The following is a 230686-nucleotide window of genomic DNA, read 5'->3' on the forward strand; positions in this document are numbered from 1 at the left end:
CTTCGCCAACTCTATTATACCTACTTCCGGAATATTGATGGCTATGCTAGGGATAGCAGGCATTCCTTACAAAGATTGGCTGAAGTTCATTCTTCCCTTATTTGGTTGGCTAATGGCTATTTCCGCTGTCTTTTTGGCTATAGCCGTGCTTATTGAGTATTAATCAGTAGCCGTTTCCATTTCTATCTCAATTCCTCCAGTAAAAGAGGCAATCAGATTGTAAACCACACATCCAATAGCGGTAAAGATAAAACCAATGATACCGTACATTATCGGAATCATGAGCAAAGCGGCTGCACCCATGTCTACAAACTCTGGAAAAAATTCTTCGCTAAGCATAGAACCAATCAAGGCAAAGGGCATCACTATAACAAAAGACACAATGACATAAATGATAGCTACTACCTTAGCAGTCTGTATCACCCCAAATTTCTTAACTCTTATCATTTTATAATATTTGATTATTAAATTATTATAGGCCAAGTTATAAACATGCCCAAGCATAAGCCCGTAAGTCTTAGAAAAAATTACGGTTTACTCATTTTCATATCAGAGAATACCCTTTGGCAATTATATTTGTGAATTATTAAGAATCTATTCAGTATGAGGCTCGGAACTTTAGCAAGAAAAATAAGTATAACCCCATCCAAGCTGACTGCCTTTTTGGAGTCACAAAGCATTGACCTGTCCAGTGGTACCAACACCAAACTCACCGAAGAAGAAATTGAACTAGTACTTGCCCATTATGAGACGAGTTTAGAAGAAGAGAAACCTGAGCAGGAAGAACAACCAATCGCTGAAGTAGTAGAGGAAAGTCCTGCTACTGAAGAAGAGCAAACGGAAGAGGTGAATTCAAAAGTTGAAGAAACCGAAGCTGAGGTTACGAAAACTGAAAAGGAAACTGAGGAAGAAGAATCAGAACCTACCGTTTCAGAATCATTTGCGGAGATTGCTTTACCCCATGAATTAGAAGAAGCCCCAACCGATACTGAAGCTCCAGAGACAGTCGAAGTTGATGAGGAAATAAACCAAGAAACCCAAGCTGAAGAAACACCAAACGAAGTCGAAGATTATGCTCCTCAGGTACCTGAAGATTTGGATCCTGAGATTGAATCTTATGTGGAGCGACTCGCTTACGACGAAAATGTAGAGGTTATCAAACCAGCCAAGGTTAAACTTCAGGGGCTGACTGTGAAAGGAAAAATAGACCTACCAGAACCCAAAGTAGAAACTGAAAAAACCGAAGAGCCTAAAAAAGAAGAAAAGAAAACATTCGACCCGGATGAGATTATCACCACCACTGGACCAAGAAGAGACAGAAAGAGAAAGCCAAAAAACTATAAGGGTAAAAAGTTCAACAAGGATTACAACCCACTAGAAGCCGCCCGGAAGAAAAAAGAGTGGGAAGAGAAAAAGCGTAAGGAACAAGAAGAACGCCGGAAGAAAAAAGCAAAAGCCCAACACTATAAAAAAACAGTCAAACCAACGCCTACAGCTCCCGTAGCTAAAAAGAAACCCAAGAAGGTCACGGCCAAGAAAAAACAATTACAGGAACAGCAAGCAGGTAATATGCTTCAGCGCTTCTGGCGGTGGATGAACACCTAATCCGAGGTGCTGCCAGATACTAATAAGCCTCAGTGATGGTGATACTACGTAAGCCCAACTTATCAGACTTAGTACTGTTAGTGATTACCGTAGCCGCATAGCGCAGTCCTTCTATATCGAACTTAAATAAAACACCTTCCTCCTCCTTGGCATTGGTAGAAATAGAGGTGTTAATATACTTAGCGCCATTGGCTTTGATAATGTTCCTAAAATCAATCTCCAAAGTACCAGAGCTATTTTGCCCACCAAATCCCAAGCCTAACTCTTGCCATTTTCTAGGCAGCTGATTGCCAGCGGCCGCATCGAAATAAACTTTGTTTACCACTTCATTTTGGCTGGATAGTACAGAAAAATTTCCTGCTATGTTGTATTGCTCACATCTCTCCTTTCCGTCGCTTTCTTTCACTTGGTTTACGCAAGTTCCTCGGTCTTCAATCTCTTCATTAGTGGTTTGCCCTATCACAATCCCAAAAGGGAGTTGAGTCAAACTTGATTGAGCCGAAATTGTGCACACTGACGACACACTGATCAGTACACAAACACAAATTTTGTAGATCTTATTCATATATCTAATTTATCAAATTATCCGTCCTTAATCAAGTGAGAAGAATATCGAGTTCGCCCAAAGCGAGCTATTCAGTGAATTATGGTGGATTGTCCCATCAATTGACCATAAAATTTCGTAACTTTTAGTAACATCAAATGCTTCAAACAACATGAAGGCAACATCCCCAAACGAAGCAGTTATCTTTTTTGCCGGAGATTCCGGTGATGGCATTCAACTTACTGGAGGTCAATTTTCCGAAACCGTTGAGATTTTTGGTAATGACATTAGCACATTCCCCAACTTTCCCGCAGAGATCCGAGCACCAAAAGGAACACTCTTCGGTGTTTCAGGATTTCAATTAAAACTAGGAAGTATAAAGGTCTTTACCCCAGGCGATCAATACGACGTACTGGTAGCCATGAATGCTGCTGCACTAAAAACCAATCTTCATCAACTCAAAAAAGGTGGCGTGATCATAGCCAACACCTCAGGTTTTGATAAAAAGAACCTAACGCTTGCCAAATATGAAAATGGAGTCAGCCCATTAGAAGATCATTCTCTTGACAACTACGACGTGCATGATTTTGATGTCACAAAAATGACCCAAGATTCACTGGCAGAAACTGGTATGGATCGAAAGGAAATCGAGCGATGTAAAAACATGTTTGTGCTGGGCTTTGTTTATTGGATGTTTAATCAAGACCTAAAATATACCATCAACTTTCTAACTGATAAATTCAAATCAAAACCAGCACTTGCCGAAGCCAATATAAAAGTGCTTAAAGCTGGATTCAACTTTGCAGATACCAGCGAAACCTTTACCTCAAGGTTTAGTATTAAGCCAGCCAAACTTCCAAAAGGACATTACCGAAATGTAAATGGCAACCAAGCTGTGGCCCTTGCCCTTGTCGCAGCCTCCAAAAAGTCTGGATTAGGCCTATTTTATGGCAGCTACCCGATCACGCCTGCTTCCAACATTCTACATCAACTTTCCAGATATAAAAACTACGGTGTCAAAACCTATCAAGCCGAAGACGAAATCGCCGCGGTTTGCTCGGCGATAGGAGCTTCGTTTGCCGGCAACCTGGGAGCCACGGCCTCCTCCGGACCAGGCATTGCCCTCAAAGGTGAGGCCATTGGCTTGACAATGATATTAGAGCTACCGCTGGTTATCATCAATGTTCAGCGCGGTGGACCATCTACAGGGCTTCCAACCAAAACCGAACAGGCCGACCTCCTACAAGCGCTCTATGGCAGAAATGGAGAAGCGCCGTTACCAATATTCGCGCCGGCCACACCTAAGGATTGTTTTGATATGACTTTCATGGCTTGTAAAACAGCGCTAGAGCATATGACTCCCGTCATGCTACTCACAGACGGGTACATCGCCAACGGCTCTGAGCCCTGGCAATACCCTGAAAGCAAAGATTTGACCGATATTAAGCCTCCATTAATCAAAAAAAGACAAAAAGATGACCATTTTCTTCCCTATCAGCGGGACGAAAACTTGGTTAGGAAATGGGCCATACCTGGCATAGCCGGATTGGAACATCGAATCGGTGGACTGGAAAAAGAAATAGATACGGGCAACGTCAGTTACGATCCAGACAATCATGAGCAGATGATAAAGATCAGAGCAGAGAAGGTTGAAAAAGTAGCTGAAGTCTTTCCAAAACAATCCTATGCTCAAGGCAATGAAAAGTCAAAACTACTAGTCGTCGGTTGGGGGTCGACTTATGGCGCGATAGAATCAGCCATTATTTCGTTAAGAGAAGAAGGCTACGACATCGCTCACATCCACTTGAGAATGATTCACCCGCTCCCTTCCAATCTGGGAGAAATTCTACGACATTTTGAGCACATCATAGTACCTGAAATGAACAATGGTCAACTCGTAATGGTATTGAGAAACAAATTCTTATTGCCCATCAAAAGTGTCACAAAAATTAAGGGGGTACCATTTACTGTTCAAGAAATAAAAGAAGCCATCTTAAATCAATTGAGTCATGGATAAAATAGCAGAACCTAAAAACTACACCGCTAAAGACTTTGCCTCAGATCAGGAAGTCAGATGGTGCCCAGGCTGCGGAGATTATAGCATTCTCAATCAAGTCAAGAAGATCTTGCCTGAAATTGGCGTAGCTCGAGAGAACATTGTTTTCATCTCAGGGATTGGCTGCTCCTCGCGCTTCCCCTACTACACCGAGACCTATGGCATGCATAGCATCCACGGGAGAGCCACCGCCATTGCCAGTGGACTGAAAGCAGCAAATCCGAAACTAGATGTATGGATCATAACAGGAGACGGCGATGCATTGTCTATAGGTGGCAACCATTTAATCCACCTATTAAGAAGAAATTTCAACGTCAACATTCTCCTGTTCAACAATGAGATTTATGGACTGACCAAGGGTCAATATTCACCTACCTCCCCTATTGGTAAGGTCTCTGCTTCTACTCCTCAAGGGTCACTGGATTACCCATTCAACCCGTTGATGTTGGCTTTAGGAGCGGAGGGGACTTTCGTTGCTCGGTCTATCGACACAAACCCAACTCACTTGCGTGAAACTTTGCTTCAAGCCCACAATCACCACGGAGCCAGCTTTGTTGAGATTTATCAAAATTGTAATGTCTTCAATGATGGTTGTTTTGCTCCTTTTTCTGATAAAGAAGTAAAAGATGACCATGTTGTAATGCTGGAAGAAGGCAAACCTTTGATCTTTGGGACTGATGCAAACAAGGGTGTTACTCTGGATGGGTTTAAACCCAAAATCATAGAGTTATCTAATGGTCATACACCAGAAGAGTGCTGGATACACGATCCTTCAGATCGAATAAAGGCGACCATACTCACGCAATTTTTTGAATATAGTGCTGAACCAGGTGTGCTACCCCGACCATTCGGGTTGTTCTATAAAGAAGAAAGGTACAGTTACGAGGATCATATGGAAGACCAGCTCAAGCAAGAAAATGATAAAAATGGTGTTGGTGATTTGGACGAATTACTTTCAGGACCTAATCCCTGGCAAGTAGCCTAGAGCATCTTCGCATTAATCTTTTTTCGGTCTTATATTTGTAGTCAGCCCAAGAGTACAAGTTAATTACTGTTTCAATCGCCAGGAAAGAATGACCAAAAAGTTAGTACTTCTCAACCTATTCCTATTCTTATTTCAAGCACTCTCAGCACAAGATGACCCTTCTTTGTCTATTAGTGAGAAATTTGTCGAAGCCAAAGTAGGAGACGAAGTTAGCGTGCAAGTACGGAAAACTGGTTCTGGAAGCATTATAATGAAAAATGCACCAGAAAGCGCCACTCTTTCTTCGGATGGCGTTTTCTCTTGGGTAATCCCTGAAAGTTCGGAGGATTCAAAAATCACCGTAGAGTTCTTTTTGATAGATAGTGCTAGACTCATAGACATTGAGTCTATCTTTATCAAGGTTTTGGCGGACTACGATCCTCCCAAGTTTTTTATTCATTCAAACCATGAATTGACCAACGGGTTTTACCAATTGCACCCAGGCCAAACTATTGAACTTTCAGTTTTGGGGTACGCTTCGCAGGATTCTTCCAAAGTTAGACTGGATCACTTCTTCAATGACAATAGTGGAGAATATCATATTGGTAATGGCAAGGTAGAAATCATTCATAATCAACTTACCTTCCAATGGACACCTTTGGAAATTCACTTAGAACAAAAGTATTTCAGTTTGACTGTCAATGCGCATGATACGCAGGGACAAAATTCTCAGCACGTTTTTTTGTTTATCATCAATAGAAAAAACGAATCACCATACTTCAAATTTCCGGTGCTTGATGAATACCTCCTACATGCTAATGAAGCATTGGAAGTAGATCTTTCCGTGGTGGACCCGGACCAGGATTCCTTGGTATACAAAATGGATATTCCTACCTCAATTGGCAATCCGAAATTAACCAATGGCAAATTTTATTGGAAGCTCAACCCCTATCAGATTGAGCAGCTCAAGAAGTTATTTCCTATTGAGGTCTACGTAGAGGTGAGCGAACAAGGCAATGAAAACCCTATTTCCATCAATAAGACATTCCTCATCAAACGGAGTGTCATGAACCAGCCTCCAAAAATCCTGAACCTACAAAACGAAGCGGTGTATGAAGGCCTTCCTTTCCATAGAACCATCTTTATTCAAGATGCCAACGATGACTTTGCTGATTTAAAGTTTGACATTATTGGAGCTCCGGAAGGAATGACCTGGGTAGCAAAAAACAACGCCGTAGAATTAGACTGGACGCCTGGCTATGACATTATTGGCATCGAGCTGAAACCAAAAAAGTTTGACATGCTCATGGTGGCAGAGGACCCTGATGGTTCTATCGACCAACGAGCTTTTACCCTCACTGTTCATCACCGCGAAAACACAGAAATTACTTACCAGAGCTACCTAAACTATAGAGATGAGGCCGTTTTTTTAATTGACCATTTGAATGAAATGCATACCGATCTTGAACAGAGGGAAGGAAGTGTGAAAAATTTAAAAAGAGGTTTATCAGTCATGACGATGCTTTTTGCCACCTACACCGCAGCTGGAAATGTATTCACAGAAGGTACAACGGCACACAAGGCGGTACCATATATTGGTATCATGGCAGCCATCGCCGGTGGTGTCAATGCCTTTGGTTTTAATGATCTGAACAGATACGGATCATTGAGAAGCCAGACCTTTCTACTACAGCAAAAATTAATCTATGTACTCGCCATACTTCGGGATTATCACATCGATGGTCTAAATAGCCCTAATCTTGAAAACGCAGAATTTAGGGATCAACTAGCCAATTATGAGCAGTGGATGGTTCAAGATAAACTCAACTTCAAAAGCTACTACAATACCTATATGAGTTTGAACTACATACAGAAGCGCACAAAAAAACAAGTACGCAAGGCCAGAGCTATAGGCAGAGAACCGGAAGGTTTACTATTTATTGATTTGACCGAGATTTAAGACGTGTTCTAATTGGCTACTAGGCATTTTCAAGTACTGGTTTAGACTCAATACACTTATAGTTGACAACACTCCAATTAGATTCGATCTGTCTTTGAGGACTTACTTTGCATACAAAAAAGTGTCTCTTCAAATGGTAATCACTTTCGGGGTCATAAAATATCTGGTTCATCTTTTTTAGCTCTTCATCTCGATAACTATCAAGCGATTTTTTCGTCTCGTGCTTTAACCTCGCTAGCCGCTTGTCGGCAATGATTTTATCATACGCTGCATGCTCAGCTAATTTACGTACCTTCTCCTTGACCATAGATTTGAAGTCTTCGAGTGTCTCCCCAAAGCAATCATCCACAAATCCTAATTTCTTGGCTTGACTAGCTACCAACACGCTACAGTCCTCCGTCAGTTGGGTGGCATTCTTTTGCCCTACCCTTTTAGGCAATAAATAAGTCCAATATTCAGAACCAAACAACCCCATGTTTTTGTAATGAGGGTTTAAAACAATCCCATCTCTGGCAAAGACAAAATCTGCAGCAAGTGCCATAATTGCTCCACCTGCACCAGCATTTCCTGTTATGGACGACACCACAATTTTAGACTCACAGTTTATAATTTCTCTGATCAAGTCATCAATGGCAACGATATTTTTCCACGATTCATCTGCTGGGTTATCCGCACATTCTATAGCGTTCAAATCTATTCCGTTGGACCAAATATCTCCCCCACTTTGGAGTACTATCATTTTGTGATTTAACTGACAGGCCTGCATAAATACCTTTCTCAAACTATTGCATTGATCAGTAGACATAGCACCATTGTAAAAATCAAAATGGATATAAAGAATATCACCAGCTTCTTCGACCCAAATTTCTCGGAAAGTATCCTGATCATTATAAGAATCAAAAGGATCCAATGGAGCTTCTGGAATTCCAATAAGTATTTCACCAAGCACATCAGTTGATTTTCTCTTTACCCCTCCGCCTTTCTTCTTAAGGTGAGTCACCCAAAGGCTACCATCTCCGGTACCCACACAAATTGCTCCATTTCTTTTGGCAATTATTTCCCCCGGTTGTCCCTTAAGTATAGACTCTGGGTGAGCCCCATACATAAAAAAAGGCTCCTCAAAAATCTTTGTCTCTAACAAACCTGGTGTGCTGTCTGCTGCCTTAATCTTTCGAACAATTGAGTTTGTGGTGTCCGACCACTCAAAAGCTCGATCACTTCTTTTGATTGGATTATTCCAACAGCCCTTTACATTTGAATTCTTATAGTCCAACACCTCTGGTCTAAACGCCTCATCTTGAAAGTTGGCTATTGCCTTCTTTATTGCTCTTGATGCAGCCTGAGTTACTTCATGCCGATAGAGATTGCTTTTGGTCACATTTCTCATTTCAAACTCGTCTGAGGCCCAAACATCTCCAGCATCCATATCCTGAGCTGCTTGCAACACAGTAACTCCCCAAATAGATTCCGCCTTCATGATTGCCCAATCCAAGGCAGAAGGCCCCCTATCACCAACTATACCAGGATGAACAATAAGACAAACATACTTTTTCCAAACAGAATCTGGTATGGCTGTTTTTAGGAAGGGAGCGATGATAAGATCCGGATTATAGTCATCTACGACTTTAATTGTTTCGACGTCATCATGAAGAACATAAACTTGCACTTTGTGAGCATCAGACACCAGTTCACAAAACAAACGTTGACTCAATCCATTATGGCTTGTCACCAAAAATAATATTCGCATGGTTAGGTAGGTTAGGTAAAACAGTACTCTCAGAGCTGCTTTTAGCTAAGCTAATAGTTATGAACGAGAATTAAAATAGATATATAATAAAATAAATAATTTAGTTATTAAGATGCATTATGCATTAACTCTGGTAATTGGTTTAGGACAAGCATCTGGCTCATCATAAGTGATTACGAAAACACAAGCACTCAAAAACTGTTGAACCTCTAATTTTAGAGAAAGTTACTTTACTTACTAAATAGCTCATTAAAGGCCATATAAATACATTACACATTTTAAAACACACAAAAACTAAGTCTTTCCATTAGATAGACAATAGGTAATTCAGCCTATAAACACCTAGGAGAAATACCCAAATTTTAGTTCACACCAAAAATATATCTTCGTTTTATTTTATTTTATTTAACAATCAATAACTTTAATATACCAGCTATATATTCCAGTCAGCATACGATTAAAATTATTTTAAGATTTACGGAAGAATCCAAGGGTGTTCTCTCCGTGCTATTTGGATTTTTGTATTAAACCTACCTAACCATGAAAACTGCTTTGAAATATGCAGGCATTGCCTTATTTCTCGTAGCTACCTTCGCTACGATCGGCTATTTATTTTGGAAGCAAGAGGTGCAATACACACTCCCTACCCCAATTCCCAAGGATTATTCATTGGTTTATGTCAACCAAGAAGTGCACTTGAACAATTATTACAATCAAACCGTGGCCATCCCTACACTGTACCACTTTTTCAACCCAGAATGTCCATGTTCAAGATTCAACCTAAAGCATTACAACTCATTAAAGAGAAAGTACAGCGACTCAATTCGCTTTATCGTTGTCATTCCTGAATTTGCTGACATTGATCTGGTAAAAGATTATTTCGACGGTGATACCAACGTAATCCGTGATTTGAATCGAGCATTGGCAAATGAGTTGGGCGTTTACTCCACGCCTCAGGCAGCCATTATCAATAGAGAAAGTAAACTGTATTATCGTGGAAATTACAACAAGGCCAGATATTGCACTGATCCCGGTAGCAATTTCACTCAAATGGCCATTGATTCCCTGCTTGCAGGAGCCTCACCGCCTGCTTTCGGTCTTCTTTCCACAGTTTCTTATGGCTGTGGTCTTGAGGATAAATCAGAAAATTTATTTAGTATGTTTTAAACTACCAATAAGATGACTAGTAACCTAACAAAACAAGAACTTGCGATTTCGTTCAAAGAAATCAATCAGAAGTCTGACACCTTTATCGTTAGATTTCTATATGCACACGTGGCCTTCTCTCTCTTCTTAGCCACATTCTACGACACCTGGCTCTTAGCCATTTCTGTAGGATCACTTTCTCTTGTATCCTGGTATCTGATTAAGCTAACACTCCCTAATGATCAGCTGCATCGATATGTATCAAGTATGTTCTTTGGAGTCTATGTTGGACTATTCATTTATCAGATGCATGGGCTGTTTGAAATGCACTTTTTTGCTTTTATCGCATCTGCCATTTTGATTACCTACCAGAACTGGAAGCTGCAAGTTCCACTCATTTTGTTTGTTGGACTGCATCATGGGGCTTTTGCGTATGCACAGTTCATTGGTACGCAAGAAGTTTACTTTACACAATTGGAGTACATGGATTTGCAGACCTTTATCTTCCATATCAGTTTGGCAGTCACGGTAGTTACTATCTGTGGATTTTGGGCACATAACCTCAGAAAGGCAACCATTCAAAATGCTATAAAATCCAAAGAATTAGAAAGTTCCAATTCTAAGTTAGAAAGCTCCTTGAGTGAAATACAGGTTGCAAATAGTGAACTGGACAAAGAACGTAAGGAAGTAAAATATCTATACAATCAATCAGAAGCTGTATTCGACAATGTGGATGAAGGAATATTCCTGCTCAATAAAGATTTTACTATTAGTGATGTGTACTCGAAACAGATGGAGCAAATTTTTGAACAGAAGGAAATTGCCAATCAGGAGTTTATCAATTTTATGCGCCCACGCTTGGTGACTAGAGATTTAGACGCCCTTCAGATGTATATCAAACACCTATTTGACAAAAACATTGAGACTGACGTTTTATCCCAGTTAAACCCTGTGGAGCATATTGAAATTTTCCATTATGATGAACAAGGAATTGCCCACTCAAAACACATCAAAATTGTTTTCTCTAGAGTATTCGAAGGGGAAGATATCAGAAACATTCTGGTCACTGTAATTGACGAAACAGAGACCGTACAACTCGAAATGAAAGTCAAAGAAGCAGAACTCAAAAACAAACAAGAAACCGAGCAGATGCTAAGTATTCTTAGAATCGAGCCTGACCTTCTCATGGACTTTTTAGTTACCGCAGAAGAAACTCTAGAAAGCATTTCTCTTCGATACGAAATGGACTCTAAACGTGATTTTAACGAATTGATCAACTTCACTTTCAATACAGTTCACAATCTAAAGGGCAACGCCTCCTTGATTGACCTGCAATTGATTACTGAAAAATTTCACGACTTGGAAAACTCGCTGAGCAAACTGAAAACAAAGAATGTAGTTGGTAATGACTTTTTAAATATCCTCTACGAGATCAGTGAAATCTCAATTCTACTTTCTAACATCAAGGCACTCCTCAATCGTGTCATTAATATTTCCACACAGTTTTCTCAAAAACAAATGGACACTGATGATAGGCTTGCTGAGGCACTCGAGAGAGGCGCAAAGAGAATTAGCGCTGATGTAGGAAAAAAAGTGAGGTTCGAGTTCACCAACAAGAAACACATACAGATTCCTGAGAAATTCAAATTGGATATCAAAGACATTAGCATCCAACTCATTCGTAATTCAATCATCCATGGCATAGAAACACCAGAGATGCGGATTGCCAACAGCAAACCTGAAGAAGCGCTGATCCAGCTATCACTTAATCAGTCAGAAAAAGGTGGCAACCTTCATTTCAAGTATAAGGATGACGGCCAAGGTCTTGACCTCAAGAAAATCCTACATCAAGCGGTTGAAAAAGGAATCGTTGACAAAGAATCTGTAAAAGGATTTGAAGCAAAGGATATTCTAAAGCTACTTTTCAAGGATGGTTTCTCAACCTCTGAAAGTGTAACAGAGCATTCGGGAAGAGGTCATGGATTGAGCTTAGTCAATTCCCTTACCAAAAAACATAATGGAAAATTGAATATCTCTTTCAAAAAAGGAAAGTCCTTTGAACTGGATTTCATTTTCCCAGTAAATTCTCCAGAATTAGCCATCGTAGCCTAAAATCTATTATATGAAACTATTGATCGTAGACGATTCATCTGTGATGCGTCGCACCATTGAAAAACACTTAACTAATTATAACCTTGAAATCGTGGGCATGGCCAAAAACGGCAAGGATGCTCTAAATCAGTTCGAAATGAAAAGGCCTGATGTCGTCACCCTCGATATCACCATGCCTGAGATGGATGGACTGACTTGTCTGGACAAGATGATGTCCATCAACCCCGAAGCCAAGGTAATGATCATCACTGCGCTATCTGATAAATACACTGGACTTTTAGCTCTTGACAAAGGAGCCAGAGGTTTTTTATATAAACCTGTAAACCAAACAGACCTAGTTAGTGCATTTGACAAATTATTAAAAAGAAACTAGCCAACTATGTATAAGGAAAAAGAAAAAGTCGAATTTGAAGAAACCTGTCAGCTATTTATCAACTCGGTGAACAACTACTTTGGCCACCTCACAGGTGAAGTCTCGCAAACAAGCGTGCCTTACTTAAAAACTGTGGACAACGTCATGCTAAAAGATTATACCGGCATGATTGGAATATCTGGAGACCGCAAAGGTTTTGTATACATTTCAGGAGACACAAACCTTTACAAAGAATTGGTTCAGTTGTTTTTAGATATTGAAGAACCCGAGTCAACCGATCTATTAGACATGGCTGGAGAGTTGTCCAACGTAGTCTCTGGTAACGTACGAGAAACTTATGGTAAAAATTTTATGATCTCAGTACCCATTGTATTCAAAGGAGCACCTGAAAAATTAAGATTTCCTAAGGGCGTTCCGATTTATGTCATTCCTATTAAATGGAAAGCACATGAAGCATTTATTGTGATTGGCCTTGACTGACCCTACTTATTGGTTTTAGTATAAAAAGCAGACCTCGCTGGTGAAACGGGGTCTGCAATTTTTATTTTTTGCTATTATACATGTAAATCACTTCCCCTTTGTGGTTTACAAATTGAATGAGCAACTCCTCTTTGGTTGCTCACACGGCTGTGAATTCATATTGAGACTCAGTCGACTCAGTCAACCACGAATACTCTAAAACTCACTTCTGAACCAGCTCCAGAGAAGATCCATTGAATTTATTTGTAAGTACACTACCTCACCCAAATTGAGCAAATGCTAAAAAATGTTAAATGAAGAATTTCATCTTTCGGCCTAGACATGAGATCACTATATTTGTTTGATTTGAAAATACTCGTTTATGGTTTGGAGCGGTGAGATCGGCAGCTTAGAATTATTCTTCATTATTTTATTTGGCTTTTTTTATGTGCTCTACATATTTAGAACAGTGCGAGCCGCCAAAGCCTTGGGCACTACGTACAGAAGAGTGTTCTATAAAATCGCTTTGCGAGTGACGTATTTTACATTGTTCATTCTGGCTCTTTTAGGCCCATCATTTGGAGAATCCAGCAAAGAAATCAAATCGATAGGCAAGGATATTTTTGTAGCTATAGATCTATCCGAGTCCATGAATGCCTTCGATATTCAACCCACACGTCTGGAAAAGATAAAATTTGAGCTCAAAGAAATAGTCGATGCTTTTTCATCTGATAGAATAGGACTCATCATGTTTTCTAATGAAGCCTATGTGCAGTGTCCATTGACTTATGATAAAAGTGCATTGAATCTTTTCATTGAAACATTAAATACTAATTTGGTTCCAAACACAGGAACCGACTTCGGCCCACCACTCAAAATGGCACTCGACAAGATTTCGGACGACAAAGAAACCGTAACTCGACAAAAATCTAAAATAATTATTCTGATTAGTGATGGGGAAGACTTTGGAGAAAATACTGCCAGCATTGCCAAAACAATAGAAGAAGAAGGAATCAAATTATTCACGTTGGGGATTGGCACTGCCCAAGGGAGTAAAATCATGACGCAACGTGGGTTCAAAAAAGATAACAATGGCCAGGAGGTAATCAGTAAGCTCAATCCAGTTTCCCTAAAGAAAATCGCCTCGGCCACCAGTGGTAAATATTTTGAAATCAATGCCACTCAAAACGATGTAGAAAAACTCATCAATACTATTGGAGATATAGAAGGCGAATTGCGTGATAGCAAAACCATGGACGTCTCTGCCAACAAATACTACTATTTCTTGGCACTTGCCTTGCTATTGATTTGTATTGATGCGGCATTAAAAGTAAGGACGGTTAACATATGAAGTTATTTAGCACAATATTGATTCTTGCAGTATGTTTAAAAGCTTCTGCCAACGACATCTCGAAGATTAATGAGCTGAAAAAAAATGCTGAAATCGCATTTAAACATCAGCAATTTGATGTGGCCGTATCTAACTACTCCTACCTTATCGATACGCTACAAATCTACGACGAGGAGTCTATCATGAATCTTGGCCATGCGTATTATCAGCTCAATCAAAAGAATTTAGCACAATCCCAATACCAAAAACTGGTATTGTCTGATAATGAGCAACTAAAATCCGTAGCCTATCAGCAACTCGGTGCCCTGTCGAACGACCCCAAAACACTGGAAAAGGCCATGTCTTATTTCAAAGAGTCTATCAAGTCAGACCCCAGCAATAAGGACGCCAGATACAACTATGAATTGGTGAAAAAGAAGCTGAAAGACCAACAGGAACAGAATCAAAACCAAGAGAATCAAGATCAAAATAACGAAAACCAGGAAAACCAAGACGAAGAGAAAAAAGATCAAGACCAGAAACAAAACCAAGAGCAACAAGAAGGGGATCAAAACCAGGATCAGGAAAACCAAAACCCTGAAGACCAACAGCAGCAAGATCAAGAGAATCAGGAACAACAGAACCAAGAACAAGAAGATCAACAGTCTCAGGATGGCAAGGAGAACGAAAAGGAAGGAGATCAACAAGAGCAGCAACAGCCTCAGGAAGGTGAAGACAATGAAAATAAAGACCAAAAGGATCAACAGCAAGCTCCAAGCCCATCGGATAAAATGCAGGAGATGAATATCTCAGAAGAAAAGGCCAAGATGATCCTCGAGGCCCTTAAGAACAGCGAGATTCAGTACATCCAGCAAAACCGAAGAAAACCAACTAAACGCAAAGAAAGCGACAAGCCGGATTGGTAAGCGTACATCCAGATATTCTTAAGGCCTCATTGCAAAATACAGCGGATCCCACCAATCAGGGGGATAGGGGGTAACCTGATCATCATCATAAGTCCACTCCCTACAGTCGAAACAGTAAGCTGCCCATCGCGGGCCAAATTCACACAGGTCATCTACCCAACCTCCATAGTTATCAATCTCATTTTTGTCAAAATACCACCTTTCAAAATCTTCATTAACCACTCCAAAGTATCCGTACACTCCAGAATCATCCGAAGAAAGATTTGACTTGATATTGTACGGCGGAGAAGCGAACAATTCGCTTTGATCCAATTGTTTCTGGACTTCATTATAAAAAGTGTAATACTCGTGAGACATTGTCATTTGCCTTATAAGAACTGAAAAACCATGATTCAATCTTGAATTTCTAGTTTTCAGAAAAAATAATTCATTTTGAATATTACCATTATGATCCTCCAACAGTTGAAATTCTTGATAATAGTTTTGTGAAGTGGCCCAGCAAAATTTCAACGGATGGTTATCCTCTATTAGATCTGCGCTAAATATCCAAGTGATTGAAAGATCCCACTTATAATAGATTGGGTCTTCAGAATCATTCGACAAAGTGGTAACATTAAAGCCAATACCTTCCTGTTCAGCAATGCTTACTTCTCCTAGAACATTCTCATAGTCAAGCTTTGTTTGCTCAACAACAGAAAACGAACCGATATCCATAGTATCTGGCAAGGCCTGAATTTCAGATGTGATTCTACTTCCATCATTTAAAGTTATTTCCAAATGATAGTTTCGCCCTTGCTCTGCCTTGAAATCTTCATAAAACAAACCGTACTCACCATTTCCGATTTCAGCATAGTCGTATACCACTCCATTGTCCTGATGAAGTTCTACTTTAGCTCCTAACACCGGCTCATTGCGAGTGTTTTCGACCTCACCAACACTTGATAATTTAAGCGTAAAATACCTCGCGGAAAGTGGAAGGGCCAGCAAATCGTTGTAGGACTGATTTGAAATAAAACCTTCCACAACAATTCCTTCTCCTTTGGAGATCCCTTCGAATTCAAAATCTTCAATACATGCATACAGCGTAGTTGCAATGATTGAGAGAAAAGTCAGTCGGACTACAATTTTCATATTGACAGTTTCTTACATTTATTGGACAACCAATAAAGACTGATCCTGAATCACTGTACCGTTTTTCATATAAGCTGTAACCAGAATTTGATAAGTGGTGCTCAAATCAGAGGTTTTCAAATCAACCCAGAAAGAACCTTTATTCTTATCTACCTTTGCATTCCAAAACAATTGATGCCTGAAATCAGGCGCGTACTCACTATTTACGCTCTTTTTATTCAAATTTTGACAACGCTGAAGCACAGGCAAGTCCTTGTATGCTTCCTTTAGTGGGTTTTCAACACCATCCTTTAGGTAAAAAGAAACTGAACCATTCAAACTGAAATTCCCTAAATGTCCGTTGGCTGCATATGAATTTCTTACTTCAACTCTGGCAATATCTTTAGGGTTGAGGTTCAATATTGTTCGCTTATCATAAACAGGGAGATCGTTTAAAAAAATTAAGGGTGAACCACGGTATTTATAAGTACTCATGTAGCGATACATGGATAACTCAGGCTCGTCTCCTTTGCTCTTTACCACTGTGACATATTTCACCACATAATTAATCATATCAACCATGGTGTTTGGCACATCATAGTCCTCCAGATTGTAGGTAAAATCCGGAGCAGGTAAAGAGGCACTCTGTTTTTCATTATTTTTAAATGATAGAGCGATATTTCGTTGTGTGTCGTACTCCTTCACGTAGGCAATATCTCCATCACTCAAACTAGGAGAGCTCCTAAGAGCTGGGTAACTATACGCTACGGTTTCTTTGAAATTTGCTCGTTTAATAGGTTGCAAGTAGGTGGTAAAATGATAAGGGAATATTTGCGTATTTTCGCCTGCCACACGTTCAAAATCATGAATACCGGTGATGCTTTCACATCGAATATCCAGAGCCTTCATGGTTGCTAAGTTCAAAACTGAAAGTTCATCAAACGGAAACTCCTCCCTGTAATTCAATACACCATGATATTGTTTAGCATTTAACCTATCCGTATTTTCACTTTTCTTAAGGTTCGCTCCAAAGAATATTAAATAAGAGTCAAAATCACGATCGTCCAGCTGTTGTAAATCAAGCCCTACCTGATCAAAATAGAACTCTTCATAAAAATCTTTAGTTCGAACGTAGTTCTTATCAATGACAGAAACATCCAAGTAATCAATTTGGTCCGCGTTATCGTCTATCACATATTCAACCTCCTCGTTGTTCGAAGCTACTATGGTATTGAGGTAGAGCTTACTTTCAATTGAAGGTCGATGAAAGTAGATGTAGTCGTTGCTTGGTTCGTTCTGATAATTAAACCCTATTTGGTGTACGCCATAGCTCAGCTTTCTAGCAGGAAGCATGATGTCCAAAGTATCTGCATTCTCAAGAAATACAGATCGCATCATTGACTCCCCATTCAATAGGACCTCAATAGATTCCGTTCCTTTACTTTGTCGTTTCAATTTGATAAGAACGGACTCATTTAGGCTTAAAAAATCTACAGCCAATGATGATTTTTGCGGTATCAGATCAATCGATTTTTTTCCAAAACGAACTTTATACAAACTATCACTTGGATTTAGATCGAAGCCAGCTATTCCATTCGCATCGGTATCTAGGTATTGCACCAAGGAATCCAAACTATTCACAAGCGTACCTTTAGATTGGATTCCAGTTCCTGATGAATCAACCAATCGAACAACCACTTTATTGCTCTGTCCTTGTCTAAACACCCCTCCTCTATACTTTATTTGTATATCACTGACTTCTCGACTAGGAATCTCTCCTAATTCAAGTGTGTAGACATGAATATTCTTAACCGCTTGAGTAGCCCCCATGCTGTTACAAATAATTCTGTATATGCCTGTTTCGAGACTATCGGATAAGGTGAAAAAATGTTTAGCTTCCGGGTTTCTCAGTGCGCTTTTGGTTTGAATAATTTCTCCATTCGGAGCTACAAGATCTGCAAATAGCGGAACCTCCTCTTCGTCCAAGTTCTCTTCACCAAACCTATTCACCTCATACATTACCTGTTCACCTACAACGAACCTGTCTTTGTTTGTACTGATATACAATCCGTCTTGAGCGACTGTATCTGACAACGAAACATAAAACGTTAATAATATTACAAATAGCTTATTCATTAGTGATTAAGGGTTTTTTCTAAAGTAAATAGGATCCCACCAGTCTGGCATAGTTGACGATACTGGACTGTCCTCATATGCCAATGTTGTACAATCAAAACACCAAGGAGGATAAGGGGGACCAAATGCACATCGTTCATCATTTACCCATCCTCCATAATTACTGATTTCTTTTTCATCAAAATACCATCTGCCAAATTCCTCGTTAACCACTCCAAAAAATCCAAATACGTCAATTTCATCGGAGGATAAATTTGATTCTATATTATAGGGCGGCGTTGCAAATAATTCGCTTTGATTGAGTTGCTTTTCTACTTCTTTCCAAAAGGTATAATAGCCGGAGTTCATGACAGTCTGACGAATCAGCACTGAATAGCCATGATTAAATCTTGAACCTTGCGTCTCTAGAAAAAAGAGTTCCTTAGCTATACCTCCATCACGATCCTCAAGCAACTGATATTCTTTAAAAAAATATCTTGAAGAAGCCCAGCAATATTTGAGAGGGTTATTGTCTTCAGCCAGTGCGGCGTTATAGACCCAGGTAATCACCATATCCCATTTATAGTAGACTGGTTCTGTCAATTCATTATCGAGTGTGGTAACATAAAAATCAATACCTTCCTGCTCTACAATACTGACCTCACCACGAATATTTTCATAATTCAGTTTTGTACCCTCTACAAGTGAGAATGCCCCCATCTCCATTTCTTTTTCCAAGGTTTCAATCTCTGAAATTACCTTTTTTCCATCAGGCAGAGTGATTTCAAGATGATAACCCCGACCTATATCTGCTTTGAAATCTTCATAAAACAAACCATACTCACCATCTCCCATTTCGGCATAGTCGTACACAACGCCATCATCTTGATGAAGTTCAATTTTCGCCCCCAATACAGGTCTGTTCCTAACATTTTCTAAATCCCCAACATTTGACAACTTGAGTGTGAAATATCGGGTGGGCACAGATAGTGCCAGTAAATCATTGTAAGACTGGTTGGTGATATAGCCTTCAACAACCACGCCCTCTCTTACTGAGATTCCTTCGAATTCAAAATCTTCAATACAAGCACCTAAAACTAGGATCATTAAGAAAGGTATGGTCAGCCAAAATCTATTCATCATTTACAAATCATCTTGGCAAGTAGCGCTCATCCCACCAGCTAGGAGCTTGATTGGACACCGGACCATCATAGGAGTACTGTAAACAATTAAAACATGAAGCCGGATATGGTGGAGGTACATCATCAAAAACACACCCTTCCTTATAACCTCCATAATTTGAAACTTCATCTTTATCAAAATACCATCTCTTATAGTCCTCACTCACCACTCCAAAATACCCATAAACATTTATTTCATCTGAGTGCAGGTTTGAGACTAGATTAAACGGCGGCTTTGCAAACAATTCACTTTGCTCCCCTTGAATTTGCAAGTCATTCATAAACTGATAATACCCCTTAGCCATTTTCATTTGTCTAATCATCACTGAAAAACCTTCGTTAAGGTGAGAATTATCTGTTTCTAAAAATAAAAGGCTACTAGGGGCATTTCCTTTAATATCTTCCAACAACTTATACTCTTTATAATAATAAATTGAACTCGTCCAGCAATATCTAAATGGACTGTTTTCTGCCGCCAAATAGGCTGTTTTGATAAATGTGGTATAGAAATCCCATTTGTAGTAATAGGGGCTTCCAGAATTATTTGGAGCGGTTCTGATTTTAAGATTTATTCCATCCTTCTCTGAAATGATCAACTCCTCTCTTCTGTATTCATAGACAGACTTCTTCGTTTCTTCTACATACAACTCACCAACTGGAGAGTTTTCAGGCAAACCTGTCATTTCAGATTGAATAATCGTACCATCAGCTAGCGTTATAACAATTTGATACTCCAGTCCAGGTATTGCCTTTACATCCCCATAAAATAACCCATATTTTCCTTCCCCAATCTCAGCATAGTCATATACTTCTCCAGATGACCCATGTAGTTCTATTTGAGCTCCTAGCACAGGTTCATCCCTCATATTAGTAACATCAGATATGTATCCAAGCCTTAATTCAAAAATTTCTGGATCTTTTGGATATGCCAACTGATCTTCATAAGACAAGTTAGAAATATACCCTTCTACAACAATTCCTCTCGCGTCAGAGGGCACGTCAAACTTAAAGTCTTCCACACAGGATATGCTTCCCAATAAAACGACTAAGCTCAATTTTTTGATAATGTCTTTCATGTTTTTAAAGATCCTACCTTGGAATTTAATGATCACTTAGATAGTTTAAAATTGTAAGTAACAGATGGGAAAATTGAGCCCATAATGGACAATTTCTTAGCAAAACCTGATTTGGTAAAGTAGATCGAATAGGCATTTTTTCGAGCATAAACGTTAAAAATGGAAAACACCCACTCGCCGTTAATTAGCTTATCTCTTCTTAAGCTAGGCTTAATCGTTAACGACAAATCCAGTCGATGATAGTCAGGGATACGGTACTCGTTTCTGTCTGAATAATTCAACACTGCAAGTTGTCTGTCAAAAGAAAATTTTGAAACTGGTACAGTAATCGGGCGTCCCGTGCTATAGCTAAAATTGGCTGACAGAATTACTCTTCCTCCAAGTTTGTAATTCATAACCATGGAGAGGTCGTGCGGCTTATCGTTGTTCGCACTATAGAATTCACCATTGTTGATTGTTTGATACTCGTATTGTCCATTAAATCGTTTCAAACTTCTTGAATAGGTATAAGAAATCCACCCATTAAGTCTACCTGTGTTTTTCTTCAGTTGTAGCTCCAATCCATAGGTTCTTCCTACCCCTTGCACAATACTTCCTTCCAATTGCTTATTACCAATAATTTCCGCGCCTTCTAAAAAATCAAGTGAATTTTTTATATCCTTATAATACCCTTCTGCAGATATTTGATAAGCGTTATTCTGAAGGTTTCTGAAATATCCTACGGACCACTGATCAGCATATTGAGGATCCAGATTGTTTCCGCTCGCCAAGTAATAATCTTGTGGAGTGGCTGATACTGTATTTGAAATCAAGTGTAAATACTGAAAAGAACGATAGTAGCTGAACTTAAGTGATGAGTTCGTTGTCAACAGATATCTCAAGGAAAGTCTCGGCTCCAATCCATAAAAGCTTTTAATTACTTCTCCGCTGCCATAACTAACCGAGTCCAAAACCTGAGGTTCACGAACCACATTTACTCCTTCATCGAATATATATTCTGTATCTGGACCTGTTCTGATGAAACTTGAGAAACGTAGCCCGGCTGACAACGCCAATCTCGCACCAAGGTCCCAATCATCTTGAGCAAAAATCGCAATTTCGTGAGCATGTTGATCACTCATTTCTACATATTCGGTATTTGAATTTTCTCCAAAAGGAGACAACTCACCTGGTCGAATGTGTGATTATTGTATTCCGCTCCCAGGGTCAAGGAGTTTTTAGGATGCATCTTATACAAGAATTCATATTTAGCTGAAAAATTCTGAATTCCGTTTTCAAATTCAAAAGCCTCTACTTCTTCTTCTAAATTTTTTGAATTCACACTATAGTTGCTCGTAGTTAGCCAAAGTGTGGAAAGAGTCTTATTTCCAAATACATGATTCCACTCTAAACTAAAATTCTTGGTTCCCCAATCATACTGCGCCTCTCCGGCAAAATTGAAATCATCGTGACTCAGGTAAAATGAGCCCGTGATATAATCCTTGTCGCTTACTCGATAAAGCAACTTTGCATTTAAATCATAAAAAGCGGCCTCACTACTTTGAAGCTCAATGTTCTTAATTCGATGAAGTAGCCAATTGGTATACGAAGTACGGCCACCAATCAGAAACGAAGCCTTGTTCTTCAAAATTGGTCCCTCTGCGGTTAGTCTACTTGACACTAACCCTACTCCTCCATTCACTTCATATTTTTCATCATTTCCATGCCTCAATTTAATATCTAGTACTGACGATATACGACCACCAAAATTGGCTGGCCCGCCCCCTTTGTAGAGGTTTACCTCATTGACCATATCTGAGTTGAAGGCACTATAAAAACCGAATAAGTGAGTTGGGTTATAAATGACCGCTCCATCCTGTACTATTAAATTCTGACCTGTCTCACCACCTCTAACATTGAACCCAGAGGACAACTCACCAGTTGTAGAAATACCAGGCATGGTAGTCAAACTCTTCACCGGATCAACTTCGCCCATAAAGGTGGGTAGCTGCTTGATCGTTTCAATGTTCATGTTTTCCAGACCGGAAACTCTTTGTTGGACATTAGCATCCTGTCCATCAGCAGTAATCACCAATTCATCCAGCTGTAGAGACCCTGAAAACAGGTTTACATCCAGTCGTCCTGCAGACTTTATAATGACCTCCATAGGCTTACTCTCATAACTAATGGAACTATAATCAATCGTATATTTTCCCACAGGAACTCTTAAACTGTAATTGCCATTGAAGTCTGTAACGGTACCAATATTTAAAGAGCTAATGTACACCCTAGCTCCAATTAGGGGCTCATCGTTGGCTCCATCTGTCATTTGACCGGATACGGTTACCACTTCATTCAATTTGGAGTTTTTATCTCCTATTACAATCAAATCTTCATCTGCCGCAGATTCAATCTGATAGAGCTCAGGATTATTTGCAACAAAAACGACAACACCATGGTATAACACAGCTTTCAACCCACTCTCTTCTAAGTTTTTATTTATAAATTCTGGAATAGTAAGTCCTTGCCCTGACACAGATACTTTTCGATCTTTTATCCACTCTGGGTTATAGAAAACTTTAGTCTTAGTTTCAGCTTTTATCGAATCTAAAGCGCCAGACATGCTCATTCCTTGATAGGATTTTTGCAAACGGAGGTCATCCTGTGCTGAAGCAAAAAAAGGAGCACAACAGGCAATGAAAAAAAATAGAAATTTGGTGATGCTCATTGAAGTGATGAAAGGTTGAATGATTGTTTATAAACGTCGCAAGAATAGTGAGATTGGATGTAACCATCCCGACATATATTGTTATTTTTTCTACGGAATTATTAATGGTATCATAATTTGATAATCGGCAGTATTTTCTGTTAGTTGGGACTCAAAACTGTCTTCCATTCAGAACTTTATTCTATGAATACAGAGGGAATGTTATGATTTATTCTAAAGCCTTCCATCACAAATCTATATCCACGACAAATAGAAGCTGATAAATGAAATAGTTTTCAACTAAAATGTCGCATTTGGACATTTCATTAAGAAGCACCCGCCAAAATTCTCCAACAAGCCTCTGAATAATATGACACCGATTATTTGGCAATTGGTTGATTCGTTTTTTACTTTACAGTAGACTTTAAATAGGCATGTTCAAAAAATCTCTGCATCTCACGAAAAACTTCTACTTCCTTTCAGGGCTTGCCTTTATTGTGTGGATGCTATTCTTTGACACCAACGATTTTTATTCACAATACCAGCTTGGCCAAAAAGTGGAGGAGTTGGAAAATCAGGAAAAATACTACCTACAAAAAATCGAAGAGGTAAATGCAGATAGAGAAGCCCTCATAAACGACATGGAACTTTTGGAGCGGTTCGCTCGTGAAAAGTATTACATGAAAAAAGATGGGGAAGATTTATTCGTAGTTGTTGAAGACTAAAATTCCTTTGTACTTTTTATTAAATCCTAGACGAATGACAAAAAGATTAATTCTACTTGCACTCTTTGGTATCCTTTATATTTCTGAAAGTTCAGCTCAGGAAAATTATGGAAATGCACTTGGAAACGATAGGCCGGCTTGGATAGACAAAATCTATGTTGGTGGTGGACTAGGCGGTTTCGGCATTAGCAGTGATCGAGTTTGGGTAAATCTAAGTGGACAGGTTGGTTACCGCATTACTGATAAGTGGAATGCTGGTGTCGGCCTTACTTATCAATATTTTAAGTGGAAAGAGCCTATTAACCAGTCTTTTAACGATTATGGTTTAAACTTCTATACACAGTACGTAATCTATAAGCCATTTTTTGCCATGGCTCAATATGAAATATTGTTCCTTGATACTTTTGAAGGTAGAATCACAGAAGACAGAATGCTGATCGGAGGTGGTATTTCACAACCTATGGGCGGAAAAGGATTTGTCAACCTCTACGCCCTGTACAATGTACTCTACAAGGAAGGTGAAGATTTACGTTACGATAGCCCTTGGGTTATCGGGATGAATTTCGGTATAGGATTCTAAAATTTAAGCTTAAACTTATCGGCCAGCTCATTGAGGTCCTGTATGACAGGGTCTAATACAGGAATACCATCCTTGCTTCTCGAAGCCTCCATGTTTCTTTCGTAGTCACCAGGGATTTGAACGGGATTAGCCTCATCAATAGGAGTCGACGATCTGAATCTTTCTATCCAGGTGTCCATATGATCTTTAAATTCGTCCGCTTTCCGGAAAGCATCTATTCTCATAGCACCAAAGAAGTGCCCAAGCCCTTCGCCTACCGGATCAGCAACAGGATCGATAAAACTCACAAATGGTGGTACCCAAGGCCCATAATTGGCACCAGACAGTACTGCAGAAAATATATCTACAATAGAGCCAAGTATGTACCCTTTGTGAGACGCGTGTTCTCTATCTCCACCAAGTGGCAATAAGGCACCACCCTCCTTCACTCCATTGGCATTGGTAGTTGGGTTTCCTTCTTTGTCTTGTACCCAGCCCAAAGGGGCATCTTCATTTTTACGTTGCAAAATTTCAAGCTTACCATTGGCCGCTGTTGTTGTCGCCATATCCGCTACAAATGGTGGTTGCTTTCCTGCTGGAATAGCCACAGATATGGGATTGGTACCTAGGAGTCTTTCTTTTGAAAAAGTTGGAGCAACTAATGGACTTGCATTAGTCATGGAAATACCAATCATATCCTGATCCAAGGCCATCATGGCATGATAGCCTGCAATACCATAATGGTTAGAATTTTTCACAGACACCCATCCAGTACCTACGCTCTTGGCTTTAATCATGGCTATTTTCATGGCCTCAGGGCCTGAAATCAAACCCAAGGATTCATCAGCATTTAGTACAGCAGTAGATGGTGTTTCATGTTCTATCTGAAAGATAGGCTTCGAGTTGATACGTTTGGCCTCCCACAACCTGACATACCCTTTGAGTCGGGCAATTCCATGAGAGTCTACACCACGCATATCGGCACTTACCAATACAGTTGCTGCCGTATCGGCCATTTTTTCTGTATGCCCCATGGACACGAAGACCTGCTTGGCAAAGTCGAATAATCTCTGATAGCTGTACATATGGCGAATTTATTTTCTTTTTGGCAAACCGTGATACAAGAGCCCTTCTTTTAGCGCAAAAGGGGAAACTTTTATTTGATCAAAATGGCAGTGATCCATCACGACCTTTATAGCCACCGACGCCGAAACGATCATATCCACTCGCATCGGAATCATACCTGGAATAGCCAAACGTTCTTCCCTATTTAGCGCCATCAGTTCCTCATGAATTTCTTCAAAATAATCTTTGTATAAAATCGGTTGTTGCATCGGTAGCGCTCCAGGAATTCTCGCGTGAATATCCCACAACGTATCGAACGAACCCGAAGAACCGATCAAATAGGCCGCCTGATGTTCTTTACATTGATCGATAACCTCTTTTAGATTTTCAACAAGAAACGATTCTAGTTTCTCTTTTTCTTCTGCAGAAATTGGATCAGTATGATGAAATTGATCAATCAATCGCTGCCCTCCTAGCTCATAACTTTTTAGCCATTTGACTTCTTCACTATTGGCTAAAATGAATTCAATACTTCCTCCTCCAATGTCCATGATCAAGCCGGTCTCCTCACCAAAATCGATGTACTCACTTACACCCTTGTGAATCAAAGCGGCCTCTTCTTCGCCAGATAAAACACAAATCTCCAACCCTACTTTGTCCTTAATAATATCAACAAATTTCTGTTGATTATCTGCATTCCGCACGGCGCTCGTGGCTGAAACAATGATTTCATCCACAACTTCGTTTTCCATCTTCTGTGCAAAATCAGTAAGCGTAGCTACTGCTCTTTCCATGGCATCTGGTTGGATAACATTGTTGCTTATCCCTCCCTTTCCCAAGCGAACCGCAACTTTTTCTTTATGAAGGATCTTCATGTTTCGAGCACGATCTGCGATCAGCAAGTGAAATGTATTCGTCCCAATGTCAATTATTCCTACTCTCATACTGATTTTTAAAATTCCGCTAATTTATGAATAAAAATGAGAACCCAATTGGGACAAAAAACCTACCGTCATATTTACGCAAGTGCCTATATTTGAGCCGAACTAATAACCCATGTCAAAATGAATTTCAAATCTTCAGAAGAAAAAATCCAATACCTAGAAAAACTCAATCAAGAAGCACTCCTTGGCGGCGGTGAAAAAAGAATTGAGTCGCAGCACAAAAAAGGAAAACTAACCGCCCGTGAGCGTATAGAACTCCTAATAGATGAGGGCACTTTTGAAGAAATTGGAAAATTCGTCACACACCGAGCCACAGATTTTGGTTTGGACAAGCAAAAAATATTAGGTGATGGAGTTGTTACTGGTTATGGGCAAGTCAATGGTCGTTTGACCTATGTATTTAGCCAAGACTTTACGGTATTTGGTGGTTCTTTATCCGAGACCTATGCTGAAAAAATCGTAAAAATCATGGATCTCGCCATGCAAAATGGTGCGCCTGTTATTGGGTTGAATGATTCTGGTGGAGCCAGGATTCAAGAGGGCGTGGTCTCGTTGGGTGGCTATGCCGATATTTTTTACAGAAATACATTGGCCTCTGGAGTGGTACCTCAGATTTCTGCTATCATGGGGCCATGCGCGGGAGGTGCAGTATACTCTCCTGCCATCACTGACTTTATCATGATGGTAGAGAATACTTCCTACATGTTTGTAACAGGACCTAACGTAGTGAAGACCGTTACCCAAGAAGATGTAACCGCTGAAGAGCTCGGTGGTGCCAGTACCCACAGCACTAAGAGTGGTGTAACGCACTTCTCCTGCGCTAATGAAGTGGAGTGTATCAAAAACATCAAAAGACTTTTGAGCTTTATCCCCCAGAACTGTGAGGAAACTCCGGATATGCTTCCTTACGAAGCTGGAGATGAAGTTAGAAAGCAGTTAGACGAAATTGTACCTACGAATCCCAATCAACCTTATGATATCAAAGAGGTGATAGAAGGCATAGTAGATGGAGGTGATTTCTTCGAAGTGCATAAAAACTATGCGGAGAATATTGTAGTCGGATTTGCTCGACTCGGCGGCAGAAGCATCGGTATTGTAGCCAATCAACCAGCAAGCTTGGCTGGTGTACTTGACAATGATGCCAGTGTAAAGGGCGCCAGGTTCGTCAGATTCTGCGATTGCTTCAATATCCCTCTTTTGGTATTGGAAGATGTACCAGGTTTCTTGCCAGGAACCGATCAAGAATGGAATGCCATCATCATGAACGGAGCCAAGCTGCTTTATGCTTTCAGCGAAGCTACCGTACCTAGAATTACTGTAATTACGAGAAAGGCTTATGGTGGTGCGTATGACGTGATGAACTCTAAGCATATCGGTGCCGACATGAACTATGCCTGGCCAACAGCCGAAATCGCCGTAATGGGAGCTAAAGGTGCTGCTGAAATTATCTTTAAAAATGAGATCAAAGCGGCGAAAGATCCTGAGGCTAAATTGGAGGAAAAAGTAGACGAGTACACTGAGAAGTTTGCCAACCCTTACATCGCAGCAGCTCGGGGCTATGTCGATGAAGTGATCCTACCACATAATACAAGAAAGAAATTGATCTCAGCATTCAATATGCTGGAAAACAAAGTAGGCAACATGCCTCGAAAGAAACACGGAAATATTCCATTGTAACACATGAATAAAAAAAGCGAAAAGTTTTTATACGAATACCTGAATAACGCCTCTCCTACTGGATTTGAATCTTCAGGACAAAAGATTTGGTTGGATTATGTGAAGCCCTATACGGATGACTATATCACGGATACTTACGGATCTGTAGCGGCCGTTATCAATCCCAAGGCGGAGTATAAAGTAGTAATCGAAGCCCATGCCGATGAAATTTCCTGGTTTGTCAATTACATCGACGACAATGGCTATATCTACGTGATTAGAAATGGCGGTTCGGATCATCAGATCGCGCCTTCTAAGCGTGTGAATATTTTCACAGAAAAAGGTATCGTAAAAGGCATCTTCGGCTGGCCAGCCATTCATGTAAGAAAGTCTGAAAAAGAAAAGTCTCCGACCATGGAAAACATCTTTATAGATGTGGGATGTGAATCTAAGAAGGAAGTAGAAGAATTGGGCGTCAAAGTCGGCTGTGTGATCACCTTCGATGATGAACTGATGGACTTGAATAAGAAGTTTGTCTGTGGACGTGCGCTCGACAACCGAATAGGTGGATTCATGATTGCCGAAGTAGCCAGAAAGCTCAAAGAGAACAAGGTAGATCTACCCTTTGGTTTATACATAGTGAATGCTGTTCAGGAAGAAATCGGATTGCGTGGTGCTGAAATGATGGCAGCCAGAATCAAGCCTGATGTGGCTGTGATCACCGATGTGTGTCACGACACCCACTCCCCCATGTACGACAAAAAAACTAGTGGAGACCAAAAAGCCGGCAAAGGGCCGGTACTCACCTTCGGGCCAGCCGTACAAAACAACTTGCTTTCCAACATTATCAGTACCGCAGAGAAAAACGACATCCCTTATCAGCGCGCCGCCACTTCTCGTGCTACGGGTACAGATACGGATGCTTTTGCATACTCCAATGAGGGCGTAGCCTCAGCTCTGATCTCCTTGCCACTTAAGTATATGCACACCACAGTAGAAACTGCACACTACGATGATATCAACAACGTCATTGAGCTGATCTATCAATACTTGGTGCAATTGAAGGATGGGGAGGATTATCGGTATATTAAATAATATATAGTGTGGATATAGTGCATATGCACTATATCTGGATGTTAGCTACAATGCCCGAATAAGTATGAAATATCTACTCTTCTCTTTTTTTGCTTTCAGTTATAGCACTTCAGCAATTGGGCAAGTGGATTTTTCTGAAAAAACGGAATTTGCTTTTAGTGGAGTGGAACCATTTTGGAAGGCTGAATTTCAAAATGGTAAAATAATTGTGAGTAACGGAGGAATGATCGAAAATCTTAAGTTCGACATAAATGAACCAAAGCCATTCGTAGGTCGTGACATATCGCTTGGAAGAACCTATGTTTCCACTAGTGGTGAACACGAGCTTATATTAATTTTTAATATGAACAAGGAATGCTCCTGTAGCTTAGATATGGCACAGGACAAGGAATTTGCATTTTATTCGACAATGATTCTTGACGGTCAAACTTATACTGGTTGCGGCGATATAAGAAAAAAGTAGCTCACAAGATGCGATCTCTCATATCCATAGCTTCTTGACCGAAACCTCAGAAGAACCACCTTCGCCAATCCGCAATAATCGGTGATAGTTTGGGTTGAATCTTACAGTTCCGGATGAGTCTAGACTAACAGGATCTCAAGAAAAATAACTTTTGCAGTTGTGGGCGACTCGGCTATCTTGGCGGTTTAAACAAGCTCCATGGATACGGGCAATGCATGGACGTTAAAAACTTAAAGTAATCTTCAATCTCTCCAATTCATGAAATCCACTCCTCTCCTAAAAATCACCTATGCTCAAATGAGCACCGAAGAACGTGAAAAGCTTGAGATGAAGTTCAAATTTCTTACACCTATGGGGCTTTTCATATTGGCCATACTTGCTCTGGTCAATTATGGCATGGGGATCGATTTTTTCACGATTCTGATTGATGTATTGTTTGTCATCGCCTTTATCACCATCTACCGGGCTTTTAAACTCGATCTAAAAGAAAACGAAAAGAAGATCTGGCAAGGCCTGATCACCAACAAGCACTACACCGTCCAGTCTAGTAAGAATAGCAAAAGCACCTACACCTACTACTTTTACTTTGGCGATCAGAAAAGATCCATCAGTGAAGAGATTTACAATCAATTCAATGAAGGGGATATGATCGAAATCCATTTGGCCAAACGGGTATGGGGTGTTTACTTCGACACCAAGTTGCTAAAGGAAAATGCGATACCCGAAAAAATGGCTGAATATCAGGATCAGGTAATTAGTAAGAAAAAGAAGTCCAGCAAAGTGGGTTGCGTCGTATTCCTAATCTTTGGTGCGATCATGATGCTCGGGTTTCTTATGGCCGCAGACATCATACAACTTCCAATTATTGAAGGCTTACTCAAGGATTTTTTTGAGGACTTGGAATAATCCGGATTACTCCTTTTTTAGCGTCTGAACATCTTCAATCAAACGTTTCATCTCGAGCGGCAATGTGCCATTGTACACGCCACGGATACGTCTTTTGGTATCTATCAAGATAATATTTTCGGTATGGAGAAAATCCTCTTCAGTGGTTACCGTCTTGCCAAAACCTTCGTCGGCGAAATAAGCTTCGCGTGCCATACTATACAAATCGGCTTTGTCTCCTGTGACTAGGTGCCATTGATCGGCGTTGATATCGTTGAGCTGTGCATATTCGGCTAAGCGACCAACCGAATCCACCCAGGGCATAACCGTATGAGATAAAATTTTTACCGATTCATCATCAGCAAAAGCCGTTTGAACTTTCTTTAGATTTTTAGTCATCCGAGGGCATACATTCGGGCAAATGGTAAAGAAAAAATTGGTTATGTAAATTTTATCATCAAACGTGGCGTTGGTTACTGTGTCTCCTTTTTGATTTACAAATTGAAAACCCCTGATCGTATGAATCAAATCATATTCAGCATTTTCTTCTTCTATCCATTCTGGAGTGAAATTGTAATCGCTGTAATACGGCAATTCAATTTCAGGGTTCATTCTCTTCTCTGATGAAGAATTGCATCCCCACATCATTACTAGCGACAAACTAATTATAAAGACATCTCTCATTTGATATTTCCTTTGTAGGGATCCACATCCCCTGTTTCGCTGTCTATTTTAGCACAGCGCTTCAATCCTAGCTTCCCGTATTTACGGCCATTTTCCCTCACCACGTAATTAGATCTCATCTTACCATCAGGTCGCCAAACTCGTTGCAGTCCACGTTCCTTGCCATCGGTATAGTTCATTTCGCTTTTTAAATCTCCATTCGGAAACCATACCCGGTGTGTACCTTGACTAAAACCATCCACAAAGTAATATTGGAATTGAAGTTGGCCATTTTTGTGATACCCTAGATGCTCGCCATGCTTCTCGCCTTTATGATAAGGCCTTTTACTGAAGACTTGACCATTGCGATAGTAGGATACAAAGTCTCCTTCCAATCTACCTTGGTAGAAACCTTTTTTTGATTTGAGAGAACTGTCCGGATAATAAGTAAGGAGATAGCCTGAGTAACTGGTCGTGTCCAAATACATAACACCGTTGTCGGCTCGAGATAATCGCAGATCACTTTCCAATATTTCAATATTGGGAATTAACTCTTGCAAATAAGTGGCTTGTGATTCGTCAGATGTAGAATCACAAGCTACCATACTCATTGCCGCAAAAAACAATAAGCAGTATTTCATTCTAGTTGGTTACCGTACCAGCAGTTCCATAGTACCCATCACCATTGATCCATGGCAAATCATCTGTAATATGATAGTGATAAATACCCTCAGGAAACTCATCGGTAACCCCAAAATGTCCATGGTAATCATCCAAGTCATTATTGGTCATCTGAACTCCATCTTCGTGTGTACCATATACCGGAAAACCATCAAGTAGTAGCCCGACCAAAGCTTCATTGTCCGCATTGTCCCTAAACTTTGTCAACCAAACCGGTTCGTTATGATAATGATACTGAGTTCCTGCAGGGTGCCCTTCATATTGATCGAATGTTTTCAATTCATCCAAAATATCATCACCCGGAGCAGCTTCCTGATTGAAAAATGAAACACTATTAATAGTCACACCTATAGCTCCTCCTGAAGTACTTTCTTTTACTGAAGCCTCCGATGGGTAACGTGGTATCTTGAAAACATTATTCTGCTCACCAATCGTATTTGGATTTTTGATGAAATCTGAGTCATCCTCCTTTGTATAATCCTCATACAGTGGATCTGACTCATCATAATACACACTCACATGATCAGGTAGATCTTTGGATGTAATGGTGACCCATTCATCATCAAATGTGAATGTTACTGCGTCAGTGTGGTAAAAAAGGTCCTTTAACACACTAATATCTGCTTGATACTCAGTTTCGTCATCGCCCGCATTTTCCATGTCATCATTCATGTTATCAAGATCAGAATCCTCATCTGAATCACATCTTACAAAGATCACGGTAGCTACCATCAATAGTAGCATCATTAGTAAACTATTCTTTCCTCTCATCTTAAACTTTTTAATTAAAAAAATGTTAATAAACCCTTCAAGCGAAAGCAAAGATAGCTCATTTACTTGGCTCAATGCATTCAGGTACGCTATTCGTACTAAACAATTAGGTTTCATCTATTAAAAGAGGATACATGCATTTACCCTACTGAAATATTTAACCTACTGATTTGAAATAATTAGCAGGGTGCAAACCTCCTCTATATAACCACCTTTGAACTATGATAATTGTAATGGGGGTTTCGGGAACTGGAAAAACTACGGTTGGCCAACTATTGGCCATTGCCTTGGCTATTCCTTTTTATGACGCCGATGATTTTCATCCAGAAAGCAATATCAAGAAGCTCTCCGGAGGAGAGCCATTGACGGATCAGGATCGCCAACCCTGGTTAGAAACCTTAGGTGAAAAAATAAAAATCTGGGAAGCCAAAGGAGGAGCTGTGCTGGCCTGTTCTGCTTTGAAAGAAAAATATCGTAGTACATTATCTACCATACCTCACGAAAAACTTACTATTATTCATTTATCAGGAAGTTTTGATTTGATCAGCAGCCGTCTTGCATTGCGAAGGGATCATTTTTTAGATCCGTCTATCCTAAAGAGCCAATTTAATGATTTGGAAAGGCCGAATAACGCTATTGAGGTAAGCATAGATCAAACACCAGAAAACATATTACAAGAAATACTAATTAAAATGAGCAGTAAAACCGAATTTGGAATCATAGGCATGGGTGTGATGGGTCAAAACCTAGCTATCAACATGGCTAATAACAAGGTCAAATTGTCCGTATTCAACAGACATGTAGCAGACAAGGAAGAAGGCGTGGCCAAGGACTTTGTGGCCAAACATCCCGCTTTAAACATACAGGGTTTTGATGACCTACCGGAATTCGTTGACTCCATGGCACCACCCAGAAATATCCTATTGATGGTACAAGCAGGAGCTGCAGTAGACGCTATCATAGCGGAGCTTACCCCTCTTTTAGGGCCAGATGACCTAATCATCGATGGCGGTAATTCTAATTACCTGGATACAAACCGCAGAGATCAAGCCTTGGCTATGCACGACATCAATTTTATCGGAACTGGGATCTCGGGTGGTGAAGAAGGTGCTAGAAAAGGTCCTTCCATCATGCCAGGAGGCAGTAAAACTGCCTATAACAGAATTGCACCCTTTCTCGAAAATATTGCAGCCAAAGACGCCAATGGCAAGGCTTGCTGTACTTATGTAGGACCAGAAGGATCTGGTCATTTTATAAAAATGGTACACAATGGCATCGAATATGCTGAAATGCAATTATTGGCTGAAGTATATGAATTGATGCGTAATGGCTTGGGTATGCAACCAGAAGAAATTGCCAAAACCTTAGAACACTGGAAAACAAAGGGACTGGATAGCTACTTATTAGAAATCACTATCAACATTCTTCGTAAGGAAGAAAACGGAGAACTTCTGTTGGATAAAATACTAGACGTGGCCTCACAAAAAGGTACGGGAGGATGGTCTACCGAAGCTGCGATACGACTTGGCTCGCCACTCAATACCATTGCTGATGCAGTTATGGCTCGAAACATCTCAGCACAAAAAGAAACACGAATAGCTGCCAACGGGCTCTATGGTCAGATCAAACAACCCATAGCTCAAGATCGAGAGAGTTTTATTTCTGCTTTGATGGAAGGTTACTCTGCCGCTCGAATCGTGAATCATGCGGTTGGGTTTGATATGATGAAAGAAGCTTCAAACCAATACAACTGGGATTTAGACTTTAGTGAAATTTCCAGAATATGGACCAATGGTTGCATCATTCGATCAGAATTGATGAGCGCTATGGTAAACTTTTTTAAAGACACAGATCAGTTGCTTTTCCACCCTGCGGTGGTAAAGTCACTAAGCGAGCAACAAGCAAATTTGGCCCAAATCGTGGGACGGGCAGTAACCAGCGGATACCCTGTTCCGGTATTCTCTTCAGCTATGAATTTCTTCCTAGGATATGTAAATGGTCAATCATCAGCGAATATGTTGCAGGCACAAAGAGACTACTTCGGCGCTCATACCTACAAACGTGTCGATAAGCCTTTGACTGAATCCTTTCATACGGAGTGGGTATGATAGATATTCAACTCATATTGGCTGTAGTGGCGGGTATTGGCATTCTGCTCTTTCTTATCCTATACTTTAAGATTCAAGCATTTTTAGCACTACTTATTGCAAGTATAGCGGTTGGACTTTTCGCTGGCATGGAACCCACTGCAATCATGAACTCCATGAAAACCGGCATGGGCAACACATTGGGCTTTGTAGCCACAGTAGTAGGGTTAGGTGCTATATTCGGCGCCATCCTCGAGCAATCCGGAGCAGCCAATGCGCTAGCCAATTTCTTTCTGGAGAAAATGGGAGAAGAAAAGGCTCCATGGGCTATGACCATTACAGGATTCGTGGTAGCTATTCCGGTTTTCTTCGATGTAGCATTTATCATACTCGTACCGCTCATTTACTCACTTCAGCGGAGATCAGGAAAGTCGCTGTACCTATTTGCCATTCCACTCTTGGCAGGTTTGGCGGCCACCCATAGTTTTATTCCGCCCACACCCGGTCCGGTAGCTGTTGCTGACATATTGGGTGCTGACCTGGGGTTGGTTATGATATTTGGTTTTATTATTGGAATCCCTTCAGTTATTATAAGTGGTCCACTGCTTGCGAAACGGCTGGCTACACAAACCTTCATCGCTGCACCACCAATAGAAAGTACCGATGACAGCAACTCGCAGAATCCCAAGTTAGCTCCGGTATTAATCATTATTGCGGTGCCCATTCTGCTGATTGTATTGAACACCATTTCTAAAACCTGGATTGATGCAGGCATAATCAAAGTTTGGTTGGAATTTTTTGGTCATCCTTTTTCTGCCTTGATCATTGCCAATTTGTTGGCTTGGTATTTTATAGGGATAAAAAATGGCTTCTCTAAAGAGGCCCTATCAGAAATGAGTACAAAATCATTGGCTCCAGCTGGGATTATCATTCTTCTGACAGGTGCTGGTGGTGTATTCAAGCAAATACTCATGGATACTGGCACCGGACAGATGTTGGCTAATGCCTTTGCAGACAACTTATCTTCACCCTTTATTTTCGCCTTCGTCATGGCAGCTTTAATGCGTGTTATACAGGGATCAGCCACGGTTGCTATGATTACTTCTGCAGGCATGACTGCTGCGCTGATCACATCAGCAAGTTTGTCTTCTGCTCAACTTGCTCTCATGGTGATAGCTATTGCCTCTGGAGCCACCGTTCTTTCACATGTGAATGACAGCGGATTCTGGTTAATCAACCGTTATTTAGGATTATCTGTAAAACAGACCTTTAGATCATGGACGATAATGACAACTTTGTTAGGAGTTTCCAGCTTTATTTTCACCCTTATACTGGCTTATTTCGTATAAAATTGAAAATTAGGTAATTCTCCTACAGTAGAAAAGTACAACTATTTATTGCTATTTTACTATATTTGATATTCATAAAATCAGCAGCTATGAAAGACATATCAACAAAAGACATGGTCTATATGGCCATGATCGCGCTTATTTCTCTATTTTATTATTTTCAAGGATCAGTTAGTCTTGACCTTCTTAAATAGAAACTAGCGCTTCTTCTTTTTCTTCTTAGGCTTGTGGGGATTGGCTTCAGCTTCTTTGAGTAATTGCTTCCAATTGTCGGTGGTATCCGCAGTGAGGTCGATGGTATCCTGATAAGTATTCCATTCAATATCCATTACCTGAATGGCCGTGTGGGTATATTTCTCTACTTCCACCAACAGCGGTTTTTCTTCAGGGCTACAAAAGCTTACTGCCTGCCCCTTTTGTTTACCTCTACCGGTTCTCCCTACACGGTGCACGTAATTTTCAGGTTCATCCGGCATATCGTAATTCACCACAAAATCCACATTGGGTATATCAATTCCTCTGGCACTGACGTCCGTAGCAATCAAAATTTTGTTCCTACCGGCTCTAAACGCACTCATCACACGATTACGCTCATCTTGATCTTTGTCTCCATGGATGGTTTGACCCGAAATATCAACTCTTGCCATTGCCGCCAGCACGCGCTCGGCCCTTACTTTGGTTCTTACAAATACCAATATTTTCTTATCGGGGTTCTCTCCAATCAACCTTTCCAGGAAGAATCTCTTATCATCCATCTTGATGAAAGCCACGGCGTGCTCCACATTTTTTGAGACCGGGTCTTTTGGAGAAATTTGAATTCTTATTGGCTTATGGACCAAAGAATAAGCCACTTTTTTGATCTTTTCGTCAATGGTAGCTGAGAAAAAAAGTGTTTGCCTTCGCTTGGGCAAAAATTTAACCAAGTCTTGAATATCCTTAATAAAGCCCAAGTTGAGCATATGATCGGCTTCATCCAATACTACCGTTTCTACCTGATCAAGTTTGATAAATCCTTGACTTACCAAGTCAAACATCCTGCCAGGGGTCGTTACAATAATGTCTACACCTTTAGCCAATTTAGCAATTTGCGGATCTTGCTCCACCCCTCCAAAGATACTTATGGCGCGGACTTTTGTACCTTTTGACAGCTCATCAAATGCTCTGGTAATCTGAATGGCCAACTCTCTGGTAGGCACCATCACCACACACCGGATATCATCTCCGCTTCTGTGTTTTTTTGAACGTTGCAATCGATCAATAATAGGAATGGCAAAAGCCGCTGTCTTTCCTGTCCCTGTTTGGGCTATTGCCAACACATCTTCCCCTTTCAATATTGCCGGTATTGATTTAAACTGAATATCCGTAGGTCGTTTGAATCCCTGAGTATCAAGGTTTCTCTTCAGCTCTGGGCTAATATTGTAGGCTTCGTATTTCATTGGCAACAAAGGTAGTCCAAGAATCATCAACATTCTTTAAGACAGACAGTTCGCTCAATTTAAATTTCTAATATTGTGCTAAACAACTTGCATATGGATTCAAAAATTGAGCTAGATCGTATAGTAAAAGAGTTCTTCGACCTTTTCACTACAAAGAATAATAGTAAACCCAAATTGGATTACATTTATGAATTATGTATTCCTCAAACAACAATCATCAAGAATGTTAATGGATTAACAGAGATTTATGACTTGGAAAGCTTCATTATTCCAAGAAAAAAACTACTTAGCGATGGTACACTGATCGATTTTTCCGAATGCGAAACTCAAGAAAGAACGGACATATTTGGTCATATAGCCCAACGATTCTCCATGTATGAAAAAACAGGAACTCTCAATGGTAAAACCTTCAGCGCTCAAGGCTTAAAAACATTCCAGTTTATTAAAATGAAAGGAGAATGGAAAATTAGCTCCATGGCATGGGATGATGAAAATGAAAACCAAAAAATAGACATGGTGCTTTCCAAAGAAAAATCCCAACCACTAAAGTAAGCAATCGGGATTCAAGTATTTCTTAGTTAAAAAAGGGTTACACCTTGTATACCCAACCATGGGCATCTTCAATTTCACCTAATTTAATTTTATCCAACGTGTCAAACAATTTGTCTGCCAGTGGTTTTTCTTCGGGCAGCACATAGTCCGTACCGTTATATCCAATTTTATGAATTTTGGCAATAGTCGCAGCCGTACCTGCACCGAATGCCTCTTTAACTTCTCCAGCCTTCAAAGCAGCTTCAAGTTCCTTGACACTCAATCTTTTTTCTTCCACCTTCATGCCCCAGTCTCTGGCCAAAGTCAAGACACTGTCTCTAGTAATTCCATTAAGGATAGAATCACCTGTAGGTGCGGTTACCAAAGTATCATTGATCAAAAACAGCAAGTTCATAGTTCCAGCTTCTTCTACAAACTCATGTGTCTGTCCATCAGTCCAAATCAATTGATGGTATCCTTCTTTCTGCGCTTGCAAGGCTGGGTACAACGAAGCGGCATAGTTGCCTGCTGTCTTTGCATATCCAACACCACCTGCTACTGCTCTAGTGTATTTCGTTTCTATTTTTACATTTACTGGCTCAGAATAATATGCGCCTACTGGTGCCGTAAATATCAAAAATTTGTACGTCTCTGATGGTCTAATCCCTACATAAGGATCGTCGGCAAAAACTACTGGTCTAATGTACAAAGAGGTGTTTTCTTGTCCTGGTACCCAAGCGCTATCAACCTTAAGCAAAGCACTCAATGCAGACATAAAAAACTCCTCCGAAATTGGAGGAATACACATACGCTCTGCGCTGACGATCATTCTTTTTGCATTTGCTTCAGGCCTAAAAATCAAGATTTCGCCTTCTTTATTTTTATATGCTTTTAAGCCTTCAAATACTGACTGACCATAGTGTAATGTAGCATTGGCCGGACTTATGGCTAAGTCACCATAAGGCTCAATTCTCATGTTTTTCCACTCACCATCTTCGAAGTCTGCTACGAACATATGATCCGCATAAACTTTACCAAATGGAATGTTATTGAAGTCAACCTCACTAATTCTAGATCTTTCGATTTTCTTGATTTCAAATTCTGCCGTCTCAGTCATTTGTTAAGCTTTTTTTGTTTTGGGTAATGAAACGCAAATTTAGTTAAAATAGTCATGGAAAGCACCTCTCGTTGGCAATTTGAAAAGACAATCCGGCTAAATTATTTAAGGTTTCCAGGGCACCTCAGTAGCCTTTAATTCTTTTGTCATCCATCTACAAAGAACAAAAAGATAATCTGATAGACGATTCAGGTATTTTGTAATGTTTTCATGTACCTCGTCTGTTTGGGAAAGTGCAATGGCTAACCGCTCAGCTCTCCGGCAAACACATCTTGCGATATGTCCAGCAGATACCGACACATGTCCCCCAGGTAATACAAAGTTTCTCATTTCTGGCAACTCTGCATCCATTCTATCGATAGCCCCTTCAAGCATTTCAATAGAATCATTTGTGATATCTGGTATCACCACTTTTGATTTTTTAGGATCAGAAGCAAGATGAGAACCAATAACGAATAGGGTATTCTGAATTTGAACCAACTCATCGGCAATAGACTTGTTGACTTTCTGATCACGGACCATACCCATGTGACTGTTTAATTCATCAACTGTCCCGTAAGACTCTATTCTCAAGTCTGATTTTGAAACTCTTGTACCACCAAGTAGTCCTGTTGTCCCTTTATCACCTGTTTTTGTATATACCTTCATAAACGAGTATTACCGTTGCCAAATATTTTTTTGATTATTAGCTACAAAAATGGTAAACTTAATGTTCTAACCAGTTTGATTAATTCAATTTTTAAGCAGCACAATGCGCTCTACATATTATCTCCTGGCCCTTGTGGCTATCTGTCTGCAGATTTCCTGTGCAGACAAGCACCCAAAAGCTGACTTGGTCCTCTTTAATGCAAACATTTATACACTGAATGAAACAGAGCCTAAAGCCGAAGCTCTAGCTGTAACCGATGGTAAGATTGTATATGTAGGCAACAACGTAAATGCCAATCAGTGGGTAGCAGACACAACTCAAATTATAGACTTGGAAGGAAAAACGCTAACCCCTGGTTTTATTGAAGGTCATGGACATCTGATGGGTATTGGCGAAAACCTTGTCAACTTGAATTTATTGAATACCAAAAGCTATGACGAAATCATAGAAATGGTGAAAAACAAAGTAGAAGAAGTCGAAGATGGTGAATGGATTTTAGGCCGAGGCTGGCATCAGGATAAATGGTTTGTACTACCTGAAAACATGATCGATGGCTTCCCATCTCATAACAAGCTATCCGAGATCTCTCCCAATAACCCTGTAGTGCTATCACATGCTAGTGGACACATGATATTGGCGAACGCCAAAGCCATGGAATTGGCTAACGTGGATAAGGATACACCAGATCCCGAAGGTGGAACCATTTTTAAGAATTTGGGTGGTAACCCAACAGGTATTTTTAATGAAACTGCTGAAAACATCATTGATGACATTATCCCAGAAGATTCTGATGAAAGAAAAATACAGATCCTGAATATGGCTATCGAGGAGTGTTTAAAAAATGGCATTACGAGTTTTCATGATGCTGGTACCAAACAAAAGACGATAGACCTATATGAATCTTTCCTTAATAATGGCTTACTAAAAATAAGACTATATGTTATGCTAGATGGTCTCGATGAAGAATTACTGAGCAATTGGTATACATCAGGTCCACGTATTGGTTTGGGTAATGATTTTTTAACCATCCGAGCTATCAAACTATATGCAGATGGTGCATTGGGTTCTCGAGGAGCGTTGTTGCTTGAGGACTATGAAGATGCTCCTGGAGTGCAAGGACTAAGGCTGACTCCAGCCGATTACATCATGAGGGTAACCGAGCAAGGCACAAAAAACGGATTTCAAATATGCACACATTGCATCGGTGATAGAGCAAATAGAGAAGTACTAGATATGTACGAAATAGTATTAAAATCAGACACAACCCGAGAAAATCCACGGTTCAGGATTGAACATGCCCAACATATAGCTGGTGATGACATTCCAAGATTTGGTCAGCTAGGCGTAATTCCTTCTATGCAAGCCATACATATGAGCTCGGACAGACCTTGGGCCATTGATCGTCTAGGAGAAAAGAGAATAGTCGAAAGCGCCTATATGTGGCAAGAGCTCATCTCTACAGGAGCCAACGTCATGAATGGTACTGATGCTCCTGTGGAACCGGTCAATCCATTGGCAAGTTTCTACGCCTCTATTACCCGACAAACCCTAAAGGGGAAACCAGACAATGGATATGAACCAGACCAACGAATGAATAGAAAACAAGCGCTTCAGGCGTATACCATAAACAACGCTTATGGTGCCTTTGAAGAAGATATTAAGGGTACTATTGAGATTGGGAAAGTGGCAGACTTCACTGTGCTATCAAAAGATATCATGAAAATTGAGGCCAAGGAAATTCTCAGTACAGAAGTTGAGTACACCATAGTTAACGGCGAAGTACTCTATCAAAAGTAAAAAAGAGGCCGAAGCCTCTTTTATGAATACTCGCTTAATATTCCCTAAAATCTATCAACCAAAAATCAAAGGGCTCTTAATAATGATCAATTCTCAACTCTCATGCTAAGCAGCATTCGATTACATAACATTTCACAATTTTTCAGCCCTTAATTTTTTTTATTAAATGTTTTCCATAGCGCAAATAAGTTCCATTGCGTAATGGTGAAACTATTTCAGAACAAAAGTTGTTCTGGGTTCATGAAAGTGCTACTGACAATATTAATCGTATCTACTATCGTGTTTTCTTGTCAGGAAGATCCGATTAGAAGGGGGACAGGTGCCAACGACCCATCCAATAAAATCAAAGCATTCTTGTCTAATGATAATGACGACACCTACGTGGTCGTAAGTAAAAAAGCCGATGATCAAGTATTCAGTGAAGGTGTAGTAATATCAGCTGGTCACACGGATGAAATTGAACTTTCATCGTGTTGCTCTCATGTGATTCGGGCCTACATCAAAACTGATTTAGTTAATCACAAATACGAATGGTATATCAACTTAAGAGATGAAGATATTCACATCAACTTTTAAACCCTTTTCAGTTCTAAAATAGTAATTTCTGGAAGTATACCTACCCTACCAGGGTAACCTAAAAAGCCAAATCCTCTGTTGACATAAAGGTGTTGATTTCCTTCAGTGTATAAATCCGCCCATTGTTTATACAAGTATTGAGAGGGACTCCAACGGAAGTTTCCTATTTCTACTCCAAACTGAAAGCCATGAGTGTGGCCAGATAAAGTGAGATCAATATCACTGTGATTAGGACGAATCTGAGCGTCCCAATGACTTGGGTCATGAGAAAGTAAAACTTTAGTGTCCGCTTCTACATTTTTTGCGGTCTCATCCAGGTTACCATATTTAGCAAAACCTCTCGCTCCCCAATTCTCCACACCCATAATAGCCAGCCGCTCTCCGTCTACCTCCACATATCTGTGTTCGTTGAGCAAAATATCCCAGCCCATATCTTTATGGGATTGCACCAACTGTTCAAGATTTTTTTTCTTGGCTTGCTGAGAGCCCCAGGCTTTGTAATCGCCATAATCATGATTTCCTAAAATGGAAAATTTCCCAGCACTAGCTTCAACCTTTGAGAATATGCTGAGGTAATCCTTTACCTCTTTGGACTCATTGTTTACCAAATCACCAGTAAACAAAAAGAGATCGGGCTTCTCTGCATTAAGCAGGTCAATTCCACCTTTTACTGCCGTTTTATTATAAAAGCTCCCGCTATGGATATCAGAAAGTTGAGCTATTCTTATTCCATCAAATGCCTTAGGTAGATTTTGAAGTGTAATTGTTCTACGCCTCACTCTGTAATCGTATGCACCTGATAAAATTCCATAGCTCATAGCAGCTATAGGAATAGCACCTGCTATAAGTGCAGACTTAGATAGAAATTCAGATCGAGATATTCCATTGTCCGTAGTTGGATTTGATACACCATTTTGAAATAGCCCTTGGTAGGCGTATTTCCCTAAACGTACAATATCATCAGCAAATACGAATAATCCTGCAGTGAGCTTACCAAGGATATTCATAAAAACCGCTGTGGCGAGGAAAGTGCGCAGGTTGTGATATTTGGTAGGGTCCACGCTACCGAAAACCACTAAAGCCAAAAATGAAAATACAGTTAATGACCAGTAGACAATCGAAACAACTATCTTTCCTGTATTAGAGAAATTACTAACCACTACTTTGACCGCTTGAAAGACGTAGTAGTCGAGTAACGAATAGATGATCAGGAAGACAATAAAAAAACTCAATCTTTGCATAAGAGACCTCATACGCAGATTGAGCTTTTGAGTTATTTTTTATTATCGGAATCTGATATCGCCGTAGCTGGTATCAATACTAACATGACCACCTTTCCCACTACCCATTTTGCCTTTGTAGCGTGAACTGAAATCTTCCTTGACTTTGTAATCGAAGTCTAACGGCAGACCCGAATAACTAAAATCACTAAAGCTCAACTCTGTATCAAATGTAAAATTGACACCCTCCTCAAAGGAGATTCTATAATCACCAAACTTGCCATCTATAGTGATTTTGGTGAAATCTTTAGCGACTTCACCAATGGTGAATCCGCCACTGTATTGAGCCTCCATATCTAGTTCCACTTCCAGTCGATCAATCGAAAACTCAGAATAGCCAACATATCCTTTGATACCTTGAACCGTCCCGATCTCCACATCGCCATATTTACTACTCAGATCAATCGTTCCTATTTTTTCAATTTCAACGTCCGAAAAGCCTTGCTCCATTTTCACTAAACCCAGCTCATCAATTTTGACATCGGAATACTTAATATCAATCTCTCCTTCCTTCACTAATTGAACATCACCATCACTAAAAGAAATTCTCAAATCCGCTAATCCAAAAAGTTTCTCAATTCTAAAATCTCCATACGAGATATTTATCTCGCTTTCTCCAGATAAGTCTCCGATGTAATTCCCTCCAAAGCTGTTCTTTAGTCTTAACGGGTTTTGCTTAGGCATATTTATTTTATAGTTGATCTCAAATTCTTCTCTATCTCTATTCTTTAGGTTACCCAACCTAGTTTCAAATGAGATCTCTGAATTACTCTCTTCTATTTCAACTTTGATTCTATCTAATAGATCCTGGGCTCGGCTTTCATTGTTCATCCTCGCAATGATTTCGATATCCACCGTCATCTTGTTTTGATCCCAAGTATTGATATGGACACGACCAAAACTATTTTCAATCGATAGCCTTACATTCGAATTCACATCATAGCTCTTTGATATTTTTCGACTTTTCTCATAGTCAAATCCTTTATCCTTACCTAAGAGTGCACCTGTCTGTAGACCAATCAGGGTCAGCAATACTAACAGGCTATACGCTAATTTTTTCATCTTGCTCTTGTTTACTTATCCGTTCTAAAATTCTCAATTGTTTGTTTAGAATTTCGACTCTCAATTGTAGATTTTGAATCATGGCATTGATCAGCCTTTCATCGTTTTGATTTCTTTTCAAATCTTTTTTTAGCTTAGCATACATGCTATCTAGTTGCTCCATGTCTTTCAGCAACTCCACATCTGTCAAACCTTTTTTATCAATTACACTTTTAATTTCTGATCGCTTTTGAGAAATCAACTGAGTATAGTAACCCTCCACTTCTCTCAATTCAGCTGATCGACTTTTCTGTGACTGATTCACTTCCGCTACTGCTTCAAAATCTGTACTCATCGTTCGCTCTACCGCCAAGCCAACTGAAATACATAAGAATACTACAGCGGCTGCTTTCCATAGCCAGGTGTAGTCTTTCTTTTGGTCATTGGACTGTAGCTCGTTTTGAATCTTAGCCCAAGTGTGTTCTCTCGGCTCTAAATCATCAAAATCTGCACGGTGCGATTTGATAAAATCTTCTAATCTATCTTTCATATTGATACCTTTCTTTTAGAATTTCCCTCAATTTCTTCTTAGCTCTGTTGAACTGAGATTTCGAGGTCGATTCCGTAATACCCAATACTGTTCCTATTTCCTTGTGATCATAGCCTTCCAACAAATAGAGGGTCAATACCGCTCTAAAACCTTCTGGCAATTGCATGATAGCTGATTTAATGGCTGGCAAACTCAACGATTCCTCATCTTCTTCAAACGTCTCATCGATCTCTCCTCCAGCTTGATCCATTTCTACCAAATCCAACTTTCTCTTCTTGAGTACATTGATAGAGGCATTTACCACGATCCTCTTTACCCAAGCACCAAAAGTAGATTCTCCTCGATATTTGTTTATGTTCTTAAACACATTCACAAATGCCTCCTGAATCACATCTTCAGCTTCGTCGCGATCATTCACTATACGAAAACTCACGTTCAACATGGCCTTTACATACAAGTTGTAAAGCTCAAATTGAGCCGTCTGATCGTTGCGTTTCGCCGCATCGACCAAATGATAATGAATGTCCTTATTTCCTATTTCCAACGATTATCGAAATTCTGTACAAAAGACCAAAGAAAACCAAGAGGGTTGCATCATTATTGAAATTAGTCCGAATATTTATAATTTCAATGCTTTATGTGCAAGAGAGGTATAAAATGAGTAATTTGACACTAATCATTAATAACCTTTACTTATGAGAAATCAATTTATTGGACTCTCCATTATCACCTCCGTTACTCTTATTGTTCTTTCCTTCTATTGGCCCTGGGTCTGGTGGAGTTTTGTGATCGTTGGCCCTGTCATATTTCTTGGTGTACTGGATGTATTTGATAAAAAACATACGCTCCGAAGAAATTTTCCTCTGCTAGGTGCTTTCCGATATATTATGGAAGACTTGCGGCCGAAGATCTACCAGTATTTCATTGAATCAGAAACAGATGGTGCTCCTATCAATCGAATGTTTCGATCCATCGTTTACCAACGCGCGAAAGGAGCACTTTCGACCAACCCATTTGGAACCAAACTCGATGTCTATGTAGATGGTTATGAATGGGCGAATCATTCCATTCATCCCATCAATCATCATGACCTTGACGATCATCCCAGGGTATTGATAGGTGGACCAGACTGCAAAAAACCTTATAGTTCCAGTATTTTTAATGTATCTGCTATGAGCTATGGAGCACTAAGTGATCGAGCTATAGAGTCATTAAATGGTGGTGCTAAGCTGGGCAATTTTGCTCACAATACGGGTGAAGGAAGTATTAGTCAGTATCATTTGAAGCATGGTGGTGATTTAATCTGGCAAATTGGTACAGGATATTTTGGATGCAGAAATAAAGATGGCACCTTCAACGACGAGATGTTTAAGGAGAAAGCCACTCAGGATCAAGTAAAAATGATTGAGATAAAAATGTCACAGGGAGCCAAACCTGGTCATGGCGGCATACTTCCTGCGATCAAAAATACTGAAGAGATTGCGACCATTCGAGCAGTAGAGCCGCACACAAGAGTAGATTCTCCACCTGCACACAGCGCATTTCGCAACCCTGAAGAATTGATCCATTTCATCAAGAAGTTAAGGGACTTATCCGGAGGCAAGCCGGTCGGTTTTAAGTTATGTGTGGGCAATAAAATTGAATTTACCGATTTATGTATTGCCATGCAGAACACTGGAGTTACTCCGGATTTCATCACTGTAGATGGTGGCGAAGGGGGAACCGGTGCCGCTCCACTTGAATTTTCCAACAACATTGGGATGCCTTTGAGAGATGGACTAGCCTTTGTTTGTGATTCCCTGAGGGGTTATGGATTTAAGAAAGATGTAAGAGTAATTGCTTCAGGCAAGATTCTTACTGGATTTCACATCTTCAGAGCATTTGCCTTAGGTGCAGATGCCTGTTACAGCGCACGAGGCATGATGCTGGCCTTAGGCTGTATTCAGGCCTTAGAATGCCATAGCAACAATTGCCCTACTGGTGTAGCCACTCAGCAGCAACACCTAGTCAAAGGCTTAAATGTAGAAGACAAAATCAAAAGAGTCGCAAAATTTCATAACGAAACAGTCATGAGCTTTGTCGAATTTATGGGAGCTACCGGAGTAGATTCTATTTCTAAAATCAAAAGACATCATGTCTATAGACGTCTAGATCAAGAGCACATAAAAACCTACGCAGAAATTTATCCAAATATAAAAGTTGGTGAATATACATAGACCCATTACATTTGTAGGGTATTGATATTTTCAATTGTTCAATTAATTGAATATCAATGCTGTAACAGCATTTCAGAGAAGTATATCTTAAAGAGTTAATTATTTTACTTTAAACCTTTTAGAATCTCAGGATTCTAAGTGAGAAAAAGGTGGTTAAGAATAATTATTGAAAAATGAAGCAAGTAATAAGATATAAGCGATTCTTTTTTAGTCTTTCTTTCTACTTATTCTTCCTAAGTCTCTTAGGGTGTAAAGAAGAACTCGTGTCCCTCAACCCGTTTAAAGCAGCGGATCAAATCTATGCCAAGCTAGATATGTCAAACGAATAGTACTCGTACGAATTCCCTGATTTGTATAGTTGTTCTCCAGGTGGCAAGTAAAGAAAAGCATCACTTTTAGCCAGGTTAGCCAAATCTCCTGAGCCATTTCCAGTCTCAGGGTATACCTCAATCAAATCATTGTTACCGATCTCGCTTCTTACTTGAAGAAAATAGCCTAGGTCTGGTTTAAATATCACATCTTCCTTTAATACAGCGGTTCTTACTTCTACCTGTCTTCCAAGGTTATGCTCCAACCAGGGGATAAAATAGATTCTAAAGCACATATAGGTAGAAATGGGATTGCCCGGAAAGGCAAAAACTTGTTTCCCTGATTTATCGGCACCAAACCAAAATGGTTTACCTGGCCTTTGCGCTACTTTATGAAACAACTTCTCAACTCCTAGTTCCTCCAAGATTTCCGGCAAATAATCTGCCTTGCCTTTAGAAACACCTCCACTCAAAAGAACAACATCAAAATCATTCAATATGGCGTTTATTTTATTTCTGAGCTCTTCTTTATCATCTAATAGATGAAAGCACTTGTTAGGAACTTTCAACTGATTCAGAGAGGATTGAATGGCCACCGAGTTTGACTTTCTGATTTGATGAGCTAAAGGCTCTTTTTCTACATCTACAAGTTCATCTCCAGTAGACACAATAGCCACATTAGGCTTTTTATTGACACATACTTCGTGGTGACCAACTGTGGCTATGATAGCGACTTCAGCCGCGGTAACGACCACTCCTTTGGCGATTAGCAATTCTCCTTTTTCCTGATCGCTACCTTGTCTGTGAACGTTTTTCCATCTGTCAGCTTCATCTAAATTTATTTTCACCCATTTCTCACTACCTTTCTCATAAAACTCCAGGTCCTCATAGCGAATGATCAAATCACACCCTACACTCAAAATTGCCCCGGTCATAATTTCTATGGCAAACTCCCTGCCTTTCAAATTTGTGGCAGGGACACCCGCTAACTGCACTTCTTGAATTTTGAATTCTCTTTCACCAGCATTAAAAGCATCAAAACTTAATGCAATGCCATCCATGGTCACCCGATCAAAAGGTGGGAAATCACGATCTGCTTTGATGTCCTCAGCCAAAACCTCCCCCATACTTTTCTCCAATGGAATACTCGCTGTCCCCCAATTGACTTGCTGTGACTGAACAATATTTTTAGCTTCTGCGACTGATATCATACTAGATTCTCTAATTTTATCCTCTGATTGTAAAGTAAAAACAACTCTCTTCCTATCACACACATAAATATGAAAAACGACAATTTTTCTCATATAGATTCTGACAACAATCCTGCGATGGTGAACGTATCTGACAAACAAGTAACCGTTCGAAAGGCTACGGCAAGAAGCACGGTTCAATTGACAGAAGAAATCATGTCCGGGTTGGAACAAGGAGAGATTCAATCTAAAAAGGGGCCAGTTTTTCAAACGGCAATTATAGCTGGCACAATGGCGGCTAAAAAAACAGGGGAGCTGATCCCACTTTGCCATCCGATTGGTTTAGATGGATGTGATTTCTCTATAGAAGTAAAGGGATTGGAAGTTATGATTGAGTGCACAGCCACTATTGCAGCTAAGACCGGGGTAGAAATGGAGGCATTGACAGGAGCATCTTTGGCTGCTCTAACTATTTATGATATGTGCAAGGCCTTGTCTCACCATATTGTGATCAAGGAAACCAGATTGATAGCAAAGACGGGAGGAAAAAAAGACTTTAAATACAATGGCTAAGAAACACCAAAAACACGCAAAATTAACCAGGCCGGAATTAGGCCATTTTGGACGAAACGAATTGGCTATTTTGGGGACTCCCTGTGGTGAAATCAAAAAATTGGCTCGAACAATCAGCGAGCAGCTTTCTTCCCTGTATAAAATTGCGTATGTCGACGCCGATCATAAAAGTGCAGACGACGAATCAAATCTTGAAGGCAGTTCACTATCCTATGGAAATCAGTTAGAGTATGTAGACAAAATAGACTTCCATCGATTTGATCAAATGGGTGAATTGAATACGTTTGATTATAAAAAGAAATTTATTGACCAAGACCTGGTGCTAGTCAATGGCAATCATTTTGAAGGCAATCGTCAAATACTGGTCATAGATTCCAGAAAGTCACTTGAGAAGAAATTACATAAACTCAACGAAGTCGTCATCATCCTATATCAAGAGGAAGAAATGGAAATTCCTGAGTATTTAAAGACCCATATTCAAAACTGGGAAAAAATACCCCAGTTTCAGGTAAGCGATACTCCCTCCATTTCTTCTTGGATACAAAAAACGCTGGAGGATAGAGAACCATCCATAAATGGCTTGGTACTGGCTGGCGGCAAGAGTACGCGCATGAATCGCGACAAAAGTGAAATCCAATACTTTGGCAAAAGCCAAAAAGACTTCATGTTCGACCTGCTGGCAAGTACGTCTGATCGAGCCTTTTATTCTGTAAGAGAAGACCAGACTACACCGGATGTAACCAATGAAATCGTGGATACTTTTACCGGACTTGGACCTTATGGAGCTATTTTGTCTGCATTCAGATCCAATCCTAACACAGCATGGTTGGTGACTGCCTGCGACCAACCTTTTATAACCAAAGAGACTTTGGAATTATTGATTTCTAAAAGAAATCCATCTAAAGTGGCTACTGCTTTCTATAATCCAGAGACAGAGTTTCCTGAGCCGCTTATCACTCTTTGGGAACCTAGAGCTTATTCACATCTATTGCATTTTCTAAGTTTGGGATACTCCTGTCCTAGAAAGGTATTGATTAATACAGATATCGAAGTGGTACATCTGGATGACCCCACGGTACTAAAAAATGTAAACACACCAGAAGAGTACGAAGAGGCTATAAAAATATTAGGATAGACACGAGCTATGGGTGAGCAGCCACCCAGACATCTCCATCTTCAAAAATTTCCTTTTTCCAGATAGGAACTGTTTTCTTTAGTTCGTCAATGATAAACTTGCAGGACTCAAACGCCGCTTGTCGGTGCGGAGTAGAAACTGCTATGACAACTGCCTCTTCACCAATTTCCACTACTCCCACTCTGTGAGCAATCGCATATTTCAGAATAGGCCATTGAGTTTTGGCTCGATCTACAATCTTTTGGAGTTCTTTTATGGCCATAGGCTTATAAGCCTCGAAGTCCAGTTTCACTACCGCTTTATCAGAAGTTTTGTTCCTTGTCGTTCCGATAAATACATCAGTAGCCCCAGCGCCATCATGCGAAACTGCAGCAATCAGGGCTGTAACATCAATTTTTTGTTCCGTGATCTCTATCATAATATCATCCTCCACTTACTGGGGGAATGAGCACCAGCTCATCTCCCGCTTTTATGGTATGATCGTCATCCACATATTCTTCATTAATAGCCAAATTGAGCGAAGTCAATTGCTCGAAAGCAGGATATCGAGATTTCAAGAGATTCATGGCCTCGTGTGCCTTCATGCCTTGTTCCAATTTCAAATCCAGTGCTCTCCCTCCTATGATATCTCTAGCAATTCCGAATGCCACTACCTTTATTTGAATTTCACTCATAGGTCTCAAAGTTATCCAAACGTCGCAATTCTGATTTGATCAGTCTAATAAATATTCTAATTCCTTTGTCGATTTAGACGGTTCAAACTCAATCACTTCATATTCAGCCAACTGATTTATATAAAATGGATCCTTTGAAATCATTTCCTTTACTTCCTCTTTATCCTTGGCTTTCGCCAAAATAATTCCTCCAACCCTAGGAATTTTCTTTCCAGACATCAAGAAATGTCCTAGTTCATATTGCTCATTCAAGTAAGTCACATGGTCTGCAAGGTACTGATCTATATTTTCTAGGGGAACTTTGTAAGTCAGGGATATGATATACATTTATAACAGGATTTAATTTCTTCATAGACATACGAGAATGAGCACGGTTGGTATAGCAACATCAAAGATTTTAAAAATAAAAAACGGGGGCAATGAACCGACCAATGATCTATTAGTCAAAGAAGAACCATTAGAAATCATAATTGGTCATGGACCGGAGACCAAAAGAAAGGAATTTTCGCTAGCCGTAACCATGCGAACACCTGGAGCGGATGAAGAACTAGCCAGAGGCTTTTTACTATCAGAAGGAATCATAAAATTTCCGGCTGATATTCTGTCGGCCAAATATTGTATGCAGGCTAAGCAGCCAGAGAATACATTAAAAGTAGAATTAAGAAACGACTTGGCCTTTGATGCTGAAAAGTTCAAGAGGAACTTTTACATCAATTCAAGTTGTGGCGTTTGCGGTAAAGCTGCCATTGAAGCGTTGGAAGGAGAATTATCTAATAAGGAATACCCTACCCCTAAGATTACCAGTAAAACAATTCTTTCTCTTACAGATCAGCTCACTCCTCATCAAAACACCTTTAAATATACTGGAGGTCTTCATGCAGCTGCGTTGTTCGACTCGGAAGGGAAATTGCTTGTTATTCGAGAAGATATAGGCAGACACAATGCGCTTGACAAACTAGTTGGTGTAAGTGGGCTAAAACAGATTGATCTCTTTGACAAAATACTTTGGCTCAGTGGTAGACTGGGGTTTGAAATGATTCAGAAGTCGGCTATGGTTGGCATCAGAACAATTGCAGCTCTTGGTGCTCCCTCAAGTCTTGCTGTAGAATTGTCACAAAAACAGGGCATTACCCTTATTGGCTTTTTAAAAAAGGAGGCTTTCAATATCTACTCAGGAAAAGAAAATGTAATTTTGAATTCATAATAAACAAGCAATGAAAATCAGAATCAACGGAAATTTTGTACGACTCAGATTGAGTCAAAGTGAGGTAGATCAATTTGCATCTAAAGGTCAGGTTGGGGACGTCATACAATTCGGAGATCGATCACTGACTTACCAACTGGTGGGATCACGGCAAGAGGAAGTTTCTGTAGATTTTGATGGTGCTAATATTTCTGTACAGGTTCCAGATAAATTGGGTTCACAATGGATCGAAACCGATTTGGTCGGATTTGAAAATGCCGACCAAACCCATGTCAGAATATTAGTAGAAAAAGATTTTCAATGTTTGCACAAAAGGCCTGGGGAAGACGAATCTGACAACTTCCCCAACCCCGCAGCTGATTAGGCACAAGAAACAGTTACACTATGGGTATGCCCGTTGCCCGAGGTAGAATCAATGTTCACACTACTATTGTCCTTGAGTGAGGCAAAATTTGAGCTCGTCACCGTCACGCTATGTGAATGACCGCTAGATCCTGTAATATCATAGGTCTTCGCTGTTCCCGCATCTACATCTGCTTTTGATACCGTCAAGGAGTGTCCATGATTACTTCCTATCGATATGGAGGTTCCATTGTCCACACAACTTTTGGAGGAGTCTCCATCCATATCCATGTCCATTTCATCTTCTGAGTTATCAGAACAATTCCACAAAGACAATAAAGGGATACCGGCTAAAACTGCTGCACTTACTTTAGTTAAGAATACTTTTCTATTCATGGTTATTTTTGGTTTTAATGTATATACATACAATTTAACGAAAAGCTCAGGGATTATTATTTACTCCAATGTAAAATGTCATATAGCAGACAAATAAAAAAGGCTGAACCAATGTCCAGCCTTTATCTAATTACTTAAATCCTTTCTTTTCCAGAAGGGGATCAATCTCGGGCGTCTTGCCTCTAAACTCAATGTAAAGATCCATACCTGGCTCCGACCCTCCTTTGCTCAACATTGTTCTGTATTTCTGAGCAGTCTCTTGATCAAAAAGATCACCAGTTTCCTTGAAGGCCTGAAAACAATCTGCATCAAGCAGCTCTGACCACAGATAACTGTAGTATCCAGCAGAGTATCCACCTGCAAAAATGTGATTGAAATAGCCACTTCTATATCTAGGGATGATCTGATCAATGAGTCCAATTTTATCCATCGCCTCTTTTTCAAAAGCTCTGGCTTCGATACCCTCTGCGCTGGTAAGTGTGTGCCACGACATATCTAAATAGGCTGCGGCCATATATTCCACAGATCTAAACCCTTCATTGAAAGCATTGGCATCATTCATTTTTTTAACCAACTCGTCTGGTATCACTTCGCCTGTCTGGTAATGCTTCGCATAAAGCTTAAGCACTTCTGGCTCACTCATCCAGTTTTCCATCACCTGTGAAGGAAACTCTACAAAGTCTCTTGGCACACTTGTTCCCGATTGGGAAGGATAAGTCACATCAGACAGCAAACCGTGCAAGGCATGTCCAAATTCGTGAAACATCGTTTCCGATTCTGAAAAAGAAAGTAAAGAAGGTCCATTTTCCGTAGGGGCTGGGAAGTTAAAATTGTTGGTCACAATTGGGGTTACATCGCCGTCCATCTTCGACTGAGATCTCAACGAGTTCATCCATGCTCCTCCTCTTTTACTATCTCTAGCAAAGAAATCCATATACAGGATACCAATATGAGTGCCATCAGCCTCCAGTACTTCAAAGACCTGTTGGTCTTTGTGCCACTTGGGCATATCTTTCAATTCGTTGATCTGGATTCCAAAAAGTTCAGTTGCCAAAGCAAAAGCACCATCTCTTACAGCATTTACTTCAAAGTAAGGACGCATGAGATCTTCATCGAAATTATACTTGGCTTTTCTAACCTTCTCCACATAATATCTCCAATCCGAACCTCTCAGTTCTCCTTCAACTCCGTCTTTTTTCATTTCAGCCGCCAAAGCCTCTCTTTCAGATTTAGCCATATTTAAAGCAGCAGGCCAAACCTTGTCCATAAAATCCATGACTGCTTTGGGAGTCTGAGCTACACTGGATGACAGTTGTACGTCGGCATGTGTTTCATAACCTAAAAGATTAGCTCTTTCTATTCTCAAGGCTACAATTTCTTCAATGATCTTCTTATTGTCATTTTCATTGTCGTTGTCAGCACGCATCGCGTAACCTTGAAATAGTTGTTCTCTCATTTCTCGATTTGGAGAGTACTGCAAGAAGGGATTGATACTTGGTCTTTGTAAAGTAAATGACCATCCTTCCTCGTGGCCTCTTTTCTTAGCCTCCTCTGCAGCAAGAGAAACCAAACTACTGGTCAATGTTCCATAATCCTCAGGATTGGTAGTATGTACTTCGAAATTATTGGTCTCAGCCAGTACATTTTGTCCAAATTTGGTGGTCAACTCAGACAATCTGCTGTTGATTTCCTGCAGTCGATCTTTTTGTTGACCTTCCAACCCAACACCTGACCTTATAAAGCCTTTGTACGACTCACTTACCAATCTTTTTTGCTGTGCATTTAGATCACTACTTTCTAGTGAATTATAAATAGCCTCTACTCTTTCGAACAAACCCTTATTCAAACTGATATAGTCATAATGCTTAGAAAGCATAGGTGAAACCACCGTTCTAACAGAATCCAGCACATCATTAGTATGCGCCCCAGCTACTGCATAAAACACTCTGGTGGCATTGTCCAATGTAGCTCCAGACCTTTCTAGTGCTTCCATGGTATTGGCAAATGTAGGAGCCTCCGTATTGTTTACGATTGCATCAATTTCAGCCTTATGTTCACTCATTCCCTGCTCGAAAGCTGGCAAATAGTGCTCATTTTTTATTTGATCAAATGGGGGAACTCCAAATGGCGTATTCCATTCCGATAACAATGGGTTTTCTTCGTTCATCGTCGTCTTTGTTTCGGGAGTCTGGCAGCTTGCTAAAGCCATCACACCTACCGTCAGCATCGTTATTGATTTTCTCATAGGGTTAACTGTTTGTGGTATTCGTGAAAATTAGAAAAGCGATGTGTCATCGCTTTTCTAAAGGATTTCAATTTAATAGGATTATTTTCTTCTTGCACATTAATTCCATTAATGGCATCATAGGACTATTATTGGCCTTCTCTAATGGCTTTAAACTCTGACCCCTCTTTCCATTTTGGAAAAGTGGGCTCATTAGCCAAAGTATATCCAATGTCAAACATTACTTGCATATCGAGCTTCACGCCCTCGGCATTGAAATCTTCCGAGTACTCATCAGAAGGCTTGTGATAGTTTTCGCTGGTATACTTCTTGTACTGCTCTTCTCCCCATTCTTTTCCATTAGCATCACTATCTGTAGCTCCTTTGCCATAAAGGGCTGGGATACCAATACTGGCAAAATTGAAATGATCTGACCGGAAAAATCCACCAGATTCTGGATGCGGATCTGGGGTGATATATCGACCTTGCTTCTCCACAGCTCTTTGGGCATAGTCATCCAACTCCGACTGACCATACCCTACAATTGAGAAATCATTGACTCTTCCAATAGGACGTATAGCATCCACATTCAAATTGGCTACCGTTTTGGCTGGATTATAAATTGGATTGACCGAATAGTGCGCAGAACCTAGCAGTCCTTGTTCTTCAGCTGTCACAGCCATAAACACTACAGATCTCTTAGTTGGAATATTCAATTTCGTAAAGGCCTCCGCCACTTGTACGATACCAGCTACACCAGTACCATTATCCACAGCACCATTGTAAATAGAATCACCATCCACCGGCTTACCGATACCAAAGTGATCCCAGTGCGCACTATAGATGATGGTTTCATCTGGTCTTTCTGACCCTTCATATCTGGCAATCACATTATTGGATTTTGATCTTTTAATACTATTTATCAGTCCAACTGACAATTGCTGATTCATAGGAAATGGCTTGAACTCTCGCTTGCGCGCTTCTTCATAAAAATCATACCCTTCCATGCCCATATTGGTAAACATCTGATTGGCACTTTCTTCTGATATCCAGCCTTCAATCACGCATCTCGACATGTTGTTATCAGGGTTTTCAAGATACAGATTGGCTCCAGACCATCCGCCTTGCACCACTTCAAATGGATAGCTAGCATGTGCAGTTTCATGCACAATGATGATTCCTGCGGCCCCTTGTCTGGCTGCTTCTTCATACTTGTAAGTCCACCTACCGTAGTATGTCATTTCGTTCCCTTTGAAGAAGGACTTGTCCTCAGTACCAAACCCTGGGTCGTTGATCAAAACCAAAACAGTTTTTCCTTTGACATCCAGTCCCTCATAGTCGTTCCAATCATACTCGGGAGCGATCGTACCGTATCCTGCAAATATGATCTCCGAATTTTCTATTCGTACAGAATCAGTTACTCTTCGAGTCAATGCCACAAAATCATCCCAATAGTCGAGGCTGATTTCACCTTCTCCTCCAGTGATCTTCATCTGAGGATCAACTGCTGCAGTCAACTCTACCAGAGGCACTTCTTGAAAATAACTATCTCCATTGCCTGGCTTCAAGCCTAATTTTTGGAATTCATCTTTGAGATAATTGATTGTTTTGGTTTCTCCTTCCGTGAAGGGCATTCTACCTAAAAACTCATCAGACGACAAAGCCTTGATTCGAGCTTTCAAATCCTCCTCATTGATACTTTCATAAGCTTCCTGAAAATTTTCCTTTGGCCCACAGGCAAAGGCTATCAAAGTGATTACAAGCGCGTTTATAACTTTTTTCATTGGATTAATTAGATTAATAAATCACCAATTTAATTAATCCTAATGAAGCAAAAAGCGGTTAACTCAATTTAATAATGCAGTTGTAGAAAAGAGAACGTCTATATCAATTTTCGCCCGAACCTTTCAAATGCTGCTCGATCCAGCGCTTCGCGATGATCTGGATGGGCAATATCAATCAGTAACTTCGCACGTTCTTGAAGGCCTTTTCCGTACAAATCAGCTATCCCATATTCAGTGGCTATATAATGTACATTGGCACGGGTAGACACTACTCCAGCGCCCTCCTTTAACGTTGGTACAATCTTGGACAAGCCCTTACTAGTAGCTGATGACAATGCTATAATGGGCTTTCCGCCTTCAGAATAAGAGGCTCCTCTAATAAAATCGATCTGGCCACCGACACCTGAATATTGCTTGGTACCAATGGAGTCTGCACAAACCTGGCCAGTCAGATCAATTTCGATCGCACTGTTGATCGAGGTCACTTTGTCATTTTTTCTAATAATGGCTACATCATTCGTAAAAGCTACATCCATCATCATCACTCCCGGGTTGTCATTCACAAAGTTGTAGAGCTTTTCAGTCCCCATGATGAAGGCAGAAACAATTCTTCCAGGGTACAGTTTTTTCGTTTCGCCGGTAATAATTCCTTTTTCGACTAAAGGAATCACACCGTCTGAAAACATTTCGGTATGAATGCCCAATTTTTTGTGGTTGGTCAAACTAGACAAAACTGCATTTGGAATAGCTCCAATCCCCATTTGAAGTGTAGCCCCGTCTTCTACTAAGCCAGCTACATAGTTTCCAATTCTTTTTTCTATATCTGTTGGCTCAGGCACATCGACGGTATATATAGGACAGTTGTGCTCGACCAGAATATCAAAATTACTAATGTGCATCATACCATCGCCATACGTTCGGGGCATGTTCTCATTCACTTGAGCTATGACTAGTTTGGCACAATCCACGGCCGTGTGAGAAGCATCTACGGAGACACCCAAAGAGCAAAAACCATGTTTATCTGGTGGTGAGACTTGTACCAAAGCCACATCCAATGGCAACGTCTCCCTGATCATTTTGGGAATTTCACTAAGAAAAACTGGAATATAGTCTGCAATTCCCTGTTGCGTGGCTTTACGGACGTTCGCTCCCACGAAAAAGGACTTCACCCTAAAACTTCCCTGGTATTCTTCCCTTAGATATTTGGCTTCACACTCCGTATGAAGATGCACAATTTCTACATTCTCCAAATCTGACGCACGATCTGTAAGAGCATCTATTAAAACTTGAGGGGCCGCAGCCACACTGTGAATGAAAATTCTATCGTTAGATTTTACATATTCAAGGGCCTCTTTGGCAGGCAAATATTTACTCATGGTGTCTTTTTTTGTTGTAAAAGTAGAAGGGCGAAAATTCCTAATTCATGACCTAAATCATCTTTTGCTGTAGTTGTTATCATAGGCTGATCTACTCTGATGACATCAACTTTTTTGATTGATAAAAGATTATTTAATTCTTAAATCATCATAAAAATTTAATTTAGACAACTCTTTCCCTCAGCGGGAGTATATCGCACTGAATTCATTGAAGAACCCAAATATATGCTGGACAAAAAATCCTTTAGAAAAGAAGCACACAAACTGGTAGACTGGATGGCTGATTTTTATGAAAACATAGAAAACCTCCCTGTCAAATCGCTCTCCAAACCAGGCGAAGTCATAGGTCAATTGCCCAAAAACCCTCCAAGTCAAGGTGAACCATTTGATCAAGTATTTAGAGATTTTGAGTCCATCATACTTCCTGGAATGACCCAATGGCAAAGCCCAAAATTTCACGCTTACTTTCCCGCCAATTCGAGTTACCCATCTGTACTTGGCGAAATGCTTACCGCTACACTAGGAGCCCAATGCATGATCTGGGAGACTTCCCCAGCTGCAGCGGAATTAGAAGAGCTCATGATCAACTGGCTAAAGCCACTAATGAATATCCCTGAGGATTGGACAGGCTGTATTCAAGATACTGCGTCCACTGCGACCTTGGCCGCTATGATTTCGGCCAGAGAGAAAAAAACCAATTGGACCATCAATCAAAATGGATTTGACAATCAGAAATTAAGATTCTACTGTTCTTCAGAGACCCATTCCTCTATAGATAAAGCTGTTAAAGTACTTGGTGCCGGTGTCGAAAATTTGGTAAAAGTAGAAGTCGATGAAAACCTGGCTATCATTCCTTCAGCCCTAGAAACAGCGATTAAAAGTGATATCGAAAATGGATTTATTCCATGTGCTGTAGTTGCTGCAGTAGGCACCACAGGAACACTCGCCATTGATCCCGTGGATACTATTGGAGACCTCTGCAAGAAATATGATGTCTGGCTTCATATCGATGCAGCTTATGCAGGCACGGCACTTATGCTTCCGGAATATCATTCAATGACTGCAGGAATTGAAAAAGCAGACAGTTTTGTATTCAATCCACACAAATGGATGTTTACTAATTTCGACTGCACGGTATACTTCATCAAAGACGAAGAGGCACTGATTAAAACCTTCGAAATTTTACCCGAATACCTCAAAACAAGCACTCGTGGACAAGTCAAAGATTACAGAGACTGGGGCGTACCGCTGGGCAGAAGGTTCCGAGCGCTCAAGCTTTGGTTTGTCATTCGCGATTTTGGCATAGAAGGTATTCAAACAAGACTTCGAGAGCACATGAGCTATGCGCAGTGGTTTGCCGACCAGGTAAATGAAAATGAGCATTTTGAACTTGTCATTGAGCCTAAGCTGAATGTAGTTTGCTTTAGAGGGATCGCTTCAGAAAAAAATGAAGAACAACTGGATAAACTAAATGCGAATCTGGTGGCGGCAATCAACAGTTCTGGTGAAGCTTATTTGACACACACGAAAGTAAAAGGCAAGTATGCACTTCGCATGGTCATCGGCCAGACCTATGTTCAACAAAATCATGTCGAAGAGTCCTGGCAATTGATACAGGATAAAGCCAATGAGTTGCTTTAGTTATCTTTAAATTAAAAAAATTGAAAAAGATAGTTGTACTCACAGGTGCTGGAATTAGTGCGGAATCCGGCATCAGAACCTTTCGCGATGCTGATGGCCTATGGGAAGGTCATGACGTAATGAAAGTCGCCTCACCTCAAGGATGGGCGGCCAATCGTGACTTGGTACTGGACTTTTACAACCAAAGAAGAAAGCAAGCCTTAACAGCCGAACCGAACAAAGGGCACCTAGCTCTTGCAGATTTAGAAAAAGATTTTGAAGTGATGATAGTCACTCAAAACGTTGACGACCTGCACGAAAAGGCTGGGTCTTCGCAGGTTGTACATTTACATGGAGAATTATTCAAATCCAGAAGTACTGTAGATGAATCACTAGTCTACGATATGGAGGGATGGGAACTAAACCCGGGCGATAAATGTGAAAAGGGTTCGCAGCTCCGTCCACACATTGTTTGGTTTGGCGAAATGGTTCCTATGATGGACGTAGCTATCAAGGAAGCAAGAGAAGCTGATATTTTCTTGATTGTAGGTACTTCGCTAGCAGTATATCCTGCTGCTGGACTGATGCACCATACGCGACCCAACATACCCAAATATATCATCGACCCTAACATGCCCGAAGTAGCTCCAGAACCAAACCTCTTTTTGTTTGAAGAAAAAGGTGGTACTGGGGTGCAAAAAGTAGCCAACATTCTCAGAGAGCAATACCTATGAGTCAAAAAAAGATTATCAGTGCTGAGATTGCCCATAAAACTACTGCTTCTGTCATTAGTACTAATTCTGATACTCGATTGGATGAGGCACTGTGGGCTATTAATTGGTTTGACCTAAAAAGAGGTTGGCTCTACGGATTATATAATCGTCTCGCTTATCAACATGTGAAGGCTGTTGGAGCCTATCCCATTTTCAAAGGTCAGTTGGAAAAGGTATTGGTAAGTAATGACAGGTTGCAACGAGATATGCTACTTGTGGTGAGATATCCAAAGGCACAAAGCCTACTGAACATGCTCTCCGTAAAGCTATTTCAAGTCAAAAGTCTGCTAAGAACTGCAGCCGTCAAACACTTTCAATTTGGTTTTATGAAGCAGCAAAATCAAACAGAAGAAAATCCTCCTGCCTTGAAATACGACGGCAAGTTAAAATTCTTGGTTCATATGAATGAAGAGGGAAATGCTCAACATATTGAACAGTTAATAGCTTATGCTACTTCTCAGGAAGTCTTTCCATATTTTATCGGAAGCAAATCGGCTATCGTGGGATTGCAAAAAGGAAAGGAGAGGATGAAAACCATCAACTTTTTACTCAGTCATGTTTTGATCTTCAGTGCCTTTGATAATGAGACGTTAGAAGCTTTTGTAAACTCTGACCCATACCAAAAACTGATTCAAAAGAATGGATCGAATTTTTCAGGATTATACCATAGAAAAATATGACTCCGGAGCAACGCCCCGAAGCCATCACTTTGGGTTATGCTAAATCTAATTCTAGTGTCAGTGCCTGTTTCAAATCCCAAATTAAATCTTCTGGGTTTTCTACTCCTACTGACAAACGTATTAAGTTCTCTTTGATCCCAATTCTCAACTTCTCCTCGGGATCTACTCCAGCATGAGTCATCGTACCTGGATGCTGTATGAGGGACTCTGTACTTCCCAAACTGACCGCGAGCTTGATCAATTTTAATTTATTTATAAACTGAAACGCTTCCTCTTCGCCTCCTTCTATTTCAAATGAAATCATTGCCCCTGCAGCGTTGCATTGCCTTTCATAAATTTCGTATTGTGCGGGATCATCTTCTTTTAGAAATCCCATGTAATACACTTTATTAATCAAGCTATGGTCTCTAAGGAAAGCTGCCACTTTTGACGCGTTAACTGCCTGCAGTTCCATTCTGGCTTTCAGGGTCTCTAGACTTCTCATCAACAGCCAACCTGTCCATGGACCTGCCATGTTGCCAAGGAAGGTCCTTAGCCCTTTAATGCGTACCATGTTCTCTTTTGAACCCAAGCATGCACCCGCTATTACATCACTATGCCCTCCTATATACTTAGTGGCTGAATAAAGCACAAAGTCGGCCCCATGCTTCAATGGGTGCTGCCATAGAGGCCCCATGTAAGTATTGTCCACTGCGAGATACACTGGTTGATCTTCTTTGGAAAATTGATCGGCAAGTTGTCGACACATTTGCATGTCAATCAAACTATTGGTAGGATTGGCAGGGGTTTCAATATAAATCATAGCCAATCGATCCGCGTGACCAGAGTTCACTATTATAGCTTCAATTTCTTCCTTAGTGCTGTCAGGATAAAATCCAACTACATGAATACCAAATTTGGTCAATATCTGGTTGATGAAATGGTCCGTACCACCATAGACTGGTGAGCTATAAAGCAAAAGATCACCAGGCTTTAAAAATTCCATGAGGCAAGTCGAAATGGCTGACATACCACTCTCAAAAACTGCGCAGTCTTCAGCTCCATCCCATAGGCACAATCTGTTCTCTAATATTTCAAGGTCAGGATTATTTAGCCTGCTATAGATCAACCCTAACTCTTCTCCCTTTTCTTGCTCTCTCAAGCCATAGGCCACCTCAAAGAAGGCCTTGCCCTCTTCCGCTGAGTTGAACACAAAGGTTGAAGTTTGAAAAATTGGACACTTGATGGCTCCTTCGGATAATTTGGGATCATACCCGTGTGACATCATCAAACTTTCGGGGCTAAACTGCTGTTTCATTATTGCTCTTTATAACAATAATGAATAATAAATCTATAATATTTGTATATCATAGATTTACATTCCAAATATTAATCAATTAGTAGTAAAAAAATCTAAAAACACTCTAATTTTTACCCAGAGACAGAAAAAATGATAATAGACAACACAGACCTTCAAATATTAGAAATACTTCAAAAGGACTCTAAAACCAAAATGAAGGATATAGCCGACGCCGTGGGGATGACCATTACGCCTGTTTACGAAAGAATAAAGAAAATGGAGAGAAATGGAATTATTGAAAATTATACGATCTCTGTTAATCCCAAAAACTTAGGGTTTCAGTTAGTGGCCTATTGTAGTGTAACCTTGAAGGAGCACTCAAAGGAAAATCTTCGAAAATTTGAAGAAGGAGTTCAGGACTTGTATCATGTTCTAGAATGCAATCACCTATCCGGTAATTTTGATTACCTCCTCAAAGTAGTAGTAAGAAATATGGAGGATTACCAACTATTCATTTCTAATCAATTGGCTGCGCTTGACAACATCGGTCAGGTACAAAGTTACTTCGTGATGAAGGCGATAAAGGAGAGTACTTTTTCCTGCAAGAATGCCATCTCAACTCATAAGTAAATTACCTATACATTGAAGGTTTTACCTAAAATTCGTTCAGCAATACACTTAATCTCATCTCTACTTTTCATAACACGCTGATATTAAGGTGTTTCAACTTGCATATTTAAATTAATTTTTACAACTTACTAGTGCTATTGAGAAAAGTTAAAACCTGATTGCTCTCAGCAATTATCAACCAGAATCCACTATGTCACGAAATTTAGAATTACGTAGCACTTTCCAATTTTCCGGAGAAGGGCTAGGTACACTAGCCCAACCACAGGAAAGCCGCTTGAACTCCAAATCACAGGCTTCAGAATCAACAGAACTTATCAACAAGAATAATTATGGCGTTGCTACTTTAATGAGCAAAGCCATTTTTTCTTCATTAGGCCCGGAGATGCAAGAAATGACTGAGTCTTATTGTTCCAAGCGATTGGCCTCAGTAATCAACAAGGGGTTTGATTCAACATCAAATCTTCTATCTGTCAGGAATGCTAAACAATCTCTTGAAGATTTTGAATTCAACACAGAGAATGCCTTTACTGCTGGAGTAACTTCTAAATTCTATTTACGAGAGGGCGCCCATAAAGGCCATGTGATCTTGCATGTTCCTGCTTTCATTCCGGAGCAAGAACTTAACATTCCTAAGGAGGCTACCAACTTTAAAATTTGTGCACGTCTGATATCGGTGTCTGACTTTGAAAGAAATGGAGAACAAGTAGCTATTTGCAACAAAGTACAACATGCCAAGGTGGGAATATACGAAACCACTATGCTACCTGTACTTAGAATTCCTACGCAGCCTCTGACAGCTCCTTTGACTATACCTACCGGGACTGCTATTCAAAATGATGTTTCTGCTGTATTAGTACTTGGCATTAAGTTCTACGCATACGAAAATTCGAAATTCAGTTTCAAATCTGAACATGGTATGATGAAGATCATGACCGTGCATTGATCAACCGCCAATAGAAGACATAGATTCAGAAATATTCTTGTCTACCTTTCGGTTGCGTTCAGCAGCAAATCCATCCTTTTCTCTTTTTTGAACTGTTTCCATCAACATTTCTCGTAGCTGGTCATCAGTAGCATTGCTTCTCATGAGTGCTTTGATATCTAAAACACCCTCATCATAAAGACAGTTTTTAATTGTTCCGGTAGCGGTAAGTCGAATCCGGTTGCACGCACCACAAAACGTCCTGGAATAGGCCGGTATAATACCCAAATTTCCAACATGCCCTTCCACCTGATACAAAGATGCTGGATTGCTAGGGTCAGAATTCAACTTTTTCAGTGAAGGAAAGGCTCCTTTAAGTTCTTCCAGAATACGCATATGACTCCAGTTTTTTTGAGACGTAGACATATTAGAACCATTGAATGGCATTTCTTCAATAAACCGAACACTTATCTCACGGTCGCTGGCAAGTTGAGCCATACCAATCACCTCATGAGTGTTTTTACCGTGCATCACCACCATATTGATTTTAGTGTTAAATCCATGATGTGTCAACCCATCCAGTGTTTCCATTACGGTGTCGAATTCATTCCTTCGAGTAATCTTGTGAAAGTTTTCTCTATTTAAACTATCCAAACTCAGGTTAACGCCATCCACTCCAATATCCTTCATTTGATTTAGATAAGGTGCCGTAAGTACCCCGTTGGTAGTAATATGTACAGCTTCTATTCCTGAAATTCTCTTTAGATTTCTCAATAAGGATATAAAATCCTTTCTTAAAAATGGTTCTCCACCCGTAAGTCTGATTTTCTTAACACCCAGGGAAGCAAATACCGTAGCTAAACGGATAATTTCTTCATAACTAAGAAGCTCTTTTTTAGGCAGGTAGTCAATACCTTCCGCTGGCATGCAATAAAAACATCTCAAATTACATCGATCAGTCACTGCTATTCGGAGATAATCAATCTCTCGATTCCATGAGTCTACGAGTTTAGTATTCGAAGAATTTGTCATTTATTAATATTTGATTGGAGTCAGCGATGTTGGACTCAAAGATAAGACGGATTATCTATGAAATAGGTTGAATAGCTAATCTTCAATACTTATTTTTAAGGATGCGCCAAATCCTTTCCTTGTTTATAATTGGTATCCTTGCCCATGAGCTCTCTGCTCAGCAGCAAAAAATAGACAGCTTAGAGAAGGCCGCCACCTCCCATCCCTTTCAAGACTCCGTAAAGGTCGATTTATACAACCTTATTGCTTACGAGGTGATAAATACCAACCCCGACAAAGGCAGAAAATATGCTACAATGGGATATGAATTGGCTAAACAAATTGACTATCAGAATGGCTATGCACGTGGTTTGAATTTGGTAGGCAGCTCCCTACTTACTATAGGTGAATATGATACTGCTCTTGAATTTTATCTGGCCTCGCTAAAGATCTACGAAGAAACCCAGTATCAAATGGGCATTTTCATTACCTATAATAATATTGGAGAACTGTATGAAAAGAAATTTCAATATCATGAGGCACTTCAATACCACAAAAAATCCTTAGCGCTAAAAAACAAATACCTAAGAGGCAGAAAGCCAATTATGTCCTATGTTAATCTGGGACAGATCTACTATAGACTAAACTATCTGGATTCGGCCATCAATCATTTTCAAATTGCAGAACAAATGGCCAAAGAAGAAAATCGGCCTCGAACCATTGCCTATGCAAAAACCGGCATCGGAAAAGTTTTAGCTCAACAAAAAAATTACATTTCAGCACTTAAATACCTCAATCAGGCTAATCAGATTTATCAGCAACGGGAAGACTATTTGGGCATGTCTGGCATTGCTTTGGAAAAGGCAAAAATATCTGTAGCTAACAGCCAATTTGATCAATCAAAATTATGGGTGAATGAAACCATCAAATATGCTGAAAAAGTAAATGCCAAGGAACTCAAACTACAGGCACTAGCCTTGCAATACAAAACAGACTCCACACAAAACAATTTTGAGGCTGCATTCATCTCAATGAGGAAGCTGCATAAATTGTCTAGTGAAGTTTTTGATATCGCCAAAGAAAAACAACTACAAACTATTCAGGCCAAGTTCGAGTTTGAAGAAAGTCAGCGTCTACAAGCTGAGTTACTAAAAGAAAAGGAAACCAGTCAAAAGATAGTTAGATATCAAAGGACCATCATTGCCGGGATAGCCGTTATCTTGCTTCTAATTAGCATCATCGCCATATTGTTTTATTATCAGGTGAAAAAGCAGGCTCGTCTCAATCGACTACTCAAAGACAAAAACAGAGAAATAAAAGAAAAGGCACTAGAGCTAGAAATCCTCAACAATAATCTTGAGCAGATTGTGGAAGAACGAACCAGTGTGATTCAAAAGAAAGATGTAAAACTCAAGGAGTATTCCTTCTTGAACGCCCACATTGTAAGGGGCCCTTTAGCCAACATCCTTGGCCTCACTAAACTCCTCAAGGGAGAAATTGAGGAAAATGAAAAAAGAGAAATGATTGATCACCTCTACTATTCCGCAGATAAGCTAGACGACGTACTCACCGATATCAAAAAGAAGCTTGAAAAAGGAGAAATGATCAATTGATCAGTCAACTCTGATTGGAATCAGCTCGTCGAAGAAAATATCATCATTTGGTACGTCAAAGGTCATCCTTTCAATCTTGAGATTGTTATCCATATTGAACTGCACAGTTCCAAAGCTAAACCAAGCATGCTCTATATCCCAATCGATTTCCCATACGTCATAATGCCAATGCTTGAGTGTCGCTGAAAGTGCTTTGGCATTTGGAAAGTCTAAACGCAACTCCCCTTTCTCGAGGGTTACTTTGATATCACCATAAATATCCGCCTTGTAAGTTCCTACATACTTATTCAAATCAAGCGAAGGTTTGGTTCCTTTCACCCGTTTAGTTTTGCGTTCTGTGATTCTAGAATCTTCTTCAGTTGCTCCCATTCTGCTTAGGTATCGCTCTGACCAATCCGGCCCATCTACTCCCAAAAACTGATCCAGAGCATAGTAAGTTGCTGCCATCATTGGGCTTTTCATTCCATTGGTCAATACAATTACACCTAGTTTTTGGTTAGGCAACATAGTGAAAGCAGTAAGCATACCATCGTAACCTCCAGTATGTCCAATTCTCAGATTATTGTGGTAATCGCTGATTCCCCAGCCTAAACCATATCCACTAAAATGACGACCAAAATCATTAGACTTGGTATGATCCACCACAAAATTGTTGTGTGGAGTCCACATTAGGTTTCTAGAGCTCGCGCTAAAAAGTGTATCGGACCCACTCACACCATGGTTCATATTGGCTATCATCCATTTGGAGAGATCCTCCACACTTGAGATCAACCCTCCTAAAGCACCAATTTCTTCCCAATCCTCCCAAACAATGGGGATGTTTTTCTCGTTATTTCGGGCATGTGGCGTGGCGTAGTTTCCTACAGATTCTAACGCGCTTGGACCGGTGATGGTTCGACTCATCCCTAACGGCATTAATATTCTTTCTTTCACATTCTGAGACCAGCTTTTGCCTGTGACCTTGCGAATCACTTCGCCCGCGGTAATGTACATGAGGTTGGAATATCCATACCCTGCTCTAAAATCAAAGGCCGGAGGTATATTCTTGATTCTCGCAAGAATTTCCTCATTAGTAAAGTCGCTCTTGTACCATATGATATCCCCACTAAATGTCCCCAGACCTACGCGGTGGCTCAAAATATCTCTCATCGTAGTATGGGCAGTCACCCAAGGATCATACAGTTCAAATTCGGGATAGTAATCCTTCACTTTTCCATTCCAGTCTAACTTTCCTTCTTCTACCAGCTGAGCAATGATAGCGGCAGTGAAGGCTTTTGAATTAGAGGCAATAGCATATAAAGTATTTTTATCAGGTGCACCCTTCTTACCTACTTCCTTCACGCCATATCCTTTCGCAAAAACCAATTCACCATCTTTCACTATGCCTATACTCATACTGGGCACATCCCAATCTTTTGTCATTTTTTCAAAATAGGTATCCAGCGCCTTCAGATCAACATCCTGAGACTGAGCAAAAGATTGTATGCAAAAGAAAAGTGCAAGGGTCAATGAGAGAAAGGGCTTTTTCATGTGTTTGATTTTAGTTTAACACCAAATTATCAACAACTCAAATCAAAACCCAAAAGCTCTATGTATTATGGCAGCCTGGCATGATAAACGGTCGGCTTTTTGAGTTGAAAGCAAAAAGTCTAAATCACTCCGCTATCTCCACGGAATAAACCATCGGTAAGTCTGAGGAAAGTTGCTTCCAATTTTCTCCAAGATCATTCGAGTAGTAAACATTACCAGTAGTGGTACCAAAAACCAAACTATCCCCAGATATATCCAGACAGTGCCGGTATACGATATCGAAACAATTTTCTTGAGGTAAACCCGTTCTTTGCTCCTTCCAGGTTTGACCACCGTCATCCGTTCTGCAAACCACCAAGGCCTGATCCACAGCCACACGAATCTCATCGCTGATACCAGGTACCACCCAAGCCTGATTAGAGTTATCATGCTTGATGGCTACCGCAAAGCCAAAATTAGCCGGCCCTTCTTTTTCACTTACCTCTTTCCAGTTTTTTGCGCCATCAATGGTTACAAATATGCCGCAGTGATTCTGCTGCCACAGCACATCTGGATTAGTCGGGCAAGCTTTGAGTATGTGAGGATCCTGCCCAATTTCAGAATTCGGGTCTGGAAGAAAATCAGCTTTCAATCCCTTGTTGGCAGACTGCCAGGTCTCACCTGCGTCAAAAGTTTCGAACACCCCAGCACAGCTTACGGCCACATAAATATGATTAGAGTCTCGAGGGTCAACTACGATTGAGTGGATACCCGGATTGTCACGACCTCCACCAAACCACTTCTCTCTGGATGGATGGTTCCATAGAGATTCCACGAGCTGCCAGGTGTCACCGTTATCCGTAGACTTGAATAAAGCGCCTGGATCGGTACCGATATACAAAACCTCTGACTTATCCTTACCGCCATGAGACATAGCCCAGAGGTACTTCACCGCTGCTGGCACGCCTTCCTTTACTTCCATGCCTTCGGCAAACTTAGGTGCTTCTATTTCCTCCCAGTTCTTTCCCTGGTTCGTACTTCGATGCAACTTGCATCCCCAGTGTCCGTGATCCAAACAGGCCCACCAAGTATCAGTACGCTCATCTACTAAAGTCAGTGAAACGGGTATACCCAAGAAATGGGTAGACTGATGCGTCCAATCTGCTCCAGACTGTTGATAAATGATCAATCCTTTTCTTGTTCCGAGTAGTAAGTTAGTTTTTGACATGAGTTTAAGTTTTTGGTTTAGCCGCCTGATAAGGCTTGCATGATATAGATTTCGTCTGTTGGTTTTACCGCATCGCTGAGTTTGATTCGATCTTGAATCAATTCGTCTCCAATAAAAATATTGACGTGCTTACGGAGTTGTCCTTGCTCGTCTACCACATAGTCCTTGACACCTTTGAATTTACTTTCCAGCTGATCAAGGATTTCATTCAAATCCAAAGATTCCAGTTCTATCTCCTTAAGCTCAGGATAAAATCGTTTGAGATTCGCAGTGAATTTTATGGTAGGCATAGTGCATTTATCTTGCTTATTGTCTGCTTCGAGTACCTCAGCATGACAATACAATTTAATAAAAGACGAATGAAAGGTGAAATTTGGGATATTATAGGCGAAAAAATACCCTCATGACATGGTTTTCCTTACAGTATCTAAGCCTAGTTAAGATACTTTCATTTTTTGGCTTGTTCCAAAAAACGAAACAAAAAAGAACAAGGCGATGAATAAATTTCTGAAATTCAGGCTGTTCTATATATTGAAATCCAAACTCTCCCGATTTGCATCGGGATCAAACAATGGATTTCATCACAATCTTCAATGCCTGAATTTCTTAACAAAACTAATTCAAGGCCAGAGTTAGATACTACCGTAAACTTAAATGTAGAATGGGATACGGTTCTCCCTGGCCATCAAGGGGTGAGCGGCCGGCGATTTGGAATCCCATGTATAAGTAGAAATCTACGGCCTGCTGGTTTTGCTCATTCACATCTACTTTGGTGCAATTCAAGTTTTCAACTGCATGGAGTAGTAAGGTCTTGCCTACTCCTTTCCCCCTAGCCTCCGGATGAATAAAGAGCATTTCTATATCAGTCTCATGTATACCCAGAAAACCCAATAATTGTCCCTCTTCTTTCACGCCACACAACTGTACGGCATCAAAGTATTGATCGAGTATCAGGGGTTTCAACTCTAATATTCTCGACTCAGGCAAGAAATCATGGGTAGCTCGTACGGAGGCTTCCCATAGGGTTATCATTTCCTGATAATCAGCTTTGTCTAAAGGGCTAATGGTATACATGCGGCAATATTAAAAAGATTATTTTTTTGTAAGTATGATTATAACATGGGATATAGTTTTACTCAGGTGTTGCAGCCAACGACATGTCATTATTCAAGGTTTTATGAACATTAAAAATCGGTTAGATTTGTGATGCATAGCACATTATGTTACATATAACTACATTAGCCATCACAGATGCCAGTCGAAGAAACAGAAAAAGTAAGAATTGAAATTTCGATCAATGGCCCACTCATTATGCACCCTGAGAATGGTGAACCCTATAAGGTAAATCCTAACACTTTATTAGTATTTATTGATGAAACTGGTGAGGAGAGTTTCAATGATACTAATATGCCATTCTTTGGATTTGGAGGCTTAATTGTTCCATGCATTGACTATTATGATCTTGTTGAATATCCATGGCACAACCTCAAGAGAGAATTTTTTGGAGAAGTTGAACACACTCTACATGCAGCTGATTTACCTCAACCTACACCTAAAAATCTGATTGACTCATTCAATAAATTCTTTACAGAGTATTCTTTTGGAAGATTTGCAATAACATGCACAGATCAAACAATTAATAAAATCAATGAAAGAATCGAGAACGTAATTGCAGCCTGTATTTGGAATCGAATTAAAGAGGTTTCAAACAAAATGAAATGGTTTGATATACTCATTCTTATTGAAGAGAACAAAAGGTTAATCCCAGCAATCAAGCAAGAATTTATGGCCAAAACACCTCAAAACAACCAAAAACAAAAGATACCTGTCAATTACAATACAATATTGAAAGATTCCTTCTTTGCAGGACTAGAGGTTGCCGATTTCATAGCTCATACAGCTGGGAGACAAGCACGAATAATGAGAAATCAGCTTTTTGATGAAACTGTCGAAAATAAACAACCAGATTTTGAGCAAATATTCAACGACAAACTCCATCCAACATCCTACTTTAACATTTCAAGAATTAGCTACAAAAACGAAGACGTTGGCTAACAAACGATATAGCACATGCCTCTAAGTTTTCTTAGACTGTTAATCCGATAACTTAGGAGAAACAAATAAAACCCAGAGGCACGTGCTTATCTGGGACGTTATCATTTAGAAAAACCTAAACCCCAGCCGCCGCCTTCCTCACCCCCTCTTCTGCAAATTGGGTAATCAGATCCGTAGATAATTCATCTGTCAGGTCACGGGCGTAATGTACCACTCTGATTACTCCTTCTTCATCAATTAGGAATTCTGCAGGTATAGTATTGATGGATTCGTTGTCAGCCATCCAGTGCACCGGCAGGCTTTTCAGCTTGGCTTTGATGGCGGTTTGGATCAAGGACATAAAATGGCTCTTGGCTGATTTGAGTGGTGAATTTTCTACTCCATAAAGATTATAAGTTTCTTTCTCTGGGTCAGCAATCATAGGAATGGTGTGGATGTCGGTATGATACTTACTAGCCAGCAGCCTCATTTTAGTTGACTCAAAGAAGAAGATCATTTCCATATTCTTTTCTTTGAGCTGAGCTTGAGCAGACTCCAGCTTGTTTACTCTCAGATTACAAAAAGGACAGCCCGCATGCCTGAAGAAACCTACGAATACTCGCTTGCCACGATAATTGCGAAGATTGATCTTGTTTCCAAATATATCCTCCAGATCAAAATTCGGAGCTTTTATATTTCCTCTGAGTGTTATACTTCTAGCCATCTGTCCATTAATTTTTGTACTATTCTCAATATACTGCTTATCTCCCAAACGCCTGTTGTTCGACAAGTTCGGGATATGTACGAGGCTAACCCTCAGTATGGATTTATAGAAAGAGAAAAACCTAGACTTCGAGACTAAGATTAACTAGAAAGCATATCGTGCGCTCAAAATACCATTGATACCCGGTGCACTAATACCCGAGGAATAAGGACGATAGTGTTTGTCCAGAATATTCTCTAAAGCAGCAGTGGCACTCAGTCGCTCACTGATCTGATAGGAAGATCGAATATTCAAAGTATACCACGCCAGGGAACCTTCAGCTGTATAGAGATGGGTTTTGGCTTGTTCGCTTGGCGCTAAATCTTCCCAGGTTCTTTTGCCCTGAAAGTTGGTATAACCTTCCAACGTCATTTTTTTTGTTCGATAGCTCAAAGACACATTCCCAAATAGTGGATTGGTATGTCGCAACGGTATGTGCTCCACTTCGTCTTCTCCGTCGTTGTTATTGACACGCGCTTTGAGTACCACACGATCTGAGAGCTTGGCAGATAGCCCTATAGAATACCCCCATAGATAAGCCTCTCCCACATTGACCAAAGCTTCAACATCGCTTTGCACTCCGTCGTAAATCACAGTCGGTTGTCCATTGAATGTAAAAGGTCTCCTGACCATCGCATCTCTCAGCTGAGTGTAGTACAAACTACCTTCTATTGTGATTCTATCTGCAATTTTCCAGTTTATTCCGGTTTCATAGTTGAGTGTGTACTCCGGTGACAGGTCTTCATTAGGCACCACTACACTGCCTGGTTCTGAATCAAATACCTTCGCTACATCATCCACGTTGGGTGATCTAAATCCAGTTGAAAGGATCAAATTCCATCTCAAGTTATTGATTGGGCTGACCACCAACCCGAGCGAACCACTCAAAGCGTCATTTTTCAATTCAATCTCATCGTATGGGAAATTGAAGAACGTTTTATCCTCAAACTTAGCATCCAGGTGTACATAAGTATATCGAAGCCCGCCGGTAAAAACTACTGCGTCGCTCAATCGAGACTTAAAGTTCCCGTATACGGCAGCTGATGAGTACTTACTACCCCCATCTGGATAGCGTGTAGAGGTGGGGGATATTGCCTCAGTATCTACGTCTTTTAGATAAGCAGAGGAACTCACATCATTATACAAAAGTTCAAGCCCATAGTATAATTCACTTCTGACGGATATTTTTTTATCTAGGTCAATATTCAAGGCGTACACATTCACTTCTTCCGTCCTGGATCGAAAGCTGCTGGATTGATACTTTCGGTCGTTCCTACTTTCCTCTACTCTTTGGTTGGAAAGAATGACTTTCACACCATCGTATAAGAAATTGGAGCTGTAGTTAGAAAAGGTGATAGCATTGAGTAAAAATTTTTGCGGTCCATAATACCATTCGGCATTCTTAAGCACATCATTCTCGTCCCGCTCAATGAGTCTATCATAGCGTGGAATATCAGAAGAAGTGGTATAATACAACGTATACATCAATTCGGATTCTTTAGATATCCTGTAGCTCAGTTTATTCATGATGTTGTACTGATGATAACCAGAGAATCGCTGCTTATTTACTTCATCCTTCTGAATGATTACATCTTGTCCTCCCATTTGCTCTATATACTCGAGCCTTTTTCCGAAATCCGGATAGTCAGCAGGACGATTACCTCCAGCTCTTAAATCTTCATAATCACCATAGATTAAACCTAAAGTGTTACTCCATTTGTTGTTTTGTACATTCACATGAAAATGACTGGTTTTTTCAAGATTAGCTGTAGAAAATCGCATCATTCCTGCGCCATGCGACTGCAAGCTCTTACTATCAGTGTAGGCAGGTCTTATCGTATGAAAATCCATCACGCCTCCCAAAGCGTCGCTACCATAAACCGAAGAACTCGGCCCAAAAATCACCTCTGATCCGGACAACAAATTGGGATCGAGCATAATAACGTTTTGAAGGTTACCTCCGCGGTAAATGGCATTGTTGATCCGAATACCATCTAACACGATCAAGACCGCATTCGCTGAAAAACCTCTAATCATGGGGCTTCCTCCGCCCATCTGACTTTTCTGAACAAATACTTGCCCGGACTGCGCCAACATGTCTGCTGACGTTTGTGGGTTGTTTCTTTCGATTTGTTTGGCGGAAATAATCAGAATCTCGTTAGGAACTTCTTCTCTGTCCTGCTCCCATTTATTGGCTGAGATTACTACTTCATCTATTTCTATTATTTGTTCAGTGAGATAGACCGTGGTATCTGTGGTCATACCCGCTATCAGCACGGGTTTGTAAGAGGGATGATCAATGATTAGCCTCTCATTCGCCACGCTTGGCTCCAACGTCACCTGCCCTTGCGCATTGGTAACAAATGTGCTTTTCGAATTTTGAGATAAAATACTGGCTTTATCAATCCCCATTTGGCTCACTTCATCACGAACGGTGAGCTGCTGTGCATGGACCAAAAAAGAGCAAAGAAAAAGTAAAATCAGCAGGGGTAATCTTGCCATCATAATTCATTGTAATTCCAGCCCGCTAAAAGCAAAAATTACGCCAAGCTTGTATCCTTATTTTTTACCGAATTCTTCCCAACCCAAAGCTCCCGCGCCAAGAACCGCAGCGTTCCTATCCATGAGAGAAGAAGGAAGTAGTTTCACTGTTTTTTTGAAGGGCTTAAACATGAACTTTTCCATATAATATGTCGCTGGATCAAGCAGATAATCTCCTGCATTCACTAATCCCCCAAAAAGGAAAATAGCCTCCGGGCTCGTATGTACCACGGTGTCTGCTAGTTTTTGGCCAAATATTTGACCGGTATATTCGAAAGCCTTAATCGCGATATAGTCATGGTCTCTGGCAGCATTCGTTATCATTTCAGCCGTCATATCATTATAACTAACATCGCGCAATACACTAGGGCGAGTATAGTCAGCCATCATTTTGAAAACGGTCTTTTTGATACCCGTGGCAGATACGTAAGTTTCGAGACAACCTCTCCGCCCACATCCACAGTAACGGCCGTCTGGATTTACACTAACGTGGCCAATTTCTCCTGCAAACCCACTATGACCATAAACGATCTCACCGTTTACAACAAATCCACTACCCAAGCCTGTGCCCAAGGTGAAAACCACAAAGTCCTTCATGCCTTTAGCTCCACCGAATTTTATTTCACCAATAGCGGCTGCACTGGCATCGTTGGTCACAATCGTTGGCAGATCAAATAGTTCCCCGATCAACTTGCGTAAAGGCACATCATCACCCCATGCAATATTGGCGGCCTGTTTGATTGTTCCATCAAAGTGATTGGCATTGGGTGCTCCTACTCCAATTCCTACAACGGATTTTCCTTCTAAAACTGGCAATACTTGTTTCTTCAGTTCACCAAGAAAAATTTCAACCTTCTCATGTGCATGAGTAGTGAAAGATCCTTCGCTACTGACTTTTCCTTTTTTATCTACAAGGCCAAATTTGGTATATGTACCTCCAATGTCTATGCCTAGAATATAATCCGCCATTTTTTTTCCTTTAAGCTCTCAAAAATAGAGTATGATCAGATGACTAGAGTCAATAAAATATACTTTTTTAACCCAAAACCAGAAGATATCCAAAAGATCAAATAGCCAAACCGTTAATCCTCTTTCAATTTATTTGATATAGCTAACCAACTTTGTATAAATTGTATTGAGAATTATGTCAATCTTCGGTTACTCTTCATACAACTCCCCCAGGGACTTCTATAAAAATGGCTACCTACAGACCATTATCCCTAGTCTATTCAGAAAAATAAAAGGAGTCAATTATGCCCGAGAACGGATCGACACCCCAGACGGGGACTTCCTAGACTTAGACTGGATTCGTTCGGGACACGAAAGGTTGGTAATCATATCTCACGGCCTGGAAGGAAATTCTCATCGGCACTATGTAAAAAGTTGTGCGAGACACTTCAATCAAAATGAATACGATGTACTGGCCTGGAACTATAGATCCTGTAGCGGTGAGATCAACAGAAATCTACGGCTTTATCATCACGGTGACACCGAAGATCTAGAACAAGTAATCACTCATGCCATAGACACTCGGAGGTATAAAAAAATCGTGCTTGTTGGTTTTTCTATGGGAGGCAGTACTACACTGAAATATCTGGGTGAATACGGGCCAGGTGTTCCCAAACATATTGTGGCTGCGGCTACCTTCTCGGTACCTTGCAACCTTTGGGATAGTGCTCACCAACTTACCTTTAGGGAAAACTGGTTTTTTAAGCAGCGATTTCTCAAAAAAATGATCAGAAAGGTCAAACAAAAACATAAACAATATCCTAAAGAGGTGAACATTGATGGAATCGATGACATAGTTTCTTTCGGGCAGTTTGATGAACGTTATACGGCGCCACTACACGGATTTAAAAATAGCAGGCACTTTTATAGAACAGCTACTTCAGATCTCAATTACCCAGGCATTCGATTACCTGCGCTGATTGTCAACGCCAAAAATGACCCCTTACTTGGTGAAAAATGTTACCCATATAAGGCCTGTAAGTATCACGAGTTCCTGCACTTGGAAACTCCAAGAAAAGGTGGACATGTGGGCTTCTTTAAGCTGGGGTCAAAAGCTTCCTGGATGGACGAACGCGCTCTGGAGTTTGTTAAAGAATACGCCAGACTATAGTGTTACCTTTCTTACTTTGATAACTGCGCAATCTGCTTGTGCATGACCATGAACCACAACGGGGGCACCATAGACAAAAGCATCATTCCCGGATACCCCGTAGGCATTTGCGGACTAGCTTCATGATGTCTCAGAATTTGATACTTTCTACTGGCCAGGTAATGATGATCAGAATGTCTGGACAGCTCAAAAAGAAACAATCTGCCTAGTGTATGATTAGAATTCCAAGAATGCCAGGGCTGTACTCTTTCGTATTGACCAGACTCCTTTTGTGTGCGGCTCAGGCCATAGTGCTCAATGTAATTGACTGTCTCTAACTGGATGATTCCGATGAATGCCGCGGCCAAAAAACACAGCATAGGTAGCCAACCAAAAAACCAATAGATCAATCCCAAGAATGCCAATTGAATCACTTGGAAACGTAGCATTTCATTTTGAAAGCTTATTGGCCCTAGTCCCTTCTTTCTCAATTGACCCGCCTCAATCTCCCAAGCTGAGATATATCCCATGATCATGGAGCGAAACCAAAAGAAGAAGACCCACTCCCCTCGTCTGGCCGAAGAGGGGTCCTCATGAGTAGATACATTCTTGTGATGCCCTCTATTGTGTTCGATATTAAAATGCATATATAATGAAGTCAAAAGCAAGGCCTTGGCCAAGAACTGTTCGAACTTGCTTTTTCTGTGACCCAGCTCATGAGCTACATTAATTCCCAATGCGCCGCATGTGATGCCCATAGACAATATCCTTCCGGTCAACTCCAGGCTAGTGCTTTCTATTACTCCAATAACGGAAACGAAATAGCACAAGAGACCAAATTGGACAGGAACAACCAAATAAAGTAAGTAGTCATAAACTCGATCCTTAGCAACCATTTCCTCTTCTGCCTTCTCCAAATTTTCTCTGTTCGAAGAAAAGAAAAACTCGAACAACGGCAACAAAAAATAAACCAGCATCGCCGTACCAAAAGTCCACCAACCAGAAGCGTTGATAGAGAAATAGGCCACAGCAGGGATAATAAAAACAATGGTATATTTAAGAAATCGGATATTCATAGCGTGAGTTGTAGTATGTATCACCTATAAATATAAGGCGGCGGATTGAAGAATCCTATAGTTCCCCGAAGGAGAACATATAAGCCACTGAAAAACCAATCACAATATTTTTTGAAGTGTTCGGGATACCTGTATTCAATGATTCAAATTCGAGGATATCGCTCAAACTGTAAGAAACACTGCTTTCCAGAAGCAAAGTACCAAAATCAAAATCATAAAATGCACCTAGCCCACCTCTAAATCCATAACCCAATTTATGATCTCTGGACTCATCAAAAGCGTATTTATTCGCTTGGTAGTCTGGAGTTTCACTTTGGGAGGAACCCACTAAATATTCAAAGAAGCAACCACCGTTGGCAAAGAAGTGAAGCTTTTCTTTTCCTGTATGAATGTTTACTAATAAAGGCAATTCGATATAGTTCAAATCCGTAACCAGATTGGGTGATCCATCATCAAATTCCTGAATCCAACCTTTCTGCGAATAATTGAGCTCAGCCTGCAGGCCGATATGGTTTCGAATGTAATTCATGGCAATGATTCCGCCCTGAAATCCACCATTCATTTTTGTGTTGATGTCAGAACCAAAAAAAGAATGAAAGAAATAAGCCGTAGACAAATTATACCCTCCTTTCAACCCAACATAGGTTTTTCGTTGTGCATTAGCCTCTGAAACCAATATTACACTCACAATCAGGAAGAAAAAGAAAATAGATTTTTTCATTGGGATTCAATCGAACCGCTAAATTATGAAAATGGATTGGAATTGTGAGTGGGATAAAAAAAATCCTGTCCCGATAGACATCGGGAACAGGATTATTTTTTCTTTTTGGCTTTCGACTTAGCCTTAGGAGCCGGTTCAGCTGCTTTCTTTTTATGCGGTCTACTTACGCCGTAAGACCCCTTGCTAATCTTGCCTTTTTTTGTTTTTACATCTCCTTTACCCATGTTATTTGTGGTTTTGTTGTAAAGGAAAAACTAAGTGAAAATGATTGATTTACCAAATATCAACCCGCTCTTCTTCTGACCTCCACAGAGGATCCCCTTCCTTGATTTCAAAGGCTTCGTAAAACTCTTTCATGCTAGACACAGGACCGTTTACTCTAAACTTACCCAGAGAGTGTGTATCCTGAATCAAAAGCTGCTGTTCTAACTGTGGTCGGTACTTTCCTCTCCACAGAGTAGCTTGTGACAGAAAGAATCTTTGTTCAGGTGTCATATCATCTATAATTCCCGGTCTCCCGTTTTTTTCAAAATTCATCTGAAGCGCATCATAAGCAATCAGCATTCCGCCCAAGTCAGCAATATTCTCACCCAGAGTCAGTTCGCCATTTACATTGAGCGTGTCCTGCACCTCAAAGCCGTTGTATTGTTCCACCATCACTTGCGCTCTTCTTTCAAACTCTGCGGCATCTTCTTCTGTCCACCAATCTTTCAACTCACCTTCATGATTGTATTTACGACCACTATCGTCAAACCCATGGGTAATTTCATGACCTATCACAGCACCAATGCCTCCATAATTGACCGCATCATCCGCTTTGTAATTATAGAATGGTGGTTGAAGAATACCAGCAGGGAATACAATCTCGTTGGCGGGAGGGTTGTAATAAGCATTCACTACTGAAGCTGCCATATGCCACTCATTCGGATCGATTGGCTGACCCAATTTACCCCAGTTTTGTTGATTGTCGAATGTACTCGTATTCCAGCGGTTTTGAATGTAGCTATCCTTTGAAATGTCAATACTACTGTAGTCTTCCCATTCATCCGGATAACCAATTTTCACTTTAAGCTTGGTCAATTTAGTGTGTGCCTCTTTTTTGGTTTCTTCACTCATCCATGTCAGCTGATCAATTCGCTTGTGCATAGCTTCCTTGATGTTGTTCACCATTTCTAAACACTTTTCCTTTGCCTCTGGCGGAAACACTTCATCTACATACAACTTGCTCAAGGCATCTCCTAAGTTAGCATTGGTAGAATTAACCATTCGCTTCGCTCTTGGTCTCATTTCTTGCTGACCTGACAACTGCTTATTGTAAAAATCAAATGCAGCCATGACAAAGTCATTCGACAAATAAGCTGTGTTAGGGCTAATAAATCTGATTTTCAGATAGTCCTTAATCTCTTCAAGTTCTGAATCACCTATAACTTCAGTTAATTGAGAAATGTATGCCAATTGATTGACATTAAGCTCACCTATCTCGTCTACTCCAATCCCTGAGAAAAAAGACTTCCAGTCCAGCCAGCTACTATTCTTTTGCAATTCATCAATAGATATCTTGTTATAGTTAGCATCTGGGTCTCTTCTTTCAAGTCGAGTCATCGAATTTTCGGCCAACTTAGATTCTAAGGCAAAAATGTTTTCTGCTTTAGCTGCCGCTACAGTAGAATCCTCCCCCACCAAAACAAACAACTTAGTCATGTAAGCTTTATATCCTGAGATGATCTCTTGTCCCGTCTGATCTTCTCGAAAATAATAATCGCGATCAGGCAATCCCAATCCTGATTGGGTCACGTTCATTATATAGCTATCTGTTTGCTTATCATCTATACCAACAAACACATTAAAGAACGCTGTGACACTGACTTTCTGTAATGGAGCTAAAATATCATCCAACTCTTCCTTACTCTGTAACTGATCAATTTGAGCCAGCATAGGCTTCAATGGCTCAGCGCCCTGTGCTTCGATACCTAGGGAGTCCATGCCAGAGGCATAGAAATTAGCTGCTTTTATTTCGTTTGAATTTTCATCATACAATTCTCCTTTGGTAGCCTCGTCCAATACAAAGCTGAGCACCTTTTCGTTGTATTCAAACAGCTCATGAAAACTTCCCCATGCGGATCGATCGGAAGGTATTTCTGTTTTGTCTAGCCAGCCACCATTAGTGTACCTATAGAAATCATTGTTAGGCGCTACAGTTGTGTCTCTGAGGTTGAGGTCCAAACTTACAACATCTGTTTCTTCTTGAGCGGAATCCTGAGTTGATTCGCAGCTCACCAGCATGCCCGCAGACACCAAAGCTCCTACCAGCATGCATTTTTTGAGTTTTATCATTTTAATTTGGTAATTAGTTCAAGGAATGCAAGGTACCAAAATTGGAGTGGAGTGCATAAAAAAATACACTAGTGGTTATTTTTTGATTCTACAAGACAAAAAAAGCCGCCCCAATCTTCCATCAGGACGGCTATCTAACCCAAAATCTTTAATTGCTTTATTTCTTAAGACCAAGTTTATGTCCAGAGAAAGCATAATATAAAATAATTACATAGCATGGAAGCAATATCCAATAGCTACTCGTTGATGCTGTGGCCAAAGCATTTTCTACTCCTTTCTCCATCAATTCGGTAGTTTTTGCCCCTACCAAATGTCCGTAAAGCGGAGGAATTACTGCACCTCCGGATATCCCCATAATCAAGAGAGCAGCACCTGTTTTGGTGAATCGTCCGAGCTTATTGAGAGCAAGTGGCCACACCGCCGGCCATACCAAAGCATTAGCTATTCCTAATGAAGCCACAAAAAGTACAGATATAAAACCTGTGGTAAATAGAATGCAAAAGGAAAGTACAATTCCCAGTGCTGCACTCAATTTAAGTGCAGTCTCTTGTGAGATGTATTTTGGAATCAAGACCACCCCAATCAAATACATCACGATCATTGCAATGAGTGTGAATGATCCAAAAAATTCAGAATTATCAAGACCTAGTGCAATTCCATACTTTATAATTGAATCTCCAGCGATCACTTCCGCTCCTACATAGGTAAATAGTGTTAACACCCCTAGCCATAAATGCGGAAATTGGAAAATGCTATTTTTTACTGTTCCTCCTTCAGTCACTTCCTCCTCTTGTGGTTCCACTTCTGGAAGCGGGGCTCTTCGAATCAACAAAGCGATAATTACTAACACGACGGCCATTACCAAATAGGGAGTTACCACCCCGCTAGCCATAGTATCCAAGAGTGCTTCCTTCTCTGCTCCAGAGGCAGAGGCAATAAGTTCATTTTTTTCCTTAATTCCTCCTAAGAGGAGGGCTCCAAAAATCACAGAGCCAAATACTCCAGCTGCTTTATTACAGATACCCATAATGGCTATTCTCTTGGCTCCACTTTCAATCGGGCCTAAAATTGTAATATATGGATTGGCTGCAGTTTGCAGTAATGTCATTCCAGTGCCCTGAATAAAAATACCAGTCAAGAAAACGGCATAAACCCTAGACGATGCAGCAGGAATAAATACCAGTGCTCCTGCCGCCATCAGAAACAAACCAAGAGACATCCCATTCTTATACCCTACTTTTTGCAACACGTATGATGCAGGAAGAGCCATTACACAAAAAGAAATGTAGGATGCCGAAGCTACCAAAAATGCTTCTGCGTCAGTCAGTTGGCAAATCGATTGCATCGCAGGAATGAGCGGTCCATTGACCCAGGTAATGAAACCAAAGGTTGCAAATAGCCCACCAATAATGCTAATTGGTACAAGGTTGGATTTTAAAGATTCATCTGCTGACATATTATTCTTTTAATTGGTTCAATTCGCCAAAGAGCAAATCGCATGTGAATATTTGAGTTTGCCAATATAGCAATTATTCTAAATCAGGAATCTTTTATGATTGTCTGCATTTTATTTTTTCGCTAAAGCGTAAAGGTTAGTCTCTTAAATGCAAGCGGGGTTTTGTTTGAAATGTCAATATTGCTCGTTTCTTTGTAACGAATTTGTGAACCAAAAAACAAATAATGATCAACACTGAGAAAATTAAAATGCTCGTACTAGATGTGGATGGTACCATGACGGACGGGCGTATCAATGTGACCGAAGAAGGTCATCAATTCAAACAATTTCATGCCAGAGACGGACTGGGTATTCGTATGCTTATCAAAAAAGGAATACGAGTGGGTATTGTGAGTCATAGCTTTTCGGGAGGTGCCATACAAGCCAGAGGAAAGATGTTAGGCATCACACACATTTATACTGGACTCGAAGAAAAGGATGACATCCTAGCCAAATGGTGCAAAGAGTTGGATTTGGAAATGAGTGAGATGGCCTTCATAGGAGATGATTTGAATGACATACCAGCGATGAAAAAAGTAGGGATTTCCGCTTGTCCGGCCAACGCAGCCGATGAAGTGATCTCTTATGTAGATTTGGTGCTCACCAGAGACGGCGGCGATGGATGTGTCCGTGAGTTTATAGACAAATACATGTCCGTCGAGTATTCCAAAATTGCCTAAATATTTGGCTAGCAGTTCGATAAAAATTTCACTTTCAAAAGTGTACTCCAATTATTGATTAATCAGAGCACGCAACTCTGCTTTAACCTTTGGTTATGCCATATATTATCCTATTTTTGCACCAAAATTGAAATAGCATGAGCGTATTAGTAAATAAAGATTCAAAAATCATAGTTCAGGGCTTTACAGGCACTGAGGGTACCTTTCACGCAACGCAGATGATCGAGTACGGTAGTAATGTGGTAGGTGGTGTAACTCCTGGTAAAGGCGGTCAAAAGCACCTTGACAAACCAGTTTTTAATACGGTAAAGGAAGCGGTGGACCAGGCTGGTGCTAATGTTTCAATTATTTTCGTTCCACCTGCATTTGCTGCTGACGCAATCATGGAAGCTGCGGACGCAGGTATTTCAGTTATCATTACCATCACCGAGGGTATTCCCGTGAAGGACATGGTAGCTGCTAAAAAATATTTAGAAAACAAAGATGTGACCTTGATCGGGCCTAACTGTCCAGGTGTAATTACTCCGGGAGAAGCTAAGGTTGGTATCATGCCAGGTTTTGTATTCAAAAAAGGAAGAATTGGTATCGTATCTAAGTCTGGTACTTTGACTTACGAAGCTGCTGATCAAGTTGTAAAAGCTGGATTGGGTATTTCTACTGCCATAGGTATTGGTGGCGACCCTATCATCGGTACTTCTACAAAAGCTGCTGTTGAATTGCTAATGAATGATCCTGAAACTGACGCTATCGTAATGATCGGTGAGATCGGAGGAAATTATGAAGCAGAAGCAGCCCGTTGGATTAAGGCCGGAGGGAACAAAAAACCTGTAGTAGGATTTATTGCAGGACAAACTGCTCCAAAAGGCAAAAGAATGGGACATGCTGGTGCTATCATCGGTGGAGCTGACGATACGGCAGAAGCTAAAATGAAAATTATGTCAGAATGTGGCCTACATGTGGTGAAATCTCCTGCAGACATAGGAGAAACTATAGCAAAGGCTATCAGCTAATTTTAGCCGTCAAACAATAAAGAAACGAAAAAGGCCTGAAAATTCAGGCCTTTTTCGTTTTCTTCCCTTCCCTGAGCATTTTTTTGCCCAAAACAGACCTCATGATACAAAATTTTGTACGGACATAGGGGAAACAGTCTCAGCGACTGTTAGCAAGTCATATTAAGTATTATTCGAGAAAGACCCGCGCCTTAGTCAAGTGTGGGTCTTTTGATTTTTAGAGGTTTGATTATATGTCTCTTCCACTCAAAAAATCGCATTTTCAGGCTATTTCATTCAACTTACTCAGTCTTTATTGACTAGATCACTCCATTCCACATCAAGACAATATATAATATTTTAAATCAATTTCAAGTGGCTACTAAGTAGTTTTCTAGTAGAATTTATAGTAGGGATTTAAATATTTTACTCGTCTTATAGCAGAGAAACAATACTAGTACTGAAAATTTAGTACTCACCAAAAAACAATTGCTATGAGAAAATTTATTATTCCTATTTGTATTTCATTAATGTTATTCAGTTGTGATGAAGAAGAACTAGTTGTTCCTGACGACTCTGAAGACATTATAGATGACATTGTACAAGACGAAGAAGACGAATCACAATTTACGGCCTACGAGGAAGAAACTTTTCAAGACCTTACGACAGCAGATTTTGATAATATAGTTACACCTTTTGAAGCAGAACTAAGCACACTTGCCGGAGCTAGAACAACCGACTCATTGGAAGATTTGGAAATGCTCATTGCGGAGCTATTCAGTGCGAATGTTATTGAAAGTTACGAAGACACTGAAAGAGGCTTGTCGGTATATACCGTTAAGCTCTTACTTGCTGATGGAACGATTGCACACGTACAAATCGTACAGGATATCTTTGAAATACTATCCATAGAAGCCATCCCCTCAGATGAAATCACCAGCAACTTAGAAATTCAAGGGTTTGTATCCCTAGTCGATGCCATGGCCTCCACTGATGATCTGATTGAAGGTACTGTGGTAAGGTGGGAGATATCGCTAGAAGAAGAGAATACCTTGGAGTTTGAAATACACCTGGTAGATACAGATGGCACTCGATACGAGATAGAACTGAATGCCACAACCGGCGATCTGCTGGCTCAAAAGATTTTTGAAAATGAAGAAGATGTGGCGGCATTCGAGGAAGAAGTAGAAGAAGTATCATCTGATAGCAATACTGATATCATCAATGCCTTGGCAAATTTCATTACAGCCGACATTCTTTTCGCAAGTACCGAAACCAACGTTTCGGGCGTGGAGGTATGGAATGTATTAGCTGAAACATCTGGTGGAGCGCTACTTACAGCGAGTATTGACACAAGTACAAAGGAGCTGATCAGTGCAGAAGGTAACCAAGGACCATTTGACTACGACATAAATTTTCTTACTGATGGTGTTTCATTTGAAACGGAACTTGCAACTGTAGAAGGACAAATGAATATAGAAGTAGACAGCTGGATTTACCAAACTGAAACCAATGGTGAAAGCGAGTATTGGGGTCTTACTTTCTATTCTACAGATACCTATGGAAATTTAACCACCGTGAGTATTGATGCGGCTTCAGGCGAATGGATCGATAATAGTACCACCCCTTCTGAAGCTTTTATGAACCAACTAGATAGTTATGTATCTGGAGATATATCTTATGCCTCTTTCTATGAAAATGACGGCAATCCGTTTTGGGATATCACTTTTGAAACTGATGCTGATGGCAGTGCTCAACTCAAACTATTGATTTATGAAGAAAGTTATGAGATCATGCGTGCCTATCACGATGACGAAGAAGCTGATGTGAATTACTCATTTTCATTTGGTGATGATGCAAGTGTAGATCTAACAGGCGCAATCACGGTTGCAGAGGATGAATTTGTAGTAGATATTGAGGTTTATGACTGGATATACCATAACAGTTTGGAAGTAGACAATGAAGATTATAGCGTCGTATTGCTTTCGGTAAGCGATGAATCCCAAAATATTTATACGGTATATGTGGACGTACTTACTGGCAACCATCTGAAAACGGACGGGCTCTTTTAATAGTATGAGCCACACAAAAAGACCCGAGTTGTTTTCAGCCCGGGTCTTTTTGTTAGAAAACGCTCCATATGGGTTGACTAGAACCGGTTCATTGGTTACTCAGGTTTTCCTATCTTCGCATGCATAATTCAAATAAATTTTTCTATGATCACCGTCATCTCTAGTACCAACCGCAAAAATTCAGTGTCAAAAAAATTGGCACACATTTATCAAGGCATTCTAAGTGATAAAGGAGTGGAAACTGAGATGATCTATCTAGATGAATTGCCTGCAGACTTTACTGCCACAGCACTTTATGATCAATCTGGTAAAAACGAATTGTTCAATCCTTTTAGAGAGAAAATGGTAAAGGCTGAAAAGATGGTCTTTATCGTTCCGGAGTACAATGGTTCTTTTCCGGGCGTGCTTAAGGCGTTTATCGATGGACTGGCTTTCCCACACACATTCAGAGACAAAAAAGCGGCTTTGGTAGGCATATCGTCAGGGGTGCAGGGCGCTGGATTGGCCCTGAGCCACCTAACAGATATTTTCAACTATTGCGGGACGCATGTGCTCGCTCAAAAGCCCAAACTATCCCGCATAGAAGAAAATTTGACAGAAAATAATCTTTCAGAATTATACCACAGTCTACTCGAAGAGCAGGTGGATAAATTATTAGACTTTTAGTGGTTAGACTCTGGTATTTAGATAAAATCTAACACCCTCTTACCTCTATATTGTCATTTCGAATATCAATGAGAAATCTCATTAGCATTTTAAAGTCAATTAAAATTTCTCCCTCCGGTCGAAATGACAATTGAAATAAAATCAATCTGGTCTATCGTGTAAAAACTTATTGTTGCCTAGCTGATTCTCGTCATCAAGGTTGTATTTGGACACCAAGCTCTCCGATGAGGCAGGCACATTTTTCAAATTCACCTTTTTGCGTTGATAGGCAGGCACATCGAATTTCTCTTTGTAACTGTTCGTGTCTATGGACTCATCATTATTGATGCCATCCAGACGTCGACGCCTTTCTTCCGACTGCTCCATGAGAAGTATCTTCTTAGACGGTGGGTGAGCCATACCATCCAATTCTTCTAAAGGCTCGTCATAGGACACATTCTTTGATTCTTCAAAAAGCTGTCTCATTTCGATTTCGAAAGGATCTTCCTCTTCTACTGTCTTTGGCTCTGATTCTTGAGCTCTTTCAGGTTTCTCAAAAGAGAAAGACTTCATTTTCAATTGAAAATCTTCTTCGAAGGTATCCTCCTTTACCTCCTGTGGTTCGCTGGTAAACAAATTGGTTTGCACATCCTTCTCAAGGTCAAATACCTTTCTTGAGGACTCCTCAGAGGCATGCGTTGCTTGGTTATTTGAAGCAGGCACTTCATCCGCTTCATTTTCGAACCCAGTAGCAATGATGGTTACACGGATGCTATCACCTAATTCAGAATCAACACCGTGACCAAAGATCACCTCTGCATCGTCTCCTGCCAACTCTTGCATGAAGTCGGTAATTTCAGTCAATTCATCCATTTGCAACTCAGCCTGATCTCCAGAAATGATAGAAAGTAAAATCTTCTCAGCACCTTCAATATTTTGGTTGTTCAACAGTGGAGAATTGATTGCCTCTTCGGCCGCTCTTCTCGCTCTGCTATCACCAGAAGTCTCCGCAGATCCCATCACGGCTCCTCCAGAGTCTTTCATTACTGTTTTAACATCCTCAAAATCGACGTTTACATAGCCAGGAACCGTAATAATCTCAGCTATACCTTTTGCCGCAGTAGTCAATACATTGTCTGCTTGTGCAAAGGCCTGATTCACTGATAGGCTACCGAAAGCTTCCGTCAGCTTATCATTAAGAATCATCAGCACAGTATCACAGTTAGCTTTCAGCGCATCTACACCTTCCATCGCTTGGCGCATCTTTTTCTTTCCTTCAAACTTGAACGGAACTGTAACGATACCTACGGTCAGAATACCTAGCTCCTTAGCCACTTGAGCGATGACCGGAGCTGCACCCGTACCGGTACCACCACCCATACCAGCGGTTACGAATACCATTTTAGTATCCTCGCTGAGCATGTTTCTAATTTCTTCTTTGTTTTCAAGTGCTGCGTTTTTTCCTTGCTCAGGATTTGCACCAGCTCCCAGACCTTCCGTCAAGTTTACTCCTATTTGAAGCTTGTTTGGAATTGGACTGGTATTCAAGGCCTGTGCATCGGTGTTGCACACAATGAACTCAACACCGGTGATACCTTGGTTATACATGTGGTTGACGGCATTACTACCGCCTCCGCCTACACCGATCACCTTGATGATCGATTTATGGTGTGTAGGCAAATCAAATTTAAAACTACTTTCTGTCATGATGTGTTTTGTTTAATCTGTTTGAAATAACCGTACTAATGGCTACCTACTTTTTGTTTATTTTCTTATCTGTTTATCTTCTCTATTTTTTCTTCATTCCGACCTGCCTTATCCTGTTGTTTCGACTTCTCTTTCTTTGTCATTTCTCCCTTTAGTCGAAATGACAAAGCGGACGTCTCTCTACAACAGAGTTAGGTTCATAATTATCGAGCTGAACCGTCTTCAAAGTCGTCTATTAATATGCCTTTGGTTTTCTCCAATATCTTTTTCAAAATATTGTCTGAGCTACCAGCAGTCTTCTTCTTCTTGTCGTAATCTTTGATCACAGAATCTTCCAGGAAGTACCTATTGTCTCTATCATCCAAAGCTTTGAATCCACAAAGCACCAATCCTACTGAAGTTGCGAACATTGGACTCTTAATGGTTTCCACCTTGCTCTTACCCAAATGTTCGTTAGGGAAGCCTACGCGAGCATCCAACCCAGTCATGTACTCAAATAATTGTTTGATAGATACCAACTGCGAACCACCACCGGTGATTACAATTCCACCAGCCAATCTGTTTTCATAACCACTAGTAATGATTTTAGTATGGACCATTTCGATGATCTCTTCCATTCGAGCTTCGATCACTCTGGCCAAATTTTTCACAGAAATTTCTTTTGGATCTCTATTTTTCAATCCAGGAATAGAAACCACCTCATTTTCATTGGCCATTTCGGCCAAAGCCTGTCCAAACTTGGTTTTCAAAATTTCCGCCTGATGATTCAGCACATTGCAGCCATCCTTGATGTCTGATGTAATGATATTACCTCCGAATGGTATCACAGAGGTATGACGGATGATGTTTTCATGGAAAATGGCGATGTCTGTAGTACCGCCTCCAATATCCACTAAACAAACTCCAGCTTCCTTCTCTTCATCGCTCAATACCGACAAGCTTGAAGCCAATGGTTCAAGAATCAGATTGTCAATCTCCAAGCCAGCTCTTCTTACACATTTATTGATATTTTGAATGGCATTGGTCTGGGCCGTGATCACATGAAAGTCAGCTTCCAAACGAACGCCCGACATACCAACTGGATCTTTAATACCTTCTTCATAATCCACGATATAATCTTGTGGCATAACATGGATAATCTCACTCCCAGGAGGAATCACGATCTTATACATGTCGTTTGTAAGTCGGTTCACATCTTCTATTGTAATCTCATCGTCAGACGAATGTCTGATGATAGACCCATGGTGCACAGAGCTTTTGATGTGTTGACCTGCGATTCCCACGTTTACTACGCGAATGTCGATGCCAGACTGCTCTTCGGCTTCTGTTACCGCTTTCTTAATCGCATTAATAGTTTTGTCGATGTTGGTCACAATGCCTCGAATGACTCCATCAGACACTGCTTTTCCCATTCCTAAAACTTCGAGTTTTCCGTACTCGTTTTTTCTCCCTACTATCGCACAAATTTTGGTTGTACCGATGTCGAGACCTACAATGATTTCATTTGTTTCCATACCATTTATCATTTACAGACGATTTGATTCTTGAATTTGAGGTTGACCGATGCATAAGTATTCCAGCCTTTGTAAGGCAGGATTTGCTTATAAAAGGTCATTAGTTTTCTAAATTTCTTTTCGATGTCTTCTGGTTTACCGAAGATGATTTCTTGCTTGGTTACTTGGGGTTCTAACACCACTTCTTGATTCTTTTCCACTCGAATAGCGGCGATCTGAGCGCTCCAAAACTCATCCTGACTGATGTATTTAAGCAATTCAAATATTTCTAGTCCTTGCTGAGAGTTTTTGACATTCCCTTCATTGATCCAATTGTCTTTGGCCAAATGCATCAAAACAACACGTGCGGTATAATGTTCAGACTCAGGTAAAATATCGCCTTCCACACCAATGTAATAATCAGGTCCATTGTTAACTATCACTCTGGCAATCGGACGATTCTGAGTAACCTCAATAGACATGTTACCTTCAAGGTCAATATAGGCTTGTGCATCATTCACAAACTGATGTGATTCGATTCTGTTTTCAAGCTCCTTAAGATTAAGGCTTCCAAAATCACTACTGAGTAAATAATCTTTGCCTCGATCATTAATCAAACTCAATACATCTTCCTGATTGATGAAATAGTTTTCAAACTGATTGTCAATCAGAATATGTACGTCATTGATATAGCGATCATTTTGACGAGAATTGGTAAACCCAATAATGATAGCCAAGCCGAAAAGCACCAAGCTGATCTTAAACGTTTTCCATATGTGAATCAACCACTTCATTTCTTTTCTAATAGGTGTTTAATGGGTGAGACCAACGTATCAATGTTTCCAGCACCCACAGTTAATAAAACCTCAGGTGCATTTTCTTCGAAATGAGCCAAGACATCGTCTTTAACATATCTAGCTACCTTATTCAAAGTCATTTTTTCTTTTATTATATCAGAAGAAACTCCATCGATTGGAAGCTCTCTGGCTGGGTAGATATCTAACAAAATCACTTCATCTGCCATGGATAGGCTCTCCGCGAAACCATCAACAAAATCTCGGGTTCTTGTGAACAAGTGTGGTTGAAAAAGAGCAGTGATTTTTTTGTTCGGATATAGTGCCTTTACAGACTCAAGTAGCGCTTTAATCTCTTCAGGGTGATGTGCATAATCATCGATAAAGACTAAATCTTCAGTATTGATGATATACTCAAATCTTCTCTTAACACCTCTGTAAGAATTGATACCTGACAAGAGCGCCTCATCATTTTTTATCGTGCTACTAACAGAGGCAAGCGCCGCTACCGCATTGGACACGTTATGATATCCAGGCATGGCCAGCTCAAAACCCTGAATACTTCTTTCATCACTTTTGTAAGTGAAATTGAATTTAGCATCAGCTACTATTAGTTGTTCGGCGGTAATGTCTCCACCTTGTAATCCATAAGTTTCAACCCCAATGTTTCCATTGGGATTGAGTTCCAATTCGTGTGCTACCTTTTCCTCAATAAATAGCTTTCCATTGGCTTTAATGTTTTTAATGAAATCATTGAATGAATCTTTCAATGAATCTTTTGACCCATAAATATCTAAATGATCGGCATCCGTAGCCGTGATAATAGCCACATCCGGATGCAAAGTGAGAAATGAACGATCGAACTCATCCGCCTCAACCACCATCACGTCATTATTCGTTCCTATTAAAAGGTTGGAATCGTAGTTGGTCATGATACCTCCGACGAAGGCTGAACAATCCACTCCGGCCGATTTAAGCAAATGTGCAATCATAGACGAAGTGGTCGTTTTGCCGTGAGTACCTGCCACGGCTATTGTAAATTTGGATTCCGTGAGCATACCCAAAACTTGAGATCTTTTATACAGTTCATATCCATTTTCAATGAAATACTGATATTCACCCAAATCCTTTGGTACAGCTGGTGTGTAGATGATTAGCGCCCCGTCCTTTTCATTCTTCACCTTTTCAGGGATGAGATCGATATTGTCTTCAAAATGAATGGCAATACCCTCATCAATAAGCTTTTCAGTCAATACTGTCGAAGTCTTGTCATAACCCGTTACGGAATAACCGTTGGAATAGAACCATCTCGCCATGGCGCTCATACCGATCCCTCCAATTCCAATGAAATAGACGCTATGTATATGTTCTAGCTTCATTGGATGATGGTGATAATTTCGTGAGCAATATCTTTTGCTGCATTAGGCTTAGCCATTTCCTTAATATTGGCACTCAACACCTTTTGCTGCTCTTCGTTACTAAGCAGCTTCAGTGTTTCATCAATCAGATGTTCGCTAGCATCTTCATCATGAATCATTTCGGCCGCTTCTCGGCTTACCAATGCCAATGCATTTTTTGTTTGGTGATCTTCTGCTACGTTAGGTGAGGGTACAAAAAGTACTGGTTTGCCTACCAAGCAAAGTTCAGATATCGATAAGGCACCAGCTCTGGAAATGACTACATCGGCGGCGCCATAGGCACGATCCATTTCTTTTATAAAAGGAACAACTCTTAGTTTTTCCGAATCGATATGAGCTGTTCGCTCCTTCATTTCCTGGTAATAAAACTTACCCGTTTGCCAGAGCACCTGAACATCTTCAGCCAAAAGTTTCTCCACACCTTCTGCAAGGGTATTGTTAATGGTTCGAGCACCAAGGCTACCTCCTATTATGAGTACTGTTTTCTTATCACTTCTAAAACCGAAATGTGACAGTCCTTCTAATCGTACTTGATCAGCATTCATGATATCTGTACGAACCGGATTACCAGTCTCTATAATTTTTTTCTTATCAAAGAAACGTTCCATTTCAGGATAAGCCACACATATTTTGTTAGCCTTGCCAGCCAAGAGTTTATTTGTAATTCCAGGATAGGAGTTCTGTTCCTGAATCAAGGTTGGTATCCCTTTCTTATTAGCCGCAAAAAGAAGTGGGCCACTAGCATATCCTCCTACTCCAATAACTACATCTGGCTTGAATTTTCTAAGTAAATCAAAAGACTTCCATACGCTAGAAAGTACTTTAAACGGAAAAGATAAATTGCTCAAAGAAAGGCTTCTTTGCAATCCGCTGATCCATAGCCCAACAATATCATATCCGGCTTCAGGCACCTTCTCCATCTCCATACGGCCTTTGGCTCCTACGAAAAGAATTTCTGTATCCTCATGAATTTCCTTAAAAGCATGGGCAATCGCAATGGCCGGATAGATATGCCCTCCGGTTCCTCCTCCACTGATCATCAAGCGATATGTTTTTTGCTCCTTCATTTATGCTATTGCCGCTTCTGAATCTTTTCTATATTCGTTGGCATTTGATGTACCAATCTCTTCTATTTCACCCCTACTTACACTCAGAATAATTCCTATCGCCACGCCCACAAATAGCTGAGAGGTGCCCCCCATACTCACCAATGGCAAGGTCAATCCTGTAATTGGTACTAACCCTACGGCTACGGCCATATTGACCATGGCCTGCATGACCAACGCAAAACTGAGTCCTGCTGAGAGCAACCCTCCGTAAGTCCGCTCACTGGTAGCTACAACTCGCGTGCCTCGATAGAGCAGGGCGAGATATAGAAACAGAACTACCACACCACCTACTAAACCATATTCCTCGATGATAATAGCATAGATAAAATCTGAATATGGATGCGGTAAAAAGTTCTTTTGTTGGCTTTTGCCAGGAGCAAATCGGACGGTTCCCCCATTCGCAATGGCAATAAAGGACTGCTCAGCCTGGAATGGAATGTCATCATCTGACATGAATGATTCAATCCTACTAATAGCCGTACCTGCTCGCTGACCAATGGCTAAAGCGGCTGCACCTGCAATAGCCCCTACTAAAACCAACATGGCCAAATATTTAACAGGCACTCGACCAATAAACATAACAACCATACAGGTCACAAAAATCAAAGCCGCACTAGAGAGGTTCGTCATGGCGATCAATCCACAGATCAATCCAATCCACAACAACATAGGAATCAATGATTCTTTTATGTTATCAATGTTTTCTTGTCGTTTCGCTAGCATCGAAGCGAGTGTAACGATCAGGGCAAAATTGGCCAAATCAGATGGCTGAAAAGCCTGGTTGATAAACGGAACGGTAATCCAACGAGAAGCTTCGTTGATATTCATCCCAAATTTCCATGTAATGAAAAGTAAAGGCACGGAAATGTAAAGTGCAAGCTTAGACAGCTTAGCATAGTATCTATAGTCAATTTTGTGTGCCACCCACATCGCCAGCCAGCTAAGCAATACCAATGAAGTGTGCTTAAATAAATAATGTTCCGTATTGCCCTCCATTTGATTGTAGGCCAAAGTGCCGGTAGCACTATATACTACCAATATGCTGAGTGCAGACAAAGCAATTACTATGAACCAAATCACTGGATCTCCATGTAGGTTTCTATGTGTCCAATCTCTGATCATGCCTTTACTACCTCCTTCTTTTTTTTCAACTTCAATACTTCTTCTCTGAATGCATCACCACGATGCTCATAGCTATTGAATAAGTCGAAGCTGGCACAAGCTGGTGACAGTAGCACCACTTCTCCTGGCTGAGCCAACTCATTCGCTCTGGCAACTGCCACTTCAGCACTTTTAACTTCTACTACAATGGTGACGTCGTTTTTAAACTCGTCTATTAGATGCTTGTTATCAGTACCTAAGCAGATCAAAGTATTTACTTTGTTTTTAACCAAAGTTTTGATTTGAGCATAGTCGTTGCCCTTATTTACTCCACCGGCGATCCAAATCACTGGTTTTGTCATGGCATCTAGTGCATAATAGACTGCATCTACGTTAGTAGCCTTTGAATCATTGATATATGGGATATCCTCTACATAGCCGATCAATTCCATTCTATGTGGTGCATTTTGGAATGTCGACAACCCTTTCATAATATCCCCGAAAGCTACTTCGAGTTGTATCGCTGCCAGAATAGCAGCCATCTGGTTGTATTGATTGTGTCGACCCAAGAGCGGCAAGTCCTCGACAGGCACAATTTGAATTAGTTTTTCGCAATCGAAAATCAAATAGCCTTCGAGGAAATATGCTCCGTTACTGGTTTTTGATCTAGTGGTGATTTGAATTTTGTCGCAGGACAAATCATCTCGATTCACCCTTTTGGTAATCATTTCATCATCAGCATTGAAAATGAAATGACTGCCCTTTTTCATGTTTTTTACTAGTCTCCATTTGGCATCTGCATACAAGTCCATATCATGGTCATAGCGATCCAAATGATCAGGAGTAATATTCAAGATTACGGCTATATCTGGATTAAAATCAACCACTCCGTCCAACTGGAAACTGCTTAGCTCCAATACGATCACTTCTGGGTTTTCATCAACAAGCAAGTCTGAAAAACTATTGCCTACATTACCAGCGCTTGCTACATTCAATCCTGCTTCATTCAAGATGTGTGTGGTTAATAAAGTGGTCGTGGTCTTACCATTCGAGCCTGTAATTCCTATGATTTTGGCGTCAGTATATCTACTTGCAAATTCAATTTCTGAGATAATTGACTTACCTGCTTTTTTTAGTTCTACAATGATTGTAGCAGAATCAGGTATGCCTGGACTTTTGATGATTTCATCATATCTCAGCAATTCGTCTAAAGTATGTGCTCCTTCTTCAAAACTCGCACCCATAGATTCGATCAATCGCTGCTTGTGCACAGGAATGGTTTTCGAATCTGAAAGAAATGCTTTCAAACCATGTTTCGTGGCTAGACGCAAGGCTCCCATGCCGCTTTCGCCGCTGCCTAATATTGCTACGCTATGGTTTTTATTTGCTTTCAATTATCTCAATTTCAAAGTCACCAATGTGAGAATAGCCAACAGAATCCCTGTGGTCCAGAATCGAGTGACGATCTTAGTCTCATGAACACCTTTTTTCTGATAATGATGGTGCAATGGAGACATCAAGAATACTCTTCTGCCTTCTCCATATTTCTTTTTTGTGTATTTGAAATAGCTTACCTGAATGATCACAGATAAATTTTCAATTACGAAGATTCCGCACAGGACAGGAATCAATAATTCTTTTCTAACTACTAAAGCCAATACCGCAATCACTCCACCAATGGATAGGCTTCCTGTATCTCCCATAAAAACCTGAGCCGGATAAGAGTTGTACCAAAGAAACCCGATACATGCACCAACAAATGCTGTACAGAAAATCACTAACTCTCCTGAACCAGGTATGTACATGATATTGAGGTATTCGGCGAAAATTAGGTTACCCGATACGTAGGCTAGAATCGCTAGTGTAATTCCTATAATGGCTGAGGTTCCAGCCGCCAGCCCATCCAATCCATCAGTGATATTAGCTCCGTTGGAAACAGAGGTTACAATGAATATGACCGCGATGATATACAAGATATTTGTGTAGTCCTCCAAGAAGTCCGGCAACAACCATTTGTAATTGAATTCATTGTTTTTGACAAAAGGGATAGTGGTTATGGTGCTCTTAACGTCCTCAAAATCTTGTGATTCAATAACTGCCGTTTCAATGGTTTGATCTGAGCTATTGAAATCCCGAACTACGATGTCCTGATGAGAAACCATTACAACACCTACAATCAACCCAATTCCTATTTGTCCAACGATTTTGAACTTCCCAGAAAGTCCTTCTTTGTTCTTCTTTTTGATTTTCAGGTAATCATCCAAAAACCCAATTAACCCCATCCAAATCGTGGTTACCAATAAGAGAATGACATATATATTGTCCAATTTGGCTACCAACAAGGTCGGAATCACAATGGCGCTAATGATGATAATTCCACCCATGGTCGGGGTGCCTTTTTTTTCCATTTGCCCTTCCAGACCTAAATCTCTAATAGACTCTCCCATTTGCTGCTTTTGAAGCAACTTGATAAAGTGCTTTCCAAAGAAAATGGTAATCAGAAGTGACAGCGCAATACCAACACCCGCACGGAAGGAAATGTATTGGAATACACCTGCTCCAGCGAGATTAAATTGTTGATCTAGATATTCAAATAAGTAATACAGCATCGCTTAACTTCTAAATAGTTCTAACATTTCCTTCAAGATCTTGCGATCATCGAACGGTAATTTTTTTCCTTTTATTTCCTGATAATCTTCGTGTCCTTTTCCTGCTACCAAAATGATATCGTGGTCATTGGCTATAGAACATGCCGTTTTAATAGCCTCCTTTCTATCAGGTATCACCAATGTTTTCTTCACGAATGACTTCCCTACTCCTTTCATCATATCATCAAGGATGTCTTTTGACTCTTCATCTCTTGGATTGTCATCTGTGAATATTACCTTATCACTCCATTTTACAGCAATAGAGGACATTACTGGTCTTTTATCTTTGTCACGGTTACCGCCACAGCCCACCACGGTAATCACTTGCTCGTTTCCGGATCTGAAACCATCAATGGTCTGCAAAACATTCTCTAGAGCATCTGGTGTATGGGCATAATCCACCAAAGCAATGATGTCCGAACCAGCTTGCACCACTTCGAAACGGCCTGGAGCGGGTTCTAAACCAGAAAGCATCATCAGTACTTCCTCTCGATCCTCATGAAGCAATTCTGCCACAGCATAAGCCGCCAAGAGGTTGTAAGCATTAAATTTTCCTATCAATCTGAACCAAACACTTTGACCATTGATGTCCAATTCCAGTCCCTGATAGCTGTTGGTCACGACCTTGGCTTTATAATCAGTCATGAATTTCAAACCAAAAGAGTAATTCGTGGCTTTTGTGTTTTGCAGCATGATTTGCCCACGTTTGTCGTCAAGATTGACTAAGGCAAAAGCAGAAGCAGGTAATTCATCAAAAAGCCTCTTCTTAGAATTGATATAGTTTTCAAAAGTGGTGTGATAGTCGAGGTGATCATGACTGATGTTCATGAAAACTGCACCATCAAAAGCGAGTCCTGCAATTCGGTTTTGATCAATGGCGTGAGAGCTCACTTCCATGAAAGCGAACTGACACTTCTCTTTAACCATTTTAGCCAAAAGCTCATTCAAACTCAGTGCATCTGGAGTAGTATGGCTGGACGGGATGATTTTGTCATTGATCACATTTTCGACCGTAGACAACATACCAGCATGATAGCCCAATGATCTAAAAAGCTTATACAGCAGGGTTACCGTCGTTGTTTTTCCATTGGTACCAGTCACTCCCACCAACTTCAATTTATCAGAAGGATTGCCATGGTAATTGGAAGCAATAATCCCTAGTGCATGACTAGAGCTTTTTGTGGCCACAAAAGTCACCTCCTGAAAAGACTCAGATGGCATCTCCTCACAAACTACCGCAGCTGCACCACTCTTTATGGCTTTATCAATATATTCATGACCATCTACTTGCGTGCCTTTGACCGCCACAAACAAATTGCCTTTTTTGACCTTTCGCGAATCAAACTGCACACCGGTGACTTCCAACCCCATGTCACCAGCGACTGAAGTCAAATTCACTTTGTACAATATGTCTTTTAAGAGCATTTTCATCCTAGGGTTAGGTTTATTTCGTTCGCACTGTTGGTATTAGCTCCTGGCACAACAGATTGCTGCGTCACTCGTCCACTACCCGAATAAGTCACCTTTAATTTTTTATTTTCCAAGAGATACAGCGCATCTCTCAAAGTCATGCCACGTACATCTGGCACTACAGATTCTTTGGTATCCAGTTTGGACCAATCAATAGAATTGTTGTTGATTCTGGCTTTTACCCAATCTGACTCTTCCGTCAAATGATTGGAAATTCCTATTTCATTACAGATCAACGACAGATCTTCGTGCTCGCCAGCTCGGATCACAGGAAATATGCCTTCAACTACCTCTTGTCCTTCGAATGGATCATTCAACTCCATATCCAATGCGTAGATTTTATCAGCGATTTCCTTGAATACTGGTGCCGAAACATCACTACCGTAGATTCTGTATTTCTTAGGGTTATCGATCACCACTATACAGCTGTATTTTGGATTGTTCGCTGGAAAATAGCCAGCAAATGAGGTATAATACTTATTGATATATCGACCATTTTTAACATGCTTGGCTGTTCCAGTCTTACCGGCAATTTGATAATAAGAATCATTGATATTTTGAGCAGTACCTCGCTCCACTACGCCCTCCAACATTTCTCTCACCTTATTCAAAGTGATTTGAGAACAGATTTTTTTGTTGATCACTCGAGTCTCAAAAGTCTCGATGATTTTGTCAGCAGACATCACATGCTTCACCAAAATCGGCTGGATCATTTTGCCATTATTCGCTACAGCATTGTACAAGGCCAGTGTGTGCAGCGGCGTCATCGTCAACTCATAACCGTGCGACATCCAAGGAAGTGAAATTCCACTCCATGTAGAGTCCGATGGACTTTTGATATAAGGCTTGCCTTCTCCTATCAATTGAAAACCGAGTGGTTTGGTCAACCCCATGCTGGTGAGGTAGTTGATATAGGATTGTGGTTTGTCTCCAAACTCATCTACAATTAATTTGGCTGTTCCGATGTTGGAAGATTTCTCAAATACCTGCTGTACGGTAAGCGTACCATATCCTCCAGGCTTATGATCCTTCATGACCTGATCATAAAATTGCATCTTGCCATCTCCTGTGTAAACTGAATCATTAAGTCCAACACTAGACTCTTCAAACAAGGCAATCATACTTGCCAACTTAAAAGTAGATCCTGGCTCTCTCGACCCCTGGCTTCCCACAGCGTAGTTGTAGTTTTCATAATAACCGCCTCCATTTCGTTTACTTAAATTTGAAATGGCTTTGATTTCACCAGTCTCCACTTCCATTACCACCACACAGCCATAATCCGCATCGTTGTGCGTTAAAGCCTTGAGCAGCGCAGATTCAGCCACGTCTTGCAAATCCACATTGATCGTAGATACAATGTCCAGCCCATTCTGAGGTTTTACTTCTGTCCCATCGTAAACCGGCTTCCACGTACCGCCTGATATCTTTTGATACAATGCTTTACCATTGCGTCCCATCAGGTCTTTGTTGAAACTATACTCTAATCCAACCACACCTCTGTCATCTTCATTGATCGTTCCAATGGTGCGATAGCCTAAATAAGAAAAAGGTCGAAACCTCTTGTCCACCTTTTCAAATATTACCCCGCCTTTCATTCGCCCTTCTTCGAAGATGGGCCATTGGGACATCTGTTTTTTGGTTTGATAATTAATCTCCTTCCTATTCAGCGCCAGATATCTTCTTCCTGACTGCCTGGCATCTATGATTCGGCGTTTATAGTCGGTGGCCGAGTAGTCTCGAAACTGCCTGGCCAGTCGCTGTGACAACTCATCTATACCACTATTAAATATGCGATCATTGGCCAAGGACGGATCAAAGGCTACCTTATAAAAGGGTAACGAGGTCGCCAACAAACTACCGTTGTCAGAATAAATATTGCCACGCGTGGCCTTCACATTTCTGTATTGCAGGCCAATACTCTCCGCTTTCTTTTTCCACTTGCCGCCATCCAGATTTTGGATTTCCACTATTTTATAAATAATAGCAACGGAAAAAAGTAGCGCTACCAAATAGGCTACTCGAACTCTGAGCAATATGTTTGACTTATGGCTCATTCCTGATGTTCGACTATTTTAAATGGAGGCTCGATGCTTTCCTTCAAACCAAGGGTCATGGCCTTCTTAGCCACTTCAGATTGCTTGCTGGTGTACATATAATCTGCCTTGAGCGTAGTGTAATCAGCTCTAAGGTCTTCTACAGCCACTCGAAGTTTGGCTGCTTTTCTAATATTCTTTTCTGCGTAATGAAGATTGCCAATGTAGATAATACAAAGCACCGTACTGAATAGAAACGGCATCAAAAACTGCACAGGAAGTCCTTTGTCGAAGAATTTTTCGACGTTGATGAGGTTTTCAAGAAGAGAAAAAAAGCTCCTCCGACTTCCGCCGGCGCCCTGGGAGTGTTTGTAGGTGTTAGATGCCATGGTCAGATTTTTTCTGCTATTCTCAATTTTGCACTTCGTGCACGGTTGTTTTCATTTATTTCATTATCACTTGCCGTTACTGGTTTTCTGGTGATTGCTTGAAATGGTTTATCTACATTTCCATACAAATCCTTTTCTAGCTCACCATAAATCTTTCCTTTGTTTATAAAATTTTTAACCGGCCTGTCTTCCAACGAGTGGTACGACATGATCACCAGTCTTCCTTTTTCATTCAATACTTCTGCACTTTGCTCCAGCATCTCTTCCAATGCTTTCATCTCTTCATTCACCTCTATCCTGATGCCCTGAAAAACTTGGGCAAAGTATCTGTTCTCTTTTCTTCGAGGCGCAAATTTTCTTAATACCTCTAGCAACTGCTCAATAGTCTCAAAAGGAGCCAAGTGCCTTTCCGAGCACAGGGCTGAGGCTAATGTCTTAGCATTTCGCACCTCTCCATACTGACCCAAAATCCTATGCAACTCACGTTCTTCGTAAGTATTTAGAATTTCAGCGGCAGACACACCTTGCTTCTGATTCATGCGCATATCCAAAGGGCCGTCGAATCTTGTAGAGAATCCTCTCTCTGCGGTGTTGATCTGATGAGATGAAACACCTAAATCTCCCAAGATGCCGTCGACCTTCTTCACGCCATGCAGACGCAAGTATTTTTTCAGGTTTCTGAAATTGGTTTGAACAAATGTGAAAGAACGATTGTCTATAGCCTCAGCATTCAATCTGGCCTCATCGTCCTGATCAAATGCGTACAACTTCCCTTTCTCGCCTAAGTGCTTTAGAATTTCTTTGGAGTGACCACCACCACCAAAAGTGATATCCACATAGATGCCGTCCGCTTTGATCGCCAACCCTTCAATACATTCTCTCAGCATTACGGGGTTGTGATATTCACTCATTCATCTAAAAATTTCTTGGCCAAATCCGAATATTCCTCATTGTCCTCAATCAAGTATTCTTCATACAAGCCAGGACTCCATATCTCTATCGTATTGCCTGCTCCTACTACCATCACGTTCTTTTCCAGTTTGGCATGATCTATCCAGCCTTTAGGTATCAAAAAACGGCCGGCACTGTCCAATTCGACCGGGGCGACACTACGAAAAAAGTTTCTTTTCAATTTTCTCTGGGCGGCATCAAAATCACTCAATGAAGCAAACTTGTTGTGTATTTTCTTGTACTCCAGCATGGTGTACAAGACCAAGTTGGGATCAAATCCCTTCATGACAACGAGCTCATTGCCAGACACTTCGGGCAGATTGGCTTTAATCTTTGCAGGTAAAACCAATCTACCCTTAGCATCTAACTTACACTCATATTCGCTTGTAAAAAAAGCCATAGAGTTATAGAAAAATATAAACCACCGATACAAACTTAATCAAGTTTTGGAATAATTCACCACTTTTCTCCACTTTTTACCACAAGATGGAAAAAAATGAATTTTTATGGGTAATTCAACCAAAAAAGCTCATAAAAAAACCACCCGATGGGGGTGGTTGTCATGTACTAGTTTTTTTGTGCTGGTATTCTCGTTTTGTGAGACAGCTACTTTAAAGAATCATCAATATATCACTCATAATTGTGACGCCCATGAGTGCAGCTATGATATACCATCCAGCTCTTTGAATGTTTTTGAACCTTTTATATGCTATTTTGTTTTTTGTTAATACCTCCCAAAAGACTGGAAAACTTTTCAGTGCGGCTGCCTTAGGAAATGGTAACAAATCCCAAAAAGCAACCAAAGCCATTAACAATGCAGAAATTCTAAAAAAACCAGAGGTACTGTTACTATACAAATTTGACAGCCGAATTGGGCCATTGACTTTTTTGCTTTCTAGCTCTTCTGCTCCAAATAATCTACTTAATCCTTTAATATTTAAAAAAATCAATGAAAAGGGTTTTGCCGTTCCTTCTTTTAATGCAGCCGCCATACCCTTTCTAGATTGTTGATATTCAATGAGAGATTTAGGAACAAACCCTACCGTGCCTTCGGACGAGACTTCAACAATTAAGGAATCTATACCTCCATTCCTATCGAAGTTGAACTTTACTTTCTCCTCGCGATAATTCCCCAGCACCTCTTTGATTTCCTCTAGACAACTTACTTCATTTCCTGCTATATGAGTAATCCTATCTCCAACTTGCAAGCCTGCCTGACCAGCCGGAGCATTGGGCAAGATATATTTTAGTTCAATAGGTGCATTGGGATAAAGCCGAAATTCAGCCCCTTCATTTTCACTGAAATCTAAGTTGACCTGAATATTCACCGAGTCTTGATCTCTCAGTAATAGATAAGATGGGTTTTCAAACAAAACTTTAGGGGCAAGCAATTCTTCATATCTGAACTCCGTTTCCTCATTAAGCGATAAGATTTTATCACCTTTTTCAAATCCGAAACTCCTAGCCAATGGAGAAGGATAAATTCCGTATTTATTGATCTCATCTTTAGCAATAAAATGATCTATCTCATGATAGGCTAGCACAGTAAATATTACCATAGATACGACCAAGATACCAATGGTCCCACTAAAAGTTACAAACAATCGCTTGAACCAAGGAGCCTCATACTCCCACTCGTACCTTATTCGCTTTTTGGCACCATTCTCATAGCTATAAAACTTGGCCACCCAGGGCAATGGAATAAATAGTCCCAGATAAATTGTCAAATTCTTAACCCTAAATTTTATGGCTTCATGCTCCCCATAACCAAGGAATATTTGGTTTTCATGAATTCCAAGCCATAGCGAAGCAAAGAATTTACAAGACAGATAAATCGTATTGATAAATAAGACCCCAGCAATCGGGTAAAAAATTTCTTCCATTAAATAAAATCTACAGATTCAACTTAAAATTGTATCTATCAAAGTGCAGCAAACGATTCGTTTTTTAAGGCAACAAGAAGTTATATCGAATCGTCCAACAACGCTTTACAAATGATGAGTAACATAGCTCCGGCTGCTGGATAAAATAGAGCTAGCAAGGTTACAATCCAGCCAAGTCGAAACCTCTTCATGTCTAAAAATATAATAATTGCAATTGCTGAGTTGATCAAAATATTTGTAAGGGCAATGATCATTTCGAAATATTGTTGATTCTGGATTTGGTTTTGAATTTCAGGATTCAATATATCCCAAAGCTTAGAAGCTATGAAACCAATCAGAAATTGACTAAAAACTGCATATACAATCAAAATGACTCCATATTTGAGTATGACTTTTTTTAGTTCTTCTCTATTACTTGTTTCCATATCATGCAATCTAGGTCATAAGACATTACTCTGATTTCTATTTATTCGTTTTGTGAGACTATTATTCTGACTTGTTCATCTTGAAAATAGCCCAAACGCAAAAAACTCCTAAACATCCTGCTATAAATTCGTACGCATAGAAAATGTATGGTCTAGGAACCATTTGAACACATAATTTCCGATACAAATCGCTTTTGACTCCATTGGTGAAATAATTTGTATGTAATTGAAGGAAGTCATGAATTTCAGAATGAATCGCATTGTGTGTCTGGAAAGAAAAAATGACGGTGGTAAGCAACACGCCATAAATAACTCCAAAAACCAAAGCTAGTGACCTCCTTACTTTTAATTCCAATTTGATAGAGCCAATTAGAGCGAGTATTCCAAGTACCAAAGTGAACATTATTGAAATCATCGCAAGTTCTTCAGATCCATGTTGTTTGTGATATGCTAAAAGCGTGTTGAAATCTATCTTTTCCATATTCATTTCATTCGTTTCATGAGGCAATTATTATCTGTTAGTCAATTCTAAATGTTAGGATTTTGAAATCAAACCATTTTTTTAGATTTCAAATGGGCATCTTCTGTAAATTCAAGAAGTAAGAGATCGATATCATCTCTTAAATATCTCACATATTTTATTATTCCATTTGGGTATGTGCCAATTTGATATTTAAACTCAGAGCCTATATAGTTGGTGACATTTTTTCTTAAGGGCTACACTTTCTAATGCTTATACCATTCTTCATTGGATCCAAAGACCAACTTACCTTCTCGAATGATGTCAATCCTCAGCCTTCTCCACAATACCAGAGCTGGTAGCATTCACTTTCAATTTTGGATCTCCTTTGTAAATCACTTTTCCCTCACTCACCACGTTGGCCACGAGCAAATCTGAAACTGAAACCTCAGCTCGGCCACTTCCATGTGCTTGTGCTGTCAGAGACTTACACTGCAAACCAAAGCCCTTGTATACGCCCGAAGAATTTGCATTTACCTTGAGAGACTCTGCTTTGCCTGTGATATCCAACCTTCCTTTTCCCGATACAGTTGCCTTTAAATCAGTGGCTTCAATAGCCAATTGCGCTTTTGCCGACCTACCAATGGCCACGACGGCAGATTGGGTTTTGGCAGTCATATCGAGCTTGCCACCTGTGGTAACGACCAATTTCAGACGATTGGCGGTAGAAACATCCTTCACACTAAGCGTGGCCTTGTTGCTGACGTTAATTCCTGAAATAGCACTCGCTGCATAAATTTTAGCACTTACGGACACACCTTCCAGTTTTTTGGTGTTTTTAAAGGTCAAAAGCAGCTGACCATCCACAATTTCAGAGGTGACTTTATCTTCCTTAGTTCCGCTGACGGTCAGCACTACTTTGTTTGAGGTGCCTTTCAATAATTCTGCCTGGATGCCATAGTCAACAGACACGGCTTTAAAATCTTCTAATGATCTCTCCTGAGCCAATAATGATGCACTGCAAGAGATGATGATAATGGCTGATAATACGATGATGTTTTTCATAAATAATAGTGGTTGATGTAAATAATTTTCTTGGCTAACGACAATACAATCTAAATATTATACAATATTTCAGCTCATAGGTATACCAAACAGATGCCACAAATAAAACACACACTTAATCGTGCCTAATCTAGGTTCCTATGTAATGAAGTAGAGTAGTGATGGAATAGGGTATGTAGTTTTGCTCTAATAGCCGTTCCTGGGCTTTGTTAGAGACAGTTAATTTAAGGTTCGTGGAGTCACGAACCTGGACTTAGTCTGTATTATTTAATTAAACCAGACGGCATACCTCTTCCTACGCAATTCCAAAGCCAACTTTTTCTCCATCTTTAGCGCTTCGGCTCTGGTTGTCATGGGAGCAATATGATTGTATAAATTCGGACGAAGGTAGGCTCCATATTTCTGAACAATATTTGACGATAGTTTATGCCCCTTCTTGCTTAAGGTTCCTTTTTTATGTTGCTCAAACCGTTGCTTTGGGTCTTTGCTGGTCATGCCCACATATAAGCATTCTAGTACACCGTTGAACTGTGGGTTTGCCTCACGAAAGCGAGCGCTTTCGGTAAAAACACGCTTAGACAATTCTATTACGTAAACTTTGTACATCAATATTTTTCCATCTGTTCTAGACTAATAATTAGTCCTCATATTGTTATCTGGTGGAAAGGTATTCTATAAAATGTCTTAAAACTCTGCCATTTAAGTCTTACTTGAAGGATTGAAAAAAACAAGTCTTCAGACTTAGATTTATATAGTGTTTTAGTGCCCTTGCGGGACAGCCAAGAATATAGCTAACGAAACTTTAAATTATTCATGTAAGTCTACTTTTTCCTGTCGTGTCCAATATATGTTTTCACTCAAGTTTCCAACAAGGTTAAAATATGTGCTTCCATATTTCATTTCAGTCGTGGGCTTAAGCTCATGTTTCGAATAAACAATTGTATAGTAACCAAATTCATCATGATAATAGTCTGCATAGATTTGGCCATTATAATTTTCTATTTTATGACCAAACTTATTAATTAAAGCTAAAAAACGAGTAAACTCAGCTGCATCCATATTTAAATAATAAGCAACTGTCTCTGGTATCTGATTTGCTTGTACCCCATTTAAATTATAAATCCACCTCTTGATATAGGGATGATGATCAAAACCAGCCTTGATCAATTTTCCATCAATAATTTTATCATGATTAGCCATTCTCTTGGTGCCATATCCTCCATTGAATCCTATATTAAAAACTTTACCAGAAACCTTAGATGTATCCACAGATGGGTGCTGGATTCTCAAATCATATTTACCAGACCATTTGTAATATTCCGCGCTAATAAATTTATCTGAAATTTGTTCTATTTGATGAAATAATGGGGCTAGGTATTTTAATTCTTTGATGTATAGTTCACGAAAATTCTCTTCTTCAAATTTTTCCTTTCTATAGTTATCATAGGGTTCTTGTAGATAAAAAGTCCAAATAAGGCATAGTCCTATTGTTGTAAAAAAAACATTTCTTATTAGTCGATAGATTTTCGATTTATAAAATGGCTTGTATGTATGCTTTTCATAAGATATTGGAACCTCATTGGACTTCGGAAGGTTGGATTTTGGAAATTCAGGTTTCTGACCATACACCTTTTTTAAAATTTTGAATGCTTTTTTTGGTTTTCTGGTGTAATTCTCTTTCCTCATTCCAAAACCCATGTATCCCATACTTTTATATTTTAGTTTCTGTCAAATAAAAAATGTTCTTTATCAATTCTTCTGAGCATTTACCTCCCTCAAAATTTTCTCCATTTCGTGCATCGGACCAGTTCATCAGCTATTTGCAGGGCTTTCACGAAGCTTTCTACTTACATGCCCCCATGGAAATAATAGTTCGTATGTATCCATCCAAATCCAAGTCCAATCTGGCTCGTTAACTGTTCCTTCAATACCCTTAACGCTTATTATTGAAGCAATTTTGATGTTTTCTTCTTGAAACCCTTTAGAAATAAGTAATTGCTTCAATCCCTGTATGGTTGAACCAAAATGAGTATAAACAACAATAATGAGTACTTTCTCATCCTTATGATTAAGAATAGTTTTTGGAACTAAGTACTTCCACTTTGAAGAAACATATTGATAATTCAACTTATTTTCTTTATCTGAAATTTTGGTATCTAAAGAATACTCTACAGTTGATATAAGGTCTGGTTTCTCTTTGAGTTCAAGTTGTAAAATTCCAGCAATTATGTTTGTAGCACCTGGAGGGCCAATAGTTATTTTAGGAATGAACTGAGATTTCCTCAACCATTTTATCAATTGCAAAGTGCCGTTGTAAATGTGTTCCCATGTAAAAAGTTGCTGTCGAGATTGTTTCTCCTTAATTCTTTTTTTCTCACTTCTAATAGCCCAAATAGATGATACCATTGTAAGCAAAACCCCTACTATTCCAATTATTATTCCTGAATCCATTTCTTCCATTTTTACCTAAGACTAATCTAAGTTCTTTTTCAGTTCATCTATAAAAAAAGTTCTTCGAATAGAACCTCACTAGTTTATTCCTCGGAGTCATGAGCGTTATCATTAAGGTCTTTAAAAGACTTATTGGATCATAAGGTTAACATAATTACTCCTCCCTAGGAGCTTGCCTCTATAATTTTTTGGTTTGCAATTTATATGGAAACCTCCCTCAAAATTTTCTCCATCCTCTTACCTCTTGCCAGCTCGTCGATGAGTTTGTCGAGGTAGCGGACTTCCTGCATCAATGGCTCTTCGATGTCTTCTACACGGATGCCACAGACTACACCTTTGATTAGTTTTCGATTGGGATGGAGTTTTGGCGCTTCAGCGAAAAAGGTTTCGAAATTGATTTTCTCCTCTATCACTTCTTTCAGGCCCTGCTGATCATAACCAGTGAGCCAGTAGATGATTTCGTCCACTTCAGCCTTGGTCCGTCCTTTTTTCTCTGCTTTGGCCACGTAGTGCGGATAGACACCAGCAAAGCTCATGGTATAGATTCGATGTTTGGTCATTTTATTTGGGATTTTCGAACGAACTTAAACTTAACCATGATTTGGCAGCTAAACAATTACCTAAGCCCAATCCATAGCCATTGATAGGACAAATCGTTAATCACAAGTACTCATTCTTTACTAATTTAAAGCATGAAAAAATCAGACAAAATATTTTTGACAGCTGCTTTCGTGTCCTTTCTACTATCAGTTACGCTATGGTTCAATGGACAATCAGAAGCAGGAATCTTTGTAGGGCTCTGGGTACCCTCCATCATCTGCAGTGCCAATTATATCAAGCTCATTGGAAAAAACCCTGACCGATCATGATCATCACTGGGGAATTTATATTTATTGTGGGCGTGGTGGTCTTTAGCTTGTTCGTGTATGCGGCCAATGTAGAACTGAATAATAAAGAGGACAAGTGATCAGGAGAATTGCACCTTAAGACGACGTACTAGCACAATTCGCAGTAGTTTTCAGAAAAACCAGCTTATTGTTTTTTCTGCTAATGAATCTTTAGGAATTTACAAGGACTAACTAATACCTATTTGTTCATGAAGAAATTTTTGGCGCATATTCTAATTGCCCTTTGGTGCATTGGATACTCTCATGCCGAACAAGTAGACTCCTTAAAAGTCAGGCTTCAAAATAGTTCTTCAGACACAGCTCGGGTAAAACTGCTGGCCAAATTAGGCTTCGAATATGCATTCATTCATTTAGACTCCTCCAGACTGTATTGCGAACGTGCGGTGCAACTTGCCGATGAGATCAATTTTAGCCGAGGTAAAGCAGATGCGCTTAATAATCTAGCTATTTCATACGACATTGAGGGCAATCATGAGGTGGCCATTACCTACTTCCTGATGGCATTGGATATTTACAATGCCTTGGAAGCCAAAGATGGGCAGGCAAGGATATACAACAACTGCGGCATGGTCTATCAGAGCCTAGGAGATACTGCCAAATCGCTTGAATTTCATAAGCGCTCACTTCAAATTGAAAGAGAGCTGGGAGACTCTCTGGGCATCGCCTACTCCATGACGCAGGTGGCTGCTTTGCATCTGCTAATGAAGGATTATGAACATGCTCTTCCACTCTATTTATCCGCGCTGAGTATACTTCAATCTGAAAATGACATACAAGGGCTGGCCTATGCGCATTGGGGATTGGGAGAATTGTATATGGAGACAGGCCAATCTAATTTGGCCTACAGTCATGCCAAAGAGGCTTTTTCGTTTTTCGAAAACGAAGAAAATATGAAAGGTATGTCTGAGACTTCGCTGATCATTGGCAAAACCTATTTAAATGATAATCAATTAGCAGAATCTGAAAAATACCTACTCAAATCCCTATCTCTCAGTCAAGAATTAGGCACTCAAAATGTCACTCTGGAGTGTCTTCTGAACCTGGCTGAATTGTACAAGTCTTTAAACCACTACGAGGAAGCCCTTAGCTATCACGAAGCATACTCAGTCCTGAAAGACCAAATTCGAAAAAGGGAAATGACCAGCAACATCAAAGAAATAGAATCAAAATACAACTTTGAGCGACAGCAACAAGAAATAGCGCTTTTAAACAAGGAAAGTGCTCATCAAACGACCATTAGGAATATCATTATTGGTGTGCTCATTGTGATCGCCATGCTACTGTTATGGTTGTATTGGGCTTACTTGTCCAAAGCGAAAACCATGGAAGTTTTAGCTGATAAAAACGAGGAAATAATGCGCAAGAATGAGATCATCGAAAGAGAGAAGCAAAACGCTCTGATTGCCGCAAAAGCAAAGGCCGACTTTTTATCCGTGATGAGTCATGAAATTCGCACCCCAATGAATGTAGTGCTTGGTTCCATTCACATATTGCTTGAAGACAAACCCAAACAGAACCAGATTGAGACACTCAATATGCTCAAGTTTTCTGCAGAAAACCTGCTCACTCTGCTCAATGATATCCTTGATTTGAATAAACTGGAATCGGGAAAATTGGAATTGGAGTCCGCTCCGTTTGATATCAATATGCTCGTTAGAGGTATTCAAGATGGATTTGGTGAAGAGGCTAAGAAAAAAGGAATTGAACTGAAAATGGACGTAGATAAGGATATTCCGGAGCAACTAATAGGCGACCCCGGCAGACTGTCTCAGGTCTTGAACAACCTACTCAGCAATAGCATCAAATTCACCGAGTCCGGTTATGTTCAACTAAAGGTTGAAGCACTAAAAAAAGGCAGGAAAAAAATCAATTTGAGATTTGTTGTCGAAGACACTGGTATTGGTATTGAGCCTGAGAAACAAAGCGTAATTTTCGACAAATTTATTCAAGCCGATTCAGAAACCACCCGAAAACATAGTGGCACTGGTCTGGGCTTGTCTATTACTAAACACATCTTGAAGCTTTTTGGAAGTGAAATCAAATTGAAAAGCACACCCGGTAAAGGGTCTAAGTTTTCTTTCAAATTGAAGTTTGAAAAGGACTTCATCACTGAAGACAGCTATTCCTGAACTACTTATTTAAAAACCCCAACCTTTCTCAGATCAGGGTTCAATGTTCACCACTTCTATAATAATTTAATTCTCTTGAAGTTCTTTGGAGTTGCCATTTTTTGTCATGCTGCCTGTATTCAAGGCCATTTCTGACAAGGTTCTTCCACCCTTTATTCCAAAATCCATCGTTCGGATTGGAAATGGGATAGTGATGTCATTTTCGTCAAAGGCTTTCTTTACGGCCATGATTGCATCACTTTGCGCCTTGAGAAACCCAGGCTCATTCAGATAGTGCACCCAGATCATGAGTTTGAAATTGATGGAGCTGTCTCCGAATGAAGTGTAGTGAAGTGCTACTTCTTTGTTGGGCAGCAGATAAGGCAACTCTGATACTGCATTGATAGCCACTTCTTTTACTTTTTCTAAGTCATCCGCATAAGAAACACCCACCTCCAGGTCGATTCTGCGATCTGATGTTTTGGTATAGTTAGTTACTGGCGATTGAAAGACGTCTTTATTGGGGATAATCACATGCAAGCCTTGAAAGGTTCTGAGCATGGTCACTCGTAGATCTATCTTTTCTACCGTCCCCATGAAAGATTTCGTCTCGATAATGTCACCCAATTGAATAGGTTTTCTAAATGCAATCAGAACGCCTGAAATGAAATTCGCAGCAATATCCTGAAAGGCAAAACCGAGTGCCAAACCAATGATACCGGCACCAGCTAATAGTGAAGTGACCGTTTGCTGCAAGTGCAACACATTGAGCGCTACGATCAGTCCTACCCCAAGTGCTAGCAAGTACACAATAGTGGAGAACAAACTGTTGATGGCTTCTTTCGCAGAAAACCTTCGCATCAGCCTACTTACTCCCATTTTCAACATCCTAGCCACCAAATAAGAAACGACCAATACAAAAACTGCTACAACCATATTAGGCAACAAGGCCGTCAGAGCCTCGAGCCAGCTGGATAACTTTTCACTTAAAATTTCTATTGCTTTGTTCAAATTGAATTCCATTGTAATGAGGGTTTAGTAAACTAAAAAAGAAATTGTAGCAAGCATAGGCTGGCAGCCCTCGGGGCACTTCCGGCCTAACCTCACTACATAGTATTCTTCGGTTTACATGGTAGCTTTTTCAGCCACTCTGTCCAGTACTTCTTTGCCCTGGGCAGTTTTTTCTTTGATTGTTTTGTTCAAAATACTCTTTGCTTCAGCCAATTTTTCAGTGGCTGCTTTTTCCAAAGCATCTTTGTATTCTTTTGATTCATCTACCAACTTCTCTCTTGATTCTTTTCCGCTTCTTGGTGCAGTCAAATACCCTGCTGCCAAACCTGCTCCTGCTCCTACTACAAATGATGCTATAAATTTTAACGCTTTCATATTTATCTATTTTTAGTGAGTAGCCTCAAAACCTTTGAGGCATTTAAATTAAGTTTCTTGACAATTGGATTATCCCTGATGGGCAAAGGCGGTGAGCATCCAGTGATCTTTCTCCACTTGCTTTACATAGCCTTTCATCATTTCTTCTGTACCGCTATCACCATTTTCTATGGCCATTTCGATAGTGGCAAATAAGTGCTCCAATAGGATATGATAATCTTTAATGATTTCCCTAACCATTTCCAGACCGGTGAGATCTGTGCCCGACTCTTTGATGTCGGAAGTCTCGAGAAATTCTCTCAGGGTACTTAAAGGCATTTGCCCAAATATTCTAATCCTTTCAGCAATTTCGTCTATCACGGCACTCGCTGTTTTGTACTGCACTTCAAATTTCTCATGAATATCGAAGAAGTCTCCTCCTCTTACATTCCAATGAAAATTTCTCAGCTTCTGATAGTGTACAGCGTAGTTAGCCAATAGTTTGTTCATTACATCTACTAGCTCTGCCGTTTCGAGCTTCGAATAGCCTAATGAGGCATATGATTTCTTTTTCGGTTTTTGAATTTCTAATATATTGTTATCCATAATTTCTGATTTTATTGATTTACCAGAATAATTGCGAATAACGTACCAAGCCCCTAAAACGCTCTATTGAGCCATTTTGCTCCAAAAACTGGGGATTTCAGAAGAGTTGAATAAAAAATTGGGAAATATTTTCCTCAGTCTACAGGAAAGCTAATGATGAAAGTCGTGCCTATTCCGACCTCACTTTCGGCCTGAATGTTTCCCTTGTGACTTCTTACAATATTTTGAACGGTAGTAAGCCCCAATCCTGTTCCTTCTGTTTTGCCAGTAAAGAAAGGTTCAAACAGTTTACTCATGTCTTCCTTGTTCAGCCCTTTGCCATTGTCTTGTACTTTCACGATGATGCGATCGCCTTCGAGTGCAGAAGAAACAGCCAACTCACCTTGATCAGGCTTCATGGCTTCTATGGCATTGATAAAAAGGTTGAGCAAGGCAATGTTCATTTGATCTGCATCTAATGCAATATCAGGTAAATCTTCTTGTAGACTTTCATGAAGCGCCATGTTCTGCAGGTTGAGGCGATCCCTAACCAGAGCAATGGATTGATTGACCACGCCATTTATGGGCTGCTTCACCAATTTCAAATCTTTGGGTTTTGAAGAATTTAGCAAATCAGTGATCAGCTGTCCAATCCGGTCAGAGTTTCTTTTGATAATAGAAAAATAAAGATCTGCATCTTCTATTTCCTCAGTGACTTCATCTCGTAGTTGTTCTAACGCAAGTGTCAGATTGGTCAGTGGATTCCGGACTTCATGCGCTATGGTTCTGGCAATTTTACCAGTCATGGATAGCTTTTCTGCTTGCACCAGTTCCTTGTCTGCCATTCTTCTTTTGGTCATATCTCGGATAACACCAAGATAGCTTTTCTTCCTACTTTCTGGATCGATAAGCAATACACAGTTAACAATGCATATCTTTTTGTTTCCTTCTGCATCGTGCATTTCGAGTTCGTACTCTTCGAGCCGCTTGTCGTTGGTTAGCGTTTTTTTGAAACCATCATACGCCTTAGGGTCTAATATGAGATCTTTTAAGGTAAGTTCAAGTAAATCTTCTGACTCGTATTTGAATAGCTGCACCAGCGAACTATTGACGTCCAGAAAACGAAACTGGCCATCGGTTTGAAATATGGCGTCTATAGACTCTTCGAACAGCTTTTGATACTTTTTTTCCCTGGCCTCTACTTCTAGAATCGCTTCTTTGAGATCTGATACATCTTGAAAAGTAACCGTTACCCCATCTCCCATTTTCACAATGGCTATTTTATACCATTTTTCGGTGTTATTGCCGGAGTAGTGTTGTTCCAAGGTCTTGAGCTCACCAGACTCCACCACATGCTTATAGCTTTCAAACAATCCATCCGTCTCATTGTGCGGCAATACATCCAACAGTCTATGATCAAGCAATTGTTTGGAATCGAATCCGAGAATTTCCTCAGCAACATCATTGACAAACTGCCATTCGAAGTTGATGATCTCGTCATTCTTCCTCACTGCCTTGAGTGTCATGATACCATTGAAGGCGCTATCAAGAATACTTTTGAGTAATCCTTCAACAGCGCCTTCATTCAATCCTTCGATTTGTTTCAATGCTTTTTAGTTAGATGTCAGTGAAGAGTTATTTCACTTTTGAAGTAATTTAAAAATAGTTGGTCAAACCTTAGGCTTCAATGCCATAGGCCCTCATTTTATTGTAAAGGGTCTTCCTATCCACTCCTAGTAGTTCGGCCGTTTTGCTTTTGTTTCTGTTTGTTTTCTCCAGTACAAGCAGAATGGCTTGCTTTTCTGCCTGTTCGGCCACAGCTTTCAGACTTGATGGAATACCACCATTGAACACCATATCCATGTCTTCACCTTCCACTCGTGGTGTTAGTATCTCTTGTGGCAAGCATTCCGCCTGGATCTTATCTGTAGTAGAAAGTAACACACCACGTTTAATTACATTTTTTAACTCACGCAAATTTCCAGGCCAACTATAGGTTCTGAATATTTGTATAACATCTGAAGTGAATCCTTTGACCTCTTTATTCAATTGCTGATTGGCTAAGGTCAAAAAGTGTTGAGCAAATACTTCTATATCGTCTGGCCGCTCTCTTAGCGCCGATAGTTCTATCTTAAATTCATTCAATCTGAAATAAATGTCTTCCCTAAATTCACCAGACTTTACCTTTTCCCTAAGGTTTTCATTAGTTGCGACCAAGACACGAACATCTACACTCTTCTCTTCCGAACCACCCACTTTTCTCACAACACGCTCTTGTAGCACTCGCAAAAGGTTAAGCTGATTTTCGTAACTCAGATTACCTATTTCATCGAGGAACAATGTACCGCCATTAGCTCTTTCGAAGCAGCCCTTTTTGTCTTGTACTGCTCCAGTAAACGCCCCTTTCACGTGCCCAAAGAGTTCGCTAGCCGCCAATTCCATAGGTAAAGCCCCACAGTCCACAGCCACGAATGGTTTCTGTTCTCTATGACTTCTTTCATGAATTGCTCGTGCTACATACTCTTTTCCAGTACCAGTTTCTCCTTCTATCACTACAGACATATCCGTGGTAGCGATCAAATCAATATGCTTGATCACAGCCTTGGCCTGATGGCTGGTACCAGATATGTAATCAGCTGGTGATGCTACAGTTTTAGTAGGTTTGTTGGGCTCAACTTGTCTGTCAGCCCTAGGCTCCTGTTCCACCTTTACACTCAAGGCTTGTTCTACGGTCACCAAAATTTCATCAGGATAGAGCGGCTTAGTCACATAGTCATAGGCACCTTTTTTGAGGGCGTCTACCGCCACTCGAACATCCGAATATCCCGTAATGATGATGACTTGAATATCAGAGTTGATGATCTTGATTTTCTGCAAGATTTCAAGCCCTGTGTAGTCTGGTAATTTGAAATCACAGATTACTAAATCTACCTCATTGGTCTTCAGCCATTTGATTGCCTCTTCTCCATTGGGTTGGCTATAGACTTCGTAACCTTTCTTTTTAAAATACTTTTTGAGCAAAAGGCAAATATCTGGCTCATCATCGACTATGAGAATCTTTTTCATATGCTTTTATCTGGATTTAAGCCCTTGGATGGCTTCAATGATTTGACTTTTGGTGAATGGTTTTTTGATGAATGAATGTACCTTTTCCTCCGCTACTCGCTGCATTTCATATGCACCATCATGCGCACTTATTACTATAACTCGAGCATTTGGCGACTGCTCTCGGATAAGTGGAATCAAGTCAAAGCCTGTTCCGTCAGGAAGATTCAAGTCTAATAAGTAAGCTTGGTATTTCTCTTCTTGCACTTTAATCCTGGCTGCAGTTATTCTATTGACATGATCGGCTTCGAGGCCTTCTTTGGTCAAAATTCTGGAAACCATCAATCCAATATCGTCTTCATCATCTACAATCAGGGCTTTGCTATGCATCTCAGCTGATTTTAATAGTGTGTAATATATTCCTCAAGTTAGCTCAATATTGACGAAAGCCAAAGCAAAACTGCGACGTCTAAATCGCAGTTTCTAATGAAAATATGGATTCAAAAACAGCCTTAGTATCTTCCAACTCATTCATGATATCAGTAGTATCTGTAAGCTGACTCATCAGCAATGCCTTTAAAAAATCATCATACTGAGGGTCAGTAATAAGCTCCTTGTATAATTTTTCAATCTTACGTTCTCTCTCCAAGCAATAGTCCAAGATTTCTGTTTCCCATCCCTGAAGTAAGACATGATCCAATTCAATTTCGAGTTTATCATGTTCTGGTTTTATCGTATCTAAAACTTCCAACATCATTCTTTCGAAAGTTTCTTCATGTTGATCAACAAAACTTTTCATGAATTTCATTTTTCGCTCTGCCAGCGTGATCAATTGATCTTTTACTGGCTGGTCAGACATTCTCAAGGATGACATTCTGTATGTGATTTCGGCTAGCTTTAGTTCTCCGATAAGTTGTTTGATTCTGATTTCCATTATTAATTATTTTTTAGTTTGTTATAAAACAAAGAGTCAAGCTCAACGAACGTTGACTTGACTCTTACCGTGCTGGTTTAGTTGATCAATTCTTCAGCTTCCAAAGTCAGACTATCAATTTTTGCTTGATAGGTTATTAGAATTTCCTCAGACTCCTCTTTAATGTCATCCCAGCTTTCCAATGTTGCTTCTGAAATTTCAGAAACGCCTTCGGCCTTTTGCTTTCTTTGATTTTTGAGCTTATCCAAGGTTACCAATAGTTCAGCTTTAGCGTCATCAGTCGCTCCATTCAACTCACCTTCTAGACTAGTAATTTTCTGGTCTAAAGCTTTGATGGTCTCTGTGTACTCTTTTTTTAGTTGTTGCTTCGCTTCTAATGCTTCTTCTTTTACATCTTCAACCGCTTCAACTGCCCCAGATTTGTTAGTAGTTGTTGAGCAACTTGCTAACGTGATCATAAAGGCCAATGCCAAAAAGTGTATGTAGTTATTCCTATTTTTTAAATTCATTTCAAATTGTATTTAGTGATTAATAATTGAGGATTCTCCTCATTTTGTTATTCGCTGGTTAATTAGTATCCAAAACCGTTCCTACCTCCAAAATCATCTTATCCTATGCTCAATAGTTGATTTCCCATAAAAGCAAGGTGAATTAATTTCAACAACAAGTTTGACTATGGGGATTTTATTCCACACCTACACTTGCTCGACAAGTACGGGTACTTCTGTTTCGTGTATGACTTTTTCAGCCAAACTACCTTCGAAGAAGGTCCAGAAGTTTGATTTTTGATAAGTTTTCATCAGAATCAATCCTGGGTGGATTTGATCCACTATTCTCATTATGCCATTTACTTCCCCTTTGTTTGAAACAATGTGAATTCTATAGTTGTTGATTCGCAGTGCTTTGACCAGCGCAGACATTTTGGGTAAAATATCGGCCTCATTCAATAACTCGGTCGTGTTCACATTGACAAAATGAATGGTAGCTCCATGATTCTCCAGAAGTCGACACATATCATATAGACGTGTAGGTAATTCGGTACTCAAATCTGTAGCAATAAGCACATCATCGAGTGTAACATCGGCATAATTTGATACGGCCAGCACAGGAATACCTGACTTGCGTATCATTTTTTCAGTATTGTTTCCAGAGAATTTTTCAACCAAATTATTAGTTCCAGACGTACCTGAGACAATCAAATCTATTTTTATATCTTCGAGCAGATCGTTCATTCCTGAATTGAGCGTATCGCTGACGATATATATTTGACCTCTCAATCCTTCACTCAAGTAAAGATCTATTTCAGTTTTCAACTTTTTGAGTATGTAAGACTTCTCTCTCTCCATCTGCTGCTCCTGAACGGCCGAATTCACAATCATAGAGGCATCGCCTGGGTATACAGGTGTAACCACGGGGTGATAAGGTAAGAAATGCACTACATGCACCTTGCTTTTAAATTTGGTAGCAAACTGATTCGCGGCTTTTAGACCTGCCGTAGATTCTTCAGTAAAATCTATAGGAACTAATAAGTTTTTTATGTCTTTCATGGTCGTGTCATTTATGTGATATCTGTCTGTGCTGAATTAAGAAAAAATCAGTCCAAGTGGGAAAAATCAAACTGGTACTGGTTTTTCTATTTTAAAGACGCCTTTGATTGCCCCATAATCGACTCAATTGAGGAAAATGCTCCACATTCTTCAAAACACATTGTTGGTCATTCAGTAATGGCTATCTGTCACTACCCCCTTCTTTTGAAACATTCAATACTATAATTTGAATGCTTCAACCATCATATGACTATGAAAACAGTAATCAGCCCATTTATTCTGATACTAACTTTGTTGTTAACCACGGCTTTTCGAGGCGACGATAGATTGAAATTTTATTGGGGCGAAAAGGAGATCGAATACAAATCCGGTCTGAGTCTGGCCGAAATCAATCAAACCTACAGTACAAGCAAGTTGCGTTTTAAAATTCGGGAAGACTTAATCCAAGAAGTTGGGTATCGAAATACAAAAATTGAAATTAACCTGGTAAGAAAAGGAGCTAGTATTTATACATACCGATTCGACGATGCCCTATCCCATCAAACACTAAAAATTGACAGAATTTTTACCTCACTCAGAGAGGAAGACACCATCTTAATCCAATTCAAAGGTGTGAAGGGGGTTTTACCACAAATCATAGGACTCAAAATCCGAGAGTAAGAAATATTTCCTCGATCCGTGCATATTTGCGCCAGACATTTTGCGTCAACATTATGCACAACGACCATCGCCACTGGAACATCAAATTAGAAACAGCCCCTGAACGTCAACCCTTGATGGCAGGCTTGCTGGACAAAAAATACATTAAAGAGTTTCAATGGTTACAGGATAAACAGGTTTTAATTCTTTCTCCAAAAACTATTCTAAAATTTATAGACGAGGAGCTCATTCATGACAACGATGCTATTCTAAGACAGAGCGGGCAATTTCTTCACTCAATGTCATCGGGTGAGCGCAAACAGGCCTTTCTTCAGTATTCACTTTCTCAAGAAGCGGAAGTATTAATCTTTGACCATTTATTAGACAATCTGGATGTGGCTGCCAGAGAGAGAATTGCTAGCGAATTAGAAGTCCAATCTAAAAATATGAGCATCATCAATATTTATTCACGTGATGATGATCAATTGGACTTCATGAAGGAACGATACCTCTACGCAAATGAGTCGTTTAGCAAAAGTGTGAGGATTTCAAAAGAGTCAATACAGCCAAAAAACCAGCACCCTCTACCTCCACCAATGCATCCTGTTGATGCATTTGAAAATCCGCTGGTATCATTCAATCAGGTCAGCGTTTCTTATCTGGATAAAGGTATTTTGAAAAATATCAGTTGGGTAATCAACAAAGGACAGTTTTGGCATCTATATGGTCCCAACGGCAGTGGAAAAACCACCCTACTCACCATGATCACCGGCGACAACCCCAAAGCCTATGGACAGGATATCAAACTCTTTGGCAAACAAAAAGGAAGCGGCGAAACCATCTGGGAAATCAAGCAGAAAGTGGGCTACTTCACCACCAACATGACCTTCCAATTCAAGAAAAGGCAAAGCACTAGAGATATGATTATTTCTGGATTTTTTGACTCTATAGGTCTCTATCATATTCCCTCCGATCAACATATCAAACTTGCTAATGAGTGGTTGGCTTTCATAGGATTAACTGACTTGGCTGACAAAGCCTTCATTGATTTGTCCATGTGCCACCAGCGTATGGTCATGATTGCGAGAGCCATGGTGAAGCATCCTCCCCTGCTGATCCTAGACGAAGCCTCGGTGGATTTGGACGACGAAAGCTCAGACCAAATGACCAACCTAATCAATCGCATAGCACATGAAGGAGATACTACTATGATATATGTGTCGCACAGAGTAGAAGCTGGGCTTTCACCAACGCATAGCTTTGAGTTGGTATCCGGGGATGATGGCTCTACAGGGATTAGCAGAAACTTAACATGAACTACGTCATTCTCCGATTGCACTTTTGACTATTGATTTGTAAATTCCTCATCCCTAACCTTCTTAACATGAGCGATCTACATAAAGGAGCGGATAGCAAATTATTTGAATTTGCAAAAGCTAATAGAAAGAAACAGACTAAGACTGAAAAAATTCTATGGGATGTACTTCGAAACCGAAAGTTAGAGGGACACAAATTCCGAAGGCAACACCCTATCTCAAGCTTCATTGCCGATTTTTATTGTCATCAATCAAAACTCATCATTGAAGTCGATGGCGGTTATCACTTGGAACAAGAACAAGCAGAAGTGGACAAGGGCAGAACCCATGAGTTAGAAAAACTAGGACTGAGAGTCATTAGATTCTCAAACAGCGAAGTCGGGCATGATTTGGAATGGGTAAAAATGAAAATCAGAAAACAACTTGCCCTCGACCTTTCTCCAAGGGAGAAGGGAGAAAAGTCCTCTCCTTGAGGAGAGGATTTAGGAGTGGTGACTATCTTTACCCCCTATGAAAGGCATCCCAGTTTATAGTATTGAAAAATTCAAGGAGGGTGGTGAGAAACCGTACCAGATAGAAGTATTTGATGCCAATCGTCACTTTGAGGTGGAGTATCCACATTGCCATGATTTTTTTGAGGTGCTTTTTCTTACCCAAGGCTCTGGCGTGCACATCATAGACAACAATAGCTATGATATCCAGCCTCCATGCATTTTCTTTCTGAGCCCTGGTCAGGCGCATAAATTGGAGCTGTCGGAGGATGTATCCGGATATATCTTTCTATTTACAGGCGAATTCTATTTGCTGGATAAGAGCAATCAAAACAAACTGCTTGAATACCCTTTCTTCTTTAATGTAAAACAGGACAACCCGCCTTTGTTGATCAAAGATCAATCGGATCAGTTGTTTTTAGAATCTCTATTCAAAAAAGGATGTGATGAAATGAACAAACCAGATCAGGGCAGTTACGAGTTGTCTCATGCGCTATTGGAATTGATCTTGTGTAGTTGTGAAAGACTTTACCCACCGGAGCATTTAGAAGGTGTAAAGCAGAAAGGCCACGTACTGGTTAAACGCTTTCGAGAACTGATCGAGGAAAAATACCAACAAAATCTTAGCATCAAAGACTACGCAGATTTGCTAAATGTCAGCGAAAACCATTTGACACATTTAGTCAAGGAAAGAACATCTAAAACATCAAAAGAGCTCATTCGCGAAAAACAAATCATAGAAATCAAGCGACTATTGAAGTATTCTGACTACTCCATTACCCAAATTGCTGATCATCTCAATTTCAAAGATCAGTCGTATTTTACGAAATTTTTTAAAAAATCCGAAGGCATCACTCCGCTCGACTACAGAGAGAATCGTTGAAAAGTACCTAAACTTTTCATTTTTCCACCATAAGTATTGGTATGAGCCTCCTCATCTTTGTAAAGTGAGAATTTTCACTTTAGAACCCTGTTAAGGTTTGAAACCCTAACAGGATTGATCTAAACAATAAAGCATTAAAAAAAGAAACATAGATATGGGAAATTACTTTAACACATTACCGCTAAGAGAGCAGCTGAATCAGCTGGATCAAGCGGAGTTTATGGATGGGTCTGAATTTGCAGACGGCGTAGACGCACTCAAAGGAAAGAAAATTGTGATCGTAGGTGCCGGAGCACAGGGATTGAACCAGGGGTTGAACATGAGAGATTCTGGATTGGATATCTCTTACGCTTTGAGACAAGCGGCGATCGATGAAAAAAGAGCTTCTTATGTGAACACCACCGAAGCTGGTTTCACAGTGGGCACTTACGAAGAGTTGATCCCATCGGCTGATTTGGTGATCAATTTGACTCCAGATAAACAGCACACCAATGTGGTGTCTGCTGTGATGCCTTTGATGAAAAAAGGCGCTACGCTTTCTTATTCTCACGGATTCAACATCGTAGAAGAAGGCATGCAAATCAGAGAAGATTTGACTGTTATCATGGTGGCACCTAAGTCACCAGGGTCAGAAGTTAGACAAGAGTATTTAAGAGGATTTGGTGTACCAACTTTGATCGCTGTACACCCAGAAAATGACCCTGAGGGTAAAGGATGGGCACAAGCTAAAGCGTATGCCGCTGCCACTGGTGGACATAGAGCTGGATGCTTGAAGTCGTCTTTCGTGGCTGAGGTAAAGTCTGATTTGATGGGTGAACAAACGATCCTTTGTGGATTGTTGCAAACTGGATCCATCCTCTGCTTCGACAAAATGGTAGCTGAAGGCATCGATGCCGGATGGGCTGCTAAATTCATCCAATACGGATGGGAAGTGATCACTGAATCCTTGAAACATGGTGGTGTGTCTGGGATGCTAGACAGACTGTCGAACCCGGCAAAAGTGAAATGTTTTGAGGTTTCTGAAGAATTGAAAGAGATCATGAGACCATTATTCCAAAAGCATCAGGACGACATCATGTCTGGAGAGTTTTCTTCTACGATGATGGCTGACTGGACCAACGACGATAAAAATCTATTGGCTTGGAGAGCAGAAACTGGCGAAACTGCTTTCGAAAAAACGGCTCCTTCTGACGCCGACATCTCCGAGCAAGAGTATTATGACAAAGGCTTGTTGATGGTCGCTATGGTGAGAGCGGGTGTAGAATTGGCTTATGAAACGATGACTGAAGCGGGCATCCAGGGTGCTTCTGCCTACTACGAGTCACTTCACGAGACGCCATTAATAGCCAACACCATTGCTAGAAAGAAATTGTTCGAAATGAACAGAGTAATTTCCGATACAGCTGAGTACGGATGTTATCTATTTGATCATGCGTGTAAGCCTTTGTTGGCCGACTTCATGAAGACTGTAGACACCAACATCATTGGAAAAGACTACAATGAGGGCATCGACAACGGTGTGGACAACGTGACGTTGATCCAAATTAACGAAGTACTTAGAAGTCACGACATTGAGTACGTGGGTGGAGAACTTAGAGGCGCTATGACTGCGATGAAGCAGATTGCTTTGGGATAATCCTATTTGAATATTAAATTTTAAACCCCATAGGTTTTGAAAACCTATGGGGTTTTCTTTTTCACTTTGATTTTAGTGCATCCATGAATTTGATCTTTATTATTCAATAAGCAAGAATAAGCTTCTCTATTATTTCCAATAAGGAACAAAAAAGGTTCGGGAATATCCCGAACCTTTTACATGTTCATCTATCATTTATCTTTTATTCATATCTGAGGGCTGTCACAGGATTTACCTGAGCAAATTTGAAGGTTCTCAAACTTGCTATAGTCAGCGATATAAGTACAATTGTCAGAATAGGTGTAGCAAATGTGATTACATCCATGGATTTGTAATGGGTGAATATTTCTGCTATAAGTGCATCAATCAAATAAAATCCCACGGTTACTCCTAATGAAGACGAAATCAACAAAAGCAAGAAGTAATCTTTGTTGATCAAGTAAACGATGCGACCGATGCTGCTACCCAGCACTTTTCTCACCCCAATCTCTTTAACCCTCTTCATCAAGTTGATGGATACAAGTGTGAATAACCCGAGGCAAGAGAGAATAAAAGCCACGATACCTAAGAAACCAAAAATCATCATGATGTTGTCATTAATTTCCTTGGCTTGACGTAAAAAATCATCTTGAAAGAAACCATTAAAAATTTTGGTCTGAATACGGTCATTCCAGTCAGACTCTAAGTCGTCATATACATTTCTAATTTTATCTGAGCTGGTACGAGCAACCACAAAGCTGTTGGTTCCATCATCCTCAAATCGCAAGCTCTTCAGTGTGATACCCACAGGCTCGATAGGCGCCCAAAAACCATACATGTAGAAATTCTTAATAACGCCCACCACCGTTAAGGTTGTGGTGTCATTGATGGCTACTCGCTTACCCACAGGGTCTGTCCAGCCAAAGGCTTCTACTGCTTTTTCGTTGACAATCAATGAACCTTCACTGTCGGAAGCCTCTAGTTCTCTCAAGAAAGATCGGCCTTGCAATATTTCTAAGCCCATCACTTCCAGGTAACCAATGCCTACGTCAATCATGTTAGCATCTACTTCGGCATCTTCATTTTGCAAAGTTGCGCCATAGTTTCCTCTGCCTATATGATTTTTGGCACTAGCCACAGCTTCAATATCTGGATTGGCCAGCATGGAGGCCATTGTCTTTTGATATTCATTGTCATTGAGGACACTCACCCCTAGCACCTGGGCTCTATCATAACCCATATCTAAAGTATCCTGATAGCGTGCATTTTGCACAAAGGCTACACTTGCAAACATGGCAATGACAGTAAAAGTGTATTGACAAGCCAATAAAATTTTGGTTAACCTCCCAGAACCACCAATACTTAAGGTCCCTCTAAGGATACTCACTGGGTCATATTTACTCACATAGAGCGAAGGATAAAATCCTGCCAATAGTGTGGTAAACACCAGCAATCCCACTAAGAAAATATAGAGCATGTAATCTTCGGAAAAACTCATTTCCAGATCCATCCCTTCCCACATGGCGCTATAGGCCGGCACTAAAATTTGAGCTATAAGCAACGACATCACAATGGCCAAAAAACAAATAGTAAGGTTCTCAGCCAAAAACTGAAGTATAAGTTGCCTTCTATTTCCTCCTAATACTTTTCTTACACCGATTTCTTTCAACCTTCTGTTAGATGTTGCAATGGCCGTATTCGTAAAATTGAAACAAGCCACCAACAAGATGAGTAGAGCCATCAGTTGAGGCGTCAAAGTAGCTGCTGTGGGTGCTGCATCTCTTAGATTATCCCATCGAATTTCATTCGATATCTGAGCATGGTTGTTCATCGGGCTCAACACAAACTTTGTTATGGTAAAGCCAGGATTCGCCTCATTTTGCATCGGAACATACTTATTCAGTTGTGATTCAATAGATGCCGCTTGCAATGGGTCTTTTAGATAAATAAAGGAATTTTGTGCCATGGCTTCCCAATTTCCCTTTACACCATCGTCATACATTCTATATCTGTTCTCAAAATTGAGCAATAACTCGAAGTGCACAGAAGAATTCTGAGGAGCCTTTTCTACCACTCCTCCAATAGTAAAATTGAAGCTCATACCCGTATCATCAAATACAGTCAGCACTTTTCCTATTGGATCCTCATCACCATAAAATTTACTGGCGTATTCTTGAGTGACTATGGCATTTTCTAATTGATGGTAAGCATTGAGGTCACCTTTAATTAACTCGAAGGTGAAAGATTCTAAAAATCCTGGGTCTACATAAGTAACACTAGTGTTAAACACCTTGTCCAATTGCACATCTCTGGCAGTAAAAACATGGCTTTCATATCTGAATGCGCGATCCACTCCAGCGACGTCATTCATTACATTATCCACAATAGGGAAAGGTACACGGCCATATTCCCGAATATCACCTTTATCGTCCCTTACGCTATGGAGTTTGTAAATATTATCAATTTGCGCATGACATTCGTCAAAAGACCAATTGAACTTGGAATTGATATATGCCACGATACAACAGGCTAGTGCTAACCCCAGCCCTACAATGTTGATTGAAACAAAAACTTTGTTTTTGAGTAGGTTACGAAGGGTAACCTTGAGATAATTTTTGAACATGATTTTGAGTTTTTTTGACTTTTGGTTTTTATTAAGATGACTATCATCAAAAAATAGTTCTAATCCTCACAAAAAATTACAAAAAAACTAGCAGCGTACCTTGCACTACAGGCTATAAGTCCAAATCTAACTACCCAAAAACGTCAACCACAGCCGCTATCAACTAGCTAGCAACAACAATACTGCAGCCACAACCATCAGCCAAAATTTATATGCGGCCAAAAAAGGGATGATGATGAAATTGAGCTGCATCGCTACCATAAGCAATACGATAACGATGGCGATTAACTTTAAAGTGGACTTAGTGCTTGCACTCATACTGATTGATTTTTTAGAATTGAACGTCAATGTTAATGACTTTTTAAGAATTATAAAATCACCCAACCTTAAGACCTTCTACTCTTTCTATTTTTTTACTCAAAATACATTAAATTCGAGGTTGCAATTGAGAATAATTTTAAGGTTGGTATGAAGAGGTCTCTGGTTATTTTTGGATGGGTAGCACTGCTTTGTCTATGTACAAATGCAACGCTGGCAAAAACTGCCCAATCTCAAAAAAGTATTGACAGCCTCAAAGACTCACTCAATATTTCTTCTGGCATCCAAAGAGCGGAGATACTAGCACAACTCAGCTGGCAATACCGAAACGTGAATTCGGATTCAGCGCTGCATTTCGGTCAGCAGGCTTACGAACTCTCAAAAAGTTTTAATTACGAAAGTGGAATCATAAAAAGCTTAAACTTTCAAGGCATTGCCTATCGCAATAAAAGCGATTATTCGAATGCATTCAAGTACTTCGTTGAAGCGCTCAAAGCAGCGGAAGAGGCCCAAAATCTAGAGCAGATTGGTTATTCCAATATCAATATTGGCAACATTTACATCTATCAAACCAACTATGAAGGAGCACTGGATTATTTTGAAAAAGCACTCATTCCTGCTCAAGAGCTGAATGATCAAAACATGCTTGCCTATGTTTACCTTAACCTCGGGCGAACCTATTCCCGAATGGACAAATATGCCAGAGCAGAGGAAAACTATCTTAAAACTAGAGCTATCCGCAAGAAGCTTAAAGATCAGGAGGGTTTGGTGACTATTGCGGTTGATCTCGCTGAACTGACCATGAGAAAAGGAGATCTTGACAGGTCATTAAAATATTTTTATGAATCTATAGACGCCATAAATCAAATTAAGAACAAAGGTGCGTTGGCTTTTAGCTTATACAACATTGCCGTTATTCACCGTCAAAAAGGAAATCTAGATTCTGCAGAACACTATTCAAAGAGAAGTCTGGAAGTAGCCAAGGCCAACAATCTCAAAAACGACATAAGAAAGATTCATGAAAATCTATCCATCATTGCCGAAGGCCGTGGTGACTACCAAAAAGCCTTGTATTATTTCAAGTTGAACCAGGAAAACGAAGACTCCATTTTCAACGAACAAACCACTCGTACCATAGAAAGCCTGAAATCACAGTATGAAGCAGAGAAGAAGGAAGCCGAAACGATGTTTCTCCGAGAAATAGTAGAGCGTCAACAGACCATTATTATTCTTGCTGCGGCAGCATCCATTTTACTGCTCATCATTGCTATCATTATATATATGAGAGCCATAGAAAGAAGAAGGTTGAATCGTCAGATATCGGCTCAAGCCAAGAAGTTAGAAGAATTAGACTTCGCCAAATCCAGATTCTTTGCCAATATATCCCACGATTTGCGTAGCCCATTGAGTTTGATCTTAGGCAATTACGAACAGATCAAACAAGACGACGAAAGCTATCTGACATCAGATGCCAAACAAAATCTGGAAGTAGCCAATAAAAACGCTCAACGTTTACTTTTCCTTACAGACGAAATCAACGAGTTGACCAAATTGGAGGAAGGGAAGATAAAATTAAGCCTGAAAGATGTACCTGTCAATTCTTACCTCTCAACACTAGTGGCCTTGTTCAAATCCTCTGCAGAATTCAAATCAGTGGATTTAAGTTTCAAATCAAGTGTGCCTGAGGACGTCGCCATCTCTATAGACCCAAATCAGTTTGAAAAAATTGTTTTCAATCTCATTACTAACGCTTTAAAACATACACATCAAGGAGATTCGGTTATGATCAATGTTGAAAGCCATAGCAATGATCTCATCATATCAGTTACAGATACCGGAGAAGGCATTCCTGAAAGCAGTCTTCCTTATTTGTTTGACCGTTACTACCAATCACCAAAAAACAATTATCATGTTTACGAAGGACTAGGTATTGGACTCTCCCTTGTCAAAGAATTGGTTGATGTACATGGAGGAGATATTCAGGTAAAGTCCAAAGAAGGAGAAGGTTCCTCCTTTATTCTTACCATGCCATTCATGGTACTGGATTATACAGAATCTCAAATCCCAGAAACGTCTGACTATATCCAAACAAAAAACAAGCTATGGGGTGAATTGTGGGAGAAAACATACAACCCTGATCCTACCATTGAATTGTCCAGCAATGGTCAGAACAAAGACAAACCAAAACTACTCCTAGTCGACGATCACCCAGAGGTACGAGAATTTATAGCCAAGCTCATTAATGCAGAATATCAGGTTACTGAAGCAGAGAATGGTGTTATGGCTCTCAAAATTCTAAAAAATCAGCCGATCGATTTAGTCATCACAGATTTGATGATGCCCTGGATGGACGGATTTGAGTTGTTAGAGAAAATGCAGGAAAACGAGAACTGGAAATCAATTCCAGTGCTAGTGGTCTCAGCCAGAAATACTGCAGATGATCAACTTCAGGTTTTGACCCGAGGAATAAACAACATCCTTCAGAAACCTTTTAGCAAAGAGGATATTTTACTTAGAATAAAAAATCTGCTTGATCAAAAAGAGAGATGGGTAAAAGAAAGTGGCAATTCGATTATCGTAAATGACAAACCTTTGATCAATGATATTGAAAAGGAACTGCTCGAAAAAGTAAAGAACCTTGTCATTAAACAAATCGACAATCCGGACCTTACCGTTTTGGTATTGGCTGATGCTATGGCAGCTAGTGAGAGAAAAGTGTACCGTATGATCAAGAAACTTACTGACCTCACTCCTCATGAGTATATCAAAGAGATCAGATGGCACTATTTAGAAAACCTGATTAAGAGTAAAAGTCTCAAAAACCCAACAGAGGCCGCCAAGGCCATTGGCATGAAAAATGTGACCAATTTCAAAAAACAATTCCACAAGAAATTTAACCGTAGTATTGAAGAAATGATGGCTAAGAACGCTTAATTTTTTCTTATCTTCAGGCCATGATTCTAAACGACAAAAAGACGATCAACGCCTGGTGTTCGTATGACTGGGCCAATTCAGTATACAACCTTATCGTAACTACGGCCATTTTTCCCATCTACTACAATAGTGCTACGAAAGCAGCCTTTGATGGCGATGTGGTAAGTTTTTTCGGTTTTTCGATTAATAGCTCAGTTCTATATTCATACGCTATCTCCTTTTCTTTTTTGATAGCAGTGATTCTCTACCCTATTTTATCCGGTGTTGCGGATTACCGAGGCTCTAAGAAGGCCTTTATGAGATTCTTTACCTATTTGGGTTCTTTAGCTTGTATTGGGCTGTTCTTCTTTGAAGGCAGCAACATTGAATACGGTATTTTGTTAGCCATCACCGCCAGTTTAGGATACGCTTCCTCAGTCGTTTTTTACAATGCTTTTCTTCCTGAAATAGCCAGTGAAGACCAAATGGACAGAGTAAGTGCCAGAGGGTTTTCAATGGGATATATTGGCAGTGTACTGCTATTAATTGTCAGCTTAGTTTTAGTATCCATTCCAGAGACTTTTGGATTTGACGGTGCAGGCAGTGCCACCCGATTCGTGTTCTTATTGGTGGGTATTTGGTGGTTTGGCTTTGCTCATATCGCCTTCGCCGCCCTGGAGGACAAGCGCTCCCATGGAAAGATCACAGGAGAAGTGTTGCGATCAGGGTTCAACGAACTCAAAAAAGTATTCGGCAGTCTCAAAGAAAATGTCAATTCTATTCGTTTCTTGTACTCATTCTTTTTTTACAGTATGGGAGTACAGACTGTTATGCTATTGGCTCCTCTTTTTGCAGCAGAAGAAATCGGCATGGAATCCAGTGAAATGATAATTGTGATATTAATCATTCAATTGGTAGCTGTAGGTGGGGCTTATTTGTTTGCCTCCATATCTGATAAAAAAGGTAACAAAATGTCAATTTCCCTAGCCATTGCCATCTGGTTTGCAATTTGTATTCTTGCCTATTTTATTGGGGATAAAACTGTGTTTTATGGATTAGCTGGATTACTTGGTCTGGTAATGGGCGGCATTCAATCGATTTCCAGATCTACTTATTCTAAGTTGATCCCAGAAGGAACAAAAGATACCGCGTCTTATTTCAGCTTCTATGACGTCACAGAAAAGTTTGCCATTGTATTAGGAACCATGGGCTTTGGATACATCCTTCAGCTCACTGGCACCATGAGAAACTCCATGCTATTCATGGGATTGTTTTTCGTTATAGGGTTTATCATTCTATCAAGAGCAAAACTGAATAAAGGAACCGCTTGATCTACAACTTTCTCAAAATAATAGTCAAAGTAGCCCTTCGGATATTTTTCCGAAAGGTATCGATTCATAAAGCTATCGAGCTGCCGACTAACGGTCCGCTGATCATTGTTGGTAATCACCCCAATACCTTTATGGACCCATTGATTCTCGCTACGCTCTTTAAGCAGCGAGTGGGGTTTCTTGGCAACGCTTCAATATTTGTTAATGGAATAGTCAACACCATATTCGCCTATTTCAGAGTCATTCCGGTCTACAGAGACAAGGATGTAGCTCCAGGAGAGAAAATAGACAACGAAAAAACCTTTCGAGATTGTTACAAATTTCTGGAAGACAGCAATTCATTGATGCTCTTTCCAGAAGGAACCAGCTACCACGAATTGAAGCTCCGGAAAATCAAAACTGGAGGTGCTCGTATTGCACTAAGTGTAGAACAAAAAAATGACTTCGATTTGGGTGTAAAAATCATCCCTATCGGACTGTACTATAGTAACCCATCGAAATTCAGAAGTAAGATCTATGTGAACTCCGGGGAGCTTATTGATGTCAAAGACTTTAGGGAGGTTTATCAAAAGGACGAGGTAGCAGGGGTTCAGGCTTTAACACAGAGAATTAAGGAGGCACTGGAGAGCCTGACTATTACAACTGAAGACAAAGAACAGGAGGACCTTTTCTTCAAGATTAAAAGAATCTATAAAGATCAATTGATCAAACGGTTAGATAGTAAAGAGGAGGAATTTCAGCTGACCAAAGAGATCGCAAATGCCATTCAATACTTCAAAGTTTCATTTCCAAATAAGTTTGAGACAATAAAAACCAAGATTGATAGATGCAGTCAGCTACTCGATGAATTTCAAACGACTGCCAGTAGAACAAAACCACTCCAAAGCAGGTTGAAAAAAATGAGTATTTTGGTTTCTGGCTCACTTTATTTGATAGCAGGCTTCCCCATATACGTCTATGGAATGATTCAAAATTTACTCCCATTTAGGGCGCCCTATTGGTTAGCTAAAACATTCACTAAAGAAGTAGAATATTATGCACCGATCATGATGAGTTTGGGTATTGTTATCTTCCCAGCCTATTATGGCTTATCTTTTTTTATTTTCGATTCAAAGGTATCATCCAACCCTTTAACCATCAGTTTGTATTTAGCTTCCCTCCCGCTATCAGGATATTATGTTCTTCACTACTACAGCTTCTTTCGTTCAGGTCTGTCGTTTCTTAAAATTCACAATTTTATCAACCCCAAAAAGGACTTACTAAAAGAGCTTGAAGAATTGAAAGTTTCTATTTTTGAAGAACTGGATCAGGCCAGAGACATATATCTAAAAAGACTGTAATGAAATGACCAAAATATATCATAATCCCAGATGCACTAAGAGTAGACAAACGCTCGCCCTACTTGAAGAGAAAAACGAAGAAATTGAAATAGTAGAGTATCTAAAGACGAATCCTACCAAACAAGAAATCACCGAGCTGGTGAGTATGCTTGGCATCAAGCCGCTCGAGTTGATACGGAAGGGAGAAAAAATTTTCAAAGAAGAATTCAAAGGCAAAGAATTAAGTGATGCGGAATGGATAGATGCCATGGTTGCCCACCCAATACTCATCGAACGACCGGTAGTAGTGAAAAATGGAAAAGCCGCTATTGGACGTCCCATAGAAAACGTAATTGACATTCTATAAAGGAGAAATACCCCTTTCGAATTGAGCGAAAATTGGCATTTCAGAAAATATTTCAATTTTCTAAGGCTTTTTTTAAATAGCCGTTGGAGTTCTAAAATATGTTATGCTATATTTGCATCTCGTTTTTGAGGAGCACCAAAAAAACGAGGGGAAAAACGTTCCGAAGAGATGAGATTTCGATCCATTTCTTGTAGTTTGGTATCCACTGGAGAGGTGGGTGAGTGGCTGAAACCACATGTTTGCTAAACATGCGTGCGAGAAATCGTACCGGGGGTTCGAATCCCCCTCTCTCCGCAAAAAGAGAAGAAAAAGTCTTCTTAGAATATTGATGGTCTGCTAGCTCAACTGGATAGAGCAACTGCCTTCTAAGCAGTAGGTTTCAGGTTCGAGTCCTGAGCGGATCACAAAAGATTGCCAATAATACCGGTGGCAATTTATAGTTCGGGATGTAGCGCAGTCCGGTAGCGCACCTGGTTTGGGACCAGGGGGTCCCAGGTTCGAATCCTGGTATCCCGACTTCGAAAAGCTCAGCATTTTGCTGGGCTTTTTTCGTTTGAGGAGAGTAAAAACAAAAAAACCGAAGCGCTCACCTCGGTTTTATTTACTATTTGTGAATATTCTATTGTTCGATCTTGACCATATACACCGCTGCATCATCATCAAGGGGTCGCCCATCTTCATAGGCTACCAATACACCGTCTTCAAAGATCCAGTATTCATCATCTCCCATTTGGAAAGAATCAGAATCATCTATAAATAATTCTCCTCTTCCATTGATATACCATTCAGAATACTCAACTTCTTCTTCTCCAAAGGCTGATACATAAATTCGGCATTCATGATTATCACGAAATTCGAGCTCGATATCTATTTCATCTAATATGCCTTCCACTAGATTTCCGGTAGCTCGAAGAATTAGTCTTGCAAATGCGTTGTCTTCGTCATCTAGTTCTTGCTCGAAAACATCTTCGTCCAAAGAAATTTTCATTTTCCATACACCTTCGAGGTCACGCTCGCGTACCCTTCCGTTTTGCGCATCGACCGACTGAAATCCTATCAATAAGCCAATAAGTAATATGAGTTTGTTCATGAGTTTTTGATTTTAGTATTATGTTATACAAGGTACAATCTTTTATATAATACTGCATGGAGATTAAAAAGTTACAAAGTGATCAAAAATAAATTTCCTAAAGAGTATTGCAGAACATTCAATCATTCCCTTTCGATCATTGCAAGGGAATCATTAGCTTTGCGGAATAATTACATGGAGTCCATGTGACAATTACACAAAAACTGCTTTCAATAGCTTTCGTACTTGTTCTTAGCATGGTATCCCAATTAGACTCTTTATAATACGAATCAAGAATTATGTTTGATAATCTTAGTGTAAAGCTCGACAAGGCCTTCAAAACACTGAAGGGACAGGGAAGGATAACTGAAATTAACGTGGCTACCACCGTCAAAGAAATTAGACGAGCATTGATCGATGCCGATGTTAACTTCAAAGTAGCGAAGGAGGTCACTGATTCCATCAAAGAAAAAGCACTTGGTCAGGATGTATTAATTGCAGTTTCTCCAGGGCAATTACTAACAAAAATTGTTTCTGAAGAGTTAACAGAATTGATGGGTGGTAGTAGTGAGGAAATTAACCTCAAAGGCGACCCAAACGTCATTCTAATTTCAGGTCTTCAGGGTTCGGGTAAAACTACTTTTTCAGGCAAACTTGCTCGCCACCTCAAAGCGCAAAATAGAAACGTCCTGCTTGTAGCATGTGACATTTACCGTCCTGCGGCGATAGATCAGTTGAAAGTGCTGGGAGAGCAAATCGAGGTCGATGTATATGCAGAACCTGAAAATAAGGACGCGTTAAAAATTGCCAAAAACGCACTTAAGTACGCTAAAGAAAATAACAAAAAAACCATCATCGTCGATACTGCAGGTCGTCTTGCAGTAGATGAACAAATGATGAATGAGATCGAGGCGCTCAAAAAAGGCCTCAATCCGGCCGAAACACTTTTTGTGGTGGATTCGATGACAGGTCAGGATGCAGTAAATACTGCCAAAACCTTTAACGATCGACTAGACTTCAACGGTGTGGTATTGACCAAGTTAGATGGTGACACACGTGGTGGAGCTGCCCTGACTATCCGCAAGGTGGTGGATAAGCCAATCAAATTCATCAGTTCTGGAGAGAAGATGGATGCCTTGGACGTATTCCATCCAGACAGAATGGCCAATAGAATTCTAGGCATGGGTGATGTGGTTTCTTTGGTAGAGAAAGCACAAAACACTTTTGACGAAGAAGAGGCTAAGAGAATTCAAAAGAAAATTCGAAAGAATCAATTCGGATTTGATGATTTCCTATCCCAACTAGAACAAATCAAGAAAATGGGTAACCTCAAAGACTTGATGGGCATGATCCCAGGTGTAGGCAAAGCCATTAAAGACATTGACATAGACGACGACTCCCTGAAGCCAATAGAGGCGATCATTAAATCAATGACTACCAAAGAAAGAGAAGAGCCAGACATCCTTAATGGTAGTCGTAAGCAGCGTATTGCCAAAGGTAGCGGTACCTCTATCCAGGAAGTCAATCAATTACTCAAGCAGTTTGACCAGATGCGTAAAATGATGAAGACCATGAACAAAATGGGCGGAGCCAAAAGAGCACTATCTGGAATGAACATGTTCAAATAGACTTTGAAAGACGTACACGGCGAAGCCATATTTGACTTTTATAAAGGCGATCATTCGGTCGTCCTGAAAACATACAACTCTTATGGCGAGCCAGAAGAAATGCCTGTAGAGGTTTTCTTCAGAGATCATCAAGACTTTACGGATCTCGAAAATCTTGCCATCACCTCATGCGAGGGCAAAATTCTGGATGTAGGCGCAGGTGCAGGTGCTCATGCACTTTTTATGCAGGCATTTGAAATGGACGCTACTGCCCTGGAAAACTCACCAGGATGCATTGAAACGCTGCGCCATTCAGGAATGGAAAAGATTGTAGAAGAAGACTTTTTTGCTCACAAAGGGAAATACGACACCTTACTACTTCTAATGAATGGCCTGGGCCTCGCAGGAAAACTAGACGGACTCCCCTATTTTTTCAAGCATTGTGAAAAGCTCTTGAATAAAGGTGGTCAGTTAATTTTAGATTCATCGGACATTTCATATTTGTACGAAGATGGCCTCAAAAAGCCGGATCACTATTTTGGCGAAATACAGTACCAATACGAGTACAAAGACAAAAAAGGCGATTGGTTTGATTGGCTATATGTGGACCAAGAACTACTTATCAAAGAAACTGATAATCTTGGACTAAAAACAGAGATACTACTCACGGATGAGTTTGATCAATACCTAGCCAAAATCACCGGCTTTTAAGGATATATCGGTTAGACAAAACATGAAATCTAGCCAAGTGCAAAATAGCTGCCAGCGTAAGACCTACTAATAATGCTATCCATACCCCTTTGGCTCCCCAGTCTAAATAAATACCAAACAGATACCCCAATGGAATTGCCATAAACCAATAAGCGAACAAGGTCACATAAGTAGGCACCTTTACATCGGCAATACCTCGCAATACTCCCAGCCCAACTGCCTGCACACCATCTGAAATTTGGAAGAATGCCGCAATAATCAATAGGCTACCAGCCATTTCTATCACCGCCGGCTCGTTGATATACCAGGTAGGCAAATAGGTATTGCCAAATATAAATCCAGCACCAAAAAAGGCCATCATGATAGCCGCCATAGCAAAACAAGTCAAACCGGCCGTCCGGAGAGTTGGGTAGTCTTTTCTACCCAATTGGTTACCCGTACGAATGGCTCCAGCAGCCGAAATACCCGTAGCGATCATATAGGTAATGGCAGACAAGTTCAGTGCTATCTGGTGTGCAGCCAGTGCCTCTGCACCCATCCAACCGACCATCACTGCAGCCATACTGAATGCTCCTATTTCAAATATATACTGCAAGCCTGATGGTACACCAATATTCAGTATTCTACGCATCACAAATGGTCGCAACTTAATCTTTGACCAGAGTATCACATATCTTCTCAATGGCTTATAACTCAATACAAAGACCGCCATTGCCACCGCCATTATGATTCTCGAAATCAGACTGGCCCAACCTGCACCAACCAGACCTAGTTCAGGCATTCCTAACTCACCGTAGATCAATCCATAGTTAAAGAATACATTCAAAATATTACCAGAAACAGAAATGTACATTGCCTGACGTGTCATGGATAAGCCTTCTGCAAATTGCCGGAAAGCTTGGAACACCATAAGTGGGATAAGGCTAAACACCAAAGTATTGAAGTATGGCAGTGCCCCAGCCAATACCTCAGGGTCCTGATCTAACAGAAACAATGACTGACCAATAACCAACCCCACTAGCATGAGCAATACTCCCAACGCTGAATTGAGATATACGCCATGTTTGAAGAATTTAGCTCCAGTTCGCTTGTCGTTCGCTCCATCTGCAGAAGCAATTAATGGAGTCATTCCATAAGAGACTCCAAGACCAAAAAGCATGATCACAGAAAACACACTATTCGCTAATGAAACAGAGGCCAATGGCACTGTACCTAACCTACCCACCATCATACTATCTGCTACAGCTACTAGAATGTGTCCCATCTGGCTGAGCATTACTGGGTAAGCCAAGGTAATATTTGTTCGGAAGTGTTCTTTTAAAGTCAAGGGTTTGGGGTTAATGTTTTATCTCGTTGGTCCTAGTCAAAGCTTTCCTTCATCAATTAATAATTTCGTTTTCAGCAAGCCTGCGATACTTAAGCTATCTGTAACTTCATTATTCATCACCAGCCTAACGGCATCTTCCAACTTGAGTTTTCTTATTTTCAAATCTTCCGTTTCTTCAAACGATGTTTCTCCATGTGCTAAACCTCTCGCTACAAAAACAAACCCCTCCTCATCAGTTGCAGAATTGGAAGTGTGTATGCGTAAAATGTTATCCCAACGATCAGCAGAAATACCTGTTTCTTCTTTGAGCTCCCTTTGAGCAGACGACAATATATCATCTTCCAATAGTCCTCCTCCCATTGGAATTTCCCAGGAGTATTCATCCAAGGTATATCGATATTGACCTACCAACCAGGTATTCATTTCCTCATCCAAAGGCACTATGCCTAAAGCTTTATTCTTAAAATGTACTTTTCCATAAATCCCTTCATTCCCAGATGGATTTAGCACCTGATGTTCCTCCACAGTGATCCAGGGATTGTCATAAACTTCCTTTCCTGATACTTTTTTCCATGGGTTCTTTGCCTCGTCGTTTTTCATAGCCATAAAAAAAGTCCCGATAAATCGGGACTTCAATTTTTTCAGTTAGAAAATATTAAACTTCCTCTTTATGTTCTTCTTCTTGTTCTTCCTCTTCTTCATGACCGTGACCAGTTAATCCATGAGGATAAGAATGAATGATTTTTTCAGTATATCCTAGCAATAGCGCGGAGAAGATGAATACCATGTGAATAACAATTTCAATGATAATTCCCTCGGAACCGGCTTTCTCTGCTGCTTCCCTATAGTTTACAAATGTTTTCAATAATTGTACCCCAGAAATAGAAGCCAAAGAAGTGGCCAATTTAATTTTCAGCATTCCCGCATCCAAGCCCTCTAACCATAGCGGTTTGTCGTCATGCATTTCTACATCAATCTTACTGGTAAAAATCGAGTACCCTCCAATGGTCACCATCACAACTAGATTCATTACCATGGAAATATCCACCAAACTCAAAAGCGTAAGCATGACCTTTGACTCTATGTCTCCACCCACTACTTGGTGGTACATATGGACTAACTCCTGAAAGAATTTCCACATGTATAAGAACGCGCCAATAATCAGGCCGCCATACATGGGCGCTTGGACCCATCTACTCCAAAAAATAAAACCTTCAAAGAAATTCTCAAATCTGTCAAAAAAACTTTTCATACCTGATCTATGCTAATGCGAATTGGTTTTCATACCGTTTAATAACAAGTGCTAAAATTAAAATTAATTTCCATACTGCACAGGGAATAAGGCACATTTTTTAGCTCCACCGTACTAATTATGAGTTTTACCTATTTCTTTTCAGGATTACTCCTATCTACAACATAGGTTTTGGCTAAAACATCATGCAACCCCTTTCTATCTCTTCGGAAGTAAATCATAAAGAAACCACCAAAAAATAGAATTAAAGACAGATATTTTGTGATAATTCGGAGCAAGGCCCTACCAAAAGACAGACGGCTTCCGCTAGCATCCATAACTTGAATATTTGCATACTTTTTCCCCACTGTGGCTTGCCAACTCGAACTCTCCAATGCCGCATGGTAGACACAAACAAACACGAAGACAACACTCCAAAAAGTCACATTATCCGTTAGCAAAAAGGACAACGGCACCATCATCATTAGAAATACTAAAAAATCGATATTGAAAGCAGACAAACGCTGAGGAAATGTGGCAAACTTAGTTTTTGAAGAGATGCTCATGCTGTAGTTAAGAAATGATAGTACTTATCCCACCTTTAACGGGTTTTGAACGGAAATCACATTTTAGTATCTTGTCCGAACAAAACTAAAACACTAAACTATGAAAATACTAAAAACAGCGCTTTTGGTAGTGGTCATTTTATTGGCCCTGCTAGCAGTTATCGGGCTACTCATACCCAGTGAGGTAACACTGAATCGAGAAATCACCATCAATGCAAGTCCGCAATCCGTTTATGAGGAGATTTCTAGTTTGAAGAGATTCAATAAATGGTCACCTTGGTACCGAATCGATCCTGAAGGCACTACTTATACATTTAATGGTCCTGATTCAGGTGTGGGAAACAAAATGGAATGGGCAAGTGATCACGATGAAGTAGGCACTGGATCTCAAGAAATTATAGAGGCCCTGGAAGGACAAAAAATCAGATCTGAAATGTACTTTGGTGGATTTGATGATCCTGGCTATGCAGATTTATTACTGGAGGAAACTGATGGGGGCACCAAAGTTACCTGGACCTTTGAAGGAAACATGGGAAACAACCCTATGTTCAAACTAATGGGCTTGATGATGGAATCCATGTTGGGACCTACCTACGAAGAAGGATTGGCCAACCTAAAAGAAAGAGTGGAGTCTAAGCCATTGTTCTCTGTTGAGATTAATGAAATCAATGTAGAACCCATCAACTATCTAGCTATCAGGGAAACTTTTGATACCACCAAACCTGAAACTATAGGCCCAAGAATGGGAGAACTATATGGTCAGCTATTAGGCTATATTAACGCCAATGGTGTCATGGGTGCTGGACAGCCGATGTCTGTGTATATAGACTATAGTGATACAGGTTGGACGGCAGACATAGCCATACCCGTTGCTGACACTGGTGAAGTAAGCGATGAAAGCATTATGGCGGGTCAAACCGTGTCAGGAAAAGTTGTACAAGGCATCCATATGGGTGATTATCACAAACTGGATGATACACACAAACAACTTCAAGCTTACATGCAATTCAACGAACTAGAAGCTAACGGTAATGGCTACGAGGTGTATGTAACGGACCCAACACAAGCTGATACCGCACAATGGAGAACGGAGGTTTTTTATCCAATTAAATAATTAAATTTATGACAACTATAAAAGCCATCCCGATAAGGATCGAGATGGCTTTTTTATTACATTCTAATTAATCACATATTACATGGCTGTAAGAGGAAATTTTTCAAGTAGAATAGGATTTATAGCTGCAGCAGCAGGTTCCGCTGTCGGGCTCGGCAATATATGGGGATTCCCGTATGAAGCCGGTGCTGGAGGCGGCGCCATCTTTGTATTAGTTTATCTCTTCTTCTGTTTTGCGCTTTGTTTTCCTGTCATGCTCTCCGAGCTAGCCATTGGCAGAAAGTCTGGACGAAATGCTGTAGGTGCTTTCGAAGCACTAGGTCACAAAAAATGGAACTTTATTGGTAAGCTGGGAGTGCTCAGTGGCGTCCTTATCCTCTCCTTTTATAATGTAATTGCCGGTTGGGCATTTGGCTACACGTTCGAAATGGCAGCTGGAAATTTTGAAGTAACCGAACATTTTAGAGCATACACTACGGATATCTTCGCAGTAGGGAGTTATGGCTTGTTATTTATGATTGCCACGGCATTTATTGTTTCAAAGGGTGTATCAGGCGGCATTGAGAAAGCTGCTAAAATATTGATGCCCTCTCTCATCATCATGATGTTTTCGCTGATTATTTATTCTTTGTTTCTCCCGAATGCCATGGCTGGAATCAAATTTTTTCTATTACCAGATTTTAGCAAACTGACACCCAATGTGGTATTCAACGCCATGGGACAAGCGTTTTTCTCTCTATCCTTAGGCATGGGGACTTTCATTACCTACGGAAGCTATATCAAAAAAGACGATAATTTGGTTGGTTCAGCTGCTTTAATCACCTTGACAGATGTCGGCATAGCCATTACAGCTGGTTTAATGATCTTTCCATTAATCGGTTTCATAAGTGACGGGTCACTTTCTGGAGTGGGTCGAGGGCCAGAGCTTATCTTCGTTACCCTTCCACATATTTTCGGAGAAATAGGACCTACTGCTGGTGCCATCGTGGGGATGGTATTTTTTCTATTGCTCTGTTTTGCAGCACTTACTTCTACAGTTTCATTGCTAGAGGTCCCTGTGTCTTATGTAGTAGATGAATTTAAACTTTCAAGAAAAAAGGCAGCTTGGTTGATGTCCGGAATTATCTATCTCATAGGAATTCCATCTCTGCTGGGCAACGGTTACTCATCCTATTTCACGGAATTTATCACCTATATAGGCGCTGATCAACCGACGGATTTCCTCTCTTTTATTGTCAATGTAGCCAATGATTCTTTTCTACCATTAGGAGGAGCATTTATGGTGTTTTTTGCCGTTCATATTTGGAAGAAGGAAAACCTGGAAGCCGAAATAGCTGTCGGCTTTGAAAATTATGAAAACTCCTGGGTTAGAAAGTACTTACGATTTGTGATGCCTGTGTTGCTTCCCGGCACTCTGTTCGTCATTTTTAGTATGATCGTATTGTCTACGTTTTTCGGATTCTAAATTTAGTAGCTCATTTCGTCTACAGACTGAAGAAGCATTTTGATATCATCGGCCTTTTTGTATTCACCTAATTTTTCAAAAGATGAGATTAGATTTCTCAAGGCGCGTGCTACAATATCCACATGGCTACACGGTTGGTAGTAAATGTCATTCTTCTCCAGCTTCAACTGATCAATGTAGTTGTTGATATCATCTGTCGTAAAAATGATGCCATTGTTAAACACATTGATGTAAAACTGGGTGTCTTCCGTTTTATAAGTCACAATAAACAAGTTTGGTAAATTCACCCCATAGATAGGCATCTTCAACCGTTGAGCCAATAGCATATAAACCACGCAAAGACTCAGTGGATTACCACGCTTTGATTCCAGCACCACGTTGATCATTCCATTGGCTGGCGAATGGAAATTCTTGGCATTTGGCCTAAACTTCATCTTGTTGAAAAAGACGTCATTTAACACCTTGATTTGCTCCATAGGAGACAACTCTTCAGAAAATTCGCGCCACGCATTATGATAATACTGTTCGAATTTTCTAGTTAGAAATTTCAGATTGAGATCAGGATATTGATAGTTGGCCACCAACATCATACCTTCTAAAAGATCCTCAGCACCGCTTTCCTTCCAGGCAATCAACTTTTCGCTCAATAAATCATATTGCAGATTGTGAATAATGTCCTCAATCTTTTCGCGAACACTGGGAATCAAACTGTTGTTCATCCATTCCTTTTCCAAAAATGGAATCACCTCAGTACCCAAAGAAAGTAGTTTTTCTTCGACATGTACAAGAATTTCATGATCGTCATCTTCCAATAATGAGATCAAGGCCTTGAGTTCTTTTTCGTTTATTTTCTCCAATGTTGTTGATTCAGAAACCGAAATACCAAAATAACTACTTGCTAAATTAATATACGAAAAAAGGCATTCAATTCATATCGACTTGAACAGAATAATTTGTTTTAGGTCTGAATCACCCCCACATTAAATGGCTTTTCTATAGGTGCATGATTGGCTGCTTCTATTCCACTAGAAATTATCTTTCTCGTTTCCAACGGATCTATCACACCATCCACCCAAAGTCTGGAGGCCGCATAATACGGACTTAGCTCCTCGTTGTATTTGTCAGTGATTTCTGCCAAAAATTTCTTTTGATCTTCTTCTGACACTTCTTGTCCTTTGGCTTTCATAGCCGAAATTTTGATTTGCAACAAAGTCTTAGAAGCAGAAGCTCCGCTCATTACAGCCAGTTGAGAAGTAGGCCATGCATAAATCAACCTTGGATCATAGGCCTTACCACACATCGCATAGTTACCTGCTCCATAAGAGTTTCCCAGGATGAACGTGAATTTAGGCACAACAGAATTGGCCATGGCATTTACCATCTTGGCCCCATCCTTAATAATGCCACCATGTTCAGACTTGCTCCCAACCATAAATCCACTCACATCATGTAAGAATACCAATGGTATTTTACGTTGATTGCAATTCATGATAAAACGTGCTGACTTGTCCGCAGAATCGGAGTATATCACCCCTCCCATCTGCATTTCGCCTTTTTTAGTCTTTACCACCTTACGTTGGTTGGCCACAATACCTACAGCCCAGCCGTCTACGCGTCCATATCCACAAATGATAGACTGACCATAGTCTGCCTTGTACTCTTCAAATTCAGAGTCATCCGTCATGCGTTTGATGATGTCGCGCATCTCATATGGCTTTACGCGATCTACAGGGAGCAAGCCATAGATTTCCTTTTCGTCCAATTTGGGCTTCTTTGGCTCTTCACGGTTGAACCCTGCTTTATCAAAGTCACCAATTTTATCGAATATCTTTTTGATCGCCTCCAGGCAGTCCTGATCCGTATCGTACTTATTGTCGGTTACCCCAGAGATTTCACAATGCGTAGTCGCTCCTCCTAATGTCTCATTATCAATCGTCTCCCCTATAGCTGCTTTCACCAAATAACTTCCAGCCAAAAAGATCGAGCCGGTTTTATCAACAATCATGGCTTCATCAGACATGATGGGCAAATAAGCACCACCTGCTACGCAACTTCCCATGATAGCAGCTACCTGCACAATACCCATCGAGGACATTTTGGCGTTGTTTCTAAACTGTCTACCGAAGTGCTCCTTGTCAGGAAAAATTTCATTTTGCATGGGCAAGTACACCCCTGCGCTATCTACCAAATAGATGATAGGCAGTCGGTTTTCCATAGCAATTTCCTGCGCTCGAAGATTTTTCTTGGCAGTGATTGGAAACCAGGCGCCAGCTTTTACTGTCGCATCGTTGGCTACTACTACACACTGCCTGCCTTGTACATGACCAATGCCCATGACTACACCACCCGAAGGGCAGCCACCTTGTTCGGCATACATGCCATCTCCAACGAAAGCTCCTACCTCAACAAAATCTTTCGGATCATCAACCAAATAGTCGATACGCTCCCTGGCCGTCAACTTGCCCTTAGCATGCTGCGCTTCTATCTTCTTTTCTCCTCCTCCGAGTTTTACTTTTTTGAGCTTGTTTTTCAACTGTGAAACCAGCTGTTTGTATTCGTCTTCGTTTTTGTTGAATTCTAGGTTCATGGGGTATGTTGTTTGTAACAAAAATAGAAAAACCAAACATTTAGTTCTTGTTTCCTGATACTTTTAAGACGCTGATTGTCAATTATTAAAAAAATCTCTTCGGACATGATTCCGAAGATTTCTCTCCCAAAAAGCACTTCTTTCCAAATAATATTCTTGAGCCGAAATATGCAACCAATTCAAACTTTCGACTTCTGGCTTTAACCTCAAATAAGATTTTTGTGCAAACCCATAGAGCAAGACCATCATTTTTTCGTAACGCATTTCATCAGACGGGTGAATTTGATATTTTTTATCGGGAGTGAGAGCTGATTTAGACTTAAAGTGCAAAGCACTAATCATAACAATATCCTTCCATTGACTGTCATTTCTCCACAGCATGGATAGAATAGCAAATTCGTCTGCCAGCAATTCATGCGCCTTCATGTCACTATCCATTCCCAACCCATACTGATCCATCAAAGCATGACCCATCTCATGCCAAAAAGTGAACATGGAGTTTTGATAGACACGGCGAACAAATGCTTCTTTGAACTTAGCCCTTTCGGGATAATCGTATATTTTCTGATAAAGTGATTCATAGCAAATTACGATCAATTTTTGATCTGACAAATACCTGGAATCAACAGCACCACACTCGGTGACTAAAATTTTAATATCGTTTTGCCACAGATACAAACCATTCAAATAGCTGATGGATTCGCCATAAATAAGTCTATGCTTTGACTTGAGTGCCTTGTAGACCTCAAGATATTTAGATGAGTTGGGCTTTGCGTATTCAATAGAAACTTTAGCTGCCAACAAATTACTCTGCAAGGCGAAACCTATCCAAGTGAAAAGCACCCACTTTATCCCACTATTTACTGTCAAATTGTACACCTTTGTATAAGAAAAATGCAATATATTTCGGATTCGTAGAACGAAAATACCAAAAGCCTAAATGTTTGAAGCCCAAACGCAAACCAGAGTAAGGTACTCTGAAACCGATCAGATGAAATATGTGTACTATGGCAATTATGCTATGTATTACGAAATTGGAAGAGTGGAAACACTTAGACAGCTAGGATTTTCCTATAACGAAATGGAAAAAAGTGGGGTAATGATGCCGGTCATCAATATGCAAACCAACTATTTGCAACCCGGGAAGTATGATGAGCTACTTACTATAAAGATCAAAATACCTACATTCCCAAAAGCCAGAATCTTATTTGAGTATGAAATCTTCAATGAAGCGGAAGAACTAATAAATACCGGTGAAACCACGCTGGTATTTGTAAATATGGAAAGTAACAGGCCATGTCGAGTACCTGAAACACTTGCTAAATTTTTGGAGCCTTATTTTGCATGAAAAGAAAAAACCTCCATAAACACCTCCTGTACTACGAGTGGTATCTAAACTTGATCAAGAAACTCAAATTGATCAAACTGAACAAGCGACAAACAAACTTGTACAATACGCTTGATTTGTTTTTTGAAAATACTGGTAAACATGGTCTCATCAACAAGGCTAATGGCGTGGCATTCAGTTTTACGTTGGCCATTTTCCCCTCAATTATTTTCATCTTTACACTCATCCCCTATATCCATTCGGTGATTCCGCATATCGGGACAGACAGCATCATGAACTTTCTGGCAACAGTGATGCCAAAGGCCATGTACGAAGCAGCTACGGGCACGATTCATGACATTGTAAGTAACAAACGACAAGGGTTGCTCTCTTTTGGTGCACTCCTGGCCCTGATTCTAGCCACCAACGGCATGCACAGTCTCATGGCCACTTTCAATAGCATTTACAAAACCAACGATCGTAGAGGTTTTTTAAGAACACGACTAATAGCTACTGGCCTTACACTAGTCTTGTCCTCGGTACTATTCTTTTCGATCATCTTGATGGTGATAGGAAAATTGGTACTCAACTACCTATCTACAGAAGGGTTTATTACTCAGGATTACATTATTTATTTGCTGACCGCCTTAAAGTATATGGTGATTGTCATCGCATTTTTCATTGCGATTTCAACGATCTATTACTTTGCCCCTGCTATTCACGACCGTTGGACATTCTTTTCTTCCGGGGCTGTGTTTTCAGCTGTGGCCTGCGTAGCCACTTCCTACGCCTTTTCTTATTATATCAACAACTTTTCGAATTACAATAAATTCTATGGCTCACTAGGAATGTTGATCGCATTGATGGTTTGGTTGTACTTGTTGTCACTGATATTACTGGTAGGATTTGAGTATAATGCCAGCGTTGACAGAGCAGTAGTATCGGACAAAATTGAGACAACGACGTCAATTTTTGACTGATCGAAAATATTTTCAACCTCATACTTGTCAAAAAAAATTATTATTCTACATTTGCACTCCCATTCAACGGAATGGAAATAATTACGACCTAGAGAAGTGGCAGAGTGGTCGAATGCACTGGTCTTGAAAACCAGCGTGCCGCAAGGTACCGGGGGTTCGAATCCCTCCTTCTCTGCAAGACAAAAGCCTCGTACAATGTACGAGGCTTTTTTATTTTCTAGGTGAACAAAGTAGAGCGTTAGTGAAGCAAGAAAATAAATAAGGCTACCGAGTGAAACCAGAGAAGGCTTTTGGCTTGAGCTTCCCCCAATTGGGATCAGCGAAGCTAATCCATTAAATCATCAAGCAGAGAAGTCGGGCTTACCCTACAAGCCGGCCCATCGCTAGATAGTTTCACTGAAACTATCCTTAACGCTCCGTCCCCTTCTCTGCAAGACAAAAGCCTCGTACATTGTACGGGGCTTTTTTATTTTCTAGGTGAACAAAGCAGAGCGTTAGTGAAGCAAGAAAATAAATAAGGCTACCAAGTGAAACGAGGGAAGGCTTTTGGCTTGAGCCTCCCCCAATTGGGATCAGCGAAGCTAATCCATTAAATCATCAAGCAGAGAAGTCGGGCTGGCCCTGCAGGCTGACCCACAGTAAATACCCCATCTATCGGCATTTTGCATGAAGTAGCATATCATTGTAATATGATTGCTGTAAACATCGTAGGAGCAAGTGTGTTGTGCATTATGCTTTTGTTCATATTCATGAAAAAAAGCAAAAAAAACAGCGACTATTGGTTGATAGCAGTGGTAGGTCTCCTAGCATCATATTTCATCATCGATCTGTGGATTCAACACGGCCTAAACCATACCAATCTGATCATTCGAAGTTTGCTTGCTCCTTACCTTTTCGCTTCATTTCTGACCTACGCTGCTTTACTACTGGATGAAAGCCACCAATTGAGAAAAGAATGGTGGTGGTTTGGTCTGTATGCTGTGATTTGGACCATATTTTTGTTGACAGATTTTAGTCTCTCAGACTATACACTTGTCGAGCTTGATGAAATCTATAACACGCCAACTGTTGCTAATAAAATATTTTTCCTTGCTCACGATGTCTTCAACGTCGGTGCCTTGTTTTGGCTTTTAACAAAGACCAAGGCTTATGACCAGAGCCTAAAGAATAACTATTCCGATATCACGCAAGTCAATCTCCAGTGGCTCAAAAACTTCATCTGGACTTATCTTGTGCTCAAATTTACCGTCTTTATAGCTTGGGGGGCATTGGGTTTAGGGATAGCCACAACCATTGCGGATATCCGGCCGATTTTTAATATCTGGTTTGTAGTGCTTATGATCTATTTGAGCTATCATGGTATTAGACAATACGCCGTAGCAGAATTTTATGATTATGATCCAGCCAAAGGATCGGTGATCCCGAAAGCAGGTACACCAACACAAAAATATCAATCCTCCACACTGAGCGATGAAGACCTGAATCATCTTCAAGGTCAGGTCGATCAGTTATTCAAAGAGGAATTACTTTATCTCAATACGGAATTGAAGGTGCATCACCTTGCCGAAAAACTGGAAGTCACTACACACAAGATTTCACAGACATTGAACAGTCAGGCTGGACTTACCTTCTATGATTATGTAAATCAATACCGGGTAGCGCATTTCAAAAAACTATTGACCGATCCTCAAAAACAAAACTTCACTATTCTCGGATTAGGATTTGACAGTGGCTTCAATTCTAAAGCCTCTATGAACAGAATATTCAAACAACTGGAAGGTCTCACACCAAAAGAATACCAGTCTCAATCCTCTTATTTAAGTAAAGAGGCAACATAAGCTTAATGCCCATCCCAAACATTCAAATACCATTTTCTAGTTATTAGAAAATAATGTCTCATATCACCGCATGAGTCGAATAGGGTTCATGAGCCCTCCATATTTGCTTTCAACTTATGAATCCATTGATCGCAATGGTCATTCATTTAACAAAAGTAAAGACCAAATTTTATCAATCATGAAACAACAATTTTCTATTCAATCAAGCCTTTGCATTTTTCTACTTAGCATAATCATTACCAGCTGCTCGGAAGACTCTGGAGTAGAGTTAGACAAAAGTCAGCTCAATGACAAAATCGAAGAAGGCACCCACATCCTACTGTCTAGCCAAGAAGGTGAAGCCATTGGTCAATTTCAGTCTGGATCGAAAGACCTGCTCAGCATCTCTATCGATCAAGCACAAATGATCTTGCAAGACGAAGACGTTACTCAGACAACTATTGACAACGCCTATCAAGAGCTTAATACAGCCATTGATCAATTTCGACGAAAAGGAAATTTCGAGGTACTGTCCAATTGGGTATTCCTGCGGAATTTGGCTGGCGATGACCTCTATGATTTAGTGCAATCTGATGAACCAGATATTTTTTCTATGATCGAAGGCGCATCACTCGCTGATATCAAAATCTACAAAATTGAGTACGAAACCAAAAATGTGGACGGCACGAGTATCATAGCTTCTGGTGCAGTGCTATATGCTGATCATGTCGCCAATCATCCACTGGCTTCCTTCCAACATGGCACCATATTCACTCAGGAAGACGCACCATCAAAATTCAACACCGAAAGGCTCTCAGCCGTTTTCGGAGCAGTGTTGGCAGGATCGGGCTATGCAGTCGCCATGCCAGACTATTTAGGTTTTGGAACATCGAGCCATGTACCGCACCCCTACGAACATGGGAAAACACTAGCCTCAGCTTCCTATGACATGCTTCGGGCAGCAAAAGAGTTTTATGCAGTACATCAGCAGATACTTTCCAGCAAACTCTTTATTACTGGCTACTCAGAGGGTGGGTATGCCACCATGGCGCTACACCAGCACATAGAAGCCAACTCTGACTGGTCAGTGACCATGAGTGCTCCTGCTGCTGGCGCTTACAACAAATCTGCCTTTTTCAAGGAAATGATGAACCTTACCACAGACTATGATTTCCCGGGTTCTCCGATGTGGGTTGTAGATGCGTATGACTGGATTTATGGGTTCAATAGGGATTGGGATGAGTACCTCAATGAACCTTACGCAGCCACCATGGAAAACATATCGCACCCATTTGATTTTATCTCCGCTGATCTGGCTAAAAGTCCGCAAGAGTTGTATGCAGAGTCGTACCGTAGCTCAATTATTGAAGCTACCGACGTTACCTATTTAGCAGCTATTGCCGAAAATGATTTCCACAATTGGAGCCCAAAAGCACCGATCACCTTATACTATGGCACGAAAGACAGTTGGGTATTTCCACTCAATTCTACCTCCGCCTATGAAGCCATTACGGCGAATGGTGGAAACATTGAGCTGGTGGCTTATCAAGGTGAAGATCATTTTACGTCCAGCAACATTTATGTACTAGATGTTTTTGCCCTCTTCGAATCACTCAGATAAGAATCAATACAATTAAAAAACAAAATACAAAGCAATGATTAGACCCTATAAAACAACAGATACTGATTCCATCGTCAATGTATGGTTTCAAGCCTCCTCCCTGGCCCACCCCTTTTTGGAGTCAGGTTTTATGGAGAATGAAAAAAAGAACGTCCGGGAAATCTATTTACCCAATACCGTCACCTGGGTAATCTCGTCTGATGATAAGCTGGAAGGGTTTATCAGCATGATTGGCAATGAGGTGGGTGCCATTTTTGTCCATCCGGACAAACATGGACAAGGTCTCGGCAAACAACTGATGGATCATGTGAGTGAAAGCCACCCCGAACTCGAAGTAGAGGTATTTAAGCAAAATAGAATCGGCCGAGCTTTCTATGACCGATATGGGTTTGAACCTATCGCGGAATCGGTACATGAACCCACCAATCAAAAACTAATTAGAATGAAATACAAAAAACAACAACCATGAAAAGGATGATCATATATATCATAGGCACTGTAGTAGCCGTCATCGTATCCATAGGCATCTATGGCAGTTCGCAGCCCAAACATGTGTCTGCACAGATTTTCATCAATGCACCTACCGACAAGGTTTGGGAGCTATGGTCAAAGTTCGACAACGTGGCTGACTTTGTACCAATAGTGCACGACGCGCATACCGTGGGCGAAATCACCGAAGGCTTGGGGCAAGCTAGACGGTGTAATATCGAGCCGGGCGTGTATGTAGAAGAACGAATCACCGCCTGGGAGCCAGGTAAAGCCTACGCCATGGAGGTCTATCAAAAGCAAGGGGTCCTGATTGACCAAATGCAGGTAGACTTTCAGATGAAACCTTCAGGTGACGGCACGCTGGCCTTGGTTCACATGAGCTACAAAATGCAGGGGTTGGCCGATTTTCTACCTATCTATGATATGATGAAAACACAGGCGATAGATCACCTAGTGGGCATCAAGCACTTGTCAGAGACGGGAGAAAAAATCACTACCGACCTGCTGGAAACGCTCAAAAAGAAATACTTCTCGGATTACAAATTATTACCCTAAGGTCACACTCACCTAGTCAGGTATTCAAGTTGTTGAGTAAACGCAAGTTTGGATTTGCGTAAAGTAGCAGGGCTCCGAAGGGGTTCTGCTTTTTTTGGTGTAGAAATTTGTGACCATTTAAACCCAATAGTGAAAAAATCTAGCTGTTATACCCACTGAATTCTTCGTTGTAGATATCTTATAAACGCATGCAAAAATTACCGTGATTGCTTTATCGCTGATAATCAAAAGCACCCCAATAATAGGGTGATGGATACTTCTTTTTGATGTCTCTTACGGCAGATTTTAATGCACTTTCATAGTCTTTATTCTTCTGTATGTATGCATAAAGAGTTTTCATAAAATAGGATGTGGCTTCATCATTTACCTTCCAATAGCTCAAAATAAGTCCATCAGCACCCACACCCTTCAGTGCACTTTTGAGACCCGCAATTCCTTCGCCTATAGAGAGCTCGCCTAGACTAGATTCACAAGCTGACAACACAATGAGGGAGGCTTTTGTCTTTGGTAATTGTCTGATTTCATGTGCATAAAGTATCCCGTCGTTTTGTGCATCGCGTGACAACACCAGGCCTGAATAACGATTCTTTTCAAACCCAGAACCTGCTGTTAAAAAAAAACCGTGTGTGGCAATGTGTAAGATATCTGCCTGATTGACCGAGGCCTTTACGCGAGTTTCAGTGGCTAACGTGTCAATAAAAAGCTGTACGTCTACTGCATCGTTGGCCAAAAGATTCGAAACGTGCCTGACTTCAGCTTCTGTTCCAGGCAATTGGGAAAACTCAGCAGTTACCATCGATTCTACTCCCCTGTCGATGTCAATGGTCTTGAGTTGATTAAATCTCGGATTGCCAAAAAATATGGCATTTTCATTTTTGTCTAGCTTTGAAACACCCTGATTCACAGCATAAACATGCAATCTTTGCTTGATGTCAAAAATGTCTGTCAAATAGTTGCCAGACTCTGGATCGATGAGTGTTCCGGGGTTGATCAAATGATAAATGCCGTCGGGAACAAAGTATATTTCTTTTATGCCTTCCGATTTAAGTTTTTCAATTGCTGACCCAAAAAACTGTTCTAGTAAGGATTCAGAAATTGGTAGTTTGTATTTAACCTGATTGCTCAAAAGTTTATAGGCCTTGTTTTCGATTGGGTCGGCTGACAAAACTTCTGTAGACAGCAGCTTATTGCTGAAAATGGTAATAGCATATTTGCTTTTACCCTGATCCGAAAAGCGAATGATATCGACAATGGCTTGCTTATTTTTTAGATTGATACTTTGTTTTTGAAGTAAATCTCTTCTTTCACTAAGCAACAAGTAGTTTTTCCAGGTAGAAGAATAGAACAGCAAGTCTTCATATTTTTCAATGTCAGATTCTAGCCTTGGGATGGATTCCTGAAAAAAGTAATCAAAAAATAAGGTGTCCAACGCATAGGCCGAACGCTGCTCTTCGTAATTGAGCGATGGAAATATGTCCCGATAATACTCCAGTTTGTTATTGGCGACTTTTTTAAAATATTCGCTGGTTTTAGATTCATTTTTGTCCTTATGGTAGAGAATCCGCTTGAGGTAGGCATCAGTCAGAGGCTGACTTCCTAACGGATAGGCATCGGTCAAGATCGCTTCAATGGAATCCAATTTGACCTGAAGTTGATCTGAAGTCCAATCAAATTCCATGTCTAAATAAATTCGCCCCTGGTTAAAAGTCAGCAAATTATCGTATGCCTCAATTTGAGGTAATTTATTCTTCAATTTTGCCGAAGCAATGGACTGATAGGCTCTTCTGTTCCATTTTCCGGTAAGATAGAAGTGTTCCACATTGCCAAACCACTCTTCATAATCATACTCATCTTCATCGTACAATCTGGAATTTTCATACGCATCGAATCTGGCCGGATGCCCAATGGCGTCAAGATAGGCCAAATGGATGTAGTAGCCCGTAGCCATATTATTGAGCGCAGGGATCAGGTGAGCATGCTGGGGATATCTTCGCAAACTTCTTTGCATCATACCTATAGGTTCGGCCATATACAGGCGGGTAATGCGATCTACATCAGCAAACTGATTGAACTTGACCGCATAGTTCAGAAACGAATAGTAGTAATTGGCATTTCGCATATAGTGCGGTCTATATGGAAAAAGTTGTCTACATCTTTTTATCGCCGCATAAGCGCTGTCCTTTTGATTTAAAATGGTAAATACATCTGCCTTGAACAACAATAGTTGTTCGTTTTGGTCGATATCTTCGTGATGGTTGATCAACTCAAGAGCCTTGGTGTAGTCACTTTGGTTGATAGCATCCTGAATTGACTCTGAATCAACTTTTATTTGAGAAATGCCAGGAATGGAGAAGCAGGCTAACAAAAAAAACAGGACGCAACGAATTTTCATTTATTCTAATTACCTCTTGGTGAATAAAAAGATTGACCTCCAAGATGATCAATAACATCCACATTCCAAATAAGGACTTTGCGAAGACGAGCAAGTAAATTTCATTCGAACAACCTGATACAATCAATAAGCGATACTTCTCGGGCTACAGAATATAACCTTAAAGTCAAAAAAGAAGCGGTTTGGAATAAGTCCCAAACCGCTTCAGTTTATCGGTTGTTAGGAAAAATATTATTCCACCAAATTAGGTACACCCTTTCCTGTTTCTACATACTGTTTTAGGCTTGTGACTATAAAATGAGTCCATCCTGCATCACATATTTCGTAGCAGTTCAACTTTGGTGTAAGGCCTTGGTGTTCAAAATCCAATTCAATAGTCCCCTCTTCTAAGTCTTTAAATTTGAACACTATTTCACTATCTAACCATTCTTCTTCAATGTCTTTGAGATTAGAAAAATGGTGGTCACCATAGATACATTTCCACCGCACTTCATTGAATTGATCCAACACAGTCGCTTCGAATCGCCACTCCGTTTCTTCTTCAAAAAAGATAGAAAATTGGTCACCGATTTTAGTAATGGTAGCATCGCTATTTCCCCACCAGTTCCTTATGCCATTCGTTACTGCATTATAAGCTTGCTCCTTTGTCCCTCGTACTTCTATTGTTTTATTAAAATTCATCTTACCTAATCTTAGTTCTACATCATTTCCAATATCTCTCTGATCTCCAACTGCCAACTGGCATCTTCGAAACGAGGGTCTTTTTTCAAAGTCGCAATCAGCGTTTCGGGATCGTTGGCTTGAAGTGTATAAAAACCAGCAATGCTTGCTTGATCTACAGTCTCTACGTCTACTGAGGTTTTGTTTCCAGAAAGCAGCGCACCGGATGGTTGTAAGGGTTGTGCATCCAGCAAAAGACCCTTCTCTTTTAACTCGCCCAGGTAAGCGCCTACTTTTTGTATGTGCTTTTGTTGGGTTTCTTCAGGAAGACTAAAGATTGATTCACCCTGAGGGTAAATGAATACCATAAATTTTTTCATTTTTTACGTTTTTAAGTTTGTACTATTTATTCTTTAGACTTCAGTACAATCAAAAACGGTTGTGAAAAATGAAATTTTATAAATCTTTACACGCCGTATCTACTTTGGGATACGTCTTTCCGTTGGCATGATCGGTTTGATTCAGCAAGAAATCGTGGAGTTGAAAATTACTACTTTGCAAAGGGTCAATGCCTTTGATCAAAGCAGTTCTCATGTTGTATAGCTTGGTGGCGTTTGCTTTTTCTTTTGCTTTTACCAGATCCAGTGCTGCTATTTTTCTTTGGGTTTCCGCTTTAGAGTTTCCTGTATTGCTCAGTTCAGAACATTTCCAGCAAGCGCCAGTTTTATGTATCAAGGTGCAGTCTTCATCAAACACCTGTTTCATGGTTTTTCGCGAAGTGAAGAGCATGTGTTTGACGCTGCCCAGCGACTTGTTAAGTACCTCTGCAATTTCATTCACCTTAAAATCATAGATATCGGCCATCATGATGGCGATGTGTCGCTCAAGTGGCAGGTATTTCATCACACAGGTAAAGCAATAATCAATGTGATTCTTGATTTCAAAGTCATCCTTGAAATACACATCCATGACCTCTTGCTGCAATTCCGGAGCATTTTTGATGGATTGGCTGCAGTTGTCTTGCGCATTTCGGGTCCATCTTTTTTGAGCTTTGAAATGGTCCTTGATCAAATTGCTTGCAATCGCAAACAACCACGTTTTGAAAGAAGATTTTTCCTGAAAGGAGTGAATGTTTTTATAGGCTTTGATGAAAATTTCCTGACTCAAGTCTTCCACATCTGCTGTGTTGGTCACTAGCCGATAGATGAATGATTTCAGCTTAGGATGGTTTTCCTTAAACAAACGATCAAACTCGGCGTCAGTAATTTTCATTGATTTATTTTAGTTGTGCTTTGCGGTTTGGCTCTGCTGTGATTTATGAAATGTTGCTTTTCTTCTTCCCAATGAGCAACAAAGAGTCTGCTTCTTCAAATTCAGCATAACGCTCAAGAACTAGTATTTCAAAGTATTCTTCAAAATATTCCTTCAACGCTTTCTCAGAATGATAGTTTACAAATAAACCCTTAAAGACTTCCGACCCTTCTCCTCTCCAAAAAGAATGACAAATGATACCCTCAGGGTTTAAAATGTCATACTGTCTTTCGATGGAATGGGTTAACTCATCGTCTTTCAAATGATGCAATACTTTGTTGGCGTATATGCCATCAAACTGTTCCTCAATACTGAGTGTAATGGCGTCTAACTCAATAAATCTACCCGATGGGTTATTTGATTTGAGATGGCTGAGAAACTCTTGTGAATTGTCAGAACCAACAACGGTATAATCTTTACTCAGAATGTTCCAATCTGTGCCGGGCCCTGTGCCAAGTTCAAGTAGGGTGGATTGGGCAGGTAAAAACTTTTTGAGTTTTTCAATCAGGTCTGCCCCACTTACATCCTTCGCCAGCCTGATGTATTCTTCTACTGATTCTTTGGTTTTATAATAGTTCTCTGCCATCCTATTTTCTATTCATTACGGTGGGTTGTGCCTTCACAATTCAATTTATACCGAAAGATAACCTACTTTGACACTTGAAACGGAATCAATGCATACGGGTTCTTTAATAAGTATTTGAAGGCAATTGAAATACTCACGCATTTTAAATGCTGAACAAGGTTTCGGTCGTATTTGGAATATCTATTGTTAACTTTTACTCTAATATCAAACTATTTACTGACATGAAAAAGATTGTAATTACTCTGATCGTTATAATACTAGGTTTTGAAGGGTTCTCTCAGAATGAGGAAGATAAATTTCAGGTTTATCAATTATTCCCAACTCAAAATATGTATACATTTCTAAAACTTGACACAAAGAATGGATATGTGTCACAAGTCCAATTCAGCATGGAACTAGAAGGTAGATTTGAATCTCAAGTAAATTTTCTTCCACTTGTAACAGGGGAAGACGCGACACCTGGTAGGTTTACTCTATACCCAACACAAAACATATATACATTCATCTTACTAGATCAAATCAATGGACAAACCTATCAAGTTCAATGGTCCCAAGACCATGAAAATAGATTTGTGATCCCAATTGAAAAACTGTAGAAATTCCCTCTCCTCCATTCTTTTTAATCTAAAAATATCAGCATGATTTTATAAGGTTCAAAGGGTTAATGGGAACTACAAAACACTCTGCTTTTTATTTTTAGTCACAAGTTACGCTCCGCAAAACTTGCGCCAGCGGGGGTCAAGAGCTGTCAATTCAGCTGTGCGTAATACAGCAACAGACTCTCCAAGGCTCCAACAAAAAGGCTGATCAGAATTTCCTTTAATGACAGTTTTTTAAAATGAAATGAATTCGCATGAGAAATCCAGAAAGCGGCAAGGGCACTACATATAAACATCAGTGTTGGTAGGTACCTAAACTATTGGGAACAATGCCTATCCAATCTAATGCTGTTATTTCTAACATCGTATACCCGAAGATCGCCAACGCGAAATTCGATTTCGGGTTCTCCTTCATGATGTACACACCACCATAAAAGAGCATCACACTAATGAAATATGGAGCAAACTGCATGTAATATTTGAAGCTTAACCAGGCTTGCAGCTGAAAGCTAAATTCAGTTCTGGTAATAAAAATACCGAGCGTGATCAGTGCTACTGCCAAGAGCACCATTCCAATGATTTTTCTTACTTGCATTTTAGAAATTTTAATCGAGTAATATACAAAATTTCAATGCGGTTAAATGGTAATTGAGTGTGGTCGAACTTTATTGCGATCAGAGTAGCTAAATCTCTGATTTGGGTCGGGATGCGCAGCCTATTCCTTTTTTGATTCTATAAAAGCACGCGTTACTCACTTCTCGGGCTCACTTGTAGTGAGTTCGCAAGCTACTTCTCTCCTATAGTCCACTAACTAGCCGAGACTGAAAGTGTACTAACCTGGAATACCTTCAGTAGCATCATCGCCGAGACTACAAGCCTCTATCAACTTTCATCTTTCAATAGATATATCACTCACAGCAATGTGAGAGCCAGAAGGAGTTAGAAGGCAGAAAACTCTAATCTATTATCAAACTTCCAAGGCGTGTGTGACTTAGTAGTAGTATACTATCTCAGCAAGATAAGTGAAGTTAAACAGGACACTATCAAAGCCAGTATCATTAGAGCGCAGCCAGAATTTGATTTTGCTTTTGAAGAATTGAAGTCAGGCCTAATTGATCCGCAATGTTCAAAATCCTTTTCGTTAATACTTGGTTCTGAAAACTCTATTTCTTTTAAATCGAGTTCCGAAAATTCTTCACCCATCGCAAAACCAAGTTTCAAAGTTTTCCCCTCTCCTTCTATAATGCCATAAACATTATCTCCTTCTTCATCTTTATCTGAAACATAAAGTAGTATTCGTTTTTCATTGTATTGCTTTGGTAATTTGTCATTACTCGATAAAGTCCAATAACCCATAGTTTTTGCTGAGTAATTAGAGGCTTCTTGATAATTCAAATAGTTCACAAAGTACTTAAACCTTTCAAAATCCGGATGTTCCGTGAAATTTATGATATACTGATTTTCTGATTTTAGTGACTTATATACTCCGATTTCTTTTGTAAACCCTGTTTCCGAATACATATTTGCCAATTCCAGTAATGCAGATTTAAGTTGATCTTCATTTGGCCCAGCCACTATAATATAACTATTTAGATTCATTGATTATTTTTTGATGCAGCACAACGTCCAACTATCAGCTGTAAGCTGGATTTTTTTAAATATCTATAAAAGTATCCTATCATACCAGCCTTTGCAAATAGCTCAGTTAGCTTATGGAGGATAGTGTTTGTTGACTTTAGGGTGGTTTTGGCCTAAAGCTTAACTACCCTCTTTCCTCTTGAACTTCACTTCAATTGTAGCTTTAGCTCCAGCTGATACTAGACCAATATTTCCATCTGCAGATATAGCTAAGCCTAATTTTATTTCATCAATAGGAAACTCTTTCGATGTATCTTGAAATTTATCAATTGCAGAATTGATGGTTGAAACGGCATCTCTAATTTGATCCACAACCATATCCGAACTTACTTCTATACTTTGGCCGATCTTCTTTGCAGCATTTTTAATTAGACTTTGTTCTTCACCACCTCCTCGAATTGGTTCAATATTCGGTGAGGTTTGTATGCTAATAATTTTTATTTTGCTCATAATCTATTCAGTCAAAAATTTCAATTTCAAAAGCGTTTGTTATTTGTCTCATAGACTGTATTATTCCCTCATCAGGAGAAGTTCCTGTTCGTCCCATATAAATACCTACAGCTTCTTTTTGGCTATTATTGGTTCTTGTTACAAAAGAACCACTGTCTCCTGCCACTCCAGTGGTATCAATAAAAACACGATGACCAAACAAGGAGCTATAAGATGATGGGTGCTCAAATATTCTTAAGACATTCGCACTAAAACTGGACGAAGATGTCCTAACATTAACGGAATCACCAGGAGCAAGCCCAGCAACAACCGGTATTGTAGAAATTCCAGATGGCAGTGTGCCACAATCCAAAATTGCTGCGTCAATAGTTGAGCTATACTTATCAATTTCGGCAACCTGCACATTGTTTCCTCCAGCTAACGAAACAATTGTTCCAGGGGAATAAGAAGGTTTAAATGCATGTCTAACTGTTAGAATTCCTGAAGACCAAGTAGGGTGGTAATAAAATGATTTCCCAGGCTTTGGTTTGACATAACAAGAGGATACAGCCATTGAAGGTCCAGTGATATTCGGAGGTACTTCATATGATATATCTCTTGGTTCTATTATGAAAGGAAAAATGCCATTTCCACCAAATTCGCCATAAGGCCAATCTGGATCAATAAGCCTAGCATCAACTCCGATGATTACCCCAAAAGCGTAATCATTATATTCTTCAAAATCAAGATTTCGATTTCCTCTTCTAACATCACTTCGTTTATAATAATTTGGAATAAAGCCTGCAGAAAGGTCTAAGATTCTAAATCTTTCAAGAAATGAAGTTGATAAGTAGTTTCGTTCTTCGAAGTAATCAAGGAATTCTGAAATGAGCTTTGTTGCTTGAAGATACGCCTTACGGGAGTTCCCAGTCAGCTCGGTTCTGTCAGCAATTCTTAGCGCCCAATCAGCGGCATTAATTTGTTCTGGAATTAAGTCCCAAGCCTTTTCTGGTATCATAATTAAAACAATATTTTACATTATCTACAAGTTTGTTGCACCCACTTCGTAATCTTACAGTGAACAACTCAATATCAGGACAAAAGTTCCTGATATATCTATTGTACTTTTTTTCTTAAACGTATATTATTCGACTAACTCTCTCAGAAATGCTGCGGTTAGACCGATAGATAGGCTTGAGTCCTATCATTCGGCGGTATGAGTCTGGCTGCTGAACTCCTAACAAGAATACCGAAAATAACAGTCAATAGCAAGGTGATATTGGTCAGGAAAGACTTAGAAAGCAGAAAATCCGAACCCTTTCGAATACCGCTTGGGTCATGATCAATTTCTACTAGAATTGATAAGTCAAGGCTAGGTTCACATCTAGCGCGTCGTTTACCTCTTGGCTAGTTACCAAATTTCCAAAATCCACATACACTCCGCCGATGATCAGGCTGACATTTAGCTTTTCTCTTATCTGTCGTTCTATACTCAGGCCATACCGTAGAAATCGCTGCCCATCTTCTTGATGATGGGTAAATCCAGTGTCTTCGGTAAAGGAGATATTAAAGGAGCGATTGGTGAGTTTGCCATAGGTGTACACTAATGTGTTTTTCTTAGCTCCTAACACCACACCAGCTGACAGTCCATAGCCACTTTGAAAGTTGTTCTCATAACTTACCTCCCACTCATAGCGAGGATCATTAGTCGTCAGGCCTCCATCGGTAAAACCAAATTGCAGCTCAAAACCGATCATCATTCGATCGTCAAAGATTTGCTTTCTAAAGCCTGGGTAAAATTCTAGTACAAACCCATTTTTCTGTGCCAACAGATCCAGGTCGTCGATATATGCGCCTCCAAAAATATTTTGAGAGCCTATACTTACCCCAAAGTATAGGCCATCAAAATATTTGCTGCTGTTCTCTCCTTGTGCGCTTGTATTTCCTATGTAGGACAAAAGGACGAAGGAGGTTAATATTGCTTTTTTCAGGATCAACATTTAGATCAATCAAAAAGTCAGCGAATACCCTACGCTTACATTGACGATGAATGGTGTATTAGCTAAACCAATGTTCATCGCTTCGTGCGTTTCTGTCTGGTTCGTGTTTCTGTTTTCGTACTCAAACGCATCTCCATCCAGACTCGTACTCACATTGGGCCAGTAGCGCAAACTTGGTGCGATCATAATGCCTCTGAGTAGATTGTCCTTGTTTTTGAATGGCAGCCATGTGACATAGGCACCCAGCCCCAATGTGAAGGTATTGTAAGCGCCTACTTGATTGGCTTTGCTTTGAGCGTCTCCATCGTAGTAAATTTCGAATCTGTGCCACTTCGGCTCTACCCGTAGATTGAACCATTCGGTAAATCGATAGCCTACCCCAAATCCGGTAGTATAAGGCAAGTGCACCGCCAATCCCTGATCGGCTACATCTCCTGTGAGGATATCATTAGAAAAGTCTAATGATACGCCATGTGAATAGTCGAAGGCCAGTCTTTTGTAAAATACGTTGCCTTCTATATTGAAGCCTCCTATCATCAGTTGGTTGACTCCAAAGAGCAGATTGACACGGTTTGTCAGTTCTGGTTGAGTGGACTGACCATACGCCATAGTACCTAGTAACATAGCGATGTATAAAGTTGTGATTGTTCTCATTTGTTTTGTGTTTTTTTAGCAAATGAGTCCATTCCAAGTGTCTCAAACGCCTCATACGTTAAGTTGAGACTTCTTTATCCAGAAAAAATGCGCTAGGCCTGCGCCAACTTGAATTCTCTTGGGGTTTGGTCAGTGTGCTGCTTGAATATCCTATTCATTGAAGCTTTCGAATTGAAGCCACTTTCGAACCCTAAGGCTAGTATGGTAAACCTATTTTTCTCTGGATTCGTGAGTAAAGTCTTGAGGTGTTCTACTCGGTACTGATTCACGAGATCATAAAAAGGCTTACCCGTTTTTGAATTGATGGTTTGAGAGATGTTGTGCACAGTCAAGTCAAGTTCTTCTGCCAGGTGCTGAATCTTTAATTCGGGGTTGTGAAAGATCTGCTCCGACTTGAAAAGCTTTTTAACTTGGTCATAAATACCATTCATTTCCTTTTCCGACAAGGAGGAAGATTGATACTTTTCGGCTGGCGCCGGCACTTCTGCTTTAGTGGTTAATTGTTCCGATTGGAAATTGGCTCTTGAATATTGTTTGATTCCATGATATATGAAATAAAATAACCACAAAGTAAAGGCGATGTTGACGGCCATAAATGGGATTTCGATGGACTCGATATAACCAAAATTGTAAGGCAGAAAGACACAAAGGGAGACCAGGTTTACCGTAAGGTAAGACCATGTAAAATACTTGAGCCATTCGTACCTGATCTTCTCAATATTCGAATAATAATCACGGATTTTAAGTTGGTACACCTTGAGTTTTCCTAAGAACCAAATCAATACGCCAATGGAATAGAGCATATGTCCTTTATAGAAAATATGGTAGATCAATGGGGGTGCTTCATATAATTCCTGAATCTCTGCCGTGGTGTAATCATTGAAAATCAATAGATCGGATATGATAAAGGCCGTATACACGACATCATAACTTCCCAGCCACCACCAGACTGGTTGTATCTTGTAGTCGTCGCTGATGAGCAAAAGGGCATAAAGAATAAACGGAAATAGGATGTAGAAGGAAAACAAACTCTGAAAAGCAAAGCTCCAGACATTCATAGCTATCTGTATCCAAATCTCAGATAGGAAATAGCAGGCAAAGGCCACGATGATAACCATTAACAGCTGGTCGCCGGTCTTCCTTCCACGCTTATTCAAAAGAAAAAGCATGAATATGGCCAGTAAGGTCAACCCTATAATATTGATGAATAGCAGCATAGATTCTTCAATCCTTGGTTCTGTAAGATAGGAAATGCTAGTTGTTCATAACACCGCTTAGAAATGAAAGTACAGCGCCAAGGGTAGAAAACAATTAGGCTCCTTTAATAAATTCACACGTTATCAAAAAAGAACAATACCATTCATCCTCCAGATTGATCAGTGTGGCTTCACGTCTTTTGGCCGCCCGATTAGAATCTTCACTCAAACGGCCAAGCCTAAACATTACCGTGGAGCAATGGCGTATTTTATTTTATCTATGGAATGAAGACGGCATCAATCAACAAGAACTAGCCAAACGGGCTAACAAAGAAAAGAGCACCATTACCCGACAAATCGAAGGTTTGATCAAAAAAGAGTTGGTTGTCAAACAAAAGCGCGGCTCAGACAAAAGGGACAAACTCATTTTCCTCACAGAAAATGGAAAAAAAATGGAAACCGAAGCACTGAGCGTGGCATGGGATATTACCCATGACGCCGAAAAAGGCATAGATAAAGACGAGTTGCAAATTTTCAAGAAAGTACTGCAGCAAATCATTGAAAATGTAAAACCCTAGCATGACTGACTTTTATTCCTCACATCAAATTGCCAAACTGCTCTCCATGAAGGAGTGCATCGCCACCATGAAGGAATTGTTTTCAATGGACCCAAAAGAGCTAATCAACCCACTGCGGTCTAAAATGGTACTGCCTAAAAAACCCGTAGGCATATTAGGCATGATGCCAGCCTATATCAGGCCCTACCAACTCATGGGCATCAAAGTTTTGAGTGTATTTCCTGAAAACTACAAGAAAGGTCTAAGTTCACATCAAGGCATCTTGCATCTATTCGAAACCAAAACCGGTAAGCTTCTGGCTAGTTTCGATGCAGATCAGATCACGGCGATCAGGACGGCCGCTGTCAGTGCGCTGATGACTGATCTATTGGCTACAGAAAATGCCACAAACTTGTGCTTGCTAGGCAGCGGAAAGCAAGCTGAGATGCACTTAGAAGCTGTTATTGAGGTAAGGGCGATTCAAAATGTAACCATTTGGAGTCAAGACGAATCCCACGCAGTATCCTTCTGTGACAAAGTCAGAGCGAAATACAAGAACATCCATTTTACGGTATGTCAGACCGTTGAGGCAGCGACTGCAGATGCAGATATTATCTGCACCGTGACCGCTGCACGGCAACCTATTTTGCAAACTCAAAATTTGAAAGATAGTGTGCATATCAATGCCGTTGGTGCTTGTACCCCTGAGGCAAGAGAACTGGCTTCGGAAGTTGTGTTAGAAGCTGAGGTATTTGTAGATAACTATCTCGCTGCCACACAAGAAGCAGGTGACTTGATTATTCCTGCTACAGAAAAGGAGCTTGCCGTAGAGGCACTCATCCAAGCAGATATTCATGAGTTATTAAACGATCAGCCTTCAAAATACTCGTCCAAACGGACGATTTTCAAATCAGTGGGTGTAGCCATCGAAGACTTGGCAGCAGCTTATCACTGCTATAAAAAATAGAACTAAATAAATAGAACGATGATAGAAGCTTATTTAGATTTTGTAAAAAACTACCCCCTACTTTCCAGTGCAATGCAGATAGGAGTACTTGGCACTATGGGTGAACTCCTCGCTGTTCGGATTAGAATGAAAAGGTGGTATTTCTTTGGCCCCCGGCCTATGAAACTTCTTTTGAAAGCCGTCATTTGGGCCTTTTTAGGAATCACCTTCAAATACGCATTCACAGGATTTTTTGCTTACATGGACGCCATTATTCTCAAAGGCTGGTGGTTCAATCTTGAAAAAGGCTCTTTCCTATACGCACTTTCAGTTTCATTTTTTGCCAATATTATCTACGGTCCTGTCTTTGTCACTTTTCACAGATTTACGGACAACAAAATAGAAGGCAAAGAGATGGATTGGGAAAGCCTACAAAAAGCCTGGTGGTCTCTGGTGTGGTTTTGGATCCCAGCGATGACTACCGTGTTCATCCTTCCACCTCACTTACGCATAGGTCTTTTGTCGCTTTGGAATATTGTCCTCGGTGCCATGCTCGGCTACTTCGCAGTAAAATCTCAGAAAAATTAAATTCATTCCTCATGAAAACTTTACTTCTTTATTTAATTCTGATTTTTTCTCTTCGCTTTTCAGCTATTGGTCAAGCCGACTCTACGGTCAACTATGTTTTTTTAAAAAATGCGACCATTATTGATGTTGTTTCGGATACCGGAAAAAAGGGAAGTCTCCTGATCAAAGAGGATAGAATAGCCGCTATAGACTTCACCAATTCCCTAGCTATCCCAAAAGGAGCCGTCACCTATGATCTCGAAGGAAAGTATATCATTCCCGGTTTAATAGACGCTCATGTACATATCACACATGGTACCTTAAAAGAAGCTCAAGCACACTTATACACCGCCCTGAAAAAAGGAATTACGGGAGTTAGAGATATGGGAGGTGATGGCAGAATGCTCACCCTTTTACAGAAAAACATGAAGATTGGAGAGGACACCGGTCCGGATGTATTCTTTTCCACCATCATTGCTGGCCCAGAGTTTTTTGAACAGGACCCAAGGCCACAGCAAGTGGCCAAAGGAGCCATAGCAGGAGAAGTATCGTGGCTAAGAGCCATTACTCATGAATCTGATCTCAGGCAAATAGTGGCGGAAGCCAAAGGCCTGGGTGCTACGGCTATAAAAGTATATCTAAACGTGGACAAAGACTTGTTCAAAAAGGTATCCGATGAAGCAAAAAAACAAGGACTAAAAGTTTGGTCGCATGCCGTGGTACCACCTACCAAAGCCATCAACATTACCAACGGTGGTTCCGATGTGATGTCTCACGCTGGCCATATGGTCCAGTATGAATTTGCTAATGGAGATTTGAGAGGGAGACATTCATTCGACAGTAAAGACAAGGCCAATGCCTATCGAAAAAAAATGAATGATAAAAAGTGGAATGAGAACACCAAGGAGGTGAAGCAATTATTTACAGCTATGAAAAACAACAATAGTATATTAGATGCTACCTTGTTTATTTACACTTTTAGATTAGACCCTAAAGCTAACGCCGAAGTTGATTCCACCATGTATCACTTGGGGATGAAAACAGTAAAAACAGCCTACAAGTACCAAGTGAAAATTGGGGCTGGATCAGACCATATGATTTCTGAGGATGGCACCATCAATATTCATAAAGAACTAGAACTATTAACTACAGCGGGGCTATCCAACATTGACGCACTTAGAGCGGCTACTATTGTGAATGCAGAAGGCTTAGGAGAAGAAAAGAACATGGGCACCATAGAAAAAGGTAAACTCGCCAACTTGGTGATTCTGAATAGTGATCCTTTAGCATACATCAGTAATACCAAAGACATCAAATACGTATTCAAAAGAGGTGAAAAGGTTGAGTGAGTAGGCCTCTTACTCTTTTAGTTTTGTTCATCTAATAAGGCTTTAGCTTCCTGCTCTGTACCGAGAAAAACAGCAATGGATCTAGTCGTTGGATTATTATTCAAAATGATCTTAATGATCATAGTCAGAGGAACAGACAAAAACATACCGATAGTTCCAAGCACAAATCCCCAAAAAATCAAAGCGAAAAATATGACGAAAGTTGAAAGGCCCAAGCCTTTTCCCATCACTTTAGGTTCTACTACATTTCCCACCACTACATTGACCACCAAAAAAACAATCATAGTCCATACAGCTCCCCCTACACCGAGTTGAACCAAGGAAAATAACAAGGCAGGCAAAGCGGCTAGTATCGAGCCAATATTTGGAATGTAATTCAGTAAAAAGGCCATCAATGCCCACAGGATGGCGTAGTCAACGCCTACAACCAAAAGGGCCACCCATATCAGTAGTCCGGTAAGTAAGCTGGTCAAGGTTTTGATACTTAAATAGTGACGAATACTTCCAACCATTTTTTCTATATAACCTTGCGTACTTTCTTTATCTAGTACAACCGCTGAAATTTTGATAACCACCCCATCTGCTTCCAGCAGAAGAAATAGGACAAGAAAAAAGATCGTAAATGCATTGCCCATGAACCCTCCCAGTCGCCCTAAAAAGGTCGCTGTAAGTCCCATTATTTTTCCTGGGTCTAACTGCTGAGCGAGCACGCCAGAGCTTAGACTAAATCCTCTAGCATTCAGCATATCAAACAGAGAGTTTCTTATTTGCCGTAAGTTGTTAGCATATAAAGGAGCGTCATTGGAAAACGAAGACAATGATTTACCTATCAAGCCTCCAAAAAACAAGAATAAGGTTGTGATAAAGAGCAACACAAGGGCTATGGCTGCTCCTTTTGGAACTTTTTTTGACTGCAGCCAACGGATGTGCTGAATACAGATGATGCCAATAAACAAGGCCAGCAGTAATTGTGTGATTAATGTTTGGGCGTACATCACCCCAGCAATAATGATGATAAAAGAGGCAGTAGTCAAAGCTGGGTTGGTATAGTTTTTATTTGCAGTCATAGGCTGAAGATAGTTTAATTCTGGATTGAAAAAAAAGAACTTATGCGTTGAAATATCTTTTCATCAGACTCAAACTGCTATTCATCAAGAGCAAAGAGTAACAATTGATGCTCATCGTATATTACAGGATAACAACGCTAGACATAACATCAAAGTGATTGGATTGCATCTTCAATTCATGTAATTTTAAAACTATGGCTCAATTCACTTTAAACATTAACAGCAATACCCACCAAGTAGATGTAGCACCGGACACACCGCTGCTCTGGGTATTGAGGGATCATATTGATTTGGTTGGAACCAAATTCGGCTGTGGCATCGGACAATGCGGCGCTTGCACAGTCCATCTGGACGGTGTGGCTACCAGGTCTTGTTTGCTACCCATTTCTAGCATTGCTGACAAATCCATTACGACCATTGAAGGACTCTCTGAAAATGGGGATCACCCTGTGCAAAAGGCCTGGATCGAACATGATGTAGCGCAATGTGGTTATTGTCAGTCGGGACAGATCATGAATGCAGCTTCGCTTTTGGATCGGACACCGAATCCTACAGATGAGGATATCGCTCAAGCCATGAATGGCAACATCTGTAGATGCGGTACCTACACACGGATCAAAGCGGCCATTCAAACGGCTGCTAAAGAGGTTTAACTCTTTCATATTCTGATTTCCATATTCAAACCTTCATTACGATGACCCTGATCAAAACAAAATATAACAGACGATCTTTTCTTAAAGTATCCTCCGCAGCCAGTGGTGGTCTAGTACTTGGATTCAGTTGGTTGGCTTCGTGCACACCTAGCTCTAGTCAACTCAAGGACATGCCTGAAGAGTGGTTCAACATTAATGCGTTTCTCAAAATAGGCGATAATGGCATTGTTACTATCATGTCTCCTAATCCAGAAATAGGGCAAAATGTAAAAACATCCATGCCTATGATAGTGGCAGAAGAACTGGATGTAGATTGGAAAGATGTTGTAGTAGAACAAGCTGGCTTTGACAATCAAAAATATACGAGACAATTGGCGGGAGGCAGTCAGTCGATCCGACAAGGCTGGCAAAGCCTGAGAATGGCTGGAGCCACGGCCAGGCGAATGCTCCTGGAAGCAGCGAGCAAAAAATGGAATGTCCCTGTAACAGATCTAAAAGCTGAAAACGGAACCATAAGTGACAGCTCGGGGCAAACCATTAGTTATGGTGAAATTGCTTCTTCTGCTGCTAATCTTACGGTACCTGCAGAGGTTGAACTCAAAAACCCCGAAAGTTTTAAAATCATAGGTCAGCCTACAAAGAATGTAGATGGCCCAAAACTGGTTAAAGGAGAACCTCTCTTTGGGTTGGATTACAAAAAAGAAGGCATGCTGATCGCTATGATGATCCACCCTCCTGCCTTCGGCATGAAACTGAAATCTATTGATGATAGCGAAGCGCGATCAATGCCTGGGATAAAAGACATCTTTGCTATAAACTCACTCCCCGAAGGCGTGGAGAAACAATGGTCTGATGTAAATGCCTTTCCGGAACTGGCCGTTGTGGTGGGTAATACAACCTGGGAGGTTTTAGCTGCAAAAAAGACACTAAAGGTAGCATGGGAAAAACTATCCGAAGGCGAAAACACTGCCGACCATGTCCAGCAACTCACAGATTTGGTGAATCAAGTTGAAAAAGGAGAAGACAAAAGAATTGACGGCAACCCAGATGAGGCTTTCAAAAAGGCTGATCAAGTCATAAGTCAGAACTATGGCGCGCCATTCCTTGCGCATAATACCATGGAGCCCATGAACTTCTTCGCTCATGTCACCAATGACCGAGCAGAACTGGTCGGCCCCATTCAAACACCCGAATATCTGCACAAAACTGTAGCCGGTGTATTGGGTATGTCTGAGGACAAAGTTTCTATCATGATGACCCGAATGGGTGGTGGCTTTGGCAGAAGGCTTTATGGAAATTTCGCTGTAGAAGCAGCAGTTATTTCACAAAAAGTGAACGCTCCGGTCAAACTCATTTATACCAGAGAAGATGATATGACTCAGGGCACCTACCGCCCTGCCTATCAAGTAAAATATGAAGCAGCATTGGATGAAAACAACAAGCTCACAGGATTTAAAGTACGAGGTGCCGGCGTAGAAGGAAGCCCGGTATTTGATAATCGTTTTCCAGCGGGTGCAGTGGGAAATTATCTGGCCGAGGATCAGATTCTCAATTCAGATATATCCGTAGGAGCCTGGCGTGCACCCATGTCAAATTTCATTGCATTTGCAGAACAATCATTTTTGGATGAAGTAGCTGAAAAGGCTGGTAAGGATCCTATTGATTTCAGATTAGAATTATTCGATCGCGCAATAGCTGATCCTGTAGGAGAAAACAATGACTATGATGCCAAGCGCTATGCTGGCGTACTAAAACTGGTGAGAGAAAAATCAAAATGGGACACAAAGCTTCCGGGTGTTTCTCGAGGGGTATCTGCCTATTATTGTCACAACTCTTACGTCGCTCAGGTAGTTGACATCAAGATGGAAAACAATCTTCCTAAGATACAAAAGGTATGGTGCGCGATAGATTGTGGAATAGTTGTGAACCCAGAGGGGGCTCGCAATCAGGTAGAAGGTGGAATCATCGATGGCATCGGTCATGCGATGTATAGTGCGATGACTTTCACGGATAGTAAACCAGATCAGAGCAACTTCAATAAGTATAGACTTATGCGTCACCAAGAAGCCCCTCAGGAGATAGAAATATTCTTCGTGCAAAATGGCATTGATCCAACAGGGCTCGGTGAACCTTCATTGCCGCCGATTGCCGCTGCATTAGCCAATGCGATATATGCTGCAACTGGAAAGCGGGTAAGACAACAGCCTTTTATTGAAAATTTCGGATAGTGTTTTTTGGATTCCGAGGTTGTCACTAAAACGACGAGTCCTTTCAACACATGGGTAATTTATTCCTCACTTAAAAAGTAAAGAATAAACCTACATTGACGGCATAACTGTATTGAACTGCGGGCCCAATGGTACCGTCGTCTCTGGCAATGTCGACATCTTTATCATATATCAACGTACCTGATATACTCGAAGTCAGAAACTCGTTGGCACGAATCCGAATGGACGAACGCACGTTGACATCTATTTCTGTAGGCGACTCATATCCTGAAAACAAATTGGCTGACAAGCGGTACCAAACCCCTTCGGTTAGTTCGTATCGAAAAACACCATTTAAACTTGATCCGCTCTCAAACCTCAGGTGTCGGCCAGGCTCAACACCAAAGGCACCAATATTTGCTAAGGAGTCGACTCTCACAAAGGTAAACTTTCCTGTAAAGGGTGAAATGGTTAGGGTATACATGCCTCTTTTTTTGAAGGTCACACCAAGGTTTAAATTCAAATATCCTGGAGACAAAAAACTAGATACCAGCTCCTTACGATTCAAATCAATAGAATCATTATAGGAAAACCCTTTAGCCAGCTGCGTTCTAAACTCTGCCAAAAAAGATAAGGTTGTCCTTTTCGACAACCTTCGTCCTAACAATGACCTCAACTCAAATCGGTCGTCTGTTTTCCTAAATTCTTTGGTCTCTTCTGTTCTCGTCAACCCAAAGATCAAGTCTACCTCATTATCCCAAATCATGTTTCGTCCAAAGAAATCATGCGAATAGTCTATTTCTGTGTTTAGGGCCAAAGCACTTTCACCTCCTCCATTCCAGTTCTTCAACCCTACATTGGAAAAGTTGAAATCAACATCTCCATTTTGTGTCCATCCAAACAAAGAGTCTGCATCATAAAATCTAATAGAGTCTTGATTTTGAGCCAATGAAAAATGACGAATAGAAAGAAAAAGTAATATTAAAGTTCGCATTTACTAAATTTTGTTTTCCATAGAAGGACAGATATGATGCCTAAATCGAAAGCAGGTAGTACAGACTCCATGAAGCCACTTGCAGTATGGATTTTTTTTGTATCTTTCTTTTCAAATAGATTATCGCTAAAATCCAGCACTTGCAAATCCAAGAATCGGAATTGGTTCGTCTGCTTATCGCAAAAGACGAAAAAGGATTTGAGTACTTGTACACCAATTACTCAGCGGCTCTGTATGGTGTCGTTTCAAGGATTGTGATTGATCAAGACATTGCAGACGAAGTACTGCAGGATGCCTTTCTCAAGATTTATCAAAAGATCAATTCCTTTGATTCGACCAAAGGAAAACTGTTTACCTGGATGCTAAATCTTTCACGAAATCTGGCCATCGATAAGCTTCGCTCCAAGGAAATGAGTCAGCGCCGTAAATCCGATCAGGTCGGTGACGCCGTATATAAATTGGATCGCGAAAGCACACCTTCTCAGGAAGATCGCATAGGCGTAAGAGAGTTATTGGATCAGTTGGATGAAAAACAGAAACAGGTGATGGACTTGGTATATTTTGGTGGGTTTACGCAGGCAGAAGCAGCTGAAGAGCTGGGTCTACCGTTGGGCACCGTAAAAACCAGAGTACGTTCCGCTTTAATTTACTTTAGAAAAACATTAGACGTCAGATGAATATCGAGGAATACATATCGTCCGGTATTTTAGAGCTCTACGCACTGGGTGAGCTTTCTGGGTCTGAAAAGGCTGAGGTCGAACAAATGTGCGAGGCACATGAAGAAGTTCGATCAGAGCTGGCCATGATAGAGTCCACTATGGGAGTACTTGCCCAGCGGTTGGCCACGCCCCCCAGTCCAGCATTGAAAGATCAGATCAAGTCTCAATTGAATTTGAAAACATCTGAGGCTAAGGAAATCCAGATGCCTGCTAAGCAAGCAGAAAAGCCATTTAGTCTGGCGATTGCAGCTTCTATTACTATAGCCATTTTGACTTCAGGACTTGCCTTCTACTTCTACGGTCAATGGCAATCAGCAGAAAATCAATTAGCCGTTATGATTGCTCAAAATCAAGAAGTGGCTGACAACTATCAATTTGTTAATCAAAAATTAAAAAACCTGGAAACTGACGTCGAAATTTTGGGCAATCCGAATTTTGCACGTGTGGCCATGGATGGCACCGAGAATGCTCCGGAGTCCTTAGCCACCGTATTTTGGAACAGCAATACCCAAGACGTTTACCTAAAAATACAAAACCTCAAAAACCTGACCCAAGACCAGCAGTATCAGCTCTGGGCCATAGTAGACGGGGTACCCGTTGATATGGGCGTATTTGATAATGGATCTGAGTTGTTAAAAATGAAATCCGTGGCCTCAGCCGCTGCCTTCGCCGTAACTATTGAGCCACGTGGTGGTAGCAAAGACCCAAGTCTGGAAACCATGCAAGTGGTAGGAACCACAGAGGTATAATGCTATAAACGATATGATTTGAACCTTACAATTCTCTCTAGTCATGATTAGGCCAATTCTAGCTCTTACCCTATTCTTTACCCTATCATTTAGTTCCCAAGCACAACATGATTTTGATGAGCTATATGAGTCTAATGCAGTATTCAAAGATCACATAGAGTCTCACATGGCTAATTACCAATTGTTTGGGCAGGAGTCTATATTAGAAATAAAAATTAAATCTGACTTTAAAAAGCTCAACAATAAGAAGGATACTTCAAAATATCAGAAAGCTGTTATTGAGTATGCTTACAATGATACGGTGACCATCCACCGAAAAATAGGCGTTAGAGCTCGAGGTAACTTCAGGCGAGCCAATTGCTCTTACCCTCCGCTCAAACTAAACTTCCCTAAGAAAAAGGCTAAACTAGACCTTCTCAAGTCCTTTGATAAAATGAAAATGGTAGGTAATTGCAAATCTGGCAACACCTATGAGCAATATCTTCTCTCTGAATATTACGTCTACAAAATGCTCAACATTATGACCGACTCGAGCTTTCGTGTTCGTCTCATTCGAGTGAATTATTATGACACTGGTAAAAAAAGAGGAAAGATTGAGTCTCAACGGTACGCCTTCTTGATTGAGCCCACCAAAGCCATGGCAGATCGACTGAAAAGGCACATCGATGAGGAAACAAAATTCCACTATGGTCAGTTTCCTGCTGAAAACAGACACATGGTGACCATTTTCAATTATATGATTGGCAACACTGACTTTTCTATTTTGGCCAGACACAATATGAAGACCATCATGCCTAACGTAAAATCTGACTATATCCTGCCCCTGGCTATCCCCTACGATTTTGATTATTGTGGCATGGTCGACCCTCCTTATGCGATACCGGCAGATATTCTACCCATCGATGACATTACTCAGCGGCTATTTAGAGGACCCTGTGAACCATTTGAAATCTATCAGCCTACTCTAACCAAATTTCGAACTAAGAAAAATCAGTTGTACGATTTAATTAGTAATGCCACATTACTTGATAAAAAAACCAAGGTACGTATGACTAGTTATCTGGATTCATTTTTTGAAACCCTAGATAACGAAAGTCGCCTGAAGAAGGAGCTTGCAGTCAATTGCAAGTAACCCTTCCCTATTTGAGCTTAATCCCATCCATATCCTGAATTCGACCAGTCACGAGCCAACCTCCAAAACTTTCGGATACGGCGAGGAGTAAAGTATTCTTTCCTTTTTTCAAATTCAGATAAACACCATCGAACAAGCCGATAGTTCCCAAATATCTGTAGTCTCTTGATCTCCAAAAGTTAGTGCCTTTATAGATCGGTTCACCATTGAGGATGGTTACCACACGATCGCTATAACCAAACTCAAACAATTTGATCTGATCTCTGTCCGATTGGATGGTGACCTTGGCGAATACCGTTTCTCCAGGCTCCCCATTATATAGATTTTGAACTCTGGAAATATTGGCAGCAGTGCCTTCTTCTACTTCTACAGACCTTCCCCATTTCCTCCCTTCTATCACTTCAGACAACTTGGATAGATCTTCCAGTGATTTTTCTTCAAACATATCTGAGATTTCCCATTGAGGAATCAAGCCTTCTATGGGTTTTCTTGGTATCGGATTGAAATCTTTGATTTCAGTGGCATTCGGATCTACTTTGACATTGGCAATATGGAGTCCCGTTACTCGACCTCCTCTAAGGATAATGCTTCCTGGCTTCACCGGCATAGTCAACTCCCAAGAAAGGTTAGGCTCCTCTGCATAGTCCAGGTATACCTGAGCTTGTTTACCATTGACCACCACCTTTACATGGGTCCAGCCCTCATAATTAAAAGTGTGAGCAAAAGAATATCGCTCTCCAAACATCAATTGCCACGGAGTCAAGTTATTGACCAGTGGAGCGGCTTGAGTTGCATCTTCCAGGCCAGAAAGATGGAGTCTCATAAAGAACTGCTCACCATTGACCCCATCACTTCGAAAATAGACTCCTGGATAACACCTTTCCTCTTTCAAGAAGATATCATATTCAATCGTACCATTCAAAAATTGAGTATCCTTGAGTATCATGGCACCAATGAGGTAGGCAGATTTTTTTCCCTTAAACTCTTCAATGACATATCCACGACCTTGGAATTCCCAGTTATTGGTATCAATAGGTATAATTTCCTGAGAGAATAATTGAGTGAAAACTAATGCAGTGACGAGTAGTGACAGGACTAACTTTTTCATGACTTTTTATTTTGGTTGCCACAAATTACAACCTATGATAAAAAGTCAGCTAGTCAAGTCTGTTCAAGTTGATACAATCCTATTCAATGCGATATTTTGCTCATTCAGCTGTATTTCCTTTGCGCAATTGAATGGCAAAGGCAGCCAAGGACATCAAAGCCGCCACAAGCCAGGCGTATTGAATGTACTGCTTACCAGCTAGCGTATAATCCCAAGAAATGGAACCAGCTACTACCACATTCATGAGTAGTATCAAAAGGTTAATAATGTGGCGTCTATGACTTTTTCTAGTCCCAATAAGTATCGCGATATTGCATGCACCTGCAACGATCTGAATGGCTCCAAAAATTACTTTGCCCTCTCCTAATAATCCTGCTCCTCCGAGGAAGAACAAAATCCCATTAACAACAAATACGATAGTAGAAAGTTTGTGCTTATTCATAGACTTTAAGTGTTAATAACTATAGCTGATACCGAGTATCGGTAATTTAGTCATTAACCCATCTATTTCCTTTCTAATAGCCCCTTATAATGCGACCAATTTTGATAGGCCAAAAACAGATTAGCCAGCATCACAAACAAGGCTATAGCCAGCCCTTCTGGCGCCAAAAAAGTATGCACACCTAGTATATTGACTGAAATGGGAAAAATAACCACCGTAGCCAAAGGCACGAACCGACCGGTAAGAAAAGCCAAGCCGCAGATCAATTCAAGTGTTTTTACTAATGGCATCAGATACCCAGCTGCTATGAGCCCCTCGTTAAAAATTTTCATGTCACCGGTCAATTCCGGCTCAGGCACAAGTTCAAGAAAGTACGTACCCGAGGCAAACACGAACAAAAGGCCTAGAAGCACGCGAATGATAATAGTTGCGATTTTCATATGATTATAGTTAGTTATGTTTTTTTAGCACTAAGCATTACTCTTATAAAACTGAACAACCAAATCAGATAGTTCCTCTCCTTTTTCTTCCTGAATAAAATGGCCGGCATGTAAGGTTTGGTGCTTTTGATCCTGGGCTCCAGGGACCAACTTTTGAAAAACTTGATCTGCTCCTTTCATAATGCGATCTTCATCGCCAAAAATGGTAAGGAATGGCTTTTTCCATTGCATCAGCAATTCCCAGGCTTTTTGATTATTAAGTGCTTCTGGATCATTTTCGTCTACCGGAACCAAAGTTGGGAACATTCTTGCTCCAGCTTTATATTCTTCCGAAGGAAAGGGCGCATTGTAAGCCGAAATTACCTCTTCAAACAGCGGCTGTACAGTACCCATATCCAGTACTTTTCCAATATCAAATTCAGGCGAATGTTGTGAAAATTCCCGCCACTGCATAAAACTATCTGGCATGGGAATGTTTCCCGTAGGCAATGCGGTATTTGAAGCCACTACCCGAGCAAAGCGATCTCCCATTTCTGTAATCAAACGTAATCCAGTTAAACCACCCCAGTCCTGGCAAAAAAGTGTAATATCCCTCAGATCTAGCTTCTCTATAAATGAAGTCAACCAATCGAGATGCTTTTGATAACTGTAAGCCTCCTTGTCCACATATTTGTCAGACTTCCCAAAACCAATCAGATCTGGAGCAATGCATCGAAAGTTATGTTTAACCAGCCCTGGAATCATTTTGCGATAGAGATAAGACCAGCTGGGTTCTCCATGCAATAGCAAGATTAGCGGGCCATCTTCTGGTCCTTCGTCCAAATAGTGCATTCGAAGGCTCTCCTCCACCTCTAGGTAATGCGCCTCAAATGGATAACCAATAAGATTTGCAAATCGGTCTTCTGGTGTTCTTACTATTTTACTCATAAGAAAATTAACGGTTGTGGCTTTAGTAATTTACAACTTCCATACACCAAGAGCAAAACGATAAGATCAATTACCCAGGTGCATTTGCTCTCTTCCACTCATAGGCTACCAAAGCAAAAACGATAATTAGTTCGGCAACGAAATAGGATATACCCAAAGGGGTGAGCAGGTCGTAAAGATTGACCACCAAATAGATCGTATACAAGCAATAACAAAAATTGGCCAGGGCGATAACTTTTAGAAATGGTCGCCAGTTGTCTGGTGTTCGCCAAAAACAAAAAAATGAATATGCTGCAAAAAAACAGGCAGTAATGGCTAGTTTATATAGGACTGATGAAGGCATGCCAATCATTGGCTCTAATGCTGTGAGAAGTACCCCCAACATAGCAGCTGACACTACAGCGCCGCAAGCATCCAATAAAAAAACTTTCTTCGGGTTCAGGTCAAGGTTAAGGATCATGGTATAGACAATTATCAAATGTGGATGTATCAAATATACATCACTTCCAAAAATAACCTACCGTCTTCTTCCTGAATAGGTCATAGCTTCTCCTTTGCCAAACCCATAACTAAAACCTAAGGTGACGAATCGCCCACGCAACGAACGATCGTAGAGGTTATATTCTGGTTGATTAACAAAACTCTCCCGAATTCTTGACGCAAACACATCTCTCACACTCATATTAATCACTCCCTTGCCATCCAGAATTTTCTTTCTAGCTCCCAAATTCAAAAATGCCATATTGGATACATGACCCTGAACGGTTTCATAGTCTCCTCGATAGTTACCTACTAGCTCAATATCAAAATCACGTGGGAGCTTCAATTTGGTAGTCAACTTCGTAGTCCATTGGTCGGCTGTAAAATCAAAGATTTGACCTTCCAATTCTCCGTTTCTCACGAAGTAATTATAATTGAAATCCGCATTGAAGGTCAGCCATTTCAGGGGTTCGTATTGCACATTCACCTCCAAGCCAGTAGCATTGTTTGTTCCAATGTTTTCAGGTCGGGTGATGTTTACATTGTCCTCAAAATAGGATATGCGTTCAATTACTCCTGTAGTATATCTATGATACACAGAGGTACTGAGTGAAATGACATCTTGATTGTAAACTGCCCCTACTTCATACGAATCAGTGAATTCTGGTAACAAGTCAGGATTTCCCTGTCTGATGTTAAAATTGTTTCTAATATTGAAGAACGGATTCAAATCCCAAAGTCTGGGACGATAGATCCGTCTAGAATACCCCCCTTGAACAGAGAGGTTTTCTTTTACTTTGTACGAGGCGTGAGCAGTTGGAAATATGTTGGTGTAATTTTGATGGTTCTTTTCTCCTGTGTTGGCCAAGAGCGTATTGAGTTCGGTATTCTCTACTCTCAATCCAAGTTTTAGTCCCCAGTTTTTCCTCTCGTAGGCCATAGTACCATACAATCCCAAAACGTCCTGGTTGTATTCAAAATCATTGGTTTGGGTAGAGTCAATAACATATACACCATTTTCTAGATTACGCACTGCATAATCATTTCCAACATCATTTAACAGATACTGCCCCCCGGTCTCTAGAGTAAAGTCATCTGAGAATGGTTTGGTATAATCCAGTTTGAATGTATACTTACCTTCATCAAAAGTCGTCTCTGTTTTCTGAACAGCATCCTGATCTTCATTGCCTCCTGTAGTTTCATCCAGAAAATCTGAAGACTGAGACTTGCCAAAAAAACTACCTGTAGCCGACACCAACAGGTCGTGATCCTTGTGATCTTCGAAATCTCTTTTATACTGCAAATCAAACTGGTATTTGGGATTGGTGGCTTCGGTTTCTTCGGATCTGTTCCATTGGGATACAACGTTTCCAGAACCATCTACCATCGAAAAATCCGTGCTGGATGGTTGGTCTTCCAGCTCCAGTGCATAATTACCAGACAAGGTGATCACATTGCGATCATTGATGTGATAGTCGGTACCCAAAATCACATTATAAAACTTTTCATTTCTGAATTCTTCCCCTTCAGAGTAAATGATCGTATCGGTCACCAAATCTTGATTGTTGGCTGTTTTATCTCTGGGCAGTTCCCTATATCCCACTCCAAACTGAGAAAAAAGATTGAATTTTTCGGTTCTATGATTCAAGCTAAACCCAATGCTATGGTTATGAGGAACTCCTGCATTGATAGACACAGATCCATTCGTGCCTTTTTTTTCTTCCTTTTTCAACACGATGTTGATGATACCGGAAGTACCTTCAGCTTCATACTTAGCCGATGGGTTGGTAATTACTTCCACGCTTTCTATCATATCGGCAGTGATGGAGCCCAAAGCATTGCCATCATTGCTGGCTGTAAGAATCGACGGTTTACCATCAATGAGAATTTGTACGCCAGTACTTCCACGCAAACTTACCTGCCCTTCGATATTCACATTTACTGACGGTACGTTAGTCAAAACATCTAGCGCACTAGCTCCTGCAACACTGAGATCAGCCCCTACATTGAATACTCTTTTGTCAATTCTAAACTCTGTTTGAGATTTTTCACCTTGCACCACTATTTCTTCCAACTGCTTGCTATCGCTTTTAATAACCACAGTACCCAAATCCACTCGATTGTTAGCCATCTGAAAATCACTAATTATTCTCTTTTCAAATCCGATAAAACTTATTTCAATTTCAAAATGACTTTCTGTAGTGTTAATAGCGAAGGCTCCCTCCAAAGAGGTAGTGGCTCCGGTAATAGGCTTCTTGGTTTCAGGATTAATGATAGCCACCGTCGCAAATTCAACTGGTGTATTACTCCCCTGCTCTACAACCTTACCAACAATTTGTATTCGCGTTTGCGCTTGAACGGTCAAAGAGATTAATACTAGTAGCGTAATAATTGTTGTTCGTATCATTAACTTGATTCATGTGAATTGATGATACAAAACAGGCTCAAATTTCAGAGAATAAGCCAATCAATTCTTTGAACGACAGGACTTTTGGCATGAACGGCAGATGTTTCTAAGTAATAAAGTCAGGAAGGGCGCGTATAGCTAGAAGTCATAATCGGCCTTGAGTTTTTCTCTTACCTCTTTGAGAGAGGAATTCTGAAATTTTTCTGTCACGGTAAACTTTCCACTTTTGATTTCTCCTTTTACTTCCATCACACATACCACTTCGTCATCCAGTACAAAAGCAAAATTCTTTCCAGTGTAAATTTTAGACATGATGGCTAATTTTTTCTTGCCCTCCTCAGACATGAGGATAGAAAATTTCCTTATTCCAAGCAGTTCGTTTTCTTCCATTGGGCTTACATCTACGAACTCCTCTGCTCCGATCAGCGGGTTGTCTAAAACACAGACCGTCGTCTTGGTATTGGCCAATTTCAACTTGCTGTAATAACATTGTTCCTCTTCTACTTCCAAATAAAGACCGTCAGCGTTTTTTTGAGCAAAAGTTGCCAAAGGAACATAAAAAAAAAGCAGTAGACTAAGGTAAAATCTCATGATGTCATTAAATAATCATATCGTCTTAAACAGATTGACTGTAGGCTTCCTGAATCCAATTACGCAATTCATCATCAATTTCCGATACTTCTGAAATCATCACTCTGTGTGTGCACATAGTACCAAAAGGTCCGGAATCACCTAGCCTTTCATTAGTTGGCTTATCTTTTAATTTAAACCCTAGATCTATTCTAGTCTTGGTGGCCGGTTTTATCAAAACAAATTGTCGCTTTCTAATGATACTCACACTCCCTTTTTTGGGAGTTATAGTCACATCGCTGCCTAGCGTTTTAATGAACTTGATCAATGCGTCATAGATTGGAACTAGATTTTCTTTGCCCTTGTATTGGCCTTCCACTAAACCTTCAGTGGATAGATTATCCTCTTTTGAAAGAGTAACAATTGTATTGGCAAACCCATGAGTAACCCCATGCTCTGTTTTCAAGTACTTTACTGCTTCCCCATGCTTAGCAAAGTTCTTTGCTTTAAGTAGTTTTTTCCATGCTTCCAATGACTTGCCCGTCTTGTCGGGCATATTATCAATCATGGTTTTGAGCGCCTGATCCATCGACTTAGAAAATTGATTCTGTGTACTAAAATAACAGTTTCAGAATAACTAATAGAGAAAAATGCATTTGGCCTCAGTCCAAATTGCCCTTCTGACTGTGCTTATTAGAATTTTATCTTGACAAAAGCTCTAAGAGAAAAAGGTGTACCTGGAGTAAAGTGGATTTCTTCTACTGAGGCGGGCTCGTTTTGCATTCGAGATTCGGTGGCAAACTGGGTTTCATTCCATTCTGTGTTGAGTAGATTTTCTATGTTTACCCCGAAAGTATAGTTTTTCACCTGATAACCCACATTCATATCCACTACCGTATAACCCGTGGCTACAATAGAATTGTCTTCATTGGCTGGACGATCTGCCATGTATCTATAGCGAATTCCTCCATAAAAACCCTGAGATCTCGCCACGCCCAATCCTCCCGAAGCCGTTAGACCAGGTGCAAGCGGCACATAGTTTTGTCCTTCAGGATCGTCCACACTACGGGCATGAGTGTAATTCACATCCTGGTTGAAAAACAACCAAGGGGTCAACTGATACCTATAACTTACATCTACTCCATATCGTCGAGTTTGTCCACTTCGCTCTACAATACCTGCATCACCTACATACACCAGTTCTTGCTCCAAGTCAAGTGACCAAAAGGCAAGATTCAGGAAGGACTTCGATGTAGGCTTTAATATAAACCCTACATCGTAGCCAAATGCTCTTGGTAAAATAATATCTGTTTGCCCAGTAGTAATAGCTCTCGAATCATTGGAATGAAATCCAAAACCACTCTTAAAATATAGCTGTAGATTTTTGGAATGATTGTAAAGCACGTTAAGTTTTGGGCTGGCTATGCCTTGGGATTCAAAGTATTGAGTTCCAGTCAGCCTATCATCGTAGTTGAACTTAAAATAATCGTATCGTACCATTGGACTCAACAACCATTTACCAAACTCTACATCCCATTGGGCATAAGCCGACAAATTGGCCTCATTGATATCTCCTAGCTGGATTTGCTCCAATGTAGTAATTCGATTAGCAGTATGCGACAACTCCACATCATTCACCTCATCATTTCTAATACTTCCTCCGATTTTTAAAAAACTTTCATGCGAGCCAAGATCAAAACTTCTATTCCACTCGCTGGTGGCCATGAGAATCTGACGACTTTCCTTCTGTCTAATCTGATCACCATTGATGGGGTCTTCTAAAAAGAAGGTGAAGTTTGAATACAATTCAAAATCATAAACTCCATAGTACAATTGATTGGAGATAAACGAGTGATCATCGATAGTTTTGATGAAGTCCAATTTCAAATTAGAACGGCTGGTACTCCCACCCTCAGTATCATCAATCGCTCCAAATCTTGTGATTTGACCTGACTCTACCGCACGTTGTGGAATTTGGCCTGATGCTGTCCATCCGCTAGTAAAGTGAGAAAACTGGAGTCCAATACGGTCTTCGCCAACCTGCGTATTGTACTTGCCCATCACATTGAATCGATTAAAATTCTGTGAACTTTCAAACGGACCATCTGACAAACTATATTCAGTGGCCAAGTAAGCCGATTGTTTTTTCTCATCCAACAGGTTAAACAAGCCAACCGTTCTAAAAGAATTGAACTGCCCACCTTCTACTTGGATCGAACTGGCATCCAGGCTGGATTTTGTACGAATATTTGCATAACCCGCCGTCGTAAAATTGCCTTTACTTCCATCATATGGTCCTTTACCAAAATTGATGTCCTGGATTAATTCTGGAATAAGGAAATGTAAATCTGAATAGCCTTGTCCATGGGCGTGTGAGACCATATTCACCGGCATGCCATCCACAGTCATATTGAAATCTGTACCATGATCAATATCAAAACCACGCAAAAATATCTGTTCAGCCTTGCCTCCACCGGCATGCTGACCAATCATCAACCCAGGAATGGATCTTAGCACTTGTTGTGATGAAGTGACTGGTGCTGTATTGAGGTCTATCTTAGTTAATGCCTGGATAGCGTTCAGGTCTGGGGTAACTGTCAGTTCGCTAAGTTCTACAACTTTTTCAGTCAATTCTATTTCAATTTTTTTGTCCCAGTCAGATACTATTACTTGCTGTGTTTTGTATCCAACGTAGCTTACCGAAAGTGTATCACCTAACTTCACAGCCTCTAAATGAAACCGTCCAATTTCATCCGTATGAGCATGAATACCTTTGCTTATATTGGTTACATATGCACCTGGTAATGGGTCGTTTTGTTGGTCGATGACTGCGCCACTTATTTTTTGCCCGAAGGCCCAACCATTCGCACACACCAAAACAAGTAGACAAATTAACCTCATGATCCTTTTTTATTTTCTAATTTGAATTCCCTTTCAATCATTCAAACGGCAAGTGTCTGTATTTACCCTACCCTAAATTTTGAACTTCTCGCAAATATACATCCACAGCAAGCAGTCAGTTCTTATATTTACTCAAGAAACTAAACATCTAACTATGGCTACCATAACATTAAAAGGAAATTCTATCAATACAGTTGGCAACTTGCCTGCCAATGGTTCTCAGGCACCAGACTTTGATCTGATAAAAAATGATTTGTCACATATCTCGCTAGCCGATTATAAAGGCTCAAGAGTGATTTTAAATATATTCCCAAGTATAGACACCGGTATTTGTGCAGCTTCAGTTCGTACATTCAATGAAAAAGCAGCAGGTCTGTCAAACACCAAAGTTCTATGTATCTCTCGAGATTTACCTTTCGCACAGGCAAGATTCTGTGGAGCAGAAGGAATCGACAGTGTAGAAACGGTTTCCGATTTTGCCACTGGCCAATTTGGCAAAGACTATCAGGTTACCATTGCTGATGGGCCAATGGCTCACTTGCACTCAAGGGCCATTGTCATTCTCGATGAAAGTCATAAAGTCATTTATTCTGAGCAAGTGCCTGAAATCGTTCAGGACCCTGATTTTGAAAAGGCGCTAGCCGCTTTGGCATAATTAGCCATAATCAGCTAAATTTCAGGGTGATTTCCTCTAGCCCAAACGGAAATTGAATACGCATTTATGAGAAGTTGCCCTGAAAAAGTATACCTACTGGTATTTACCGTTTGGACTATTTGCTGTGCGCCCGCACTAGCACAGAATTTCCCCGTTGGCTTACCAGAAATTAAAAACTATACTTCCAAAGACTACGAATGGCATCCTAAAAACTTCCAGGTTGTCCAAGGACAGAATGATCTCATCTACATTGGTAATAGCTATGGTATTCTGGAATTTGACGGTAAAATGTGGAGAAAGATTTGGCTACCAAGCCGGTTGGATGGTCACTCCTTAAATGTTGACCTTAAGGGAAATATTTATGTGGGCAGTTTCAATGAATTTGGACAGCTCATACACAATAATACGGGTATTTCTCACTACGAATCTCTTATTGATTTTGAAGACCCGATAGGAGAAATCACGGGTATTTGGACTACGGACTTTGAAACTATTGTAACTACTAAAACAGCCATTTACCAATACACTGATCGTTCATTTAAACTTCTCTTCAACATCCCTAAGGGTTTGGCCTTCGTTCAGGTTGTGGGTAGAAACCTCTATTACCAATCCGATGAGGTACTTACCATTTTCGATCTGGCAAATCAACAAGTCAACAAACAAGAAAGAAAAGAACAAACAATTATTGGAATAATAGGGAGTGAGATTATTACTCAAAACGGAGACTTTGTATCTCTAACATCCAACTCCAGGCAGTCTCCCAATTACCTTCCTCCCGGCTTTGTAACATCCAAAGCCATTAAATTACAATCCAACCTTATCGCACTAGCCAGCCAAAATCAAGGGCTTGTCATACTAGATGAAAATATGAAGCTCCTTCATCACATCAACAGTCAGCAGGGACTTCTTTCAGACAATATTTTTGATCTGTACGAGGACAGAGAAGGAAACCTATGGCTAGCACTAGATAATGGCATCAGCCATATCACTCTGAACACTCCATTTACACACTATGGCATTTCTAATGGTATACGAGGGATGGGATATGCTTCTGCCGTACATAGAGAACGCCTTTATTTGGGTACTAGTCAAGGTGTTTTTGTCCACAAATCTCAAAGCGAGTTTAAACCCATAAGGGGGACAGAAGGACAGGTCTATGAGTTTAAATCAATGGGTACTAAATTATATATTGCTCATGAAAAAGGTCTGTTTGTTTTAGAAAACGGAAGACTTAAACTCATTTTCGATCAATATAAAGTATGGACGATTGAAACAGTTCCCAACCAGAAAGAGCTTCTACTTCTGGGTACAGAGCATGGGCTTTATGTATTAGAACCAGGTTCAAAAACACCCAAACCTCTGACTTCATTCGACGAATCCAGTAGAGTGATTACTTTCGATGCAGACCAACGGCTTTGGGTTTGTCATGGAAATAAGGGACTTTTTAGAATGACTATAGATTTTGAGCATAAGAAGGTTCAAAACAAAGAGTTCTACTCCCAAAAGGATGGGAATTTGCCTGCGTATATCTCATTTGCCAGCCTGTCAAAAAAAGGACTTCTATTCTCCGCAGAAAATGGTGTGTATCAGTTTAACCCTTCTGATAAGACCTTCCACCTCGATCAGGAAATCAGCTCCTTTTTAAAACATAATTTTTATGTTGATAAAATTATTGAGGGAACCTTTCAAAGTCTTTGGATCATTCAGGATAACAAAATCACCAAACTAGACCCACTGGATAATGGTAGCTACACGCTTCTACCGGAGAATGTTATTACTGAGCTTAATGGAAATCTAGTAGGTAGTTATGAATACCTACACGTATATGACAGCAACAACGTGGTGATTGGCACTCAGGAGGGGTTTGCTCATTTCAACGTGAATGCCAATATCAACTACCGTATAAATAAACAAAACAATAAAAAAAAGACTATCATACGAGAGGTCAAATTTGAACAGACCGACTCGACCTGGCTTGCGCCCACTAAGGGTTCGCAATCACTTTCACTGCCTCATGATTTCAACAATGTGACTTTCACTTATGCTTCAGGTTATTACCAATCGCGCGAACAAATCAAATTCAGTTTCTATCTAGAAAGTGAAACTGACACAGAGGAACTCAATTGGTCAGATTGGCATGAGTCCAATCAAAACAGCTTTAAAAATCTGGCACCGGGAAAGTACATCTTCCATGTCAGGTCCAGAGGAGATTTATTCAAATATTCTGAACATACCTCCTATCCATTTCTCATTCAGAGTCCGTGGTATGCCACTCGGATAAGCGGTATCCTTTATACCCTGATTATCATAATCGTTGGAACCTTGATCTATAAAGTAAGAGTAGCCAAACTCAAACGAGAGAAAAAGGAAGCACTACTTAAAAAAGACGAGGAACTCGAACAACAAAAGCTCCTGGCAGAGACTGAAAAAATAAGGCTGATCAATGAACGGTTAAAAGAAAAAGTTCTTCTAAAAAACAAAGAACTCGGAAGTGTAGCGCTGGAAATCACAAAGAAAAATGAGTTTTTGGGTCAATTGAAAAAAGGACTAGCCCAAATTGCTTCGTCAGTAACTAAAGATTCGGAGCAAAAAATAAAGAGGTCTATCAGAAGCATAGATCAAAACATGCGATCAGACAACAACTGGGAAAGATTCGAAATGTACTTTGACGAAAGTCATCAGGATTTCATTAAAAAGCTAAAAGAAAAACAACCCGATCTGACCAAGTCATCCATTAACTTATGTGCATTCATTAAACTTGACCTATCTACAAAAGAAATTGCGTCGCTGATGAATATCTCAGTAAGTGGTGTAGAAAAACGTCGCTATCGTCTACGAAAAAAACTCAACCTAGATTCAGACATCAATCTTCAAGCTTTTCTTGAATCCATTTAACAGGTTTTATAAATCTCAATTCCATTTCATTCAACTCACTGACAATCTGATTATTACAAACGGGGTGTCCTGTTTTTGTCTAGGCTAAATTCAAAAAGCAGGTGCATTTTGTCCAGCCTCATTTTTTCTACTCATACAGATAGTTTGATTCCTTCGAAGCAAACAAAAATCACAAATACTATGAATAAACTTTACAAAGCACTTCTATCGTGCCTTTTGCTTTGTTCCACACTACCTACTATAGGACAGGAAAACAAAGTATCAGGTATGGTAACTGGCGCTGAAGATGGTACGCCTTTGATTGGGGTAACCATTCTTGGTAGCTCAGGTTCAGGTACAGTCACCGATATAGAGGGTAAGTACTCATTAATGGCTGCTCCAAATGAAATACTGCAGTTTTCATATATCGGCTATTTGGCTCAGTCCATTGAGGTGGGTAACAGGTCTACGCTTGACATAGCTCTACAGCCCGATTTACAACAGCTTGATGAAATTGTAGTTACGGCACTCGGTATCGAAAGAGATAAAAAAGCCTTGGGTTATTCTATCACAGAGGTAGGCAGTGAAAATATCGCCAGAAATGGCGAAATCAATGCAGTCAATTCGTTGGCGGGAAAAGTAGCAGGAATAAACATTTCTACTACCACAGCTGGCCCTTCAGGGTCTTCTAGAGTCATCATCAGAGGAATTAGTGAGATCGATGGCAGCAACCAACCTCTTTACGTCATTGACGGAGTCCCTGTAGACAACGGTACATTGGGGCAGGCGACTCAAAACGGTGGGTTTGATTTAGGAGACGGTTTGTCAGACATAAATCCAGATGACATAGAGTCTATCTCTGTGCTGAAAGGTGCTTCTGCTGCAGCACTTTATGGATCCAGAGCACTCAATGGTGTGATATTGGTAACCACTAAAAAAGGATCCAAAAGCGGAAAAGGATGGTCCATTGACTTGAACAGCACTGTCACTTTGGATAAGATTTCAACCAAACTTGATGAACGCCAGCAAGTGTATGGTCAGGGTGCAAATGGCGCCTTACCTGAGTCTATAGACCGAGCCAGAAACATCACCTCTTCTTGGGGAGCACCATTAGATCCGTCCTTAACCGTGACGCAAGTAGATGGTACAGATCGTCCTTATGGATTGGTGGATGATAATATCCAGGGTCTGTTCGATACCGGAGTGACTTACAACAATACCATAGCCCTGTCAGGAGGAAACGAAAACTCAAATGTTAGATTATCCTTTACAGATATTGATAACTCTGACATTCTTCCTAATAGTGGTCTGGATCGCCAGAATGCAACTTTGAGAGCCTATTCTAAATTGGGCGAGCATGTGGAGATAGATGGTAAGCTTTCATATATTACTGAAAAAGTGAACAACCGCCCTGCACTAACTGATGAAGTCACCAATATTGGTAACGGCATCATTGGCCTGGCACCCAACTTCGATCAAGCTTGGTTAGAAACTTATAAAAATGACGATGGTACCTACCTGGACTACACAGGAAATATCTATAGAGCCAACCCATACTGGACCATCAACGAAACTTATAACCACAGTGAAAAGGATCGTATTTTAGGTTTTGGGTCTGTTAAAGTAAACTTCACAGATTGGCTATCGCTCAAAGTAAGAAGCGGTTTAGACTATTTCACATTCAATCATCATGAGTTTTACAACAAATACACCCCTACCAAAGAGGGTGGCCAAATGGTGGATCTCACGACCACGCTGAAAGAAACAAACAATGACTTCTTGTTGTCAGCTAACAGGGACATAACCGATGACTTCAACATTGGCTTGAGTGCGGGAGGAAATTTGATGCACAGCAAATCGTCTTCAACCAGAATAGATGGGTCGGAGATCATAATCGAAGGTGTAGATGGATTGAATAACTTTCAAAACATCATAGTCACACCGGGAGGAGCAGAGAAAAAAGTTAATTCGCTCTATGGATTTGCTAGCTTCTCTTATAAAGAATACCTGTTTTTGGACGTGACAGGGAGAAACGACTGGTTCTCTACCTTACCTGAAAAAAACAGATCACAGTTCTATCCTTCTGTATCCACCAGTTTTGTATTGTCAGAAGCTGTTGATTTAGGACTAAATGCTTTGAGCTTTTTTAAACTAAGAGCCTCTTATGCTGAAGTAGGCGGTGATGCCAACCCTTATCAGTTAGCTAACAACTATTCATTGACAGGCATTTCTCATTTGGGTATTCCTTTGGCTGAAATCTCGGGTAATCAAATCAGTAACCCTGATTTAAAACCAGAAAGAACTAAATCCATTGAGCTAGGTACTGATATCAGATTCTTTGAAGGCCGATTAGGTTTAGACTTTGCCTATTACACGACTACTACCGATGATCTCATTTTCAATGCTCCCGTTGGAGAAACCACCGGTTTCCGTTCAGCTATAGTGAATTCGGGACAGTTGAAAAATGAAGGTATAGAGCTGCTGCTCACCACAACCCCTCTTAAGCTTTCAAACGGTTTGCAATGGGACCTGTCCTTGAACTTTGCTAAGAACAAAACAACCGTCGAATCCTTGCATCCGGATATCCCTGTTATTACCATCGCTGATGCAAGATGGGCAGGTGTGAAGATAATCGCAGAAGAAGGGTCTGATTTTGGTTTGATCACTGGTCGAGGCTTTTTGCGTGACAACAATGGAGAAATCATCCATGGGGACGATGGTATGCCACGATTGACCGAAGACCCTATCGAACTTGGTACCACCCTACCCGATTGGACAGCAGGTGCTATTTCTACCATTTCATACAAAGGATTTGCCTTAAAAGCATCGTTCGATGTGCGAATGGGCGGAGATATTTTCGCGGTGACGAATATGACCATGTATGGTTCTGGCGCTCATCCTGAAACCTTGGATGGAAGAGAAGGTTGGAACGACTATGCACAACGAAATCGGGACGCAAGAGATGCCTGGGTAGACGCTGGTAATGCCCCGGAAGACTTTGTAAATCTACCTATTGATGGTGGTTACATCGGACATGGAGTAAAAGAAACAGCTACATCTACTGATGATAATCCAGAGTATGAAGCTAACGATCAAATCGTAAACCCTGCAGACTACTGGAATTTTGTGTCCAGCAATGTGCCTGAAAAATTTGTTTACGATGCGAGCTACATCAAACTTAGAGATCTTTCATTGGCCTATTCTTTACCAAGATCAGTTTTGGATAAAACACCTTTCACCAATGTTCGGATTTCGGTAATTGGTAGAAACCTTTGGACACTCTACAAGAATGTACCCAATATCGACCCTGAATCAACCTACAATAATGGCAATGGTCAAGGTTTGGAATATGGTTCCTTACCAACCAGAAGACATTATGGTTTTAGTGTAAATGTTTCATTCTAAAAACAGCAACCATGAAAATAATTAACATAAAATATTGGCTGCTTTTTGCAGTTATCAGTTGGTCTTGTACAGACGATTTCGACGAAATCAATACAGACCCCAATGCCTATAATGAAATCGATCCTAGCTTTCAACTAGCCAAAGTACAGCTTGACCTGTCTGGTAAAAGAGAAGAAGCCTGGAGATATGACCTCGGTATTACTTCATCCATGATTCAGCATTTTAGTGGGTCTTGGTGGTGCCAGCACGGCGCACAATACCGAGTGGTGGAACAGAGCCATTGGTACTCTCTATGGGAAGAATCTTATCCTCGAGATGCCAAGAACGTTCAGAGTATAATTGATGCCACTGTTGATGATCCCGAGCAGGTAAACATCAATTCGGCTGCCAGAATTATGAAGGTATTGATCTATTCAAAAATTACCGACTTATATGGTGACATCCCATACTCTCAGGCTGTCAAAGGTTTTACAGAAGGCATCCTCACACCCGTTTATGATAGTCAAGAAGACATCTATACTGATTTCTTCAAAGAATTGGATGAGGCGGTAGCAGCTTTTGACGACAGTAAAGAAACCATGTCCAGCGATTTATTTTTTGCCGGTGATTTGGAGAAATGGAGAAGGTTCGGAAATTCGTTAAGGTTGAGATTAGGTTTTCGATTAACCAAAATCGACATCGCAGAAGCCGAAACTCAGGTCACAGCAGCCATTGCTGGTGGTTTGATGCAGAGTAACGATGACAATGCCATTATGCTTCACAGTGATTTTTCGTATTCCTCTACAGAAAATCGAGGCAATGGCAGATCCCAAGTATTTAATGCTTCAGCCAATTCTGAAGGTTTCCGATTGACCAACACGCTGGTGGACTTTTTGAAGAATACTGGAGATCCCCGATTATCTATCTATGGAGGAACCTATACGGCTCCAAAAGGTGACCCTACACGGTTGGACGTTACTCCTCATTTGCAAGAAGGTATCGTTCATGGTGCACTTTGGTGGAATCTTTGGTCAGACTATGGCGACTTATATGATGAAGATGCCAATTATGTAGCCTATGTGGCACATGTCAATAAATACATGCAACCAAGTGATTATATCACTGCAAACGATGCGCCTTACTTTCATCTGACCTACGCAGAGGTAGAAATGTTTTTGACTGAGGCAGCTGCCAGAGGTTGGACCGCTGATGCCGCCACACACTGGGAAAATGGAGTAAGAGCAGGTATGCAACATGTGGGTATGTATCCGGGAGCACCGGCGATCACGGAAACTCAAATAACTGATTTCTTAGCTGCGAATCCATTGCCAGCTGCTACAGAAGATCAAATCAGAGTGGCCAACGAGCAACTGTGGCTCATTTACTTCATGAATGGTACGGAGGCCTACGCCAATTACAGAAGGTCTGGTTACCCAGAGCTGGTACCATTCACCAATGTAGAATGGTACTATAGCGGTACCGATGGTGTCATGCCCAGACGTTTTTTCTACCCGGAATTTGAGGCACAAAACAATCCGACCAACTATGAGGATGCGATCAGCAGAATTGGTGGTACCAATAACATAATGACACCAGTATGGTGGGATAAACAATAACATTAACGCTTATTCATAGACTTAGAAGGGTCTTGTGATAGATTTTAGCATATTCTTAACGGACCTTTCTTTGTACTTTTTCTAATCAATGAATAATAGAATACTAGAAGTAGCGGTGGGAATTTGCCTGCTCGTTTCATGCTCAGACAGTGAGAGGACTTCATTACCTGAAATTGAAACGACGCAGGTGAATATCTACCCTTCTATTGGAAAAACAGCTAAAATAGAAGTATCACTCAGCCAGCCGCATCAGCTTTTCATAGACTATTGGGAAACAAACCAGCCCGACAACCAAAAAACCTTAAATGTATCAGAGAGCAAAGATCTACACGCCAGCATACTGCTTAGTCATTTAAAAGAAAGTACGGCCTACAGCTATGCCATCCGATTTGGAGATGAGAACATTGAAGCCAACAATATACAAGATTTCCACACCTTCGAACGCCCGGAGGCAGTCGATCTTTTCTACGATGAAACAAAAAACCAGATTGAAACCAATCTTGATGGTTATTTTCTCTTCCATAGATCTGGACACCCTTCTGTCATTCTATTGGTGGATGGGCATGGACAAGTCGTCTGGTATCGCACCTCACCTAATATGATTAAGGTGGCTAACCTAACCCATCGAAATACTATCCTGAGTATTGAAAGCAGCACGGACCAAGGGTTTTCTGATGGGGATCGAATACTGGAGACCAATCTGGCAGGAGACACACTGCTCCTACTAAATTATGGCGAGAACGATTTTATAAAAACTCCTCATCACGACATATTTCTTTCTGAAGACAACCATATCGTCTATCTCACCCAAGAAACACAAGACGAGTTTAGTGGAGATGGTATTTTGGTCTTAGACAGAAACGGAAAAAAAGTTTGGCAATGGTCCTCATTTTCTGAGTTTACTAATCCAGACCTGACTACCTATGTTCAGCCTTGGAGTAATTCAATTATTGAAGACGAGACAGCCTATTATGTATCGTTTAGAGCCTTGTCTCAAGTTTGGAAAATCAACAAGCAGAGCCGACAGGTAGATTGGAAACTTGGAGCCGATGGAGATTTTCAACTAAGTAACAACTCCGAATTTATGTTCCAACATTTTGCGCATTTCAACCACAACGGTGACTTGTTGCTTTTTGATAATGGAGCCTCGGAAAATAGACCATATTCCCGTATCTTGTCCCTTCGTTTGGCAGATCAAAACCAAACACTCTCACCCAAAACAAATATTCAGTTGCCTGAATCTTATTTCTCTCCATTCATGGGGAGTGTTCAGCAATTGAACTCAGAAGAATTCTTAGTCTGTAGTGCCACCAATGGCGTAATCCTGAATATCAACCATTCAGGTCAAGTCAATTGGAAACTTACCGCGGAGGACAGAATGTATCGTTGTGTTTATATAGAAAATTTATTTTAATGACAATCAAAGAAAATTTGTACAGTGGGCGCATCGTCTCAATCGATGCTTTTAGAGGGATTACCATTCTGGTAATGATATTTGTGAATGAGTTGGCGGGTGTGTCCGATGTACCTCAGTGGATGAAACACATGCCTGCCGAGGCCGACGCGATGACTTTTGTTGACCTGGTATTTCCTGCCTTCTTATTTATTGTGGGAATGTCCGTTCCATTTGCCTTCAATGCCAGGCTTGCCAAAGGCGATCAACCTTTAGTCATTTGGAAACACACCCTCAAGCGTTCGCTGGCTCTCATTGTTATGGGCCTGTTTATGGTAAATGCTGAATACGGATACAATAAAGCACAAATGCTAATCTCTCCAGCCCTTTGGGCATTTTTTGCCTACACCTTACCCATACCTGTTTGGAATAAATATGGTAAAGATTTCCCCACACTTTGGAAAAACGCGCTTCAGTACGGAGGCATGCTCGGATTTGTAGCGTTGTACTTTCTTTACATTCAAGACAATGGCCAAATGGGCATGACCCAAAAATGGTGGGGAATTTTAGGACTCATAGGCTGGGCGTACCTGTTCACGGTAGTGTTCTACTGGTTCAGCAATGGCAATCTAAAAGCCATAATCGCCTTCTTCGTGATCAGTGTTATAGCCAACTGTTTCACCCAAACCGATGGTTTGGCCATCAATGAATTGGGATGGTTCAAATTCATTGCCGGGCATTTGACACATGTCACCCTTGTCAGTGCCGGTGTTATCATATCACTACTTTTCTTTGACGGAAAAAATGGAGCAATTGTCAATTGGAAAGTTATTGGGTTTGGCTTGCTCTTCTTCTTGGCTGGGTACTTACTGAGACCTTACTATGAAGTATCAAAAATTAGAGGTACACCTTCCTGGACCTTGTATTCGGCCGGTCTTTGTACCTTCATCTACTACGCCTTATACTGGCTGATGGAAATAAGAAAGAAAACAGCATGGAGTGAATTCTTTATGCCTGCTGCCGCCAACCCCTTATTGATTTACATTCTACCAGGTATCATTATCTATTTCAATCTAGCCATTGACCTAAAAATAATTCCAGCATATTTTGGAAGCGGTATCCCTGGTATCTTGTGGTGTGCAGTCTTTTCTGTGATCATGCTTTATGTGATGAAAATTTTTAACAAATTTAACATCAGGCTACATCTGTAAAGTCCATTGCATATAAGTTAGCATTCAATAATTATTAGAAATAACATAGTAATAACAAGCAACTAAACTGTTGTTTGTAACTTGCCCAAGAAAAATGGGAGTCTAAGCCCATTTATCATGCCTTTTAATGCCGCTACCTTCGGGTAGCGGCATTTATTTTATCCAGTGCATTAACCGCGACTCCTTAAATCAAGGCGCCTACCAGTGCATCTTATCCAAAAACTCTTATTTTTTATTTATTACTAGATTGTAGAACAAAAAGATTTTACCTTCGTATTTGTTCTACAATCTAGTATTAATGTTATGAATGAATCACGATTAGGAGAATTCGAAGAAGTCATCCTGCTTTTAGTTGGTATTTTAGGCGAGCAAGCCTACGCCTTCAATATTGCACAAGAGTTTGAATCTCAAACTAAAAAGAGTACGGCCATTGGAGCGGTGCATTCCACGCTGAGTCGATTGGCCGACAAAGGTTTTTTAACCTCAGCTATGGGAGGCGCTACTACCGAACGAGGTGGGAGACGAAAGAGGATCTACTCCATTACCGCGGAGGGAGAACAAGTATTGGCCAATGCGCGCGAGCTCAGACTTTCGCTTTGGAACCAATACCCTAAATTTTCCGAAGGAACACTCAGTTTTCACTTTTGATACAAAATGTCTGAATCTGTTCCATCACCACCTTGGTTGGCATCAAAGATCCTGTCTTGGATGCTGAAATCAGATCTATATGAAGAGGTCTCTGGGGATTTGTATGAGCAATTCATCTATACACTAGAACACAACAACTCAAAAAAAGCAAAACTCAACTACTGGTATCAGGTACTGAACTACATCAGACCTTTTGCCCTTAAAAAAACCAAGTCAAAACACTCAAACCACACTACTATGTTTAAAAGTTATTTACTCATTGCATTCAGAAATTTGCGCAAACACCGTTTTCACAACAGCCTCAATATTCTGAGCCTGGCCATAGGGTTTGCTGCCTGTCTGGCTATTTATTTATTCATTGAAGATGAAAAATCTTTCGATCAACATAGTAAAAAGGACAACATCTATCGGCTCTGTGAAGTTCAGAGCTTCCCTGGTACCAAGGTACAAAATGTGGCCTTGTCTATGGCCGGTATGGGACCTTCATTTTTGACGGATTTCCCAGAAGTGGAACAGTTCACTAGACTCTGGGGACAAGGCAAACTAGTCTGGAAAACTAATGGAGAGTCCTTTCCTATTGATAATGCAATTTTTGCTGATAGTACCTTTCTATCGATGTTTGATTTTCCACTGATCGCTGGCGATCGTCAGAGTGCATTAGACGAACCCTACAGCATTCTTGTGAGTGAATCATCCGCAAAAACCATATTTGGGCATACCAATGTCATTGGAGAAGTATTAGAAATGAGTGGCGATCATTTCAAGATTACCGGAGTATTAGCTGATATCCCAGACAATTCGCACCTTCAATTCAAAATTGTCATTTCGGTGACCTCTATAACCCATCGGAATAAAGACTTCAATGAGAGGTGGGGAAGCAATTTTCTCGTTACCTACTTACAGTTAAGTCCACAAGCCGATCTTGAAGATATGACTAAAAGGTATCCTGAATTTTTGACGAAGAATTCAGGAAATGAAGACATCAATGAATACTTGAAAATATTTCTGCAGCGGCTAGATGAAGTGCACCTGGGCTCCACGGACATTGAACACGATTATTTGAACCACAGAAAGTTTAACGGTAGCTACCTCAATGTTTTCTGGCTAGTTGGTGTATTTATCCTCATCATTGCCTCGGTCAATTTTATGAATCTGACTATAGCTCGTTCGGGTACTCGGCTTAAAGAAATCGGAGTTCGAAAGTCTATTGGCGCGTATAAGGATCAGCTTTTTTGGCAGTTTATCACAGAATCAGTTCTGATGACATTTTGTGCCTTGCTCTTGTCAATTTTCATTACCTGGCTTGGTCTCGGCTTCCTAAATCAGTTGATTGATCGACAGCTTAGTCTATTTCCGATTTTTTCTAACGTAACGGTTTTGATTTTAATGCTGGGTATTACTTTGCTGCTAGGCGTACTTACCGGTCTATATCCTTCTTTGTACATGGCTGACTTCAGACCAGCGACTATCCTGAGAGGCACAACAAAAACAGGTGGCAAATCTGTTTTTAGAAGCACTCTTATCATCACACAGTTTAGTCTGGCCATTGCCATGATTGTGGCCACTTTAGCGGTATTGAACCAACTAAATTACATGAGAGACAAGGATAAAGGTTTTAATACTGACCATGTTTTGCTTGTGGATATGGACAGAACGGCGAATGAAAAATACGATCTTCTCAAACAACGTCTACTGGAAAATAGTAATATCCTTGGGGTAACAGCTTCTGGCCAAAGACTAGGCAGTAACTTTCACCAATGGGGTGCCAAAGTTGAAGTAGATACGGGCCTTTTCGAATTTACCCCTTCCAACCTCAGGGTACATTTTGACTATTTGGATGTATATGATATTGATTTGATTGAAGGGCGAAATTTTGATGAATCTAGACAATCTGACGACGGTATGGCTTTTATCATTAATGAAGCCTTTGCCAAAGAGCTTGGCGTTGATAACCCTGTAGGCAGGAGAATGGGGCATAGCTGGTATCACAACGACTCTCTGGGTCAGATTATCGGATTAACCAAGAATTTCAATTTCAACTCCTTACATCATAAGGTCAATACCCTTGCTCTTGTTGTCACTTCTGAGGGGCACTTCGGAGAAATGTCGTTAAAACTAAACGGAAGTAATATTCAATCGAGCCTCAACCACTTGGAACAGGTTTGGCAAGAAATCATTCCCGAATACCCATTAGATTATTCTTTCCTTGAAGATCATATGAATGACCTCTACAAGAGTGATCAGCAGATGAGTGCGGTCATTTCGATTATAGCTTTTCTGAGCATCTTCATTGGATGTATGGGACTGTTTGGATTATCGGCGCTAGCCACTGAAAGACGTATGAAAGAAATTGGCGTACGAAAAGTGCTAGGAGCAAATATTGGTAATCTCTTCCTAACCTTATCCAAGCATTTTGCAATACTTATACTGGTATCCTTTGCGATCGCAGCACCTCTAACCTATTTCTCACTTTCCCAATGGCTTGAAAATTTTGCTTTCCGGACGGAACTCAATTTGAGTCTGTTCGCGATCGCTGGGTTAGCAGCGCTCACTATTGCTTTGCTAACTATTTCGTATCATATCATCAAGGCGGCGCAAATTAACCCAGTGGAGTCACTGAGGTATGAGTAGAAGCAAAAGTTAAGACTAAACATAAGTGAGGCAAACACACTTATGTTTAGTCTTAAGGTTATTGTCAATTGATCGAATCTTGCTTTCCCCAGTTAACCACAGGAGAACGATAGAAGCCAATTCCTTCTGATTCGAAACGAGGGGCATGGGCTGCCAACCTACTACGATATTCATCCCAATTTCTAATAGACTGAGGTGCCCAACTAATCTCGGCATATCCGGGTAGTCTAGGAAAAACCAAATACTCGATATCCTTCATGCTTTCTACGGTCTCGGTCCAGAGTGGCGCTTCAATACCATAGATCAGTTTAGCTGGTACAGTGGCGTTGATGGTATCCGGATCCCAATTGTACGCCTGATCCACTTCGATCAAGGCCGCCCAGTCGTAACCTATATGACTGGTACTGTCATATTTCATATCCATATAAGTCAGCTTCGCTGGTGATAAAATGATTCTGTTACCATTTTCCGCAGCTTTGGAGGCATTGCCCGCACTGTTCCACTGCTGCACCACAGTTTCCTTCTCTATTTCGCCCTGAGCGATTTCATCCCAGCCCATCATGGTTTTGCCATGCTTAGATACGATTTGCTGAACCCGGGAAATGAAATAGATATAATCCTCCTTCTCGGTGGCATGGCTCTCATCTCCACCGATATGAATGAACGGACCAGGTGTGATAGCTGCTAATTCCTCTACGACAGCATCCACAAACTCATAAGTGGCTTCGCTATCCGTACACAAAGTGCTAAAGCCCACTTTGGTACCCGTGTATAGTTCTCCGGCCTTTCCATCACAGTTTAGCTTTGGGTAAGAAGCCAACGCGGCTTGCGTATGACCCGGTAAATCGATTTCCGGAACAATAGTGATGAATCGATCTGCTGCGTACTGCACTATATCTTGATACTGCTCCTGGGTGTAGAAACCACCTTCTCCTCCGCCGACTTCTGTGGACCCTCCAATAGCTGTGAGTTCCGGTTTGGATTTTATTTCTATTCTCCAACCCTGGTCATCCGTAAGGTGCAGGTGCAAGACATTAAATTTATAAGTCGCCAGAAAATCAATGTATCGCTTTACATCCTCCACTCCGAAAAAATGTCTGGACACATCCAACATGGAGCCTCTGTGCTCATATCTCGGGTAATCTCGAATAGTGCCTGTAGCTAACTCAACAGGTTTATCTGAAGATAACGGAATGAGCTGCTGCAAAGTCTGCAGTCCATGAAACACGCCATGTGCATGATTGGCGGATATTGTAATGCTGTTTTCGGAGATGTTCATCAAATAGCCTTCCTGACCCAGTTGTTGGTCATTAGCACCTAGAGACAGTGCAATGTCAGCCTTTTGACCCATAGCCATTTTCATTCCCGGTTGGACTTCAATGAAATAATCTGCTACACCTTGTAAGGTAGAATCCGAAATTTGAATGGTAGCCTCAGTGCTTAGCTGAAAGCGTCCACCAGTACCAGCAATCTCCACAGGGTGAGGGATGAGATTGTGATCGGCCAGATCAGTGGGTGGTTTGGTTTCGCAACTGCCTACCAAGAATAAGATACTCAAGGCTAAACCCAGGGCATAGGAATACTTCGATTCTAAATTCATAAATTCGATTCGTTTTAATTGTAAGAAAATTAGAACTAGAAGTTTTGGAGTGGGAATGAAAACCGATATACGCTTTTGTATTTTGACTTTCAGACTTTAAATATCGGTCATTTATGTGAAAAAAATGAGCGATATCATTTTTTCTGCTAGTGACTCCCCATGAATTCTTGCTATCTTTAAGATTCACTCTACCGATCTACAATGACCGCCGGATACTCCTCCACACCGTTAGCGAAAAAGCTTGGTATCAGATCAGCTTTCAAAGTGCACCTGGTCAACGAACCAGCGCACTATCGTAGCCTGTTCTCTGACTGGCCTGAACTGGTGGAAAAAGTAGATACGCCAGACAAGGAATCTCTAGATTTCATTCATGTGTTTTGCAAGGAAGAAAATGATCTGAAAGAAGCCGCTAAACAAATTCCGCTACTCAAGAAAAACGGCATCCTTTGGGTCAGTTGGGTAAAGCTCTCTTCCAAACTCCCCTCGTGCTTCAAAGAAAATCATATCCGGGACTTTATGCTGGACGCCGGGCTGGTAGATGTAAAAGTAGCCGCCATAGACGCCGACTGGAGTGGGCTGAAGTTTATGTACCGACTGAAGGATCGGTAGGCGATTTTGGAATCCTTTCAGCAATCAACTATTATTGTTAAGCAGCCCTTCTGAGAAAAATCAATTTTATGTACTAAGAGCTACGCTGAAAATCAGGGTAGTTGAAAGGTAAATAACAGCCATACTGTGATCATTTATTTCGATCTTTGGAAGATAACGATCATATGCCAAGGGCATCCCTTTGGGAAAGGTGCCGTTATTTACTAGTTACCTGCAATAATCACTTCGATGAAAATCACCAAAGTAATTTCATACAAAGGAGCTTGGGATGAGCTCGTTCAGAATCATCAACAAGAAATTGACGATATAGAAAACTGCCTAGAGCCGTTCTTCACCTATATCAACACTTCGGATTCGGAGATGGATAGAAAAAATCCTAGATATCTATTTGAAGAAAAACTCTCAGAAAGAGGTTGGACCATAATTGATAAGCCTCATTTTTCTTCAACTGGCCAAAGAATTAACATCGGAAAGTTAATTGGGCCGGTAAAGAACGAAGTTTCTGCAACAGTCGGGGTTAGCACTTTAATAATTCATGACTTAAGTAGATGGCTATTTCATCAAACTACACTTGCCATAAAATATGGGGTAATCAAGATACCAATCTTGTTAGTACCATCACCTGATTTAGCTTCAGGTGTAAAGAACAAATGGTACTATCGTTCCAATTTTGATATTTTCCATAGACAATTGGACTTACTTGCGCCACTAAGTCATCCTTTTAAATTTGTGATAGCCTCGTATTCAAATCAACTTTCAATAAATAATATTGATGTTATTGAAATTGAATCCGACCCAAATGTAAATAGCAAAAGAATTATCGATAGGTGTATCGAATTCCCACCTGAATATCATCAAGCTGGTTTAAGTATTCTAAACTTTTTTGGAACATATCTTAGAGAAAATTACCCTGAAGAAGAAGCAAAAGTGAGAATCGAACAAGATGGTTTGAGGGTTAGACTAATAATCGAAAAAGATGATGGAGAATCAGAAGTTGTTGAAAAGGCATTACAGGAGTATGAACTTATAGTAACTGGAAAAGAATCTCCTGAAAAATTTGCAACCAGTGAAATTCTTATTCTTGAATTAAAAAATGAATTGAGAATGGCTCAATTTAGAATTGATTCTCAGAGGGATATTATTAGTCTTCAAAACTCAAGAATAGATAAATTAATAGGCATAGTCGGTGACGGACTTTCGAACAAAGCACCAATCAGTATTGATTTTAGACCTTCAATATCTACATCAAGTAGTGTGATATTAAATGATAAGATAAGTACTGCGATTGGAACAATAAATGAATTGAAGAACATGCTTCCTACCTCCAGTCCAGCGTTTCTAGCTCTAAACGATCTTGAAGGTTCTCTTGAAGCAATTGAAAGTGAAAAGGAACCAGAAATAGTCAAAAATTCAACCGCCCTAAACAAGTTCAAAAAGATAATAGACAATATGGCTGATGGTAATACGGAACTTGGAAAAGCAATCAAGGTAGCTGAATCAGGTTGGGAATTATTTAAAGACCTATCAGGTAAATACAATCGAATCGCTGAATGGTGTGGATTGCCACAAGTACCATCTGTATTCACAAATAAATGCAGGTAACAAATGATATAGCACATGCCATATCTGGACGTTACCACTACATAAACAGGAGTACGCGACCGACGCACTCCCCTGTTGTTTTTCAATGGGAAGCCCAAACCTAGTTGCGAGTAAATCCAAAGACATTTGGAGCGAAAGTCGCATCCAAGCCCATACCCACAGCAGCTTGTTGCATTTCTTGAGGGGCTTCTCCGCAGAAAAGGAACTCCCCTGGATCTGCTACTTGGATCAATTCAGGCCAATGCGCCCCAGCGGTGGTTCCTAAGTGAAACCCAACCGCCAAAGCACCTGGCTCAGTCTCATTCATTTGCTTAGTGACATCTTCGTAAATGCCCTCTCTGGTCGTAGGTTAAGCGAAGCGATCCTAGGACCTGTTTTTTTGAGAAAGGGCGTCCGCCCGATTGAAACCTTTAAGGTAGAACTTCCATTCTGACCCCGATCGAGCGAACGCTCTATTTGTTTTGAGTCCTGGCGGACGCTACGACCAGAGGGTTAGAAACATTTCCGCACACCAAAGACCATCCCACAAGTGTAAAATGAGATAACCAAGTATACGGTTTTTGATTTTTTAGACTGTTGTACCATCAGTCATAAAAAGTATACTTTATGGAAGCACTGCCTAAACTTATAATCAATCTCAATGTTGTATTCTTCACTGCTATATTAGGAGCGGCCCTGATTCAAAAGGGCAAGTTTCATCAGAAGTTCACTTTCTTGGGTTGGTATTTTTTTAGTTGGGGTTTTTATGTGATCTCCAACCTCCTCACGACCCTTCAGAACAGTGATATCATGTGGATTCGCAACTTTACTTTTCAAGGCATGTGGTTTTGGGGCCCATTAATATATTTATTCACGGTAGCCAATTCTAATGTTGATGTTTCAGATGAGAGAGTAAAAAAGATAATACACCCTGTCATTGTACTTTCCATCATCTGCGTATTCATTGAGTTTACCTTTGTGGAATGGTTGAATCAACACTGGAAGCCCTATTTTCAAGCCATCATGGTGTATCAGCTATATTATATTTGGAAAGCCATTGTTTGCTTTAGAGGGCACCGATCAGCAGAAGGCATGCGCTTATGGGAGTCCCTGCTTATTTATGGATGCACGGCCGTAGTCGTCATTCGAATTATTATTACCATCCTTCTGTATTTTGATCCGATAGATAACAAAACCTATCTAGTTTTCTTTAGTATAATCAGCACTTCAATAATTAGTTATTTGGCTCTTGTATTGATATTGACAGTAAGCAAGTCTGCTCATTTTCCAAAAAATAGAAGCAGCCCATTAGACAATGATCCAATATATAAGCTAATACTCAATGAGATCGATAGTTTCATGCAAAATGCAAAGCTGTTCAAGAAGTCGGATTTGAGTATTAATTCACTTGGCGATTTAACCAATCATAAGCCCTATTTGATTTCCAAAGCTATAAACACCGTAAACCAGAAGACTTTTTTTGAATATGTAAATGACTACCGAATAAACTATGTCTTAGAAGAGTTGAATGAGCAAAACCCGGCCAAGCACACCATCGAACAAATCATGTACTCAGCCGGGTTTAATTCCAGATCTTCTTTCTATACAGAGTTTAAGAAACGTACGGGGGTGACACCCCTCAAGTATCAAAAACTTGTGTGTTGACTTTTAGTATTCAATAAGAAAGTAAAGTCTGTTCGAATCTCTTAAATCGTTCCATTGCCCTGCCGTTCCTAATGGCCAATCGGTAAGTGCCAATCCCAGGCCATCTTGATTATCGTTAAAATCATCAGGCTCATCACCCCAGTTGTTGTATAATCCTCCAACAACAGATCCGTCTGCTAATCCAGCCCAAAACTGGGCACCACTACCATCATCATTTCCATCCCATTTCCATTCTCCTTCTGCATTGATATCATTTCCGCCAATCCAAACATAGGAAGCTCCCCCTCCATCGCTTGCCGTGGTTCTTGTTAAGGTGATACCCGCATTTTTAGAAAGCTCTGTATATAGGGTATTTTGCTCTTCTTGTGAATTAATTTCAGCCAAATACCCTCCTTGCTCTTTGGCATATGCGGCAGCCTCCTTCCATGACATCTTCTCTAGAATCACCTCATATTCAGTTTCGTTATACGTAAACGAATAACTTTCTAAAGTAGAAGTTCCATCATCTTGTGGTTCGTCCCCTTCATCATCTGAGCAGGAAATCATTGCCATTAAGATGGTCATTGTAATAAGTCGTAAATTGTTCATAGTCATAGTTATTATAGTTTTTTTGAACAATTGTAGGTTCGAGAGCCCGTGTCTCAGTTCGTTTTTAGAAACTCGAACAAAAAAATTCACCTACATGAACCGAAACAAACGCTAGTGTATAAAGTGTATCGCATGAAAATTTTAAATACCGGAGACACTTCGAACACCTTTCGTTTGATATGTAATAGATTCCTATCAGATCACACCAATAAATGGCCTATTTATTGTCACATTACCCATGTTTGTAACATTCCTACCGTCTAATGCTTGATGGCAACAACAGACTAATTAATTTCGAACGGCTCTCTCAATTGAGGCCAGTTACATATAATTGATAAACTAACCTTTTCACTTACCCATGCACTCAGCAATCATTGACAACTTCAAGAATTACTTCACACAGATGAAATTCGATTACTCCGATGCTCTGAATGATATATATTCGGATCATGTCGTGTTCAAAGATCCAATTCACGAAATAGAAGGAGTTAAAAACCTTAAGGCCTACTTTGATAAACTGAATGACAATCTGATCGAAGGGTCTTTCCAATTTACTGACGAATCTATAGTTGACAATAAGGCTTACCTAAGTTGGGAAATGCAGGTAAAACTGAAAAGGCCGAAAAAGAGCATAGTGGCCTCTGGAATATCAGTACTTACGTTGGAAGACAAAGTTGTTCATCAAAGAGATTACTTTGATGCCGGAGAAATGTTCTATGAACATATTCCGCTTTTGGGAAGTATCCTCCGCTCCTTAAAGAAGAAAATAGCCGGCTGACTAGCCCTTACTGCACCTCCCAAAGTCTTGCCGTGCGATCACTCGAACCAGTCAGGATTTTTCTACCATCGGGAGTAAAAGCCACGTCATTGATTTGACCTTTGTGTTTGGTGTATCTGCGAAGTTCTTTGCCGTTGAGCGACCAGAGTATAGCGGTATGATCTGCTGAGGCGGTTACTACCTTTTTTCCATCGGGTGAAAAAGCCACGGCATTGACAGGTTTGGTATGACCAATGAGCTTTTTGTTTTTCCGATCTTTCAATCTCCAGATTCTGGCTGTTTTGTCCTTGGAACCCGTGATAATAAACTTGCCATCGGGAGAAAAAGCCACTGAAGTCACCCAATGTATGTGACCAGAAAACTCAGCCACCATATTGCCCTTCATATCCCACATCCGAGCAGTGTGATCATTGGAAGCGGTAAGAATATGCTTGCCATTGGGTGAGAAAGCCACGGCATTGACCCACTCTGTGTGTCCTTGGAAAGATTGCACGAAAGTGCCATCCAGCTTATACAGTCTGGCGGTTTTATCGAATGATGCCGTCGCCAGATATTCGCCATCAGGAGAAAAAGTCACATCGCTCACGTGAAAGGTATGTCCGTTAAACTCACCAATCATCCGACCATTGACATCGTACAACTTGGCCGTTTTATCCCAGGAGCCTGTGGCCATTCGATTGCCATTCGGCGAAAATGCTACCGAAGTCAACCAGTCTGTATGGCCTTTGAGTTCCTCTATCAGATTTCCATTCAGATCCCAAAGCCAGGCAGTATTGTCCCAGCCTTTGGTCAAAATTCTTCTGCCATTTGGAGCTACCGCTACGCTTAGCACTTCCTTAGGTGCGGAGAAAGTCTTTAGCAAATAAGTCCTTTCTACAGGTTTTGCTTTGACCACCGCTTTTGGTCTGGTGCGCTCTGCGATGATTTTTTCTGCTTCACTAGCAAATTTGCCATTGGGCGAAAGCCTCAAATAAACCTTATAACTCACCACAGTATTTTCTTCGTTCGCCTCTTGCCAGGCCTCCTCATCTTTGAGTTCGGCAATTCTGGCGAAAGCCGCGTCCTTATATGTGCCTTTTGGATTTTCCTGGATGTAGGCCTCCAATACAGACACGGAGTTGGCTATCAATGCCTTCTCCCAGCTCTCTGCTTCATGTAGGCTATCTATTTTGAATTCGGCCGTTCGAACATGTTTACCTTCAGGATAGAGTTTCAGATACGCTTGATATCCGTCACTTTTGTTTTCATTAAGGTATGTTTCCCAGTCTCTGGATTCTTGGGTTTTATTTTTGTATTGAATGGATAAAATAAAAGTACTCCAAACCACGAGAAGCATTACTGAAACAAAGGTGACTAAATTTCTGAAAATTTTATCCCTGGTTCTCTGAGGAGGGTGTCCAATCAGGTCATAAATATCACTTAATAAAATTCGAATGTTTTTATCCGCAGCATCACCATTCCAATGCGATAAATTAGTGTAAGTTGATGTAGGTAGGTCATGTTGTTTTTGAACCTCATCGTAGGTCAGAGAAACAATGTTTTTCTTCTTTAAGCCTAGCTGGACCTGCTCTAAAATCGTTTCATTGTTGATGGCACCAGGAGACCAGAGCACAATGATACAATCGGCACTCTTCAAAGCAGATTGTATTTGCGCATCGAAATGTTCGTCATCAGCGATGGCAGACTCCCACCATACTGACCAGCCAAACTCATCGAGTACCTCTGCCAATTGGCGGGCTCGGCGTTTGTCTTCTGGAATATAGCTAATGAATATTTCGCTCAAGGTCAAGAAGTTGTATTCTAAAATTGAATATAAAGATTAATTAGGATAATTACTGAGCAATTTAGCACCTGAGCCTAAAACAAGTAAATATTATCCCCTATCTTTCTTTAGAAAAAAATCATTTTTTATCATAAAAGATATGAGACTAACCTTTGCGCTTTGTTTACTTTCCTTCTTTCTGATTCGATGTGTCGAAAACACTACCAAGTGCAAAATAGAGACTTCACTTGGAGTAATCGAAGTAGAGCTGTATCCGGAAAAAGCACCTCAAACGGTAGCTAATTTTTTAAAATATGTAGATGCAGGACTTTACACCAACTCCAGTTTTTTTCGCGCTTGTACACCTGAAAATGAGGTGGATAGAGAGGTGCGAATAGAAGTCATACAGGGTGGCGATATGCCTGCTGAAAAGGAAATGACTCCTATAGCCATCGAAACTACAGAACAAACAGGCTTACTACATAAAGACGGCACGCTCTCTATGGCTCGAGACACGCCCAATTCAGCCACCTGTAGCTTTTTTATCTGCATTGGAGATCAGCCAGCATTGGACTTTAATGGCGCTAGAAATCCTGACGGTTTCGGTTTTGCTGCTTTTGGTCAGGTGACGCAAGGCATGGAGGTAGTTAAAGAAATTCAAGGACAGAAAGAAGATGGCCAATACTTTATTGAACCGGTTCAAATCCTAAACATCACAAGAATTGATTGATTGGATCAATTCTTTTCAATGGTAATAGACCTCGATTAGTATTGAAGCCATCAACTTTGCTGTCAATCAATACTAATCCATGACCATGATCAAACCGACGGATATCCTCCAAGCCAAAGAAAGAATTGCACCCTATATTAGACAGACGCCTGTCGAATACTCACAGTCACTACAAAAAGAACTTGGGTTAGATGTACACTTCAAACTAGAAAACTTGCAAGTGTCCGGTAGTTTCAAGCCTAGAGGTGGATTCAACAAAATACTCAAACATCCTTCAGATGAGTTTGTTGCCCCTACCGCTGGTGGGCATGGAGTTGGATTGTCCTATGCAGCCAGTCAGTTGGGAGCTAAAGTGCATATTCTTATGCCCAAATCAGCCGACAGCGACCGCATCAAAGACATTGAGGCCAATGGAGCAACCATCCAGTTTTTTGATAGTGTGCCTGATGCTAGAGCCAAGGCCAGAGAACTAGAAGCTGCTAACAATTATGTGTTTGTTTCCGCTTTCAACGATACTGAAATGGTAGAAGGCGGCGGAACTATCGCTGTGGAATTGCTTGAGCAGCTGCCAGAAATGGATTGTCTGGTTTGCGGCGTAGGTGGCGGTGGGTATATCGCTGGTATGGGTATCTTGCTAAAAGCCATTAATCCGGATATAAAAATCTATGGTGTACAACAAGAAAATGCTCCTTTTCTAGCTGAATGGTATAAACACAAAGCATACCCGAAACAACTGAACATGCAGCCATCGATAGCCGAGGGCATCGGTGCTGAAGTAGAACCTGATTCGATCACCTGGCCTTATATTGAAAAGTTAGTGGATGATTTTTTTGTAGTAAGTGAAGATGAAATTCGTGACAATTTGCTCTGGCTTCTCAAAGAGCACAAACATTACGTAGAACCTTCTGCTGTTGTTGGTTTGGCCGCCATCAGAAAATATGCCGACCACTTCAAAAAATTCAATTCAATCTGTACCGTGATCACAGGAAGAAACATGTCTTTTGACAAGTTTCAATCTATTCTGTCTAAATAGTGTACTTCTGATTGTTCTTTGATTCGCTGCGCAGCAAACTCTGGTGTGATGTCACGCTGGGGATTGCCAAGCATTTCATAGCCCACCATAAATTTCTTAACGCTAGCTGATCGAAGTAAAGGTGGGTAAAAAGTCATATGCCATTGCCACTCTTCGTGAGGCTCTCCATCATAAGGGGCCTGATGAATGCCGGCAGAATATGGAAAAGAGGTTTCAAACAGATTATCGTATTTGATGGTCAAATAACGATAGGCTTCCGCTAGTGCGGTCCGCTCTTCTTCGTTCATTTCGGTAATTCTTGCCATCTTTCGTTTAGGAATGATCATAGCTTCGTATGGCCATACTGCCCAAAATGGCACCAATACTATCACGTGATCATTTTCGAAAACGATTCTTTCTTGCTTCTCTTTTTCCTGAGACAAATAGTCCAACAATAAATTGCTTCCAGTTTTTTGAAAATGAGCCAGTTGCTGCGCTTGCTTCTTCGTCGGTTCTACTGGCACAGATTCCTGTGCCCAGATTTGTCCGTGAGGATGGGGATTAGAGCAACCCATCACAGCACCTTTGTTCTCAAAGATTTGAATGTGATTGATAAAATCCAAAGCACCAATTTCATGACACTGATCGATCCAGAGATCAACTACTTTTTTGATTTGATTGGTTTCCATTTCGGGAATGGTCAAATCATGACGAGGGGAAAAACAAATAACCTTACAAACGCCTCTTTCACTTTTGGAATGCATCAACCCATTTTCTTCACCGCCCGATGGAATGTCTGATTGCAAAGCTGCAAAGTCATTGGTAAAAGCGTATACATCCTTGTAGTCCGGGTTTTGTTCGCCCCCTATTCTTTCATTGGTCGGACATAGATAACATTTGTCGTCATAGGCTGGTCGTCGATCCAAGGACAATTTTTCTACCTGTCCCTGCCATGGACGTTTAGAACGATGCGGCGATACTTGTACCCATTCACCTGTCAATATATTCAATCGTCTGTGCGAATGATCATTTGCATTAAACTTCATTTGCCTTTCTATTTATATCGTCCTACTCCGTCTGCAATTGCTACACGGTAAACTTTAGCATCTATTCCAAGAGACATTTTATAACCGTCAACCACTTGATTGATGACTTCATCAACCTTTTTCTTTTCGATGAGATTGATCGTACAGCCTCCAAATCCACCGCCCATCATTCGTCCGCCTATATGGCCATCGCAGTTCGTGGCAATATCAATGAGCTTATCCAGCTCTTTGCAACTCACTTCATAATCTTTACTTAATCCGTTGTGGGTTTCGAGCATGATCTGTCCCACTTTTTCTATCTCCCCAGCCTGTAGTGCCTCACATACCTCCTGCACTCTAATATTTTCTTCAATCGCATATTTACACCTACGGTAGACTATTTCATCCATAGCTATTTTCGCCTTAGCCAAGTCATCAAGTGTAGCATCTCTCAGAGATTTTATGCCCGTATTAACTTGTTGGAGAATTTTTACTCCTTCTTCACACTGAGTTCTTCGAATATTGTACTGAGAGTCTGCCAGATTGTGCTTCACATTGGAATCAAAAAGCACCAGATCGTAAGCCTTAAAATCAGCCGGGTAATACTCGTACTCAAGGCTTCTGCAATCCAGTTTTACCACATGATCATCTTTCCCCATACAGCTCGCAAACTGATCCATGATACCACACTTTACACCTGCGAATTTGTGCTCCGCGGCTTGACTCATTTTAGCCAAGTCCATTTTCTCTACATTCAAACCAAACAGATCAATCAAGGCCTGTCCGAAACCACATTCTAATGCTGCGGACGACGACAACCCTGATCCCATTGGTATGTCACTCGTAAACATCAAATTGAACCCCTCCAACTGATGACCCACTTGCTGCAACTGGTCAATTACACCTAAAAAGTAATTTACCCAACCCTGATCCACAGGAGCCAAGGATTCATCGATACTAAAAGAATAAGACTCATCTAAATCTACTGAAATAAGTTTCGACCGATCGGATCCGCTCTTCTGGATAAACACATAAACCGCTAAATCAATAGCCGCTGGCAAAACAAACCCATCATTATAATCAGTATGTTCTCCTATGATATTGATTCGACCAGGTGCTCGAAATACCTCAGGATCGGTACCAAAGGTCTCAATAAATGTATTTTTTACGTCGGCTCTGTTTCGTCCCATGATTACAAATTATAATAAACGTAAATTTAACGTTTATAAATTAAATAGCAACCGTATTCAATACATTTATTAATTTAGCGAGAAACCACAGATCAATGACCGACGAAAGCACCTCGACATATATTGTTGCACAACCCATACTGGTAGCTGTAGATAATGTGATTTTCGGATTCGATACCGAAGAGGAAAAATTGAAGGTTCTGTTATTCAAAAGGAAAATTGAGCCGTTTGCAGGCCAATGGTCGTTGGTAGGAAGTTTCATTCAGCCCAAGGAATCCGCAGTAACTGCCGCCTCTAGAATACTGACAGATTTCACCGGTCTGGAAAGTGTATATCTCGAACAACTTCACACTTATAGTGCCATAGATCGAGACCCAGAGGATCGTGTGATTTCCATAGCCTACTACAGTCTAATTCAACTCCAACAATTCAGAAAGGACTTGGTCGCCACTCACGATGCTGGATGGTTTGAAATCAACGGCATTCCTGAAGTTGTTGTTGATCACAATCAAATTATTTCCGATGCGCTAACCAAACTTCAGGATAATGCAAGAAGAAAGCCCGTGGGATTTAATTTATTACCCCCTAAGTTCACCCTTCCTCAACTGTTCAAACTGTATCAGGAGATTTATCAGAAGGAGATAGATGATAGAAATTTTCGCAAGAAAATACTCGCAACAGGCCTACTGGAAAAGCTAGATACCAAAGACAAGACGGCATCCAAAAAAGGTGCTTTCCACTATCAGTTCAATAAAACAAAGTATCAGGAACTAGAAACCAATGGATACGATATTTTATTCCATTGAATTTACAATCAGTTAACCACTCTATTGACTACTGCCAGAAGATCTTCTGATGTAAAAGGTTTTACAATGTACTCTGATGCACCCAAATCAATACCCTCGTTAATCACAGATTGCTGACCTACAGCACTCACCATGATGACCTTAGAACTAATGCCCTGATCCTTGAATACCTTCAGGATATCGGTTCCAATCATATCTGGAAGAATATTATCAAGTGTGATTAAATCAGGAGAAAGCTCCATAGCCAAATCAATAGCCGTTTCTCCATTAGGTGCTTCGCCAACGATTTCAAACCCTTCGGCTTTTAGTGTATCCTTTATCAAAGTACGCATGTACATTGAGTCGTCCACTATCAATACTTTTTTACTCATCGCTATATAGTTAAATCTTCTTTTTCTTATAAATTCTGGTCTTCACATCAAACACTTCAAACAAAGCTTTGCCGGAGTCCGGCATAATATCATAATAGCCAATAACTAAAAATCCGTCATCATTTAGACTCTTATGAAACAGCTCCAATACTTGAAGTTTGAGTGTTTCATCGAAATAGATCATCACATTTCGACAAAAAATAATATCATGTTTGGTGGCCATGCCATCATGTACAAGGTTGTGTCTTTCAAACGTTACATGGCTTTTGTAGGCTGGTTTTATGGTGGCATGAAATTCATTGAAATCGAAAAAATCTGCCATCTTTCTATTGGGATAAAAAGATAAAAAAGGCTTTAGGTACTGTTCGAGAATGATAAGTGAGTAATCACCAGCCTTTGCTTTCTTCAACGCTCTATCACTTAGATCAGTAGCCAATGCCCTGGTCTTTTGTAGCATGCCCTTTTCCTCCAAAACAATTGCCATAGTATACACCTCTTCGCCCGTTGAGCATCCAGCATGCCAGACATTAAGCCTTGGCTTGACTTTATAATGATCCAGAATTTTTTCTTTTATTACTATCCAGGCATCTGGGTTTCTAAATAGCTCAGTCAGGTTCACCAATAAGTCATCGATACCTCTCTCGAAAAACTCTTTGTCTTTAATGATCTTGGACCACAGCTCGAGCATGGAACTCATTTTGTGCTTCATCATTAGACGCACGATACTTCTCTTCAAGGATTTTTTTTCGTAATTAGTGAAATCCAATCCGTACCTGTTTTTCAAGGCCTGCATCAACGCATCTAATTCTTCATCTGATATGCTATCTATCACTATTGCTGTGGTTTACGTACCGTTTAATTCATTGATTATGTCAGCTCTTTGGCAAGTACATCTTCTGCGTTGTCTTTGACCTTGTCTATAAAATTTTCCTGTAGTAGCCAGACAAATTCTGGTTGTACATCTAAATCCGGAATTCCAAAAACTGCTCTAAACTCTACCTTAGAATTATATACCACTGATTCTGCCTTGATGTATTTATTAACTTCTTCTGCCTGCATCACATGGAGTGAAGGCACATTTCCGTAAATTTCCAGACCGAGGAAGTTGGCCAACTGGGTGACCACTGCTCCTGCTACCATGTTGTCTATTTCTGTCAAAAACTCAAGTTTCATCAGCCGTGTCTCTGGATTATTGTTCATCAAAACTTCCTCAGGCAATCCCGCTGCTTGAATTTTTTTCACTTCCTCCTCAGAGAAAATCAAGTGACAAAAACCCTTTAGATCTCCAACTAATTCAGTTTTTAGCAAATGTACCTTACCGGCTGCCTTAGTGCAGTACTGGGGCACATCACCTATTTGATCTAGAGGAGCGTCAATCCTTGAAAGGCTCGCCTCAGTACCTAATATGCTCCGAAATGCAAGCGCAGCCTTCGACAATCCAAACTCCAGCAGTTTGTTGGTAGCGCTGTTTTCTCTTTCTGACAAATTATTAAACATGGTATATGAGTTTATATCTAGTTTTCACTTTCTACAGTTTTTTGAGCTAGTGTTTTGAACATTAAATCCGAAATAGTGGTGACATCGATCACGAGACAAACTTTACCATTTCCCAGAATCGTAGTACCACTCAATAGCTTGGTTTTCTCCAATGGACGAACCATCGACTTCTCAATAATTTCTTTTTGTTGAAGCAGGCGATCTACCACCACTCCGAGCAATTTTCCAGCATAGGAAAGTACAATCACATCTAGCTTGGCATCGTCTTCAATCTCCTCAAATGACTGGTGTAAAACACCTTCCTTTTGACAATCAGCCAAATTCTCCAAATTGATAATATCCTTCAAAAATATAATCGGAATTGTCTGGTCTAGGTACTGTGCCATCAGACCATCCGTAATCAGATGTATTTCGCTTTTTGCTAATGATATAACTGCTTCTGTGTATGACAAAGCCACCGCATACTCCTGATCTTCCAACGCAAATAATAGCGCACCTTTGAGTGCCATAGAAGAAGGAAGGTTAAGCTTGATCGTGGTACCCATTCCTACTTCGGTGTCCACATTGATCTGTCCTCCGATAGATTCTGCAGCTTTCTTCACCACATCCATACCCACACCTCGGCCAGAAATTTCAGTGATTTTATCTGCGTTGGAGAAACCAGGTTCGAAGATGTACATAATTACTTCTTCGTCCGATAGATGTTGCGCCAGTTCTTTACTAGCCAATCCTTTTTCCACAATCTTTCTTCGAATGATATTGGCATCAATCCCGTTGCCATCATCCGCTACTTCAATAACAACATTATCTTTTTCATAATGGGCGCTCAAGATAATCGTGCCTTTATCTGGTTTGCCTTTGGCCTTTCTTGCTTCACTTTTTTCGATACCGTGACTTACTGCATTTCTAACCAAATGAATCATGGCGTCGCTCATGATCTTAAGAATGTTTCTGTCAATTTCACATTCGGTACCTTGAAGCACTAACCCGACATTCTTGTTTTCGATAGAGGCCACATCACGAACAATTCGGTGGAACTTGTTGAACAAAAAGCCAACGGTAACCATTCTGGCATTCATTACACCGTATTGTAAGTCTGAGGTAATTCGCTGCAAACCTTCAAATTCAGTGGTACGCTTACCATCTACGCTATTGAGTGTAATCAATCTATCTCTTTCAATAATGAGCTGCCCCACCATGGTCATCAACTCATCCATTTTTTTGACCGGAATCTGAATCACATCTGTAAAAGTGATTTCAGACTTCATAGCCTGTGGATTCTTTGAAGTATCTCCTGTTGGTACCAATACCTCCTCCGGCTGGCTCTCAGACTCTTCTTTGCTGTCCTCCACAACTTCTGGCGTGGGGGTCGGCTCTTTTACAGGTTCAGGAGCTTTAGACGTATTATCTTGATCTGCCTTAGTGTCGGCTACTTTCTGATGCTTCTCAAGTAGTACAAATAGTTTTGTTTTGATTCCCAAATAAGAAACTCGCTGACCCGTTTTCAGCGCATCAATCAATGCACCCAGCTTGTCATTCGCTTTAAAAAGGCTATCAAATAGGTCCTTGTTGAGTGACATAGTTCCTTGCTGCACAGAACCCATTACGTCCTCCATCACATGAGTGAGCGCTGCAATATCATCGAATCCCATACCCATTGCATTACCCTTCAAGGTATGCACGATTCTGAAAATTGAGTTGATGGCATTGAAATCTGTATGATCATTTTCCAGATCAGTAAACAGACGATTCAGTTCCTCAAAATTCTCCAGCGCCTCGGCATGAAAGAGTTCCTTATATTCTTCTTCTTTCGACTTCAACTTTCTCCTTTTTTATAAACTACTGACTATAAAACTCCCTATCTCTTTGATATCGATTGACTTATCAATCGCACCACATTGCACAGCTGCCTTTGGCATTCCATATATAATGCTCGACTTTTCATTTTGTGCAATTGTGTAACCTCCGGCCTCTTTTATGGCCTTCATTCCTTCTACCCCATCTTTACCCATTCCAGTAAGTATCACGCCTAACGTACGCGCTCCATAAACTTTTGCTGCAGAAAGCATAATTGAGTTGATAGATGGATTGTTGTATTCTTTGTATTGTTGATCAGTAAAATCAATCTTGCACCTTTTACCCTTTTTGATCAACATCATATTGGCATTGCCTGGTGCGATGATTATGTTGCCTGCGGTTGGTTCCATATTTTTAGTTCCTACTACCACATTTAGCGGGCTGAGCTTATTTAATCGCTTTACAAATGGTGCAATAAAATTGGTTGGCATGTGTTGGCCTATAACCACCGGAACGTTCAGATTCGATGGTAATGACACGATTATTTCTTCCAACGCACTTGGGCCTCCAGTTGAGGCGCCAATGACAATCAGGTCATATCTGCCATTATCATCAAAAGTATGCTGATGAGTATTTTTGCTATTGGGCTTTACCGCCATCGGCTTTGCCCTAGTCACACTCCTAATTTTCTGAATTAGCTCCGTTTCAATCAGACGCATTTTTGCATTTCCTCGAGAGGGCTTGTTGAGGTAATCTACAGCTCCTTCCTGAAGTGCATCGAAAATAGGTTGAAGGTTAGTATTACCCACTGAGCTCAAAATCAAAATGGGCAATGGATTGTTTTTCATTATGTTTTTTACGGCGTAGATACCGTCATACTCTCCCATATTCATATCAAGGAGCAGTACATCAGGCTGCAGTTCTTTCACTTTTGCCACAGCATCTTTGCCATCCACAGCGGCCCCAACCACCTGCATCCCATCATTTTCAGACAAAATATCTGAAATCAGAAGGCGCATAAAGCCTGAATCGTCCGCTATGAGTACTCTCGTTTCTTTCATTCTAGTTGCCGTCTTCTACCGACTCTGCAATTACTCTTACTTCGTCACTTTCAATTAATTCTATAATATCCAACAAAATGATCATCCCTTCCTCCTGCTTGATGAGTCCTTTGATGAAAGTCTCATCCAAAACTGTATTGCTCATAATACCAGAAGAACTCTCAATGATATCCCCTTGCACTTTGAGCGTGGTAGGGACCTCACTTACCAAAACTCCCACTTTGAAGCGTTCATTTTTGATTACGAGTGTAAATGTCTTCTCACTCACCTCTTCGGATTTAAACAATTCAAACTTCTCTTCCAAGTCCATAATCACCATCACGGATCCTCTAATGTTGGCCACACCCTTCATGAATTTTGGTGCTCGAGGTAGTTTTGAAATAACCGGTGCAGGCACAATTTCTTTTACCTTGTCTATCTCCAGTGCATACCGCTCTCCTCCCAACTTAAAAACAATCAACTGCACACTTTGTCCTCTCAGGTTCAAAATATCCTGATCGTACTTAGCCTTGAGCCTTTTTCGCTCTTCCATTTCTTCCTTAGTAAGGAAGTTAGCTGGCAACACTCTTTTGGTCTGGGACAATATTGGACTCTCAACAATTTCTTGTCCAACTATCGGTGCTTCCACTTTTTCCACCACGGGTTGCTCAACTACTGGAGCCTTAACCACCTTTTCAATGGCCTTTTTCTTCGGTTTAGATGCACTTTTTTTTGCAGGCTTTGCCGCCGGCTTTTTCTTGGCCTTCACCGCTTTTGTTTCCTTCTTTGGTTTGGAGGGAATCAATTTATCTTTCTTAACATTCTTACCTAAAGCCATCAGCTCTCAATCGTTTGTTGTCATTTTGATTTCAATATTTCATTGGCAAAAGCCATATAGTCTTTTGCTCCATTAGAAGTAGGCGCATAGCTGATTAAGCTTTCACCAAAAGAAGGCGCCTCACTTGCTCTCACATTTGTTCTAATCCGAGAATTGAATATTTTAAAATTGTAATTCTCTTCTATGTGCTCATAGATTTCTCTACTCAATTTTCTCCTGCTATCTACCATCACAGGCAACAACCCTAATATTTCTAATTTTTCATTTAACACCTCTTTGATCTGATTGATCGTGGAGATGATCTGATCTAAACCCTGAAGACTTAACACCTCCATTTGAAGAGGTACAATCACCCATTTCGCTGCATTGAGGGCATTGATCGTCAATAATGACAGCGATGGAGGACAATCTATCAGGATATAGTCATACCCCTCGGTGTTAGCCAAAATCTTCTTCAAAATAGACTCTCTGGCCAGTTCACCTGCAATATTGATCTCCACATCTGCCAGATCAATCTCGGCTGGAGCCACATCCAATCCTTCAGTAGAAACCAATATGTCCTGAAAATCAACTTCGCCAAGAATTACCTGCCCTATAGACTTTTCTATTTCTAAAATACCCAATGAATAGCTCAAATTTCCTTGTGCGTCCAAATCGACAAGAAGCACCTTCTTCCCTTTTTTAGCCAAAGCACACCCCAGGTTTACTGTGGTAGTCGTCTTACCTGTGCCGCCCTTTTGGTTCACTATCGCTATTACTTTGGTCATTAGATTAGTTGGTTTTAATTAACACTCTCTTTTGATAACACGAATTTGCTGATACCACTTTTTAGCTCCTCCGCCACTTTAGCCAATTGTTGGGACTTTTCAGTGTACCCCATCATTCCCGAGGATAGCTCCGTAGCAGAACTCGCTACTTCTTCGGTTCCTGCTGCTGTTTCTTCGGCAATGACTACCACATTCTCAGTGATAGCTACCACTTCATTGATATCTTTAACTTGCAGTCTGGTGGCCTCCAATATTTCTTGCGAATGACGGAAAGTTCTATCTGAGGTATCTGAAATTTCTTTAAATACTTCTGAAGCTTCCTTGGAAGCCTGCTCTCCATTCTTCACGCTCTCGCTCATAATACCAATCACCTTAGCTGCTTCTGTGGTATCAGCTTGTACATCGTTGACCAGCTTTTCAATTTCTTTGGCTGAGTTTCGAGAATCCTCGGCCAGCTTTCTAATTTCCTCTGCTACCACCGCAAATCCTCTACCCGCATCTCCTGCCTGTGCGGCCTCTATTGCAGCATTCAATGCCAATAGATTGGTTTGAGAAGCTATTTCGGTGATGACGCTGAGCACTCTCGTGATCTCAGCAGAGCGCTCAGTCAATACTTGAATCGAATGATGTGTTTTGGTGGAGTACTCAGATATATCGGTCATATTGAATACCACCTTGTTGACCATATCCATGCCTTTTTCGCTGCTTGCTACGCCGAGTTTGGCTGCATCGTTGATAGTCTCAGCACGTTCTCCCATTTCATTGGAAGACCTCAGAATACCCTCAACTAAATTAGATGATTCGTCTACTTTGGATACTTGAGTTTGCGCCCCATTACTCATCTCAGAAATAGCTGAGGCGATTTCTTTGGTATTGGTGTTCATCTCTTCGCTTACCACACTCATTTCTGCCGATGACTCATCTACAACATTGGCATTCTTTGAAATGCTTTGTAAGAGATCAGTCAAACTATCCAACGCCTTATTCAGATTGCCCGAAAGCCGAGCCATATCTCCATGTGCCTGCTCACCAAATCGTTGGGTCAGGTCTCCCTCTGCCATGGCATTGACAATAGTGTTTACTCGCATGACCGGTGTGGACACAGATTCCAAAAGGTTATTCACAGATTCGCTCAAATCTTTCCATCCACCTTGCTGATCTCCAGTTTTAATTCTTGCACTTAAGTTACCTGCATTACCAGCCTCTTCCACTACCTCTTTTACTTCATCCAACACGTTTTTCAGACTGTCCCGCATTTTTAGCAGTGAGTGACCTAGCATATCTTGTTCACTTGCTACTCTAAAATTAGAATCCAGATTACCCTCACCAATCTCTTTAGAGAACTCGGCCTTCTTACTTAACTCATCCACCAAGACATTGACTGAACTTGCCATTTCTCCCAGTTCATCTTCAGTATCGATAATTAGTTTTTTATCACGATTCAAATCTCCAAGTGCCAAGTCCTTCAACAAGTCGTTTGATTTTTCTATAGAGGAAATAATTTGATTGGCAATTCTCCAAATAACCATTGAGAGCAAGACCAGCCCAATGAGCCCAACAATAATTGTGATCCTAAATGTGGCATTAAAAGATTTTGTTATTTCTGATACAGGAACTACTGTACCCACTGCCCAGGGAGCTGACGACCGCCCGACCGGAATAGGAGCCAGAGATACATATACTTCTTCATCGTATATAGGGTCATGGCTATAAAATGAGGCAAAACCACCATTTCGAACAGTATCTTTCAGGTCAAAATTTACTTCAAATCCCAGCGTATCAAGCAGGTGACTTCTGATTTCCTTATTGGGGTGTGCTACAATGGCTCCATTATTAGAAACCAGAAATGCATATCCCTTATCGAAATCATTGAAGGTGGTCATGTTTTCATAATCCTCTAAAGACAAATCGGAACCTATGAGACCGGCAAACTTGCCATCGATGAGAATAGGTGCATTTTGTGATATGCCTAAAACTTGTGTTTTTTCTCCTTCATCATAGCTAGCATAAAAATATGGTTCTGTAATTCCCTCATCCAAGTTAACTTTATGGCGATAATATATACCGTCTAAATCATCTCCTTCCAGATTTACAAAATCTATACTTTCCAATATTTGTCCATTTTCCACATAGTAAGTAAATCTCTGCCTTCCATAAGTTTTTTCCCATTCTGGATCTATGGTTTCCAACTCCCAACTCAACCATGTACCATCATAGTCAGGATAATTCTTCAGAATATTTACTAAAAGTTCTTTCTGCAGCTGTTCTCGCTGATCCTTGGGCATAAAGGCGTAACTTTTAATAATATCAGCCATAGACCTGGAAACCGCAACACCCTCATCCAATTTGGCCTTGATATCATTTGCCTTTTGTAAGGCTAATGAATTGGCCAATTTATTGGCTTCAGTGATCGCATTCTGGCGAAGTGTAATGCTAACATAGCTTAGCGTTACCACGTAAATAACTAATGAAATGCCCAATATAAAGAGCATCATTTTTCGTCGTATGGCTATTTTTTTTAACATCTATATAGGTTAACTATTTGATAGAATAAACTTTTTCAATCGTTCTTTCAACTCATTGGCTACATCAGCCAGCTTCTGGGACTTCTCTGAATACCCTGTCATTCCAGATGACAGCTCCGTAGCTGAGCTTGCCACTTGTTCGGTACCAGCGGCAGTTTCCTCAGCAATCACAACTACATTTTCTGTAATGGCTACCACTTCATTGATGTCCTTTACCTGAAGTTTGGTGGCCTGAAGTATTTCTTGAGAATGGCTGAAAGTTTTATCGGAAGTTTCGGCAATTTCTTTGAAGACTTCTGAGGCTTCTTTCGAAGCCTGCTCTCCATTCTTTACACTGCTTCCCATGATCTCAATGACCTTGGCCGCTTCGGTGGTATCCGTTTGTACATCATTGACCAGCTTTTCGATTTCTTTTGCTGAATTTCTTGAGTCTTCAGCCAGCTTTCTTATTTCCTCGGCAACTACAGCAAATCCACGCCCCGCCTCCCCTGCCTGTGCTGCCTCAATCGCCGCATTCAGTGCTAATAGGTTTGTCTGTGATGCAATTTCGGTGATCACACCTAGCACTCTTGTGATCTCAGTCGATCTTTCGGTAAGCACCTGTATAGACTCTTGAGTCTTAGTAGAGTATTCGGAAATGTCAGTCATATTAAACACTACCTTATTGACCATTTCCAAGCCTTTTTCGCTGCTACTCACACCTTTTTGAGCCGCATCGTTTATAGTTTCGGCACGATCTCCCATTTCAGTCGAAGACCTCAAAATACCCTCAACCAAATTCGACGACTCATCCACTTTGCTCACTTGAGTTTGAGCTCCGTTACTCATTTCAGAAATGGCAGAAGCTATTTCACGAGTATTAGTATTCATTTCCTCACTAACTACTCTCATTTCTGCAGATGACTCATCTATTACTTCAGCATTTCCAGCAATACTTTTCAGTAATTCGTTCAAACTATCCAAAGCCTTATTCAGATTGTTTGACAATCGTTCCATATCTCCATGCGCCTCCTCAGAAAACCGCTGAGAAAGATCTCCTTCCGCCATGGCATTGACAATTTTATTGACAGCCATTACTGGAGTAGAGACAGAACTCAATAGATTATTGATAGATTCTGTCAAGTCTTTCCATCCTCCCTGCTTGCCTTCAGCATTGATCCTGGCACTCAAGTCACCATCAGTCCCTGCTCTACCAACTACAGCATTCGTTTCGTCCAAAACATTCTTCAGATTATCACGCATTTTCAATAGAGACAGGCCAAGGCTGTCCTGATCACTTGCTACCGCAAAGTTGGTATCCAAATTCCCTTTCCCCACTTCTATAGAGAATACCGCCTTTTTATTTAATTCATCAACCAGCACATTGACAGAATTGGCCATTTGACCCAACTCATCACTCGAGTTCACAACAAGTTTCTTGTTTTGATCCAGGTTACCCAAGGCCAGATTTTTCAATAAACTGTTTGAACTTTCAATAGAGTTAGTAATTCCATTAGAAATTCTCAAAATCACTAGAGTAAGCAAAACCAATCCAATGACTCCTACTAGGATAGTAATCTGGAAAGTAGTGTTAAAAGGAGCAGTTATTTCCGATACGGGCACTATGGTGGCCGCTGACCATGGAAAGTCTGTTTGACCAATAGCTATGGGTGCGAAAGAAACATAGACATCTTCACCAAACGAATCATCATAGACGGTAAAGGATTTAGGTTCACCTGCTTTAATAAGAGATTTGATTTCGTCAAGGTCTATTCCTTTGGTAAAACTTAAAGTATCAATAGGAAGTGAAAAATTATCAGCATTTTGATGAGCAATAATGACCCCTTCGTGAGAAAGAAGAAACGCATAACCTCTATCAAAGAAATCAATCTCTGACATGGACTGAAAAGCCTCGAGAGTCATATCCGTTCCTATCACTCCAGAGAACTGACCATCTACCATGATGGCACAACTTGGAGATACGCCGAGCAAAGAATCTGCGCTGGTATCTGTATAGTTATAATCCTGATACCAATAAGGTTCAGAAAGCGTCTCTATTATAGCGTCCTCATACTTGATTTTATAGTAAAGACCTCCATCTGGGTCTGCATCTAAATTGGCTAATTCACGTGATGAAAAAATTTGATCGTCTCGTTGATAAAAATTGATTCTTTCTCTTCCATGAGACTTGGTCCAGGTCGGGTCTATCGCATACAATTCCCAACTCATCCAGGTGGCCGCATACTTCGGATATTTCTTCAGAATTTCAACCATCAGATTTTCTCTCAAGCTGTCTCTAAGCGGGTTTTGCATTTTAGTATAACCCTGTACAATGGTCGCCATATCCCGAGCTACAGCCATATCCTCATTTAATATAGCTTTGATTTCGTTAGCCTTCTGACTAGCGAAGGTATCAGCAAGTCTTTTTGCTTCTACAATTGCCTTTTCCCTTAAGTTGAATCCTATATACCCTAAAGTAATCACATAGATCACCACTGTCATCCCAAGGATGAAACCCAACATCTTTTTCCTAACCGTAATATTCTTCATCATAACTTTCATTTTGGTTGTCTGCAAACCGGCACTAGATTTCCAGAACCATACCCGGGAACTTTTCTTTTAACTCAGTGATATATTCTTTTGCTTTTACCTTATGTTCATCTACTTCATTTTGAATTACCAGCAATCCCCAGTCCTCAAACTCAGGAATCAAAATAGGCACCTTCCTAATGAACCAGTACTTTACATCGTTTTGTAGTTTTACTTTCTCCAAACTGATGACTGGTTCGCGAGAAGCCACTAATTCATCTTCCTTCTGCCTAATTTTTTCAGCAAATTCCTTATCGTAAAAATCAAAATCACTCTTGCCTAAAATCTCTGATGGTGGGCACCCAAAATCCTTTGCCACCGCATCATTGACTAGGTAAATCATTCCGTTAGGGTCTTTTAGTGCAATCTTATAATCTACCAAGTTCAAAATATCACTAAACAGATCGTTCTGTTTCTTGATCATGGCCAGATGATGTTGCATCTGTTGCTGACGAATCTCTCCTTCCCTTTTGGTAGCTAATTTAATCTCAGTAATATCTCTGGTGATTCCGTAAGTACCGATGGTGTTGCCATCTTTATCCTTCAAGGGCAGCTTAGTCGTTGAAACATAAAATTTCTCTCCGTCCTTGGTATCTATTTCTTCTTCCAGGTTTAATATTGGTTCTCCTGTCTTTATTACTCTTTGTTCGTCATCGTAAGCTCTTTGTGCATGATCTCCAAAGAAATCAAAGTCACTTTTACCAATGAGCTCACTTGGGTGATTCAATCCCATCTGCTTAGCGTGCGATACACTATTTCTCAAGAATTTACACTCTAGATCCTTGAAGTAAATGGTGTCAGGCATATAGTCCAGAAGTGCATCTAGCAACATTTTCTCATGCTCAAACGCCTCTCTCATTTTGAAAATAGCGGTATTGTCGCTAGCGGTACCTGAAAGTTTGACCATACTCACTCCATCCTTCAACGTTTCGGCCACAGTCGCTAAACTTTGTGTCTTGTCATTGAATAGTTCCATTCCTGAAGACAATTCAGTAGCAGAGCTAGCCACTTGCTCAGTGCCGGCAGCGGTTTCTTCAGCGATTACAACAATCGATTCTGTGAGAGACACCACCTCATTAATATCACCAATTTGTAATTTGGTATCATTGAGAATTTCTTCTGAGTAGTCCAAATTAGCTGTAGCAGAATCCAAAATTTGTTTGAATACGTCGGAGGCTTCGCTCGATGCCTCACTACCATTCTTCACACTTGAATTCATGATTTCAATTACATCTGCAGCTCCTTTGGTATCTTTCTGAACACCGCTCACAAGTAGCTCAATTTCCTTGGCTGACGCTCTTGAATCTTCAGCTAATTTTCGAATTTCTTCTGCTACCACAGCAAAACCTCTACCAGCGTCACCAGCCTGAGCTGCTTCTATTGCGGCATTAAGGGCCAATAAGTTAGTTTGTGATGCAATCTCAGTAATCACCCCTAGCACACGGGTAATTTCCTTAGATCTTTCGGTCAATACCTTTATCGAATCTTGTGTCTTTAACGAATAAGCCGAAATGTCATCCATATTAAACACGACCTTATTCATCATCTCTAAGCCTTTGCCACTACGTTCCGCAACATTTTTTGCTGAATTGTTGATGGTTTCAGCCTTGCCGGCCATTTCATTGGAAGAACTTAAAATACCCTCTATCAAAGTAGAAGACTCATCCACTTTTGAAACCTGATTCTGAGCACCATTACTCATTTGTGCTATCGCAGAGGCTATTTCAGAAGTATTGGTTCGCATCTCTTCAGTGGTCACTTTCATCTCCGCAGATGCTTCATCTACCACTCCAGAGCTTTTAGATATCTGATGCAAAAGACCATCAATGTTATCCAAGGCCAAATTAAAATTATCGGCCATTTCTTTAATCTCACCTTTTACTTCATCATCATATCTCTGGGTCAAGTCTCCGTCAGCCATAGCCCGGATGATTTTGTTGAGCGTAATTAATGGAGCTACAAATGAACCAAGTAAGTTGTTGATGGAGGCGCTAAGCTCAAACCAGGCACCATGCTTCCCTTCTTCCTCTACTCTTGTACTAAAATTTCCATCCTCAGCGGCATCTCTGATGACTCCATTGGTTTCATTGATAACTGTTTGAAGGTTATCTCTCATTTTCATGAGTGAGCCTCCAAGTACATCGTGCTCACTAGCCACTTCAAATGGAGCATCTAAGTTGCCTTCTCCAATCTCACGAGAGAATTCTGCTTTCTTACTTAACTGGCCAATTAAATGATTAAGGGAGCCTTGCATTTCTCCGATCTCATCTCCTGTTTCAATTTGTATATTGAGTGAGTGGTCAAGATTTCCATACGACAATTCCTTCATGGCATGATTGGTCGCTTTGATCCGATTAGTAAATCGACCAGAAATGTTCCAAATAATAAAACCTAAAAGAACAAACCCAACAACTCCAGCACTAATCAAGAAGTTCAATGCCGTTAGATAAGTATTGCCAATTTCATCAAGAGGAAGAACGGTACCAACAGACCAAGGTAAAGAACCTCGATTCAATGCAATAGGAGCAAATGAAACATAAACATCTTCTCCTGTTTCTTTGTCGGTAGTGGTATATGAAACAAACTTTCCTTTGGCAATATTTTCAACAACACCAAACTCTTCCTGATGATAGGGTAATTCTGCCACTGATTTGGTGACCATTTCTTCCTTACCATTCGATGCTATCATTCCACTGTTAGCAATTAAATATGAAGCTCCATGTTCGTGCTTTGAATCTTCAATGGCCTTTGAATAGGCCGACACGTCATAATCAGTCCCGACTAGGCCAATAAATTGGTTATTCTTAATTACCGGGATACATGGAGAAGTAATCAACTTTTCATTAGTCAAACCATTTTCATAGTCCTCGCTAATGTATGGCTCGGACATCTCTTCATTCAGATCTGATTTTAATCGATAATAGTCTCCCACCAGATTAGTTCCATCTGTATCGAGTGTTTCAATAGTTTCTTGTATTTGGCCATCCTTCCAGAAATACGTTATTCTTTGGCGGCCATAGGGCAGTGACCATTCCGGGTCAATAGCACTCAACTCCCAATTCATCCATATCGCATCATAAGTAGGATACTTCTTGAGAAAGCTGGTCATCAGGGATTTTTGCATCGAACGCCTCATTTCGGTTGGCAAATCGGCATAATCACCTAAAATTATCGCCAATGACCGTGCTACTGAAATATCTTCCTGCATGCGGGCGTTTACATTATTTGCTTTCTGCAGGGCATCGGAATCAGCCAATTTAATAGCTTCCTTTTTCGATTCCTCTTTTAATCTGGAACCCACATAACTGAAAATCCCTATATACAACAGGGCTGCAGCCCCCATTATATAAAGCAACATTTTCTGCCTTATTTTTAATTTCCTTAGTGTCTCCATGCTACCTTTTTGCTTCGTTTCACTCTTGGTCCCCATCCACCATTTCTAAAACGTCGATGAGTACTATCATTCTATTATCCTTTTTTACTACTCCATTGATAAAGGTCTGTTCGGTGTTGGTTTTTCTCATTACGTCGGCTGTGCTGTCTATCTGACTCTCGGCAACCATTAGTGTTTCAGGCACCTGACTAGATGCTACTGCTACTTTAATCTCTTCACTTTTGATTACAATAACATATTTGATGTAATCCTCTTCTTGCCCTTTCTTCCTCCCAAATTTTTTTGCCAGATCTATAACAGCCAGTACATTCCCACGCACGTTGGCAACACCCAGGATGTAAGGTTTCGTTTGTGGAACAGGAGAAATTGGCGGCACAGGTACCACTTCTTTTATTTGTCCAATTTCAAAAGCATACTCCTCTTGACCCACTGGAAAAACAACCAGCATCCTACTATCTTCCTCCACCTGCTGCACAGCCTCCAAGTCATGATTCAATTGATTGAGAGATTGTGTTTGATTTTCCTGAGCATGCGCTGCCGCAGATTCTTCCTTGGCTACTTCTTTCCGAACTACGGATTCGTCTTGTTTTTCAGCTTTAATTTCTTCCTTCGAAGAAGACTCTTTTTTGTTTCCCTTTTTAAGATTTTTACCTATTGCCATTTTTCTCTTTGCTCAAATATTAACTAATCAGGTTAGTTCCTAAAAACGGACGCCTACCAAACTTTTGTACTTGTATTCATGTAGCAGCTTGGCTTGCATGATCATTGGAAATTTATGCAGTTCCTCTAGCAACAACTGCGTACTTAACAAGGCTGAGTTACTTTCTGATTTTTTAGTACTATCATCTATTACATTATTGGAAATAAAGTATAATTCGCTCACCTCAAAAGTGTCAAATTGAAGCACGTTCACATCTGGTTCTACACCTGGAATTAAAGGTGCTATATTTCCAGAAAGTGTTTTGAATTCACCGCCTTTACTGAATGAATACAAATTATGATTGGCCCCTCCAAATAATAGAGATTCATCTTGCTTGTCATAAATCAACAAGGCAATATCTATAGAGCAGATATTTTCGTCGTACTTCTTACCGAAGAATCTGTTCTGAATTCTAGTTGATAAGCTGGAAAGAATTTCTTTGGGATCAAAAACTCTATCCTTGTACATCAACTCCATCAGTGTAGCACAAATGAACGTATTGAGCGTCAAAGCATGAATCACCCCAGAATTTGTGTTAAAAGAAGTAATGAGCACTTTATCAGCTACCTCACCAAACCAATATCCATTATGGTTAACCCGATTGTGTTCATACAACACGAAAGCATCATCTAAGTATAGCTTTAACTCCTCTTGTCTAGGTAAAAGAGACTCTCTAAGCGATACATTGAATTCGATAACCTGGTCCATATTAACCGTAGACATCATGTTTTTTCTTGCTTCTACGGATTTAATAATTTCCTTTTTCAGCTCTTGTTTACTAGGTTTTTCAGGAGCTACCTCTTTGGGTTTTTTCTCTGTTGGAGCTGCAGCTGGTTCTATTGCTTCATCAGTAGGGTTTCTCAATTCAAGCGCCTTATCGAATTCCTCTTTCAAATCCTCCTGATTCCAAGGTTTGACTAAGAATCTATCTAAACCGACTTCCTTATCTACCCGAATAATCTCATCCTCATCGCTAAATCCAGTCATAATCATTCTCACTATGTTTGGATACATGGGAACAATTTTGATGAGCAATTCAACTCCTGTCATTCCTGGCATTCGCTGATCAGACATGATTAAGTCTATCTGATTATCTTCTAAAATTTTGATTGCCTCACTCCCGGATTCTGCCGTAAATACGTTGTAATGACGCTTGAAGGCACGCTGAAATATGCGCAGATTCACTTCTTCATCATCCACATAGAGAATATTGAATCTTTTTACTTCTTCGTCTTTATAAGTTCTATTTAATACTCCTTCCACAATTAAATTATGCTAAAGCTGAATCCATTGATTTATTTACTTTCCGTAGCTTCTTGGGCAGTGTGATCACAAACTCGGTACCCTTGCCTTCTTCACTTTCTACGGTAATTGAACCATTATGCTTTTCAATAATACCATAAGTAATGGCAAGTCCTAACCCGGTACCTTTGCCTACCTCTTTAGTAGTGAAAAATGGATCAAAAATTTTCTTGACTGTATCTTCTGACATCCCTTTACCATTATCTCGAATTGAGATCTTCACATTTCTTTCATCAAGCTCCTCAGTCTTTACATTGATTGTACCTTTAAAATCGATAGCATCACAGGCATTTCCTATGAGGTTAACCAGCGCCTGATTCAGTTGCCCAGGTAAGCACTTGATAGGGTCAATATTGGAATCAAAGTCTTTGAGTACTTTGGCCTTTTTCTTGTATTTTGGTTTGAGGATTACAATGGCATTTTCCACCACCTGATTTAAGTCGGCTTCCTTGATCTCAACCTCATCATGGCGAGCAAAAACCCTTAGTCCGTTTACAATCTCCGTAATTCTGGTGGTACCATATTCCACATCATCCAGCGATTCTTCTGTAGAAGTCTGAAGATCATTGAAATGATGGTCATCTTCTCTCTGTATCTTGTAATATTTTTTTATCTCTTCCAGACTCTCCAGTTCGCATATACGCTTGTAGTTTTCAATGAAAACATTAAGCTGCTTAAAGTTGTCTTTCAATGTATTTACCCCATTGGCAACGAAGTTCACCGGATTGTTAATTTCATGGGCAATACCGGCAGTTAACTGACCGAGGGAGGACATTTTTTCAGATTGAAGCAATAGGGCCTGAGTTTTCTCCAGTGTTTTACTTGTTTCTTCAAGCTCTTCACGTGCAGCCTGCTGCTCGGAAAGTTTTTCTTTAATCTTTAACAGCTCTTTATACTTGACTACAAGCTTGTCATATTCTTTGGCGAAGACTTGTTTCATTTCCTTTTTCTGACCTACTGTTTTTTGATAAGCTTGTTGAAGCTTATTTACATGCGCCTCTTTGGTTTTCAGCTGACGGTGAAAGTCATTGAGTTGAAGGTCCTTTGAAAAAACTTCTTTACGCAAAGTGGAAATGTAGTAATAAGCACCTCCCGAAGCACCCAGCAGGACAACAACCAGAAGGATCGTGATACCAAGTGAAGAATTTTGAGCCCTTGACACATCTGGGTTCTCTTGGGGGATCATCAGATAAGGAGCATTGAATACGAGACCAGGCATTTGTATATTGGCCTTCACCTTAGAAGTATTCAAACCGAAGAGTAGGGTAATAGCAACGATAAAAAAAACAAACTTTCTTTTCATACTCTGTTTTACACCGATACCACACATCGGCCCTATTGATTGTTGTTAAAAAAATCAGGTCTTATTGGTTTTTTCTAATATACATGATTCTACAATTAAATGATAACTTTCAAATCATTTAGAAGGGGATAAATTATCAATATCAACCTCCTCCTTTCTTTCAGAAGAAATCCACATAATAAACCAAAAATGAAAACAGAGAATTAAGAACCTTAACTTAGGAAGCCTGACGCAACTGATCCTTGATTTTGAATACCTCAACAAATTTGAAAGGATGATTATAATGTTCACTTATTTCACGTCCTATTTCAAGAATGTTTGTGCGGTTTTTTTCATAAAACCAAGTGATATTAAGCGGCCTTTTTTCCGAAGAAAGCGAGATCAACTTTTTTACCAGAATGTGGAGGTATGTACTAGAGTCTTCAATGTTCTTGAGGGCAAAGTTGACGTTGATTGCTTTCAACTCTTCATTGTCCAATGCCGGCAAATGACTGAAAACATGTCCATAAAAGCTCAATGGATCATCAGGCATAGAATTTCCACGAAGTTCCAACTCACCATTTCCAGGTCGGAAGTTAACCGATGGGGTAGTACCTGTGGGTCTTATAAAGTATCCATCCATTGCCGTAATCGAACTATTCTAAATTCTATTTTATTAAAATGGTCTATAATTATTCTAAGATTCAATATTAGAGATTATTATACCTCATTTCAATACGTTTTTGTACCTAAATTTAATATTAGGTAAAACCACTTATCCTGTACCAGTGCTTGTTATAAGGCCAATACAGCATGGTTTTCTAAAATAATATAATGAATTTCTTAATGAAATAAAAGCAAATTTTCTTGGTTGGTCCTTGAAAGGACATGAATCTGACAAATTGTACTTAAACCTTAAGCGTCTTCTTTCCTAATTCGAATGGTTAGAATGAAGAAACAATGTTCTGCATCTAACGGCTCAAAGTAATACTCGTATTCCGTTCCCGTTCTTTTCTTAATATCAATAAACCCTAAACCTGCACCCCCCTTTTCGGAAATGGTGGTATTCTCCATGGTCGTTTTGTGCAATGCTCTAAGTTCTTCTTTGTCCAAAGAGTTTACCCGATCCAAAATATCCCGAAGTCTTACGGCATTGTCGAGTGAAATTTGATTACCAGTAGTTACATAATACTCATAGTCATTGTCGCCAATCAGAAATATTCCATCTTTAGCCAATCCATCTTCCAGACTGTCTGAGGCATATTCCGCTGTGCTGTCCGCGTGTTTACAAATATTTTGAAGCGCTTCAATCATCACGTGATACACACGACGGGATACTTTTTTATCCTCTTTTTTATCTGTCATGTCTTCCTCCGTCATGGCGGTGATACCATTGATTGTATTTTGGGTAATCTTACCGAGGTAGACAATATTCACATCAGAACCTTCCATCAATTCTCTGAAGGCCACTATATTTTTCAGATGGTTCAGTTGGTTGGTCTGCTTTTTTCTTAGATTATTCATGCGCTGTTTGATTCAATTGAGAAGGGTT

212 protein-coding genes and 4 tRNA genes (1 of these 216 only partly in view) are annotated in these 230686 nt (G+C 40.4%); 89 read left to right on the top strand and 127 right to left on the bottom strand.

The features are described from left to right. On the top strand, positions 1 to 163 hold the 3' portion of the coding sequence (locus tag ACO6S2_RS17480; RefSeq protein ID WP_422359851.1) for a YfcC family protein. Its footprint begins 1271 nt before the window's first position; 163 of the gene's 1434 nt are visible here — the last part of the coding sequence; its start codon lies off the left edge, out of view; the stop codon is at positions 161 to 163. Here the strand turns inward: ACO6S2_RS17480 and ACO6S2_RS17485 are convergent. Beyond that, the gene (locus ACO6S2_RS17485) at positions 160 to 447 is read right to left on the bottom strand and encodes a hypothetical protein (RefSeq protein WP_422359852.1); all 288 of its coding nucleotides are present in this window, start codon (positions 445 to 447) and stop codon (positions 160 to 162) included. The genes ACO6S2_RS17480 and ACO6S2_RS17485 overlap by 4 nt on opposite strands. Before the next feature lie 156 nt (positions 448 to 603). Here ACO6S2_RS17485 and ACO6S2_RS17490 point away from each other — a divergent pair, with 156 nt between their 5' ends. Then, the gene (locus tag ACO6S2_RS17490; RefSeq protein WP_422359853.1) at positions 604 to 1605 is read left to right on the top strand and encodes a hypothetical protein; all 1002 of its coding nucleotides are present in this window, start codon (positions 604 to 606) and stop codon (positions 1603 to 1605) included. A 19-nt stretch (positions 1606 to 1624) separates the two neighbouring features. Here ACO6S2_RS17490 and ACO6S2_RS17495 read toward each other — a convergent pair whose 3' ends face one another. Then, positions 1625 to 2170 (bottom strand): hypothetical protein, encoded by a 546-nt coding sequence (locus tag ACO6S2_RS17495; RefSeq protein ID WP_422359854.1) that lies wholly within the window; start codon positions 2168 to 2170, stop codon positions 1625 to 1627. Between the two features lie 151 nt (positions 2171 to 2321). Between ACO6S2_RS17495 and ACO6S2_RS17500 the strand changes: the two genes are divergently transcribed. The 3 genes from ACO6S2_RS17500 (at position 2322) to ACO6S2_RS17510 (ending at position 7129) form a co-directional block, all read left to right on the top strand. Then, positions 2322 to 4166, top strand: a complete 1845-nt coding sequence (locus ACO6S2_RS17500; RefSeq protein WP_422359855.1) for a 2-oxoacid:acceptor oxidoreductase subunit alpha — start codon at positions 2322 to 2324, stop codon at positions 4164 to 4166. Beyond that, on the top strand, positions 4159 to 5190 hold the full coding sequence (locus tag ACO6S2_RS17505; RefSeq protein ID WP_422359856.1) for a 2-oxoacid:ferredoxin oxidoreductase subunit beta: 1032 nt from the start codon (positions 4159 to 4161) through the stop codon (positions 5188 to 5190). The genes ACO6S2_RS17500 and ACO6S2_RS17505 overlap by 8 nt, the downstream gene beginning before the upstream one ends. Positions 5191 to 5278: 88 nt before the next feature. Next, positions 5279 to 7129, top strand: coding sequence for a hypothetical protein (locus ACO6S2_RS17510; protein WP_422359857.1), 1851 nt, complete (start codon positions 5279 to 5281; stop codon positions 7127 to 7129). 19 nt (positions 7130 to 7148) lie between these two features. Here the strand turns inward: ACO6S2_RS17510 and ACO6S2_RS17515 are convergent, their stop codons facing one another. Continuing rightward, a complete protein-coding gene (locus ACO6S2_RS17515) occupies positions 7149 to 8876 on the bottom strand; it encodes an enoyl-CoA hydratase-related protein (protein ID WP_422359858.1) in 1728 nt (575 codons plus the stop codon). Positions 8877 to 9416: 540 nt separating this feature from the next. Between ACO6S2_RS17515 and ACO6S2_RS17520 the strand changes: the two genes are divergently transcribed. From ACO6S2_RS17520 to ACO6S2_RS17545, 6 genes are all read left to right on the top strand, one after another. Then, on the top strand, positions 9417 to 10043 hold the full coding sequence (locus ACO6S2_RS17520) for a hypothetical protein (protein ID WP_422359859.1): 627 nt from the start codon (positions 9417 to 9419) through the stop codon (positions 10041 to 10043). 12 nt (positions 10044 to 10055) lie between these two features. Continuing rightward, positions 10056 to 12134, top strand: a complete 2079-nt coding sequence (locus tag ACO6S2_RS17525) for an ATP-binding protein (RefSeq protein WP_422359860.1) — start codon at positions 10056 to 10058, stop codon at positions 12132 to 12134. Positions 12135 to 12144: 10 nt separating this feature from the next. Further along, the gene (locus tag ACO6S2_RS17530) at positions 12145 to 12507 is read left to right on the top strand and encodes a response regulator (RefSeq protein ID WP_422359861.1); all 363 of its coding nucleotides are present in this window, start codon (positions 12145 to 12147) and stop codon (positions 12505 to 12507) included. Positions 12508 to 12513: 6 nt separating this feature from the next. Next, the gene (locus ACO6S2_RS17535; RefSeq protein WP_422359862.1) at positions 12514 to 12987 is read left to right on the top strand and encodes a chemotaxis protein CheX; all 474 of its coding nucleotides are present in this window, start codon (positions 12514 to 12516) and stop codon (positions 12985 to 12987) included. A 361-nt stretch (positions 12988 to 13348) separates the two neighbouring features. Beyond that, the gene (locus ACO6S2_RS17540; protein ID WP_422359863.1) at positions 13349 to 14317 is read left to right on the top strand and encodes a vWA domain-containing protein; all 969 of its coding nucleotides are present in this window, start codon (positions 13349 to 13351) and stop codon (positions 14315 to 14317) included. Continuing rightward, complete coding sequence (locus ACO6S2_RS17545) at positions 14314 to 15222, top strand: tetratricopeptide repeat protein (RefSeq protein ID WP_422359864.1); 909 nt, start codon at positions 14314 to 14316, stop codon at positions 15220 to 15222. Before ACO6S2_RS17540 ends, ACO6S2_RS17545 begins: the two co-directional genes overlap by 4 nt. Before the next feature lie 18 nt (positions 15223 to 15240). On the opposite strand, the gene ACO6S2_RS17550 is transcribed toward ACO6S2_RS17545, so the two are convergent. From ACO6S2_RS17550 to ACO6S2_RS17575, 6 genes are read right to left on the bottom strand one after another with little or no spacing between them, the layout of a single operon-like run. Next, the gene (locus ACO6S2_RS17550; RefSeq protein WP_422359865.1) at positions 15241 to 16353 is read right to left on the bottom strand and encodes a DUF4249 domain-containing protein; all 1113 of its coding nucleotides are present in this window, start codon (positions 16351 to 16353) and stop codon (positions 15241 to 15243) included. Between the two features lie 18 nt (positions 16354 to 16371). Continuing rightward, positions 16372 to 18468 (bottom strand): hypothetical protein, encoded by a 2097-nt coding sequence (locus ACO6S2_RS17555; protein WP_422359866.1) that lies wholly within the window; start codon positions 18466 to 18468, stop codon positions 16372 to 16374. Positions 18469 to 18474: 6 nt separating this feature from the next. Beyond that, positions 18475 to 19590, bottom strand: coding sequence for a DUF4249 domain-containing protein (locus ACO6S2_RS17560; protein WP_422359867.1), 1116 nt, complete (start codon positions 19588 to 19590; stop codon positions 18475 to 18477). Between the two features lie 7 nt (positions 19591 to 19597). Further along, a complete protein-coding gene (locus ACO6S2_RS17565) occupies positions 19598 to 20704 on the bottom strand; it encodes a DUF4249 domain-containing protein (protein WP_422359868.1) in 1107 nt (368 codons plus the stop codon). Positions 20705 to 20736: 32 nt separating this feature from the next. Next, a complete protein-coding gene (locus tag ACO6S2_RS17570; protein ID WP_422359869.1) occupies positions 20737 to 21825 on the bottom strand; it encodes a TonB-dependent receptor plug domain-containing protein in 1089 nt (362 codons plus the stop codon). Positions 21826 to 21827: 2 nt separating this feature from the next. Then, positions 21828 to 23411, bottom strand: a complete 1584-nt coding sequence (locus ACO6S2_RS17575; RefSeq protein ID WP_422359870.1) for a TonB-dependent receptor — start codon at positions 23409 to 23411, stop codon at positions 21828 to 21830. A 413-nt stretch (positions 23412 to 23824) separates the two neighbouring features. Here ACO6S2_RS17575 and ACO6S2_RS17580 point away from each other — a divergent pair, with 413 nt between their 5' ends. Next, on the top strand, positions 23825 to 24115 hold the full coding sequence (locus tag ACO6S2_RS17580; RefSeq protein WP_422359871.1) for an FtsB family cell division protein: 291 nt from the start codon (positions 23825 to 23827) through the stop codon (positions 24113 to 24115). 34 nt (positions 24116 to 24149) lie between these two features. Next, positions 24150 to 24695, top strand: a complete 546-nt coding sequence (locus ACO6S2_RS17585; protein ID WP_422359872.1) for a hypothetical protein — start codon at positions 24150 to 24152, stop codon at positions 24693 to 24695. Here ACO6S2_RS17585 and ACO6S2_RS17590 read toward each other — a convergent pair. Then, the gene (locus tag ACO6S2_RS17590) at positions 24692 to 25759 is read right to left on the bottom strand and encodes an Ldh family oxidoreductase (RefSeq protein WP_422359873.1); all 1068 of its coding nucleotides are present in this window, start codon (positions 25757 to 25759) and stop codon (positions 24692 to 24694) included. The two genes, ACO6S2_RS17585 and ACO6S2_RS17590, sit on opposite strands and share 4 nt — an antisense overlap. A 9-nt stretch (positions 25760 to 25768) precedes the next feature. Next, positions 25769 to 26683, bottom strand: coding sequence for an exopolyphosphatase (locus ACO6S2_RS17595; protein WP_422359874.1), 915 nt, complete (start codon positions 26681 to 26683; stop codon positions 25769 to 25771). Positions 26684 to 26803: 120 nt separating this feature from the next. Between ACO6S2_RS17595 and ACO6S2_RS17600 the strand changes: the two genes are divergently transcribed. From ACO6S2_RS17600 to ACO6S2_RS17615, 4 genes are all read left to right on the top strand, one after another. Beyond that, a complete protein-coding gene (locus ACO6S2_RS17600; RefSeq protein WP_422359875.1) occupies positions 26804 to 28360 on the top strand; it encodes an acyl-CoA carboxylase subunit beta in 1557 nt (518 codons plus the stop codon). Positions 28361 to 28363: 3 nt separating this feature from the next. Continuing rightward, on the top strand, positions 28364 to 29434 hold the full coding sequence (locus ACO6S2_RS17605) for a M42 family metallopeptidase (RefSeq protein WP_422359876.1): 1071 nt from the start codon (positions 28364 to 28366) through the stop codon (positions 29432 to 29434). A 64-nt stretch (positions 29435 to 29498) separates the two neighbouring features. Continuing rightward, positions 29499 to 29897 carry a hypothetical protein gene (locus ACO6S2_RS17610; protein WP_422359877.1) on the top strand — a complete coding sequence of 133 codons (399 nt, stop codon included), beginning with the start codon at positions 29499 to 29501 and terminating at the stop codon, positions 29895 to 29897. 258 nt (positions 29898 to 30155) lie between these two features. Further along, positions 30156 to 30803 carry a hypothetical protein gene (locus ACO6S2_RS17615; protein ID WP_422359878.1) on the top strand — a complete coding sequence of 216 codons (648 nt, stop codon included), beginning with the start codon at positions 30156 to 30158 and terminating at the stop codon, positions 30801 to 30803. Between the two features lie 6 nt (positions 30804 to 30809). Here ACO6S2_RS17615 and ACO6S2_RS17620 read toward each other — a convergent pair whose 3' ends face one another. Genes ACO6S2_RS17620 through ACO6S2_RS17630 form a run of 3 tightly spaced genes read right to left on the bottom strand, consistent with a single transcriptional unit; the run spans position 30810 to position 32897 of the window. Then, complete coding sequence (locus ACO6S2_RS17620) at positions 30810 to 31466, bottom strand: SCO family protein (protein WP_422359879.1); 657 nt, start codon at positions 31464 to 31466, stop codon at positions 30810 to 30812. Beyond that, positions 31463 to 32086 (bottom strand): toxin-antitoxin system YwqK family antitoxin, encoded by a 624-nt coding sequence (locus ACO6S2_RS17625; protein WP_422359880.1) that lies wholly within the window; start codon positions 32084 to 32086, stop codon positions 31463 to 31465. Before ACO6S2_RS17625 ends, ACO6S2_RS17620 begins: the two co-directional genes overlap by 4 nt. 1 nt (position 32087) lies before the next feature. Continuing rightward, on the bottom strand, positions 32088 to 32897 hold the full coding sequence (locus tag ACO6S2_RS17630; protein ID WP_422359881.1) for a YHYH protein: 810 nt from the start codon (positions 32895 to 32897) through the stop codon (positions 32088 to 32090). Between the two features lie 221 nt (positions 32898 to 33118). On the opposite strand from ACO6S2_RS17630, the gene gndA reads away from it, so the two are divergent. After that, entirely contained in the window at positions 33119 to 35005 is a 1887-nt protein-coding gene (gene gndA / locus ACO6S2_RS17635) for an NADP-dependent phosphogluconate dehydrogenase (RefSeq protein WP_422359882.1), read from the top strand. Next, a complete protein-coding gene (locus ACO6S2_RS17640; RefSeq protein ID WP_422359883.1) occupies positions 35002 to 36333 on the top strand; it encodes a GntP family permease in 1332 nt (443 codons plus the stop codon). The genes gndA and ACO6S2_RS17640 overlap by 4 nt, the downstream gene beginning before the upstream one ends. Positions 36334 to 36530: 197 nt before the next feature. Here ACO6S2_RS17640 and ACO6S2_RS17645 read toward each other — a convergent pair whose 3' ends face one another. Beyond that, positions 36531 to 37769, bottom strand: a complete 1239-nt coding sequence (locus tag ACO6S2_RS17645) for a DEAD/DEAH box helicase (RefSeq protein WP_422362455.1) — start codon at positions 37767 to 37769, stop codon at positions 36531 to 36533. Between the two features lie 93 nt (positions 37770 to 37862). On the opposite strand from ACO6S2_RS17645, the gene ACO6S2_RS17650 reads away from it, so the two are divergent. Next, positions 37863 to 38321, top strand: coding sequence for a hypothetical protein (locus ACO6S2_RS17650; RefSeq protein ID WP_422359884.1), 459 nt, complete (start codon positions 37863 to 37865; stop codon positions 38319 to 38321). Positions 38322 to 38358: 37 nt separating this feature from the next. Here ACO6S2_RS17650 and ACO6S2_RS17655 read toward each other — a convergent pair whose 3' ends face one another. Together ACO6S2_RS17655 and ACO6S2_RS17660 are read right to left on the bottom strand one after the other, a co-directional pair. After that, positions 38359 to 39417 carry a branched-chain amino acid aminotransferase gene (locus ACO6S2_RS17655; RefSeq protein ID WP_422359885.1) on the bottom strand — a complete coding sequence of 353 codons (1059 nt, stop codon included), beginning with the start codon at positions 39415 to 39417 and terminating at the stop codon, positions 38359 to 38361. A gap of 105 nt (positions 39418 to 39522) precedes the next feature. Continuing rightward, on the bottom strand, positions 39523 to 40065 hold the full coding sequence (locus tag ACO6S2_RS17660; RefSeq protein ID WP_422359886.1) for a cob(I)yrinic acid a,c-diamide adenosyltransferase: 543 nt from the start codon (positions 40063 to 40065) through the stop codon (positions 39523 to 39525). 103 nt (positions 40066 to 40168) lie between these two features. Between ACO6S2_RS17660 and ACO6S2_RS17665 the strand changes: the two genes are divergently transcribed. After that, positions 40169 to 41863 carry an amidohydrolase gene (locus ACO6S2_RS17665; protein ID WP_422359887.1) on the top strand — a complete coding sequence of 565 codons (1695 nt, stop codon included), beginning with the start codon at positions 40169 to 40171 and terminating at the stop codon, positions 41861 to 41863. A gap of 240 nt (positions 41864 to 42103) precedes the next feature. After that, the gene (locus ACO6S2_RS17670; protein WP_422359888.1) at positions 42104 to 42439 is read left to right on the top strand and encodes a hypothetical protein; all 336 of its coding nucleotides are present in this window, start codon (positions 42104 to 42106) and stop codon (positions 42437 to 42439) included. On the opposite strand, the gene ACO6S2_RS17675 is transcribed toward ACO6S2_RS17670, so the two are convergent. The 4 genes from ACO6S2_RS17675 to ACO6S2_RS17690 are packed head-to-tail and all read right to left on the bottom strand — an operon-like array spanning position 42436 to position 45854. Further along, positions 42436 to 43680: a metallophosphoesterase gene (locus ACO6S2_RS17675; RefSeq protein WP_422359889.1), complete on the bottom strand. Its 1245-nt coding sequence runs from the start codon at positions 43678 to 43680 to the stop codon at positions 42436 to 42438. The two genes, ACO6S2_RS17670 and ACO6S2_RS17675, sit on opposite strands and share 4 nt — an antisense overlap. 42 nt (positions 43681 to 43722) lie before the next feature. Then, positions 43723 to 44781, bottom strand: coding sequence for a hypothetical protein (locus ACO6S2_RS17680; protein ID WP_422359890.1), 1059 nt, complete (start codon positions 44779 to 44781; stop codon positions 43723 to 43725). Continuing rightward, positions 44762 to 45310 (bottom strand): hypothetical protein, encoded by a 549-nt coding sequence (locus ACO6S2_RS17685; protein ID WP_422359891.1) that lies wholly within the window; start codon positions 45308 to 45310, stop codon positions 44762 to 44764. The genes ACO6S2_RS17680 and ACO6S2_RS17685 overlap by 20 nt, the downstream gene beginning before the upstream one ends. After that, the gene (locus ACO6S2_RS17690; protein WP_422359892.1) at positions 45300 to 45854 is read right to left on the bottom strand and encodes an RNA polymerase sigma factor; all 555 of its coding nucleotides are present in this window, start codon (positions 45852 to 45854) and stop codon (positions 45300 to 45302) included. Before ACO6S2_RS17690 ends, ACO6S2_RS17685 begins: the two co-directional genes overlap by 11 nt. A gap of 151 nt (positions 45855 to 46005) precedes the next feature. Between ACO6S2_RS17690 and ACO6S2_RS17695 the strand changes: the two genes are divergently transcribed. Beyond that, a complete protein-coding gene (locus ACO6S2_RS17695) occupies positions 46006 to 47526 on the top strand; it encodes an FMN-binding glutamate synthase family protein (protein WP_422359893.1) in 1521 nt (506 codons plus the stop codon). A gap of 298 nt (positions 47527 to 47824) precedes the next feature. Here the strand turns inward: ACO6S2_RS17695 and ACO6S2_RS17700 are convergent, their stop codons facing one another. Continuing rightward, the gene (locus tag ACO6S2_RS17700; protein ID WP_422359894.1) at positions 47825 to 49045 is read right to left on the bottom strand and encodes a molybdopterin molybdotransferase MoeA; all 1221 of its coding nucleotides are present in this window, start codon (positions 49043 to 49045) and stop codon (positions 47825 to 47827) included. A gap of 69 nt (positions 49046 to 49114) precedes the next feature. On the opposite strand from ACO6S2_RS17700, the gene moaC reads away from it, so the two are divergent. Further along, positions 49115 to 49597, top strand: coding sequence for a cyclic pyranopterin monophosphate synthase MoaC (moaC, locus tag ACO6S2_RS17705; RefSeq protein ID WP_422359895.1), 483 nt, complete (start codon positions 49115 to 49117; stop codon positions 49595 to 49597). Next, a complete protein-coding gene (locus tag ACO6S2_RS17710) occupies positions 49590 to 50732 on the top strand; it encodes an NTP transferase domain-containing protein (protein ID WP_422359896.1) in 1143 nt (380 codons plus the stop codon). The genes moaC and ACO6S2_RS17710 overlap by 8 nt, the downstream gene beginning before the upstream one ends. Positions 50733 to 50739: 7 nt before the next feature. Here the strand turns inward: ACO6S2_RS17710 and ACO6S2_RS17715 are convergent, their stop codons facing one another. The 3 genes from ACO6S2_RS17715 to ACO6S2_RS17725 are packed head-to-tail and all read right to left on the bottom strand — an operon-like array spanning position 50740 to position 51733. Then, on the bottom strand, positions 50740 to 51150 hold the full coding sequence (locus tag ACO6S2_RS17715; protein WP_422359897.1) for a molybdenum cofactor biosynthesis protein MoaE: 411 nt from the start codon (positions 51148 to 51150) through the stop codon (positions 50740 to 50742). Positions 51151 to 51154: 4 nt separating this feature from the next. Further along, positions 51155 to 51406 (bottom strand): MoaD/ThiS family protein, encoded by a 252-nt coding sequence (locus ACO6S2_RS17720; RefSeq protein ID WP_422359898.1) that lies wholly within the window; start codon positions 51404 to 51406, stop codon positions 51155 to 51157. 39 nt (positions 51407 to 51445) lie between these two features. After that, the gene (locus tag ACO6S2_RS17725; RefSeq protein WP_422359899.1) at positions 51446 to 51733 is read right to left on the bottom strand and encodes a YciI family protein; all 288 of its coding nucleotides are present in this window, start codon (positions 51731 to 51733) and stop codon (positions 51446 to 51448) included. A gap of 37 nt (positions 51734 to 51770) precedes the next feature. On the opposite strand from ACO6S2_RS17725, the gene fdhD reads away from it, so the two are divergent. Continuing rightward, on the top strand, positions 51771 to 52610 hold the full coding sequence (gene fdhD, locus ACO6S2_RS17730) for a formate dehydrogenase accessory sulfurtransferase FdhD (protein WP_422359900.1): 840 nt from the start codon (positions 51771 to 51773) through the stop codon (positions 52608 to 52610). 10 nt (positions 52611 to 52620) lie between these two features. Next, positions 52621 to 52974, top strand: coding sequence for a DUF7009 family protein (locus ACO6S2_RS17735; protein WP_422359901.1), 354 nt, complete (start codon positions 52621 to 52623; stop codon positions 52972 to 52974). On the opposite strand, the gene ACO6S2_RS17740 is transcribed toward ACO6S2_RS17735, so the two are convergent. The 4 genes from ACO6S2_RS17740 to ACO6S2_RS17755 all read right to left on the bottom strand — a co-directional run bounded on the left by ACO6S2_RS17740 (position 52971) and on the right by ACO6S2_RS17755 (position 58732). Continuing rightward, positions 52971 to 53348 carry a hypothetical protein gene (locus ACO6S2_RS17740; protein ID WP_422359902.1) on the bottom strand — a complete coding sequence of 126 codons (378 nt, stop codon included), beginning with the start codon at positions 53346 to 53348 and terminating at the stop codon, positions 52971 to 52973. The genes ACO6S2_RS17735 and ACO6S2_RS17740 overlap by 4 nt on opposite strands. 130 nt (positions 53349 to 53478) lie before the next feature. Then, on the bottom strand, positions 53479 to 55593 hold the full coding sequence (locus ACO6S2_RS17745) for a M3 family metallopeptidase (protein WP_422359903.1): 2115 nt from the start codon (positions 55591 to 55593) through the stop codon (positions 53479 to 53481). Positions 55594 to 55721: 128 nt separating this feature from the next. Then, positions 55722 to 57356 carry a M28 family metallopeptidase gene (locus ACO6S2_RS17750; RefSeq protein WP_422359904.1) on the bottom strand — a complete coding sequence of 545 codons (1635 nt, stop codon included), beginning with the start codon at positions 57354 to 57356 and terminating at the stop codon, positions 55722 to 55724. Positions 57357 to 57454: 98 nt separating this feature from the next. Next, positions 57455 to 58732, bottom strand: a complete 1278-nt coding sequence (locus tag ACO6S2_RS17755) for an acetyl-CoA hydrolase/transferase family protein (RefSeq protein WP_422359905.1) — start codon at positions 58730 to 58732, stop codon at positions 57455 to 57457. 225 nt (positions 58733 to 58957) lie between these two features. Between ACO6S2_RS17755 and ACO6S2_RS17760 the strand changes: the two genes are divergently transcribed. Genes ACO6S2_RS17760 through ACO6S2_RS17770 form a run of 3 tightly spaced genes read left to right on the top strand, consistent with a single transcriptional unit; the run spans position 58958 to position 61805 of the window. After that, positions 58958 to 60373: a pyridoxal phosphate-dependent decarboxylase family protein gene (locus ACO6S2_RS17760; protein ID WP_422359906.1), complete on the top strand. Its 1416-nt coding sequence runs from the start codon at positions 58958 to 58960 to the stop codon at positions 60371 to 60373. A gap of 20 nt (positions 60374 to 60393) precedes the next feature. Further along, on the top strand, positions 60394 to 61086 hold the full coding sequence (locus tag ACO6S2_RS17765; RefSeq protein WP_422359907.1) for an SIR2 family NAD-dependent protein deacylase: 693 nt from the start codon (positions 60394 to 60396) through the stop codon (positions 61084 to 61086). Next, positions 61083 to 61805: a hypothetical protein gene (locus ACO6S2_RS17770; protein WP_422359908.1), complete on the top strand. Its 723-nt coding sequence runs from the start codon at positions 61083 to 61085 to the stop codon at positions 61803 to 61805. The genes ACO6S2_RS17765 and ACO6S2_RS17770 overlap by 4 nt, the downstream gene beginning before the upstream one ends. A 34-nt stretch (positions 61806 to 61839) precedes the next feature. Here ACO6S2_RS17770 and ACO6S2_RS17775 read toward each other — a convergent pair whose 3' ends face one another. Beyond that, positions 61840 to 63102: a cystathionine gamma-synthase family protein gene (locus ACO6S2_RS17775; RefSeq protein WP_422359909.1), complete on the bottom strand. Its 1263-nt coding sequence runs from the start codon at positions 63100 to 63102 to the stop codon at positions 61840 to 61842. Between the two features lie 132 nt (positions 63103 to 63234). Between ACO6S2_RS17775 and ACO6S2_RS17780 the strand changes: the two genes are divergently transcribed. Both ACO6S2_RS17780 and ACO6S2_RS17785 read left to right on the top strand, forming a co-directional pair. Further along, positions 63235 to 63714 carry an Lrp/AsnC family transcriptional regulator gene (locus tag ACO6S2_RS17780; RefSeq protein WP_422359910.1) on the top strand — a complete coding sequence of 160 codons (480 nt, stop codon included), beginning with the start codon at positions 63235 to 63237 and terminating at the stop codon, positions 63712 to 63714. Between the two features lie 190 nt (positions 63715 to 63904). Then, positions 63905 to 64657 (top strand): hypothetical protein, encoded by a 753-nt coding sequence (locus ACO6S2_RS17785; RefSeq protein WP_422359911.1) that lies wholly within the window; start codon positions 63905 to 63907, stop codon positions 64655 to 64657. On the opposite strand, the gene moaA is transcribed toward ACO6S2_RS17785, so the two are convergent. After that, entirely contained in the window at positions 64658 to 65668 is a 1011-nt protein-coding gene (gene moaA, locus ACO6S2_RS17790; protein ID WP_422359912.1) for a GTP 3',8-cyclase MoaA, read from the bottom strand. A gap of 101 nt (positions 65669 to 65769) precedes the next feature. Here moaA and ACO6S2_RS17795 point away from each other — a divergent pair, with 101 nt between their 5' ends. Continuing rightward, positions 65770 to 67260: a tetratricopeptide repeat protein gene (locus ACO6S2_RS17795; protein ID WP_422359913.1), complete on the top strand. Its 1491-nt coding sequence runs from the start codon at positions 65770 to 65772 to the stop codon at positions 67258 to 67260. Here the strand turns inward: ACO6S2_RS17795 and ACO6S2_RS17800 are convergent, their stop codons facing one another. The 4 genes from ACO6S2_RS17800 to ACO6S2_RS17815 all read right to left on the bottom strand — a co-directional run bounded on the left by ACO6S2_RS17800 (position 67261) and on the right by ACO6S2_RS17815 (position 71071). Further along, entirely contained in the window at positions 67261 to 68790 is a 1530-nt protein-coding gene (locus ACO6S2_RS17800; RefSeq protein WP_422359914.1) for a serine hydrolase, read from the bottom strand. 124 nt (positions 68791 to 68914) lie between these two features. Beyond that, positions 68915 to 69997 (bottom strand): WD40/YVTN/BNR-like repeat-containing protein, encoded by a 1083-nt coding sequence (locus ACO6S2_RS17805; protein WP_422359915.1) that lies wholly within the window; start codon positions 69995 to 69997, stop codon positions 68915 to 68917. A gap of 17 nt (positions 69998 to 70014) precedes the next feature. Next, positions 70015 to 70287 (bottom strand): MoaD/ThiS family protein, encoded by a 273-nt coding sequence (locus ACO6S2_RS17810; RefSeq protein ID WP_422359916.1) that lies wholly within the window; start codon positions 70285 to 70287, stop codon positions 70015 to 70017. Positions 70288 to 70636: 349 nt separating this feature from the next. Then, positions 70637 to 71071: a GNAT family N-acetyltransferase gene (locus tag ACO6S2_RS17815; protein WP_422359917.1), complete on the bottom strand. Its 435-nt coding sequence runs from the start codon at positions 71069 to 71071 to the stop codon at positions 70637 to 70639. 237 nt (positions 71072 to 71308) lie between these two features. On the opposite strand from ACO6S2_RS17815, the gene ACO6S2_RS17820 reads away from it, so the two are divergent. After that, positions 71309 to 72052, top strand: a complete 744-nt coding sequence (locus ACO6S2_RS17820; protein ID WP_422359918.1) for a DUF3800 domain-containing protein — start codon at positions 71309 to 71311, stop codon at positions 72050 to 72052. Between the two features lie 115 nt (positions 72053 to 72167). On the opposite strand, the gene ACO6S2_RS17825 is transcribed toward ACO6S2_RS17820, so the two are convergent. The 3 genes from ACO6S2_RS17825 to ACO6S2_RS17835 all read right to left on the bottom strand — a co-directional run bounded on the left by ACO6S2_RS17825 (position 72168) and on the right by ACO6S2_RS17835 (position 76304). After that, positions 72168 to 72755: a redoxin domain-containing protein gene (locus ACO6S2_RS17825; RefSeq protein ID WP_422359919.1), complete on the bottom strand. Its 588-nt coding sequence runs from the start codon at positions 72753 to 72755 to the stop codon at positions 72168 to 72170. Between the two features lie 144 nt (positions 72756 to 72899). Continuing rightward, a complete protein-coding gene (locus ACO6S2_RS17830) occupies positions 72900 to 75299 on the bottom strand; it encodes a TonB-dependent receptor (RefSeq protein ID WP_422359920.1) in 2400 nt (799 codons plus the stop codon). A 54-nt stretch (positions 75300 to 75353) separates the two neighbouring features. Further along, the gene (locus tag ACO6S2_RS17835) at positions 75354 to 76304 is read right to left on the bottom strand and encodes an ROK family protein (RefSeq protein WP_422359921.1); all 951 of its coding nucleotides are present in this window, start codon (positions 76302 to 76304) and stop codon (positions 75354 to 75356) included. A 175-nt stretch (positions 76305 to 76479) separates the two neighbouring features. Between ACO6S2_RS17835 and ACO6S2_RS17840 the strand changes: the two genes are divergently transcribed. After that, on the top strand, positions 76480 to 77454 hold the full coding sequence (locus tag ACO6S2_RS17840; RefSeq protein ID WP_422359922.1) for a YheT family hydrolase: 975 nt from the start codon (positions 76480 to 76482) through the stop codon (positions 77452 to 77454). An 11-nt stretch (positions 77455 to 77465) separates the two neighbouring features. Here ACO6S2_RS17840 and ACO6S2_RS17845 read toward each other — a convergent pair whose 3' ends face one another. From ACO6S2_RS17845 to ACO6S2_RS17865, 5 genes are all read right to left on the bottom strand, one after another. Next, complete coding sequence (locus tag ACO6S2_RS17845) at positions 77466 to 78509, bottom strand: alkane 1-monooxygenase (protein ID WP_422359923.1); 1044 nt, start codon at positions 78507 to 78509, stop codon at positions 77466 to 77468. Between the two features lie 55 nt (positions 78510 to 78564). Further along, positions 78565 to 79230 (bottom strand): porin family protein, encoded by a 666-nt coding sequence (locus ACO6S2_RS17850; protein ID WP_422359924.1) that lies wholly within the window; start codon positions 79228 to 79230, stop codon positions 78565 to 78567. Positions 79231 to 79322: 92 nt separating this feature from the next. Next, on the bottom strand, positions 79323 to 79454 hold the full coding sequence (locus ACO6S2_RS17855; protein WP_422359925.1) for a 30S ribosomal protein THX: 132 nt from the start codon (positions 79452 to 79454) through the stop codon (positions 79323 to 79325). 49 nt (positions 79455 to 79503) lie between these two features. After that, positions 79504 to 81564 (bottom strand): M13 family metallopeptidase, encoded by a 2061-nt coding sequence (locus ACO6S2_RS17860; RefSeq protein ID WP_422359926.1) that lies wholly within the window; start codon positions 81562 to 81564, stop codon positions 79504 to 79506. Between the two features lie 157 nt (positions 81565 to 81721). Next, on the bottom strand, positions 81722 to 83020 hold the full coding sequence (locus ACO6S2_RS17865) for a sugar MFS transporter (protein ID WP_422359927.1): 1299 nt from the start codon (positions 83018 to 83020) through the stop codon (positions 81722 to 81724). Between the two features lie 224 nt (positions 83021 to 83244). Between ACO6S2_RS17865 and ACO6S2_RS17870 the strand changes: the two genes are divergently transcribed. The 4 genes from ACO6S2_RS17870 (at position 83245) to ACO6S2_RS17885 (ending at position 87466) form a co-directional block, all read left to right on the top strand. Further along, complete coding sequence (locus ACO6S2_RS17870; protein ID WP_422359928.1) at positions 83245 to 83739, top strand: KdsC family phosphatase; 495 nt, start codon at positions 83245 to 83247, stop codon at positions 83737 to 83739. 137 nt (positions 83740 to 83876) lie between these two features. Next, on the top strand, positions 83877 to 84749 hold the full coding sequence (sucD, locus tag ACO6S2_RS17875) for a succinate--CoA ligase subunit alpha (protein WP_422359929.1): 873 nt from the start codon (positions 83877 to 83879) through the stop codon (positions 84747 to 84749). A gap of 473 nt (positions 84750 to 85222) precedes the next feature. Then, complete coding sequence (locus ACO6S2_RS17880; RefSeq protein ID WP_422359930.1) at positions 85223 to 86800, top strand: PepSY domain-containing protein; 1578 nt, start codon at positions 85223 to 85225, stop codon at positions 86798 to 86800. Positions 86801 to 86944: 144 nt separating this feature from the next. Continuing rightward, positions 86945 to 87466, top strand: coding sequence for an NADPH-dependent FMN reductase (locus tag ACO6S2_RS17885; RefSeq protein WP_422359931.1), 522 nt, complete (start codon positions 86945 to 86947; stop codon positions 87464 to 87466). Between the two features lie 141 nt (positions 87467 to 87607). On the opposite strand, the gene ftsZ is transcribed toward ACO6S2_RS17885, so the two are convergent. From ftsZ to ACO6S2_RS17990, 21 genes are all read right to left on the bottom strand, one after another. Continuing rightward, positions 87608 to 89152 carry a cell division protein FtsZ gene (gene ftsZ / locus ACO6S2_RS17890; protein ID WP_422359932.1) on the bottom strand — a complete coding sequence of 515 codons (1545 nt, stop codon included), beginning with the start codon at positions 89150 to 89152 and terminating at the stop codon, positions 87608 to 87610. A 203-nt stretch (positions 89153 to 89355) separates the two neighbouring features. Beyond that, positions 89356 to 90666: a cell division protein FtsA gene (gene ftsA, locus ACO6S2_RS17895; RefSeq protein WP_422359933.1), complete on the bottom strand. Its 1311-nt coding sequence runs from the start codon at positions 90664 to 90666 to the stop codon at positions 89356 to 89358. Positions 90667 to 90674: 8 nt separating this feature from the next. Beyond that, on the bottom strand, positions 90675 to 91439 hold the full coding sequence (locus tag ACO6S2_RS17900; protein ID WP_422359934.1) for a cell division protein FtsQ/DivIB: 765 nt from the start codon (positions 91437 to 91439) through the stop codon (positions 90675 to 90677). Next, positions 91436 to 92818 carry a UDP-N-acetylmuramate--L-alanine ligase gene (gene murC / locus ACO6S2_RS17905; protein WP_422359935.1) on the bottom strand — a complete coding sequence of 461 codons (1383 nt, stop codon included), beginning with the start codon at positions 92816 to 92818 and terminating at the stop codon, positions 91436 to 91438. Before murC ends, ACO6S2_RS17900 begins: the two co-directional genes overlap by 4 nt. Beyond that, complete coding sequence (gene murG, locus ACO6S2_RS17910) at positions 92815 to 93924, bottom strand: undecaprenyldiphospho-muramoylpentapeptide beta-N-acetylglucosaminyltransferase (protein WP_422359936.1); 1110 nt, start codon at positions 93922 to 93924, stop codon at positions 92815 to 92817. The genes murC and murG overlap by 4 nt, the downstream gene beginning before the upstream one ends. Then, positions 93925 to 95088, bottom strand: a complete 1164-nt coding sequence (locus tag ACO6S2_RS17915; RefSeq protein WP_422359937.1) for an FtsW/RodA/SpoVE family cell cycle protein — start codon at positions 95086 to 95088, stop codon at positions 93925 to 93927. Further along, positions 95085 to 96461, bottom strand: coding sequence for a UDP-N-acetylmuramoyl-L-alanine--D-glutamate ligase (gene murD, locus ACO6S2_RS17920; protein ID WP_422359938.1), 1377 nt, complete (start codon positions 96459 to 96461; stop codon positions 95085 to 95087). Before murD ends, ACO6S2_RS17915 begins: the two co-directional genes overlap by 4 nt. Next, entirely contained in the window at positions 96462 to 97676 is a 1215-nt protein-coding gene (mraY, locus tag ACO6S2_RS17925; RefSeq protein ID WP_422359939.1) for a phospho-N-acetylmuramoyl-pentapeptide-transferase, read from the bottom strand. Between the two features lie 3 nt (positions 97677 to 97679). Next, positions 97680 to 99146: a UDP-N-acetylmuramoyl-L-alanyl-D-glutamate--2,6-diaminopimelate ligase gene (locus ACO6S2_RS17930; RefSeq protein ID WP_422359940.1), complete on the bottom strand. Its 1467-nt coding sequence runs from the start codon at positions 99144 to 99146 to the stop codon at positions 97680 to 97682. After that, positions 99143 to 101239, bottom strand: coding sequence for a penicillin-binding protein (locus tag ACO6S2_RS17935; RefSeq protein WP_422359941.1), 2097 nt, complete (start codon positions 101237 to 101239; stop codon positions 99143 to 99145). The genes ACO6S2_RS17930 and ACO6S2_RS17935 overlap by 4 nt, the downstream gene beginning before the upstream one ends. Continuing rightward, the gene (locus tag ACO6S2_RS17940) at positions 101236 to 101607 is read right to left on the bottom strand and encodes an FtsL-like putative cell division protein (protein ID WP_318170794.1); all 372 of its coding nucleotides are present in this window, start codon (positions 101605 to 101607) and stop codon (positions 101236 to 101238) included. The genes ACO6S2_RS17935 and ACO6S2_RS17940 overlap by 4 nt, the downstream gene beginning before the upstream one ends. Before the next feature lie 2 nt (positions 101608 to 101609). Further along, entirely contained in the window at positions 101610 to 102518 is a 909-nt protein-coding gene (gene rsmH, locus ACO6S2_RS17945) for a 16S rRNA (cytosine(1402)-N(4))-methyltransferase RsmH (protein ID WP_422359942.1), read from the bottom strand. After that, positions 102515 to 102958 (bottom strand): division/cell wall cluster transcriptional repressor MraZ, encoded by a 444-nt coding sequence (gene mraZ, locus ACO6S2_RS17950; RefSeq protein ID WP_318170792.1) that lies wholly within the window; start codon positions 102956 to 102958, stop codon positions 102515 to 102517. The genes rsmH and mraZ overlap by 4 nt, the downstream gene beginning before the upstream one ends. 211 nt (positions 102959 to 103169) lie before the next feature. Beyond that, positions 103170 to 104441, bottom strand: a complete 1272-nt coding sequence (locus ACO6S2_RS17955; RefSeq protein ID WP_422359943.1) for a PDZ domain-containing protein — start codon at positions 104439 to 104441, stop codon at positions 103170 to 103172. Positions 104442 to 104521: 80 nt separating this feature from the next. Continuing rightward, positions 104522 to 104866: a hypothetical protein gene (locus ACO6S2_RS17960; protein ID WP_422359944.1), complete on the bottom strand. Its 345-nt coding sequence runs from the start codon at positions 104864 to 104866 to the stop codon at positions 104522 to 104524. Positions 104867 to 104927: 61 nt separating this feature from the next. Continuing rightward, positions 104928 to 105347 (bottom strand): hypothetical protein, encoded by a 420-nt coding sequence (locus ACO6S2_RS17965; RefSeq protein WP_422359945.1) that lies wholly within the window; start codon positions 105345 to 105347, stop codon positions 104928 to 104930. A gap of 303 nt (positions 105348 to 105650) precedes the next feature. Continuing rightward, positions 105651 to 106391 (bottom strand): GIN domain-containing protein, encoded by a 741-nt coding sequence (locus ACO6S2_RS17970; RefSeq protein WP_422359946.1) that lies wholly within the window; start codon positions 106389 to 106391, stop codon positions 105651 to 105653. A 267-nt stretch (positions 106392 to 106658) separates the two neighbouring features. Continuing rightward, entirely contained in the window at positions 106659 to 106997 is a 339-nt protein-coding gene (locus tag ACO6S2_RS17975; RefSeq protein ID WP_422359947.1) for a GIY-YIG nuclease family protein, read from the bottom strand. A gap of 201 nt (positions 106998 to 107198) precedes the next feature. Next, entirely contained in the window at positions 107199 to 108020 is an 822-nt protein-coding gene (locus tag ACO6S2_RS17980) for a hypothetical protein (protein ID WP_422359948.1), read from the bottom strand. Positions 108021 to 108203: 183 nt separating this feature from the next. After that, positions 108204 to 108842, bottom strand: a complete 639-nt coding sequence (locus tag ACO6S2_RS17985; protein ID WP_422359949.1) for a hypothetical protein — start codon at positions 108840 to 108842, stop codon at positions 108204 to 108206. A 200-nt stretch (positions 108843 to 109042) separates the two neighbouring features. Then, positions 109043 to 109402, bottom strand: coding sequence for a DUF2200 domain-containing protein (locus tag ACO6S2_RS17990; protein WP_422359950.1), 360 nt, complete (start codon positions 109400 to 109402; stop codon positions 109043 to 109045). 132 nt (positions 109403 to 109534) lie between these two features. On the opposite strand from ACO6S2_RS17990, the gene ACO6S2_RS17995 reads away from it, so the two are divergent. Next, a complete protein-coding gene (locus ACO6S2_RS17995; protein ID WP_422359951.1) occupies positions 109535 to 109711 on the top strand; it encodes a hypothetical protein in 177 nt (58 codons plus the stop codon). Between the two features lie 227 nt (positions 109712 to 109938). Continuing rightward, on the top strand, positions 109939 to 111879 hold the full coding sequence (locus ACO6S2_RS18000) for a tetratricopeptide repeat protein (protein WP_422359952.1): 1941 nt from the start codon (positions 109939 to 109941) through the stop codon (positions 111877 to 111879). A gap of 66 nt (positions 111880 to 111945) precedes the next feature. Here the strand turns inward: ACO6S2_RS18000 and ACO6S2_RS18005 are convergent, their stop codons facing one another. The 9 genes from ACO6S2_RS18005 to ACO6S2_RS18045 all read right to left on the bottom strand — a co-directional run bounded on the left by ACO6S2_RS18005 (position 111946) and on the right by ACO6S2_RS18045 (position 119334). Next, complete coding sequence (locus ACO6S2_RS18005) at positions 111946 to 112881, bottom strand: mechanosensitive ion channel family protein (protein ID WP_422359953.1); 936 nt, start codon at positions 112879 to 112881, stop codon at positions 111946 to 111948. Between the two features lie 102 nt (positions 112882 to 112983). Further along, the gene (locus ACO6S2_RS18010) at positions 112984 to 113244 is read right to left on the bottom strand and encodes a YtxH domain-containing protein (protein WP_422359954.1); all 261 of its coding nucleotides are present in this window, start codon (positions 113242 to 113244) and stop codon (positions 112984 to 112986) included. A 69-nt stretch (positions 113245 to 113313) separates the two neighbouring features. Continuing rightward, on the bottom strand, positions 113314 to 113829 hold the full coding sequence (locus ACO6S2_RS18015) for a Dps family protein (protein WP_422359955.1): 516 nt from the start codon (positions 113827 to 113829) through the stop codon (positions 113314 to 113316). A gap of 134 nt (positions 113830 to 113963) precedes the next feature. Continuing rightward, on the bottom strand, positions 113964 to 115415 hold the full coding sequence (locus tag ACO6S2_RS18020) for an ATP-binding protein (protein ID WP_422359956.1): 1452 nt from the start codon (positions 115413 to 115415) through the stop codon (positions 113964 to 113966). A 70-nt stretch (positions 115416 to 115485) separates the two neighbouring features. Next, on the bottom strand, positions 115486 to 116874 hold the full coding sequence (locus ACO6S2_RS18025; RefSeq protein ID WP_422359957.1) for a sigma-54-dependent transcriptional regulator: 1389 nt from the start codon (positions 116872 to 116874) through the stop codon (positions 115486 to 115488). Positions 116875 to 116880: 6 nt separating this feature from the next. After that, positions 116881 to 117243, bottom strand: coding sequence for a response regulator (locus tag ACO6S2_RS18030; protein WP_422359958.1), 363 nt, complete (start codon positions 117241 to 117243; stop codon positions 116881 to 116883). Positions 117244 to 117322: 79 nt separating this feature from the next. Beyond that, positions 117323 to 117787, bottom strand: coding sequence for a hypothetical protein (locus ACO6S2_RS18035; RefSeq protein ID WP_422359959.1), 465 nt, complete (start codon positions 117785 to 117787; stop codon positions 117323 to 117325). 77 nt (positions 117788 to 117864) lie between these two features. Next, positions 117865 to 118296, bottom strand: coding sequence for a hypothetical protein (locus ACO6S2_RS18040; RefSeq protein WP_422359960.1), 432 nt, complete (start codon positions 118294 to 118296; stop codon positions 117865 to 117867). Positions 118297 to 118482: 186 nt separating this feature from the next. Continuing rightward, a complete protein-coding gene (locus ACO6S2_RS18045; protein WP_422359961.1) occupies positions 118483 to 119334 on the bottom strand; it encodes a universal stress protein in 852 nt (283 codons plus the stop codon). A 252-nt stretch (positions 119335 to 119586) separates the two neighbouring features. Between ACO6S2_RS18045 and ACO6S2_RS18050 the strand changes: the two genes are divergently transcribed. The 5 genes from ACO6S2_RS18050 to ilvC all read left to right on the top strand — a co-directional run bounded on the left by ACO6S2_RS18050 (position 119587) and on the right by ilvC (position 124299). Continuing rightward, positions 119587 to 119994 carry a hypothetical protein gene (locus ACO6S2_RS18050; protein ID WP_422359962.1) on the top strand — a complete coding sequence of 136 codons (408 nt, stop codon included), beginning with the start codon at positions 119587 to 119589 and terminating at the stop codon, positions 119992 to 119994. Positions 119995 to 120047: 53 nt separating this feature from the next. Beyond that, positions 120048 to 121289, top strand: a complete 1242-nt coding sequence (locus tag ACO6S2_RS18055; protein ID WP_422359963.1) for an ATP-binding cassette domain-containing protein — start codon at positions 120048 to 120050, stop codon at positions 121287 to 121289. A gap of 68 nt (positions 121290 to 121357) precedes the next feature. Beyond that, complete coding sequence (locus tag ACO6S2_RS18060) at positions 121358 to 121762, top strand: endonuclease domain-containing protein (protein ID WP_422359964.1); 405 nt, start codon at positions 121358 to 121360, stop codon at positions 121760 to 121762. A 37-nt stretch (positions 121763 to 121799) separates the two neighbouring features. Further along, positions 121800 to 122663 (top strand): AraC family transcriptional regulator, encoded by an 864-nt coding sequence (locus ACO6S2_RS18065; protein WP_422359965.1) that lies wholly within the window; start codon positions 121800 to 121802, stop codon positions 122661 to 122663. A gap of 154 nt (positions 122664 to 122817) precedes the next feature. Next, complete coding sequence (gene ilvC / locus ACO6S2_RS18070) at positions 122818 to 124299, top strand: ketol-acid reductoisomerase (RefSeq protein WP_422359966.1); 1482 nt, start codon at positions 122818 to 122820, stop codon at positions 124297 to 124299. Positions 124300 to 124501: 202 nt separating this feature from the next. On the opposite strand, the gene ACO6S2_RS18075 is transcribed toward ilvC, so the two are convergent. After that, positions 124502 to 126901: an FtsX-like permease family protein gene (locus ACO6S2_RS18075; protein WP_422359967.1), complete on the bottom strand. Its 2400-nt coding sequence runs from the start codon at positions 126899 to 126901 to the stop codon at positions 124502 to 124504. Between the two features lie 159 nt (positions 126902 to 127060). Continuing rightward, positions 127061 to 127219 (bottom strand): hypothetical protein, encoded by a 159-nt coding sequence (locus tag ACO6S2_RS18080; RefSeq protein ID WP_176214683.1) that lies wholly within the window; start codon positions 127217 to 127219, stop codon positions 127061 to 127063. Between the two features lie 150 nt (positions 127220 to 127369). On the opposite strand from ACO6S2_RS18080, the gene ACO6S2_RS18085 reads away from it, so the two are divergent. The 7 genes from ACO6S2_RS18085 (at position 127370) to ACO6S2_RS18115 (ending at position 133665) form a co-directional block, all read left to right on the top strand. After that, entirely contained in the window at positions 127370 to 130153 is a 2784-nt protein-coding gene (locus tag ACO6S2_RS18085; protein WP_422359968.1) for a tetratricopeptide repeat protein, read from the top strand. 20 nt (positions 130154 to 130173) lie between these two features. Further along, entirely contained in the window at positions 130174 to 131463 is a 1290-nt protein-coding gene (locus ACO6S2_RS18090; protein ID WP_422359969.1) for an MFS transporter, read from the top strand. Continuing rightward, positions 131460 to 132803, top strand: a complete 1344-nt coding sequence (locus ACO6S2_RS18095) for a 1-acyl-sn-glycerol-3-phosphate acyltransferase (RefSeq protein ID WP_422359970.1) — start codon at positions 131460 to 131462, stop codon at positions 132801 to 132803. Before ACO6S2_RS18090 ends, ACO6S2_RS18095 begins: the two co-directional genes overlap by 4 nt. Before the next feature lie 4 nt (positions 132804 to 132807). Continuing rightward, entirely contained in the window at positions 132808 to 133149 is a 342-nt protein-coding gene (gene arsC, locus ACO6S2_RS18100) for an arsenate reductase (glutaredoxin) (RefSeq protein ID WP_422359971.1), read from the top strand. Between the two features lie 207 nt (positions 133150 to 133356). After that, positions 133357 to 133443: transfer RNA gene (locus ACO6S2_RS18105), tRNA-Ser, on the top strand. 36 nt (positions 133444 to 133479) lie between these two features. Beyond that, positions 133480 to 133553 (top strand) — tRNA-Arg (locus ACO6S2_RS18110). A 38-nt stretch (positions 133554 to 133591) separates the two neighbouring features. Continuing rightward, positions 133592 to 133665, top strand: a tRNA-Pro gene (locus tag ACO6S2_RS18115). Between the two features lie 103 nt (positions 133666 to 133768). Here the strand turns inward: ACO6S2_RS18115 and ACO6S2_RS18120 are convergent. Then, the gene (locus ACO6S2_RS18120; RefSeq protein ID WP_422359972.1) at positions 133769 to 134239 is read right to left on the bottom strand and encodes a hypothetical protein; all 471 of its coding nucleotides are present in this window, start codon (positions 134237 to 134239) and stop codon (positions 133769 to 133771) included. Positions 134240 to 134517: 278 nt separating this feature from the next. On the opposite strand from ACO6S2_RS18120, the gene ffh reads away from it, so the two are divergent. Next, positions 134518 to 135846 carry a signal recognition particle protein gene (ffh, locus tag ACO6S2_RS18125; protein WP_422359973.1) on the top strand — a complete coding sequence of 443 codons (1329 nt, stop codon included), beginning with the start codon at positions 134518 to 134520 and terminating at the stop codon, positions 135844 to 135846. A gap of 3 nt (positions 135847 to 135849) precedes the next feature. Continuing rightward, a complete protein-coding gene (locus ACO6S2_RS18130) occupies positions 135850 to 136536 on the top strand; it encodes a methyltransferase (RefSeq protein ID WP_422359974.1) in 687 nt (228 codons plus the stop codon). Here the strand turns inward: ACO6S2_RS18130 and ACO6S2_RS18135 are convergent. The 4 genes from ACO6S2_RS18135 to ACO6S2_RS18150 form a co-directional block, all read right to left on the bottom strand. Beyond that, the gene (locus ACO6S2_RS18135; RefSeq protein WP_422359975.1) at positions 136523 to 137863 is read right to left on the bottom strand and encodes an MATE family efflux transporter; all 1341 of its coding nucleotides are present in this window, start codon (positions 137861 to 137863) and stop codon (positions 136523 to 136525) included. The genes ACO6S2_RS18130 and ACO6S2_RS18135 overlap by 14 nt on opposite strands. A gap of 36 nt (positions 137864 to 137899) precedes the next feature. Further along, positions 137900 to 138463 (bottom strand): NUDIX domain-containing protein, encoded by a 564-nt coding sequence (locus ACO6S2_RS18140; RefSeq protein ID WP_422362456.1) that lies wholly within the window; start codon positions 138461 to 138463, stop codon positions 137900 to 137902. A 55-nt stretch (positions 138464 to 138518) separates the two neighbouring features. Further along, positions 138519 to 139115 carry a TIGR00645 family protein gene (locus ACO6S2_RS18145; protein ID WP_422359976.1) on the bottom strand — a complete coding sequence of 199 codons (597 nt, stop codon included), beginning with the start codon at positions 139113 to 139115 and terminating at the stop codon, positions 138519 to 138521. A 131-nt stretch (positions 139116 to 139246) separates the two neighbouring features. Beyond that, the gene (locus ACO6S2_RS18150) at positions 139247 to 139660 is read right to left on the bottom strand and encodes an RDD family protein (protein WP_422359977.1); all 414 of its coding nucleotides are present in this window, start codon (positions 139658 to 139660) and stop codon (positions 139247 to 139249) included. 100 nt (positions 139661 to 139760) lie between these two features. On the opposite strand from ACO6S2_RS18150, the gene ACO6S2_RS18155 reads away from it, so the two are divergent. Both ACO6S2_RS18155 and ACO6S2_RS18160 read left to right on the top strand, forming a co-directional pair. Further along, positions 139761 to 140774 carry an SRPBCC family protein gene (locus ACO6S2_RS18155; RefSeq protein ID WP_422359978.1) on the top strand — a complete coding sequence of 338 codons (1014 nt, stop codon included), beginning with the start codon at positions 139761 to 139763 and terminating at the stop codon, positions 140772 to 140774. An 82-nt stretch (positions 140775 to 140856) separates the two neighbouring features. Next, positions 140857 to 142239 (top strand): sodium-dependent transporter, encoded by a 1383-nt coding sequence (locus ACO6S2_RS18160; RefSeq protein ID WP_422359979.1) that lies wholly within the window; start codon positions 140857 to 140859, stop codon positions 142237 to 142239. Between the two features lie 2 nt (positions 142240 to 142241). On the opposite strand, the gene ACO6S2_RS18165 is transcribed toward ACO6S2_RS18160, so the two are convergent. The 3 genes from ACO6S2_RS18165 to ACO6S2_RS18175 all read right to left on the bottom strand — a co-directional run bounded on the left by ACO6S2_RS18165 (position 142242) and on the right by ACO6S2_RS18175 (position 145696). Then, positions 142242 to 143096: a transglutaminase-like domain-containing protein gene (locus ACO6S2_RS18165; RefSeq protein ID WP_422359980.1), complete on the bottom strand. Its 855-nt coding sequence runs from the start codon at positions 143094 to 143096 to the stop codon at positions 142242 to 142244. A 101-nt stretch (positions 143097 to 143197) separates the two neighbouring features. Next, positions 143198 to 144826: an acyl-CoA carboxylase subunit beta gene (locus ACO6S2_RS18170; RefSeq protein WP_422359981.1), complete on the bottom strand. Its 1629-nt coding sequence runs from the start codon at positions 144824 to 144826 to the stop codon at positions 143198 to 143200. 78 nt (positions 144827 to 144904) lie between these two features. Further along, on the bottom strand, positions 144905 to 145696 hold the full coding sequence (locus ACO6S2_RS18175) for a DUF4344 domain-containing metallopeptidase (protein ID WP_422359982.1): 792 nt from the start codon (positions 145694 to 145696) through the stop codon (positions 144905 to 144907). 70 nt (positions 145697 to 145766) lie between these two features. Between ACO6S2_RS18175 and ACO6S2_RS18180 the strand changes: the two genes are divergently transcribed. The 7 genes from ACO6S2_RS18180 to ACO6S2_RS18210 all read left to right on the top strand — a co-directional run bounded on the left by ACO6S2_RS18180 (position 145767) and on the right by ACO6S2_RS18210 (position 151615). Further along, a complete protein-coding gene (locus ACO6S2_RS18180; protein WP_422359983.1) occupies positions 145767 to 146174 on the top strand; it encodes an acyl-CoA thioesterase in 408 nt (135 codons plus the stop codon). Continuing rightward, positions 146171 to 147133, top strand: coding sequence for a YihY/virulence factor BrkB family protein (locus ACO6S2_RS18185; protein ID WP_422359984.1), 963 nt, complete (start codon positions 146171 to 146173; stop codon positions 147131 to 147133). Before ACO6S2_RS18180 ends, ACO6S2_RS18185 begins: the two co-directional genes overlap by 4 nt. A gap of 90 nt (positions 147134 to 147223) precedes the next feature. Further along, positions 147224 to 147308 (top strand) — tRNA-Ser (locus ACO6S2_RS18190). A 574-nt stretch (positions 147309 to 147882) separates the two neighbouring features. Next, positions 147883 to 148971 (top strand): helix-turn-helix domain-containing protein, encoded by a 1089-nt coding sequence (locus ACO6S2_RS18195; protein ID WP_422359985.1) that lies wholly within the window; start codon positions 147883 to 147885, stop codon positions 148969 to 148971. 178 nt (positions 148972 to 149149) lie between these two features. Next, positions 149150 to 150571: a lipase family protein gene (locus ACO6S2_RS18200; protein WP_422359986.1), complete on the top strand. Its 1422-nt coding sequence runs from the start codon at positions 149150 to 149152 to the stop codon at positions 150569 to 150571. Between the two features lie 34 nt (positions 150572 to 150605). Beyond that, complete coding sequence (locus tag ACO6S2_RS18205; RefSeq protein ID WP_422359987.1) at positions 150606 to 151040, top strand: N-acetyltransferase; 435 nt, start codon at positions 150606 to 150608, stop codon at positions 151038 to 151040. Next, positions 151037 to 151615 carry an SRPBCC family protein gene (locus ACO6S2_RS18210; protein ID WP_422359988.1) on the top strand — a complete coding sequence of 193 codons (579 nt, stop codon included), beginning with the start codon at positions 151037 to 151039 and terminating at the stop codon, positions 151613 to 151615. Before ACO6S2_RS18205 ends, ACO6S2_RS18210 begins: the two co-directional genes overlap by 4 nt. Before the next feature lie 211 nt (positions 151616 to 151826). On the opposite strand, the gene ACO6S2_RS18215 is transcribed toward ACO6S2_RS18210, so the two are convergent. From ACO6S2_RS18215 to ACO6S2_RS18235, 5 genes are all read right to left on the bottom strand, one after another. Further along, positions 151827 to 154007 (bottom strand): CHAT domain-containing protein, encoded by a 2181-nt coding sequence (locus tag ACO6S2_RS18215; protein ID WP_422359989.1) that lies wholly within the window; start codon positions 154005 to 154007, stop codon positions 151827 to 151829. A gap of 231 nt (positions 154008 to 154238) precedes the next feature. Continuing rightward, a complete protein-coding gene (locus ACO6S2_RS18220; protein ID WP_422359990.1) occupies positions 154239 to 154688 on the bottom strand; it encodes an SRPBCC domain-containing protein in 450 nt (149 codons plus the stop codon). Positions 154689 to 154705: 17 nt separating this feature from the next. Next, positions 154706 to 155047 carry a YciI family protein gene (locus tag ACO6S2_RS18225; RefSeq protein WP_422359991.1) on the bottom strand — a complete coding sequence of 114 codons (342 nt, stop codon included), beginning with the start codon at positions 155045 to 155047 and terminating at the stop codon, positions 154706 to 154708. 76 nt (positions 155048 to 155123) lie between these two features. After that, positions 155124 to 155939, bottom strand: coding sequence for an RNA polymerase sigma factor (locus ACO6S2_RS18230; RefSeq protein WP_422359992.1), 816 nt, complete (start codon positions 155937 to 155939; stop codon positions 155124 to 155126). A 43-nt stretch (positions 155940 to 155982) separates the two neighbouring features. Continuing rightward, positions 155983 to 156564 carry a class I SAM-dependent methyltransferase gene (locus ACO6S2_RS18235; protein WP_422359993.1) on the bottom strand — a complete coding sequence of 194 codons (582 nt, stop codon included), beginning with the start codon at positions 156562 to 156564 and terminating at the stop codon, positions 155983 to 155985. A gap of 221 nt (positions 156565 to 156785) precedes the next feature. Here ACO6S2_RS18235 and ACO6S2_RS18240 point away from each other — a divergent pair, with 221 nt between their 5' ends. After that, positions 156786 to 157160: a hypothetical protein gene (locus ACO6S2_RS18240; RefSeq protein ID WP_422359994.1), complete on the top strand. Its 375-nt coding sequence runs from the start codon at positions 156786 to 156788 to the stop codon at positions 157158 to 157160. A 298-nt stretch (positions 157161 to 157458) separates the two neighbouring features. Here ACO6S2_RS18240 and ACO6S2_RS18245 read toward each other — a convergent pair whose 3' ends face one another. The 7 genes from ACO6S2_RS18245 to ACO6S2_RS18275 all read right to left on the bottom strand — a co-directional run bounded on the left by ACO6S2_RS18245 (position 157459) and on the right by ACO6S2_RS18275 (position 163101). Then, on the bottom strand, positions 157459 to 157758 hold the full coding sequence (locus tag ACO6S2_RS18245; protein WP_422359995.1) for a hypothetical protein: 300 nt from the start codon (positions 157756 to 157758) through the stop codon (positions 157459 to 157461). A 410-nt stretch (positions 157759 to 158168) separates the two neighbouring features. Continuing rightward, positions 158169 to 158762, bottom strand: a complete 594-nt coding sequence (locus tag ACO6S2_RS18250; RefSeq protein ID WP_422359996.1) for a hypothetical protein — start codon at positions 158760 to 158762, stop codon at positions 158169 to 158171. Between the two features lie 159 nt (positions 158763 to 158921). Beyond that, positions 158922 to 159251 carry a CU044_2847 family protein gene (locus ACO6S2_RS18255; RefSeq protein ID WP_422359997.1) on the bottom strand — a complete coding sequence of 110 codons (330 nt, stop codon included), beginning with the start codon at positions 159249 to 159251 and terminating at the stop codon, positions 158922 to 158924. Positions 159252 to 159258: 7 nt separating this feature from the next. After that, positions 159259 to 160248, bottom strand: coding sequence for a hypothetical protein (locus ACO6S2_RS18260; protein WP_422359998.1), 990 nt, complete (start codon positions 160246 to 160248; stop codon positions 159259 to 159261). A gap of 334 nt (positions 160249 to 160582) precedes the next feature. Next, a complete protein-coding gene (locus ACO6S2_RS18265) occupies positions 160583 to 161230 on the bottom strand; it encodes a hypothetical protein (RefSeq protein ID WP_422359999.1) in 648 nt (215 codons plus the stop codon). Between the two features lie 9 nt (positions 161231 to 161239). Continuing rightward, on the bottom strand, positions 161240 to 161884 hold the full coding sequence (locus ACO6S2_RS18270) for a hypothetical protein (RefSeq protein WP_422360000.1): 645 nt from the start codon (positions 161882 to 161884) through the stop codon (positions 161240 to 161242). Positions 161885 to 161976: 92 nt separating this feature from the next. Continuing rightward, positions 161977 to 163101, bottom strand: a complete 1125-nt coding sequence (locus ACO6S2_RS18275; RefSeq protein ID WP_422360001.1) for a helix-turn-helix domain-containing protein — start codon at positions 163099 to 163101, stop codon at positions 161977 to 161979. Between the two features lie 164 nt (positions 163102 to 163265). Between ACO6S2_RS18275 and ACO6S2_RS18280 the strand changes: the two genes are divergently transcribed. Genes ACO6S2_RS18280 through ACO6S2_RS18295 form a run of 4 tightly spaced genes read left to right on the top strand, consistent with a single transcriptional unit; the run spans position 163266 to position 166499 of the window. Next, the gene (locus tag ACO6S2_RS18280; RefSeq protein WP_422360002.1) at positions 163266 to 163658 is read left to right on the top strand and encodes a MarR family winged helix-turn-helix transcriptional regulator; all 393 of its coding nucleotides are present in this window, start codon (positions 163266 to 163268) and stop codon (positions 163656 to 163658) included. Position 163659: 1 nt separating this feature from the next. Beyond that, positions 163660 to 164604: an ornithine cyclodeaminase family protein gene (locus ACO6S2_RS18285; protein WP_422360003.1), complete on the top strand. Its 945-nt coding sequence runs from the start codon at positions 163660 to 163662 to the stop codon at positions 164602 to 164604. A gap of 18 nt (positions 164605 to 164622) precedes the next feature. Continuing rightward, the gene (locus tag ACO6S2_RS18290) at positions 164623 to 165171 is read left to right on the top strand and encodes a hypothetical protein (RefSeq protein WP_422360004.1); all 549 of its coding nucleotides are present in this window, start codon (positions 164623 to 164625) and stop codon (positions 165169 to 165171) included. A gap of 11 nt (positions 165172 to 165182) precedes the next feature. Further along, positions 165183 to 166499, top strand: a complete 1317-nt coding sequence (locus tag ACO6S2_RS18295; RefSeq protein WP_422360005.1) for an amidohydrolase family protein — start codon at positions 165183 to 165185, stop codon at positions 166497 to 166499. A gap of 17 nt (positions 166500 to 166516) precedes the next feature. On the opposite strand, the gene ACO6S2_RS18300 is transcribed toward ACO6S2_RS18295, so the two are convergent. Then, complete coding sequence (locus tag ACO6S2_RS18300; RefSeq protein WP_422360006.1) at positions 166517 to 167566, bottom strand: AI-2E family transporter; 1050 nt, start codon at positions 167564 to 167566, stop codon at positions 166517 to 166519. Between the two features lie 194 nt (positions 167567 to 167760). Between ACO6S2_RS18300 and ACO6S2_RS18305 the strand changes: the two genes are divergently transcribed. Further along, positions 167761 to 168219: a (2Fe-2S)-binding protein gene (locus ACO6S2_RS18305; protein WP_422360007.1), complete on the top strand. Its 459-nt coding sequence runs from the start codon at positions 167761 to 167763 to the stop codon at positions 168217 to 168219. Between the two features lie 41 nt (positions 168220 to 168260). Next, on the top strand, positions 168261 to 170447 hold the full coding sequence (locus tag ACO6S2_RS18310; protein ID WP_422360008.1) for a molybdopterin cofactor-binding domain-containing protein: 2187 nt from the start codon (positions 168261 to 168263) through the stop codon (positions 170445 to 170447). A gap of 70 nt (positions 170448 to 170517) precedes the next feature. Here the strand turns inward: ACO6S2_RS18310 and ACO6S2_RS18315 are convergent, their stop codons facing one another. Next, complete coding sequence (locus tag ACO6S2_RS18315; RefSeq protein WP_422360009.1) at positions 170518 to 171420, bottom strand: DUF3078 domain-containing protein; 903 nt, start codon at positions 171418 to 171420, stop codon at positions 170518 to 170520. A 140-nt stretch (positions 171421 to 171560) separates the two neighbouring features. Between ACO6S2_RS18315 and ACO6S2_RS18320 the strand changes: the two genes are divergently transcribed. Genes ACO6S2_RS18320 through ACO6S2_RS18330 form a run of 3 tightly spaced genes read left to right on the top strand, consistent with a single transcriptional unit; the run spans position 171561 to position 174020 of the window. Further along, positions 171561 to 172097 (top strand): RNA polymerase sigma factor, encoded by a 537-nt coding sequence (locus ACO6S2_RS18320; protein ID WP_422360010.1) that lies wholly within the window; start codon positions 171561 to 171563, stop codon positions 172095 to 172097. After that, positions 172094 to 172888, top strand: coding sequence for an anti-sigma factor (locus tag ACO6S2_RS18325; protein ID WP_422360011.1), 795 nt, complete (start codon positions 172094 to 172096; stop codon positions 172886 to 172888). Before ACO6S2_RS18320 ends, ACO6S2_RS18325 begins: the two co-directional genes overlap by 4 nt. Before the next feature lie 43 nt (positions 172889 to 172931). Further along, a complete protein-coding gene (locus ACO6S2_RS18330) occupies positions 172932 to 174020 on the top strand; it encodes a hypothetical protein (RefSeq protein ID WP_422360012.1) in 1089 nt (362 codons plus the stop codon). 7 nt (positions 174021 to 174027) lie between these two features. On the opposite strand, the gene ACO6S2_RS18335 is transcribed toward ACO6S2_RS18330, so the two are convergent. From ACO6S2_RS18335 to ACO6S2_RS18375, 9 genes are all read right to left on the bottom strand, one after another. Further along, positions 174028 to 175128 carry a hypothetical protein gene (locus ACO6S2_RS18335; RefSeq protein ID WP_422360013.1) on the bottom strand — a complete coding sequence of 367 codons (1101 nt, stop codon included), beginning with the start codon at positions 175126 to 175128 and terminating at the stop codon, positions 174028 to 174030. A 100-nt stretch (positions 175129 to 175228) separates the two neighbouring features. Next, a complete protein-coding gene (locus ACO6S2_RS18340) occupies positions 175229 to 175570 on the bottom strand; it encodes a hypothetical protein (RefSeq protein ID WP_422360014.1) in 342 nt (113 codons plus the stop codon). Positions 175571 to 175632: 62 nt separating this feature from the next. Further along, positions 175633 to 176010: a DoxX family membrane protein gene (locus ACO6S2_RS18345; RefSeq protein ID WP_422360015.1), complete on the bottom strand. Its 378-nt coding sequence runs from the start codon at positions 176008 to 176010 to the stop codon at positions 175633 to 175635. Between the two features lie 30 nt (positions 176011 to 176040). After that, positions 176041 to 176937, bottom strand: coding sequence for a haloalkane dehalogenase (locus tag ACO6S2_RS18350; RefSeq protein WP_422360016.1), 897 nt, complete (start codon positions 176935 to 176937; stop codon positions 176041 to 176043). Between the two features lie 70 nt (positions 176938 to 177007). Next, positions 177008 to 177397, bottom strand: coding sequence for a hypothetical protein (locus ACO6S2_RS18355; RefSeq protein WP_422360017.1), 390 nt, complete (start codon positions 177395 to 177397; stop codon positions 177008 to 177010). 57 nt (positions 177398 to 177454) lie between these two features. Continuing rightward, complete coding sequence (locus tag ACO6S2_RS18360) at positions 177455 to 179824, bottom strand: TonB-dependent receptor domain-containing protein (protein WP_422360018.1); 2370 nt, start codon at positions 179822 to 179824, stop codon at positions 177455 to 177457. Positions 179825 to 179962: 138 nt separating this feature from the next. Then, the gene (locus ACO6S2_RS18365) at positions 179963 to 180415 is read right to left on the bottom strand and encodes a SecDF P1 head subdomain-containing protein (RefSeq protein ID WP_422360019.1); all 453 of its coding nucleotides are present in this window, start codon (positions 180413 to 180415) and stop codon (positions 179963 to 179965) included. 25 nt (positions 180416 to 180440) lie between these two features. After that, a complete protein-coding gene (locus ACO6S2_RS18370) occupies positions 180441 to 180983 on the bottom strand; it encodes a DUF4287 domain-containing protein (protein ID WP_422360020.1) in 543 nt (180 codons plus the stop codon). Between the two features lie 104 nt (positions 180984 to 181087). Further along, on the bottom strand, positions 181088 to 183295 hold the full coding sequence (locus tag ACO6S2_RS18375; RefSeq protein ID WP_422360021.1) for a TonB-dependent receptor: 2208 nt from the start codon (positions 183293 to 183295) through the stop codon (positions 181088 to 181090). A gap of 154 nt (positions 183296 to 183449) precedes the next feature. Between ACO6S2_RS18375 and tpx the strand changes: the two genes are divergently transcribed. The 8 genes from tpx (at position 183450) to ACO6S2_RS18415 (ending at position 197707) form a co-directional block, all read left to right on the top strand. Then, positions 183450 to 183950: a thiol peroxidase gene (tpx, locus tag ACO6S2_RS18380; protein WP_422360022.1), complete on the top strand. Its 501-nt coding sequence runs from the start codon at positions 183450 to 183452 to the stop codon at positions 183948 to 183950. A gap of 66 nt (positions 183951 to 184016) precedes the next feature. Continuing rightward, a complete protein-coding gene (locus ACO6S2_RS18385; protein WP_422360023.1) occupies positions 184017 to 186845 on the top strand; it encodes a ligand-binding sensor domain-containing protein in 2829 nt (942 codons plus the stop codon). 180 nt (positions 186846 to 187025) lie between these two features. Then, positions 187026 to 190229, top strand: coding sequence for a SusC/RagA family TonB-linked outer membrane protein (locus tag ACO6S2_RS18390; RefSeq protein ID WP_422360024.1), 3204 nt, complete (start codon positions 187026 to 187028; stop codon positions 190227 to 190229). An 11-nt stretch (positions 190230 to 190240) separates the two neighbouring features. Then, positions 190241 to 191824, top strand: coding sequence for a SusD/RagB family nutrient-binding outer membrane lipoprotein (locus ACO6S2_RS18395; RefSeq protein WP_422360025.1), 1584 nt, complete (start codon positions 190241 to 190243; stop codon positions 191822 to 191824). Positions 191825 to 191912: 88 nt separating this feature from the next. Then, entirely contained in the window at positions 191913 to 193238 is a 1326-nt protein-coding gene (locus tag ACO6S2_RS18400; protein ID WP_422360026.1) for an aryl-sulfate sulfotransferase, read from the top strand. After that, entirely contained in the window at positions 193238 to 194428 is a 1191-nt protein-coding gene (locus ACO6S2_RS18405) for a DUF5009 domain-containing protein (protein ID WP_422360027.1), read from the top strand. Before ACO6S2_RS18400 ends, ACO6S2_RS18405 begins: the two co-directional genes overlap by 1 nt. Positions 194429 to 194731: 303 nt before the next feature. After that, entirely contained in the window at positions 194732 to 195076 is a 345-nt protein-coding gene (locus tag ACO6S2_RS18410; RefSeq protein ID WP_422360028.1) for a PadR family transcriptional regulator, read from the top strand. 6 nt (positions 195077 to 195082) lie between these two features. Further along, positions 195083 to 197707 (top strand): ABC transporter permease, encoded by a 2625-nt coding sequence (locus ACO6S2_RS18415; protein WP_422360029.1) that lies wholly within the window; start codon positions 195083 to 195085, stop codon positions 197705 to 197707. A gap of 64 nt (positions 197708 to 197771) precedes the next feature. On the opposite strand, the gene ACO6S2_RS18420 is transcribed toward ACO6S2_RS18415, so the two are convergent. Then, on the bottom strand, positions 197772 to 199307 hold the full coding sequence (locus tag ACO6S2_RS18420) for a beta-N-acetylhexosaminidase (RefSeq protein WP_422360030.1): 1536 nt from the start codon (positions 199305 to 199307) through the stop codon (positions 197772 to 197774). 201 nt (positions 199308 to 199508) lie between these two features. Between ACO6S2_RS18420 and ACO6S2_RS18425 the strand changes: the two genes are divergently transcribed. After that, positions 199509 to 199916, top strand: coding sequence for a DUF3052 domain-containing protein (locus ACO6S2_RS18425; protein ID WP_422360031.1), 408 nt, complete (start codon positions 199509 to 199511; stop codon positions 199914 to 199916). A 228-nt stretch (positions 199917 to 200144) separates the two neighbouring features. Continuing rightward, positions 200145 to 201518, top strand: coding sequence for a hypothetical protein (locus ACO6S2_RS18430; protein WP_422360032.1), 1374 nt, complete (start codon positions 200145 to 200147; stop codon positions 201516 to 201518). Between the two features lie 100 nt (positions 201519 to 201618). Here ACO6S2_RS18430 and ACO6S2_RS18435 read toward each other — a convergent pair whose 3' ends face one another. After that, positions 201619 to 201825 (bottom strand): hypothetical protein, encoded by a 207-nt coding sequence (locus ACO6S2_RS18435; RefSeq protein WP_422360033.1) that lies wholly within the window; start codon positions 201823 to 201825, stop codon positions 201619 to 201621. Between the two features lie 299 nt (positions 201826 to 202124). Here ACO6S2_RS18435 and ACO6S2_RS18440 point away from each other — a divergent pair, with 299 nt between their 5' ends. Further along, positions 202125 to 203162 carry a helix-turn-helix domain-containing protein gene (locus tag ACO6S2_RS18440; RefSeq protein ID WP_422360034.1) on the top strand — a complete coding sequence of 346 codons (1038 nt, stop codon included), beginning with the start codon at positions 202125 to 202127 and terminating at the stop codon, positions 203160 to 203162. Between the two features lie 3 nt (positions 203163 to 203165). Here the strand turns inward: ACO6S2_RS18440 and ACO6S2_RS18445 are convergent, their stop codons facing one another. Continuing rightward, on the bottom strand, positions 203166 to 203750 hold the full coding sequence (locus tag ACO6S2_RS18445) for a C-type lectin domain-containing protein (protein ID WP_422360035.1): 585 nt from the start codon (positions 203748 to 203750) through the stop codon (positions 203166 to 203168). Positions 203751 to 204108: 358 nt separating this feature from the next. Here ACO6S2_RS18445 and ACO6S2_RS18450 point away from each other — a divergent pair, with 358 nt between their 5' ends. Beyond that, entirely contained in the window at positions 204109 to 204528 is a 420-nt protein-coding gene (locus ACO6S2_RS18450; protein ID WP_422360036.1) for a nuclear transport factor 2 family protein, read from the top strand. A gap of 7 nt (positions 204529 to 204535) precedes the next feature. On the opposite strand, the gene ACO6S2_RS18455 is transcribed toward ACO6S2_RS18450, so the two are convergent. Then, positions 204536 to 206311, bottom strand: coding sequence for a toll/interleukin-1 receptor domain-containing protein (locus ACO6S2_RS18455; RefSeq protein WP_422360037.1), 1776 nt, complete (start codon positions 206309 to 206311; stop codon positions 204536 to 204538). Between the two features lie 139 nt (positions 206312 to 206450). Here ACO6S2_RS18455 and ACO6S2_RS18460 point away from each other — a divergent pair, with 139 nt between their 5' ends. Next, a complete protein-coding gene (locus ACO6S2_RS18460) occupies positions 206451 to 207020 on the top strand; it encodes a peptidylprolyl isomerase (protein ID WP_422360038.1) in 570 nt (189 codons plus the stop codon). Positions 207021 to 207105: 85 nt separating this feature from the next. Further along, complete coding sequence (locus ACO6S2_RS18465; RefSeq protein ID WP_422360039.1) at positions 207106 to 208053, top strand: threonine ammonia-lyase; 948 nt, start codon at positions 207106 to 207108, stop codon at positions 208051 to 208053. Here the strand turns inward: ACO6S2_RS18465 and ACO6S2_RS18470 are convergent. Further along, positions 208032 to 209078, bottom strand: coding sequence for a UDP-glucose--hexose-1-phosphate uridylyltransferase (locus ACO6S2_RS18470; protein WP_422360040.1), 1047 nt, complete (start codon positions 209076 to 209078; stop codon positions 208032 to 208034). The two genes, ACO6S2_RS18465 and ACO6S2_RS18470, sit on opposite strands and share 22 nt — an antisense overlap. Before the next feature lie 8 nt (positions 209079 to 209086). Beyond that, the gene (locus ACO6S2_RS18475) at positions 209087 to 210247 is read right to left on the bottom strand and encodes a galactokinase (protein WP_422360041.1); all 1161 of its coding nucleotides are present in this window, start codon (positions 210245 to 210247) and stop codon (positions 209087 to 209089) included. Between the two features lie 95 nt (positions 210248 to 210342). Here ACO6S2_RS18475 and ACO6S2_RS18480 point away from each other — a divergent pair, with 95 nt between their 5' ends. Further along, positions 210343 to 211053 (top strand): NUDIX hydrolase, encoded by a 711-nt coding sequence (locus ACO6S2_RS18480; RefSeq protein ID WP_422360042.1) that lies wholly within the window; start codon positions 210343 to 210345, stop codon positions 211051 to 211053. An 8-nt stretch (positions 211054 to 211061) separates the two neighbouring features. On the opposite strand, the gene ACO6S2_RS18485 is transcribed toward ACO6S2_RS18480, so the two are convergent. The 15 genes from ACO6S2_RS18485 to ACO6S2_RS18555 all read right to left on the bottom strand — a co-directional run bounded on the left by ACO6S2_RS18485 (position 211062) and on the right by ACO6S2_RS18555 (position 230658). Further along, on the bottom strand, positions 211062 to 211424 hold the full coding sequence (locus ACO6S2_RS18485; protein WP_422360043.1) for a response regulator: 363 nt from the start codon (positions 211422 to 211424) through the stop codon (positions 211062 to 211064). A gap of 10 nt (positions 211425 to 211434) precedes the next feature. After that, positions 211435 to 212256 carry a CheR family methyltransferase gene (locus ACO6S2_RS18490; RefSeq protein WP_422360044.1) on the bottom strand — a complete coding sequence of 274 codons (822 nt, stop codon included), beginning with the start codon at positions 212254 to 212256 and terminating at the stop codon, positions 211435 to 211437. 35 nt (positions 212257 to 212291) lie between these two features. Further along, the gene (locus tag ACO6S2_RS18495; protein WP_422360045.1) at positions 212292 to 212921 is read right to left on the bottom strand and encodes a chemotaxis protein CheC; all 630 of its coding nucleotides are present in this window, start codon (positions 212919 to 212921) and stop codon (positions 212292 to 212294) included. Positions 212922 to 212938: 17 nt separating this feature from the next. Then, positions 212939 to 214741, bottom strand: coding sequence for a chemotaxis protein CheA (locus ACO6S2_RS18500; protein ID WP_422360046.1), 1803 nt, complete (start codon positions 214739 to 214741; stop codon positions 212939 to 212941). A 12-nt stretch (positions 214742 to 214753) separates the two neighbouring features. Continuing rightward, positions 214754 to 215779, bottom strand: coding sequence for a chemotaxis-specific protein-glutamate methyltransferase CheB (gene cheB, locus ACO6S2_RS18505; protein WP_422360047.1), 1026 nt, complete (start codon positions 215777 to 215779; stop codon positions 214754 to 214756). 1 nt (position 215780) lies between these two features. Further along, positions 215781 to 216596 carry a chemotaxis protein CheW gene (locus ACO6S2_RS18510; protein WP_422360048.1) on the bottom strand — a complete coding sequence of 272 codons (816 nt, stop codon included), beginning with the start codon at positions 216594 to 216596 and terminating at the stop codon, positions 215781 to 215783. Positions 216597 to 216616: 20 nt separating this feature from the next. Beyond that, positions 216617 to 217363 carry a ParA family protein gene (locus tag ACO6S2_RS18515; RefSeq protein WP_422360049.1) on the bottom strand — a complete coding sequence of 249 codons (747 nt, stop codon included), beginning with the start codon at positions 217361 to 217363 and terminating at the stop codon, positions 216617 to 216619. Between the two features lie 14 nt (positions 217364 to 217377). Then, complete coding sequence (locus ACO6S2_RS18520; RefSeq protein WP_422360050.1) at positions 217378 to 219888, bottom strand: methyl-accepting chemotaxis protein; 2511 nt, start codon at positions 219886 to 219888, stop codon at positions 217378 to 217380. A 9-nt stretch (positions 219889 to 219897) separates the two neighbouring features. After that, entirely contained in the window at positions 219898 to 222420 is a 2523-nt protein-coding gene (locus ACO6S2_RS18525; RefSeq protein WP_422360051.1) for a methyl-accepting chemotaxis protein, read from the bottom strand. A gap of 31 nt (positions 222421 to 222451) precedes the next feature. Further along, positions 222452 to 225814 (bottom strand): methyl-accepting chemotaxis protein, encoded by a 3363-nt coding sequence (locus ACO6S2_RS18530; protein WP_422360052.1) that lies wholly within the window; start codon positions 225812 to 225814, stop codon positions 222452 to 222454. Between the two features lie 55 nt (positions 225815 to 225869). Beyond that, the gene (locus ACO6S2_RS18535) at positions 225870 to 226511 is read right to left on the bottom strand and encodes a chemotaxis protein CheW (protein WP_422360053.1); all 642 of its coding nucleotides are present in this window, start codon (positions 226509 to 226511) and stop codon (positions 225870 to 225872) included. Between the two features lie 39 nt (positions 226512 to 226550). Then, positions 226551 to 227813, bottom strand: a complete 1263-nt coding sequence (locus ACO6S2_RS18540) for a response regulator (protein WP_422360054.1) — start codon at positions 227811 to 227813, stop codon at positions 226551 to 226553. Between the two features lie 7 nt (positions 227814 to 227820). Next, complete coding sequence (locus ACO6S2_RS18545) at positions 227821 to 229155, bottom strand: ATP-binding protein (protein ID WP_422360055.1); 1335 nt, start codon at positions 229153 to 229155, stop codon at positions 227821 to 227823. Between the two features lie 217 nt (positions 229156 to 229372). Continuing rightward, positions 229373 to 229777: a SiaC family regulatory phosphoprotein gene (locus ACO6S2_RS18550; protein WP_422360056.1), complete on the bottom strand. Its 405-nt coding sequence runs from the start codon at positions 229775 to 229777 to the stop codon at positions 229373 to 229375. 272 nt (positions 229778 to 230049) lie between these two features. Then, positions 230050 to 230658, bottom strand: coding sequence for a SiaB family protein kinase (locus ACO6S2_RS18555; protein WP_422360057.1), 609 nt, complete (start codon positions 230656 to 230658; stop codon positions 230050 to 230052). Positions 230659 to 230686: the final 28 nt, after the last annotated feature.

It is taken from the genome of Reichenbachiella sp. (genome assembly GCF_965233835.1).
Lineage (GTDB): Bacteria > Bacteroidota > Bacteroidia > Cytophagales > Cyclobacteriaceae > Reichenbachiella.

Excerpts from the sequence above, each read along its gene's own strand:
- ACO6S2_RS17485 (WP_422359852.1), bottom strand. The coding sequence starts at position 447 with ATGATAAGAGTTAAGAAATTTGGGGTGATACAGACTGCTAAGGTAGTA.
- ACO6S2_RS17490 (WP_422359853.1), top strand. The coding sequence starts at position 604 with ATGAGGCTCGGAACTTTAGCAAGAAAAATAAGTATAACCCCATCCAAG.
- ACO6S2_RS17495 (WP_422359854.1), bottom strand. The coding sequence starts at position 2,170 with ATGAATAAGATCTACAAAATTTGTGTTTGTGTACTGATCAGTGTGTCG.
- ACO6S2_RS17500 (WP_422359855.1), top strand. The coding sequence starts at position 2,322 with ATGAAGGCAACATCCCCAAACGAAGCAGTTATCTTTTTTGCCGGAGAT.
- ACO6S2_RS17505 (WP_422359856.1), top strand. The coding sequence starts at position 4,159 with ATGGATAAAATAGCAGAACCTAAAAACTACACCGCTAAAGACTTTGCC.
- ACO6S2_RS17510 (WP_422359857.1), top strand. The coding sequence starts at position 5,279 with ATGACCAAAAAGTTAGTACTTCTCAACCTATTCCTATTCTTATTTCAA.
- ACO6S2_RS17515 (WP_422359858.1), bottom strand. The coding sequence starts at position 8,876 with ATGCGAATATTATTTTTGGTGACAAGCCATAATGGATTGAGTCAACGT.
- ACO6S2_RS17520 (WP_422359859.1), top strand. The coding sequence starts at position 9,417 with ATGAAAACTGCTTTGAAATATGCAGGCATTGCCTTATTTCTCGTAGCT.
- ACO6S2_RS17525 (WP_422359860.1), top strand. The coding sequence starts at position 10,056 with ATGACTAGTAACCTAACAAAACAAGAACTTGCGATTTCGTTCAAAGAA.
- ACO6S2_RS17530 (WP_422359861.1), top strand. The coding sequence starts at position 12,145 with ATGAAACTATTGATCGTAGACGATTCATCTGTGATGCGTCGCACCATT.
- ACO6S2_RS17535 (WP_422359862.1), top strand. The coding sequence starts at position 12,514 with ATGTATAAGGAAAAAGAAAAAGTCGAATTTGAAGAAACCTGTCAGCTA.
- ACO6S2_RS17540 (WP_422359863.1), top strand. The coding sequence starts at position 13,349 with ATGGTTTGGAGCGGTGAGATCGGCAGCTTAGAATTATTCTTCATTATT.
- ACO6S2_RS17545 (WP_422359864.1), top strand. The coding sequence starts at position 14,314 with ATGAAGTTATTTAGCACAATATTGATTCTTGCAGTATGTTTAAAAGCT.
- ACO6S2_RS17550 (WP_422359865.1), bottom strand. The coding sequence starts at position 16,353 with ATGAAAATTGTAGTCCGACTGACTTTTCTCTCAATCATTGCAACTACG.
- ACO6S2_RS17555 (WP_422359866.1), bottom strand. The coding sequence starts at position 18,468 with ATGAATAAGCTATTTGTAATATTATTAACGTTTTATGTTTCGTTGTCA.
- ACO6S2_RS17560 (WP_422359867.1), bottom strand. The coding sequence starts at position 19,590 with ATGATGAATAGATTTTGGCTGACCATACCTTTCTTAATGATCCTAGTT.
- ACO6S2_RS17565 (WP_422359868.1), bottom strand. The coding sequence starts at position 20,704 with ATGAAAGACATTATCAAAAAATTGAGCTTAGTCGTTTTATTGGGAAGC.
- ACO6S2_RS17570 (WP_422359869.1), bottom strand. The coding sequence starts at position 21,825 with ATGAGTGATCAACATGCTCACGAAATTGCGATTTTTGCTCAAGATGAT.
- ACO6S2_RS17575 (WP_422359870.1), bottom strand. The coding sequence starts at position 23,411 with ATGAGCATCACCAAATTTCTATTTTTTTTCATTGCCTGTTGTGCTCCT.
- ACO6S2_RS17580 (WP_422359871.1), top strand. The coding sequence starts at position 23,825 with ATGTTCAAAAAATCTCTGCATCTCACGAAAAACTTCTACTTCCTTTCA.
- ACO6S2_RS17585 (WP_422359872.1), top strand. The coding sequence starts at position 24,150 with ATGACAAAAAGATTAATTCTACTTGCACTCTTTGGTATCCTTTATATT.
- ACO6S2_RS17590 (WP_422359873.1), bottom strand. The coding sequence starts at position 25,759 with ATGTACAGCTATCAGAGATTATTCGACTTTGCCAAGCAGGTCTTCGTG.
- ACO6S2_RS17595 (WP_422359874.1), bottom strand. The coding sequence starts at position 26,683 with ATGAGAGTAGGAATAATTGACATTGGGACGAATACATTTCACTTGCTG.
- ACO6S2_RS17600 (WP_422359875.1), top strand. The coding sequence starts at position 26,804 with ATGAATTTCAAATCTTCAGAAGAAAAAATCCAATACCTAGAAAAACTC.
- ACO6S2_RS17605 (WP_422359876.1), top strand. The coding sequence starts at position 28,364 with ATGAATAAAAAAAGCGAAAAGTTTTTATACGAATACCTGAATAACGCC.
- ACO6S2_RS17610 (WP_422359877.1), top strand. The coding sequence starts at position 29,499 with ATGAAATATCTACTCTTCTCTTTTTTTGCTTTCAGTTATAGCACTTCA.
- ACO6S2_RS17615 (WP_422359878.1), top strand. The coding sequence starts at position 30,156 with ATGAAATCCACTCCTCTCCTAAAAATCACCTATGCTCAAATGAGCACC.
- ACO6S2_RS17620 (WP_422359879.1), bottom strand. The coding sequence starts at position 31,466 with ATGAGAGATGTCTTTATAATTAGTTTGTCGCTAGTAATGATGTGGGGA.
- ACO6S2_RS17625 (WP_422359880.1), bottom strand. The coding sequence starts at position 32,086 with ATGAAATACTGCTTATTGTTTTTTGCGGCAATGAGTATGGTAGCTTGT.
- ACO6S2_RS17630 (WP_422359881.1), bottom strand. The coding sequence starts at position 32,897 with ATGAGAGGAAAGAATAGTTTACTAATGATGCTACTATTGATGGTAGCT.
- gndA (WP_422359882.1), top strand. The coding sequence starts at position 33,119 with ATGATAATTGTAATGGGGGTTTCGGGAACTGGAAAAACTACGGTTGGC.
- ACO6S2_RS17640 (WP_422359883.1), top strand. The coding sequence starts at position 35,002 with ATGATAGATATTCAACTCATATTGGCTGTAGTGGCGGGTATTGGCATT.
- ACO6S2_RS17645 (WP_422362455.1), bottom strand. The coding sequence starts at position 37,769 with ATGAAATACGAAGCCTACAATATTAGCCCAGAGCTGAAGAGAAACCTT.
- ACO6S2_RS17650 (WP_422359884.1), top strand. The coding sequence starts at position 37,863 with ATGGATTCAAAAATTGAGCTAGATCGTATAGTAAAAGAGTTCTTCGAC.
- ACO6S2_RS17655 (WP_422359885.1), bottom strand. The coding sequence starts at position 39,417 with ATGACTGAGACGGCAGAATTTGAAATCAAGAAAATCGAAAGATCTAGA.
- ACO6S2_RS17660 (WP_422359886.1), bottom strand. The coding sequence starts at position 40,065 with ATGAAGGTATATACAAAAACAGGTGATAAAGGGACAACAGGACTACTT.
- ACO6S2_RS17665 (WP_422359887.1), top strand. The coding sequence starts at position 40,169 with ATGCGCTCTACATATTATCTCCTGGCCCTTGTGGCTATCTGTCTGCAG.
- ACO6S2_RS17670 (WP_422359888.1), top strand. The coding sequence starts at position 42,104 with ATGAAAGTGCTACTGACAATATTAATCGTATCTACTATCGTGTTTTCT.
- ACO6S2_RS17675 (WP_422359889.1), bottom strand. The coding sequence starts at position 43,680 with ATGCAAAGATTGAGTTTTTTTATTGTCTTCCTGATCATCTATTCGTTA.
- ACO6S2_RS17680 (WP_422359890.1), bottom strand. The coding sequence starts at position 44,781 with ATGAAAAAATTAGCGTATAGCCTGTTAGTATTGCTGACCCTGATTGGT.
- ACO6S2_RS17685 (WP_422359891.1), bottom strand. The coding sequence starts at position 45,310 with ATGAAAGATAGATTAGAAGATTTTATCAAATCGCACCGTGCAGATTTT.
- ACO6S2_RS17695 (WP_422359893.1), top strand. The coding sequence starts at position 46,006 with ATGAGAAATCAATTTATTGGACTCTCCATTATCACCTCCGTTACTCTT.
- ACO6S2_RS17700 (WP_422359894.1), bottom strand. The coding sequence starts at position 49,045 with ATGATATCAGTCGCAGAAGCTAAAAATATTGTTCAGTCACAGCAAGTC.
- moaC (WP_422359895.1), top strand. The coding sequence starts at position 49,115 with ATGAAAAACGACAATTTTTCTCATATAGATTCTGACAACAATCCTGCG.
- ACO6S2_RS17710 (WP_422359896.1), top strand. The coding sequence starts at position 49,590 with ATGGCTAAGAAACACCAAAAACACGCAAAATTAACCAGGCCGGAATTA.
- ACO6S2_RS17715 (WP_422359897.1), bottom strand. The coding sequence starts at position 51,150 with ATGATAGAGATCACGGAACAAAAAATTGATGTTACAGCCCTGATTGCT.
- ACO6S2_RS17720 (WP_422359898.1), bottom strand. The coding sequence starts at position 51,406 with ATGAGTGAAATTCAAATAAAGGTAGTGGCATTCGGAATTGCTAGAGAT.
- ACO6S2_RS17725 (WP_422359899.1), bottom strand. The coding sequence starts at position 51,733 with ATGTATATCATATCCCTGACTTACAAAGTTCCCCTAGAAAATATAGAT.
- fdhD (WP_422359900.1), top strand. The coding sequence starts at position 51,771 with ATGAGCACGGTTGGTATAGCAACATCAAAGATTTTAAAAATAAAAAAC.
- ACO6S2_RS17735 (WP_422359901.1), top strand. The coding sequence starts at position 52,621 with ATGAAAATCAGAATCAACGGAAATTTTGTACGACTCAGATTGAGTCAA.
- ACO6S2_RS17740 (WP_422359902.1), bottom strand. The coding sequence starts at position 53,348 with ATGAATAGAAAAGTATTCTTAACTAAAGTAAGTGCAGCAGTTTTAGCC.
- ACO6S2_RS17745 (WP_422359903.1), bottom strand. The coding sequence starts at position 55,593 with ATGAGAAAATCAATAACGATGCTGACGGTAGGTGTGATGGCTTTAGCA.
- ACO6S2_RS17750 (WP_422359904.1), bottom strand. The coding sequence starts at position 57,356 with ATGAAAAAAGTTATAAACGCGCTTGTAATCACTTTGATAGCCTTTGCC.
- ACO6S2_RS17755 (WP_422359905.1), bottom strand. The coding sequence starts at position 58,732 with ATGAGTAAATATTTGCCTGCCAAAGAGGCCCTTGAATATGTAAAATCT.
- ACO6S2_RS17760 (WP_422359906.1), top strand. The coding sequence starts at position 58,958 with ATGCTGGACAAAAAATCCTTTAGAAAAGAAGCACACAAACTGGTAGAC.
- ACO6S2_RS17770 (WP_422359908.1), top strand. The coding sequence starts at position 61,083 with ATGAGTCAAAAAAAGATTATCAGTGCTGAGATTGCCCATAAAACTACT.
- ACO6S2_RS17775 (WP_422359909.1), bottom strand. The coding sequence starts at position 63,102 with ATGAAACAGCAGTTTAGCCCCGAAAGTTTGATGATGTCACACGGGTAT.
- ACO6S2_RS17780 (WP_422359910.1), top strand. The coding sequence starts at position 63,235 with ATGATAATAGACAACACAGACCTTCAAATATTAGAAATACTTCAAAAG.
- ACO6S2_RS17785 (WP_422359911.1), top strand. The coding sequence starts at position 63,905 with ATGTCACGAAATTTAGAATTACGTAGCACTTTCCAATTTTCCGGAGAA.
- moaA (WP_422359912.1), bottom strand. The coding sequence starts at position 65,668 with ATGACAAATTCTTCGAATACTAAACTCGTAGACTCATGGAATCGAGAG.
- ACO6S2_RS17795 (WP_422359913.1), top strand. The coding sequence starts at position 65,770 with ATGCGCCAAATCCTTTCCTTGTTTATAATTGGTATCCTTGCCCATGAG.
- ACO6S2_RS17800 (WP_422359914.1), bottom strand. The coding sequence starts at position 68,790 with ATGAAAAAGCCCTTTCTCTCATTGACCCTTGCACTTTTCTTTTGCATA.
- ACO6S2_RS17805 (WP_422359915.1), bottom strand. The coding sequence starts at position 69,997 with ATGTCAAAAACTAACTTACTACTCGGAACAAGAAAAGGATTGATCATT.
- ACO6S2_RS17810 (WP_422359916.1), bottom strand. The coding sequence starts at position 70,287 with ATGCCTACCATAAAATTCACTGCGAATCTCAAACGATTTTATCCTGAG.
- ACO6S2_RS17815 (WP_422359917.1), bottom strand. The coding sequence starts at position 71,071 with ATGTATACCATTAGCCCTTTAGACAAAGCTGATTATCAGGAAATGATA.
- ACO6S2_RS17820 (WP_422359918.1), top strand. The coding sequence starts at position 71,309 with ATGCACCCTGAGAATGGTGAACCCTATAAGGTAAATCCTAACACTTTA.
- ACO6S2_RS17825 (WP_422359919.1), bottom strand. The coding sequence starts at position 72,755 with ATGGCTAGAAGTATAACACTCAGAGGAAATATAAAAGCTCCGAATTTT.
- ACO6S2_RS17830 (WP_422359920.1), bottom strand. The coding sequence starts at position 75,299 with ATGATGGCAAGATTACCCCTGCTGATTTTACTTTTTCTTTGCTCTTTT.
- ACO6S2_RS17835 (WP_422359921.1), bottom strand. The coding sequence starts at position 76,304 with ATGGCGGATTATATTCTAGGCATAGACATTGGAGGTACATATACCAAA.
- ACO6S2_RS17840 (WP_422359922.1), top strand. The coding sequence starts at position 76,480 with ATGTCAATCTTCGGTTACTCTTCATACAACTCCCCCAGGGACTTCTAT.
- ACO6S2_RS17845 (WP_422359923.1), bottom strand. The coding sequence starts at position 78,509 with ATGAATATCCGATTTCTTAAATATACCATTGTTTTTATTATCCCTGCT.
- ACO6S2_RS17850 (WP_422359924.1), bottom strand. The coding sequence starts at position 79,230 with ATGAAAAAATCTATTTTCTTTTTCTTCCTGATTGTGAGTGTAATATTG.
- ACO6S2_RS17855 (WP_422359925.1), bottom strand. The coding sequence starts at position 79,454 with ATGGGTAAAGGAGATGTAAAAACAAAAAAAGGCAAGATTAGCAAGGGG.
- ACO6S2_RS17860 (WP_422359926.1), bottom strand. The coding sequence starts at position 81,564 with ATGATAAAACTCAAAAAATGCATGCTGGTAGGAGCTTTGGTGTCTGCG.
- ACO6S2_RS17865 (WP_422359927.1), bottom strand. The coding sequence starts at position 83,020 with ATGTCAGCAGATGAATCTTTAAAATCCAACCTTGTACCAATTAGCATT.
- ACO6S2_RS17870 (WP_422359928.1), top strand. The coding sequence starts at position 83,245 with ATGATCAACACTGAGAAAATTAAAATGCTCGTACTAGATGTGGATGGT.
- sucD (WP_422359929.1), top strand. The coding sequence starts at position 83,877 with ATGAGCGTATTAGTAAATAAAGATTCAAAAATCATAGTTCAGGGCTTT.
- ACO6S2_RS17880 (WP_422359930.1), top strand. The coding sequence starts at position 85,223 with ATGAGAAAATTTATTATTCCTATTTGTATTTCATTAATGTTATTCAGT.
- ACO6S2_RS17885 (WP_422359931.1), top strand. The coding sequence starts at position 86,945 with ATGATCACCGTCATCTCTAGTACCAACCGCAAAAATTCAGTGTCAAAA.
- ftsZ (WP_422359932.1), bottom strand. The coding sequence starts at position 89,152 with ATGACAGAAAGTAGTTTTAAATTTGATTTGCCTACACACCATAAATCG.
- ftsA (WP_422359933.1), bottom strand. The coding sequence starts at position 90,666 with ATGGAAACAAATGAAATCATTGTAGGTCTCGACATCGGTACAACCAAA.
- ACO6S2_RS17900 (WP_422359934.1), bottom strand. The coding sequence starts at position 91,439 with ATGAAGTGGTTGATTCACATATGGAAAACGTTTAAGATCAGCTTGGTG.
- murC (WP_422359935.1), bottom strand. The coding sequence starts at position 92,818 with ATGAAGCTAGAACATATACATAGCGTCTATTTCATTGGAATTGGAGGG.
- murG (WP_422359936.1), bottom strand. The coding sequence starts at position 93,924 with ATGAAGGAGCAAAAAACATATCGCTTGATGATCAGTGGAGGAGGAACC.
- ACO6S2_RS17915 (WP_422359937.1), bottom strand. The coding sequence starts at position 95,088 with ATGATCAGAGATTGGACACATAGAAACCTACATGGAGATCCAGTGATT.
- mraY (WP_422359939.1), bottom strand. The coding sequence starts at position 97,676 with ATGCTGTATTACTTATTTGAATATCTAGATCAACAATTTAATCTCGCT.
- ACO6S2_RS17930 (WP_422359940.1), bottom strand. The coding sequence starts at position 99,146 with ATGAAAATGCTCTTAAAAGACATATTGTACAAAGTGAATTTGACTTCA.
- ACO6S2_RS17935 (WP_422359941.1), bottom strand. The coding sequence starts at position 101,239 with ATGAGCCATAAGTCAAACATATTGCTCAGAGTTCGAGTAGCCTATTTG.
- ACO6S2_RS17940 (WP_318170794.1), bottom strand. The coding sequence starts at position 101,607 with ATGGCATCTAACACCTACAAACACTCCCAGGGCGCCGGCGGAAGTCGG.
- rsmH (WP_422359942.1), bottom strand. The coding sequence starts at position 102,518 with ATGAGTGAATATCACAACCCCGTAATGCTGAGAGAATGTATTGAAGGG.
- mraZ (WP_318170792.1), bottom strand. The coding sequence starts at position 102,958 with ATGGCTTTTTTTACAAGCGAATATGAGTGTAAGTTAGATGCTAAGGGT.
- ACO6S2_RS17955 (WP_422359943.1), bottom strand. The coding sequence starts at position 104,441 with ATGGAAGAAATTTTTTACCCGATTGCTGGGGTCTTATTTATCAATACG.
- ACO6S2_RS17960 (WP_422359944.1), bottom strand. The coding sequence starts at position 104,866 with ATGGAAACAAGTAATAGAGAAGAACTAAAAAAAGTCATACTCAAATAT.
- ACO6S2_RS17965 (WP_422359945.1), bottom strand. The coding sequence starts at position 105,347 with ATGGAAAAGATAGATTTCAACACGCTTTTAGCATATCACAAACAACAT.
- ACO6S2_RS17970 (WP_422359946.1), bottom strand. The coding sequence starts at position 106,391 with ATGAAAAACATCATCGTATTATCAGCCATTATCATCATCTCTTGCAGT.
- ACO6S2_RS17975 (WP_422359947.1), bottom strand. The coding sequence starts at position 106,997 with ATGTACAAAGTTTACGTAATAGAATTGTCTAAGCGTGTTTTTACCGAA.
- ACO6S2_RS17985 (WP_422359949.1), bottom strand. The coding sequence starts at position 108,842 with ATGGATTCAGGAATAATAATTGGAATAGTAGGGGTTTTGCTTACAATG.
- ACO6S2_RS17990 (WP_422359950.1), bottom strand. The coding sequence starts at position 109,402 with ATGACCAAACATCGAATCTATACCATGAGCTTTGCTGGTGTCTATCCG.
- ACO6S2_RS17995 (WP_422359951.1), top strand. The coding sequence starts at position 109,535 with ATGAAAAAATCAGACAAAATATTTTTGACAGCTGCTTTCGTGTCCTTT.
- ACO6S2_RS18000 (WP_422359952.1), top strand. The coding sequence starts at position 109,939 with ATGAAGAAATTTTTGGCGCATATTCTAATTGCCCTTTGGTGCATTGGA.
- ACO6S2_RS18005 (WP_422359953.1), bottom strand. The coding sequence starts at position 112,881 with ATGGAATTCAATTTGAACAAAGCAATAGAAATTTTAAGTGAAAAGTTA.
- ACO6S2_RS18010 (WP_422359954.1), bottom strand. The coding sequence starts at position 113,244 with ATGAAAGCGTTAAAATTTATAGCATCATTTGTAGTAGGAGCAGGAGCA.
- ACO6S2_RS18015 (WP_422359955.1), bottom strand. The coding sequence starts at position 113,829 with ATGGATAACAATATATTAGAAATTCAAAAACCGAAAAAGAAATCATAT.
- ACO6S2_RS18025 (WP_422359957.1), bottom strand. The coding sequence starts at position 116,874 with ATGAAAAAGATTCTCATAGTCGATGATGAGCCAGATATTTGCCTTTTG.
- ACO6S2_RS18030 (WP_422359958.1), bottom strand. The coding sequence starts at position 117,243 with ATGCATAGCAAAGCCCTGATTGTAGATGATGAAGACGATATTGGATTG.
- ACO6S2_RS18035 (WP_422359959.1), bottom strand. The coding sequence starts at position 117,787 with ATGGAAATCAGAATCAAACAACTTATCGGAGAACTAAAGCTAGCCGAA.
- ACO6S2_RS18040 (WP_422359960.1), bottom strand. The coding sequence starts at position 118,296 with ATGAATTTAAAAAATAGGAATAACTACATACACTTTTTGGCATTGGCC.
- ACO6S2_RS18045 (WP_422359961.1), bottom strand. The coding sequence starts at position 119,334 with ATGAAAGACATAAAAAACTTATTAGTTCCTATAGATTTTACTGAAGAA.
- ACO6S2_RS18050 (WP_422359962.1), top strand. The coding sequence starts at position 119,587 with ATGAAAACAGTAATCAGCCCATTTATTCTGATACTAACTTTGTTGTTA.
- ACO6S2_RS18055 (WP_422359963.1), top strand. The coding sequence starts at position 120,048 with ATGCACAACGACCATCGCCACTGGAACATCAAATTAGAAACAGCCCCT.
- ACO6S2_RS18060 (WP_422359964.1), top strand. The coding sequence starts at position 121,358 with ATGAGCGATCTACATAAAGGAGCGGATAGCAAATTATTTGAATTTGCA.
- ACO6S2_RS18065 (WP_422359965.1), top strand. The coding sequence starts at position 121,800 with ATGAAAGGCATCCCAGTTTATAGTATTGAAAAATTCAAGGAGGGTGGT.
- ilvC (WP_422359966.1), top strand. The coding sequence starts at position 122,818 with ATGGGAAATTACTTTAACACATTACCGCTAAGAGAGCAGCTGAATCAG.
- ACO6S2_RS18075 (WP_422359967.1), bottom strand. The coding sequence starts at position 126,901 with ATGTTCAAAAATTATCTCAAGGTTACCCTTCGTAACCTACTCAAAAAC.
- ACO6S2_RS18080 (WP_176214683.1), bottom strand. The coding sequence starts at position 127,219 with ATGAGTGCAAGCACTAAGTCCACTTTAAAGTTAATCGCCATCGTTATC.
- ACO6S2_RS18085 (WP_422359968.1), top strand. The coding sequence starts at position 127,370 with ATGAAGAGGTCTCTGGTTATTTTTGGATGGGTAGCACTGCTTTGTCTA.
- ACO6S2_RS18090 (WP_422359969.1), top strand. The coding sequence starts at position 130,174 with ATGATTCTAAACGACAAAAAGACGATCAACGCCTGGTGTTCGTATGAC.
- arsC (WP_422359971.1), top strand. The coding sequence starts at position 132,808 with ATGACCAAAATATATCATAATCCCAGATGCACTAAGAGTAGACAAACG.
- ACO6S2_RS18120 (WP_422359972.1), bottom strand. The coding sequence starts at position 134,239 with ATGAACAAACTCATATTACTTATTGGCTTATTGATAGGATTTCAGTCG.
- ffh (WP_422359973.1), top strand. The coding sequence starts at position 134,518 with ATGTTTGATAATCTTAGTGTAAAGCTCGACAAGGCCTTCAAAACACTG.
- ACO6S2_RS18140 (WP_422362456.1), bottom strand. The coding sequence starts at position 138,463 with ATGAAAAACGACGAGGCAAAGAACCCATGGAAAAAAGTATCAGGAAAG.
- ACO6S2_RS18145 (WP_422359976.1), bottom strand. The coding sequence starts at position 139,115 with ATGAAAAGTTTTTTTGACAGATTTGAGAATTTCTTTGAAGGTTTTATT.
- ACO6S2_RS18150 (WP_422359977.1), bottom strand. The coding sequence starts at position 139,660 with ATGAGCATCTCTTCAAAAACTAAGTTTGCCACATTTCCTCAGCGTTTG.
- ACO6S2_RS18155 (WP_422359978.1), top strand. The coding sequence starts at position 139,761 with ATGAAAATACTAAAAACAGCGCTTTTGGTAGTGGTCATTTTATTGGCC.
- ACO6S2_RS18160 (WP_422359979.1), top strand. The coding sequence starts at position 140,857 with ATGGCTGTAAGAGGAAATTTTTCAAGTAGAATAGGATTTATAGCTGCA.
- ACO6S2_RS18170 (WP_422359981.1), bottom strand. The coding sequence starts at position 144,826 with ATGAACCTAGAATTCAACAAAAACGAAGACGAATACAAACAGCTGGTT.
- ACO6S2_RS18180 (WP_422359983.1), top strand. The coding sequence starts at position 145,767 with ATGTTTGAAGCCCAAACGCAAACCAGAGTAAGGTACTCTGAAACCGAT.
- ACO6S2_RS18185 (WP_422359984.1), top strand. The coding sequence starts at position 146,171 with ATGAAAAGAAAAAACCTCCATAAACACCTCCTGTACTACGAGTGGTAT.
- ACO6S2_RS18195 (WP_422359985.1), top strand. The coding sequence starts at position 147,883 with ATGAAAAAAAGCAAAAAAAACAGCGACTATTGGTTGATAGCAGTGGTA.
- ACO6S2_RS18200 (WP_422359986.1), top strand. The coding sequence starts at position 149,150 with ATGAAACAACAATTTTCTATTCAATCAAGCCTTTGCATTTTTCTACTT.
- ACO6S2_RS18205 (WP_422359987.1), top strand. The coding sequence starts at position 150,606 with ATGATTAGACCCTATAAAACAACAGATACTGATTCCATCGTCAATGTA.
- ACO6S2_RS18210 (WP_422359988.1), top strand. The coding sequence starts at position 151,037 with ATGAAAAGGATGATCATATATATCATAGGCACTGTAGTAGCCGTCATC.
- ACO6S2_RS18215 (WP_422359989.1), bottom strand. The coding sequence starts at position 154,007 with ATGAAAATTCGTTGCGTCCTGTTTTTTTTGTTAGCCTGCTTCTCCATT.
- ACO6S2_RS18220 (WP_422359990.1), bottom strand. The coding sequence starts at position 154,688 with ATGAATTTTAATAAAACAATAGAAGTACGAGGGACAAAGGAGCAAGCT.
- ACO6S2_RS18225 (WP_422359991.1), bottom strand. The coding sequence starts at position 155,047 with ATGAAAAAATTTATGGTATTCATTTACCCTCAGGGTGAATCAATCTTT.
- ACO6S2_RS18230 (WP_422359992.1), bottom strand. The coding sequence starts at position 155,939 with ATGAAAATTACTGACGCCGAGTTTGATCGTTTGTTTAAGGAAAACCAT.
- ACO6S2_RS18235 (WP_422359993.1), bottom strand. The coding sequence starts at position 156,564 with ATGGCAGAGAACTATTATAAAACCAAAGAATCAGTAGAAGAATACATC.
- ACO6S2_RS18240 (WP_422359994.1), top strand. The coding sequence starts at position 156,786 with ATGAAAAAGATTGTAATTACTCTGATCGTTATAATACTAGGTTTTGAA.
- ACO6S2_RS18245 (WP_422359995.1), bottom strand. The coding sequence starts at position 157,758 with ATGCAAGTAAGAAAAATCATTGGAATGGTGCTCTTGGCAGTAGCACTG.
- ACO6S2_RS18250 (WP_422359996.1), bottom strand. The coding sequence starts at position 158,762 with ATGAATCTAAATAGTTATATTATAGTGGCTGGGCCAAATGAAGATCAA.
- ACO6S2_RS18255 (WP_422359997.1), bottom strand. The coding sequence starts at position 159,251 with ATGAGCAAAATAAAAATTATTAGCATACAAACCTCACCGAATATTGAA.
- ACO6S2_RS18260 (WP_422359998.1), bottom strand. The coding sequence starts at position 160,248 with ATGATACCAGAAAAGGCTTGGGACTTAATTCCAGAACAAATTAATGCC.
- ACO6S2_RS18265 (WP_422359999.1), bottom strand. The coding sequence starts at position 161,230 with ATGTTGATCCTGAAAAAAGCAATATTAACCTCCTTCGTCCTTTTGTCC.
- ACO6S2_RS18270 (WP_422360000.1), bottom strand. The coding sequence starts at position 161,884 with ATGAGAACAATCACAACTTTATACATCGCTATGTTACTAGGTACTATG.
- ACO6S2_RS18275 (WP_422360001.1), bottom strand. The coding sequence starts at position 163,101 with ATGCTGCTATTCATCAATATTATAGGGTTGACCTTACTGGCCATATTC.
- ACO6S2_RS18285 (WP_422360003.1), top strand. The coding sequence starts at position 163,660 with ATGACTGACTTTTATTCCTCACATCAAATTGCCAAACTGCTCTCCATG.
- ACO6S2_RS18290 (WP_422360004.1), top strand. The coding sequence starts at position 164,623 with ATGATAGAAGCTTATTTAGATTTTGTAAAAAACTACCCCCTACTTTCC.
- ACO6S2_RS18295 (WP_422360005.1), top strand. The coding sequence starts at position 165,183 with ATGAAAACTTTACTTCTTTATTTAATTCTGATTTTTTCTCTTCGCTTT.
- ACO6S2_RS18300 (WP_422360006.1), bottom strand. The coding sequence starts at position 167,566 with ATGACTGCAAATAAAAACTATACCAACCCAGCTTTGACTACTGCCTCT.
- ACO6S2_RS18305 (WP_422360007.1), top strand. The coding sequence starts at position 167,761 with ATGGCTCAATTCACTTTAAACATTAACAGCAATACCCACCAAGTAGAT.
- ACO6S2_RS18310 (WP_422360008.1), top strand. The coding sequence starts at position 168,261 with ATGACCCTGATCAAAACAAAATATAACAGACGATCTTTTCTTAAAGTA.
- ACO6S2_RS18315 (WP_422360009.1), bottom strand. The coding sequence starts at position 171,420 with ATGCGAACTTTAATATTACTTTTTCTTTCTATTCGTCATTTTTCATTG.
- ACO6S2_RS18325 (WP_422360011.1), top strand. The coding sequence starts at position 172,094 with ATGAATATCGAGGAATACATATCGTCCGGTATTTTAGAGCTCTACGCA.
- ACO6S2_RS18330 (WP_422360012.1), top strand. The coding sequence starts at position 172,932 with ATGATTAGGCCAATTCTAGCTCTTACCCTATTCTTTACCCTATCATTT.
- ACO6S2_RS18335 (WP_422360013.1), bottom strand. The coding sequence starts at position 175,128 with ATGAAAAAGTTAGTCCTGTCACTACTCGTCACTGCATTAGTTTTCACT.
- ACO6S2_RS18340 (WP_422360014.1), bottom strand. The coding sequence starts at position 175,570 with ATGAATAAGCACAAACTTTCTACTATCGTATTTGTTGTTAATGGGATT.
- ACO6S2_RS18345 (WP_422360015.1), bottom strand. The coding sequence starts at position 176,010 with ATGAAAATCGCAACTATTATCATTCGCGTGCTTCTAGGCCTTTTGTTC.
- ACO6S2_RS18350 (WP_422360016.1), bottom strand. The coding sequence starts at position 176,937 with ATGAGTAAAATAGTAAGAACACCAGAAGACCGATTTGCAAATCTTATT.
- ACO6S2_RS18355 (WP_422360017.1), bottom strand. The coding sequence starts at position 177,397 with ATGATCCTTAACCTTGACCTGAACCCGAAGAAAGTTTTTTTATTGGAT.
- ACO6S2_RS18360 (WP_422360018.1), bottom strand. The coding sequence starts at position 179,824 with ATGATACGAACAACAATTATTACGCTACTAGTATTAATCTCTTTGACC.
- ACO6S2_RS18365 (WP_422360019.1), bottom strand. The coding sequence starts at position 180,415 with ATGAGATTTTACCTTAGTCTACTGCTTTTTTTTTATGTTCCTTTGGCA.
- ACO6S2_RS18370 (WP_422360020.1), bottom strand. The coding sequence starts at position 180,983 with ATGGATCAGGCGCTCAAAACCATGATTGATAATATGCCCGACAAGACG.
- ACO6S2_RS18375 (WP_422360021.1), bottom strand. The coding sequence starts at position 183,295 with ATGAGGTTAATTTGTCTACTTGTTTTGGTGTGTGCGAATGGTTGGGCC.
- tpx (WP_422360022.1), top strand. The coding sequence starts at position 183,450 with ATGGCTACCATAACATTAAAAGGAAATTCTATCAATACAGTTGGCAAC.
- ACO6S2_RS18385 (WP_422360023.1), top strand. The coding sequence starts at position 184,017 with ATGAGAAGTTGCCCTGAAAAAGTATACCTACTGGTATTTACCGTTTGG.
- ACO6S2_RS18390 (WP_422360024.1), top strand. The coding sequence starts at position 187,026 with ATGAATAAACTTTACAAAGCACTTCTATCGTGCCTTTTGCTTTGTTCC.
- ACO6S2_RS18395 (WP_422360025.1), top strand. The coding sequence starts at position 190,241 with ATGAAAATAATTAACATAAAATATTGGCTGCTTTTTGCAGTTATCAGT.
- ACO6S2_RS18400 (WP_422360026.1), top strand. The coding sequence starts at position 191,913 with ATGAATAATAGAATACTAGAAGTAGCGGTGGGAATTTGCCTGCTCGTT.
- ACO6S2_RS18405 (WP_422360027.1), top strand. The coding sequence starts at position 193,238 with ATGACAATCAAAGAAAATTTGTACAGTGGGCGCATCGTCTCAATCGAT.
- ACO6S2_RS18410 (WP_422360028.1), top strand. The coding sequence starts at position 194,732 with ATGAATGAATCACGATTAGGAGAATTCGAAGAAGTCATCCTGCTTTTA.
- ACO6S2_RS18415 (WP_422360029.1), top strand. The coding sequence starts at position 195,083 with ATGTCTGAATCTGTTCCATCACCACCTTGGTTGGCATCAAAGATCCTG.
- ACO6S2_RS18420 (WP_422360030.1), bottom strand. The coding sequence starts at position 199,307 with ATGAATTTAGAATCGAAGTATTCCTATGCCCTGGGTTTAGCCTTGAGT.
- ACO6S2_RS18425 (WP_422360031.1), top strand. The coding sequence starts at position 199,509 with ATGACCGCCGGATACTCCTCCACACCGTTAGCGAAAAAGCTTGGTATC.
- ACO6S2_RS18430 (WP_422360032.1), top strand. The coding sequence starts at position 200,145 with ATGAAAATCACCAAAGTAATTTCATACAAAGGAGCTTGGGATGAGCTC.
- ACO6S2_RS18435 (WP_422360033.1), bottom strand. The coding sequence starts at position 201,825 with ATGAATGAGACTGAGCCAGGTGCTTTGGCGGTTGGGTTTCACTTAGGA.
- ACO6S2_RS18440 (WP_422360034.1), top strand. The coding sequence starts at position 202,125 with ATGGAAGCACTGCCTAAACTTATAATCAATCTCAATGTTGTATTCTTC.
- ACO6S2_RS18445 (WP_422360035.1), bottom strand. The coding sequence starts at position 203,750 with ATGAACAATTTACGACTTATTACAATGACCATCTTAATGGCAATGATT.
- ACO6S2_RS18450 (WP_422360036.1), top strand. The coding sequence starts at position 204,109 with ATGCACTCAGCAATCATTGACAACTTCAAGAATTACTTCACACAGATG.
- ACO6S2_RS18460 (WP_422360038.1), top strand. The coding sequence starts at position 206,451 with ATGAGACTAACCTTTGCGCTTTGTTTACTTTCCTTCTTTCTGATTCGA.
- ACO6S2_RS18465 (WP_422360039.1), top strand. The coding sequence starts at position 207,106 with ATGATCAAACCGACGGATATCCTCCAAGCCAAAGAAAGAATTGCACCC.
- ACO6S2_RS18470 (WP_422360040.1), bottom strand. The coding sequence starts at position 209,078 with ATGAAGTTTAATGCAAATGATCATTCGCACAGACGATTGAATATATTG.
- ACO6S2_RS18475 (WP_422360041.1), bottom strand. The coding sequence starts at position 210,247 with ATGGGACGAAACAGAGCCGACGTAAAAAATACATTTATTGAGACCTTT.
- ACO6S2_RS18480 (WP_422360042.1), top strand. The coding sequence starts at position 210,343 with ATGACCGACGAAAGCACCTCGACATATATTGTTGCACAACCCATACTG.
- ACO6S2_RS18485 (WP_422360043.1), bottom strand. The coding sequence starts at position 211,424 with ATGAGTAAAAAAGTATTGATAGTGGACGACTCAATGTACATGCGTACT.
- ACO6S2_RS18495 (WP_422360045.1), bottom strand. The coding sequence starts at position 212,921 with ATGTTTAATAATTTGTCAGAAAGAGAAAACAGCGCTACCAACAAACTG.
- cheB (WP_422360047.1), bottom strand. The coding sequence starts at position 215,779 with ATGAAAGAAACGAGAGTACTCATAGCGGACGATTCAGGCTTTATGCGC.
- ACO6S2_RS18510 (WP_422360048.1), bottom strand. The coding sequence starts at position 216,596 with ATGGCTTTAGGTAAGAATGTTAAGAAAGATAAATTGATTCCCTCCAAA.
- ACO6S2_RS18515 (WP_422360049.1), bottom strand. The coding sequence starts at position 217,363 with ATGACCAAAGTAATAGCGATAGTGAACCAAAAGGGCGGCACAGGTAAG.
- ACO6S2_RS18520 (WP_422360050.1), bottom strand. The coding sequence starts at position 219,888 with ATGTTAAAAAAAATAGCCATACGACGAAAAATGATGCTCTTTATATTG.
- ACO6S2_RS18525 (WP_422360051.1), bottom strand. The coding sequence starts at position 222,420 with ATGATGAAGAATATTACGGTTAGGAAAAAGATGTTGGGTTTCATCCTT.
- ACO6S2_RS18530 (WP_422360052.1), bottom strand. The coding sequence starts at position 225,814 with ATGTTGCTTTATATAATGGGGGCTGCAGCCCTGTTGTATATAGGGATT.
- ACO6S2_RS18535 (WP_422360053.1), bottom strand. The coding sequence starts at position 226,511 with ATGGCAATAGGTAAAAATCTTAAAAAGGGAAACAAAAAAGAGTCTTCT.
- ACO6S2_RS18545 (WP_422360055.1), bottom strand. The coding sequence starts at position 229,155 with ATGAAAAGAAAGTTTGTTTTTTTTATCGTTGCTATTACCCTACTCTTC.
- ACO6S2_RS18550 (WP_422360056.1), bottom strand. The coding sequence starts at position 229,777 with ATGGATGGATACTTTATAAGACCCACAGGTACTACCCCATCGGTTAAC.
- ACO6S2_RS18555 (WP_422360057.1), bottom strand. The coding sequence starts at position 230,658 with ATGAATAATCTAAGAAAAAAGCAGACCAACCAACTGAACCATCTGAAA.